This is a genomic window from Variovorax nitratireducens (genome assembly GCF_051216545.1).
In the GTDB taxonomy this organism is placed as follows: Bacteria; Pseudomonadota; Gammaproteobacteria; order Burkholderiales; family Burkholderiaceae_C; genus Variovorax.
The window spans coordinates 666,150-850,166 of record NZ_JBPJZO010000002.1 but is presented as its reverse complement, the minus strand read 5'-3'; the positions used below and the strand labels follow the sequence as shown (position 1 = coordinate 850,166).

The following is a 184,017-nucleotide window of genomic DNA, read 5'->3' as shown; positions in this document are numbered from 1 at the left end:
GGCCGACAGAACGGTTGCGATGGCAGCCGTCAGCGTGGTCTTGCCATGGTCAACGTGACCGATCGTGCCCACGTTCACGTGCGGCTTGGTGCGGGTGAATTTACCTTTTGCCATTTTCTCGACTCCGAAAAATAACTAGATCAACAGACTGACATGGGGCCGCGTCGTCGAAATGACAAGCCGCCAACCCGGTGCAAACTCTCAGCCGCACCCTGAAATGGTGCCCTTTGCGGGAATCGGACCCGCGACCTCCCCCTTACCAAGGGGGTGCTCTACCACTGAGCCAAAAGGGCTTTTACTAACCAAAACGCATTCCTGCGGCGAAGCGGATCGCTGGAGCGGGAGACGGGAATCGAACCCGCGTCATCAGCTTGGAAGGCTGGGGTTCTACCATTGAACTACTCCCGCACTCGGGGGCAATCCAGGCACCCGAAGCGCACTTTCAAAAATTTCCAAAAGCTCTCTGAAATCCATTTCGTCGCTGGTGGAGAGGGCTGGATTCGAACCAGCGTACTCGTAAGAGGGCAGATTTACAGTCTGCTGCCATTAACCACTCGGCCACCTCTCCGGCGAACCTCGGAATATAGCACGGTTGCCGCAGCCCGTCGACCGGCTCAGCAAGGATTTTGCACCGCGCCGGTGCCCTGCGCCTCCCGCCAGGCGCGCGCCTGCCCAAAATGGCCGCAACCAATGAATGGCGCCGGTGGCCGCAGGGCGGACAGGGGCGAAGGGTGATTGGCGGTCAGCACCTTGTGGCGCTGCATGTCGATCAGCGCGCGTTTGCTCTGGGCATGCGAGCCCCAGAGCATGAAAACCACGGGCCGCTCGCCCTGCGCGACGTGGCGAATCACCGCGTCGGTCAGCACCTCCCAGCCGCGACCGGCATGGCTGGCGGGCTGGGCTTCCTCGACCGTGAGGCAGGTATTGAGCAGCAGCACGCCGTTTTTCGCCCACTTGACGAGGCTACCGCCCGGATTCGGGAACGGCGGCGGCGGCGTTGCGAGATCGCGCGCGAGTTCCTTGAAGATGTTGCGCAGCGACGGCGGCAGCGCCACGCCGGGTGCGACCGAGAAGGCCAGCCCCTCGGCTTGGCCGCGGCCGTGGTACGGATCCTGGCCCAGGATGACCACACGCACCTGCTCAGGCGGCGTGAGTTCGAGGGCTCGCAGCGGCTGTGGCGGAAAAATCACAGCGCCGGCATCGAGCCGCTCGCCCAGAAAGCCCAGCAGCTTCTGTCCGACCGGGCTGCCGAAGAAATCGGCCACCAGCGGCTGCCAGCCGGGCGCGACGGGCCAGTCCGAAGGGTTGTTGCTCGCCAGTTGATCGCCACGAACTTCAGGCATGGCCGGCCTTTCAGCGAAACAAGGCGGCGAGCGCGTCGCCCGGCTCGTCGGCGCGCATGAAGGCCTCGCCGACGAGGAATGCGTGGATCCCGGCCGCGCGCAGCGCAGCGACGTCCTCGCGCGTGGCAATGCCCGATTCGGTGACGAGCAACCGGTCGGCCGGCAATTTGGGCAACAGGTCGATCGTGGTCTGGATCGACACCTCGAAGTTGCGCAGGTTGCGGTTGTTCACGCCGACCAGCGGCGTCTTGAGCTGCAGCGCGCGATCGAGTTCGGCCGCGTCGTGCACCTCGACCAGCACCGCCATGCCCAGTCCGAGCGCGATGGCTTCGAAGTCCTTCATCTGTGCGTCGTCGAGTACGGCGGCGATCAGCAGGATCGCGTCGGCGCCGATCGCGCGCGATTCGTAGATCTGCCACGCATCGACCATGAAGTCCTTGCGCAGCACCGGCAGCTCGCACGAAGCGCGCGCCTGCTTGAGAAAGTCGATGCTGCCCTGGAAGAACTGCTTGTCGGTCAGCACCGAAAGGCAGGCCGCGCTGACCGTGCCGTCGCCCTCGGCGTAGCTCTGCGCGATGTCGGCGGGGATGAAGTCGGCGCGGATCACGCCCTTGCTCGGGCTCGCCTTCTTGACCTCCGCGATCACCGCGGCCTGGCCCGCTGCGATCCTGCCGCGCAGGGCGCCGACGAAGTCGCGCGTGAGCACGCGGCTCTCGGCGTCGAAGCGGATGGCATCGAGCGGCGTGCGCTGCTTCAGCGCCGCCACTTCCTGGTGCTTGACGGCAACGATCTTGTCGAGGATGTCGGACATGTCAGTTCGCTCCTGCTGCCGTCGTGGCCTTGACCAGCGCCGCCAGCTTGGCCTTCGCCGCACCGGATTCGATCGCTGCGCGGGCCTTGTCGACGCCGGCCGCCACCGAGTCGACCACGTTTGCCGCGTACAGCGCCGCGCCGGCATTGAGCACCACGATGTCGCGCGCCGCCCCGGGCTGGTTGTCGAGCACGCCCAGCAGCATGGCCTTCGATTGCTCGGGCGTTTCCACGCGCAACGCACGGTTGCTGGACATCGCGAAGCCGAAGTCTTCCGGGTGCAGTTCGTACTCGCGGATTTCGCCGTCCTTGAGCTCACCGACCAGCGTGGCTGCGCCCAGCGAAATCTCGTCCATGCCATCGCGCCCGTAGACCACCAGTGCATGCTCGGTACCGAGCCGTTGCAGTGCGCGCACCTGGATGCCGACCAGGTCGGCATGGAACACGCCCATCAGCATGTTCGGTGCGCCGGCCGGGTTGGTCAGCGGGCCGAGGATGTTGAAGATGGTCTTGATGCCAAGTTCCTTGCGCACCGGCGCCACGTTCTTCATCGCCGGGTGGTGGTTCGGCGCGAACATGAAGCCGATGCCGACCTCTTCGATGCACTTCGCGATCTGGTCAGGCTTGAGGTTGATGTTGACGCCGAGCGATTCCAGCACATCGGCGCTGCCCGACTTGCTCGAGACGCTGCGCCCGCCGTGCTTGCTGACCTTGGCGCCCGCCGCAGCCGCGACGAACATCGAACAGGTCGAGATGTTGAAAGTGTGCGAACCGTCGCCACCCGTACCGACGATGTCGACGAGGTTGGTGGTGTCGGTCACCAGCACCTTGGTCGACACCTCGCGCATCACCTGCGCGGCGGCGGTGATCTCTCCGATGGTTTCCTTCTTGACGCGCAGGCCGGTGATCAGCGCGGCCATCATCACGGGCGAGCATTCGCCGCTCATGATGAGCCGCACGATGTGCAGCATCTCGTCGTGGAAGACTTCGCGGTGCTCGATAGTGCGCTGCAGCGCTTCCTGCGGGGTGATGGGCATGGTGTGTCTCCTTGAGTGAGTAGCGTCAGTGCGCAGCGGGCGCGTCGGACAGGGCCAGCTTGATGCCGAACCCGATGAACAGCGCGCCGGCCACGCGATCGAGCCAGTGCAGGCCCTTTTGCACCGTGCTGCGGCGCGCCATCCAGGCGCCGGCCAGCGCCCAGCCCGAGTTCACGGGAATGGCATTGAGATTGAACAGCACGCCGAGCAGCACGAAGGCCAGCGCCTTGTTGCCGGCGTCGGGCGCAATGAACTGCGGCACGAAGGCGAGAAAGAACAGCGCGACCTTCGGGTTCAGCACGTTGGTCCAGAAGCCGCCCATGAAGACGGCCCGCAGGCTGCGTGCTTCTCCGGCGGCGGCCATCGCCGCCAGATCGGCCGCCGGGGGCGTCTTCGACAGCACCATGCGGATGCCCATGTACAGCAGGTAGGCCGCGCCGATGTACTTGAGCACGGTGAATGCATGAACCGAGGTCGCGAGCAGCGTGCCGACGCCCAGCGCAGCTGCGCCGATGTGCACGAAGCAGCCTGCGGTGATGCCGAGCCCCGCCACGATGCCGGCGCGTGCGCCCGAGCGCAGCGCATTCGTCACGATATAGAACACGTCCGGGCCGGGCGTCAGGTTCAGCAGCCAGCCGGCCGCGATGAAGACCAGCAGATGCGAAAGATCGGGCATGGCGTCGTTCAACCCTGGAAGAAGTCGCGGATAACACGCACGGCGCGGTCGACGCCGGCGGCATCGACGTCCAGGTGCGTGACGAAGCGCAGCTTGTACAAGCCAGTGGCGAGGATGCGTTGCTCGCCGAGGCGGGCCATCAGCGCGGCGGAGCGCGCCTTGGCCGCGCCTTCGAGGTTGACGAAGACGATGTTGGTTTGGGGCGGCTCGACGACGAAGCCGTCGATGCCGGCCAGGCCGCTTGCGAGGCGCTGTGCCAGCGCGTGATCGTCGGCCAGGCGCTCGATGTGATGGTCGAGCGCATGCGATGCCGCTGCCGCCAGCAATCCGGCCTGGCGCATGCCGCCACCCGCCATCTTGCGGATGCGGTGCGCGCGCGCGATGAACTCGCGCGAACCGCACAGCGCCGAGCCGATCGGCGCACCCAGGCCCTTGCTGAAGCAGACCGAGACGCTGTCGAAGCATTGCGCGATTCGGCGGGCCTCGGCCCGGACATCGCCGCCCGTGCTTGCGGCTTGCGCGACGGCCGCGTTGAAGAGGCGCGCACCGTCGAGGTGGCATTGGAGGCCCCTGGACTTTGCCAACGCGGTTGCGGCTTGCACGTAGCCGAACGGCAACAGCTTGCCACCCAGCGTGTTCTCCAGCGCGAGCAGTTTCGTGCGCGCAAAGTGCGCATCGTCAGGCTTGATCGCGGCCTCGATCTGCGCGAGCGGCAGCGTGCCGTCGGCCGCGTGATCGAGCGGCTGGGGCTGCACGCTGCCGAACACCGCGGCACCGCCCCCTTCCCAGCGGTAGCAGTGCGCCATCTGCCCCACGATGTACTCGTCGCCGCGACCGCAGTGCGACAGGATCCCGCACAGGTTGCTCTGCGTGCCGGTCGGCACGAACAGCGCCGCCTCGAAGCCGAGCATGGCGGCGATCTTGTCCTGCAGCGCGTTGACGCTCGGGTCGGTGCCGAACACGTCGTCGCCGAGCGGTGCCGCGGCCATGGCGGCGCCCATCGCGGGGGTCGGTTGCGTGACGGTGTCGCTGCGCAGGTCGACCGTGGTTTCGTGGGTCATCTTGGCCTCCAGCGTCCGGCCGTCAGGCTAGAAAGTTCCTGAGCATCGCGTGGCCATGCTCGGTGAGGATGGACTCCGGATGGAACTGCACGCCTTCGATGCGCACGTCGTGCGCAAAGCCGGTGTGGCGCACGCCCATGATCTCGCCGTCGTACGTCCAGGCGGTGATGGCCAGCGCCTCGGGGCAGCTCTCGCGCTCGATCGCGAGCGAGTGGTAGCGGTTCACCGTGAACTTCTCCGGCAGCCCCGCGAATACGCCTTCGCGGGTCGTCGTGATCTCGCTGGTCTTGCCGTGCATGAGTTGCTGCGCGCGGATGATCTTGCCGCCGAACGCCGCCCCGATGGCCTGGTGGCCGAGGCAGACGCCCAGGATCGGCAGCTTGCCGGCAAAGGCCGCGATAGCTGGCACCGACACGCCCGCCTCGGCCGGCGAACAGGGCCCGGGCGACACCACGAGCCGCGTCACACCGGCTGCGATGCGCTCGCCGATCTGCGCCACGCTGATCTCGTCGTTGCGCCGCACTTCGACCTCGGCCCCCAACTCGCCCAGGTACTGGACGATGTTGTAGGTGAACGAGTCGTAGTTGTCGATCATCAAGACTTTCATGGCTTGCTCACGATCCGGTGGACGCCTTTGACGACGGGGAACACATTGAAGTTGATCAGGAGGCCGAGCTTCAGGCCCGAGAGCCGCAGTGCGGCCATGACCTGCGCGCGGTGCAGGTCGGTCAGCACGTCGACAGCGCGCAGCTCGACGATTACCGACTGCTCGACCACGAAATCGGCGCGGTACACCTCGCCGAGATCGCGCTGCTTGTAGTGCGCCGAGAGCGGCACGTCACGCTGGAAGCCGATCTCGCGCTCGGCGAGTTCGACTTCTAGCGCCGCGGCGTAGGCCGATTCGACGAGCCCCGTGCCGAGCACGCGCTGCACTTCGACCGCCGCGCCAATGATCTCGTGCGAGAAGTCGTTGACGCTTTCGTGGACGCTCATTCCAGGCCCTCCTCGACCAGCTCGGCCGCACGCAGTAGCGCACGCGCCTTGGCCTCGGTCTCTTTCCACTCGAGTTCAGGCACCGAATCGGCCACCACGCCGGCAGCGGCCTGGACGTGCAGCACCTGGTTCTTGATGATGCCGGTGCGGATGGTGATCGCCACGTCCATATCACCCGCGTAGCTGATGTAGCCGCAGGCGCCGCCGTAGAGGCCACGCTTGGTCGGTTCCAGTTCGTCGATGAGCTCCATCGCGTGCACCTTGGGCGCACCGGTCAGCGTGCCGGCCGGAAAGGTTGCCTTGAGCACGTCGATCGCGGTCATGCCGTCTTTCAGCGTGCCCTCGACGTTGCTCACGATGTGCATCACGTGGCTGTAGCGCTCGACCGCGAAGGCTTCGGTGACTTTCACCGTGCCGATCTTCGCGATGCGGCCGATGTCGTTGCGCGCCAGGTCGATCAGCATCACGTGCTCGGCGCGCTCTTTCGGGTCGTTGAGGAGCTCGACCTCGGCCGCTTTGTCGAGCTCGATCGAGGCGCCGCGCGGGCGCGTACCGGCGAGCGGGCGAATGGTCACCTTCTGCTCGCCGCCGGCAATGTTCTCCTGGCGCACCAGGATCTCCGGCGAGGCCGCGACCACATGGAAATCGCCCAGGTGGTAATAGAACATGTAGGGCGACGGGTTCATCGAGCGCAGCGCGCGGTACAGCGACAGCGGCGACTCGGTGTAGCGCTTGCTGATGCGCTGGCCGATCTGCACCTGCATGAAATCGCCGCCGGCGATCAGCTCCTTGGCGCGCTCGACCGCGGCGAGGTAGTCGGCCTTGGCGAAAGAGCGCTCCACCGGATGCGGCTGGCTCGCCTTGACCTGGGGCGCCGCGACCGAATACTTGAGCTGGTCGCGCAATTCGCGCAGGCGCCGTTTGGCGTTGGTATAGGCCTCGGGCCGCGTCGGGTCGGCGTAGACGATCAGGTAGAGCTTGCCCGAGAGGTTGTCGATGACGGCCAGCTCCTCGCATTGCAGCAGCATGATGTCCGGGCAGCCGAGCGTGTCGGGCGGGCAGGTTTTTTCGAGCTTCTTCTCGATGTAGCGCACCGCGTCGTAGCCGAAGTAGCCGGCCAGCCCGCCGCAAAAGCGCGGCAGGCCGGGCCGCAGCGCCACCTTGAAGCGCTTTTGATACGCCTCGATGAAATCGAGCGGGTTGCCCTCGGCGGTTTCGACCACTTGGCCGTCGGTCACGACCTCGGTGCGCGCTTCGGCGCCGAAACCGCTGGCGCGGATCAGCGTGCGGGCCGGCAGGCCGATGAAGCTGTAGCGGCCGAAGCGCTCGCCGCCGACGACGGATTCGAGCAGGAAGCTGTACTTGCCGCCGTCCTTGGTGTGCGCGAGCTTGAGATACAGCGAGAGCGGGGTTTCGAGGTCGGCAAAGGCCTCGACCATCAGCGGAATGCGGTTGTAGCCCTGCGCGCTGAGGCTTTTGAATTCGAGTTCGGTGATCACGGGGTCTCTCTCCGTCTGCCGCCCGGCGCTGGATGGCCGGTGGCGGGGTCATTCACGTTTGGCCCTGAGTCGATGCTGCGATCAGGCGCCGCGGGCGCACGGCGTGCGCCGTGCAATCAAAAAGACAGCGACGACGGGCGACGCCAGGGCCAGGCTCCCCGGCTGCCTTGACCTGTCTGGATGACGTGATGAATGAACATGGAGCGCGGAGTTTAGCTGAGCGACAATACGCGTACAAATTGATACATTCAGGGATGGGTGGCTCGTTTCCATAACCAAGGACAAACCCATGCTCCAGTCTGCCTTCCAGCGCTCGATCCCCGTGGTTCTGCTTGCGGTGGCTTCTCTCTGCACCCTGGCCGCCTCGGCCGCCCCGGTCGACGTCGCAGGCGTCAAACTCGAAGACGGCATCGAACTGCGCGGCAGCAAGCTGCATCTCAATGGCGCCGGCGTTCGCTACAAAGCCGTCTTCAAGGTCTACACGGCTGGCCTGTACCTGGGCCAGAAAGCCGGCACGCCCGAAGAGGTGCTGGCCGCCACCGGGCCGAAGCGCATGACCATCACGATGCTGCGCGACATCGAGGCGAATGAACTCGGCAAGCTGTTCACGCGCGGCGTCGAGGACAACTCGCCCCGCAGCGAGTTCGCACAACTGGTGCCCGGCCTGCTGCGCATGGGCCAGATGTTCGCCGATCAGAAGGTGCTCAAGACCGGCGACACCTTCACCATCGACTGGCTGCCGGGCACCGGCACGGTGATCACGGTGCGCGGCGTTGCGCAGGGCGAGCCGATCAAGGAGGCCGCTTTCTTCAATGCGCTGATGCGCATCTGGCTCGGCCCGGCGCCAGCCGACTGGAAGCTCAAGGACGCGCTGCTCGGAAAGAGCTGAGCTCTTCGAGCGAGTCGACAAAACCGTCGGCGTCGACGCCGCGCACCGGCTCGCCGTGGTTGTAGCCGTAGCTCACCAGCACCACCGGGCAGCCCGCCGCGCGCGCGGCGCGCGCATCGTTGCTCGAATCCCCGAGCATCAGCGTGCGCGCCGGCTTGCTGCCGAGCGCCTCGCAGGTCTTTCGCAAGGGCAAGGGGTCGGGCTTCTTGCGCTCGAACGCATCGCCGCCGAACACGGTAGCGAAAAAGCCGTCGAGGCCCTTGGCCGCCAGCAGCACCTTGGCAAAGGCGGTGGGCTTGTTGGTCAGGCAGGCGAGCCGAAGTCCGCGCGCACGCAGCGCCCGCAGCCCCTCGACCACGCCCGGGTACACGGCCGAATGCAGGCCGTTGACGTGGCTGTAGTGATGCTGGTAGCGCGCCCATGCCGCATCGAAGCGCTGCTGAAGCGCTGACGCATCTGCGGGCGCCAGGACGTGTTCGAGCACCGAAAGAATCAGGTGTTCCGAGCCCTTGCCGACCAGCGGCCTGACGGTTTCGGGCGCAACCTTCGGCAACCCGAGGTCAACCAGCATGAGGTTCAGCGCCACGACGAAATCGCCGAGCGTGTCGACCATGGTGCCGTCGAGATCGACGATCGCGGCGTCGAAGCGGGAGAGATCCGGAGTCATGCGGGCGAGCATAGCGCCCGCTGCCGCCGGCCTACATCTGGGCTTCGGTCAGCGTCTGCGCAGCCACCACCGCCTCGGTGCGATTGCGGACATTGAGCGCGCGGAAGATCGCCGCCAGATGAATCTTGACCGTGCCTTCACTGATGCCGAGCGCGCGGCCGATCAGCTTGTTGGGCTTGCCCTGCGACAGGAGTTGCAGCACTTCGACCTGGCGCTCGGTCAGCACATTGCGCAGATGTTCGAGCGTTTGCGCGCCGGCTGCGCGCGGCATCGGCGCGTCGGTCGTGGTCTTGGCCGGCACGCCGGCCACGATGCCCGGCGGCAAGGCCGACAACATCATCGGCGGTACATAGACACCGCCGGCCAGCACCAGTCGAACCGCCGAAATCATGACTTCGGGCGAGTAGGCCTTCGGAATGAACCCGAGCACGCCACGCTCGAGCGCGCTGCGCATGACCGCCGGATCTTCGTAGCCCGACAGCACGATCACCGGCACGGCCGGATGGCGGCGGCGGATTTCCTCGATGTGCGCCTGGCCATCTGCGCCGGGCATGTTGAGGTCGATCACGGCCAGGTCGAGTTCATCGGAGGCACCCGCGAGCAACTCGTCGACGCTCATGGCAAGCACGAACTCGATGCCGGGCTCGATCTCCGCCAGCTTGGCCTTGACCGCTTCGATGACAAGCCGGTGATCATCGGCGATCAGGATTTTCATGGGCACCCCCGGCATCAATTGTTAACTCGACCGAAGATAGCGGTGAACGCCGCGCGCAGCAAGCCAATTACTGCGCCCGAACGACATAGTCCCCAAGCGATATGGTGCGCCCCCGGTGCCATTGAAAGAATTGGTCGCACTTCTACATGGACAGGGATCACGGCATGTGCCATCGACACCGGCGCACACACGACGCTCACGCCATCGAAGGGTAGCCGCGAGCCTCCATGCCTCGCCTGCTCGATTTTTTCCGCCCACTGTTCTTGCTCGGTCTCGAACTGGACGCGGCGATCCAGGCACGACGCCCTCATGCATCGGTCGGCGCCACGCAGAAACAGGCGCTGGGCCTGCTCGAGCAGGCGCGCGAGCGCGCCACCGTGGCGGGGCATCGCCCCGGCGACCTCGAATCGGCCTCATTTGCGCTGGTCGCGTGGCTCGACGAAATCCTCGCGCGCGACCCGGACTGGAACGCCCGCACCACGCCGCTGCAGGTGCAGCTTTTCAACTCCAACAACGCGCACAGCGAGTTCTTCCACCACCTCTCTGCGCTGCAAGCCGAGGACGGCGAACTGCGCGAGATCTATTGGTACGCCCTGGCGAACGGCTTCGCCGGCCAGTATTACTTCGAGAGCAATGACAGCGGCGAACTCGGCAAGCTCAAGGCGCTGCACGGCCGGCAACTGCCGGTGCCGCCGCTCACCCTTGCTACTCTCGCGCAGGATCACATCACGCCGCAACCCTATTCGGCACCCGCGCCGCCCACGCTGCGGCAGCCCGAGCAGCGCGAACGTTCGATCCTTCGGGCCGGCGCGGCGCTGGCACTGCTGACGCCGTTGGTCGCCCTGCTCTGGCTGTTGCTGGCCGGGCCCCGCGACGTGTCGTCGATGCTGGCGCAGCGCGTGGATCAGCGGCTCCAGGCCTACGCCTGCGCGGATCTCTCCGCCACCGTTTCCGATGGCGGGGTCGCCGAGGTGCGCGGCTTCGTCTCGCTGCCTGCAGACCTGGAGCGTGTGCGCGGCGAGATCGGGGCGCTGCCCGGTGTGAAGTCGGTGAACGTCGCGCTGGCATTGCGCGTGTGGCCGCATTGCGAGGTGGTAGCCATGCTGAAGCCCTACCAGGCAAGCAACCGCGACAAACAACGTGGCCTGGCCATCAATGTCAGGAGCGCGCGCGATGCCCGGCTGCGCGAGGGCGACCTGGTGCTCCTGCAAGTGACGCAGCCCAATTTCGATGGCCACCTGTGGGTGGACTACTACACGGCCGATGGCTCGGTGCTGCATTTCAACGCGGGGCGCAGTTCGCGGCGGCTTGCCGCCGGCGAGCAGGTCGAGCTGGGCCAGGACATTCCTTCGAGCTGGCTGGTCAGCCCGCCGTTCGGCACCGTCCTGGTGACGGCGCTCGCCTCGCCATTGGCCTTCAGCGAAAACGCCGACCGGCCGCCCTTCGAGCTGGCCTCCGACTACCTGCTGCGCCTGCGCGGATCGTTGACGGCCAACAAGGATCCGGAACGGCTGGTCGCCGAGTTCCTGTTCCTGGAAACCGCCGAGCGCTGAGAACATGGCCCCCACGCTCGATCAAGTCCTGCAGTCGCTGCCCGCACAATTCTGGCTGCTGCCCCTGGGCTGCGCGATCGGCTTCGCATTGCTCTGGTGGTGGACGCTCGGGCATCGGCGCTGGCAGCGCCGCCAGCTGTTGCACAGGCGCCTCGCCGAACTCGGCCGCGGTGCGGCCGATTCACCGCCAGCGGCGCAACCGCCCGCAAGCATCGGGCCGGGCACATCCGACGTGCTGCATCCCCGGTTCCTCTTTGTCGGCGATACAGCCGCCAACGTGGCGGGACTGCTTCAGGCCGGCGGCGCCCCGCCACCGAAAAAAACCGCATCCACGCCCTGGCAGGCCTGGACGCAGCCCGCCATGACCGCCATTGCGATCGGCCCCGACATCGCCGAAGACGCCGCAGACGCCGCAGACAGCCGCGTACGCAGCCGCTGGCTCCAGGGCCTGCTGACGCTGGCCGAACAACGCCCGGCCCTGCCGCTGAACGGCGTGGTCGTGTGCGTCGCTGCGCAGGCACTGCCGCAGGCGCCGCGCGGACTCGCGGCACTGGCGCAAGAGGCAGCGCATTTGCTGCAGCTGCAACTGCCGGTCTATGTGGTGGTCACCGGGCTCGAGCGCTTCCAGGGTTATGCCGAGGTGTGCGCGGGACTGCCGCCGGAGGTACTCGCGCAAGCGCTGGGTCACCGCTTCATCGAACCGGATGCCGGCAGCGGCGGCAGCGCACGGCGCCTCGACGCGTTGTTCGAGCCGCTGGCGGCGCGGCTGCAGGCGCTGGGCATGGCGCTGGTGCGTGACCAGCCCGATCCGGCGGCGCGTTTGGCTATTCTTCACTGGGTCGATCAGGTGGTGGCGCTGCAAGCGGGTCTGGGCGCACTGGTCGACCAGCTCTTCGCGCCGGGAGCGGGTGCGGTATGGCGCGGCCTCTACCTGACGGCCGCCGCGTCGCAGGCGAGCCCAGGCGCGTTTGCCACCGACCTGTTCCAGCGCTTTCTGCCGGAAGACCAGTCGCTGGCACGCCCGGCGCGGCACCTCCGATGAGGCACGCCTTCCTGTTACTTCGCGGCGTCGATCCTGATCTGGCGGGCGCCGAGCGTCACGGTCAGCACCAGCGGCTTGCCGGGCTCGACCACCCGCACCTCACGCCAGCGTGCGCGATCCAGATCGCGGTAGGCCGCCATCACGCCGATCGCCTTGGCGTCGGCCGGCAAGGTCATCTCGATCTTCTTGCTTTCGCCGGGGCGCAGCAGCATCTCTTCGCGCTGCACCAGTTCGGCGCCGAGCGTGGCCGTGTCTTTTTCGAACAGCGAGAAGAAGTCGGCTGCTTCGAACGGGCCGGCCGACTTGAGCGCGTAGACGCGAACCGTGAGCGGCGAAGCGCGGCCGCGCGCATCGGGGTTGGCGTCGGCACCGGCCGCCACCGTCATGGCCACTGGCGTCACGATCACGACGGGCGGCTTGGCGCAGCCTGCAAGCATCCACGCCACCAGCAAGGCAGCGGCGAGAGAACGGCCATAGGGCAAACGGCGTGTACCAAGGACTCTCATGCTATTCCCTTCGTTGCATTGACCGGTGTCTACGCATCTTTGATTATCACCAGTCAATTTGAACTGGCAACATGCTGACACCCGAACTCGTCGAGGCCTTGCAGGCACCCATCAGCGAGGCATCGCCGACCGGCGAAGATCTTGAGTACGACCCAGCCTTCCAGGCGCTCGATTCGGCGGCCCAGGGCAAGCCCGAACAACAGTTCGGCGATACCGTCATCCCCGCCGTGGAGCCCGAGTGGCGCACGGTGTCGGATCAGGCGCAGGCGCTGCTGCGCCGTGCCAAGGACGTTCGCGCCGCGGTGCTGCTGCTGCGCGCGTCGACCCGCCTGCAGGGCGTGACCGGCTTCACTTTCGGCATGCAGTTGCTCACGGGCCTGCTCGACACCTTCTGGGACGGCATACATCCAAAGCTCGATGCCGACGACGACAACGACCCGACGATGCGGCTCAACGCGCTGGCACCGCTGACCGACGAAAGCATGGTGCTGCGCGATTTCTACGAGGCCGGCGTGGGCGTGGCGCGGGGCGTCGGGCCGATCAGGATCCGTGACATCGCGATCGCGCAGAACGTGCTGGCGGCGGTCGGCACCGAAGCCACCTACTCGGCGGCGCAAGTGCACGGCGCACTGGTCGAGATCCAGGCCGAACATCCCGAGGTCGTGCAGACGCTGCTCGGCGTGCCAGCCCTGGTCACCCGGCTGCAAAGCCTGCTGAGCGAGCGCACCGGCCGCTCCGACGCGGTCGAGCTCGTGCAGCTGCGGCGCATCGGCATGGCCTTGCGCCAGGCCTGCAGCGCAGTCGTTGGCAACAGTGGCGAAGCCGAAGAGGCCCCGGCCGCGTCAGATTCGCCCGAGGCACCAGCAGCCGGCAGGCCAGCTGCCGCGCGCGGCGACATCGCGACGCGCCAGGACGCGATCCAGATGCTCGACCGCGTGATCCGCTATCTGGAACAGGCCGAGCCGGGCAACCCGGCGCCGCTCCTGATCGAACGCGCCAAGAAGCTCATCGGCGTGAGCTTCTTCGAAATCATGGCCAACCTGGCGCCCAACGCGCTCGACACCATCGAAACCGTGACGGGCAAGCGCCCGTCGGAATGAAGTTTTATTCAGCGACCCGTCGCACCCAACCGCAAGGAGCATTTCCATGGCCAAGAGCAGTCAGAAATTCATCGCCCGCAACCGGGCGCCACGGGTTCAGATCGAATACGACGTGGAGCTCTACGGTGCCGAGAAGAAGGTGCAGCTGCCCTTCGTGATGGGCGTGCTGGCCGACCTGTCCGGCAAGCCCGCCGATCCGCTGGCACCGGTGGGCGACCGCAAGTTCCTCGAGATCGACACCGACAACTTCGACTCGCGCATGAAGGCCATGAAGCCGCGCGCCGCGTTCTCGGTGCCGAACACACTCACCGGCGAAGGCGACCTGAAGGTGGACATCACTTTCGAGAACATGGACGACTTCTCGCCCGCCGCGGTGGCGACCAAGGTCGATGCGCTCAAGAAGCTGCTCGAGGCGCGCACGCAGTTGTCGAACCTCGTGACCTACATGGACGGCAAGGGCGGCGCCGAAGACCTGCTGGCCAAGGTGCTGGAAGACCCGGCGCTGCTAGCCACCCTGGCTGCGAGCAAGAAGCCTGAAGAAGGCGCCGCCGCACCGGCCGCCTGACCACACCCTATTCCGATCACGAGGAGAAAGCATCATGGCCGAAGCACTCGAACAGCAGAGCGCACTGAAAGACGTCGAGTTTGCGGGGAGCGACTTTTCGTCGCTCCTGCAAAAGGAATTCAAACCGCGCAGCGACGAAGCCAAGAGTGCCGTCGAAGCGGCCGTGCTCACGCTGGCGCAGCAGGCGCTGAGCAACAGCACGGTGATCGGCAAGGACGTGACCAAGTCGATCCAGGCCATGATCGCCGCGATCGACGCCAAGCTCACCGAGCAGATCAACCAGATCCTGCATAACGAGGAGTTCCAGAAGCTCGAAAGCGCATGGCGTGGCCTGCACTACATGGTGAACAACACCGAGAGCGACGAAAACCTCAAGATCCGGGTGATGGACGTCTCGAAGAAGGAGCTGCACAAGACCCTGAAGAAGTTCAAGGGCGCGGCCTGGGATCAAAGCCCGCTCTTCAAGAAGATCTACGAGCAGGAGTACGGCCAGTTCGGCGGCGAGCCCTTCGGCGCGATCGTCGGCGACTACCACTTCGACCAGAGCCCGCCCGATGTCGAACTGCTCGGTGAAATGGCCAAGATCGCGGCCTCCGCGCATGCGCCCTTCATCACCGGCGCAAGCCCCAACCTGATGCAGATGGAGTCGTGGCAGGAGCTCGCCAACCCGCGCGACCTGACCAAGATCTTCAGCACGCCCGAATACGCCGGCTGGCGCAGCCTGCGTGAGTCGGACGACTCCAAGTACATCGGCCTGTGCATGCCGCGCTTCCTGGCCCGCACGCCCTACGGCGCCAAGACCAATCCGGTCGAGGAGTTCGACTTCGAGGAAGACGTTGCCGGCGCCGACCACACCCGCTACGCCTGGGCCAACGCGGCCTATGCGATGGCCACCAACATCAACCGCTCATACAAGCTCTACGGCTGGGGTTCGCGCATCCGCGGCATCGAATCGGGTGGTGCGGTGGAAAACCTGCCGCTGCATACATTCCCGAGCGACGACGGCGGCGTCGACCAGAAATGCCCGACCGAGATCGCCATCAGCGACCGGCGCGAAGCCGAACTGTCGAAGGCCGGCCTGCTTTCGCTGATCCACCGCAAGAACTCCGACTTCGCGGCCTTCATCGGCGCACAGTCGCTCAACAAGCCGGCCGAATACGACGACCCGGACGCCACCGCCAACGCCAACCTCGCGGCACGCCTGCCCTACCTCTTTGCCTGCAACCGCTTCGCGCACTACCTCAAGTGCATCGTGCGCGACAAGGTCGGCAGCTTCAAGGAGAAGGAAGACATGCAGCGCTGGCTCAACAAATGGATCATGAACTACGTCGACGGCGATCCGGCCAACTCGTCGGAAGAAACCAAATCGCGTAAGCCGCTGGCAGCCGCGGAGATCGTGGTCGAGGAGATCGAGGGCAACCCCGGTTACTACAGCTCGAAGTTCTTCCTGCGCCCGCACTACCAGCTCGAAGGCCTCACGGTGTCTCTGCGACTGGTGTCGAAGCTGCCGTCCGCAAAGGGCGGCAAGTAGGCCCCAACCGGCCGGGATTTTTTGAGCCGCGTCTTGCAAATCCCGTCGGCCCGTTCGTTCTAGAAGCAGCTCCCCCTGAAAGGCAACTCGCCGGACAGCGCAGAGCCCGCAGTTTCAGTCGCAGATCAACCCCGCCCGCTACAGACGGGCTTCCTGAAGGAGCATTGAAATGAGTTCAGACTTTTTTGCCAAGTTGACCAACAACATCGAAGGCGAGTCCAAGAAAGAAGGTCACGAAAAGGAAATCGACATCCTCAGCTGGGCCTGGGGCGTTTCCAACGCTTCCGGCGCCGGCACCGGCGGCGGCGGCGGCCATGGCAAGGCGACTCCGAGCGATCTCAGCTTCACGCACATCTTCGACAAGGCTTCGCCGAACCTGGCCAAGTCCTGCATCAAAGGCACCCACATCGACGAGCTCAAGCTGACGGCGCGCAAGTCGGGCGACGGCCAGCAGGACTACGTGACCATCACGCTCACCACCGCGTTCATCACCAATGTCTCGGTCGGTGGCTCGGGCGGCGGCGATCTGGTCGAAACCGTGAGCTGCGCCTGCAAGAAGATCAAGGTCGAGTACAAGTTCCAGGACGAAAAGGGCGCGCTCAAGCCCGGTGCGGAGTACACCTGGGACATCGAAGTGGACAAGGTGACCTGAAGCGGCTCGCGCCTGGCGAAGGAACAACGATGGCGTTCTCGATCAAGAACCCTGACGCGCTAGGCCGCTACTCGATCGACTACACGGTCGGGCACGGCGGCGTGAACATGCGCGACGACGTGATGCTGGCGCAGGTCTGCCTCAACATCACCTACTTCGAGCGCAAGGACGGCTATGCCGACCGCTACATGACCTCGCGCGAGGTGTACCGGCTCGAGCCCCTGGTGGAAGACGGCTATTGCGGGCCGCTGACGATCGCACGGATCTACCAGTTCCAGAACGACCTGGCCAAGCGCGGCGGCGCCATGGGGCCGATCCCGGTAAAGATCGATGGCAAGTTCGACGTCAGCCCCGAACCCGGCGTCGTGCACATGGGCGCGCTCAAGCGGGTCTACAGCTTCGACAACATGAACTACGTGCTGGCGGAGCATGCCGAAGACGAAGCGGAAGCCCACTACGACAACCTGCCGCAGACGGCGCTGGCGCCGTTGCGTGGCGCCCTGGCCGATTCGCGGAAGTACGCCAAGCGCTTCAGGTAGCGCGGCGGCCTCGCCCGCCTGAAATCAGGGGGCTGCAGGAATCGTGTCGGGCAGCAACTGCGTGACGTCGTCGTCGGCATGGAACCACACAGCGAGTGCCGTGTAGTTGTCGTGATTCGGCCGGGCACGCGCCCTGACTTCGGTGTCGAGCTGGTCGACCCACTGGCTCGGATTGCGCGAGGCCTGCAGCGTCTCGCGCAGGCAGTCGTCGCCGAGCGGTTCCCAGACCCCATCGCTGCACAGCAGCAGCACGTCGCCGGGCGCCAGCGGCATCGGCGCCGACACCGCAATCTCGGGCAATTCGTCGATCGAGCCCAGCGCCGACAACAGCATGTTGCGCTGCGGGTGCACGCGTGCGCCCTCCTCGTCGATCATGCCGCCGGCCACCATCTGCTGCACCAGGCTGTGGTCGACGGTGCGCGCCACCAGGGCGCCCGCGCGGAACAGATAGGCCCGGCTGTCGCCGCTGTGGGCCCAGGCGAACTGGTTGTCGTGCAAATCGATCGCCGCCAGCACCACCGTGGAGCGCATGGCCGCCAGCTTGCCGCCCTCGGCCTGGCGCGCCACCACGTCGCGGTTGGCCTGTTCGAGCAGCCGGCGCAGCGCAGTGCCGTCCAGCCCCGGCGCGGCCGCAAAGCCGCCGAGCACGCTGCTGCGCGCAGTGGCCGCCGCCACATCGCCGCCGCCGTGGCCACCGGCGCCATCGGCCACCAGGCAGGCGACATAGCGGTCATCGTGCCAATGGCCATGCACGTCTTCGTTGTAGCTGCGTCCGCCTTGCCTGGACAGTGTGACGATTTCGATTTCCACCCCGGGTGCCTCTCTTCTTCTCATTGGCCTGACTTGAGGCGTTCCATCTGCGCTTCGTAGGCCTCGAGAAAGGCCTTGCCGAACAGGCTGTGGAAGTCGTCCTCGGCCTCGCTGGCAATGCCGCCGTAGAGCGCCACGAACTGATCCCACAGCCTGGCCTTGCGATTGGCGGCGAACAGGCTGTCGAGCGCCGATTTCGCGGCAATCTTCTTTTCGAGCTCATCTGGCGCGAAGCGCTCGATCACATGGGCCAGCGCCGCGCGCATGCCGACCATCACGCCGAACTGATGCGCGCGCAGGTCGTTGTAGGCGTCGCGCATCGCGGCCTCGGGCGGCATGAAGCCGCGCACGCCGGGGCCCAGCAGGTGCGCCAGCGCGACCTCGACCGTGGGCGAGAACTTGAGCGGGTTGTTGGCCTGCGACGCGATCATCGTGACCTCGGCGCGCACTTCGCGCTTGAACTCCTGGCGCGTCAGAAGCAGTTGCAGCGTGCCCTCGGTCGAGCTGCGCAATATGACGCCGATGCGTTCCATCAGGCCCGGCGTCAGCGCTTCGGGCGGCTGGTGCTGGCTGCCGAGGCCGCGCAGGAAGGCGGCCAGCAACTCGGCGTCGGAGGAAGACGTTGCAGGCGCGACGGGGCGCTGCGCGGGCGGCGGCATGACCGCCGGCGCCGGTGCAGGCACGGGCGCTGGCCTGGGCGGTGAAGCTTTTGCTATCGGCAATCCGGTCTCGTCGTCGAACGCGACTGCAGCCGGGACGGACGGTGTCACGGCCAGCGGCGGCACGTAGCCGAACTGCCCCACCGGCAAATGGTCGCTGCGCGGCGCGGCGCTCGGGCGCGGCGTGCCCTGCAGCGCGGCCAGCGGGTCGGCATGGGCCGCGGTGTTCGGCTGCAGCAGCGGGTCGGCCAGCGGCGAAAGCGCCAGCGGGTCGCCGCCCATGCCCCCCATGCCGGCGCTGCCGCCGAACAAATCGTCGATCGAAGTGGCCTTGCCGGCGGAGGGAATGCCGAGGTCGGAGAAATCGTCGAGCGCGCCCGGCCCGCGCGGCGCCGCGGCAGGCCCGGGGCCGAGCAGATCGGCAAACGGATCGTCCACGGCGGCCTGCGCACTGCGGCCAGCACCGGACTCGAGCGGATTCGGGAACAGCATCATCGGGTCGGCGGCCCGGCGTGCCGCGGCCGGCGCGGGCGCCGGTGCGGCAGGTGCGGGGCCCAGGCCGGCCAGCAGGTCGGCGAAGGGGTCGTCGTCCGATGCCGGCGCGGCAGCGGGGCCGAAGCCCAGGCCGAGCTCATCGTCGAAGTCGGGCCGGCCGGCTGGCGCGGCGGGCGCCTCCGGCTCGGCCTCCACGTGAAGCTCGAAGCCGCCAAGCACGAGCCGATCGCCGCTGTTCAGCGCGACCTCGTTGCCGGCGCCGAGCGGACGGCCGTTGCACAGCATCGGGTTGCTGCCGCGGTCGACCACGAAGTAGCGGCCCTCGCGGCATACGACCTGCGCATGCACGCGCGACACCGTGCGCTCGGAGTCGTCCAGCACCAGCGCGTTGGTGGGCGCGCGGCCGATGGTTCCGCCTCCGGGCCCGAACTGCGCCGCCAGCGACCGGGCCACCGGCACGCCCTGATGAGTGACCACAACAATTCGAATCACGGCAGCGCTCCAGGCAAGAGATGAATCATGGCGACAGCAGCAGCACCAGGGCCTGGCTGGGCACGGCGCGAACGCCCGGACAGTTGGTGCTGTTCTGCAGCGACACGCTGGTCAGCCGCGTCGCCGGCATGCCCTGGAAGAGTACCGTGAAAGCGGCTGTCAGGTGGCGGCTCGGCCCCATCACAGTGCCCGATGCCACGCCCATCACAACGCCGGAGTTGTCGCCGTTGGTCATGGGGATGGTGGTGCCGAGGTTGTGCGCCGGCATGCCCATGATGAGGATGGTCGGGCAGTTCGGAATGGCCATTGGCCCCATCGCGATGTTGGGGTACGGAATGGGGATCGGCGAGGGCGCGGCCGGTGTCATGCAGACATCGGGGAAGCCCATGTCGGTGCCCATCAGCTGGCAGTTGGCAAACACGATGTGCTCCTTTGCGAGGTCAGCCGAAGTGGATCTGGCTGCCGCGCGCCTTGACCAGATCCTGCCCGTTCAGCAGCAGGTGCTGGCCCGAGATGCGGGCAAGCTGGTCGGCCTCGCATTCCACGTGCGTGGCATGCACGCGGTCGATGCCTTCGGTGGTGCGCAGGTGGTTGCGGCTGAAGTGGCTGACGCGCTCGAACACGGTCGACAGCACCGAGCCCACCACTTTGACCGCCGTACCGATCACATGCAGGTTCTTGCCGATGAACTGCGCGTCGTCGGTGGTCACGCGGGCCTGGGCGGCGCGCAGCGAGAAGGCGCCGGTTTCGAGCGCCAGCTCCGGCGCGGCCAGCGTCAGCGGCCCTTCGCAGCGCAGCACGTTGGCCACGCCCTCTTCGCGCTGGAGCACCGCGAGCACCCAGACTTCATCGGGTGCCACCAGCAGGCAGGCGACCGTGTCGCCCACCGCGGGTTCCAGCAGGCAACTGGCGGCGCGGCGTCCGCTCGCCCGCAGACCGCCGCTGGTCACACTGAAACGGTCGGCCGCACAGGCCGTGACCAGGCCAACGCAGCTTTGCGCCGGCGTGGCCTGCACAGGCCCGGCGGCGGCGTGCCGGCGGGTTCGGGAAGGGGTGGTCGCAGTGGTCATGGGTCTTCTCCGGAAAGATCAGGCAATGGCAGTCCAGCGCTCGGCGCGGGCCAGGTCGGGGTCGGTTTCGAGCGCACGGGCGCGGTCGGTCATCTGCGCCTCCTCGGTACGGGTGCCGTGCAGCACGGTGCGGAACAAGGTGGCCTGCCGCAGGTCGGCGCGGCAGAGGTCGCCGTGGCGGAAGTCGGCGTAAGTCAGCTCCGCGCCCGCAAAACTGGCGCCGGCGAGTTGGGCCTCGGCGAAATGGCACTGGTACAGGTCGGCACCGTCGAAGCGTGCGGCCGGAAACTGCCCACCCGTGAAAAGGGCCTGCCGCAGCCGGGCCTGCGAAAAATCGACCTGCTCGCCCACGGCGCCGCAGAACAGCGCGTTCGGCCCCACGGCCTGGCGAAAGCTCGCGCGGTTCAGCGTGGCGCCCTGGAAGTTGCACTGCCGCATGGACACCCCGGAGAAGTCGGCTTCGGTGAGATCGGCAAAGGAGAACTGGCAGCCATCGAGCACCAGCCCGGCAAAGGATTTTTGCTGCAACGCCGTCCGGGTGAACATCGCCCGCGTCATGCGTGCACCGGCCCAGGTCAGCCGCGCTAGGTCGCACTGCAGCATGCAGGTGTGCTTCCACTCGCTGTCGTCGGCGTTCACGTCGACCAGGGACGACTCCGAGAACACCGCCGACTCCATCTGCGCGCCGGCCAGGCTCGCATGGTCGAGCTGGCAGCGCGAAAAGGTTGCCATGCCGAGCCAGGCCTGCGCGAACTGGGCATGCGTGAGCTTGCATTCGCTGAAGGTCGCGCTATGCAGGTGGGCATGGCGGAAGTCGGCATGCGCCAGCTCGCACTGGTTGAAGGTGGCACGGCGCAGGTTGGCACCGTTGAAAAGCGTGCCTTGCATCGCGCATCGGTCGAACACGCTCTCGCGTGCGTCGGCCTCGCGCAGGTCGGCCTCTTCGAGGCGGGCCTGCGTGAACACGCCACCGCCGAGGAAGATCTTCGCGAACTGACCGCGGCGCAGGTCGAGGCCGTCGATGGTCTCGCCCATGCCGATCGCGAGCGACAGCGTCTCGGCCTTCATAGCGGGTGCGCGGCGGCATGCCGTGCCTGCTGTTCCGGCGTGAGCCGTGGCCAGGTGCGCACGCGCTCCAGCAGCGCACCGTCGAAGCGCACGTCGCCGTCGAGTTTGGCGCGCGACAGGTCGGCACCGAACAGATTGGCATTGCGCAGGTCGGCACTGCGCAGGTCGGCGTGCTGCAGCATGGCGTCCTTGAAATTCGTGCCCGCGAGCCGGGCCTGCGTGAAGACCGCCTTGCGCAGCAGTGCACCCTCGGCGTTGGCCAGCCGCGCGTCGCAGCCGGCCAGCCACGCGGCGCTGAAGTTGGCGCCTGCCAGTTGCGCCTTGACCAGCGTGGCGCCACGCAGATCGACCTCGCCGAAGTTGGCCGCGCGCAGGCTCGCGTGCGACAGGTCGATGCTGGACAGCAGACAGTCCTTGGTGAAGACCGCGCCATCGAGCTGCGCGCCGGCGAGCTGCGCCTTTGGGAGCCGGCAGTCGACGAAGCAGGCCGACGCCAGCCGCGCCCCGCGCAGGTCGATGCCACCGAGGTCGCAGCCGACGAAGTTGGCGCCGGCGAAGTTGGCCTCGCTCGCCTGCAGCCCCTTCAGGTCGAGCTTGTAGAAGAGCAGGCCCGGGCCTTCGACGCCGTTCCAGTCGGCCGGGCCCCAGCAGGTCTCGAGCAGGTTGGCGCCCGCGATGTCGGCGCGTCGCAACTGGGTCTGCGCCAGGTCGCAATGCATCAGCACCGTGCCTTTCAGCGCTGCCTGGTCGAACACGGCGCCGGCGAGCCGGGCCCGGCCGAGATTGGCATGCGTGAAGTTGCTGCCGACGGCCAGCATTCCCTGCAGGGCGCCGTGTGCGAGCACGGCCCGCGTGAAGTTCGCGCCGGAGACGTTCGCACCCTGCAGGTTCGCGCTCTCCAGCCAGGCGTCGGTGAAGTCGACGTGGCGCAGGTCGAGCGACGACAGGTCGGCGCCGGTCAGGTCGATGCCCGGGAAGCTGCGCAGCCCGCGCGCCAGCATCCACTGCATGAGCGCGCGGCCGCGCCGCGCCACTTCGCCCTCGAGCGGGTAGGCCGGTGGTTGCAGGTGCGCCGCCTGCAGGTAGCCCAGGCGCTCCGCGCCTTCGCGCAGGGCCAGCTTCTGCGCGACCACGCGCCGGTCGAAGGCGAGGCCGGTGGCACGCTGCGCATCGAGTTCGGCCAGGTGCGCCTCGGCGTTGTAGCCCGGGGGCCCGCGGTGCACCAGCTTCGCCATGTCGATCGCGCCGGCCTCTTCCAGATCCAGCACGCGCTGGAGCTGGCCGGCCATCTCGCCGATCGCCGCCCACTGCTGCGCTTCGGCCTCTTCCCGCCGCGCCTTCAGGTAGGCGGGCAGTTCGGCCATGCTGCGCTGGGGTTCCGGCGGCGGCAGGCGCAGGTCGAACGCCGCCGGATCCTTGCCCTGCGCGACCAGCGCTTCGCGCGCCAGCACCATGTCCATCTCGGCCCGGCGGCGCTGCGCCTCGCCTTGCAGGCCGTCCATCGCGAAGGCCTGGCCGGCATCCGCCGCTTCGGGGTCGCGCGAGTCGAGCCCGTCCGGCAGCAGGTCGGCGTCGTTGAGCGCCTCGAGCCCGCCGTGCTTCGGGTCGCTGCGGCGCGCGAGCACGTCGAGGTAGTGCGCGTCGGGCTTCGGTGCGCCGAGGCGCTCGACCGCGCCGAGCAGCTCGACGATGTCGGCCCCGTCGTCCTCGGCGCATTCGGCCATGCCGTGGAAGACCAGCACCATGCGATCAGCATGCGGAAAGAACCAGACCGTGGTGAGGCGCATCGGCACCTCGCGCAGCTTGCGCCCGCCAGCGTCCAGCGCGTAGTTGACGAAGGCGCGCACACGCAATCCGGGCAGCCGGCCTTCGATGCGGCGCTGCACCGGGTGCAGGTTGTCGAGCGCGTAGGGCTCGTCGCCGCGCAACGGCGCGTCGAACCACTGATCGCTCGGCGCCATGTTGAAGTGCTTCCAGTCGAGATCCGGCGCAAAGCCCGGCGCATGCGCCTGCAGGTAGTCGGCGTCGTAGGTGCCGCGCAGGGCGAGCCGCTGCGGATGCATGGTGTCGAGTACGCCGAAGCCGGCCGGCACCACCTCCGACTGCGGCGTGAGCACGCGCGAGCCCGGCAGTTCGAGGTTGGGCAGCGCGCGCACGCCACCGGCCACCGTGCGGCCCTTGCCACGCGGGTTCAGCGCATAGTCGGCGCCGCCATACGCATGGTCCCAGTCGAGCCCGATGCGCTCGGGTGCCGCGGCCGCCGCACGCGGCCGGTCGCCATCCCACCAGCGGTCGCCGAATGCCAGCAGCGTCTTCTCGACACCGCCCAGGCGCACGCGCACCGCGCAGCCAGCAGGTTGCGCCGGATCGGGATAGGCATGCCCGTGAACCAGGAACTCGGGCGTCAGCTTGGCCACGCCCTCGTCGAGCAGCGGCACCGCCATCTCGCGCGCCGCGAAATTCCAGAGCGACTGCTCGCCCCACAGCCGGCCCGCCGAACCCTGGTCGAACGGGACGTTCAGGTAGTTCGTCACACACAGGCCGTAGCGTTTGCGGTATTCGATCGCGCGGCTCGAGAAGCCGAGCGACATCGGCTTGTAGATCTGCATCAGCCGCCGGCCGGGTTGCCGCCGCCGTTTTTGCCGCCCGTCGGCCCACCCGCCTTGCCGGGTGTCGCGGGCGGCGAAGGCATGACCGAATCCCAGGCCTTGTCGGCCGCCGCGCCGGCGCCCTTGGTGCCCTCGTCGATGGCCCCGGCGGCGCCGCTGGCGACCCCCGGCAGGTGGCTGCCGCCCAGTTGCGATCCCACGGCCGCGCCGGCCGCGGCGCCCGCCGGGCCGGCGATCACGCCGCCGACGACGGCGCCCACGCCCGCGCCCACGGCGGTGCCGAGCTGGCGCTGGCGCCGGTCGGCGCTGTCGGCCAGGCTGTTGAGCTTGCTCTGCAGCTCGGGCAGCGCACCGAGCTCGGCCGCGGTTTCACGCAGGGCCTTGGAGGCGTCGGCGTACTGCTTCATGGTGGCGGCCGAATCGGCCAGGCCGAGCACGCCCGCGGCCAGGCCGGCCAGCGCGCCGACCACCGCTGCGCCGCCCGCGCCGCCGGCGCCCGCACCGGGCTGGATGATCTTGACGGCGGTGCACTCGATGTCGGCCGGCGTGTTGGTGAGATCGAGTGCGGCCACGTTGTGCATCTGCAGCGCGGCGCAGTTCTCCATCTGGATCGCGAGCGCGTTGGCGATGCTCACGCCGAGGAAGTTGTCCATCTGCAGCCCCATGAAGGTGCTGCGCGCCATGCCCATGTTGGCCTCGCTCGACGAGCCGATGTACCCGCTGGAGTTGGACCCCATCACCGTGGTGTTGGAGCCCATCGAGGTCGCATTGATGCTCGCATAGGACATCAGGTCGATGTCGCCCGCCGCCACCACCTTGATGCCGGCATTCGACGCGATCATGTGCGCGCCGGTCGAGATGTCCTTGCGGCCGCCCTGCGCGGTGATCGAGATGTCGCCCTTCGCGCCCACCGCCACCGACGCCGCCGTGATGCCGATCGCGCCCGAGGTGATGGCCAGCGACGCCGACACCTGCGTCATCGCGCCGGTGACCTTGGTGGTCAGCGTCTGGCCGATGTTCATGTCGACCTTGCCCGAGATCTGGTTGAGCTGGCCCTTGATGCCGACCACGTTTTCCTGGTACTGGCCGATGTGGTTGTACTGGTTCAGCGTGACGTTGGTGTGCTGGCTCTTGTGGACGATGTTGCGCTGATCCTTGTCGACCTCGCGCTTCTCGAAGCCGATGGTGTGCACGGTGCGGTCGTTCTCGACCGTAATGCTCTGGTCGTGGCCGACGCTGGTCGAGTCGTCGACCTCGACCGAGCGCGACATGTTGCGCTCGGCATGGACGTTGATGAGCTCCTCGCCGATCTTGTCCTCGAACATGAGTTCGTTGAAATTGTTGCTGTTGCCGCCGGGCGTGGAGCGCGTCTTGAAGCCGCTCTGGGTGGGCGAGTCGTAGGGCACCGGCTGCTTGTCGTTGTACACGCGGCCCACGATGATGGGACGGTCCGGGTCGCCGTTCAGGAAGTCGACGATCACCTCCTGCCCGATGCGCGGCATGAAGTAGCCGCCCCAGGTGTTGCCCGCCATCGGCTGCGACACGCGCACCCAGCAGGTCGACTTTTCGTTGCTTTCGCCGTAGCGATCCCAGTGGAACTGCACCTTGACGCGGCCATGCTTGTCCACATGCAACTCGTCGCCCTTGGGGCCCACCACGATCGCCGACTGCGGCCCCGGCATGGTGACGCGCGGCGTCGTGCGCGGCGGGCGGTAGGGCATGTCGGCCGGCAATGCCGTGATGAGGAAGATGCTCTGGCCGCGGCGCGGCAGCGCCAGATCCGGCGTGGCGGTGGCCAGGTCGCGCACGATCGCGGACGTGTCTTCGTTGATCGCGTCGTCGGTCATCAGCTCGCGCAACACGCGCCCGAGCCGCTGCACGTTGCCGGCGTTCTCGGCCAGGCCTTCGTAGCCGGGGTGCGTGATCACGAAGTAGCAGCTCGCGATCAGGTAGTCGCCGTTGCTCGTGCCGTCCGCCGCGCGCTCGAACTTGAAAGTCTTGCCGGCCGCCACGTCGGGCCAGCGCGTGATGGCCCAGTGCCGGTCCCGCCGCGCGATCAGTTCCTCGCCGCGCACCTTGGCCGTGTTGTCGGCGTCGTCGGTGCTGAAGTAGCCGCCCGGGAACTCGAAGGCCTCGAAGTCGGCCAGCTCGTGGTCGTCGGACGTGTCGCGCTTGGAGCCGAGCTTCTTGCCGATGGCCTTGAAGTCGCTGTCGCGCGTGTCGTACTTGCCGGTGTCGAACTGGCGGGCGCTGACCCAGCGGCTGATCTCGTTGAAGCGTGCGTCGCTGGCACCGTACTCCATGTAGCGCAGGGTGTCGGTCACGGGCAGCTTGTCGTGCGCCACGTCGGCCGCATCGGCCAGGTACATCGTGCCCGGCGCGTCGTGCGCATCGAACCAGTAGTAGATGCCCTCTTCCTCGAGCAGCCGCGAGATGAACTGGTAGTCGCTCTCCATGTGCTGGACGCAGTAGCGGCGCGGGTTGTGCGTGCCGATCACGCCATCGGACTTGAGCTTCTTGAAGCGCTTGATCGGGCTGTCCTCGAACACCGCGTCCAGCACCTCGAGCACTTTTTTCTCCTGCAGGATGCGCGAGTTGACGCGCTTGGTCAGCAGCCAGAGCCAGGAACGCAGCGTGATGCGGTACTCGTGGAAGCGGCCGACCTGGCCCGAGCGCATGAAGCGCACCGCGTGGCCCTGGCAGTGGCGCTCATGCTTGGCGCCGTCGGCATCGGGGAACTCGACCACCACGTCGAATGCCCGGCCCAGGATGTCCTTGCCGTCGATGCCGCCGTTCTTCGAAAGCACCGTCAGCTCGTACACCGCCGGCCGCGACAGCCCCTCGTGGCCCACCACCGTCCAGAACATCAGGTCGTCGACGACGGGCGAGTCGCTCTTGATGCGGAATTGGAGATCGGCCATAGACTAGTTCTCCGTTCGGGGAACGCCGCGGAACCGGCTCTGCCGGGCCGCTGGCGTTGCCCCCGGCGAGGGGGTTGGCGGAGCGACACGAAGTGCGCGAAGACTGGGGGAGTGTGTCATTGCTAGTCGAAGGCGTAGGTGAAGTCGGCGTCCTTCACGTCGAGCGCGACGCGCTTGATCTCGCCGCCGGCGGCGAGCCGCTGCAGGTACTCCACCGAGATCGTCGGCAGCACCGTGTTGGTCAGGATCGCGTCGATCGCGCGGCCGCCCGACTCCACGTCGTTGCAGCGCGCCACCACCTGCTTGACGACCGCCTCGGTGTATTCGAACGGCACGCCATGGTTCTGCGCCACGCGCTTCTGGATGCGGCCGAGCTGCAGGCGCACGATCATCGCCATCATCTCGGGCGACAGCGGGTAGTACGGAATGGTGACGATGCGGCCCAGCAGCGCAGGCGGAAACACCTTCATGAGCGGCGCCTTCAGCGCTTCGCTCAACGCGGCCGGATCGGGCAGCAACTCGGGGTCGCGGCACATGCTCATGACGAGCTCGCTGCCGGCGTTGGTGGTGAGCAGGATGATCGTGTTCTTGAAGTCGATCATGCGGCCCTCGCCGTCTTCCATCCAGCCCTTGTCGAACACCTGGAAGAAGATTTCGTGCACGTCTGGGTGCGCCTTCTCGACCTCGTCGAGCAGCACCACCGAGTAGGGCCGGCGCCGCACCGCTTCGGTCAGGATGCCGCCCTCGCCGTAACCCACGTAGCCGGGCGGCGCGCCCTTGAGCGTGGAGACGGTGTGCGCCTCCTGGAACTCGCTCATGTTGATGGTGATGATGTTCTGCTCGCCACCGTACAGCGCCTCGGCCAGCGCCAGCGCGGTCTCGGTCTTGCCGACGCCGGAGGTGCCGCAGAGCATGAACACGCCGATCGGCTTGCCCGGGTTGTCGAGCCGCGCACGCGAGGTTTGAATGCGGCGCGCGATCATCTCGAGGCCGTGCTTCTGGCCGATCACGCGCTGGTTGAGCGTGTCGGCGAGCTTGAGCACCGCTTCGACCTCGTTTTTCACCATGCGGCCGACCGGAATACCGGTCCAGTCCGCGACGACCGAGGCGACAGCCTGCTCATCGACCGAGGGCAGGATCAGCGGCGACTCGCCCTGCACTGCATGGATCTTTGCTTGCAGTTCGTGCAGCTCCGTCAGCAGCGTCGCACGGTCTTCACTCCCTCCCCCGCCGGGGGAGGGTTGGGGTGGGGGCACGACGGCGCTGGCATCGCTGTCGGCCTTCGATGCGCCGCTGCCCCCACCCCCGCCCTCCCCCGGAGGGGGAGGGAGTGAAGCGTCCACCGGCTTGTTGCCCGCGCGCAATTTGCTGCGCAATTCGAGCAGCCGGTCCACCAGGCCTTTTTCTTCCTGCCAGCGCGCGTTGAGCTTTTCCAGTGCGGCACCGGATTCGGTCAGCAGCCCCGCCACCTGTGCGGCGCGCTTGGTGACATCGATGCCGATCGCTTCCTCGCGGCCGATGATCTCCTGCTCGACCTTGAGCCCTTCGATGCGGCGCATGCAGTCTTCCACCTCGGGCGGCGTCGCGTGCTGCGACACGGCGACGCGTGCGCAGGCGGTATCGAGCAGGCTCACCGCCTTGTCGGGCAACTGGCGCGCAGGGATGTAGCGGTGCGACAGCTTGACGGCCGCTTCGATCGCCTCGTCGAGCAGTTGCACGCGGTGGTGTTTCTCGAGCACGCTGGCCACGCCGCGCAGCATCAGGATGGCCTTCACTTCATCGGGCTCGGGCACCTGAACGACCTGGAAGCGCCGCGTCAGCGCCGGGTCTTTCTCGATGTACTTCTTGTACTCGGCCCAGGTCGTGGCGCCGATGGTGCGCAGGTTGCCGCGTGCCAGCGCGGGCTTCAGCAGGTTGGCCGCATCGCCGGTGCCGGCCGCGCCACCGGCGCCGACCAGCGTGTGGATCTCGTCGATGAACAGGATGATCGGCGTCGGCGAGCTCTGCACCTCGTCGATCACCTGGCGCAGCCGCTGCTCGAACTCGCCCTTCATGCTGGCGCCGGCCTGCAGCAGGCCGATGTCGAGCGTGAGCAGCTTCACGTCTTTGAGTTGCGGCGGCACATCGCCGCGCGCCAGGCGCTGCGCGAAGCCTTCCACCACCGCGGTCTTGCCGACGCCTGCCTCACCCGTCAACAGCGGGTTGTTCTGGCGGCGCCGCATCAGGATGTCGACGATCTGGCGGATTTCCTCGTCCCGCCCGGTCACCGGATCCATCTCCCCCTTCTTCGCCTTCTCCGTGAGGTCGACAGCAAATTTCTTGAGCGCATCGCCCTTGCCCATGGCGGCCGGCGCCATCGCGCCGCTGTCTTCGCCGGGCGCGCCCGAGCCCATGCCGGTGCCGTCCTGCGCGCGCATCTGCGCTTCGGGCGAGACATCGCAGATCTTCGTGAAGTTGTCGGCCAGGTCTTCGACCTTGACCTTCTCGAACTGCTTCGACAGGCCGAACAGCGGGTTGCGCAGGCTCTGCGTCTTGAGCATGCCGACCAGCAAGTAGCCGGTGCGCACCTGGGCCTCGCCGAACTGCAGCGTGGCGTAGGTCCAGGCCCGCTCGATCGCGTTCTCGATGTGCGGCGAGAAGTCGCTGATGGCGGTGGCGCCGCGCGGCAGCTTGTCGAGCGCGGCCGTCATGTCCTTGGCGATGGCCGAGATGTCGAGGCCGTAGTGCTGGATCACGCGGTGCAGGTCGGAGTCCTGCGCCTGCAGCAGCTGGGCGAACCAGTGTTCGAGTTCCACGTACGGATTGCCGCGCATCTTGCAGAACACCGTGGCGCCCTCGATCGCCTTGTAGGCCAGCGAATTGAGCTTGCCGAACAGGGCGGTGCGACTGATTTCACTCATGAGGATCTCCGTATGGTCTTAGAACGATTCAAGGCGCTCTGGATTGAAATCAATGAACCGCTTTCGTCGCATGCGCCGTATGCGCCGTGTGTGCCCCATGCGGCTGACTGCCGACGCGCACGTCGGCCGCATCGCGCCGGCGCGAGCGCTCGCCGAGCCATGACACCCAGCCGAGCCGCGGCGCGTTGCCCTTGTGCTGGCCGAGCCGCGTCGGCGGCACCTGCTGCGTTTCGAGGATCAGTTCCGCGTCCCATTCGAGTTCGTCGCCGAGCAGTTGCTGCATCCAGCGCTGCAGCACCGGCCGCGCCGACCCGATCGGCAGGAACAGGTGATAGCGTTCGAGCGACAGCGGCCCGAGATGCAGCCGCACGCGGTGCTGCCGATCCCACACCTTCCGGCCCAGCATCGCGCCCAGGCCCAGCGTGCGCGAACGGGTGCCGCGCCCGAGCCGCGTGAGCTCGCCGACAGGCACCTGCATCCAGTGCCCGACCCAGGGCTCCAGCCGCACCGGCACGCCGAAGTAGCCGCACAGTACCGACTCGACGCTCTCGGCGTTGTGCACGCGGCGCGCAAGGTGGCCCGAGAAATGAAGGCGCGCATCGTCGTGGATCTCGTCGCGCCCGTTGCGCGCCGCGGTGCCGATGCCGACCAGCGCGCCGATCTGCAGACGGAACGCGTCTTCGCCCGGCCGGTCCAACGCTACGGCCGGGCGCGAGACGGCCCAGGCCCGGTAGAAGTGCAGCGAAAAGCGGTGCAGGAAGGTATCGAGGAACGCGAGCCAGGTCGGGTCGCCGTGGTTCAGGCTGCGCTCGCGGATGAAGTCGCTCAGGTGCACCGGCAACGGGCCGTTGGGCCCGATGTAGCTGAAGAAATGCTGGCGCAGCCGCGGCGGCGAAACCGCGGTGGCGGGCTCGAAGCGGCTGAAGCTCGCGGGTGCGAACGAGAGCGACGGCTCCTGTCCCACCCGCACTGGCTCGGCGCTGGGCAGCAGTGCGCGGCCCCAGCGCGGCGTCGATCCCGCGATCGATTCGAGGCGGCGCATCACCGCGAAGTAGTCGTAGGCCCAGGCCCGCGGCGCCCACTCTTCGAGGCTGCCGCCGACACGCGCGGCTACAGAATCGGGCGTGTCCCGCACAGCGGCCTCCAGCGCATCGACTCGCCCTTGCCGGCCACCGTCAGCACGGTCTCGACGAAGTGGTTGACCTCCACGTGACGCGCCAGGTAGCGCGCCATCACGGCGCCGAACAGGAAGGCGCTGTGGCCGTGAAAGGCATTGCGATCCACTTCGAGCGTGACTTCGAGGCCGCGGCCGAAAGCGATCGGGCCGGCCAGCGGCAGCCGCCGCACCACGGGCTTGGCGCTGACCGACAGAAGGCCGCGCACCTGGCTCTGGCGCACCTCGTCGGCATGCACCGCATAGAGCATCAGCATCTCGCGCAGCGCGGCGGCGCCCTCGCGCGCATTGCTGTCGGCCAACGAGAGGTAGTTGAGCGCCAGGTGGTCGATCGCGCGCCAGCCCAGGCCGTTGCTGACCACCGGCGACACCGGCCGCGATGGCCCGCGCACCATGCGCACGCGCTGAACCGGAAAGGAATCGACGCAGTCGAAGTCGTTCTCGCGGCCCAGCGGCATCAACAGCGGCAGGTCGCGGTTGGTGCAGAGCGCCGTCACGGCGAGCTGGCGCAGGCTGGCCGAATAGGGGGCCTGCTGCGGATCGACGATCTGCATGTAGACCTCGGATCCGATGTGGCTGCTGCGATGGCCTTCGGTGCGCTGCTTGACCGACAGCGTGCGCGGCTCGCGCGTGGTCGTGAAGTAGGCCGGGTGGCTGTGGCGGCTGCCGTGGAACGCCGCGTAGAAGGGATGGAACGGCTGCTCCTGCACCGCCTCGCCGGCGGCGGGCGCGCCGTGGCCGACCACCTCGGTCACGGTATGGATCTCGAAGTCCTGCGGCCGGGTCCGATCGGGCACCAGGTGGAACTGGCTCACGCCCTCGCTCACCGGCACCCGGTCGATCCGCTTGCTGAACAGGTTGATGGCTGGCACGCAGTTGAGCTGCACGCTGTCGGCATTCACCAGCTTCTCGAGCGCCGCATCGCCGCGCGAGAACAGCACGACGATCTCGACCTCGGCGACCGCCATGCCGGCCAGTGCCCCGCGCAGGCCTTCGATGCGCGCGAACTGGAAGCGCTGCGGAAACGCAAAGTATTCCTGCACCAGCCGATGGCCCGAGAAGCCGGTGGCGGTGGCCGGCAGCAGCGCCTCGTCTTCCTCGAATCCGACCGGCTGGATCGCGCTCGCCGGCAGGGTCTTGACCGACCCCGCCAGCACGCCGGTGGGCGACAGCGGCTGCACCATGACGCCGATGGGCTGGCCCAGCATGCATTCGCAAAGCTGCCAGGCCACGTCATCTGCACCGCCGAAATGCAGCAGCAGTTCGTCCATCGGAATCTGGTCGAAGGTGAGCCCCGCGGTGGCGCGCAGCGCGATGCGCAACCCGCCGCGGATCTCGCGCGACTGCGGGTGCTGGTTCAACGGCAGGTCGGGCGCATAGCTGAAGTACTGCGCCCGCAGCACCTCGATCGGCCAGACCCGGAGCGCGCGCGCGGTGCGGAACTCGCAATGGGTGTTCTGTCCGACCGCCTGGCGCGCCCGCAGGCCACTGCCACGCGGCAACGTGGGGCCGAGCGCGAGGTTGGCATCGCCGGTATCGGGCACGCACTGCACCACCAGCATGGCCGGTGTCGGCGCCATGAAGTTCGGGTAGACGATGTCGAGCAGGTGCCCGGTGAAGCGCGGGAACTCGGCGTCGAGCTTGAGGCCGACACGGGCCGACAGGAACGCGGTGGCCTCGATCAGCCGTTCGACATACGGGTCGGCGACCTCCTGGCCCTCGATGCCGAGCCGGTGCGCGATCTTCGGAAAGGCGCGCGCAAACTCCGACGTGCTCTCGCGGAAATAGCGCAGCTCCTGTTCGTACAGGTTCAGCAGGCGGGGATCCATGGCAATGCGCGGAGCCGGCGCTTATCGCGGGCTCGGATGTGCCATGTCCTCGATCTCGATGCGGCCCTCTTCCAGATCGATCCGGCTTCGCATCAGGAACTCCAGTGGGACGGGCTGCGCCCAGAGCATGCCTCGAATCTGCAGGCCGATGCAGTTGTGGGAATCAAGAGCCGAGCCTTCCATGACGAGTTCAACTTCGAGTGTGCGGGGCAGGATGCGCGGCTCGAACTGCAGAATCGCGTTCTTCAAAGCCTGTTCCATGCTGACACGCTGCACGCTGGACGTGAACTGGCCGGACAGCATAGGCAATCCGTAGTTGAGTACCGAGCGCGCGGCATTCGGGTGGCGCTTGTCGTCCATCGCCAGCCCGTAGCCGGTGGCATTGAACAACCAGCTCAGGTCGCGCAGCACGGCCTGGCGTAGTGCCTGCTTCGTGAGCGTTCGCTTGTCGTCGCTTTCGCGCTGCTCGCCGGGCGCATGGTCGACCAGCCGGTCGAGCAGCGAGGGCTGCAGGCGCTCCTGCGCGGTGAGCTCAGCCATCGCTGCGCTCGCCTGCGGTGAAGACGATCTCGCGCACGTCCATCAGCGCGTACTCGCCCGCGTCGCTGCCCAGCACGCGCTGCCCAAGGCCCGCCCAGACCTCGGGCCGCAGCTCGCGCCACACGGTCTTGCGTGCCAGCAGCAGCTCGCCATCGGTGCTTTGCTCGGTGCCCTGGTAGCGGGTCGGAATCAGCGCCAGCGATTCGCCGCCGTTCTCGAACTGCAGGTGCGCCGGCAGCCACACGCAGTCGCGCAGGTCTTCCGGCGGATCGACCTTCACGTGGGCCAGCCGGGCATAGGGAATCCAGTAGTACTTGCCGTTGACGAAAGCTTCGAGCACCGGCCCGAGCCGCATGTCGGCATCGGCCAGCCATTCGAACGGCGTGCCGTCGATCGTGCCGGCCGTGGCCGGTGCGGCGTCGAAGGCGCGCTGCCGCAGGTCTTCGGCCATGGCCGCCTCGCCGCGGCCCTGGCGCAACAGCGACTCGATCAGCAGCGCGAGCCATTCGTCGGGCTGGCCGAACACCATCGGCGTGCGCGTGCCGGCGAACACTTCGGCACGCAGCCCCTCGCAGCGAACCGCGTCGCCATAGACCTGCTTCATCGGCACCGCGAGCGCGTCGAGTTCGGCGGCCACCGTCAGCTGGTTGAGCGCGCGCGGCCACTGGCCCAGCACGCACAGCAGCTGCGCCAGAAAGACGCGGTGCTTGCTGTCGGCAGGCTTGGCGCGCACTTCGTCGCTGAGGGCCTTGAGGGCGCCGGCGACGTCGCCGGCCTTGAGGAGTTCGGAACTGGTCATCGCGCGGCCTCTTTCGCTTCAGCTCGGTGTCGGCGTCATCGTGCACTCGCGCACGGCTCCGCGTGCACCCGTGGATGTCTGCGGCGAAGAGCGCAGCGTGATCTCGCGGTAGTTGACGGCGAGGATCTCGCTCATCGTCGACAGCGGGCCGCCGGTGGTCAGGAACTGGCCGGTGATCTGCGCGTCTTGCAGCTGAACCTCGAACATCGGCTGGGTGTCGGTCGCGGTCTCGTCGCCGCCCGCGCGAAACGCGCTGATGCAGACCGTCAGCCCGCCCGTCCTGGCATGCACCAGGCTCGCGAGCGAAGCGGTCGCCGAATCGATGCGGCGCACCACGTACAGAGGCTGGAAGGTGCGCGCGCCCGTGCTGCCGGCCGCGCCGCGCATGGCAAGGCCCCACGAGTAGCCGCAGATGTTCAGGCGCGACTTGCCGTCCGCAAACTGGCGCGTGCTTTCGCCGACCACCGTGGTGCCGCTGCGGTCGACCAGCATGACCAGGTCATTGGCCGCGAAGCCGCTTTGCGCGAGATCCAGCATGCGCAGTTGCTCGTCGGGATCCCAGAAACCGTCGCTGTTGAATGACATGTGAACTCCAAACAGTCAAAACCCGGACCGGCATTGCGCCCGGCTTACCGCGCCGTGGCGGCGTCACCGCCGCCCCAGCGCACCATGGCGGCAAATACCTGCCGCTGCTCCTCGGCCCGCAACTGCCCGCGAACCCGGAAATCGGAAATGGCGTCCTGCTGCGGCCCGGCGCCGAACAGGCGCGGCCCGCTGTAGGCGGCGGCCGGCGCCGCCAGCACCAGCAGGCGGCTGCCGGGCGCATCGAACCACGGCAGTTCGAAGCGCTTGGCGGCGGGCTGCTCGCGCGTGCCCTGCTCGAAGCGGTTGGTCTCGCCGAGGTCGCCCGGATAGACCGGGCGCACGGTGCCGCCCGCGTCGATGCCAACGATGACCAGGTTCAGCGATTGCCCGCTGCCATTGCGCACGCTGAGCACGGCGCGTTCGCCGGCGCGCAGCGGCATGGCGCCGGTGTCGGCGCGCTGCGCCGCCTCGCCGCGCACCAGCCGGTCGCCTTGCCAGACCTCGAAGCGCGCTTCGAAGCCGTCGAACTGCGCGCCGCTGGCCAGCGCCTGCAGCCGCCCGAACCACTTGAGCCGGGCCAGCGTTTCGAGCCGGCGCCGCGCCGCGGCAGCATCGGCGATCACGGCCGGTGCGTTGGCGCCGCCCAGGTCGGGCGACAGCACTTCGAGCCGCTGGCCGGCAGCGCCGAGATCGACCCAGCGCACATCGGCCTGGGCCCGTGCGTCGGTCGCGATGATCGAGGCCGGGTACTCCAGGCTGAGGCCGGCCGGCAGCGGTGCTTCGGCCAGCACGCGCAGCGCCAGCGACGACGGCTCGGCGAGCGGCGAGATGCGCCACAAAGTGCTGGCGGGGAGCGCACGCAGGCTGTCGGGCAGGCCGACCTGCGCATGCGCCAGGCCGAGCTGTGACAGTTGGGCCGGCGCGGCGCGCACGGTTCCGTCTTCCAGCGTGGCGAGCACGCGCACCGGCTGCTGCGGCACCAGCCCGTCGAGTTGGCCGATCGCGAGCGTCAGCACGCCGCCTGCGCGCTGGGCCCGCCACACCGGCCGGGTCGACAGCGCGCCCGCGCTGTTCTCGAACAGCGGTGCGTCGAGGTTGCCCTCGGCTACCGGCGAAGGCAGCTCGCGCGTGGGAAAGCGTTGCGCAAGCTCGTCGATCACCGGTGGATAGACGGCCAGCACGCCATCGAACAGCTCGCGCCATGTCGCCGGCCCGCGCTGCAGCGCTTCGGCCACGGCCCAGGTCAACAGGCCTTGCGGCCGGGCGTTGCGGCTCTGGCGCGGCAGTCGCAGTTCAGGCGTGACCTGGTGGCTCTCGGAGGCGAAGAACGCCACGTAGCGCGCGCGTGCCGTGGCGCGTGCCGCAGGCGCCGCAAGGGTCGAAGCCGGCGGCTCGCCAGCCACGCTGCGAAGCTGCGCAGCCCGCACGCCGCGCCAGCGCACTTCGTCCTGCTGCGGCCCTTCCGCCGTTGCAGGCGCGGCCGCCGCACCCCGCGTCATGGAGGTGGCGGAACAGGTGTCGAACACCGACCAGACGAACACGTTGCGCGCCAGGAAGGCTTGCACCCAGCCGTCGAAGTCGACATCGCGCACGCCACCGGCCAGCGCCACGTCGGTGCCGACAGTGCCGCGCACGTCGCGCGCGAGAAAGTTCTCGGCCAGGCCATCGGGCTCCTGGTAGCGCTTGCCTGCATCGCGCAGCCGCGTGCCGTGGCCCGAAAAATAGAGCAGCACGAAATCGCCGCTCTTCGACTGTTCCAGCAGCCGGCCGAGCGCCTCGTGAATGCGTTGGGCATCGGGCAGCGCGGCGCCGCTCACGCCATCGGCCAGCACCGTGATCTCGGCCGCGCCGAAGCCCTGCTTCAGCAGCACCTCGCGCATCAGCGTCACGTCGTTGCGCGGGGCCTGCAGCCAGAGCGCCTGCGGCTGGTTGACCAGCTCCGACACGCCGACCAGCAGCGCGCGTTGCGTCGACCACGCCGGCAGCGCCGCTGCGAGCAGCAGCACGGCACCGAACCAGCGTGGCAGGCGCAACATCATCGCGCTCCGGTCGGTTCGGCCGGCCGCACCGACGCGACCAGCGGCGAGGCTTCGAGCATGGCGCGGGCGGCCGGCGCGTCGGCTGCGCGCAACCGCCATGCGCCCTGCGCATCGGGACTGCCCACCGGCTCCGCGGACGCCAGGCGCAACAGACGGCCGGCATCCTCGAGGCCGACGCCGGGCTTCCAGAGCACGACCAGTTCGGCCGGTGTCACAGCGGGCACGACCGGCACCGAGCGGAAGCGCACCTCCTCGTCGTCGGCGCCGCGGTTCAGCAAGCCGATGTTCTGCACCACCACCACGAGCGCCAGCACCGCGAAGGCCGGGCGCACCAGCCGGTCGGCGGCCAGCCAGCGGCGCAGTTGCGCGCCCCATCCGTTTCCGGCGTTGGCCTGCGTCGCCGCGGCCGGGCCGGGTGCAGCCGGCGCCGCCTGCAGCGACGCGCCGAGGTGCGCTGCGGCATCGCGGTAAAGCGCCTGGTAGTCGGCACGCGGGTCGCCGGGGCCGAGCGGCGTGCCCGACAGCACCGTGAACACGCCGCCCGCGGTGCGCAGTGCGATCTGCCCCGGCGCTGGATCGATCGCGAGCGTTTGCTGCGCCATCCATTCGTCGTGCACCGCGCGGATCGCAGCGAGCCGCGTGGCCGAGAGTTCGCCGAGCACGCGCGCGCAGAGTTGTGGCGCCGGCGTGAGCGTCAGCGGGTTCCATGCCTGCACCATGCCGAACAGCGGCTCGAAGGGCTCGTCGCCTGGTTCGAGCAGCACGTCGAAGGCGCCGGCCCAGTCGGCTTCGCCGGCTGCCATCCAGCCCTGCCAGCGGTCGCCGCCGATGCATTTGTCGAGCAGCACGCCGAGCAGGCGGCCCTCGTGCACCAGGCTCACCAGGCGGCCTGGTGCCCAGCGCGCCGGGAACGCCCGCTGGGCCACGGCTTCGCGGCGCCGGGCCAGTTCGGTCAGCGGCAGCAGCAGGTCTTGCGCTGCGCGGTGCGGGGCCGCGTCGCTGTCGGTGCCGCGGGGTGGCGCGACAAGTTGCTGTTCGGGCGCAGCGGCCGGGCCGGGCTCGAACGCGGCGCGGATGAGGCTGAGGGGAGGCCAGAGTTCGGTGTGCATGGCGGGTATGTCCTGAATGGCTATGTCTTCAGGCATAAGACGCTTCAGCACCGAGGATTTTGAAAACCTGCAGGATCGCGCCCATGTTGTCGGCCTCGATCGCGATGCCCAGCGTCCCGGTGATCCACTGGCCCAGCGTGGTGCGCGCGTAGTCCGCGGGCAGCCCTTCGCGCTTGTGCACGAGGCCGAGCCGCCCAGCGCGGTAGTGGTACGACGCAATCGAATGGCGCGATGCCACGCCCGACAGCCCGCCGGCCGCTTCGCGCCCGAAGCCCTCGCACAGCAGGATGCGTTCGGGCTCGGGCAAGGCGGCAATGAAGGCGCGCGCCGCGAACTGCACCGAGGCGCCGCTCAGCCCGTGTTCTGCCAGTGCATCGAGCGCGTCCTCGTCGGCGCCGAGCCGGTCTTCGAGTTGTGCCTCGGTGATCTGGTCGCCGATCGAGAGTTTGCGGCGGAAGCTGCTGGCCCGGGTGCAATCGATGAGGTAGCGCCGGAAGTACGCGCACAGCGCAAAGCTGCTGGACGGTGCGCTGTGGTTGCTGCGCTCCCGGTCCGGCGCCTCGTCGGCCTCGTCGGGGTCGGCGTCGAGCCGCAGCACCTTGACGTAGATGAACTGGGCCACCAGTTCCTGGCGCCCCTCGCCCAGCACGTGGAGTTCGGGTGGGTTGCAGGCCTTGAGCGCGCTGCCGACGATGCCGTACATGCGCCCCATCTCGTCCGGTGCGAGGGTCTGCCGGCGACGCCAGAGGCCCACCAGTTCGACGCTTTGTTCGGAGGAGAGGGTTTCCTGCATGGCTCAAACCCTGCGTTGCGCGTGGCTTGCATTGCTGCATGCGGGGGGCGTCGGTTCGGGGCGAAGGCGCTGGGAGCGAAGGCGCTCTGGACGAAGGCGTTCGGGGGGCGTGCACAGGGCACCGGGTACTCCCCTCCGCGAATGTCCCCCGGCTTCGCCTCCTCCTTTATTTCGCTGCGGGGAGCACCCGATGCCCTGTGCACGAGAGACGCAGCTGTCGTGCCGGCCGATGAACGACCGCTCTGATGGATCACGCCGATGGCGTGCTCTGCGCAGCGAAATAAAGGAGGAGGCCGCAGGCCGGGGGACATTCGCGGAGCAGAGTACGCCGTCGGCGTGATCCCACCCCCGGTGACCCCAGCGCCCCGAACGCCCGAAACCACGCAGGCCAAAAAAGCGCGTCTTCATCCTAGTCATCGACGCACTGGCCTTCGACGGGAACCAGGCACTGCGGCAGATCGGCGCCCACCGCACCACCGCGGGTACGGATCGACGAGGTCGCAGCCGCCGCCACGGCAAGGCCGCGCGGCAGCAGGATCCAGAGCTGGCCGCGCTCCTTCATGCGCCGCGCCTGGGTTGCTGCCTGGATGCCGTTGCCGAAGAAATAGTCGGCCCGCACCGCGCCGCGGATGGCGCCGCCCGTGTCCTGCGCAATCGTGAGGCGCTGCATCGGGGCACCGGTGCCGGGCGCACGCGTCGAGACGAACACGGGGTAGCCGAGCGGCGTGCTGCGCGGATCGACCGCGATCGAGCGCCCCGCCGAGAGCGGCACGCCGAAGGCGCCGACCGGCCCGCCCGTGCCGGCGACGGACTCCTTGAAAAACACATAGCTCGGATCCGTGATGCCCGACCCGATGACCGGCCCCGCAATGCGCCGGCCCGGCACCATCACCGCCCCGCTGGCGATCGGCCGCGCCAGCGTGAAGCCGCGCACCCGGATCCCCGCCACGCTGTCGTCGACCTCGTCATCGTCCACTTCGAGCTCGATCGCACCGCCCCGGGTACGCACCTGGCTGGCCGGCTTGCCGGACTTGTTCTGCGCCAGCGTCGGACGGAAGGGCTGGCCGTTCTGTTCCGCATAGGCGACGCGGATGACCTCGCCGCTCGGCAGGCGAATGCGGCCCGAACCCTGGATCTGCATTTCGTAGAGCGCCGTGGCGCTGTCGACGAAGGCAAGCACCTTGGCATTGGGCGCGCCCTTGGTCTCGATCTCTTCCCGCGTGTAGTAGGGCAGCAGTTGCCGGCCTTCGGCGCGCAGGCGCACCCTGCGGTCCAGCGTGTCACGCGTGATGCTCGACATGTTGAGCGCGTAGAGGCCCGGTGCGCCCATGTCGCGGGTGCTGAGGCCTGCCTGAACGACCACCTCGCGGCCCTGCACGCGCGCCGCCACGGTGCCGCTGCCGGCCGGCAGCTTGCGTGCGTCGACGAACAGCATGTCCTCCGGCTGGCCATACACCGGGTAGATGTACGGGGCCTGGTAGGTTCGGCTGCCGTTGATCTCGGGCTCGAAGTAGCCGGTGACGACGCCATCGGGCTTGCGATCGTCGTCCCGGATCTGGTAGGCCGAGAACTCGCTTTCGAAGAAGTTGCGGATGGCTGTGCTGTTTTTGGCATCGATCCTGCTGGCCCGGTCGCACACCGACTTCCACTCGGCGCCACGGGTGATCAGCACCTTGCAGCTTCCGAGAAACGCAGGCCAGCCCTCGGTGAAATCGTCGCGGCTCCAGCCGGGTACCGTGCTGAAGCCGACCGCCGTGTAGGTGGCCAGCTGGGTCGAGAAGGTGCGCGCCTGGCCGGCCACGCTGGCAGCGCCGGGGCCCGATGCAGGTGGCCGCTGTGCCTCGGTGCTCGCCGGCGCCGGAGCCGCCGCTGCAGTCGCCGCCGGAGGGGGTGCCGCCGGTGGTGCCACGGCGCATCCGGCCAGCCAGGTCGCTGCCACCGCCACGGCGGCCCAGCGGGCGGGGGGCGGAAAGCGGTGCGACAGTGTGTTCATGGGGTGCTCCTGATCCTGAGAGAAAAAGGGCCCAGGCATCGATGCAGGGGGCCGATGCTCCAAAGACGATTACTTCTCGGTGATTTTGAAAAACCCGACGCCATAGACGTCGTTGCACGGCGCGCCCGCGGCACACACCGGTTTGCCGAGCAGCGGCGGCGGGCCGTTGCCTCGGGCGACTTCGAGCGCCGCCAGCACCGGCAGGGGAAACTGCGGGAACACGCCGTCGTTCTGGATGCCGGAGCCGCTGAAATCGCGCTCGTGCTCGCTCACCAGCACAGCGAACTGGTTGGTGCCGGCCGGCCCGCCCGCATCCATCGGCCAGGAGGCGCGCGGCAATGCGATCGGGCTGTTGGCCGTGACCTTGTTGTACTTGTCGAGCAGGTTCGGAAACAACAGGAACAACTCGCCACCGCTCGACAGAAGGTAGACATAGGCAAAGCCGTCGCGCTTGCTGCGCACCTCGAAGGCGAGCTTGTCCTTGCCGATGCTGACCTCGGCCTTGCGCGGCGTGCCTGTCACGTCGAAACCGGGGGCGGCACCGGTCGCCAGCGACTGCATCGACTCGGATGGCGTCCTGGCGACCGGCGCAGGAGGAGGCGGCGGCGGCGCCTGCACCACCGGCGTTTCGGTCGGGGGCTGCGGCGCCACGGCCACGGATGGCTTGTCTGCCGGCGTGCCGCCCTGCTGCGACCACCACCAGCCACCGCCACCCAGCACGACCAGCCCGAGCACGCTGGCCAATGCGATGGCCTTGCCCTTGCCGGGCGCAGGCGCGGGTGAAGACGGGGGCGGCGCCGCAGATGGCGCGCTGCGTGCGGCGGCCTGGCCGGCGAGCGGAGAGGCGGCGTGCACGGTGCGGGCCGGGATCACGGTCTGCGCACCGTCGAGCCCGAGCATGGCGCGCAGCTCGGCCATCGACTGGGGGCGCGATTCGGGCCGCACGCCGAGGCCGGCGTCGATGGCAGAGAGCAGTTGCAGGCTGTAGCGCTGGCGCAGCACTTCGTTGTGGGCGAGCGGCGCATAGCTGTCGGACAGCAGGCGCGCAACCGAGGGCGGCGGCGCCCGCCCGCTGACCGCCACGTGCATCACCGCCGCCAGCGCGTACACGTCGGTCCAGGCACCTTGCGACATGTCCGGCATTTCGGCGTACTGCTCGATGGGTGCGTAGCCGGGCTTCAGGATGACGGTGATGGCCTGGGTCTTGTCGGTGATCACGCGCCGCGCGGCACCGAAGTCGAGCACCACCGGACGGCCCGAGCCTTCGAGCAGGATGATGTTGTCGGGCGCGATGTCGCGGTGATAGCAGTTCGCGCCATGCATCACGGCCAGCGCCTGCGTCACGCCGTCCATGATGCGCAGCAGCCAGCCTTCGTCGACGCCGCCCGGAATAGCGGCGAGCGCCTGGCGCAGCGTGTCGCCGCGGTAGAACGGCATCACCATGTAGGTGGTGCCGCGCTCCTGCCAGAAGCGATACACCTTGAGCAGCGAGGGATGGTCGAACTGCGCCAGCAGCCGGGCCTCGTTGATGAAGCTGCGCATGCCGAGGTCGAAGGTTTCGCGCTGGCGCTCCGACAGCGGCACCACGGTGCCGTCGAACTGCCGCGTCGAGAGCGACACCGGCAGGTACTCCTTGATCGCGACCACCCGTTCGAGCGTATGGTCCCACGCCTCGTACACCGCGCCGAAGCCGCCCTGCCCGACCAGGCTGGTGACTTCGAATTCCGCGAGCCGGCTGCCCGGCGGCAGCACGCCGGCTTCAGACGAGCCGCTGGCGACCGCGGCAGGACGGCGCGTCACGACCTGGGTGCGGTCTTCCGGCTCCGGCGTTGGGGTGGCATCGGGTGCGTCGGTCACGCGCCCTCCTGGTTCGATACGACGGCAAAGCCGAACAGCGCGTCGAACTGATGATCCCGCGGCAGGCCCGACGCCGTCATCCGCAGCCCGATGGAGGTAGCGGGCTCGGTGTACCAGTGCGACTGGCCGGCGAGCGGCAGGTGCACCGGTTCGGCACTGTCCGGCGCAGCCGCCCCGTTATGGAAGATGCGGGCGAGCAAGGCCTCGAACCCCACCGCGTCGAGGTCTTGCTCCAGCCCCTCCAGCGCGGCCCGCGCGGCCCGTGCCCACCAGTGTTGCAGCAGCACGTTCGCGTCATCGGGCGGCGTACCGGTCGGGAACTCGAGCTCGACGGCCAGCGTGAAAGGAAAGTAGCGGCCCACGCCGTCGACCGAAGGCATCAGCACGCCGAGCCAGGCGCGCGGGCCTGCCACCTGCTCGCCGAGCACGAAGAACCACAGCGGCCCTTCGAGGTAGCGCTCGACCCAGTCCTCGTGGCGCTCGCGCAGCTTCGTGAGGCCGCTCTGCAGCCACGCGTCCCATTGCGTGCGAAAGGCTTCAGGCAGGCGCCGATGCGCGAAATCACCAATCCCCGGCAGCTTGCCGAACCACCCAGGCGTCATGGGCACACCCCCAGTCTTCGCGCACTTCGTGTCGCTTCGCCAACCCCCTTGCAGGGGGCAACACCAGCGGCCCGGCAAAGCCGGTTCCGCGGTGTTTCTGGCAAAGAGGTCCTCTTCATCACAGCCCCTCCGGGCATGTGAAATCGCGCAGTTCTTTGAGGCGGATCGGGTGCTGCACGCTGTTGGTCGTGACCTCGAAGCGGGTGCGGCGCGCGCCGACCTGGAAGGTGATGAAGAACTTCTCGGGTGCGTCGCCGGCTTCGAGCTGGCCGTCGTCGAGCGTGCGGAACAGTGCCCACGGCCCGTCGACCGCCGAACCCGACGGCCCCGAAGTGGATGGCGGGCTGACGGTGACGCGCACCTGGTTGCTGCCCTTGGGGCCCGGCCACTGCACCGCCATCGGCACCACCGGACCGTGCGCGTACTTCACCAGCTGGCCGTCGACGTCGAGGATGAACTGGGTGATGCTGGCGTCCATCTCGACCGGCTTGAAGTCGAGCCGCATCGCCGGCCCGCGGCCGCCGCCGCGGAAGAAGATGTCCTTGATGCGCGCGGCGCGCTCGAACTGCGCCAGCGCCGCCACGTTGACGGCGGCGCGCTCGGCCACCGGCTTGTAGCGCCAAGGCCGCGTGCTGGTGTCGACCAGCGCCGCGAGCCGCTTCTGGAAGAACTCATCCATCATGCCGCCGGGGCCGAAGAACTGGCCGAAGTCCTCGGGCAGCACATCGCGCTTGCTGCCCAGCACGAACGGATAGCGGCCCGCGATAGCGCGGGTGCAGAACTCGGTCACCGGCCGGAGGTCCTGGCTCAGGTTGCCGCGCTCGGCCACCTGCGCCTGCGCCGCGCCCGACTGGCTCAGGTTCTCGACCATCGAGCGCACCGGCTCGGGCAGCCGTCCGGCGTCGGACTTGAGCTTGCCGGCCACGTCGCCGGGCGGCGGCGAGGTGCGGCCCTTGACCGCGGTGTCGACCGCCGTGAGGTAGACATACACCTCGTTGAAGAGCTTGAGCGCGTCGTCGATCGGTGCCGGCCCGTTGGGCGTGGGCGCGGTCACGAGCTGGCGCAATGCCGCGAAACGGTCGTCGACGATGCTCTCGATGCGCTTGCCCGTCGCCACCGGTTTGTTGGGATCGCCGCCGAACAGGTCTTCGAGCCCCTTGCGGGTGTTGCGCACGGTTTCGCTGGCCTTGCTCACCACGTCCTTGGTGGCCTCGGCCGGGATCAGCGTGGTCTCCTTGACGGCCGCGCGCAGGAAGCTCGAGAGCGGCGAACCACTGCCGGAAAGGATGCGCGCGGTTTCGATGTTCTTTTCGAGCCCGCCACCGCGCACCAGCCGCACATCGGCCAGCAGTGTTTCCCAGACCTTCACGTACTCCTCGAGGTAGAGCCTGCGCACCCGATCGGTCAATGCGCCGAGCGCGGCCACATCGCGCAGCCGATCGGCGGCGTTGCGATCCTGGCCCAGCACCCACGGGTCTTCCTGCGCGAGCAGCGGCGTGAGCACCGCCACCTCGGTCTGGAAGCGCTTGTGATAACCGTCGTAGGTGAACATGCCCGGCACGCCTTCGGCCAGCGGCTTGCCGCTGATGCGTTCGAACACCAGCGGGCCCGCGGGGCCGGCCGCTGTGGCCACGCTGAACGCCGGGATGTCCTTGCCGAGGCGCTGGCGCTTGAGCCGGCTGAACACGCGCTGCTCCAGCGGATAGCTTGCGAGCACGGCGCGCACGCTGCGCACCAGGTTCTCGTCCATCTTCAACGGCGAGCGCGGCGGGCCTTGCGCGATCAGCACGTCGAGCTGGTCTTCGAGCAGCTTGCGCTGGTCTTCCGGCACGCCGCGGTCCAGGCTGCGGGCCCAGTCGAGCGTGATCCAGGCCTTCAGCGCCTCGGGGTCGAAGCGCTCGGGCTGGTGCAGCATCAGGTAGGTCTTGAGCGCCTCGTAGCTGAACTCGAGGTTGTCTTTCTGGGCCGTGCGCAACTGGTCTTCGATGCGCTTGGCGAGCTGCGGCAGGAAGGCATCGTTGAGCGCGCGCTGGTGCGCCAGCATGGCCGCCGCATCGAGCTTGTCGCCCTGGTAGAGGCCCAGCGTCATCGACAGCGGCGCATCGCCATTGTCGTTCTCGGGCGCCTTCCAGATGTTGCGCAGGCTCTGCAGCACCGGCGCCACTTCGACCAGGTTCTGCACCCGCGCCGGCAAGGCCGCGAGATTCTGGCGCGCCGGCTCGACCCTGGCTTCGACCGCCTTGAGGTATTCCAGGTTGCGCCAGCTGCCGTAGCCCCAGCCGGCCAGCACCGCGACCGTGAGCAGGGTCATGGCCGCGACGCCGGCGAAGCGCAGCGTGTTGCGGCGCCGCTCCAGCTTGACGTCGGCACCGGCCAGGCGCTGCTCGGGAAACACCACGTCCTTCAGCAGCTGGGTGAGGAAGTAGCTGCGGCCGCTGCCCTTTTGCGGCGGGAGCATCGCGCGCTCGAGCCCGAAGCTGCGCGCGAGGCTGCCCATGACGCGGTCGATCGGGCTGCCCTCCTGCGTGCCGCTGGTGAAGTACACGCCCCGCACCCAGGGCGGCTGCGCGAAGCGCGAGCCGGTGAACACCTGGTCGAGCAGGTCGGACAGCAGCGGGCCGACCGAGGCGAACTGCGCCGGAAAGCCGAAGATCGCGGCGCGGCGCGTGCCGTCGCTCTCGTGCTGCATGCGGTCGATCAGGCCGCTGTTGACGCGCTCGTGCAGCAGGCCGAACTCGCGCTGGAACGCAGCGCCGACGCCTTTCTCGTCGACCTGCACGCCTTCTTCGGGCGGCAGCGTGAAGCCGAACACCTGCGCGCGCTGCTCCTTGCCGAGATCGTCGAAGTATTCGGTGAAGCCGTACAGCAGGTCGCTCTTGGTCACCAGCACATAGACCGGCAGCCGCGTGGTGAGCTTGGCATCGAGTTCGAGCAGGCGCGCGCGGATCGAGGCCGCGAGCGTGGTGCGCGCCTCCGGGCCCTGGCTCAAGAGATCCGCGACGCTGACCGTGAGAAACACGCCATTGAGCGGCCGGCGCGGACGCGACTTTTTCAGCAGCCCGAGGAAGCCTTCCCAGGCGCTCTTGTCTTCGGACTGGTGGCTGTCCTGTGTGGTGTAGCGGCCGGCGGTGTCGATCAGCACGGCTTCGTCGGTGAACCACCAGTCGCAGTTGCGCGTGCCGCCGACGCCGCGGATCGCACCGGGGCCGAACTTGTCGGCCAGCGGGAACGTGAGGCCCGAGTTGACCAGCGCGGTGGTCTTCCCTGCGCCCGGTGCGCCGATGAACACATACCAGGGCAGGTCGTAGAGGTAGCTGCCGCCCGAGAGCGAAAGCCAGTCGCGCCAGCCCGGCTTGCGGCCGGCCGCATGCAGCCGCATCTTCTTGAGCGTGGCCACCGCTTCGCTGAAACGGGTGTTGAGCACCTTCTGCTCGCCGTTGTCCGGGGCATCGGTCTTCACCGTCGGGGCGCGCATCAGTCCATCAGTGAGGTGCTGGCTGGCGCGGCGCGCGCGCCAACGGCGCAGCACCGCGCGCAACACCACCAGCAGCACGATCGCGCCGATCAGCACGGCGCGCCAGAGTTCGCTTTCGAGCGGTGCCAGTGTGCCGATGCGGATCAGCGGGCCGACCCACCAGACCAGCAGGCCGACGACGATGAGGGCCAGCAGCGTGAGGAGCAGCGGATGGAACAACCATCCGAAGATCTTCTTCATCGCTTCACCTCCCCGAGTTCGGCCGCGACACGGTCGGGCGGACTCAGCAGCACGATGTCGACGCGCCGGTTGCGCGCGCGGTTGGCCGGCGTGTCGTTGGCGGCGACGGGCTCGGCATCGGCCTTGCCGTCGGCGCGCATGCGGGCCGGATCGACCTGGCTCGTGAGCGCTGTCTTCACCGCGTCGGCACGCGCCGCCGACAGATGCCAGTTCGATGGAAAGCGCAGCGAGCGGATCGGCTGGTTGTCGGAGTGGCCGGTGATCAGCACCTCGCCCTTGACCTCGGCCAGCGCCTGGCCGATGCGCTTGAGCACCGGCAGCGACTGCGGCATCGGCTCGGCGCTGCCGGAGCCGAAGAAGGAATCGCCGCGCAGCCGCACCACGCTGCGGTCGGCTTCGTCGGTGACCGTCACCAGGCCCTGCCTGACTTCAGGCTCCAGAAACTTCGCGAGCCGAGGCGCCCTGGCCAGTTGGGCCGGGGGCGCGATCTGGAGGTTGGGCACGCGCAGCGACGACACGGCGGCATAGGTGGTGTCGGAGCGGTTGTTGAGCGAGATGCGCAGCCCGAACCACACCAGCGCGAGCAGCAACGCAAACGCCGCCGCAAAGACCCACAGCGGCAAGGCATGCCGCAGTCGGGTGGTGCCCGCGCCCTGCCCGCGCCAGTGCGGCGACAGGTCGGCCTCGCGCGGCGGGCGATCCTTGCGGATCAGGTCGGCCAGGCGCTGGCGCACCGTGTCGAGCTGGGCCCGGCCGTTGTCGACAACGCGGTAGCGGCCTTCGAAGCCGAGCCCGAGCACGCAGTAGATAAGTTCGAGCAGCTGGCGGTGCGTGGGTACGTCCTGCGCAAGCTTGGCCAGCAGCTGGAACACCTTTTCGCCGCCCCAGGTCTCGTTGTGGAACTGCACCAGCAGGCTCTGCTTGTTCCAGCCGGCCTGTACGCCCCAGGGCGTGTTGGCAACGGCTTCGTCGACCGCGGTGCAGAGCACGTAGCGCGCGGCCAGCACGGTTTCGTTCGACGCGCCGGCGCGGCGCGCTGCGGCATCGAACTGGTTGACCGCCTCAGCCGTCGATGCGCGCAGCGCCGGCACGTTGGGCGACTGCACCAGCGTGCGCAGCCGAGCCGTCAGCGCCAGCAACTTGCCCGCCGCCGACACCAGCGGATTGAGCAACCCGAGTTCGCCGATGTCGACCTGCGGCAGATCGCCGCCGCCCGAAGGCAGCGGCGCCGGCGCGCCCGGCGTCTGCCCCGGCGCACGCGGCTTGGGCTTGATGACGGTCCGCTCGGACTCGAAGGCGGCAAACGGATCAGGAGTGGTCATGAACCTCCCCCAGTCTTCGCGCACTTCGTGTCGCTTCGCCAACCCCCTCGCCGGGGGCGACACCAGCGGCCCGGCAAAGCCGGTTCCGCGGTGCCGCTTGAACAAAGGCTGAGCGGCGTTGTGGGGGTCATGCTCGTATTGCCCAGAACGCGAGGTCGAGGCCGGGGAAATCGCCTGCGATGTGCATCGCGACGCCGCCCGACTGCTCGAGCTGGCGCCACAGGTCGCTGTTGCGGGTTTCGAGCTCGAAGTAGTTGGCGCCCGCATGGAACGGGATCTGGCGCGGCGCCACCGGCAGCGGTGTCAGCGTGACACCCGGCAGAGCCAGGTTGACGAGATCGCGGATGCGCTCGACCGGGCCGATCTTGACCTGCGTGGGAAAGCGCGCGCGCAAGGCTTCGCTCGGCATCTGCGACTGCACCGCCAGCACGAAGGTGGCGTTCCGCTGCAGTTCCACGTCGGGAATCACCGCTACGCGCACACCATGCTTGCGGTCGTGCAGCTCGATGCGGATGGCCGACTGCTCCAGCACCATCGACAGGCTGCGCCGCAGGTCGTCCATCAGCGGGCGAAAGGTCGCGGCCAGGTCGTCGTGGATGTAGGGGCCGAACCGGGCGACCCGGCGCGTGTCGCGAAAGGTGGCGAGGTCGCCGGCCAGCGCGAGCGCCTGCTCGAAGAAGTGCTGCGGGTGCAGCATCGTGCTCCTCGCGAGGTGCGCGAACACCGGCTCGTTGCGGTTGACTGTTTGCAGCAGCAGAAAGTCGGCGATCTCGGCGACGCCGCCGGTGCCGCCCTGGCTCATGCGCCCGGCCAGCGCTTCGCCGCGCTGGCGCAGCAGGCCGAGCAGCTCGTCGAGCCACGAGCGGATCACCGCGTGGCCGGCCACATCGAGCAGCGGCGGCAGCAGCGCGCGGTCGAGCTGAACCTGGTTGTCGACCCGGCGTTCGACCACGCGCGCGACGTTGATGGTGGTCCACGCATCGGTGGTCTCGCCGGCGCGCAACAGCCGCGTGTGCAGCGCGCCGAGCTGCACCGTGGCACCGCGCTCGCCGGCCGTATTGGAGTCGGGCACCTCGACCTCGAGCACACGGTGGCGCACCAGGTCTTCGTAGCCTTCAACGTCGGCCTCGCGTGCGCCGGCGCGGCGCAGCGGCAGTGCCAGCACCACCGCTTCTTCGCGCATGGTGGAAGGAATGTCGATCGGCTCGGGCAACGGGTCGATGGCCGGCATGTCGAACACCGTGCCGTCGCCGAACACGCCGACAGCGCGCACCAGCGCGAGCTTGCCGAGCGTGAGCGCAGCCGCGTCGATCTCGAGTTCGGCAAAGCCCCATGCATAGGGTGTGGTGGTGCGCAGAAGCAGATGCCGGGAATGATCCGCGTGGCGCTCGCTTTGCTGCAGATGCTGAGGCTGGAGCAGCATCCCCTCGCTCCAAACCACTTTTGTTCGCCAACTCATCCGCGCTCCGTCAACGGCAGGGGCTGCCAGAAACATCTAGTTTCCGGCGCTTGCGGGCAGCGGCAAATCCACCTAACGGCCTAGCCGCAGGCGTTGGGTCTAATGCGAAGGGTCTAGTGATCGCATTAGGTCGTTGTCGATATTGAGGAAGAAGCCGGCCGAGCCGCAGTTCAGCCCGGCATTGAGCGAGTCGATCGACGACCAACTCGCGCCCGCCCAAAACCGGGAGGAAGTAATGGGGTGCGGCCCCAAGCAGGCGCGAGGTGGCACACAGTCTCTTGAGCCGTTACTCCGCCGAGCCAGGTGGAATCTTCCCCTCTGCCTCTAATCTTTTGAGGTGTCGCTCGCCCGCCCGATTGAAGTCTTTCAACAGGCCCATCTTGCGAGTTTTGCAGGGCGCGCCATCGTAAAAGCTCTCCGGATCAGCAGTCGACTCAAGGTTTGCACTCGACTCGGACACATGGATTCGCCCTTTCGGCTCAATGTCGATAACGATGATCTTGCTCGCCTTGAATGTGATGGATGCGCCCCGAGCAACCCGATTTTCGGTTTTCTCAGTGAAATTATTTGCACGCACCAACGCCAAGGACGCACAACCGAGTGCCGATCTGGAGCGTGAGTTCAAGGCGCTATCTTCCCGGCTGCCGCTTGGCCCGAACTTTGAACGTCACATGCCGGAGGCAGTGGAACCCCGTTGCACCGGTCCGCAAGGGCGACAAGGGCGACAAGGGCGACAAGGTGCGCATGCTGACACTACAATGACTTGGGGCTCATTTTCGCCTCACATTAACTTCAGGGAGTGTATTTATGCCATCAATAATAAGCAGCAAAATACGAGCAAATTTTCTCGCATTTTTATTTACCACGTTGAGCTGTATAGCAGCCATCGCAAGCGAACCATCCGATCAACTTTTTTACAACCCCACAGAATCAGCATTGGATCCGAAGGCCAATATTCAATCTGGTGTGATCTGGAAGCAGGAGAGCATAAAGGTTTGCTGGATAAACCCCACAACCAATGACGCCACCGAGCGCAGCTGGATTAAAGGTGCGGTAGAGAGAACCTGGCAAGCCAATAGTCGGATAAAATTTACCGGCTGGCAAGCCTGCGATACCTCCACAAACTACCCGAACAAGTCTATTCGAATTTACTTCGACGAATCCAACCCTAGAAGTTACGTTGGAGACGTTACGCATTCCATCAATGGCCCGACAATGTGGCTAAACAATCGATTTACCACATGGAGCGTAACCTGCAGGTCCTCAGAATCGAGCAGGAAGTCCTGCATTGAATCGATCGCTGTTCATGAGTTCGGTCATGCCATCTCATTTCGGCATGAACAAGAACGGACCGATACGCCATCGAGCTGTCGATCCACCGGCACGTCCGGGAATTGGTACATCGGCCCATGGGACATCAATTCAGTGATGAACTATTGCAACCCCATCTACAACAACAACGGGAATCTGAGTGCGCTGGACACCAACGCAGTGCGGGTTGTCTATGGAGCACCAGATCTGAGGGATGAAAATTTCACTTTTGATGCCGATTTTTACCTCTCAGTCAACCCAGATTTGCGCCAAGCCTTTGGCCACAACCATCAGGCCGCATTAGATCACTGGAATACCAACGGAAAGAATGAGGGCCGCCGCTCATCTCCTATTTTTGATGTTCGGTACTATGTAGCCAACTATCCGGATCTAAAAACCGCATTTGGAGCAAACTACATTGCAGCCACAAATCATTGGATTAACATTGGAATCAATGAGGGCCGAATCGGATCAAGAGAATTCAACTCTCAATACTATCTTAGCAACAACCCAGACCTGAAGGCGGCATTTGGCAATAACTACCGATCTGCAATGCAACACTGGATGGGCATTGGAATCTATAGTGAGCAGCGTCAAGGCTCATCATTTTTTTCGATAAAAAATTATTTTGATCGTTATTCGGATTTGCGAACCGCGTTTCCTTTCAAGCAGGACAACGGCTACACTTACAACGCCCGTCTTGGCTTCTCTCATTGGGTAGGAGATGGCTTCAATGGAGGCAGAATAGGGAATTGATATTCAATCAAAGGAGGCGTTAGCCTCCTTTTTTTAACCTTAAAAATTACCCCGATCGAAAATAAACCACCTCGCCTTCAGCGGTCCCACATGATTCGTGCACTGATGGACCGCGGCCGTTTGGAAAATGGTGCCGTCCGTGTCAATAAGGAAGTGAGCTCCATTCGCCTGCGGGCGCTTGTAGCACAAAGCCTGAGCGTTGCTCATTCCACACGATAGACGGGCGGAACACCTCTGCCCCGTCGCGCCGTGCCTTGCAGCGATCCTCGGCCCCTGGCAGACGTCTCAGCGCGGGCGCTCGCGCAGCGCGGCCACCTGCTCCGCGTAGGCGGCTTCGATGCGCTGCAGCCGGGCTTGCCGCGCTTCGTCGTTGACCCACTGGCCGGCGATGGCGCGCTGCTTCTCGAGCTGGTAGCCGAGGGTCGCGGCCGACTCCAGCGCGCTGTTGTCGGCCGCTACGAAGCCCAGTTGCGCGTGCAGGGTCTTCAGCACGGCGCGCTGGGCGGCCTGGTGCGGACCCGGCGTGTGCCCATAGCCGACTAGCACTGAGCGCACCTTGGCCTGCAGCTCGGGCGAATGGTCGCGCCGTACCAGGATCTGGCCTTGCGGCGTCGGCTCGGACGTCCAGACCACATGGAGCCGCGCCGCCTCGACCGGGAACTGGAGCTTGAAACGTTCGAAGTCGGTGGTGTTGTTGGTGGCAACGTCCGCGTCGCCATTGGCAACGGCCAGTGCCGTGGCCTGGTGCGTGCCCACGAACTCGCTGCGGAAGCGCGTCTCCATGGCAATCCGGCTCGGCAGGAACAGCTGGACCTGCGGCAGGATGAAGCCCGTCACCGAACGGGTTTCGCCGCGCGCGAGGCGCCAGCGCTCGGGTTGCGCGAGCACGCCTTCGAGCGTCGTCACCGGCCCCTCCCTGCGCGTCAGCAACACCGCCCGATGGGCAGAAGCGCCGGATTGCCGCGCCACCTGCGCCACGACGTTCATGCGCCGCTGCGTCACGGCATCGAGCGCCATCTGGGCCGACAGGAAGGCGATGTCGACCTCGTTGCGCCGGATGGCCTGATCGAGCAGTTCGTACGACGTCGCGGACAACGGCACGACCGGCCGGCCCAGCGCAGTGCCCAGGTTCGCGAGCAGCGGCGTCCACGGCTCGCGCGATTCGAGCGCGCCGCCCAGCGGCAGGATGCCGAAACGCAGGGGCCGCGGCGCATTTCCGCTGGCGGGCTGGGCCAGCGCGGCACCCTGCCAGGCCAGCAACAGCAGGAGAACCGCATTCCGGAACAGGCTGGCCATGCTGTTGCTGTCGCGCTCAGGATCCGCCGGCACTGCCCAGCGCCGCCGTCTGCTCCGCATACGTGCTCTCGATGCGCTGGAGCCGCGCCTGTTTCGCTGCCTCGTTGACCCACTGCGCGCTCAGCGCGTTCTGCCTGGCGAGCTGGTAGGCCAGCCTGGCGGCCGGCAGCAATGAACTGTTGTCGGCGGCGAGAAAACCGGCAAGGTCGTGCAGGGACTTGAGCGTGGCCCGCTCGGCGTCGCCGCGCGGGCCCTTGCCCTTCGCGTAGCCGGTGAGGAACGACTGCACCTTGAGCTGGAACTCGCGCGGATACTCACGCCGCACCACAATCTGCGCATGCGGTATGAGATCCGACTGCCACACCACCTGCAGGCGCTGCGCCTCCGCCGGAAACTGCTGCATGAAGCGCTCGAAGTCAGCCGTGTTGTTGGTTGCCAAGTCGGCATCGCCGTTCGCCACCGCGAGCGCAGTCGCCTGGTGCGTGCCGACGACTTCGCTGCGAAAACGCGTTTCCATGGCAATGTGGTGCGGCAGGAAAAGCTGCAGTTGCGGCACGATGTAGCCCGACACCGATCGGCTCTCGCCACGCGCCAGGCGCCAGCGTTCGGGCTCGTCGAGCACTTCCTTCAACGTGCCGGGCGGGCTGGCCTTGCGCGTCAGCAGCAGCGCACGGTAGCCCGGCAGACCGTCGTGGCGCGTGACCTGGGCCACCACCTGCATGCGCCGCTGCGCCACGGCATCGAGCGCCATCTTGCCGGAGAGGAAGGCCATGTCGACCTCGTTGCGCTCGATCGCCCGCTCGAGCGCCTCGTAGGAGCTGACCGAAAGCACGCTCACCGGTCGGCCCAGCGCACGGCTCATGTCGGCCAGCAGCGGATCCCAGTCGTTGCGCGACTCGAAGGCACCGCCCAGCGGCAGGATGCCGAAGCGCACCGGCACCAGTCCATTACCGGGCTGCGCCAGCGCAGAACCCGGGTTGCCCAGCCCGAGCAGAACCACCGACAGGATCCCCGCGAAGGCGCGCAGCCGATAGGCCATCCGGGAGGCGACAGCAGAGGCGGCGGGGTGAACAATAGAAGAAGCCTGCATCATTCCAATCGGGGCGGCGCACAATTAGATACCAACTTGACCCGCATTTTGTGACGCATTTCACTTCCCTTCCTCACCTCGGAAGGCTATGACGCCCGACGTTGCGACTGCTACCGTTGCGCCATCGAGGGTGGCTCGCGTGCTGTATCCGCTGACGCGGCTGTCGCTGGCCCAGCAATTGGTACTGCTTGCAATGCTGCCGGCCATCGTGGCCACGCTCGGCGCCATCGCGGTGCTGACGCGGCAGCACCTGGCCAGCGTGAACGACCTGATGCGCGCCAACGGACAGACGGTCGCCCTGCAGGTGGCGGCGCTGGCACAGGCGCCGCTCGCGCACATGGACCGCCGCGCCTTGCTGCGCACCGCGCAGTCGGGCAGCGGCCAGCCGCACGTGCAGCGCGTGCAGATCTGGTCCGACGACGGCGAAATCGTGGCGGACGCCCGCAGCGCCGAAGCCGGCCACGCCGAGGGTCTGCAGGTGGTGGCGCCGGTCGTCAGCGACGACGGCCGGCCGAACGGCAAGGTGATGGTCGAGATCAGCCTCGAGGCGGTGCAGCAGGCCAAGAACACAGTCTGGTTCAACGTGTTCGTGGTGCTGGGCGCCTGCCTGGCCGGGGTTGGCCTTGCCGGCTGGTGGGCCGCGCGGCGCATCAGTGCGCCGATTCGCGAGCTCGGCGAGGCGGTGGACCGGCTCGGCGCCGGCAAGGACGCCAGCGTGAAGGTTGCGGGCACCACCGAAGTGCGGCGCCTACAGCATGGCTTCAACCAGGCGGCGCGCGCGCTGGTGGAAAGCCAGCGCCTGCTCCAAAGCCGCATCGGCCAGGCCACCGCCGAACTCGCCAGCAAGAACGCGCAGCTCGAAGTGGCGAGCCAGGCCAAGACGCGGCTGCTGGCCGCCGCCAGCCACGACCTGCGCCAGCCCCTGCATGCGCTCACGCTGTTTTCGGACGGCCTGGCAAACGGCGAGACCGACCCGGTCAAGCTGCAGCGCATTGGACACATCCGTGAATGCGTGGACTCGCTCGACCGGCTGTTCTCCGAGCTGCTGAACCTGTCGCAGCTCGATGCAGGCGTGCTGCAGCCGCAGTGGATCGATTTTCCGCTGGACCGACTCTTCGACGAGATCAGCCGCAACTTCCGCGCCGTGGCCGAACAGCAGAACCTGCGGCTGGTGGTGCGCAAGACCGACCTGTGGGTGCGCAGCGACTACGTGATGCTCTCGCGCATCCTGAACAACCTGGTGTCGAACTCGCTGCGCCACACGCACGAGGGCGGGCTGTTGATCGGTGCACGCCGGCGCGGCAAGGCGGTGCGCATCGACGTGTGGGACACCGGCGTCGGCATCGCGCACCAGCACCAGGAACGCGTGTTCGAGGAGTTCTACCAGATTGATCCGCAACGCAGCCGCGGCGCCCGCGGCATGGGGCTCGGCCTGGCCACCGTGCAGCGGCTGGCCAGCCTGCTCAACACCCGGGTCGAACTCAGTTCGGTGCCGCGCAAGGGCACCGTGGTGCGCGTGATGGTGCGCGGGGCCGCGGCGGCGGCCGAAACCACGTCGGCGCTGGCATTCGGTGCCGGCGCCGAGGTGGAAGAGGCCAGCCTGGTCGGCGTGCGCGTGCTGGTAATCGACGACGAGCGAACGATTCTCGAGGGCCTGCAGGTGGTTCTGACGAACTGGGGCGCCGAGGTGTTCGCCGCCCAGAGCCGCGAAGAAGCACTGGCGCTCGCAGACCACTGGGATCGGCCACCGGATGTGGTGGTGAGCGACCTGCTGCTGCGCGAGGGCGACAACGGGCTCGACGTGCTGGCGGCGCTGGAGCGGCATCCGCGCGGCATCGGCACCGGCACCGCGCGCCTGCTGGTGACCGGCGAAACCAAACCCGACCGCCTGCGCGAAGTGGCGAGTGCCGGCGTCGCGGTGCTTTACAAGCCGGTGTCGCCGCGCGTGCTGCGCCAGGCGATTGCGGCGCAACTTGCGACGCTCGCCGACCGCCAGCCGGTCGCTGGTCTTTAGGCATAGGTCAGGTGGCCGTGGCGCGATGGGGCCGGTGCGGACGCATCCCCAAGCCTGGGGTCGACATAAGCCCTCTGCCTTATCGCGCAACTGTGGTGCGCTCCGTACATTGGACCAAGTTCCACTGTTGCGCCGTTCATGTCCCACAACCCCTTCAAGCCGTCCGTTCGCGGGCTGTGGCCCACCTTTTGCCTCGCACTGGCCGGGCTCTGCACATCGGCAGGGCTGGCGCAGGCGATGAGCGTGACGGTGCTGCAGGCCGACGACCTGCCGGCCCATGCCGAGTTCGTGCGCCAGTTGCGGGACACGCAGGAGCCCGGCAGCCGCTTCGCCCTGCTGCGGGTGACGGCCGGGTCGGCCAGCGCCATCGCCGCGGCGGGTGAAGCAGGCGCGGGCACCGAGGAAGACCGCGCCAACGCCAGCGTGCGCACGCGCAGCATCCGGCCAAGCAGCGCCGTCGATGCGATCACCGTTGCCGTTGGTGCCGGCGCGGCGCGCGTGGCGATCGACCGTCCGGGCAACGATCCGCTGGTGCTCGCTATGCTGAGCCGGCTCGACTACGAAAGCCTCAAGGCCAACCCCGCGCTGCGCCGCGCCGAACGGCGTGTCGGCGTGCTGCTGCGCGATCCCGCCATGGCCGACCAGCTGGCGCTCGTCGATGCGGTGCTCCCGCGCAAGCGCCGGCTCGGCGTGGTCGCCACCAACGAATCGGAGCCCTTGCTGCGCGAGCTGCAGCGTGCCGCACAGGGCTGGGAGCTGCAGGTGGAATATGCGCCGGACGCACGCTCGCTGGCCGCCGCGCTCAAGACCGTGCTGGCGAAAAGCGATGCGCTGATGGTGCTGCCCGACCTGATCGGCGACGACCAGGCGGCCACGCTGGCCGTGTTGCGCGCGGCGGCCACGGCCGGCGTGCCGGTGTTCGGCGCAAGTGATGGCCTGGTGCGCTCCGGCGGGCTGGCGGCGGCGGTATCGACCCCGGCCTTGCTGGCGAAGCAGGCGCGCACACTGGGGCAGAAAGTTGCGGCCGGCGCCCCCGGCGCCGCCCCGCTGGTCGAGGCCGCCACGCCGGCCACGGTGCGCGTGAACGTCACCGTGGCGCGCGCACTCGGCCTGCGCGTGGCCGACGAGCGGGAACTGACTGAGCGGGTGACCGTCGCGCGATGATCACGCGCAGCATCCGCCTGGCAGAACCGGTGCCGGCGACCAGCCAGGAACCAGTGAAGGGATCGGCGCGCGGGCCGCTGCAGGTTCGCGGCAACCTCCAGCACGACCTCCTGCGGCTCGGCGTGTTGCCCTGTGCAGTGGCCGCGCTGGCGCTGACGGCGTGGTTCACCCACAGCAGGCTCAACGCACTCGAGTCCGCCTTCAACGCCGAAGGCCATTCGGTGGCGGTGCAGGTGGCCGGGCTGTCCGACCTGAGTCTTTACGCAGGCGATCTGCCGGCATTGCAGAACGTTGCCAATGCGGCGCTGCGCAGCGGCCAGGTCACGCGCATCGAGATCAGCAACAGCGCGGGCGTCTATGTCACGGCCGGCCCCAACACGGCGCCGGTCGACCAGTTGCGCGTCTACACCGCGCCGGTCACGCTGCGCGAAGCTTCGCGCGCCAGCGCCTTCTCGCCGGAAGGTGCCAGCACCGCCGGCCAGGCGCCGATCGGGTTGGTGCAGGCGTTTCGCGACACCACGGCCTACCGCGGCGAACGCACCCGCTCGTTGATCGCCGGCATCGGCATCGCGCTGGTCGCACTGCTGGTGGCCTGGGCCGCGGTGCGCCACATGGCGCGCACGGTGACACGGCCGCTGCGCCGCATCTCGCGCACCGTGGCCGCGCTCGAGGCCAGCCAGTTCGACGCGCGCTGCGAAGTGGTGGGGGGCAGCGAACCCCCGGAGCGTGCGCACGAACTCGCGCGGCTTGCGCATGACGTGAACCGGCTGGCCGAACGCCTGCAACGCAACCAGCAGATCAGCGAAGACCGCGTGCGCGAGGCCACCTCGGTTGCGCTCGAACGCATGGCCGAAGCCGAGCAGGCGGCGCTGTCGCGTGCCCGCTTCCTGGCCGCGGCCAGCCACGACCTGAGGCAGCCTCTGCACGCAATGGGCCTGTTCATCGACGGCCTGCTGCCGACCGCCAGCGCGGCGCAGCGCCCAGCCGTGCAGCGCCTGCAGGAAAGCACCGAGTTCATGGGCGTGCTGCTGGACGATCTGCTCGAGATCTCGCGCCTCGACGCACAAGTGCTGATGCCCACCATCACCGACGTGCCGCTGGCTGCGTTGTTCGACCAGCTGGCGCCACTGCACGCGGCGCAGGCCGGCGAAGCGGGCGTGCGGCTCGCCTGGAAAGCGCGCGGCCTGGCGGTGCGCAGCGACCCGGCCCTGCTGCAGCGCGTGGTCGGCAACCTGGTCGCCAACGCGATCCGCCACACGCCGGGCGGCACCGTGCTGGTGGTGGCACGCGGTCGCGGCGAGCGTGTCCGCATCGAGGTGCGCGACGATGGCGTGGGCATTGCGCCGATCCACCAGGCGCGCATCTTCGAAGAGTTCTACCAGGTGGCCAACACCGAGCGCGACCGGCGCCAGGGCTTCGGGCTCGGGCTGGCCATCTGTGCACGCATTGCCAAGCTGCTCGGCACCCGCATCGCGCTGCGTTCGGCGCTGCAGAGCGGCAGCAACTTCTCGCTGACGCTGCCGCGCGCCGACCCTTCGGCGGCGCCGGTGCGTGCCGCCGAACCACCGGCACCGGGGCCGCTGGCCGGCCTGCATTGCCTGGTGGTCGACGACGACCCCGTCATCCTCGACGGCAGCCGGGTGCTGCTCGGACAGTGGGGCTGCCAGGTCGACTGCGTCGCCACCGTGGCCGAGGCGCGGGCGCTGCTGGCCGAGCCGGGCAACCGCTTCGACGTGGTGCTGTGCGACCTGCAACTGGCCGGCGCCGATGACGGCATGACCGTCATCGGCGACGCGCGGCAATTGCAACCGGACGCGCTCGCGGTGCTGGTGTCGGGAGCGACCGGCCCGGAAGTGCTGCAGCGGCTGCGGCAGGACGGCGTGCCGCTGCTGACCAAGCCGGTGGCGCCGGCCAAGCTGCGCGCGCTGCTGGCGACGCGGCGCCCGACAATGCCCTGATGCTCGACCCATCCGCACTGCAAGGCATCCGCCCCTTCATTGCCACGCCCAACTACGGCGGCCTGCTCACGTCGACCTATGTGCGCAGCCTGCTCGGCCTGGCCAACCTGGCCTGGACGCACGGCTTTGGGCTGCAGACCCGCTTCCTCGATGGCGACAGCCTGATCACGCGCGCCCGCAACCGGCTGGTCGCCGAGTTCATGGCCGATGCGCGCTGGACGCACCTGTTCTGGATCGACGCCGACATCGGCTTCGAACCCGAGGCCGCATTGCGCCTGCTGCTGTCGGGGCACGAGGTGGTGGCGGGCATCTACCCGCTCAAGACCGACGGCTGGCCGGCCGAAGGCCTGCGCGCGCCGCTGCCGGCCGGCAGCACCCGGGCCGACTTCGAGGCACGCCACGCGCACTTTCCGTTCAACGCCATGGCGCAGATCCGGCAGACCGACGCCGACGGCTTTGTCGAAGTACTGGATGCGCCGACCGGCTTCATGCTGATCGAGCGCTCGGTGTTCACGCGGCTGGCCGCTGCCATGCCCGAACTGCGCTACACGCCCGACGCAGCGCTCGGCGCGCACGCCGCCGCGTGGCCGCACTACCGGTTCTTCGACGTGATGGCCGAGCCGGACAACGGCCGCTACCTCACCGAAGACTATGCGTTCTGCCGCCGCTGGCAGGCGATCGGCGGCAAGGTGTTCGCGGACACGCACTCCCGGCTGGAGCACCAGGGCCTGCGCACCTACACCGGCGACCTGCGGCGCGCCCTCGAAGGGCGCTAGCCCTAGAAGTCGGCGCAGCCGTTCTTGCGCTCGGTGTCGACGCAGTTCAGCAGGTTCGGCCTCGAACGCACGCGCGACCATTCGCGCGCCAGCACGTCGCCGCCCTGCTGCGAACGGTCGCCGTCGAGCGGCCCGGTGGCCAGGCAGATCGGCGCCTGGCCGATGTTGCGGTCGTACAGGTAGGTGGTCGGCAGGTCGCGCAGCACGTCGACCTTGGGCAGGTCGAGCGCCGCGCTCACGCGCAGCGTGCCCGGCACCACGTTGACCGCGTAGCCGGCCGCCGAACTGAAACTGCCGCTGATGGGGTAGAAGCCCGGCAGGCTGTAGAGGCCGGCCGTTGTCGACAGCACGCCGTTGAAGCTCGCGCCGGTGTCGCCCAGGATCAGGCCGCTGATGCTGTAGGTGAAGAACGGATTGGGAAAGCCGAACGGCCGTGTCGCATTGTTGGCAAACACCGTCGCCACCGGTTGCTGCGCATAGATGAAGTGGTTGTCGCCGGGCGAGACCGTGACCGTGCACAGCCCCAGGTAGGCGCAGTGGTACAGGTTGGGCAGCAGGCCGGAGCCCGCCACGCCGCCGCGGCTTTCGCCTACCCAGGTGTCGGCCCAGATGCGCCAGGGCGCGCCACTCATGGTGTTGGGGCCGAGGTTCTGGAAGCGGGCCGCCGCCACCAGGTCGGCGCCGCTGCTGCTGCTGACGCTGCCGTTGAGCGAGAGATCCTGGCTGAGCGTGCGCACGAACACCGTATCGGCCGACATCGAGGTGGCCGACAGCAGCTGCGGCAGGTTGCCTGCCGCGTCGTAGCCGATCACCGAGGCCGAGCCGAGCGTCAGCGCGTTGGCGTCCACGTATTCGAAGCGTCCCGCTGCACCGCCGGCGACCACGCCGACGTCGTTGCCTGCATTGCCCAGCAGCACACTGCCCCCGCTGGAACGCGCCAGCAGCGTGCCGGCCGCGATGTTGGCACCGGCGGCCTGCGTGATGTTGCCCGCGCTCACCAGGCCGAGCTGGGTGGCCGACACCGGCGCGCCGAGCGTGATGTTGCCGCCCCCGCCGTTCTGCAGCGTGAGCGCCGAACCCAGCGCCAGCGGTCCCACCACGTCGATGTTGCCGGCATGCGCGTTGCTGCCGGCCACGAGGGTGGGCGCGCTCAGGCGCGCCAGTTCGGCGGCCGAGACCGCAAAGCCGAGGTTGGCTGCGCCACCCAGCGTGATCGGGTTGGCCGTGCGGTCGACCGCGCTGGCGGTATAGGCGTCCGGCGTGCCGGCCACGTTCAGGCCGCCGGGCCGCAGGTTGAGCACCGAGGCCGCGCTGACGGTGGGGCCCACGGTGCGCGCACCGATCACCAGCGCGTCGGTGCTGCCGTCGTTCGACGCGCGCAGCACCACGTTGTTGCTGCCAGCGATCTGGCCGCTGGCGATGGTGCCGAAGGTGCCGGTGAGTTCGGGCTGGATCAGCACGCCGGCGCCATTGCCCTGCGACTCGCCGGTGACGGTGATGTTGCCGCCGCCCGTGGTAGCGACGAGCGAGCGGCCTGCAAGCAGCACGCCGTTGCCGGAAACCGGCCCGCCGGCCAGCCGCACCCCGCCGAGGTCGATGTTGCCGCTGGTGGTCTGCAGCGTCGGTGCGCCGGTCGTGGCGAAGGTCGTTCCGCCGACCACCACGCCGTGCCCCGGCCCGGTGGTGCTGTTGGGCGTGTAGCTGCCGATGCCCGTGATCGCGATGTTGCCGCTGGTGGTGAAGATGCCGCCGCCCGAACCCGGGCCGACCGATTCGATCACCACGCCGCTGGCAATGGTGCTGCTGCCGAAGATGCCGACGTTGCCGGTGGAAGTGCTGATGCGCGTGCCGTCGATGTCCACGCCGGCCAGGACCTGCGCTGCGGTGCCGGGCCCGATGGTGCGGCCGGTCAGCTGCACGTTGCCGCCGGCGGCCAGGTTGCTGCCGCCGGTGAAAACGCCCGAGTTCAGCACCAGCTCGGTGTTGCCGGCACGGGTGTCGATCAGCGGGCCGTCGAGGCAGATGCTGCAGCCCGCACTGGCGGGGTTGGCCCATGCGCCGTTCATCACCACGTTGCCGCCGTTGGTGTAGATCAGGCCGCTGAAGCTGACCTGGCCGCCCCCGGTGGCCAGCCCGCCGCCGTTGGCATCGGCATTGAAGACCACGTTGAGCGCGCCTGCAGCCGGCTGTCCGAGCGGGGTGTAGGCGGAGATGGTGGTGCCGCCGTTGGCGCGGATGCTGCGCTGCGCATCGAGCCGGAAGGTGCGCGTGGCCGCGCCGGTGTACAGGATGCTGGCGTCGTCGAACGTGATGTCGCCCTGCAGCGGATCGCCGCCCACGCCGGTGGTGATGGTGACGTCGCCATTGACCAGCGCCGCGTTGATGTCGCCGTCCTGGATCACCGAATCGGCCAGCGGCGCGAACGGATTGCCGGTCAGGCTGCCGCTCGCGGCGCCCGACACGATGTCGACGTTGTAGGGGTCGATCAGCCAGTTGCCGGCCTTGCCGCCAGGCGCGGAGGTGTTGACCCGCACGCCGGTCAGGTCGAACGCGCCGCCCGAGGTTTCGACGAAGCCGCCGTTGCCGCCGGCCGAACCGCCCTTTGCCTCGAAGCTGCCGTAGGCGCGCAGCGTGTTGTCGCCCAGCACGCGGATGCTGCCGCCGTTGCCGGTGGGCGAGAGCGCGTTGGCCGTCATGGCCACGTTGAAGTCGATGCCCAGCACGCCGCTGTTGGCGACGCCGTCGGCGGCGACGGCGCGGATGTCGATGGTGCCTGCCTGCCTGGCGCCGCTGACATCGAGCCGGGCGTACGCAACACCTTCACTGTTGTAGCCCTGCACCCGCACGTTACGGCCGCTGATGTCTATGGTGCCGCCTGGGCCGGTGGTGCTGGCGGTGCTGAGCAGCAGCCCCGGGTTCTCCGGCGTGGAGCTTGAACAGCAGGCATCGAGGTCGACCGTGCCGGTGCCGCCCTGGATCGAGATACGGCCGCTCTCGGCCACGATGCGGGCGCCCGAAACGCTGACCGCGCTGGCCGGCGGGAAATCGAGATCCAGCACCGGCGCTCCGCCTGCATCCTTGCTCACGAAAAAGGCCTGGCTGCCGGCCGAGCCGGTGATGGTGATCGACTTGCCCTTGCCGGCCGTGATGTCGAGGCCGTCGATGTCGACGCCGGTGCCTTCCGAGTGGAAGCTGCCGGTCGGCACCTTCGCCGCAAGCGCGAGGAACTGCGCGTCCGTCGTCACGCCGCTGATGTCGCCGCCGCTGCCGCTGATCGAGACGTTGCCGCCAGTGACGATCGAGGTCGAGCCCATCGCCACGCCGACGCCGGCATCCATCGACGCACCGACGGGATCGCCGGCGCTCCATTTGCTGCCGCTGCCGACGATCGACACATTGCCGCTGGCCGAGGCAATGCGCGAGTCGGTGAAGGTCTCGCCGTCGTAGAAGCTGCCGGTCTCCACGCCGGCCGAGAAGATGCCGAAGCCGCCGCGGCCCTGCAGCGTTATCGCGCCCGAGCCGCTCCGAAGGTTGCTGCCCTGGATCGAAACGCCGGATCTGCCGTCGACGTCGAGCACGTCTTCGCCGCCGATCTGCTGCGTGAACTGCCACGAGGCCCCTTCGCCCCGCAGGCTGATGCTGCCGCCGCCGGTGCAACTTGCCTCGGCCACGCCGCAGGTGGAAAGCGTGCTGCGGTTGACCTCGATGCCCGCGGTCTGGCGCACGACCGGATCGAGATCGACCGGAAACTCCTGCACCTGGCCGCTGACCGCGCGGCCGCTCGCCGCGTCGCTCTGCCCATAGAAGCGGATGTTGCCGCCATTGGTTTCGATGGTGGCGTCCTGCAGCACGATCGCGCCGCGCGTCGGCACTGCGCCCACCGCCACCGCATCCGATGCAAGGGAGCCGGCCGCGTCCGCATTAAAGTCGACTGCCAGCGCGCCGGCCTTGGACTGGATCGCCGAGCCCGCGCGCATCTCGATGTTGCGGTCCGAGTTGACGGCCAGGCGGGCGTTGCCGCCCTCGTTCTTCACGACCTGCGCGTTCTTGTCGAAGGTCACGCCCCATCCGCCGACATCGCCCACCTTGGCGGCGCGGCTGGTAAGCGTAACGTCGGCACCCCGGCTGAGCGACTGGCCGATCACCTGGGCCGCGATCGTGCTGGTGCCGTCGACCTCCGGATTGCTGCCGGCGACCTGCACCAGCAGGTCGGCATTCGAGACGAGCTGCACCTGTCCATTGGCGGCACCGGCGGCGCCGCCGGCGCGCAGGCTTGCATCCTGAATGCGCAGCACGTCGCCCTCGACCTTGATGGTGCCGCCGCCGGTGCCGGCGCCGCTGCCCGACACGTCGAGCGTGCCGCCGACCGCGACCACGTTGTAGGCCGTGCCGCTGCCGAGCCCTGCCAGCACGATCTCGCCGTTGCGGTTTTGCAGCGAGCGTGCTTGCAGCGTGCCCTGCTGGTTGACCACGGTGGCGCCCGGATTGGCAGAGCCCGCCATCAGGGCGATCAGCCCACCGTCGGCCATGATGCGGCCGCTGACTGCGCCTTCGGGCGCCAGAGGATCGACGACGTTGTCGACCCGCGCGTTGTCCGCCGAGTTGGTGGCGGGAATGCGGAAGGTGGTCAGGCCGTCGCCCACCGGATCGATCACCACGACCTGGTTGCCGGCCAGCAGGCCGGCGCTGCCGCGCGCAACGTTGATCTCGCCGCGGTTGACCACCGTTGCGCCCATCAGCGCGATCACGCCGTTGCGCCCTTCGACGCCGGTGGCGGTAAGGCGGGCGCCGGCTTCCACCGTCACTTCGCCGACGGCGCCGGCCGGCCCGGCGAAGCTGAGTTCACGCGCGCCGGTGAGCGGGTTGAGCACGCCCCCGGCCATGAACGTGGCATTGCGCGCGTTCTGGTCGGGGCCCGCGATGTCGAGCGTAGACGCGATCAGCCCGCCCACGTTGACCTGCGCGGTCGGCCCGAACAGAACGCCCGCGGGGTTGATGACGTACACGCGGCCCGGCGCCGTCAGCAACCCGGCGATCTCGGAGCGCGGTCCGCTGTTCACCACCCGGTTGAGCAGCACGCTGGCGGCGCCCAGCTGCTGGTTGATGTTGACCTGGTCCTTGGCGCCGATCGAGAAGCTCTGCCAGTTGATGATGGCGCGCAGCGAACTCTGATTGATGCCCAGTTGCTGGCCGCCGCCCGGCAGATTGGCGGGTGTGCCCACGGTGACGGTGCCGCCGTTCAGCGGCACCGCGTAGTTGTTCCAGCTCGGCAGCACCTGCGCGCCGGCGGGCACCAGGCCGATGCAGGCCAGCGACAGGGCCAGCGGGCGCAACCGGAGCCGGTGCGGCGCGGTGGCGGAGGGACAGTTCTTCATGCGGGCACTCCCTTCGTCCGTTCCGGATCGATGGCTGCTGTGTGGGAGGCGGCGGATGGCGTTGCGCGCATGGCTAGAAACTCTTCTGCGCTTGCACGTAGAGCCGCGGGTTGCGACCGCCGCCGTCGGTCTGCGCCGGCCGGGTTCCATCGCGCCAGGCCAGCGTGGTGTTGATCGAGAAGTTGCCCGGGCGCGACCACGAAAGCCCGACGCCGTAGCCGCGCAGGCTGATGCTGTTCTCGGTGTCGAAGAGGGTCGGACTGCGTGCGTGCTTGCCGCGGGCCGCGTCGTAGAACACGAAAGGCGTGAACTCGTTGTTCACCGACCAGCGCCACTCGACGGTACCGATCAAGCCCTCGTCCACCAGCGCCTCGCTTGACGAATAGGCACGCACCGCGCGCGCACCACCGAGCGACAGCTTCTCGGAAGGATCGAGGTTCTTGCTCGCCCACTGGCCGCCCAGCGACACGTACAGCGAGTGGTTCGGCACGACCGCCTGCAGCCGCGACAGCTGAAAGGTCAGCTTGTTGAAACCGCCCTCGGTGCGACGCCCGCCTACGCTCTGGTCGAGCTGAAGGCTTTGCGTATCGCGGATCGACAGCGAGCCATGGTAGAGCGTGCCCGAGCTGGCCCAGTAGCCGCCGCCCAGCACGTCGTCGCGGCGCTCCCATGTCCAGCCGAGCCCCAGCCCGCGCACGCGCTTCTTCGCGCTGAACTGGAACGCGTCCATGTCGTCGGTGAGATCCTTCAGATCGGCGCTGAGGCGCAGAAACAGGTTCTGCTGGCGCTGCCGGATCACCGGATAGTTGAGCGACACGTCGAACACGTTGGCCCTGCCCTGCGCGCCGAGCTCCTCGAACTCGCCGCCGAGCTCGTAGCTGACGCGCGCAGCGCCGACACCGACGCGCAGGCCGCTGCCGCCGAGCGGCGCCTCGTAGGAAAGCCGGCCGAACTGGAGCGCATTGTTGTTCGACACCATCACGCGCGCATCGAGGTTGTCGCCGATGCCGAACGGGCTGAGCCAGCGCGCGGTGCCGCCGACGCGGTAGCGGCCCGACTCCTTGGTGCCATGGTTGTCGGCCTCCGCCGTGAACGCGTAGCGCGGCGCCGCGGCGACCTCGACCGACAGGTCGGTGGTGCCGGTCTGCATGCCTTCCTGGAGACCCGACGACACCCGCACGCCGGGCTGGTCCGACAACAGCAGCATCGCGCGTTCGTAGCGCTGTGCATTGACCGCTTCGCCGGGCTGCAGCGGCGCGAGGAAAGCGCGCACACGCTGCTCGCTGAGCGCGGCATCGGGCGCCACCAGCACGTCGACCTTGCCGAGCCGGCCTTCGATCACGCTGATCTCGACAATGCCGTCGCGCACGGTCTGCACCGGCACCACGGCGGTCGCCAGAAAGTAGCCGCGCTCCCGGTATTTGGCGGTGATGGCCTGGGCCAGCGCCTCCAGATCGCCGAGCGCAACGTCGCGGCCGATATAGGGCTGGGTGATTGCCTTGAGGTCTTCGGCCGGCAGCGCCTGCGCACCGTTCAGGCGCAGGTCGTTGAGGCGGAACCGGGTGGCCTGGGGCGGCGCCGCCGGCAGGTTCTGCGGCGTCACAACCGCGGCCTGGGCCAGCGGCCGGCTGCAGCCGTCGCAGGGGTTCTGGGTCGGCAGCAGGGAGGTCGTCGCTGCGGGTTCGGCGGCCTGCGCGCGCTGCGCTGCGATCAGCAGCAGCACGGTGCCAACCAGCACGCCGGCTGCGATGGCGATCTGACGGGGTTGTGCGCGCAGTACGCCGGCAGCAGCGGTCCGGTGGTTAACTTGAGCTCGCATGTTCAGCTTCCTACCGTGAGGCGCCAGTTGCCGATCAGATTGAACGGAGCCCAGAAGAAGGGGTGGGACATGCTGGGGTTCTTCAACACCGCGAGCTGTCCGGCCTGCATCGCGCGCTGGATGTCGCGGCCTTTGGAAAGCTCGGTGTAGAGCGTGCCCATCAGCACCGCGGTGGCGTCGTCGGACACCGGCCAGAGCGAAGCGATCAGGCTCGATGCGCCGGCCGACAGGAAGGAGCGCGTGAAACCGAGCACTTCGTCGCCCTGCGCGATCTTGCCCAGGCCGGACTCGCAGGCCGACAGCGTGACCAGCGCCCCGCCCTGCATCGACATGCCGATGATTTCGTGCGCCTCGAGAAAGTTCTGCTTGCCGCCTTCGTTGGCCAGCAGGATGCGCGAGTACAGCGGGTCGACCTGGTCGGCCTCGGCATGCGCCGCCACGTGCATCAGCGGCGAGCGCGAGGCCACGTCGCGAAACTGCGTCTTGGTGGCGGCCGCGCCCATGTAGACGTTCTTGCGCGGGAACAGCAGCGCGATTTCGCGCACCTCGGTTTCGGCGCCGGGCAGGTCGTACTTGTCCTCGATGCGCGGATTGCCGAACGCGGTAAGCGACGCATCGATGCGCGGCGAGCGCTGCGCGAGCTGCACCGCGATGCTCATCGATGGCGCCACCGACACCGGGTAGGTTTCGATCACATAGCGGCCATCGAGCCGCAGCGCCTGGAACGGCAGGTAGTGCAAGGGCCCGTGCGGCACGATCACCAGGCGTTGGCCGGGCTGCAGCTTGAGCGGCCCCAGCAGCGCCGCGCCGAGCTTGTCGCCGTTGGCAATGGCGGTGCGGCGGCCACGCACCACCGAGTTGCGAAAGCCTTCCACCAGCTCGGTGAGTTCGTCGCGCTTCACCGGAATGCTCTGGGCCTGGATGTCGGTGGGGCCGACCACCCAGACCTGCAGGCGATCCGGCAGCGAATGGAACTGCACGACGCGCTCGTCGGCCCGGAGCGTGCGCTGCAGCGTCGCCAGATCCACCGTTGCCGCGGCCTCGTCGCTCAACTGCGCCCGGCCGCGCACCGCGTCGAGCAGCGCGCGCGAACGGCTGCGCTCGCTGACTTCGAAGGCCTGGCGCGTGTCCCCCACATCGCTGTAGAGACCGATGGCGCGCTCGAACACCGACTGCAGGTCGGAGAACAGCCCCATCTTGAATTCTTCGCTGCGGAACTTCGCGCGCACCGCGTCCACGCCGCTGAGCGCACGGCCGACGGCCTCGGCCGCGGCCTGCTTCTGGCCGAGTGCGAGTTCGCTGCGGCTGACGCCATCCCAGGCCCAGAGCTGGTAGTAGCCGGAGTCGGTGCCGACCTGGCGCGTGGTGAGCTGGCGATACAGGTCACGCGCCTCTGCCGGCTTCTTCTCGGCCAGCAGCAGCCTGGCGCGGGTGCGGTCGAGCTGGGCGGCGAGCGGTGCGTCTTTCGGCGCCGGCAGCGTGCCGAGCAATTGTCGGGCGCGCGTGGCATCGCCGGATTCGATCAGCGCATTGATGAGCGACGACGTGACCAGCGGCGCATAGCGCTCGGAACTGTTGGCCAGCGCGGTGTCGTAGCTGAGCACGGCAGCGGCGTAGTCGCCACGGCGCGTCTGCACGTCACCGATGACCTTGTTGACCGGCCCGACCACCAGCTTGGGCTCGCGCGCCGGATGGCGCAGTGCCTCGCGCGCAAATTCTTCCGCCTTGTCGAGCTGGCCCGAATAGCTGTAGACGATGGCCAGATCCCGGTTGGCCATGGCCAGCAGATTGGGGTCGCGGGTGGCGTTGGCCAGGTGCAACGCCTTGCTGGCCGCACGCACGCTTTGGCGGAACTCGCCGGCCTCCGCCAGCGCCACGGCCTGGCTGCAGTACTGGTAGCCCGAGAGCTTGACCGCGTCCTGCGAATAAAGAATGGCGCCGTCGTTGGTGAGCGCAAGCAGGGTGTCGGTGTCCGCCAGCCTCGCCTTTTCCTGTTTGCTCGCGGCGGCTTCCGCATCGGGTGCCGGCTGCGCAACAACAGCCCAGGGCGCGGCGAACAGCGCCGTTGCAATCACAAACCTCGACAACCAATCCATTCGACCCCCGCAGCGCGCGGCCTGCCGGCACGCGGTGCGTGCCTCCCAGACCTTGGCCGGAAAGTCTAGGAGGGGGGTCTGGTGCCGCCTACTCGCAAGACGGTCTAGCGCGAACGGCCTAAGAGGATCGAGGGGCGCCTCAAGCTCAAGCCGACACCGCGTTCAAGCCGGCACCGCGTCGATGTTGGCGCGATCCCAATGCCGGTGCTTGGCGATCGCGGCCACGAAGGCATGCGCGACCTGTTGTGCCGCGGTGTTGTCGCCGAGGTTGGTAACCGGCGTCGCGGCCACCACCACGCCCGCAGGCGCGCCCTTGGCATCAGCGCCGATACCGAGCGTGGACAGCAGACCCGCGCCCTCGCCGACCGTGCAGATGGCCTTGCAGTGCTTGTAGGCCTCCAGCACGAAGTGCACGGCTTCACCATTGCGAACCAGCGCCGCCACGGCCTCCTTGCCGCCCGGCACCAGCACTGCATCGAACATCACGGATGGCGTGTTCGCGAACGTGGCGTCGACATCGATCTGGCGTTTGGACGCGCTGGTCACGCTGCCCAGGCGCGGGCCGACCACCTTGCACTGTGCGCCGGCCTGCTCGATGGCCTCGCGGATCGGCTTCAGCGAGGCGGAGTCGACGCCGTCGGCCACGAGGATCGCGACCTTGCGCGTGCGCACCGAGCCATCGCCGGTGTCGGCCATGCTGAGCGCCGGCGATTCCTCGACGGCCATGCTGATCTGGTGGTCGCGAAAGCCCGCCCGGCCGGCTGCGGCCTTCGCGTCGGGTGCGCCAATGCCCAGCGACTCGGCCACTCGGCGCGCGAGCTTCTCGTCGACATGGGCGAGGTTGTCGACCATGCGCTGGCGGATCGCCGGCACTTCGAGCTTCGAGAGTTCGAAGCGGAACGCCGCAATGATGTGCTCCTTCTCGGCTGCGCTCTGGCTGTTGAAGAACAGGCGCGCCTGGGTGAAATGGTCGTCGAACGACGGGCTGCGACGTCGCACCTTCGGCGGCTCGAGTTCTTCCGGGAACGACTGGAAGCCGCCGCTCGAACCATCGACGCGGAACTCGCTGCCGTTGCCCAGCGAGTTGGGCTCATACGCTACCTGGCCGCGTGCGATGGTCTGACGATGCATGCCATCGCGCTGGAAGTTGTGGAACGGGCACACGCTCTTGTTGATCGGCAGCTCGTGGAAGTTGGCCCCCCCGAGCCGCGAGATCTGCGTGTCGGTGTAGGAGAACAGGCGCCCCTGCAGCAGCGGGTCGTTCGAGAAATCGATGCCCGGCACCACATGGCCCGGATGGAACGCGACCTGCTCGGTTTCGGCGAAGAAGTTGTCGGGGTTGCGGTTCAGCACCATCTTGCCGATCTTCTGCACCGGCACCATTTCTTCGGGGATCAGCTTGGTGGGGTCGAGCAGGTCGAAGCCGAGCGAATGCTCCTTGTCCTGCGGAATGAGTTGCACGCCGAGTTCCCATTCGGGGAAGTCGCCGTTCTCGATCGCTTCCCACAGGTCGCGGCGATGGAAGTCGGCGTCCTTGCCGGCGATCTTCTGCGCCTCGTCCCAGACCAGGCCATGGATGCCGAGCTTCGGCTTCCAGTGGAACTTGACGAAGTGGCTTTCGCCGCGTGCGTTGACGAAGCGGAAGGTGTGGACACCGAAGCCTTCCATCATGCGCAGGCTGCGCGGAATCGCGCGGTCGCTCATGGCCCACATCAGCATGTGGGTGGTCTCGGGCATCAACGAGGCAAAGTCCCAGAAGGTGTCGTGCGCGCTCGCCGCCTGCGGCATCTCGTGGTGCGGCTCGGGTTTCACGGCGTGGATCAGGTCCGGGAACTTGATCGCGTCCTGCACGAAGAACACCGGGATGTTGTTGCCCACCAGGTCGTAGTTGCCCTGCTGCGTGTAGAACTTGACAGCGAAACCGCGCACATCGCGCACGGTATCGGCCGAGCCGCGCGAACCCGCCACGGTCGAGAAGCGAACGAACACCGGCGTCTTGACCGCGGGGTCTTGCAGGAAGTCGGCACAGGTGAACTGCGACATCGACTTGTAGACCTGGAAGTAGCCGTGCGCCGCCGAACCACGAGCATGCACCGCGCGCTCCGGGATACGCTCGTGGTCGAAGTGCGTGATCTTCTCGCGCAGGATGAAGTCTTCGAGCAGCGTGGGCCCGCGCACCCCCGCCTTGAGCGAGTTGTGGTTGTCGGGAATCTGAACGCCTTGATTGGTCGTGAGGCGGGCCACGGGTTCGGCGGTGTAGCCACCGAGTTGTTCCTGCTTGGCATTGGCTGCGTCACCGGTTTTGGGGCGGCGCCCGGCCGCTGCCTTGTTTTGTGGCGTCATTGAAAACTTTCGATGGGAAGAGGTACGCCTTGCAGCGACCAACCATCTTCGGCGCCCGGTCGACAAAAACCCGTAGTGAGCGGGCACCGCGCGCTGTCAGGGGCGTGAGCCGCAATGAGTAGGAGCAGGCCGACGCGCGAGTGCCGGCGACCTACGCCAGATCGGGCTGGCACTCCTGCCCGAACAGCGCCGCGCCCCGCTACGATGGGACGCATCTCACCGGGTCGGCATTAAACCTGCTTCCACCGGTCAACATATCCTTCAGGGAAGCGGTTCATGCACATCAAAATCGGTTTCGACATTGAACTCGGCGTCACCGCACCCACGGCTCTGATCTACATGCTGCAGGTGCACCCGTCGCGCGCGGCGGACATCGTCGGTGCCGAGAGCATCACGATCAGCCCGCCGCTGGTGACGGACCACTACCGCGACATGTTCGACAACCACTGCGCACGGGTGCGGGTGCCGTTCGGCGTGAGCAGCGTGCGCCTGCGCAATGAGGCAGTGGTGTACGACACGGGCTTGGCCGACCCGGTCGACTACGGCGCCCAACAGCTCGCAGCCGCCGATCTTCCGGTGGCAACGCTGCCGTTCGTGTTGCCAAGCCGCTATTGCGAAGTCGACAGCGAACTGCTGCAGTTCGCCTGGAACACCTTCGGCAACGTGACGCCCGGCTGGCACCGAGTGCAGGCCATCTGCGACTGGGTACACAACCATCTGCGCTTCGACTACCAGCGCGCCCGCGCCACCCGCACCGCGCTCGAGGGCTATCGCGAAGGGGTCGGTGTCTGCCGCGACTTCACGCACCTGGCCATCACGCTGTGCCGTTGCATGAACATCCCGGCGCGCTATGTCACCGGCTACCTTGGCGACATCGGCATTCCACCGGTGCCGTACCCGATGGATTTCAGCGCCTGGTTCGAGGTCTGGCTCGGCGACCGCTGGTACACCTTCGACGCCCGCCACAACACGCCGCGCATCGGCCGGATCGTGGTGGCGAGGGGCCGCGACGCGGCCGACGTGCCGATCACCATGGTTTTCGGCGTCAATACGCTGCAGCGGTTCGAAGTCACGACCGACGAGGTTTCTCCTTAGGCGTGTGGCCGAGCCGGCGCATCGCGCTGGCGAGGCCGACTCGTTGTTGTGCGAGCTGCGCCCAGGGCTGGTTGCCCTGCGCCAGGCGGCCGCCGATGTTGGCCAACGTCCAGTGCGCGCCGCTGCCCAGGTCTGGCAATTCCTCCCAGCGCACCGGCACCGAAATGCCCAGCCCCGGCCGGGCGCGCACCGACCAGGCGCTCGCCGTGGTGGCCCCGAAACCGTTGCGCAGGTAATCGACGAAGATCTTGCCGACGCGGTTCTTCGGCCCGCTCTTGGCAACGAACCGTGCAGGAATGGTGGCGGCGAGATGCGCCACCACGGCCTGCGAGAAGCCCTTGACGGCGTCCCAGCCATAGGCCCGCCGCAGCGGCACCACCACGTGCAGCCCCTTGCCGCCACTGGTCTTTAGAAAGGCCGGCAACCCGAGTTCCTTCAGCAGCACCTGCACCAGCAAGGCCGCTTCCTGCACCTGCGACCAGGGCACGCCCTCGCCGGGGTCGAGGTCGAAGGTCATGCGGTCGGGCTTGCCGATCGCGTCGGAGGTGGCGTTCCAGGTGTGCAGCTCGATGGTGTTCATCTGCGCCGCCGACAACAGCCCCGTGACCGTGTCGATCTGCAGCAGCGGCTCGTGGCCGGGGTCGAGCGCCGGATCGAGCAGCTTCACCTCCGCCATCTCGCCGCTCTGCGCATGCTTCTGGAAGAACAGTTCACCGCCGACACCGGCTGGCGCACGCACCAGCGACACCGGCCGCTTGCGCAGATGCGGCAGCATCAGCGCGGCCGCGGCCTGGTAGTAGGCGTACAGGTCGCCCTTGGTGGCGCCGCTTTGCGGGTCGATCACGCGCTCGGCATGGCTCACGTTGCGCAGTTTGGGGGATGCCTTCATCGTTTGCGCCTCTTCATGCACGATTTCGTGCGCCGGCTTGTCGCTGCGCAGCCCCTGAAACACCGAATGGCGGATCCGGCCCTCGCGCGTCCATTCGCCGAATGACACCTCGGCCACCAGTTGCGGGCGCACCCACTGCGCCTTGACGGAGGCGGGCACCGCCGCCGCGAATGGCGAGGCCTTGGTGTGCACCTTGACGAGCTTCGCTTCGATGTCGGCCAGGCGCTTGGCATCGAACCCGGTGCCGACATTGCCGCAGTACTGCAGCTTGCCTGCCGCGTCGTACACGCCGAGCAGCAGCGCACCGAAGCCCGCGCGCGACCCTTTGGGCGCCGTGTAGCCGCCGATCACGAACTCCTGGCGCCGGTGCTGCTTGAGCTTGATCCAGTCGGGCGAGCGCTTCGACTGGTAGGTCGACCCCTTGCGCTTGCCGACGATGCCCTCGAACCCGAGCTTCGCGGCCGAGGCCAGCAGGTCGCGAGGCGCCGCATCGAAGGCTTCACTGAGGCGCAACTGCGCGGCCGGATTGGCGCCGAGCAGTTCGGCCAGCAGGCTACGGCGTTGCTCCAGCGGCAGGCCGCGCAGATCGCGCCCGTCGAGGAACAGCAGGTCGAACAGCCAGTAGGCAACGCGGCCCGTGGCCCTGCTGTCGAACGCGTTCTGCAGCGCCTGGAAGTCGGGTGCGCCCTTCTCGCTGTCAACCACGATCTCGCCATCGAGCCAGGCCGACCGCGCGCCGAGTTTCTTCAAAGCGGCGACGAGTTCGGGCAGCTTGGCCGACCAGTCGTGCCCGTTGCGCGTGAAGCACTGCACCGACTTGCCCTCGATCCGCGTCAGCAGTCGGTAGCCGTCGAACTTGAGTTCGTAGAGCCATTCTTCAGGTTCGGCGGGCGGCCCGTCGGCCAGGGTCGCGAGTTGCGGCGCGAGCTTTGCGGGCAAGGCGCGGCGCGGGACGTCTGCTACCTTGTTCTCGCGCGTCTGCTTCGGCAGGGCGGCCGGTGCGGGCTTGTTCAGCACGCTGTCGGGCAAGGCTTCGAGCACGTCGAACCCGGCAAGCGGGCGCGCAGCGTCGTCCTGTTCCTTGATCAGCAGCCAGGCCGGCTGCCGCTCGCTGGCCTTGCCGTGCATGCGCACCAGCGTCCAGTGGCCGCAGAGCTTGTGGCCGCGCAATTCGAACTTGAGCTTGCCCGCGACGAGCCCCTGGCGCGCGTTGCCGTCTGGCAGCCAGGCGCCGCGATCCCACACGATCACGGTGCCGGCGCCATATTGCTTGGGCGGAATAGTGCCTTCGAAGTTCGCATACGAAAGGGGATGGTCTTCGACCTCTACCGCCATGCGCTTGACGGTGGGATCGAGACACGGCCCCTTCGGCACAGCCCAACTCTTCAGCGTGCCGTCGAGTTCGAGCCGGAAGTCGTAGTGCAGGTGGCTTGCATGGTGCTTCTGAACCACGAACTGGAGGGTGCCTGCCTCCTTGTGGCCGACGGTCTTGGGCTCGGGCGTGCGCGTGAAATCGCGCTTGCCGTGATAGCGGGCCAAGGCCTCGCGTGCGCCCATCGCTGTTGCCCCTTTCAGGCCGCGTGCCGCTTGCGCAGGCTGCGCTGCAACAGCTCGGTCAGCACGCCGTACTGGCCGTCTTCGTATTCGATGCCCTTGACGATCTGCTCGCGCGGGGTGGGGTGTTTGGCTGCAGGCATGGGATGTCTCCAGCTTTGCAAATTACCGCCTCACGCCCGCTGCGGCTGTAGGAACTCAACGTTCCAGTTCGTGGGGTGCCTCCGACCGGTAATCCGCCTTGCGCCACCCGCACATTTATCAGCCGCGCGCCTTCAAATGAGGCATGGTGTAGTGCTCGTAATGGCCAACCCCATTTTTGACAATGGGATCTTCCGATGTAAATGATGAGATGTCTTGGTCGTCGGAGATTTGGTAGAGCGAGACACCGTAGCCGCCATCTCCGTCAATAACAGGCCCGTGGGCGACGATCAGCCCTTTAGCCAAGAGTTCGTTCAAGTAGACGCCATGCTGCCGCATCCAGGTCTGCTCATCCGCAGACATGGTCGCGAGAAAGTCTGCGCGCGGCGGAATGAATTTGCACAGGTAATTTTTCATGGCTTGATCTTTGTTGGATTTATTTGGCTGTTTGCACGCTCTTCAGGATGGAACCTTCGAACATTTTCGGCACATAACTCTGGAGGAAGAGAATCATCCCAGTCATTTTTCCAACCGGATTGCTGAACCTGGGCTCCCTCGTCTCAATCAGCTTGGTTATGGTGTTGACGACCGCGTCGGGCGCCTCTGCCTCATCGATGCCCTTTTGAGTCGCGGTATTGGCTTGCTTTCGGTAAGCGTTGTAGTCCGCGATGCGGCCATTGGTTGGGGAAACGGCGTTGTGGCCAAGGTTCGTTTTGAACCAGACCGGCTCAACCATGCTGACCTTGATGTTGAACTGATTCAGCTCGAATCGCAGCGATTTGAAGTACCCCTGAATGGCATGCTTGGACGCCGCGTAATACGACAGGTTCGGTGGGCCGATCAAGCCAACGATGGAACTCACTGTAATGATCTGCCCATGCTTTTGTGCCCTGAAATGTGGCAGCAAGGCATTGGTCACCTTTACTGTTCCCCAAAAATTCGTTTCAAACTGCTGCCGACCCAAGTCCATCGGGGTTTCCTCGGCGAGGCCGGTGACCATATAGCCTGCGTTGTTGACCAACACATCCAGCTGCTTGGTGTACCCGAACAACTCGTCAGCGAATGACTTGACCGAACTGTCGTCATCGATGTCCAAGCGCAGCAGTTTGAACTGCACCTTGCCGGCATATTTTTCCGGATCGCGACTGGTGCCAATGACATTGAAGCCTTGCTGATGAAGGTTGTTGGCAAGCATCAGGCCAAAACCGGAAGATGCACCTGTGATCAAGACTGTCTTTTTCATGTTGATGATTTCAAGAAGGTATGGATGGTTGAGATGGACTGGCCACGGTCGCCATGTTAGTATCTAATCAGTAGTGAGTCAATACTGAAATGATATGAACTCCAAGAATTCTTCTGAAAATCTCTGTCCCATCGCGCGCAGCCTCCTCTTCCTGGGTGATGCCTGGACAATGCTGATCCTTCGGGACGCGAATGCCGGCCTGACGCGCTTCGATCAGTTCAGGAAGAGCTTGGGGATTGCGCCGACCATGCTGACCAAGCGACTGGCGACGCTGACTGACGAGAAGCTGCTCGAAAGGCGGCAGTACTCGGAACGTCCGCCGCGTGAGGAGTACGTCTTGACCGAGGCTGGACGCGACTACTTGCCGGTGCTCTTCATGATTGGTGCCTGGGGTCGAAAGCACCGAGGCGACGGCAAGTTGACGAGGTTCCTGGACGCCGAGACAGGGATCGACATCAAGCCCGTTGCGATTGACGCAGTGACGGGTGCGGAGATCGGCACTCGTGCAATCCGCCTGGTGGCGCCGGAATGACGGCCGCTGGCTAGAGTTTGCGGTCGCTGGAAACAGCGAAGTAGAACCACTCCGTGCCCGGCAGCGCTTCGGAATTCGGAAAAATGATGAAGCCGTCGCGTTCGGCCTTCAGCAGCGTGCCGTCGGCGCGCAGCCCGATCGGCTCGCCCGCGAGCACCGGGTCGAAGGTGGCCCATTCGCGCACGAACTGGTCTTCTTCGTCGAGCCGATCGGCCACGCTCACCAACCGCAGCAGTTCCGGCTGCAGCGGCGTCTGCGCGGGCTCGGCCACCATGCCCAGCAGCCGCAATGCCGCGTGGATGGCCGCATGCGCCACAGCGGGCGCGGCCGGGTCGTCGTGCTGGCCGCATTCGAGCGTGACGCCGTAGCCGCCGCGGCTGCGCATGTATTCGTTGGTGCCCCGGCCGAAGGCCAGCGCCGCCTCGTCCACCGGCTGGCCGGGGCTGCGCTGCGCGAGGCCGGCCGCGTAGATGTCGAGCCAGCCCTCGACCACGCGCGGCGTGCCCAGATGCAGGGCCAGCCGGCCTTCTTCCACGGACCGCGCAAACGGCTCGAGGGTGCCGGTGTTGTCGCGTGGCCCGATCATGGCGAAGGCTTCGCCGGCGCTCTGGAACGAATGCAGGTCGAGCAGCACGTCGTGCCGGTCCAGCAAGGGGCACAGCAGGTCGGTCAGGCGGGCTTCGTAGTCGGCCGGCGTCTGGCCCGGAGGGGTCGGCTGAAACAGGCGGTTCAGGTTGCGCTCGCCTTCGCGCTGCAGGCGCCGGCGCGCCAGCGGATTGGCCACCGGCACCATCGTCAGCTCACCACGCAGCAACCGCAGCGCGCCATCGTCGAGCTCGGTGCGAACGCGTTCGATGCCCGCCGTACCGCAGGTCTCGTTGCCATGCACGCCACCGATCACGATCAGCCGCGGCCCCGGTTGCAGTGCTGCAAAGCCGTGGCTGCGCAGCATGTCCGCAGGAAGGACAGGGAGGGTTTCGGCAGGGGGGTTCGACGACATCGCCGGCCATCCTACAGCCCCGTGCCGGCCACTCCTACCCATGGCGCATCGCGTTGCTGCGAAAAGAGAAAACTACACAGGAGCACGCCATGACGACAGACACCCGCAAGCGCAAGACCGTAGCGAAGGACGCAGAACGCGGCGACACCCAGGTGGCACAGGACGGCGAACCCGTGCCGCGCCTGCCGCACGAACGCGACCAATCGTCGAGCAGCCAGCAGAACCAGGATGGCAGCGCGCCCGAAGTTGGCCGCCAGGCGCTGGAAGACATCGAGCGCGGCGTGGTCGACACCGGCACCGGCCCGGTGACCGATCGCACCTACAACGACAAGGTCAAGCGCTAGCGAGTTGCGTCCGCATCGACGAGATCACGTCGCCGTATTCCTTGGCACCAAAGATCGCGCTGCCCGCCACGAAGGTGTCGGCGCCGGCGCTGGCCACGCTGGCGATGTTGTCGACCTTGATGCCGCCATCCACTTCCAGGCGGATGTCGCGGCCGCTCTGCTCGATCCGTTTGCGCGCCTGTTCGATCTTGCGCAGCGCGGAGTCGATGAAGCCCTGGCCGCCAAAGCCCGGGTTCACGCTCATGATCAGGATCAGGTCGATGTCGTCGATCGCCCAGTCGAGCGCCTCGAGCCCGAGGCCGGGGTTGAACACCAGCCCGGCCTTGCAGCCCGCCCCCTTGATCGCCTGAATGCTGCGGTTCATGTGCGGCGAGGCGTCGGGGTGGAAGCTGATGTAGTCAGCGCCGGCTTCGGCGAACGCCGCCGCCAGCGCGTCGACCGGTTGCACCATCAGGTGCGCGTCGATCGGCACCGCGACGCCCGCGGCCGTCTTGGCATGGGGCTTGAGGGCCTTGCAGATCATCGGGCCGAAGGTCAGGTTCGGCACGTAATGGTTGTCCATCACGTCGAAGTGGATCCAGTCGGCACCGGCGGCAATGACGTCGCGGACTTCGTCACCCAGACGGGCGAAATCGGCCGACAGGATTGAGGGGGCAATGCGAAAAGTGGGGCTCATGGCTGCAATTGTCGCAAAGCGGGTACACCATCTGGCGCGAACCGGGGGCAATACCGCTCCGGTACCATGCGCCCCATGTCAACCAGCCCGATCAGCGTCCAGGTCGAACCGCGCTTCCTTGCCGAGCAGTCTTCGCCCGAAGACGGCGTGTATACCTTCGCCTATACGGTGACGGTGACCAACACGGGCGATGTGCCGACCCAGCTTATCGCGCGCCACTGGCGGATCAACGACGCCTCCGGCCATGCGCAGGAGGTCAAGGGTCTCGGCGTGATCGGCCAGCAGCCGCTGCTGGCACCCGGCGAATCGTTCCGCTACACCAGTGGATGCCGCCTGCAGGCGCCGAGCGGCACCATGCACGGCAGCTATTTCATGGTGACCGAGAACGGCGAGCGTTTCGACGTACCGATCCCGATGTTCGTGCTCGAGGCCGACCTGGGCAGCGGGCCGGTCTCGCGCGTCCTGCATTAGCTTTGGCCGGCCGCCGCGGCGGCCGTCTTTGTTTCCTGTTCCTTCGCCTCGGGCGAAAACCCTTGCTGGATTTATGTCTTCCTTCATCAACGAACTGACGGGCTTCTGGGCCGAGTGGGTGCGCCCCTCGGCCGGGCTGCCGATCGTGCTGTGGTCGTTGCTCATCGCGGTGGCTGCGGCCACCGGCCACCTGGTGCAGCGCTACATCGGCATGCCCAAGGTGGTCGGCTATTCCATGGTCGGCACCGTGGTCGGCCTGGCCGGCTTCGAGGGCGCGGTCTGGCCGCTGCAGGGCGTCAGCCTCTTCCTGCTCGAGCTGGGCGTGGCGATCGTGCTGTTCGAGGCCGGCGGCCGGCTGCCGCTGCGCTGGTTCCGGCACAACCCGATGGTGCTGGTGCAAAGCGTGGTCGAGTCGACGCTCACCTATTTCGGCGTGTTCTGGGTGCTGCACTGGCTCGGCGTGCCCGACCCGGTGGCCAACGCGCTGGCGTTGATGACGATCGTCGCGTCGCCCGCGGTGCTGACGCGGGTGGTGATGGACACGCGCGCCTCGGGCCCGGTGACCGATCGCGCGCTGACGCTGGCCACGCTCAACACCTTCTATGCGCTGGCGCTCGGCTATGCGCAGGCCGGCCTGATCGAGCGCGCTCCCACCGACCTGTTCCAGCGCCTGCAGCCGGTGCTGGTGGTGCTGGGCCTGTCGTTCGTGGTCGGCGCCGCGCTGGCGCTGGCGTTGCGCTCGGCCTTGCGCGTAATGAGCCCGACCAGCGAGAACACCTCGATCCTGCTGCTGGCGCTGATCGCGGCCGGCGCCGCGATGGCGGCGCATCTGGGCGGCTCGGCGCCGTTGGCAGCGCTGATCGGCGGCATCATGCTGAAGCAACTCAACCCCCGGCCCTGGTCGTGGCCGCGGCAGCTCGGCACGGCCGCTTCGCTGCTCACCATGCTGATGTTCGTGCTGGTGTCGATCGTCGCAGCGCAGGCCGACTGGAGCCTGCATATCGCCACACTGGTGCTGGCGCTGATCGGCGTGCGCTTCGTCGCCAAGATCGCGGGTGTCGCCATCGCCAATCCGGGCAGCGGTGCCAGCTGGCGGCAGGCATTCTGGGTCGGCTGCGCGATGTCGCCGCTGTCGTCGATCGCGCTGCTGATCGCGTCGAACTTCGTCACGGCCTCGCCGCTGCTGGGCGCGCTGATCACGCAGACCGCACTGCCCGCGATCCTGCTCATGGAAGTGGCCGGCGCGGTACTCGCCACCATTGCGATCCACGCCGCCGGCGAGAGCTCCATCCCGTGGACGCCCGAGGCGTTCAGCACCACCGAGGACACCCAGCGATGAGCGGCCGGCAGCAGCAAACCATCGAAGGCACGCCGACCAGCCGGACGGTGAAGCTCGGGCGCTTCAACAAGTCGGAGGCGCTGTCGCTTGGCGTCGAGCTCGAGCTGCAGCTCGTCAACACGCACGACTACGACCTCGCGCCCTATGCCGAGGACATGCTGCGCGAGATGGCGAAGACGCCGCTGCCCGGCAGCGTGGTGCCCGAGATGACCTCGAGCATGATCGAGATCTCGACCGACGTCTGCCATTCCGCCAAGGACGTGATCGCGCAGCTCACTCCGATCCGCGACGCGCTGGTCAAGAACGCCGACAAGCTCAACATCGCGGTGGTCGGCGGCGGCACGCACGCGTTCCAGCAGTGGCACGAGCGCCGCATCTACGACAAGCCGCGCTTTCGCGAGCTGTCGGAGCTGTACGGCTACCTGTCGAAGCAATTCACCATCTTCGGCCAGCATGTGCACATCGGCTGCCCCGATGCCGATGCGGCCCTGCTGATGCTGCACCGCATGTCGCGCTACATCCCGCATTTCATCGCGCTGTCGGCCTCGTCGCCCTATGTGCAGGGGCAGGACACGCAGTTCGATTCGGCCCGGCTCAACTCGGTGTTCGCGTTTCCGCTGTCGGGCCGTGCGCCCTTCGCGCTCACGTGGAGCGAGTTCGAGGCCTACTTCGAGCGAATGACGCGCACCGGCGTGGTTCGCAGCATGAAGGACTTCTACTGGGACATCCGGCCCAAGCCCGAGTTCGGCACCATCGAGATCCGCGTGTTCGACACGCCACTCACCGTGGAGCGAGCCGCCGCGCTGGCGGGCTACGTGCAATCGCTGGCCGCCTGGTTCCTGCAGGAGCAGCCCTTCACGCCGACCGAAGACGATTACCTGGTCTACACCTACAACCGCTTCCAGGCCTGCCGCTTCGGGCTCGACGCGGTGTATGTGGATCCGGCCAGCGGCGAGCACATGCCGCTGCGCGAGCACATCCTGATGACCATGACCCAGCTCGAATGGCACAGCGAGGCGCTCAACGCGACCGAAGCGCTGGCCGGCCTGCGCACCGATGTGGAGGCCAGCCACAACGACGCGCGCTGGCTGCGCGAACGGCAGGGCAAGGAGCGGCTGCTGGCCGAGGTGGTGCGGCAGGCGTCGCTGCGCTTCAGGGGTGCGGTCTAGCGATGGGCGAGTTCGACCTGATCGACCGCTACTTCAAGCGCCCCGTGCGGCGCGCGGTGCTCGGCGTGGGCGACGACTGCGCACTGCTCGCGCCGGCACCCGGCATGCAGCTCGCCGTGTCGTCGGACATGCTGGTCGAAGGCCGGCACTTTCTGTCCACCGTCGACCCGGCGCGGCTCGGCCACAAGGCACTGGCGGTGAACCTGAGCGACCTGGCGGCCTGCGGCGCGAAGCCGTTGGCCTTTACGCTGGCGCTCGCGATGCCGCAGGTCGACAAGCGCTGGCTTGCTGGGTTTGCGAAGGGGCTGCTCGCGCTGGCCGACCAGCATGGCTGCGAACTCGTCGGTGGCGACACCACGCGCGGCCCGCTCAACATCTGCATCACCGTGTTCGGCGAGGTGCCGACCGGCGCGGCGCTGCTGCGCTCGGGTGCGCGCGTCGGCGACGACATCTGGGTCAGCGGCACGCTGGGCGATGCGCGGCTCGCGCTCGAGGTGTTTCGCGGCACGCTGCGGCTGCCGGCCGAGGTCTTCGAGATCGTGCGGGCACGCATGGAGCAACCGACCCCGCGTGTCGCGCTCGGCCTGGCGCTGCGCGGCATCGCGACGGCGGCGGTCGACGTGAGCGATGGGCTGGTGGGCGACCTGGGCCACGTCCTCGCCGCCAGTGGCGTGGGCGCCGCGCTGAACGCCGATGCCGTCACGCAACTGATCGCGGTGGGTGCGCCGGCATCGGGCGCCGCGCTCAGCCTCGAAGTGCGGCGCACCTGTGCGCTCGCGGGCGGCGACGACTACGAGCTGGTCTTTACCGCGCCGGCATCGGCACGCAAGGCTGTCGAGCAGGCCGGCCTTGCCAGCGCCACGCCCGTGGCTCGCATCGGCTGCATCGAGGCCGCGCCTGGGCTGCGCATCGTCGACGCCGGTGGCGCGCCGCTCACGCAACGCTTCACGGCGTTCGACCACTTCGGTTAGGGCCCCCTAAAGGCTGCCCAAATTCGACTCCAGCGCGACGAACGTGGAATCGATCGCGCCGCCGTTGAGCACCGCCATCAGTCCGTGGTGCAGCTGGCGTGGCGAGACGGGTTTGTGCAGCAGCAGCACACCGCTGGCGCGCGCTTCGCGCAGCCGCTCGGGCGCGGTGTCGCCGGTGATCAGCAGCGCCGGCAGCGCAGTGCCGAACTCGGCGCGCAACGCGCCGATTGCCTCGGCACCGGTGCGCCGCTCGCGCAGCCGGTAGTCGCTGATGACCAGCCCAGGCGGATGGGCCCGCGCCAGGGCCTGTGCCTCTTCGATCGAATCGGCCACGTCGCAGGCACAGCCCCAACCGTTCAGCAATTGGCGCATGCCGCCGCGCACCGCCTCGTCGTCGTCGATCACCAGCACGCGCACATCGGGCATGGTCATGGCCAACGCACGGCCGGAACCGGGCGCCCGTGCTGGCCAGTCGCTCGCCGCCGCGATGCGGGCGCGCGCCAGACGCAGCCTGAACACGCTGCCACGCCCCGGCGTCGATGCCAGCGACAAGGGGTGCCCGAGGGCCTGCGCCAGCCCCTGGGCAATGGCCAGGCCCAGGCCCAAGCCCTTGCGCCTATCGCGTTCCGCATTGCCGAGCTGGTGGAACTCGCGAAAAATCTCCTGGTGCTGCGTCGGGTCGATGCCAACGCCGGTATCCCACACTTCGAGCAGTACATCGTCGCCGCGCGTGCGGCAGGCCACCAGCACGCCGCCCCGCCGGGTGTAGCGGATGGCGTTCGACACCAGGTTGCGCAGAATCAACTCGAGCAACGCGGGATCCGACTGCGCCAGCACCCGGGTTTCGCGCGAGCGGTAGACCAGGCCCTTGGCATCGGCCTGCGGTGCGAGTTCGTTTTCGATCTTGTGAAGCAGCGACTGCAGGCGAAAGGGCCTGGGCTGCGGTTCGACCACGCCGGCCTCGATGCGCGAAAAATCGAGCAGCGTGTCGAGCATCTGGGCCGAGGCGTGCCAGGTGGCACGGGCATTGGTGAGCGCGTCGCGTTGCACGGCCGAAAGCTCGGTGCGCGACAACACTTCCAGAAACAGGCCCTGCGCATGAATGGGCTGGCGCAAATCGTGGCTCGCGGCGGCCAGGAATTTGGACTTGGCCAGATTGGCCTGCTCGGCTTTCAGGTGCTCGGCCTGCGCATGCTCGGTTTCCACGCCCAAGCGCTCGACAAGTTCGATGTTCTCGAAACGCAGATCGATCGCCGCGCGCGCCGCACGGGCGTTGTTGCGCGACTGGCCCATCAGCGTGACCACGTAGAGCACGCCGGCCGCACCCAGCGCGTTGTAGGCCGGATCCCCCAATAGCCACAGCTTGGAGGCCACCGCGGCCAACTCGAAAACGACAAAGACCACGAACACCGGAAACACCGGTGAGAGCGAACTCATCGAACCGCCGGCGATGCCCGCCAGCACGGCCACCACCAGGATGCTGCCGCTCACCGTGGTCGTGTCCAGCGTGACCCAGGCCAGGGCACCCCAGGCCACGCCATCGATCGCATTCAAGACGATCAGCCGCCAGACCAGGTGCGGCGCACGATCCGGCAGGATGCCGGCTGCCAGGATACGGTGCGCGTCCCGGGCGCAGAACAGCTTCCACAGGATCACGACCGCGCACCACACCTTGAGGGCAAGGGCATTGCTTTCGTTAGACAGGGTCCACACCAGCAGCGGCGCGAGCAGAACCGTGGGAACCACCGAGCTGTGGCCGTTGCCGAGCAGCAGCCGCAACTGCTCGACCAGGGCGCGCCCTGGCGCCAGGCGCAACGGATTGTTCAATCCACCAGACCGCTGCGGCGGGCCACGAAACCGGCCTCCGAGCGGCTCGACACCTGCAAGGCCGCCAGCAGCGCTTGCACATGCCCGCGCACGGTGTTCTCCGACAGGTCGAGCCGGCGCCCGATCAGCTTGTTCGACAGGCCCTGGGACACCAGATTGAGCACCTCGCACTGGCGCGGCGTCAGGCGCGGCGGCGCGCCGCCATCGCTCCCGGCACCCATGCCGGCGTACGCGAGCGTTGCGACCGGCAGACCGAGCAGCAGTTTGTCCACCATCGAAAGAATGTGCTCTGGCGAATCGGCCTTGGAGACAAAGGCCGTCGCGCCGCGCGCCAGGGCCTGCCGCACGGTCTGAGGCTCGGCCTGGGACGAGAGAACCACCACGGCCACGCCCGGCCACTTGCGTTGCACCAGCGCAATGCCTTCCAGGCCATTGAGGCCCTGCAGCTGAACGTCGAGCAGCACCAGGGCCAGCGGCTCCGCGGGCAGGCGCATGGCCTCTTCGAGCGAAGCCGCCTCCAGAACCTGCACATCGGGAATGCCGGTGGCCAGCACCATCCGCAGCCCGGCGCGGAACAGCGCGTGATCGTCGATCAGAAGAATTCGGGTCGGCAACATGGCGCCGGAGTGCATTGTGGAGGCGCGATCGTTAGGAGTCTGAATATTCTCCGCCAGGCCAATCCGGTCCAAACAGACTATTTACGGGCGTTCCGGCATTTGTAACCATTCGTTCTAGTTTATTCGAGGGCTGGGGCTATGCGAGCCAGCGCAGCCCGGCCCTTTCTTCTTTCTTTTTCTTCGATCACGCCATGAGCCACAGTTACCGCCTGACCTGGGACGAGTCCACCCGGTGCTGCTTGCCAGCGACCGAAACCGCGATGGGCCGGGGCGAGTCCTCAGAGCGCGAAGCCATGGGTCTCAATGCGCAGTTGGAGGGGTTGTGCGCGACCATCGACGAGGCATTCACGTCGCTGGCGATGCTGCTCACCGGCGCATCGTAGGATCACTGGAGGCGTTGAAACCCGGGCCGGGTCGTTAGCATTGGCCCCATGCGCAGCCTCCCTCTCGACGACTTGCAACCTCGCTCCCTGCGCCCCACGCTGCGCTTCATGCTGTCGCACCCCGCGCACTGCATCGCGCTCGGTTTCGGCTCCGGCCTGTCGCGCTGGGCGCCCGGCACCGCCGGCACGCTGTGGGCCTGGGCCGCTTTCGTGATCCTGCAGCGCTGGCTGTCGCCCGCAGCCTTCGGCTGGCTGATCCTGGCATCGCTGGTGGTGGGCTGGTGGGCCTGCACCGCCACGGCCCGCCGCATGAACATCGCCGACCCCGGCAGCATCGTGTGGGACGAGGTGGTGGCGTTCTGGATCGTGCTGTGGCTGGTGATGCCGATCGGCCTGCTCGGCCAGCTCGTGGCCTTTGCGCTGTTCCGCTACTTCGATGCGGCCAAGCCCGGCCCTGTGGGCTGGGCCGACGCGCTGTTCAAGCCAGCCGACCGAACCCAGGTGAACTGGTGGCGCGCCGGCTTCGGCATCATCTTCGACGACCTGGTGGCGGCGTTCTGCACGCTGCTGGTAATTGCGGCGGTGCGCGCATGGTGAATGACGCCGACGACCTGGTTCGGAAGCTGGCCGATCTGCTGCTGGCCCGCAAGCTCATGCTGGCCACCGCCGAAAGCTGCACCGGCGGCCTGATCGCCGGCGCCTGCACCGACCTGGCCGGCTCCAGCGGCTGGCTCGAACGCGGCTTTGTCACCTACTCCAACGAGGCCAAGAGCGAGATGCTCGGCGTCGACGCGGCGCTGATCGCGGCGCACGGCGCCGTCAGCGAAGCGGTGGCACGCGCGATGGCCGAGGGTGCCGTGGCGCATTCGCGCGCCCAGGTGTCGGTGGCCGTCACCGGCGTGGCCGGCCCCACCGGTGGCAGTGCCGACAAGCCGGTCGGCACCGTGTGGTTCGGCTGGTCGGTCGGCGGCGAGGTGCGCACCGAGCGGCGCCGCTTCGAGGGCGACCGCGCTGCGGTGCGCGGGGCGACCGTGCACTACGCGCTGCAAAATCTGGTCGGCCTGCTGCAACGCTGAGGAAGTACAAAGAAAGAATGAAAAAACCATGACCAGCAACGAACAAACCATCCGCCGCTTCTACGACGCCTTCGCGAAGCTCGACGCCGACACCATGGCCGCCTGCTACGCGCCCGACGCGACGTTCGACGACGAGGCCTTTTCGCTGCGCGGCGCACGCGAGGTCGGCGGCATGTGGAAGATGCTTTGCACCGCGACCAAGGCCAAGGGCGCCGACGTGTGGAAGCTGAGCTATCGCGACGTGAAGGCCGACGCCACGAGCGGCCAGGCGCACTGGGACGCGCACTACCGCTTCAGCGCCACCGGGCGCCTCGTGGACAACAGCATCGATGCGCGCTTCACGTTCACGCCCGAAGGCCTGATCGCCACGCAGCGCGACAGCTTCCCGTTCTGGACATGGGCGCGCCAGGCGCTCGGCACGCCGGGCCTGCTGCTCGGCTGGACGCCGATGCTGCGCAACAAGGTGCGCACCACCGCAGCCACCAACCTCGCCGCCTACCTGGCGCGTCAACCATGAGCAACGACACCCAAAGCAACATCGCCTTCAGCAACAACGAGGCGCAGCACCGCTATGAAGCGACGATCGACGGCAAGCTCGCCGCGTACTCCGAATACAACCTTTTGACCGGCGCCATCATGTTCACGCACACCGAGGTGCTGCCCGAACACGAAGGCAAGGGCGTGGGCTCGGCGATTGCGCGGCACGTGCTCGACGAAGCCCGGGCGAAGGCGTGGCACGTCATCCCCGTGTGCCAGTTCATCGCGGGCTACATCCGCAAGCACCGCGAGTATGCGGATCTGGTGCGGGCCGACATCCAGCGGGCGTTCAAGATCTGAGGTGGCCCCCAGCGCCCGCGACAAGCGACAGTCCAGCGGACCGCCCAACTCGGAGGAGACTCGCATGGGACTTCTAACCTTCAGCCTCAACGTCACCCTGGACGGCTGCGTCGACCACCAGGAGGGAATCGCCGACGACGAGACGCACGCCTTCTTCACCCGCCTCATGGACGAGGGTGGGGCGATGCTGTGGGGCCGCGCCACCTACGAGATGATGGAGAGCTACTGGCCGGCGGTCGCCCGCGGCGATGTGGAGGCACCGCCGACGGTTCGCGAATGGGCGGTCAAGCTGGAGATCAAGCCGAAGTACGTCGTGTCGTCGAAGCGAACGGACTTCCCGTGGATCAACAGCCACCACATCGCCGGCGACTTGCGCTCGGGCGTGCAAAAGCTCAAGGACGCGACCCCGGCCGGCGTCCTCCTCGGTAGCGGCAAGCTCGCGACCGAACTGGACCGGCTCGACCTGATCGACGAGTACAAGTTCCTCGTTCACCCCAGGATCGCCGGCCACGGCCCGACCCTGTACCAGAGCGGGCTACCCAAGACGCGACGGCTTGAGCTGGTCTCGGCGAAGCCGCTCAGCAACGGCGCGGTCGCAATGCATTACCGGCGCGCGCGCGGCTAACAACCGGTTGAGCGGACGGTCCGCTGCGCGGCCCGCCGCTGAACAGGAGCGTTGAACGACTGCTTCCGGGGAGCGCCCAGCGCCCGCTATGGGCCCCTCGCGACGGCAGCGCGACCGGCTACAGTCGGCCAAATGCCGGCCGCTCGGCCGCGCCGCAGAATTCGCCGGATACCGGACGGTCGCGGCGCGCGGCTCCACTGCAGATTGGGAATTGTCGACTCAATGACTGAACGGCGAGAAAAATCGATCAATCTCCGGCTTCAGCAGCGTCGCTAGAACTCACGCCTTTGGACGGAAAGCGATGACCATCTCCGGAGGTACCTTGCCGTTCTGATCGGCTGGCAATCTGGGCACGCGTTGAATGGCGCGAAGCACGGCAGCATCCCATGCCTTGTTTCCACTCGATTTCGTGAGCTTGTGATCCTGAATTCGACCATCCTGCATGAGCTTGAGCGTCACTTCTGCGGCGGGATTGCCGCTCACCGGATCCCCGAAGATGATGTAGGGAAGCACGGTGTCTCGAACCGCCTCGCCGTAGCTTCGCGGCGCGCGCGCAGTGATGCCCTGGCCGTCCGTCAGTTTGAAGTTGATGGGGATCTTGTAGGTGCTGGCGATGGGCTTGCCCGCGGCATCCCTTGCCGCCAAAAACGTTGCGTTCAGTACCGCAGTCGTTGCTGCCTCGTCCAAAACTGCGTGTCCCGAACTTGTCTGCACCTGGGCGCGGCGAACCTTGCCATCCGGATCGACGATTGCCATCACAACGACTTGGCCTTCTTGTCCCATGCGCTTGGCAATGTTTGGGTAAGTCGCTCTTGGCGGGACAAGGTATGCCGCAGCGACGGCTGGGCGCGCCGTTGCGGGCAAACCGCTATTCAGAGGAAGCGGCTTGGGATCGGCGCGCGGAATGGGCGTGGGCGAGCCAGGAGATGACGCACCCTTGAGCAGCTCGTCCACGCTGGAGTCGGCGGAGCCGAATCGTTGGGTTGGCTGCGATAGCGGTCTTGCGCTTCCCACCGGGCTATAGCTCGCCGGTGTCTGCGCGGGCGGTAGCGAGGTTGACGAACCGAAAAGGCGTCCCAGCCCGCTCAGGACGAGCAGTGCAACGAACACCCATCCGAATCGCGGCCCGCTCTTCTCCGCGCGCGGTTGCGCGGCTTTTCTGCGAGGCGGACGAGACATCCAGCCGCGCCACTTCGGAATTTGCGCTGCCCATTCACGCCATCGCTCGATGTTGTGAGTGTCGGTGATGAGATGCAGCCAATGGGGATAGAGCTGCGAGATGTGGTCTAGCAAGGGCATCTGCCCGAGCAGGAAAGACGTGCCGGGGCGCTTGTTCTCACGCAGTCTGCGGATGAGATCGCGCTGCGCTGCGCGAGCGTTGTCGGGCAGGCTGTCGAAGAACTCGAGTTCGGCAATCGCCGCGGCCACAATGCCGCCGGCGCGATTGAATGCAGTGAGCCGACCACGATCTTCTCGCCAGCCGAAGCAGTCGATGGCCGGTCCGAACAAGTTCTCCTTCCCGGGACCCCACCCATCGGCGAGCGTGCCAGCTACGCCCCATTCGAAGAGGAATCGTGCGTCCATGTCGACCAGTCGATCGCCTTCGAGGGTCGCGTCCAGCCACGCACGCGCAGCAACCCGATCCTTGGGCCATCCCGTTGAGAGCTTGTCACGCAGCTCTTGCAGAACACCACGCGCGGCTTGTTCCGAATCATTCGCGGCCGACGCTCGAGTCGCTCGCGCCTCAGTCTCCACTGGTCTTGAGGCTGACCCGCTAGCCGGCGAACCGGGCTGGGCCGAGTCTGAAACGGAAGGCGGCTTGTTCTCCGTGGCTCCGGAAGTCGACGAGGTCGCCGCGGTGCCGGAGTCCGCGGTATCCGGGGAAGGAGGTTCGACGTTTGTCGCCCCTTCTGCCTGCTGACGTTGTTGGGCTAGCCAGAGCAGTGCGACCTCATAGGCTTGGCGCAGCGATTGGAAGCCGTCCGAATCCGTTTCCTGATCGGTCTGCTTGAGGAGACGAGCGTAAGCCCGGCGTATCGCGCGTTCGTCTGCAGCCTGGTCCAGCCCCAGCCTGGCAAAAAACGGGGGAAGGGAGTCTTCCACGAGCTGGCTTTCAGCCTTCATCCTCGTTGAGCACCGCCGCGCTGCGCTCAAGCTGGTTCAGTTGCTCCTCCAGGCGCGCTCGCGCCTGACCAACGACGCGAGCGTTCTGGGTCGCAAGGCTCGCCTCGAACTGCAAGATCTGCTCGCTCAGCCACTCGCGCGCAGTGCCGCGCAACTGGGCGTAGATGCGCTCCGCCCGCGCAAGGACAGTGCGATTCTCCAGTGTGTCTCGCGGGTGGATCTTCAACTCGCTCATGGCAGCGAGGCGTTCGGTGATCTCGTTCTCCGTGAGCAAGCCCGGATTGCCCTCGATCACCACGTTGAAGGTCTTGCGCGTCTTCAACACAGTGGCCTCGACTTGCAGCAGGCCGTTGACGTCATAGGTGAATCGGACGTCCACTGCAGATTCTTCCGGGCTTGCGCCCGGCAACTCCACACGCAAGTCTCCGAGGTGGATGTTGTCGCTGACCATGCGAGACTCACCTTGGAAGATTCGGAGGTCGATGAAGACTTGGCTGGCCGAAGTGGGAATGTAGTTCTTCATCCGACTGACCGGCACCGTTGTATTGCGCTCGATGATCGGATCGAAATGCCCGTGGGTAGAACTGCCGTCGGGCATCCGTTTGCTGATCGCGACGCCGAGCGAGTAGGGGGAGACGTCCGTCATGACGACTTCCTTCAGTGCGGCGTCCTTAGCCTTCAGACCCGCCTGGACCGCGGCGCCCAAGGCCACGACTTCGTCGGGATTAAAGTCGATCGCGGGAAAGCGACCGAACATCGTGGTCACAAGGCGCCGGACCAAGGGCATGCGGGTAGCGCCACCTGCAAGCACGATGTTGTCGAGCATGGCGCTTCGGAGGTTGGCGTCTCGCAGAGCTCTTTCCACGGGTGCGCGCAGCCGCTTGAGCAGCGTCGCGGAGGCATGCTCGAGCATCGGCTCGTCGATCGCCAGCGTGAGCGTCTTGTCCTCCCGTTCCACAGATAACGTGGTTTTGGGCTGTTCGCTCAGGTCGCGCTTGGCTCGTTCCGCTGCGCTCACCAGTCTTTGCATGAAGCGACCGTCCCTTCGTACGAAAGAGGGCAATTCCTTTCGTTCGATGAATAGGTCCACCAGAGCCTGCAGAAAGTCCTCGCCGCCAAGGAAGTTGTCACCTGCGGACGCGCGCACCTCCATTACGCCCTCAAACATTTCCAGGATGGATACGTCGAACGTACCGCCTCCTAGGTCGAAGACCATGAAGCGTGTTTCGGCATCTTGCTGGTGCAAGCCGTACGCCAACGCCGCCGCGGTGGGTTCGTTTAGCATGCGCTCGACCCGCAGGCCGGCGAGCCGGCCGGCCGCGCGAGTCGCCTTGCGCTGGGCATCCGAAAAATACGCTGGCACGGTGATAACCGCCTCCTCGACGGGCTGGCCGAGAAAGGCCTCCGCATCCGCCTTTAAGGCCCGCAAGACCAGCGAGGAAAGTTCTTCCGGACGGAAATCGCGATCACCTAAGGTCAACGTCTTGTCGCTGCCCATGTACCGCTTGAAGTTCGCAGCGGTGCGTTCCGGATGTGTTTGGAGGCGCTCCCGAGCAGCGCGTCCCACCAACACGGTGCCATCTTCATCCAGGCTGACGCACGAAGGGGTCAGCATGTCACCCATGGCATTGGGCATGAGGGTTGCTTTTCCGTCTCTCCATACTGCGACCAGGCTGTTGGTCGTTCCCAAATCGATCCCGACGATCATCAATGTCTTCTCCACTTCCCTCGAAGTCGCTTATCTTATGTAGTATTTTGTTGCGGTACCGGGTGCGCGTTCGACATCGGACGGAGGCTGATGTCGAACGCGCCACATCGGTGACTTTCTTCACGCCATCAGCATCGCCAAATCCCCGGAGCCAGCTTGTCGTCGCTCATCACATTCATCGCTGTTCTCGCAGTTCTTGCCGCAGTTCATATCGCTGTCATGGCGGCAGTTGCCGATGCGTTCGGAGTGACCGTGCGAGAGGTCGTGCTGGGCTGGGGGCCGGTGATCTGGTCATCCGGCAAATGGACGCTCAAGGCGCTGCCGTTCGGCGGTTCAGTTCAACTTCGCGACACGCGCTTGGAGGCCGCCGGCTTGAGCGACGCGGACAACCCATCTGATGCCCTCAATCTGAAGCCACGGTGTGTGCAGGCCATCATTCCGTTGTCAGGGCCGCTTGCGCTCTTGATTCTGGCGGTATGTGTCCGCGGCGGCGACGCGTTGGGAAGCACGAGTGCCGGGTTTCGGCAGTTCCTCGAGGGAGCCGTCGACCACGACGTCGCGCATCAGCTACTGCGCAGGTTGGGAGAACTGATTCAGTACGGGTTCTGGCCTCTGCTTGGCGTCGCGGCTGCGAAGATCGCGGCTTTCAATTTGCTTCCATTGCCCACGCTGAACGGCGGCCAAGCAATTATTTCGTTGGTGCTTGGTCCTCTTCGCACCACGCCTCAATGGCTCGACAAACTTCAGATCTCGGCTGCGTGGGCGTATGTCCTGTTTGGCTTGCTCTGGCTGGCCGCAATCGTCTCGTACCTGTGATCTGGTGGGCGGGAGCGTGAGCGTCTGGGTTAAGTTCTAGCCACGCCGTTGCCGACCCTGCGCGACATTCACGTGACCGGGGAACCAAGGCAGCGTATGGAAAACGGGTGTTTTAAAACGGTCGCGCGCAGAGCCTTTTGACGAGCGTGCGCGGAACTGAGAGCTTTCGTGAGCACGGTGGTGCTCAGTCGCAGACCGGCTCTTGTCGGCCAGCAGCAGACGTTCGAAGTGGCGCACAGATGGTGCGATCAAGGCTCTTAGAGACTTCAAATTGAGTTCGCGCAGGCTTCACACGGGGCCAATAGACTCCTTGACGCGGCCAAGGAACCAGCCCCCTCAAGTCGCCACGAACACACTCTCAAAACTCAAATGAAGCCGAAACGCAGCGCTTTTTACGCAATCTTGACGGCTGCCACATTTCACTGTTCTTCCACATGGGCGGCCGGCCATTCAGCGCCATTGGATTGTCCGCAATGCGGTACATGGACGCTCACCTACTCTCAGCCTCCGGGCGGCATTGGTGAACTGCTGGTGATGCAACCCGAGCGGGTATCGATTCCCATGTGCGGCGAATTCCGGTCTACGGTGGTTGGGTCTTCAATGAAGGATGAGGTCGGTAGAGGTCGCACCTACCACGTATCGCTCCTACTCAGTGGCAGCGGAAATGGTCCATGTGCGGGCAAGAGCAGCGATGAGAATCCGCTTCGCGCCGAGGTCGACATCGCGGTGGCTTGGCGAGCAGACGGCGGCTCGGGTTCATTTGAGCTAATCGACGGCATTACGGGAGAAACCGTCTACGTGGCTTCCGGGTGGAACTATGGGCGTGATAACCCATGCAACACTGGAAGTGGTAAAGGCTCGGCTGCGTGCATAACCGTCGCAAATGCGGAACTGCAGCGTCAGCTTTTCCGGTCAGCCCTTGCGGCAAGCGCAGACTATCGCGTCGGCCGGGTAGTGCGTGCTGCTGAGCGCGCCTGCAAGAGTCAGGGGCAAAGCGCTGGAGGTTCCTGGCCCGCGTACTGGCAGGAAGCCTGTCAATGGGAAGTGGTCGAGAAGAAGCTTCAGGCATTCAGCATCTTCCATGAGTGCCGTAAGAGGAAAGGTCAGGCGTGCCGTCTGCCCGACGAGAAGGTCGGTCGACCAGCCGAGAACCTTCAATAGTGCCTGCAGGCCATGCACAGTCTCGGGGTTTAATCGATCAGCCCTATCGCCTCAGGTGTCAAGGCTCATGGTGTCCATCTTCGATGTCGGCATGCGAGCGAGGAAAGTTCGGCAAATGCTGAATCTACTTGTTCGGTGAGCGTCTGGTTTGGAGCAGCTGAGCGTCTCTTGTGGGCCCTAAGCTGCTACTCAGGGCAAAACAATGCGGACTTTCGCCATAACCGGTTTGTCAGCAGGACGGTGAACCCCGCCATGCTGCATCAAAGACCCTGGGCAGTCATCGGGCGCGTTCCGCGGTGGGGCAGAACAAATCCGTTCTTGCCGGCATCAATGCGCAGCACCGTAGGCTTTCCGTCAAGAGCCTGAACGCGCGCATTTGATGCAGATCAAGGCAGTCTTAGACGCGCTCTCTATGCTGGCGCATTGACTTGCGCCCCATCAATCACTTCCGCCGCATCCACTGCCGGCCTCCAGCGCATCCATTTCCGCCACACGCCCACCCCGATCAGCAGGATACTAGCTTGGCCTGCATCCACGGGGCATCAGTGCAAAGGCTGCAATGACACCAGATCTGCGAATACTTGCCGACGCCGCGGATGGACTGCATGAATAGGCCGCCCCCGGCCGGCCTGCTCGCGGGCAGCCACGCACCTTCACTGACCGTCGTGGCCGCGCTCGATGCTCCAGGGTTGCTTGCCTTACGGCTACTTTGCGTCGGCATCGCCTACTACCTCACGGCGCGCCTGGGGCTGCTCATACCCTACGTCGGCACACATATTTCGCTCATGTGGCTGCCCACCGGTATTGCCGTAGCCGCCTACATGCGATGGGGCGGACTGATGTCGGCAAGCATCTTTGCCGCCGCCTTCGCCGCCAATGTCGCGATCGGCGGCCCGCTGTGGATGGGGTTGGGTATCGCAATCGGGAATGCGCTGGGTCCGTGGCTTTCCGCTCTGGTGCTGCGGCGCCTGGGTTTCGATTGCGCGTTGACGCGCCGCGTTGACCTGGGTCTGTACCTGGTCGCGGTCTTGGCCGGCATGGTGGTTACCGCGAGCAATGGCACGACCTGGCTGCGCCTGGCCGGCCTATTGCCGATGTCGCAATGGGGACCGGCCTGGACGTCCTGGTGGGTCGGTGATGCGGTGGGTGCGCTGCTTGGCGGCGTGCCCCTGCTGGCCATAACGCGCGCGACCGCGCGAGAGACCTTCGGCGGCCGGCGCGGCGCCTTCAACGTCGCGTTGTTGACCGTAGTGCTGGTGTGCAGCCTCCTGACCTTCTCGACCTGGATCGCGCCGGCACTGCTGTTCCCGCTGCTGTCGCTCCCGCTATTCGTCACGGCTGTGCTCGCGCTCCGCGCGGGGGTGCTGGCGGCATCGCTGTCTGTGTTGCTCCTGTCGGCTGCGGCGGCCTGGGGTACCGCGCAAGGCGTCGGTCCGTTCGCGGGCCACGACGGACACACGGGGCTACTTGCCCTGTGGAGCTACATCACCGCACAGGCCTGCACCAGCGTGCTGATCTGCGGTCTGACCGCAGAGCTACTATCGAGCCGACGCCAGCAGGCCGCGTTGTTCCAACACGCGAACGAGGGCATCCTGCTGGTGGGCCCCGACGGCCGCATCGGTGCGCTCAATCCGGCAGCCGGTGCCATGCTCAAGGTGAAGCCATCCGAGGTCCTCGGTCGCCATCTGGTTGAACTGCCGCAGGGCAACGGCGCAGCGCTGGTGCAAGTGATCGCCGACGCTGCCCTGCCCGGGGCGACGCAGCAGGACCTGCGCCTGACTCGCAACGACGGCGCCCAACTGCATGTCGAGGCACAGACTGCGCGCCATTGCGACGCACGCGGCCATTGGCAGACGCAGGTCATGCTGCGCGATGTCACCGAGCGCAAGGCCGCGGAGGCCGGCCTTGCCGCGAACGAGCAACGCCTTCGCCTGATCGCGAACAACATGCCCGCGCTCATTACGTACATCGATCACGCGCACCGCCTGGTGTTCGCCAACGAGACCTATGCGGACTGGTTCGGCATTCGGCCCGAAAGCATGATCGGCAAGCACTTCAGCGAATGCTTCGGCGAAGCCTCCTACATGGCGCGTAAGCCCTTCTTGGACGAGGCGCTGCGCACCGGACAGCGCCTCAGCCATGAGCGCGAGTCGGAGCGGGGCGGGCGCCAGCGCCACCTGCGAAGCACCTATGTGCCAGACTTGGCGAGTGACGGATCGGTGGTCGGCCTGTACGAGCTGACCATGGACATCTCCGAGTCAAAGGCAGTCGAGACTCAACTGTTGCAGCTCGCCCGCGTCGATCATCTGACCGGCCTGCCCAATCGCCTGCAGTTCGAGGACAAACTGCGGGAGGCGCTGGCGCGCTCCGAGCGCACGAAGCTGGCGCTGGCGCTGCTGTACATCGACATCGACCACTTCAAGACGATCAACGACACCCAGGGCCATGCCACCGGCGACACGGTTCTCAAAGAGTTCGCGGATCGACTGAAGGGCGCGGTGCGAATCAGCGACACGGTCGCGCGCCTGGGCGGCGACGAGTTCGTCATGGTGCTCGAACAGTTGCACAACAACGACGAGGCCGAGCTGATTGCAAGCAAGATCGTTGCGGCCATGCAGGCACCGATTGTCTTGGCGAGCGGCACCGTGACCGCCACGGCCAGCATCGGTGTGGGCCTGTTGCGCGACGACGACGAAGCCTCGTCCCCGGGCGAGCTCATGGCCGCCGCCGATGCAGCGTTGTACGACGCCAAGTACGCAGGTCGAAACACGTTTCGCGTCCGTGCCTGCACATAGCTCTTGCGCTTGTGAGCATCAGCAACCACTTGAAGACCTGGGCAAAACGGATCAAACGCGACGGCGTGACTTTGTGGTTTGCCAGAAAGAATCTCGGAACGCCTTGGTACGCCAAGGCGCTCGTTCTGTTCGTGGTGGCCTATGCGTTGAGTCCCATCGACCTGATTCCAGACTTTATCCCGGTGCTCGGCTACGTCGACGATATGCTGCTGCTTCCCGGCCTTATCTGGCTAGCCATCAAACTATTGCCGCCTGAAGTCCTGGCGGAATGTCGCGGCCAGGCCGACGAATGGATGCAGACGAATGGGTCCAAGCCCAGCAGCCGGGCCGGCGCGGTCTTCGTCGTGGTTCTGTGGCTCGCCATCGGCGCCGCGATCTGGTTCTGGGTTGAGTCGCGTCGATAAGGCCGCATCGGATTTAAGCCGGCGCTCAGAAGACTGGCCCACCCCAGCCGATGCCGAGTCCGCCGGCTCGCCGTGCCGCATCAGCATCATTCAGGCTCTTCGCCGCGCGGCGCGCCGAATAGTCGGCGAACAGGGCATCGATGGTTTGCGTTCGCTGCTCGGAGGCACTGGCGCGGCTGTCGGCCTGCAAGTTGCCCTTCACGAGCAACTGACCATCGGCTTGCTGAAGCTGGGCGTCCCCGCCAGGCGCCGAAAAGCCAGGGATGGCAATGCCCGCCCGGCGAAGGATGGTCTCTTTCTGATCGGTGGTCAGCATGACTGCCTCCTTATGCAAATGCCGTACCCGCGGCATGAACTGGTTATGCACCAGCGACGGGCCACCGCTGTCAGTAACGGCGCATTTGTGTTGTCGGCCAGACCTGGCCATCAGGCTCCTGCATTGCCTTGAGGCTCGGCTCCTACAACGCGATGTCGGCGAGTGAGTGAATGAGCGTCCCCTGCAATGCCTCTGCTCCAGCGCCGGGCTGTTGGCTCTGCGTGACTGTGTCGGCGTCGCGAACTGCCTGTCCAAAGTCCAGACCCGTCCGCTTCTCTATGGTCTTGATGGCCACCCGCCAATGATTGACGTTGACGAAGGATGGGGAGCGGGGCAGTCCCAAGTTGACGCGAGCCTCGTCGAGAAGGGCACTCTGGTCGACGACCAGACCCACCGCCTTCAACCTCTCCTTGCCGCGCCAAACAACGACTTTGAAGAAGGACGAGGGTATTTGCACATCGTCGGCCGTCCGGTCGATGGAGTCGTCGAAGATCGGCCCCTGAAAGACGCACATCCGGCGTTTGGAGTCCTGGGCGAGGATCCCGGTCTCGAGAACGTATCGCTCAACGCCTTGCCAGAACTTGGTTGTCTGGTTGAAGCGAAAGTGTTGAGGCGAACAGTTCGTGAAGTGGAACGTGTCGGCGTTGGCGCGAACAGCTTCCTCATCGGATCCCCAGGTCGGGTCTGTGCGTCGAGTGAGATGTCCGCGGTCAAAGTAGCTCGACCAAGCTGAGTAGAAGTCTTGATTCAGAAAGAAGCTCTCACTGATTCGAGGATCGCGGAACCAGGTTTCTCCTTCCGCTCTGCTCACTTCGCCGGTCTTCCTGTCCACCGCGAGGTAGGTCTCCCCATCGATGTTCGTGGCGGTGAAGATCGCCATCTGCTTGAAGCGATTCATCTTTACGCTGAAGTGCTCGTACTTCAGTTCGCCCTCGGCGGCGTCGGCTTCGCCAGCGCGGAGCGGGGCGAGCGAGTTCGCCGTCTCCCCCTTGAGGTCGGGCAACGGAATCGCGGTACCCGGAATGAAGGTGGGGTCGTATCCCGATCGGTTCGCGTAGTCGGTATCAACTCGAACTGCTTCGGCACGCCGCCCGAGTGAAGGCGCTGCGGGATTCGCTGCCGGCGGAGTGACGCCCATTCCGACCTGTCCGCCGGTCGTGCCGTCCAGACTCACGCTGATGCGTAGAGGAATGACGATCTCGACGGCAGTGCCGGTTTTCAGTCCATTCATGACAGCCCCCTTTTCAGTGGTGGGTTGAACGAGCGACTCGGGCCGTGGCTCAAGCGGCTTCGGCTTTGGTTTGGGCTGGCCAAGCTTCGGTGCAGCCGAGGAAGCGGAAGCCTGAACGCCGAGTTCAAGCGCTTGATCGAGCAGGGGCTGCCATGCCGCGGGTATATCGACGCGACGCTTGGCGAGGTCGTTCACAAGGGCACTGATCCGGATACCCTCGTTGACCGTCAGCGGAATCGGCTTGCCCTGATCATCTACTCGCTCGAGAAACGGCTCGCCGTAGTGATGCAGGGCGACGACTTCCCAGTCGTCGTTGAAAACCGGCGATCCGGACGAACCGACCTCCGTGTCGGTCTCGTACAGAAGTGTTCTCGGCGTGCGGGCAACCAGGGTGTTCTTCCGGATCGTGATGAGCTTTCGTTGCCCCTCCGGGTGCTGGATGATGTTCGTGCTCATTCCAACAACATGCTTGTCCGGTGCATTCGACAGCGGGCAGAAGCCGAAGTCCGAGATGTCACCCTCTCCCGACAGCCGTGGGCCCAATGCGACCAGCGCGTAGTCGAGATCGGGTTCGTCCGAAAACAGCGCGAAGCTCGCGGCATCCAAGGTGAACGACGTCGTGGGTCTCGGCCGACCGAGCTCATCGAGCTCTCGGTCGAAGGTGATTGTTGCGCCCATGGCGGCCTGGGCGTTCAGGATCACATGCTGGTTGGTGAGAAACAGCCGCGGGCTCACCAAGAACCCGGTTCCGATCGTGCTGCGCGCGCCGAACGTCACTTCAACATAGGCCACGGCGCGCCGAATGGTCGCTCCCTCAGAAAGAAAGCTTGCAGGTTGGTAGTCGAGCGTATCGCCTTGTTGCGCTTCAGCGCCGCTGCGGCCGCGGTTCTGAAAACGCTTCGCCGCGAATTCACGAAATCGGTTGGAATCGCGTTCGGCCTGCTGCCAAAGCCCCGAAGCCACGAGACGGCGGACATGCGCTCGTTCGACCTTGGTCGACTCGACGAGCTTTCGGAATGCATCCGGTTGTATCGCCTCCATCTCTCTTCCCTCTCGCTGTGATTCACTGCGGTCGAAGACAGATTTGCCCGCAGTTCGAAGCATGGTGCGGGGGCCGGCGAAAGCCATCCCCACAACTGAGGATGGATGTCGATTGAGTCATGCGCGTGACAGCTTGTTCAGCTGATCGCTTCTTCCGATCAGGGAAGCGATCGTTCGCTCATTCGTCGTCCCAGTCGTAGCTTCCTGCGCGAAGGTCGCGATCGCGCAGGACGCCGCGGCCCTGGCCCTGATCATGGTCGTTTTGGCCATGGTGACCGTGGTTTCCGTCGTCGTTCTTCAGCGAGAACGGCAGACGGATCTTCAGGAACTCGGTGTTGTCGGACGCCAGCTCGCGTCCGCCGCCATACGGAAAGTTGTTGTCGTTGACGACAAGTATCGTGCGGGGGTCAAGCACCAGCACGTCCTCGATCGTCGTGTACGGGAACGTGAAGACCGTCTGGCCGTCGGCGTTCAGGTCGAACGGATCGGCGAGGTTCATCAGATCGACGAGCTCGGTCTTGCGCACCGTGCCGCCGTCAGGCACACCCTCCAGGTCGATCAGGAACACCTTCTTGAATGGGGTCGAATTCGGCGAGGTGGCCGTGCTGCCGTTGCGCTCGAGCACGATGAAGCGGCCATCGTCGACCGCGACCATGTCGCCGATGTTGGTGCCGTTCACCTCGAGCGGATAGACGTAGCTGCGACCGGTGTAGCGTTCATTCGCGAGATCGAATTCGTTGATGCGGCGCGACTTGTTGGAGTCGCCAGCCACCAGGCCTTCGAGCAGCGTGTAGAGCTTGGTCTCGCTCTTGTTGATCGCCATGCCTTCGAAGCCGCCCGAGCTCGGCAGGTTTGCCGTCACCTTGCCTGCGATCACGTCCTTGTGCTGGGGCGCGTAGACGCCCGGCAGCGAGATCTCGCTGCGCAGCACGGTGCCGTTCGCGTCGGTCTTGATCAGGTAAGGGCCGAACTCGTCGCCGAACCAGTAGTTGCCCTGGCGGTCGCGGCGGAACGACTCGACATCGAAGTCGGCGCCGGTGAGGAGGCGGCCGGCACGGATAGCGCGGTCGACCGGCGCATTGACTGGATTGTTGTAGTAGTTCGCGTAGTCGGCCTGGATCGGGATCGTCAGCTTGCGCTCCGCATCGTTCAACTGCAGTCGCGTGCGCGCGTCGAACCGTGGGCGGATCTTGCCGCTGTCCAGGTCGGCCGGCTCGATCGTGCCGCGGCCGCCCTTGGGCGTGCGCCAGAGGATGTGCAGCGCATAGCTGCGCAGCAGCGCGTCGGCCGAGTTCCCCTGCGAGCCGAAGCCGTTGTCGACCAGGAACTGGAACACGTCCTTGCGCGGCCCCTCCAGCACGCCCGAAAAGCCCTGCACGGGCTGCTTGTCGACGTACGGCGGCACGTTCGTGCCGTAGGGGTTGGGCGCGGTGAACTGTCCGGATGTCGGGCCGTCGGCGAAGGTGGCGGCCGGCATCTGGGCCCAGCCGATCAGCAACTGCGCATGAGCGGCACCGGCGGTCAGCAGCAAGGACGCGGTGAGCGGCGTGAGGGCGTGCCGCACGAAGGACAGAATCGAATGCATGTCATTGCTCGGTCGAGTGATGGAATGCGCGCAATGCTGGCCATGTGTCGTGTCAAGCCGTTGACATGCTTGTGACCCTTGGAGGGCCAGGAGAAGGAACTTCTTCAGATGCCGGCACTCGACAGCCACCAGCCTTCACCGACGCACCACGCCGAGGCATCCGGCTGGCCTGTGCGTCGAAGTGACCTGATGGTGCGTGGCGACTTGGTCGCCATGGCTTCGGAGAGCGCTTTCGACGCGACGTCGCTGCGGGCGCCAATGCACGGGATGAATGCAACGAAGCTGAGGAACGAAGCGGCATAACTCGCGGCGCTGTGCCTGGAAACGGCAAGCATGAGCCCGTGGCCGGAGTTGGTGGTCATCGGAAAGACCAGGCGCCCACCGATCTTCAATGCATCGAGCCACTCCGGCAAAGGGTGCGTCGCACCCGCGCTCACATAGATGACGTCTGACGCCGGCAATTCCCCTTGCGCCGCAGAGGCGCAGACGATGCGTACGTTCGGTGCCGGCGCCAGGGCTGCGCGGGCGCGCTCGGCCAGATCGGCGGCGATTTCATAGCCGATGACCGTTCCGCTGGCAGCGACCATCTGCGCAAGGATGGCTGTGTAGTAGCCGGTGCCCGCGCCAATGTGCAGCACCTGATCGCCCGGCATTGGCGCAACCGCTGCGAGACAACGCGCGTGCAGGCTCGGCTGGCCGTTGTTGATGCCTCGCTCCGGCGCGATGCCGACCAGGACGTCCTGGTAGAGGAGGCGCGGGTCGTCGGACACGGTCGTGACATACGCGCCGCCGCCAAACACCGACCAAGGGCCTTTCCCCAGGTAATGCTCCCGCTCGACTGTTGCGAAGGCCGCCAGCAAACGCTTGTTCGAACTGCCCGCCGCCCCCACGACAAGGCGTGCATAGGACTCCCGACAGGCTTGAATCGATTCCATCTCAGGCCGGTTGTCGCCACGCGACAACCCCTGCTGTTCGGGCCCGCACTTCGGGCGAAGCCAGGCAGGTGGCGACAGCCTCATAGCCCGGTGCGCCGGGATAGGGCGCGACCTGCGTGGGTGGGCTGTGGTTCGCGGGGCAGAGGATGATGGCTTCGTCCGGGCCGACCGCAGACAAGTCGAGAATCGCGCAAGAGCGGGTGAGCATGAAGATCGGTCGCGCTTCGGCCCCACGGCGGCGCAGCCGGGCCATCAGCGCCTCCTGGGTGGCTTGATCCAGCCCTTGTTCGATCATGTCGACGACCAGGGCCGCCGGCCCGTCTGCTTCCAGCCCGGCGAGCAATGCAACCAGGGCATCCGACTGCGTCGCGCCATCCTCTACCAGCCAGGCCAGCGCCTGTTCGAGCCGGGACTTAAAGGCGGGGTCGCCATCCAGCCGAAATCTTGCGGCTGCACCGCCATCTGCAAGCCGCTCAAGGCCCAGCCAGGCGGCATTGGGCAGCGCTTGGGCGAGGCATTGGGCCAGCCGGGTCTTGCCGCTGCCGAGCGGGCCGATGATGTAGTTCAGAGGCTGGATTTCGCGAAGTTCGAATCGCTCCCCACCCCACGGCCACGGCAGATCGAATGCGACGCGGATCTCGGAGACGGGCGCCAAGAGGCCCGCCAGTTCACCAATGGTCGGTGTCTGGCCCTGCGCGATGCCGCTTCGCAAGCCGCGAACCTTCTCGACAGTGTGTGCAAGTTGCCGAAGTCGCGCTTCCAGCGCTTCCTGGTGCGCCGCCAAGGTGGGCTCCAGGCCTTGGGAATTGCCCTGCAGCACGCGCCCCACCTGGGCAAGGCTGAAGCCGAGGGCGCGAAGCGCGACGATTTCGGCAGCACGCTTCATCTCCGCCTGGCCATAGGCGCGCCATCCCGCCGTGGTTCGGTCGGGATCCACCAGGCCGCGCTGCTCATAGAGCCGCAGCGCCTTGGCCGAAACGCCGAGCCGCCTCGCGGCTTCGGACGGACTCAGAGACGGGGCGGGAGATCGCATGCAACGTTCCTTTCAATTGATCTTCCCTTTTAAGGGCTGCCCCTGGGGCCGAGTCAACCGTCGCGCGGCACCGAACGCGTCTACAAGCTCGAAATCAAGAAATAGCGCGCTGCGGCGCCCTCGCCTCTAGCCCGCGCCGTGGCACTTCTTGTATTTCTTGCCGCTGCCGCAAGGGCACGGGTCGTTGCGCCCCGGGGTGGCTTCCTTGCGGATGGTTTCGACGCGCGGGCCCATGCTTTTCCACAACTGCCGCAGGTCGTAGACGGCCCAGACGGCGCTGCCGAAGTCATCGAGCCGCTGCTGGCTCAGGCTGGGCGGGCCGTCCTCGCTGAACATCGACACGGTGGGCTTGCCCTTGTCGTCCTCGGTGAGCGTGACGATGGCGTCGAGCGCGTCGTCGAGCATGCCGGCGGCTTCCTTGTCGCGCGGCGCGGCCCAGTCGTCGGGCCAGTTCTCGACCGCGTACATGAAGCCGAGCGCCCACACCTGCGCAAACGACGGAATCGCCTCGTCTGCGGTTTCGGCCTGTTCTTCGGGCGGCAGCGAGGCGATGGCGCCGCGCACATCAAGCACCTCGGGCTGGTAGCAGCGCTCGTCGTCGAGCGCTTCGACCGGCGCGTCGAGCCCCTGCTCGATTTCGGCCCAACGGCGCTTCCAGTGCCAGACGAATTCCATGTATTTGGCCGGCTTGAACGCGTCCCCGAGCAGCACCGGCCAGTATTCGTCGGGCAGCACCGGGCGGCGCGAGCAGATCAGCGCGGCCATGAATCCTTCGCAGAACTCCCACTGGGGGATTTCGTCGTCGGTCTCGCGCATGAGGTCGAGTTCGCGGTCGAGCACGTCGAAGTCGTCGGGGCCGAGCGGCGTGGTGCCGGGAGCGGCCGGAGCGGCGGGAGCGGAGGATTCAGGGCTTGTCGTCATGGCGGGGCAAAAATGGGGCCTCTATGATGCAGCACGCCCAGGGAGACAGATCATTTCCAACCCCATACCCCCCTTGTTTCCGACCCGCTACACCGCCTTTGCACTCTGCGTCCTCGGCCTCCTGGCCAGCCTGGCGACGGTGCTGCTGTGGCCCTGGCTGTGGCGCGGCTGGATCGGGCTGGCGACTTTCGCCGTGCTCACCGGCACCGGCGTCCACGATGTGCGGCAGGCACGCCACGCGATCCTGCGCAACTACCCGGTCATCGGCCACCTCCGCTTTCTTCTGGAGTACGTGCGGCCCGAGATCCGCCAGTACTTCATCGAAAGCGATGCCGAGGCGGCGCCGTTCTCGCGCGCGCAACGCTCGCTGGTGTACCAGCGCAGCAAGGGCGAGCCCGACAACCGGCCGTTCGGCACGCAGCTCAACGTCAGCCTGCACGGCTACGAGTGGATCAACCATTCGATGCAGCCGACGAAACTGGCGAGCCACGATTTCCGCATCGTCATCGGCGTGGATTGCGCGCAGCCCTACAGCGCCAGCGTGTTCAACATCTCGGCCATGAGCTTCGGCGCGCTCTCGGCCAACGCCATCCTGGCGCTGAACCAGGGCGCGAAGATGGGCAGCTTCGCGCACGACACCGGCGAAGGCTCGATCTCGCGTCACCACCGCGTGCACGGTGGCGACCTGATCTGGGAAATCGGCTCGGGCTACTTCGGCTGCCGCAACGAAGACGGCAGCTTCAGCGAAGAGCGCTTTGCCAAGGCGGCCAACGAGCCGCAGGTGAAGATGATCGAGCTCAAGCTGAGCCAGGGCGCCAAACCGGGCCATGGCGGCGTGCTGCCGGGCCCCAAGGTCACGGCCGAGATCGCGGCCGCGCGCGGCGTGCCGATGGGGGTCGACTGCATCTCGCCGGCCTCGCACAGCGCGTTTTCGACGCCGCTTGAAATGATGGCTTTCATCGCACGGCTGCGCCAGCTGTCGGGCGGCAAGCCGGTCGGCTTCAAGTTCTGTCTCGGCCATCCGTGGGAATGGTTCGCCATCGTCAAGGCCATGCTCGAGAGCGGCGTGACGCCCGATTTCATCGTGGTCGACGGGGCCGAAGGCGGCACCGGCGCGGCGCCGGTGGAGTTCTCCGACCATGTCGGCTCGCCGCTGCAGGAAGGGCTTTCGCTGGTGCACAACACGCTGATCGGCGTGGGCCTGCGCGAGCGCATCAAGCTCGGCGCGGCCGGCAAGGTGATTTCGGCCTTCGACCTGGCGCGGCTGATGGCGCTGGGCGCCGATTGGTGCAACGCGGCGCGCGGCTTCATGATGGCGCTGGGCTGCATCCAGGCCCAGGCGTGCCACACCGGCCATTGCCCGACCGGCGTGACCACGCAGGATCCGAAGCGTCAGCAGGCGCTGGTGGTCGTCACCAAGGCGGAGCGCGTGCGCAACTTCCATCGCAGCACGCTGCATGCACTGCAGGAGCTGGTGCAGGCGGCGGGCCTGGCCCACCCACAGCAGATCACCGCGCAGCACATCGTGCGCCGCATTTCCGACACCGACGTGCGCCTGCTCTCGCGCGTGATCATGCGCATTCCGCCGCGCGCGCTGCTGGGGCCGCTGGAAGCGCTGCCCAGCGTGTTCCGGCTGCACTGGCCGATTGCCACGGCGCGCAGCTTCCAGCCGGTGGCTTTTGACGATTGAGCCTGACCCGATGAACCCCCTGCGCAACCGCGCGACCCGCATTCAGTCCCGCAAAGGCAGCGCCTCGGCGCCAGCGCCGCTCGATGCGCTGGCGGCCCTGCCGCAACCCGATGGCTACGCGGCCTTCCTGCAGGCCACGCTGCCGCAGCAGCAACGGGCCGTGGCGCGCCATGCCTTCGGCGGCCGGCGCGTCTGGCTCAAGAAGGCCGGCCCGCGCCACGGCAAGCTGCGCTACCACCTGCTGGCCGCGATTGCGGGCACGCTGCGCCTGGACGTGCTCACGCCAGTGCCCAACCCGGGCGGCGAAGCGGCCGTCGCGATCGAAGCGCGCCGGCTGCGCACGCTCGGCGCGCTGGGCCTGCGCGTGCCGACCGTGCTGGCGCAGCAGGCCGACGGACTGCTGATTTCCGATCTCGGTGAAGGCGGGCAGGCGCCGGTGGTGCTGAACGAGCGGCTCGACCACGCGGCCGCGGTCGGCCCCAAGGCACTGCTGACGGTGTGGCGCGAAGGGCTCGACGCGATCGCGCTGGTGCATGCGCACGGCACCTACCTGAGCCAGGCCTTTGCGCGCAACCTGATGCACTGCCCCGACGGCACCATCGGCTACATCGACTTCGAGGACGACCCCGGCGACACGCTGGCACTGCCCGAGTGCCAGGTGCGCGACTGGCTCAGCTACCTGCACTCGACGGCCGCACTGGTGCACGCCGCCTCGCCGCATGCAGCCGGCGCCCACTGGCACGCCGTGCTGGCGGACGCCAGCGACGCCGTGCGCGAGCGTATCGGGCATGCCGCGCGCCGCATGCGCTGGCTGCGCCACCTCCCGGCCAGCCGGCGCTGGGGCCGCGACACGCAACGCGTGCGTGCCGCGGCGCTGCTGCTGGCACGCTGGTATGCGACAGGCTATGACCCGGCCACGCGGCCCGCGCCCCTCACCAGGAAATAGCAGCGCCGCTAGGACACGTCGACGCCGAGCGCCGCCAGCCGCTTGCGCAACACCAGCACCGCGCGATCCTTGCTGCGCAGCGGTGCCCGGTGCGCCACCGCCAGGTCGATGAAGATCTGGTCGTCGGGGTCTTTGCAAACCACGCTGGCGCGCGGCGCCGGCTCGACCCGCTGCGCCTGCCGGTCGAAGTCGGCCAGCACGGCTTCGGGGGTTCGCCCGTAGTGGGCGAGCCGCGGCACGATCTGCGGATAACCGAGCACACGTGCCAGCTCCTCACGCATCGCCGCGGTGGCCAGCCAGCGCAGTTCGCCGGCATCGAGCGCAGCCTGCAGCGGCGCGCAGGCCGGATCGCCGAACACCAGGAGGTCGAGCGCGATGTTGGTGTCGATGACGATGGTCATGACGGTCTTGCAGTATCAATCGAGGTGCGCAGCATCGGCCCTGTCGGGACTGGCAGGGACCGCTGCTGCCAGGCGACGACCTCGTCGCCATGCGCGGCCAGAAACGCCTGCAACCTGCCGAAGCGCTTTCGGGTCTGGCGCTCGAAGCTCCAGCGCACCACGGGCCCGATGAAACTGCGCAGCCAGGCCGGGCCGACTTCAAAACTGTAGGTGTAGATCAACACCGATTGCCGCTCGCCGGCCGATTTGTGTCGCATCGACGCGGCCCATCGGCTGAACGGAAACGAAGTGCCCACCATAGCTGCCGCGGCAAGGTGCGGCCGGTCGAACGACACGAACTTCGTGCGCATCGACAAGCCGCGCAGCAGGCCTGCGCCGGTGTTGTGCGTCTCGGCACCAACAGAGGGGCACGGCGCACCGCCTTCCACCTGCGTGCGGCTGACCAGCGAATCCCAGCGGGTGCGCCAGTGATGGTAGTGAAAAGCGTCGAACACGACGGCCGCAGCGGCCGGCATCGCGAACTCGAACCGGTGATGCGTCACGCCGCCGGGGTTTTGGCGCGGGCCGAGCCGGCCACCATGTCGAAGCGGAACAGCCGGCATTCGATCGGCCCGTTCCACATCGGCACGCGGCGCGACTCTTTCAGGCGCATGCGCTGCGGCAGCTTGAGGTCGGGGGTGAGCACCCAGGCCGTCCAGCCGGCGTAGTTCTTCTTCCAGTGGGTGGCGAGCTGCGAGAAGAACTCGCCGCCGTCTTCCGTGGCAGCCTGCTCGCGGGCGCCGATGCGGGCCACGCCGCCAACTTCGATGCGCTCGCCGTACGGCGGGTTCAGCACGATCACGCCGCCCCCATCGGTGCCCTCCGGCGGCATGCGCTGAAGCGCGTCGCCGCCGCGGAATTCGATTGCTTCGGCGACGCCGGCGCGTTCGGCGTTGCGCTCGGCAAAGTCGACCATGCGGTGCGAGACATCACTGCCGAAAACGGCCACGGCGCCCGTGCTGCCTGCGGCGGTCGCCTGGTTCTTGATGGCAGACCAGACATGCGGCTGGAACGGCAGCAGCTTCTCGAAGCCGAAGTGGCGCAGCGCACCGGCCGGAATGCCGCGCGCAATTTGCGCGGCTTCGATCGCGATGGTGCCGCTGCCGCAGCAGGGGTCGTAAAGCGGCTGCGCCGACACTTCGCCGGTCTCGGGGTTCCACCAGCCGCTGGCGGCCAGCATTGCGGCGGCCAGCGTTTCCTTCAGCGGCGCGTCGCCGGTGTCCTGGCGCCAGCCGCGCTTGAAAAGTGGCTCGCCCGAGGTGTCGATGTAGAGCGTGCAATGGTCGGTGGTGAGGTGGGCGAACACGCGCACGTCGGGCCACTGGGTTTCGATGCTCGGGCGCACGCCGCCGGCCTTGGCGCGAAAGCGGTCGGCAATCGCGTCCTTCACGCGCAGCGTGGCGAAGTTCAGGCTTTGCAGCGGGCTGTGCTGGGCGGTGGTCTCGATCTTGAAGGTCTGCTTCGGCGTGAACCAGATCTCCCAGGCCACGCCGCTCGCGATGGCGTAGAGGTCGTTCTCGTTGCGGTAGGGCGCATGGGCCAGCTCGATCAGCACGCGCTGCGCGAGCCGGCTGTGCAGGTTGAGCTGCAGTGCCTCGCGCCAGTCGGCCTGCACGCGCACGCCGCCGCGCATGGCGACCAGATCCTGGCCGACGCGGCCGGTGAGTGCGTGCACTTCCTGCGCCAGAAAGTCCTCGACGCCGGCGGCGCAAGGCAGAAATAGAGAGAGATCGTTCACCGGGCGATTGTCGCCGCCCTGCGCCGGTCGCCGGGCTCCTCTATAGTCGCTTCGCTCATGAGCTCCAAGCCCGCGGCCGATACCGCCACTGCCCCTTCCGCCGCGCGCTTCGCTGTTCAGTGCGAGGTGTTGCGCCTGAGCGCGCAGCCCAGCGGACCGGTGCTGCTGGTGCAGTTTCTGCTGGACTGCGGTGTGGCCGCACTGTTCGCCTGGCAGTATTCGGTGCCGCACGCGCTCGCATGGATCGCGCTGATCGCCGCTTCGACCGCCTGGCGCGGCTTCTTTCCGCAGCAGTTGCCGGATCCGCTGACCGCAGGCAACCTGCCCGCCGCGCTGCGGCTGCACACGCTGCGCATCGCGGTGCACGAGGGCGCGCACGGCCTGGCGGGCGTGCTGCTGTTCAACCCGGCCGAGCCGGTGGCGCAACTGCTGCTCGCGGCCGTGGTCATGGCGATGACGTTGTCGTCGGCTTTCTCGGTGTCGTACCACACGCCCGCGATGCAGCTGGCCATTGCACTGCTGCTGCTGCCGCTCATCGTGATGGGCCTGCTGTTCGGCGCACCTGTGATGATGATGGCGGCGCTGCTCGGCATCGGCCTGCTCGCGATGGTCTGGAAGCTGGTGTCCGAACGCTCGCGCCAGCTCGAAGAGAACATCGGCCTGCGCCACAACGAGAGCGCGCTGCGCGAGCAGGCGCTGGCCGGCCTGCACGCATCGCAACAGGCGCAGGCCGAGCGGCTGCGCTTTTTTTCCGCCGCCAACCACGACCTGCGCCAGCCGGTGATGGCGATCGGGCTGCAGGCCGAGGTGCTGCGCCAGCAACTCGACGGCGGTGCGCCCACGGCGCTGGTGCAGCAGACCGTGGCCGCGCTCTCGCAGGCGCAACAGGCGCTGGAGGGGCTGACCAACCAGCTGCTCGAAATCGGCCGCATCGAAGCCGCCGCCGATCCGCTGCACCCCACGCCGGTGGCGCTGGCGCCTCTGCTGCAGAGCTTCGCGCGCCAGTCGAGCCGCGTGCGGGTCCGCTGCCCGGCTGATGCGCTGGCCTGGACGGACGCCGTGGCGCTGCGCCGCATCCTCGGCAACCTGGTCGACAACGCGCTCAAGTTCGCGCCCCAGGGCCGCGTGCTGCTGGCGGTGCGACGGCGCCGTGCCGGGGCGGCCTGGCGCGTGGAAGTGCGCGACGCCGGCATCGGCATCGCGCCCGAGGCGCAGCAACGCGTGTTCGGCGACTTCGAGCAGGTGGGCAATGTGGAGCGCAACCTGCGGCGCGGACATGGGCTGGGGCTGGCTATCGTGCGCCGGCTGGCCGAGCGCCTGGGCTTCGTCATCACGCTGCGCTCGGTGCCGGGCCGCGGCGCCGTGTTCGGCTTCGAGCTCGAAGCCGCGCCGGCCGACCTGGTGCTGCCCGAGGCGGTTGACGACGCCGTGCCCGTGCCGGCCGACCCGCAACCGCTGCGCCCCGGCATCGCGGTGCTGGTGGTGGAAGACAACACGGTGGTGGCCGACAGCATCGCCGCGCTGCTGCGCCACTGGCAGGCCGAGCCGCGCATCTACACGAGCGCGGCCGAGGCGCTGGCACTGGCCGACCTGCCCGCGATCGACGTGGCGCTCTGCGACATCCGCCTGCCCGGCGAACTCGACGGCGTGGCGCTGGCCGAACTGCTGCATGAACAGCGCCCCGACCTGACGATCGCGCTGGTATCGGCCGACATCGAGCCGGTCACCCAGCGGCTCGCGCAGCAGCGCGGCTGGCATGCGCTGCGCAAGCCCGTGCGGGCGGCGGATTTGCGCGCCGTGCTGGTAGCGGCAGCAGGCCAAGGTTTGCTGCGCCCCTGACTTTGTCGGGCGTCCTTCGTGGGGTGCCTTCGTGGGGGCGCCCTTCGTGGGGTGCCGCGGAACCGGCTCCGCCGGGCCGCTGGCGCCGCCCCCGGCAGGGGGTTGGCGAAGCGACACGAAGTGCGCGCAGCCTGGGGGCGAGCTACAGCGCTTTGCGCAGGTTGGCCGGCGCGATGCGCAGCGCCTCGCGGTACTTGGCGACCGTGCGGCGGGCGCATTCGATCCCCTGCTCCTTGAGCATGTCGGAGATCTGGCTGTCGGACAGCGGCTTCTTGATGTTCTCGGAGGTCACGAACTGCTTGATCAGCGCGCGCACCGCGGTGCTCGAGGCATTGCCGCCGGTCTCGGTGCCGAGCGCGGAGCCGAAGAAATACTTGAGTTCGACCGTGCCGTAGGGCGTGGCCATGTACTTGGCCGTGGTCACGCGGCTGATGGTGGACTCGTGCAGGCCCAGCTCGTCGGCGATCTCGCGCAGCACCAGCGGCCGCATGGCGAGTTCGCCATGCACGAAGAAGTTCTTCTGCCGCTCGACGATGGCGTTGCTCACGCGCAGGATGGTGTCGAAGCGCTGCTGGATGTTCTTGATGAACCAGCGCGCCTCCTGCAGCCGCTGCGACAGCGCCTGGCTGCCCTCGCCCTTGTGCGCCTTGAGCGCACCGGCGTAGATGTCGTGCACACGCAGGCGCGGCATCACGTCGGGGTTGAGCATGACGCGGAATTTGAGGCTGGCGCCGCGGCCGGTGCGCGTGACGATCACGTCGGGCACCACCACGTTGCGCTCGACGTCGACGAAGCGGCGGCCCGGCTTGGGCTCGAGCCGCGCGATCAGCTGCATCGCGCCGCGCACCAACTCTTCGCTGCTGCGCGTGAGCGTGGCCAGACGCTTGAAGTCCCGCCGCGCGAGCAATTCCATCGGCAGCTTGCAGATCGCGATCGCGATCTTGCGCACCTGCAGTTCGTTCTCGCTCTCGTCGGGGCGCGCCAGCGCCTTCACCTGGATCGCGAGGCATTCGCCGAGATCGCGTGCGCCGACGCCGACCGGCTCCAGGCTCTGCAGCAGGCCCAGCGCCATCTGGAAGTGATGCACGAGGTCGTCGAACTGGTCGTTGTCGGCGCCGGCCAGGCCAGAGGCGAGCGCGGGCAGCGAATCTTCGAGGTAGCCGTCGTCGTTGAGCGATTCGATCAGGAAGCGCAGCGCCGCGCGATCGGTGTCGTTCAGCCGCAGGCTGAGGGCCTGGCGGTGCAGGAACGACTGCAGCGATTCCTGGCTGCGCGCCAGTTCGGTCGCATCGGCGCGCTCGTCGTTGCCGAGGTTGTTGGCGCGGGCCGGCGCGTCGCCGCCCCACTCGCTGTCGTCCGGCACCATGTCGACCGTGCCGTCGCCGCCCCAGTCGGGCTCGCTGTCGGCAAGGCTTTCCGTGGGCGCATCGGCGGCTGCGGCTTCAGAGTCGCTGGCGGTCGAAGTGCCCGCTCCGTCGGTGTTTCCGGCGATGGAACCGGTGGCGAATTCATCGTCGCGCGGCGCCGGGGCATCGGCTGTATCGAGCCCGAATTCCTCGCGGGCGGCCTCTTCCGCCGTGCGTTCCAGAAACGGGTTGTCGTCGAGCATCTGCTCGACCTCCTGGCTCAGTTCGAGCGTGGAGAGCTGCAGCAGGCGGATCGACTGCTGGAGTTGGGGCGTCAGCGCCAGATGCTGCGAGACGCGCAGCGACAGGCCTTGCTTCATTGCCGCAGGCCCTACATCCGGAAGTGTTCGCCCAGGTACACGCGCCGTACCTCGGCGTTGTCGACAATCTCCGAGGGCGTGCCTTGTGCCAGCACCTGCCCGTCGCTGATGATGAAAGCGTGGTCGCAGATGCCCAGCGTTTCGCGCACGTTGTGGTCGGTGATCAGCACGCCGATGCCGCGCTCTTTCAGGAAGTTGATGATTCGCTGGATCTCGATCACCGCGATCGGGTCGATCCCCGCGAAGGGTTCGTCCAGCAGGATGAAGCGTGGCTGCGTGGCCAGCGCCCGTGCGATTTCGACGCGGCGGCGCTCGCCGCCCGAAAGCGAGAGTGCGGGCGAATCGCGCAGATGGTCGACGCGCAGGTCGGTCAGCAGCTCGGTCAACCGCTCTTCGGTGCGGGCCTTGGTGAGGGGCGCCGGCTTGCCGCTGGCGTCGGGCTCGAACTGCAGCTCGAGCACGGCGCGCACGTTCTGCTCCACGGTGAGCTTGCGGAAGATCGACGCCTCCTGCGGCAGGTAGCTCAGGCCCATGCGGGCGCGGCGGTGGATCGGCATGTGCGCGATCGGCTCGCCGTCGATGGTGATCTCGCCGGCGTCGGCGCGCACCAGGCCCACGATCATGTAGAACGAAGTGGTCTTGCCGGCGCCGTTGGGGCCCAGCAAGCCGACCACTTCGCCCTTCTGCACGTCGAGCGACACGTTCTTGACCACCATGCGGCTGCCGTACGTCTTCTGCAACCCGCGCGCTTCGAGCCGGCTGCCGGTCGTGGCCAGTGGCACGGCCGTGGCGCGGCTGCTGCCGCCTTCGAACGAGGGCTCGCCGCTGCGGTCGATCGTCGCCGTAAGGTCGCTCACTTGCGCGGTTCCCCGTCGAGCGTGGTGGACGGACGCAGACCGGTGCCCGGCGCCGGGGTCGGCGCGGGCGCCGCCGCCTTGCCGCCCGGGGTGCCAGGGGCGGCGGTGCGCGGCGTCAGCACGGCGCGCACACGGTTGCCCTGCTGGCCGGTTGCCACGGCGGTCTCCGGCGGCAGGGTCGAGCCGTTCACGGTGAAGGTGTCGTTGCTCTGGTCGTACACGATCAGCGGGCCGCTGCTCTCGTCGTTGACCTTGGCGCCGATCAGCCGGCGCATCACGGCATGGCCAATGAACTTGACGTTGTCGGCGCGGCTGTCGTATTCGATGCGGTCGGATTCGCCCTCGATCCACTCGTCGCCACCCGGCACGTCGCGTCGCTGCTTGTAATAGGCGAGCTTGCCCGGCGCGGCCGTGACCACGCCGTACTGGTAGCCCTCGGGATCCTGACGCACGTCGATGCGCGCGCCGCGGATGATGATGGTGCCCTTGGTCACCACTACCGCGCCGGTGAACACGCTGGTTTGCTTCAGGTCGTCGTAGCGCATCGCGTCCGACTCGATGTTCATCGGTTTGGTGCGGTCAGCCTTTTCGGCGTGAACGGCCTGAACGGCCGACAGCGCCAACAGGCACAGGGCCGCCAGACGGAAGGGACGAAGAGGGGAGTGGGGTGTAGGGCGCGAGGTCATAAAGGCACGAAACTTGCTGCGCCATTGTATGCGGCCGGCTGACGCGGCCTTGACGAAAAAGCCCGCCGAAGCGGGCTTAGGTTCACTTTAGGTTGACTCTTCGGTCAGCCTTTTCGTGCTTCCGAAATCAGATAGTCGGTGATCTGCAGGGCGCGGTCGAGGTTGCCGGCTAGTTCGCCGTCCACGTACCAACGGCCGGCCACGCCCAGCGCGGGGACGCCGCCGACCTGGTAGTCGTTTTGCAGTTGCGTCGCGCGCTTGACCTTGCCCGACACCGAGAACGACTTGAACAGTTCGGCAAACTTCTTGGCGTCCAGCCCCGGCTGCTTTTCGGACCAGGCCAGGATGGCGGCATCGCCGAACAGCGGCTGGCGCTGCGAATGGATGGCCTGGAACAGCTTGAGCTGGAATTCGTCGACCTTGCCCATTGCCTCGAGCGTGTAGTACAGGCGCTGCTTGGTCTCGACGTCGTTGCCGACGAAGCCCACCGGAATGCGCTTGAAGACGACCTGTGGCGGCAGCGTCTTGATCCACGCTTCGAGACGCGGCTCGAAGGCGGCGCAGTGCGGGCAGTTGTACGAGAAGAACTCGACCACCTCGATCTTGCCGGCCGGCGAATCGACCGGCGCGGGCTTGCCGAGCTGGACGAAGTCCTTGCCGGCCGTGAACATGCGCGCCTGGGCGTGCGAGGGGCTGGCGAGGGGCAGCAGCCCGAGCGAACTGGCTGCCAGCGAAAAATCACGACGTTTCATTTAAAAGTTCTCCTGTGCGGGACAGAGCCCGCCGCGCGGCACGAAGTTCCGCGCCCGCTCGGCTTGGGGGTGTTGGATTTCAGCGTTGAACGCGCACGAGCGCGGTTTCGAGACCGCCGCCGTCGAGCCGGTCTTTCAGCCGGTCGGCATCGTCTTTCCGGTTGTACGGGCCGGCCCGCACGCGGTAGACCGTGCGGCCGGCCTGCTCGCGCTCGGTAACCTTGGCCTCGACGCCCATCAGCGAGAGCTTGGCGCGCTGCGCCTCCGCGTCTTCGGTGGTGCGAAACGCGCCGGCCTGCACGAAGTACATGAACGGATCGGGCGCACTGGGCGCATTCGGGGCGGCGGCAGCGGTCGTCGTCGGTGGCGGGTTGCTGCCGGCCCGGGCGCGGGCCAGGTCGCCCAGCGGGTCGCTCGAGGGCGGGACGGCATTGGCTTCGGCCGGCACGGGCGCCGTGCGCGGGCGCGGCGCCACGGCACCGGGCTTCGTGGTCGGCGCCACCACCACCGGCACCGGGCCGGTCGGGGGCGTGGGCGGGCTGACGGTGACAGGCGCGGGGGCCGGGGCCGGGGCCGGGGCCGGGACCGGCGCCGGCGCCGGCTTGGGGGCCGCGGCCTTGCCCGCCAGCGGCGCGTTCGGATCCCAGTCGCGGTTCTTGCGGGCTTCCGCTTCGTCCTGCTCGGCGCCGCCGCGCTGCGTCTTGGTCATGAACGGGATCGGCACCTTGGTCACGTAGACCGCAATGCCGAGCGCGACCCCGAGCCCGAGCACGAGGCCGACGATCAAGCCGATAACGATGTTGCCGCGTTGTCTTGTCTTCATAGGATCACATTTTCTGCGGCGCGCTGACGCCGAGTACCGCCAGGCCATTGTGCAGCACCTGCGCACAGGCGGCGACCAGCGCCAGACGCGCTTTTTTGAGGATTTCGTCGTCGACCAGCACCCGCTCGGCGTCGTAGTAGCTGTGCAGGTTGGCGGCCAGTTCGCGCAGGTAGAAGGTCACGTCGTGCGGCGCGAAGTCGCGCGCTGCGGCGGTCAGCGCCTCGGGGTATTTGGCAAGCTGCAGCATCAGCGTTTGCGCCTGCGGCACCTGCAGTGGCGAAAGGTCGGCACCCTGCAACGAGGCGACATCGCCGCCCCAGTCGCGCAGCATCTTCTGGATGCGCGCGTGGGCGTACTGCACGTAGTAGACCGGGTTGTCGTTGTTCTGCGAGAGCGCGAGGTCGATGTCGAAGGTGTATTCGGTGTCGGGCTTGCGCGAGAGTAGGAAGAAGCGCACCGCGTCGGTGCTGGTCCACTCGATCAGGTCGCGCAGGGTGACATAGCTGCCGGCGCGCTTGGAGATCTTGACCTCTTCGCCGCCGCGCATCACGCGCACCATGGTGTGCAGCACGTAGGCGGGATAGTCGGCGGGAATGCCCTCGCCGGCCGCCTGCAGCCCGGCGCGCACCCGCGCGATGGTGCCGTGGTGATCGGTGCCCTGGATGTTGACCACCTTGTGGAAGCCGCGCTCCCACTTGGCGATGTGGTACGCCACGTCGGGCACGAAGTAGGTGTAGGTGCCGTCGCCCTTCTTCATGACGCGATCCTTGTCGTCGCCATAGTCGGTCGATTTGAGCCACAGCGCGCCGTCCTGCTCGTAGGTCTTGCCGGCCGCAACCAGCTTGCCGACCGCGGCCTCGACCTTGCCGCTGGTGTAGAGGCTGGACTCGAGGTAGTAGTGGTCGAAGCGGACGCGGAAGGCCTTCAGGTCCAGATCCTGCTCGCGCCGCAGGTAGGCCACGGCGAACTCGCGGATCGAGTCGATGTCGTCGATGTCGCCGCTGGCGGTGTACTCGCGGTCGTCCGACTTGACCGTTTTCCTGGCCAGGAAATCGGCCGCGATGTCGGCGATGTACTCGCCGTTGTAGAAAGCCTTGCTGGCCGGGTTGTCCGGGTCGGTCGGCCAGCAGGCGTCGCCGGGCTTGAAGCCCTTGGCGCGCAACTGGGTGCTGTTGGCCAGCGTCTGGATCTGCACGCCGGCATCGTTGTAATAGAACTCGCGCCAGACCTGGTCGCCCTGGGTGGCCAGCAGGTTGCAGATGGCGTCGCCGAGCGCGGCCTGACGGCCATGGCCCACGTGCAGCGGGCCGGTCGGGTTGGCCGAGACGAACTCGACCAGCACGCGCTCATCGTTCGCCGGCTGCTGGCCGAAGGCCGCGCCGCCGGCCAGCACCTCGCGCACCACCTGCTGCTTGGCCGCCGTCTTGAGCCGAATGTTCAGGAAGCCGGGCCCGGCGATCTCGACTGCCTCGACCCACTGGCCGAACGCCGGCGAAGCGAGCAGCGCGGCGCTCAGTTGCTCGGCCAGTTCGCGCGGCTTGCGCTGCAGCGGCTTGGCGAACTGCATCGCCGCGGTGCTGGCGAAGTCGCCGTGCGCCGCCACCTTGGGCGACTCGAAGGCGGCTTTGACGCCAGCGCCGGGCAGGAGGGATTCGAGCGTGCTCGCGAGGGCCGCGAGCAGCTCTTGTTTGACCAATAGCATTTGTGAATTTTACCGGGGCCCGCAGCGACCGGCCGCAGGCAGTCATCCAGGCGCGCGTCTCGACCGTTAGCATCAGTGGCCCTTCGGGGCACGACTGTCACCATCCCGTCCAAACCAGAGGAAATACACCATGAAAAAGCTTCTGTCCCTGATCGCGCTCGGCGCCGCACTGTCCTTCAACGCCAGTGCACAAACCACCGCACCGGCCGCCGCTGCGCCCGCCGCCGCACCCGCCCCTGCCGTCGCCAAGCCCGCCGCCGCCGCACCGGCCGAGAAAGCGCCGACCAAGCAGCAATCCAAGATGGGCACCTGCAACAAGGACGCTGGCGAGAAGAAGGGCGACGACCGCAAGGCCTTCATGAAGGAGTGCCTGTCCGCCCCCAAGGTGACGCAGCAGGACAAGATGAAGACCTGCAACGCCGATGCCAAGACCAAGGCGCTGAAGGGTGATCCGCGCAAGGCCTTCATGAAGGAATGCCTCAGCAACAAGCCGGCTTGAATAGGCTCGCCCCCAGGCTGCGCGCACTGCGTGTCGCTTCGCCCTCCCCCTGACCGGGGGCAACACCGGCGGCCCGGCAAAGCCGGTTCCGCGGTGTTTCCGGAACAAGAGAAGGCCCCGCACGCGGGGCCTTCTCTATTTCATTTCAGCACGCCGAACAGGTTGTTGAAGTCGTCGGTCCAGGGTTGCAGCCCCTCGATCGGCGTCACCGCGACGCTGGCGCGCCGGATCGATTCGCGCGCCAGGCTTTGCGGATTGCGCGCCACCAGTACCCAGTCGGTGCGGCGCAGCGCGTCGTTGTGCTCGGCTTCGTCGTGCACCAACACCGCATGCAGGCCCTGCGCCTGGGCGATCTTCTCGACCACCGGGGCCAGCGCCAGAAAGCGGTTGGTCACATGGAACCCGATCACGCCGTCGGGCTTCATATGGCGCAGGTAGGCGGCCATCGCCTCGGCCGTGATCAGGTGGATCGGCACCGAGTCGCCCGAAAACGCGTCGACCGCGAGCACGTCGAAGGCCTGGGGCTCCTCGCGCTCCAGCGCCAGGCGGGCGTCGCCCAGCACGCGCTCGATCTTCGCGGCGCTGTCATCCAGGAAGCTGAACTCGCTGTCGGCCAGCGCGAAAACCTGCGGGTTGATCTCGTAGACGCGGTACAGGTCGCCGGCCCGGCCGTAGACCGCCAGCGTGCCGGCGCCGAGGCCGATCAGGCCGACGCGGCGCGGCCCTTGCGGCGCCTCGGCCAGCGCGAGGCCGATGCCCGAACTCGCGCCGTAGTAGCTGGTCGGCTCGCGCCGCCGCGCCGGCGCCAGGAACTGCTCGCCGTGCTTGACCGAGCCGTGGTACATCTCGCGCACGTTCTGCGCCGGATCGTCGTGCCGCGTATCGAGCGTGATCAGCGTGCCGTAGAAGTTGCGCGTCATTTCGCGCGCGTCGGTGGTGTCGCTGCGCACCTGCAGCGCCAGGAACACCGCGCAGCAGGCGGCCAGCGCCATGCCGCCGGCCAAGCCGAAGCGCCGCCCGCGCAACACCGCTGCACCGGCCAGCGCGCTCAGCACCAGGCCGATGCCGAGTTCGTAGTACGCCGGCAGCACGTGCGGTGCGACCAGCCCGACCGTGACGCCCCCGATCGCGCCGCCGAGCGACAGCATCAGATAGAAGCGCGTGAGATACCGGGGCGCCGGCCGCATGCGCGACATTTCGCCGTGAAAGAACATGCACAGCACGAACAGGCCGACCACATAGATCGGCAGTGCGGTCTTGACGTCGGAGCCGATGCTGTCCTGCAGCCCGAAGGCGCAAAGCACCAGCATGGCCGCGGTGGCCGGCAGGAAGAACGCGCGCCGGTACCAGCGGTCGCTTTCGAAGCAGAGTACAAAGGTCAGCAGGTAGACCGACAGCGGCAGCACCCAGAGGAACGGGATCGCCGCCACGTTCTGCGTGATGTGGTTGGTGATGGCCAGCAGCAGCCAGGAGCCCAGCGCGGGCAGGCTTAGCCACAGCAGGTAGTCGGACGAGCCGGGCGGTTTCACGGTGGCCGCCGCGTCAGGCTGCAGGGCCGCCACCATCGGCGCCGCCGCCCCCTGGCGCGCCGCATACAGCGTGGTGCCGATGCACAGCAGCACGAAAGCCGCGTAGGCCCACGACCAGCCCTGCGCCTGGCGCAGCAGCGGGCTGTGCGGCTCGATCAGCACCGGATAGCTCAGCAACGAGGCGAGCGACGCAAGGTTCGACAGCGAGAAGTAGCGGTACACCTGCGCGCCGATCGGCGTGCGCGCAAGCCAGGACTGCACCAGCGGCCCGGTGGTCGACAGCAGGAAGTACGGCAGGCCGATGGTGCCGAGCAGCAGACCAAGGATCCACAGCGTCGGGTCTTCGGAGCCGACCGGTTTCCAGCGCGCGTGCGTCACGATGGGCAGGAAGGCCAGGCTCACGAGCAGCAGCGACACGTGCAGTCGCGCCTGCATCTTGACGCTCAGCCGCCGCGTAACCGCGTCGGAGTAGGCATAGCCGGCCAGCAGCACGACCTGGAAGAACACCATGCAGATCGACCAGACGGCGGCCGAGCCGCCGAACCAGGGCAGGATCTGCTTGGCGATCAGCGGCTGAACCAGGAACAGCAGGAACGCACTGGTGAAGATGGTGCCGGCAAACAGGAGCTTGACGTAGCCGGCTTTCATGCCGGTGCTACTTGCCGAAGCCGCGTGCGAGAAACACCGCCACCAGCGGGATCACCACGATCAGGTGTGCCTGCACCATCACCAGCTTGCGTGTCTTGCGGATGTCGGCCTCCGCCGGCAAGGCGCCCTCGGCGCGCAGCGCCTTGCGCCAGCGGAAGTAGGTGAGCGTCGGAAAAATCGAGATCACCCCGATGACGATGAAGAGCGTGAGCTTGACGTGCAGCAGCGGATTCGTCCAATACCACGCCGTGCCCTTGACGCCCCACCAGGTGCGTGCCACGCCGGTGGCGAGCACCGTGACGGCGGCGATGCCATAGATCATGTCGATGCGGGCAAGCCGCTCCACCACCGCGGCATTGAGCCACTCCACGCGGCACAGCGCGGCTTCGCTCGAGATGAACACCACCATCGTCAGGATGGCGAGCAGATGCAGGTAGGCAAGGATGGCTTCGAGCGTCATGGCGCGATTGTGCCGCCCCAGAACTCCGGCAGCGCATATTGCTGCTTCAGAAAGTCGAGCCAGAGGCGCACACGCAACGGCAGGTGCTTGCGTTGGGGGAACACCGCGTACACACCGTTCGGCGGTGCCGCGAACGCATCGAGCAGCGGCACCAGCAGGCCCGCGTCGATCTCGGCCTCGACCTCCCAGGTGCTGCGCCAGGCGATGCCGTGGCCGGCCAGGCACCAGTCGTGCAGCACCTGGCCGTCGGTGCAGTCGAGCGGGCCGGTGGGCTTGAGGTGGATGACCTGGCCGCCGCCCTCGGCACCGTCTTCGGCCGGAACGCGGAACGCCCAGCCACGCGTTTGCGAGGCGTCGCTCGACAGCGTGAGGCAGGTGAAGCGCGCCAGGTCGCCCGGGTTGCGCGGCTCGCCGTGGCGGCGCACGAAATCCGGCGTGGCGACGCAGCGGCGCCGGTTGTCGGCCAGGCGCAGGCTCACCAGCGATGAGTCGGGCAAATCGCCGACGCGCACGGCGCAGTCGTAACCCTCGCCGGCCACATCGATCACGCGGTCGCTCAGGTTCAGCGAGACGCGCACCTCCGGGTGCAGTGCGTGGAAACGCGGCACCAGCGGCGCCACGTGGCGGCGGCCGAAGCCGGCCGGCGCCGTCACGCGCAGGTGCCCGCTGGCCTTGACGCCGCCGGCACTGACGCTGGCCTCGGCATTGGCGAACTCGACCAGCAGGCGCTGGCAGTCTTCTAGAAACGCGCTGCCCTCGTGCGTGAGCGTGATGCGGCGCGTGGTGCGCACCAGCAGCTTGACGCCAAGCCGCTCCTCCAGCGCGTCGATGCGCCGCCCCATGATGGCCGGCGCCACGCCTTCGGCCTTGGCCGCGGCCGTCAGGCTGCCGCGGGTTGCGACCGAGACGAAGGATTCGAGTTGGGTGAGGCGGTCCATCGACCCGGATTATGCGAAGCCTGCAACTCAGCGGCCCACGGTGATGCGGTTCTGCTTCAGCGCAGCGATTTCCTGCTCTCCATAGCCCACTTCCTTCAGCAGCGCATCGCTGTGCTCGCCCAGCAGCGGCGGCTGCAACCGGACGCCGGGGCGTTCGCCGCCGAGTGTGAAAGGCATCAGCGGCACCTTCGAGGTGCTGCCGTCGTTCATCCGGATCGGCGCGAGGCCGCCGCTCGCGTTCAGGTGCGGGTCGTCGAACAAGTCCTGCGGTCGGGTGATGGGCGCGAAGGGAAGCTCGTTCTTTTCGAACACGGCGCTGAGTTCGGCCGCGCTGCGGTCGGCCAGGTGCGAGCGCAGGATCGGCATCATCCATTCGCGCGCCAGCACGCGGTCGTTGTTGGTCTTCAGACGCGGGTCGGTCAGCATCTCCTCGAGACCGAGGGCGTTGCAGAAGATGAGCCACTGCTTGTCGCTGACGGCGGCCAGAAAGATCTGCTCACCGTCTTTCACGGTGAACACGTCGTAGATGCCCCAGGCGGAGATGCGGCTCGGCATCGGGTCGGCCGCGTGGCCCGTGGCGGCGAACTGCATCATGTGCTGCGCCACCAGGAAGATGTTGTTCTCGAACAGCGCCGATTGAACTTCGCAACCCGCGCCGGTCTGCTCGCGCTGGCGCAGCGCGGCCATCGCGCCGATGGCGCCGAACATGCCGCCCATGATGTCGTTGACGCTGGTGCCCGCGCGCAGCGGGTCGCCGGCGCGGCCGGTCATGTAGGCCAGGCCACCCATCATCTGCACCACCTCGTCGAGTGCGGTGCGGTGGTCATAGGGGCCCGGCAGAAAGCCCTTGTGGCTCACGTAGACGAGGCGTGGGTTGAGCTTTTTGAGGCTGTCGTAGTCGAGGCCCAGCTTCTTCATGGTGCCCGGCTTGAAGTTCTCGCTCACGATGTCGGCGGTGGCGATCAGGCGCAATGCCGCCTCGACGCCTTCGGGCTGCTTGAGGTCGAGCGCGATACTTTTCTTGTTGCGGTTGAAGGTCGGAAAGAACCCTGCACCCGAGCCGAGCAGGCGCCGCGTGCTGTCGCCCTCGATCGGCTCGACCTTGATGACCTCGGCGCCGAGATCGCCCAGCAGCATTCCGCATGTCGGGCCCATCACCATGTGGGTGAATTCGACGACGCGGATTCCCGCGTAGGGCAACGGCGCGGACGACTCAGACATGGGCAACTCCCTGTTGAACAAAGCCTTTGGGCAAGCCCGCCTCGGGCGTCATGCCGTAGACCGGCTCGCCGGGCAGGCCGGCCATGAGCGGCGCACGGGCCGCGATGAGCCGGGCCAGATCGATGCCGGTGCGCACGCCCATGGCCTCGAACATGAAGACCAGGTCTTCGGTGACCACGTTGCCCGACGCGCCGGGCGCATAGGGACAGCCGCCGAGGCCGCCGAGCGACGCGTCGAAAGTGCGAACGCCTTCTTCGTACGCGGCAAGGCAGTTGGCAAGGCCCAGCCCGCGCGTGTTGTGCATGTGGGCGGCGCCCGCATGGGTGCCCAGCTCGGCACGCAACCGTTTGAAGAGGCGGCGCACCTGGGCCGGATTGGCATAGCCGACCGTGTCCGACAGGCCGGACTCGTCGGCGCCCGCTTCGATGCACTGCGCGGCGAGGCGGATGACTTCGTCTTCCGGCACATCGCCTTGCAAGGTGCAGCCGAAGGCGGTGGAGATACCGGCTTCGAGCTTGACTTGCGGGGCGATCTGCCGACGCAGATCGGAGATGGCACGGACCTCTTCGATCATTTCCTCGCGCGTCTTGCGCACGTTGGCGAGCGAATGCGCCGCGCTGGCCGACACCGGCATCGTGAGCTTGTGGACGCCCGCGGCGAGGGCTGCCTCGGCGCCGCGCCGGTTGGGCACCAGCGCCATCACGGTGAGGCCCGGCAGCGTGATCGCATGGCGCACCACCTCGGCCGCGTCGGCCATCTGCGGCAGCAACCGCGCCGGCACAAACGAAGCGACTTCGATCTCGCGCAGGCCGGCGGCATACAGTGCGTCGATCCAGCGCAGTTTGTCGGCGGTCGGCATGGTGGCCTTGACCGACTGCAGGCCGTCGCGCGGGCCGACCTCGCTGATGAGCACATCGGGGGATGGCATGAATTTGTCTCCTGCAGGATCGGCTTGACAGTTATCTTGGCAGCCATTCTCTTGCAGCTCGGTGGCCGCGCCTGAGGGCTTATTCCATTCATTTATGTCACGAATAACGGCATTTTTCAGGGATTAATCTTTGTCCCGGTATCCAATAAAGTAGGGGCATGGGCTTTGCAGCCCCCATCTTTCTTCTATCCCCAGAGGTTTCCAATGACCGACCGCACCACTGTCCACGGCCTCCAGGTCGCGACCGAACTCCACCAATTCATCGAACAACAGGTGCTGCCCGCCACCGGCGTGGACAGCGCGACCTTCTGGAAAGGCTTCGACGCGATCGTGGCCGAGCTCGCACCGAAGAACACCGCGCTGCTGGCCGAGCGCGATCGCCTGCAAGCCGAGATGGACGCCTGGCACAAGGCCAACCCCGGCCCGATCGCCGACATGCCGGCCTACCGCGCGTTCCTCGAAAAAATCGGCTACCTGCTGCCGCAACCCAAGGGCACCCAGGCCACGACCACCAACGTCGACGCCGAGTTGGCGCAGCAGGCCGGCCCGCAGCTGGTGGTGCCGATCCTGAACGCGCGCTATGCGCTCAACGCGGCCAACGCACGCTGGGGCTCGCTGTACGACGCGCTCTATGGCACGGATGCCATTGCCGATTCCGGCGGCGCCGACAAGGGCAAGGGCTACAACCCGGTGCGCGGCGCCAAGGTGATCGCGTACGCACGCGAAGCGCTGGACCAGGCTGCACCGCTGGCCAACGGCTCGCACAAGATGGCAACCGGCTACAGCGTGAAAGACGGCCAGTTGCACATCGCGCTGCAGAGCAGCAGCACGACGCTGGCCAACCCCTCGCAGTTCGCGGGCCACCAGGGCGATGCGGCAGCGCCGTCGTCGGTGCTGCTCAAGCACAACGGCATCCACCTCGACATCCAGATCGATCGCAGCACCGCCATCGGCAAGACCGACGCGGCCGGCGTGAGCGACGTGGTGATGGAAGCCGCGCTGTCGACCATCCTCGACCTCGAAGACTCGGTGGCCGTGGTCGACGCGGCAGACAAGGTGGTGGCGTACAGCAACTGGCTCGGCATCATCGAGGGCACGCTGACCGAAGAAGTCGCCAAGGGCGGCAAGACCTTCACGCGCGGCCTGAACGCCGACCGCGAATACACCGGTGCCGATGGCAAGCCGCTCAAGCTGCACGGCCGCTCGCTGATGTTCCTGCGCAATGTGGGGCACCTGATGACCAACCCGGCCATCCTCTATGGCGCGGGCAAAGAGATCCCGGAAGGCATCCTCGACGCCGTGGTCACGACCACCATCGCCACCATTGACCTGAAGCGCAAGGGCAACTCGCGCACCGGCAGCATCTACATCGTCAAGCCCAAGATGCACGGGCCGGCCGAAGTCGCGTTCGCCTCGGAGCTGTTCGGCCGCGTCGAGCAACTGCTCGGCCTGCCGGCCAACACCGTGAAGCTCGGCATCATGGACGAAGAGCGCCGCACCAGCGTCAACCTCAAGGCCTGCATCGCCGAAGCGGCCGCACGGGTGGCTTTCATCAACACCGGCTTCCTGGATCGCACCGGCGACGAGATGCACACCGCCATGCAGGGCGGTCCGATGATCCGCAAGGGCGACATGAAAACCAGCGCCTGGATCGCCGCCTACGAGAAGAACAACGTGCTCGTCGGCCTCGGCTGCGGCCTGCGCGGCAAGGCGCAGATCGGCAAGGGCATGTGGGCCATGCCCGACCTGATGGCCGACATGCTGAAGATCAAGATCGGGCACCCCAAGGCCGGCGCCAACACCGCGTGGGTGCCCTCGCCCACCGCTGCCACGCTGCACGCATTGCACTACCACCAGGTCAGCGTGGCGGACGTGCAGAAAGAACTGGAAAAGACCGACGCCGACGGCGAACGCGACAACATCCTCAACGCGCTGCTGCAGGTGCCGGTGTCGCCGACCACCGACTGGACGGACGCCGAGAAGCAGCAGGAGCTGGACAACAATGTGCAGGGCATCCTGGGCTACGTGGTGCGCTGGATCGACCAGGGCGTGGGCTGCTCCAAGGTGCCCGACATCCACAACGTCGGCCTGATGGAAGACCGCGCGACACTGCGCATTTCCAGCCAGCACATCGCCAACTGGCTGCTACATGGCGTGGTGACCAAGGCGCAGGTCGACGCGACCTTCGAGCGCATGGCCGCCGTGGTCGACGGCCAGAACGCCGGCGACCCGCTGTACCAGCCGATGGCTGGCCACTTCAAGACCTCGGCCGCCTACATGGCCGCGCAGGATCTGGTGTTCAAGGGCGTCGAGCAGCCCAGCGGCTATACCGAGCCGCTGCTGCACGCGTGGCGGTTGAAGGTGAAGGGCGGAGCCTGAGCCACCGACTGTCGTCAACCGGGCGGCGCCGAATGCCTGCCTGCGAAGGCTCAGCTATGCCGGCATTCCGTTCGGAAAGCGCCGCCGAATCTCTGCGCGGCCCAACGAACGCTTGCTGGCTGCGTAGACGTTGGCACGCCCAAACAGCGCCACGCCTGTAAGCGTGCCCTGTGGTGGCGTGCTGCCACGCGTGAGCCAGCATTCGCGCAGTGCATCCCATCGTTGTGGCGACCGGTCGCCGGCGGGCGGCAACAAGTCCAGCCCGAGTTCGAACCAGCCCCCATCGATCTGGTGCCACTGCGTCCAGTCGTCGATCGCAATGCGGCGGGGCGCCGGCGCCGGGTTGCGCCGCCCGCGCCATCCCTTCCGCGCCTCGGCTTGCCGCCGGTTGGGCAACAGGATGCCGGTGAGCGGGTGCACGAATAGCTCCACGTACGAAGCCTCGTGCAGTGGCACACGCCGGGTGCCGCGCCACCATTCGCGCACCATGACCTGGCCATCCACCCACGTTGCTGCGCGGTCGACGAAGTCGTCGAGGTGCTGGTAGATGTGCGCCTGCACCGTGTTGCGGCGGTCGATGCCGGCACAGAGTTCGGCGTACACCTTGTCCCATGGCCGATGCACCTGCTGGTGCAGCCAGCGCCTGAGCGGCGCGAGGTTTTCATTGAGACCCTTCCCGAAGCGATAGCCCTGCGTCATGCCGAGGTGCGAACCGCGATCCCGGCTGTTGCGCCACTGGCGCCCGTCGCCCTGCACCCCGCCGCCGCGGCGCGGCCGCTCGACGATCACCTTGTACATGTCTTCACGCATCCCGGGCCTCCTGCACGAGCCGTTGCAGCGCGACCTTTTGCGCGCGGCGTTCGGCCCGGTGGCTGCGCAGGTGCCGGCCCGCGCCCTGGCTGGAGGCGCGATGCGCCATGGCCGCGACGACCGGGTTGCGCGGTTTGGCCGCCGGCAGCGAAAAATAGAAACGGGCGAGACGTTTGTCGTCGTCACGCGCCTTGCGTTGAGCACTCATGTGCGCACTCCAAAAACAAAAACCCCGGCGAACGTGAATGCGCCGGGGCTTTGCCGGCCGCGGCTGGATGCAATGCACATCCAGCCGGGGCGGTGGTGTGCGGATCAGAGAACGAACAAGCGATTCATGAAAGGAAAGTAGACCTTGATGCGGCCGGGAGGTTGCTGGTCACCGGCTGCGGGTTGCAGTTCTGAAAACGAGCGCGGATTGTGCAAATCTTGCGCGCTGCGCGCAAGCGGCGCGCAGCGACGTGTCGCAGCAAGGCGACAGTGCAACGACGTTCAGCGCGGTGCGTTGTCGGCAGACGCAGGCGGCACCAGCGCCACTGCAACGGCATCCGGTAGCGCCGATGCATCGGCGGCAAGGCGCGCGGTGAGCCGGAACGCCATGACCATTGCGAGCGTGCCGAAGATCGCTGTGCCCACGGCCGCGCCGGCCAGCACGCCCACCGGCCCGTAGTGCGAGCCCCACCAGGCGAAAGGAATCGTGCCCAGCGTGGCGCGAGCCCAGTTGAAACCGGTCGACAGCAACGGTCGGCCCAGGTTGTTGAACGCGGCGTTGGCCACGAACAGCGCACCGGTGAAAAAGAATCCCGCGGCCACCCAGGAGCAGAACGCGTGGATCAGCTCGGCCGCCAGCCCATCGGCCGAGAAGGCGCGCACGATCAGGCCCTGCCCGAGCGCCAGCAGCAGCCAGGCCGCACCGACCGCGATCACCATGAAGCGCAGGCTCTCGCGCAGCCCTCCGCGCACGCGGTCGTAGTGGCGCGCGCCGAGGTTCTGCGCCAGGATCGGCCCGACCGCGCCGCTCAGCGCGTAGATCAGGCCGAAGGCGACCGGCGTCAGGCGGTCGATGGTCGCCTGGCCCGCCACGGCCGATGCGCCGAACTGCGCGACCGAATGCGTGACGAAGGCTGCGCCGACGGGCGTGGCCAGGTTGCTCAGCACGGCCGGTGCGGCCACGCTCGCGAGCCGGCGCGCATCGGCGCTGAGCGCCGCGCGCTCGAAGCGCCCCAGCAGCTGGTGCCTGGCCATCACGGCGTGCAGGCCGACTGCGGCGAGGGTGCAGCGCGACAGCACCGCGGCGATGGCCGCGCCGTCGAGCCCCATGCCGAAGCCGAAGATCAAAATCGGGTCGAGCACCGCCGTGACCACGGCGGCGCCCAGCGTCACGCTCATCGAACGGCCCGCATCGCCGACCGAGCGCAGCAGCGCCGAGCAGGCCATGCCGATGCCCAGCAGCGGCAATGCATGCACAGTGACCGCGAGATAGCGCGCCGCCAGCCGCTCAGTCTCGCCGGTGGCGCCGAGCGCGCGCAGCATGGGATGCAGGAAAAGCGCACTTCCACTGCCGATCAGCGCGGTGATCGCCACCATCAGCACCAGGCTCGACGTGGCAAGCCGCTGCGCGTCGGCGCGGCGCCCGGCACCGATGGCGCGCGACACCACGGCCGTGATGCCGATGGTCAGCCCGATCGAGATCGAGGTGTGGAAGAAGCCGACCACGCCGGCAAAACCGATCGCCGCGGCAATTTCCTTCTCGCCGAGCCGCGAGATGTAGAACAGGTTGATCAGATCGACCGCAAACACCGCAACCAACCCGATCGCGGCGGTGCTCGCCATCACGAACACGTGGCGCAACAGCGAGCCCGTGACGAAACGCGGCGCAGGAACCTCGGGGGCGGGGCGGGACGAATGGCTCATGCGGCTGCGCGCAGCGCCGTATCGGCCTCGGCGCGCAGCCAGCGCACGAAGTCCTGCGCATCGGCGTTCTGCGTGGCCCGGCGCGCGGTCTCGATGTAGTAGCCGCGGCGCGTGCTCGCACTCTGGCCGAAGGGCGCGACCAGGCGGCCCTGCTGCAGGAACTCCTGCAGCAGCGGCAGCCGCCCGATCACCACGCCCTGGCCGGCCAGCGCAGCGTTCACGGCGTCGGTGTAGAGCGAGTAGCGCACCGCGTTCTTCATGCGCAGCTCCGGCATGCCCATGATGGTGAGCCAGGGCTCCCAATCCAGGTCGGGCGACTGGCCCTGCGGCAGGTCGATGGTCAGCAGCGTGTGGTGCACCAGGTCGGCCGGCTCGCGCAGCGGGTGCGCACCGCCCTGGACCAGTTGCGGCGCGCACAGGGGCACCACCGACTCCTCGAACAGCGCGGCGCCGATGCCGCGGTTGGTGGGCACGAAGCGCACTGCCAGGTCGAGCCGGTTGCGCTCGAGATCCAGCACGTCGAGCGTGGCGGACACGCGCACGTCGACTTCCGGATGCGCCGCGGTGAAGTGCGCCAGCCGCGGGATCAGCCAGAACGAGGCGAAGCCCGGCGTGCTGGTGATCGCGACCTGGCGCAGCGCGGGCGCGGCGCGCACGTGGGCGGTGGCGTCGCGCAGACGCTCGAGGCTGTCGACCACTGCGCGTTGCAGCACCGCGCCGGCTTCGGTGAGCGCCAGCGCCCGATGCCGGCGCTCGAACAGCGGCACGCCGATGGCCGCTTCGAGCTGCTGGATCTGGCGGCTGACGGCCGACTGCGTCAGGAACAACTCGCCCGCAGCCTGCGTGAAGCTGAGCGTGCGGGCGGCCGCTTCAAAGCTGCGCAACAGCTCCAGCGGCGGCAACGCTGCCAAGGATTTCGCATTCTCTGGATGCATGCAATGAGTTCCGAATCAACGTGTGCAAAAGGAAGAGTCCATCACTATATTCATTCTCATCACGAATGTGAAAGGTTCATCATCATGACTTCCCCCTCCTTCCTCAGCGCCACCGTCTCCTCGGCCTTCGAAATGGGCCTGCCGGCCCGCAGCATCTACCGCGTGGCCGACGCTGCCGAAGTACGCATCACGGTCAGGCGCGGCTCGGTGTGGATCACGCTCGACAACGATCCGGTCGACGTGGTGCTGGGCGCGGGCGAGCAGTTCAGCACATCGCAGCACCGGCGAGCATTGGTGTCGGCCCTTGAGCCATCATGCATTTCGGTGGCACCGACCGTCGAGTACACGGTGCGCAAGGCCGCGCCGCAGCGCTCGCCGAACTTGCGGTTGAGCCACTTTCAGCCAGCCTGATTGCAACCTGTCACCCGTGCGACGCGGGTTGATACCGGGTTGACCCTGCCCCGGCCGCGTCCAACCATCCCCTCCTTCATACACACAGGAGATACGGATGGCAGAAGCCTACATCGTCGCCACGGCCCGCACGGCCGGCGGACGGCGCGGCGGCAAGCTCGCGGGCTGGCACCCGGCCGATCTCGCGGCGCAAGTGATCGACGCGCTGGTGGCGCGCAGCGGCATCGACCCGGCGGGGGTGGAGGACGTGATCCTCGGCTGCGTGAGCCAGGTCGGCGAACAGGCCACCAACATCGCGCGCAATGCGGTGCTGGCTTCGGGTCTGCCCGAATCGGTGCCCGGCACCTCGATCGACCGGCAATGCGGCTCGTCGCAGCAGGCCCTGCACTTTGCGGCCCAGGCCGTCATGAGCGGCGCCATGGACGCGGTGATCGCGGCCGGCGTCGAAAGCATGACGCGGGTGCCGATGTTCACGCCCAACGCGCTGCCGGCCAAGGCCGGGCTCGGCACCTACATGAGCCCGGCGATGCAGCGGCGCTACCCCGGCGTGGAGTTCAGCCAGTTCACCGGCGCCGAGATGATCGCGAAGAACTACGGCCTCGAAAAAGACGCGCTCGACCGCTACGCGTTCGAGAGCCATCGCCGCGCGATTGCGGCCAGCCGTGCCGGCCTGTTCGACGACGAGATCGTGCCGATCGAGATCCGCCTGGCCGACGGCGCCGCCAGCGGTGAGATGCATTCCGTCGACGAAGGCATCCGCTTCGAGGCCACGCTCGAAGGCATCGCGGGCGTCAAGCTCATCGCCGAAGGCGGGCGCTGCACCGCCGCCACGGCCAGCCAGATCTGCGACGGCGCCAGCGGCGTGCTGGTGGTCAACGAGCGCGGCCTGAAGGCGCTGGGCGTGAAGCCGCTGGCGCGCATCCATCACATGAGCGTGATGGGCCATGACCCCGTGATCATGCTGGAGGCGCCGCTGCCGGCCACGCAACGGGCGTTGAAGAAGGCGGGCATGTTGATCGACGACATCGACCTCTACGAAGTTAATGAAGCTTTTGCACCGGTGCCGCTGGCCTGGCTGCAGGCACTCGGCGCCGACCCGGCGAAGCTCAACGTGAACGGCGGCGCGATTGCACTGGGCCACCCGCTCGGTGCCTCGGGCACCAAGCTCATGACCACGCTCGTCAACGCGCTCGGCCAACGCGGCAAGCGCTACGGCCTGCAAACGATGTGCGAAGGCGGTGGCATGGCCAACGTGACCATTGTGGAGCGCCTCTGATGTCGGCCGTCCTCTACGAAGTCGAAGACGGCATCGCGACCCTCACGCTGAACCTGCCGACCAAGCTCAACCCGATCACCAAAGACCTGCAGCTCGCACTGCGCGATGCGTTGACCCGCGTGGCCGGCGACCACAGCGTGCGGGCCGTAGTGCTCACCGGCGCCGGCAAGGCTTTTTGCGCGGGCGCCGATTTGAGTGCGATGCAAACGCCCGGAACCGGCAAGACGCTCGGCGACGAAACGGCCGACTGGATGCAAAGCCTGAGCAACCCGCTCATCAGCGCCATGCGCAGCCTGCCGGTGCCGGTGGTGTGCGCGATCAACGGGCCGGCCGCTGGCGCCGGCGTCGGCATCGCGCTGGCGGGCGACGTTGTGCTGGCGGCGCGCAGCGCCTATTTCTATCTCTCGTTCCTGCCCAGGCTCGGGCTGGTGCCGGATCTGGGCTGCACCTGGTTCATTCCGCGCCTGGTCGGCCCGGCGCGCGCGCTGGGCATGGCGCTGCTCGACGAACGCGTGAGCGCCGACAAGGCCGCTCAATGGGGCCTGATCTGGAACTGCGTGGAGGACGACCTGCTGCTGCTCGAAGCGCAGAAGACGGCGCAACGGCTTGCGCGCCTTCCCGCTCACGCCGTGCTGGAAGCGCGCCAGGCGCTCGCCGCGAGCGAGCGCCACACCCTCGTCGAGCAACTGCACTACGAAAGCGAGCGGCAGCGCGAGATGATCATGAAGCCGAGCTTCGGCGAAGGCGTTGCAGCCTTCCTGCAGAAGCGGCCGCCGGCTTTCGCCGGCCGATAGGGCGGCCATGATCGAACGCACCCTCTTCAGCGCCGACCACGAGGCCTTCCGCGACTCGTTCCGCCGCTTCATGGACAAGGAGATCGCCCCTTTCCACGATGCGTGGGAGGAGCAGGGCTACATCGACCGCGCCGTGTGGAACAAGGCCGGCGAGAACGGCTTTCTCTGCATGGCCATGCCCGAGCAGTACGGCGGCGCCGGCGCCGACCTGCTGTACTCGGTGATCCAGTTCGAGGAACTGTGGGCGCGCGGCTTCACCGGCGTCGGTTTCGGGCTGCACAGCGAGATCGTGGCGCCCTACATCGAGCGCTACGGCACCGATGCGCAGAAGGCGCACTACCTGCCCAGGCTCGCGACCGGCGAGATGATCGGCGCGATCGCGATGAGCGAGCCGGCCGCGGGCAGCGACCTGCAGGGCATCAAGACCACGGCCATCCGGCAGGCCGATGGCAGCTACCTGCTGAACGGCAGCAAGACCTTCATCACCAACGGCTGGCATGCCGACCTGGTGATCGTGGTCGCCAAGACCGACCCGAGTGCGGGCGCCAAGGGCACCAGCCTCCTGCTGGTCGAGCGCGGCATGCCGGGCTTCGAGAAAGGCAAGCGCCTGAAGAAGCTGGGCCTGAAGGCGCAGGACACCTCGGAGCTGTTCTTCAACGACGTGCACGTGCCGGCCGACAACATCCTCGGCGGCGACGCGTGGAAGAACCGCGGCTTCATCTGCCTGATGGAGCAGTTGCCATGGGAGCGCCTGCAGATCGCGATCAGCGCGGTGGCCGCTTCGCAGGCGGCGATCGACACCACGGTGGCTTACGTGAAAGACCGGAAAGTCTTCGGCCAGCCCGTGGGCAACTACCAGAACACGCGCTACAAGCTGGCTGAGCTGCAGACCGAGGTGCAGGTGGCGCAGGTGTTCGTCGACAAGTGCACCGAGCTGCTGATGCAGGACAAGCTCGACACCGCCACCGCCAGCATGGCCAAGTACTGGACGAGCGACCTGCAGTGCAAGGTGATGGACGAGTGCGTGCAACTGCACGGCGGCTACGGCTACATGTGGGAGTACCCGATCACGCGCGCCTATGCGGACGCCCGCGTGCAGCGCATCTACGGCGGCACCAACGAGATCATGAAGGAAGTGATCACGCGGCAGATGGGGTTGCCCGGCCGATAAAGCTCGCCCCCAGGCTGCGCGCACTTCGTGTCGCTTCGCCAACCCCCTGCCGGGGGCGCTGCCGACCGACCGGCGAAGCCGGATCGGTGGCAGCCCTCGCCGATGCGATCGGAACGCATCAGAATGCGGCATGCTGACCACACTGCCATCGCCCGACCCCAGCCGCTGCCCGCTCTGCGGTGCGGCCAACGTCTGTGCGATGGAGATCGAGCGTGAGACCGGCGTGGCGCAGCCGCCGTGCTGGTGCATGTCGGCCAATTTCACCGATGCCCTGCGCGCGCGCGTGCCGGCCGACGCGCGCGGGCTCGCCTGCATTTGCGCGAACTGCGTTGCCGCCGCAGCGGCAGAGCTCACGGAAACCACCCCACCATGACGACCACCCCATCCAACGCCTTCTATGCCCAATCTGGCGGCGTCACGGCCGTGATCAATGCCTCGGCCTGCGGCGTGATCGAAACCGCGCGGCGCCATGCCGACCGCATCGGCACCGTCTACGCCGGGCGCAACGGCATCCTCGGCGCGCTGGCCGAAGAGTTGATCGACACCGCACAGGAATCGGCCGAAGCCATTGCGGCGCTGCGCTCGACGCCCTCGGGCGCGTTCGGCTCCTGCCGCTACAAGCTCAAGTCGCTCGAGAAGAACCGGCGCGAGTACGAGCGGCTCATCGAGGTGTTCAGGGCGCATGGCATCGGCTACTTCTTCTACAACGGCGGGGGCGACTCGGCCGACACGTGCTTCAAGGTGAGCCAGCTGTCGCAGTCGCTGGGCTATCCGCTGCAGGCGATCCATGTGCCCAAGACCATCGACAACGATCTGCCGTTGACCGACTGCTGCCCCGGCTTCGGTTCGGTCGCGAAGTACGTGGCGTTGTCCACGCTCGAAGCCTCGCTCGACGTGCGCGCGATGGCGGCCACCTCGACCAAGGTGTTCGTGCTCGAGGTCATGGGCCGGCACGCCGGCTGGATCGCGGCGGCGGGCGGGCTGGCTGAAGCCCACGGCATTCCGGTCGTGATCCTGTTCCCCGAAATCGAGTTCGACCGCACGAAGTTCCTGGCACGCGTCGACGCGCTGGTCAAACAGCACGGCTATTGCAGTGTGGTGGTGTCCGAAGGCTGCCATCACCCGGACGGCACCTTCCTGGCCGAGCAGGGCACGCGCGATGCATTCGGCCATGCGCAGCTCGGCGGCGCAGCGCCGGTGGTGGCGAACATGGTCAAGGAGGCGCTCGGCCACAAGTTCCACTGGGCCGTGGCTGACTACCTGCAACGCGCAGCGCGCCATATCGCGTCGGCTACCGATGTGAAACAGGCGTACGAGCTCGGTGCGCGCGCCGTCGAACTGGCGCTGGAAGGCGCGAATGCCGTGATGCCCACCATCGAGCGGATTGCCGATGTGCCCTACCAGTACCGCATCGGCAGCGCGCCGCTGGCGCAGGTGGCCAATGCCGAAAAGATGATGCCGCGCGACTTCATTTCGCAAGACGGCTTCGGCATCACCGACGCCTGCCGGCGCTACCTGGCGCCGCTGATCGAGGGCGAGGACTACCCGGCTTACCGCAACGGGCTGCCGGTGTATGTGACGCTGCAGAACCGCGCGGTCGCGAAGAAACTGCCGGCGTTCCAAATCGCCTGACGGCTACCAGGCGACGTTGAAGCGCTGCTCCTGGAACTGTTGTCCCATGGGCTCGAAGCCCTGCTGCTGGCCCTGGCTTTGCGACTGCGCGGGCTCCGTGCGGGGCGATGCTTCCATGGTTCCGGCGGGCCGGGCAAGCGCCTGTTGCTGCCGCTCACGCTGCTGCGTGATCACCTGGTGCACGAACTGCAGCTTGCCGACCGCGGCGCGTGGCAGCACGAACGGGTAGTAGTCGGGCTGGCCCATGCTGCGCGAGAGCTCGTTCAGGACGTTGGTCAGCCGCACCCAGCCATTCAGGAAGTCCAGAAACTTCATTGCATCGGGATGCTCGGGTTGCCACAGGTCGGCCGGCTCGAACAGGTCGCTCGCCAACTCGGCACGGCTGGCGTCGACGCCGAAGCTCATGGCCGTGTCGGCCGTGTCGGCCATGTGCAGGTAGTGCGCCCAGGTCTCGGCCCAGTCTTCCCATGGATGCGAGCTCGCATAGCTGGTGACATAGCGCACCCGCCAGTCCGGTGGCGGGCCCTGCTCGTAGTGCTGGCGCAACGCGCCCGCGTAGTCGAAGCGCTCGTCGCCGAACAGCGCACGAAAGTCGTCGAGCCACGCTGTGGGGCGCACCAGCAAGTCCCAGTAGTAGTGGCCGATCTCGTGGCGGAAATGGCCGACCAGCGTGCGGTAGGGCTCGCGCATTTCGGCGCGGATGCGTTCGCGCACCGCGTCCTCGGCCTCCTCGGCGTTGAGCGTGATCACGCCCTCTTCGTGGCCCGTGAGCACATGCGGGCCGCCCGGCGTCTTGCTCAGAAAATCGAAGGCCAGCCCGTGCACCGGGTCGGCGTGGCGCGTGACCACGGGCAGGCCGAGCGCCAGCAACTGCGACATCAGGCGCCGCTTCGATTGCTCCAGCCTGCGCCAGAGCTCGCCATTGCCCTGCAGCGAGAGATCGGGAATGGTGCGCGTGGCACTGCACGACAGGCAGTAGCGCGGCGCCAGCCCGGCGGTGGTGAAGGCGGCATCGTCGCCGTCGCGCGGCGCCGGCACCATCCAGTTGCAACCAGCCGCGGTGACGAAGTTGGCGCAGCGGTGGTACTGCCTGCCGTTGCCGTCGCCGAACACGGTGTAGCTGGCGAGCGTCACATCTGAGTCAATGATGTCTGCATCGCCCGGTTGCGGCGCGGCGGCATCGGACGACGCCAATGGCGCCAGCGGCACCACGCCCAGGCTTTCGATCACGAAGCCCAGCGGCGTATGGCAGGCCAGGCACTCGCTGTTGCCGAGGAAGACCGGCCGGCCGCACTGGCACTGGTAGGCACGCGTCACGGTGGGCGCGGTGAGATCCGCCGCCAGCGAGGTGGCGGCGCCGACGTCTGCAGTGCAGGATGCGTTGCGGGTATCCATGTTGTCTTGTTTTCTTGAAATGGAAAGGTCGGCATGCGGACAGCGCTTTGATTGTGACGGCTGCCCGCCGGCGAGCCTGGCCAAACAAACACCGATATCCTTGTAGGACGGCCCACCGCAGTTGGCTGCCCTCTCCCCATGACCGACCCCGCTGCCACTCCTCCCGCCTCGCCCCGTGCCGGTTCGGCGCAACTCCATGTGCTGCGCGAGCGCTACGGCGAGCGCTACCGCTGGCTGCTGCTGTTGTCGGTGATGGTTGGCACGATGGCCTCGATCATGTCGTCGACCATCGTCAACGTGGCGATTCCCGACATGAGCCAGCATTTCGCGCTCGGCCAGGAGCGCGCGCAATGGGTCAGCTCAGGCTTCATGGTGGCGATGACGGTCTCGATGCTCACCACGCCGTGGCTGCTCGGACGGTACGGCTACCGGCGCACCTATGCCGGCACGATGCTGCTCCTGCTGGCCGGTGGCGTGGCCGGCGGCCTGTCCAACAACTTCTCGCTGGTGCTGCTCGCGCGCGTGGCCGAGGGGCTGGCGGCGGGCGTGGTGCAGCCGATTCCGGCCATCATCATCCTGCGCGCCTTCGAGCCGCACGAGCAGGGCCGCGCCAGCGGCATCTTCGGCATGGGCGTGGTGCTGGCGCCGGCCATCGGCCCCAGCATCGGCGGCGTGCTCGTCGACCTGTTCGGCTGGCGCTCGATCTTCTTCATGGTGGTGCCGTTCTGCCTGGCCTCGCTCTGGCTGGCGTACAAGTTCGTGCCGACCACGGCACCGGGCGGCGTCGCCGCGGCGCGCGAGGGCGGGCTCGACTGGCGCGGCCTGCTGCTCGGCACCGTCGGCACGCTTTGCCTGCTGAACGGGCTGGTCGAATTGCGCGGCGACGTGCCGTTGCAGGCCGGGCTGCTGCTCGCCGGCGCGCTGGCTTCGCTGGCCGTGTTCGTGTGGTGGCAAAAGCGGCTGGAGACTGGCGGCGGCACACCGTTGATGAACATGGCGCTGTTCGGCTACCGCCAGTTTGCGATGGGCAGCATCGTGGCCTTCATCTACGGCACCGCGCTGTTCGGCTCCACCTACCTGCTGCCGGTCTACATGCAGGTGGCGCTGCACCTGTCGGCCTCCCACGTGGGCACCATCATGCTGCCCGCCGGCATCGTGCTGGCCTTCACCATCGCGGGCGTCGGGCGGCTCGCCGACCGGCAGCCGACCTGGATGCTGGTCAGCACCGGGCTGGCGCTGCTTGCGCTTTCGTTCGCGCTGATGCTGGTGCTGCACCTGAAGAGCCCGATCTGGCTGCTGGTCGCATTCGCCGTCATTGGCCGCATCGGGCTGGGTTTCATCCTGCCCTCGCTCAACCTCGGCGCGATGCGGCCACTGGCCAGGCCGCTGATTCCGCAAGGCGCCAGTGCCATCAGTTTCGTGCGCATGCTCGGCGGCGCGGCGGGCGTGAGCCTGTGCGCCATCGTGCTGGAATGGCGCCTGGCGGCCCACGGCGACTCGCTCGCCAACCCGCTGACGAGCGCCGCACGGCTGGCAGCCTTCAACGAGGTTTTTCTGATGCTGGCCGCGCTGTGCGCCATTGCCATCTGCGCGGCCTGGCAATTGCGCCAACCCGGAAGGACTTCACAGTGAATAGGGTAATCCCTTAGTGGAATGCCTGGGCCATTCGTTTCCAATTGTTAATACCTGTTAACAAATTCGACGGATTGGGCTCTTTCATGCAACGCAGAAGTTTTTTCGCCTCCACTGCGGTCTTCGCCACAGGCCTTGCGCGGCTGTCGTCCGTGCACGCCGCCGAAGCGGGGGTGAGCGACAGCGAAATCCTGCTCGGCAGCTCGGCCGTCCTGAGCGGGCCGCTCGGCTCGCAGATCAAGGTTCTCCACAACGGCGCCTCGCTGGCCTTCGATGCTGCCAACGAACAAGGCGGCGTGGGTGGGCGCAAGATCAAGCTGGTGGCGCTGGACGACGAGTTGAAGCCCGAGAAAGCGGTGGAAAACTACGGCAAGCTGCTGAACGACCATCGCGTGTTCGCATTCTTCGGCTGCGTCGGCTCGGGCACCACGGCTGCTGCAGCGAAGCTGCTGCAGCAAAGCGGCGCCCCCAGCGTCGGCGGCTACGGCGTGGGCGACGGCGCGCGCGAACGCGTTGCGGGTTCGGCCTACTTCGTGCGCGCCAGTAACGCACGCGAGGCGCAGGCCCTGGTCGAGCACCTGACGACCGTGAGCGTGAACAAGATCGCGATCGCCCACCTGGACAATCCCGGCGGCCTCGAGGCGGTGAAGCTGATCGAGGCGGCCATGGCCACCCACAAGCTGACGCCCACCGCGGTGGTAGCGGTGAAGTCAGACGGCTCAACCTCCGCCGCCGCCGGCAAGACGCTCGCCGACAGCCAGCCCCAAGCCGTTCTGATGTACCTGGCCGGCACGGTGACCGGCGAGGTGATCAAGGCCATGTACGCCGCCGGCAGCAAACCGATGTTCTATGGCATGTCGGTCGTCTCGGGCGAGGTCACGGCCAAGGTCGTGCCGCTGCAGGCGGGCGGGCTGGCCATCTCGCAGGTCACGCCCTACCCCTGGGGCGAAGTGGAAGCCGTGACGCGCGACTACCGCCGCCTGGCGGAACGCGCACAGGTGCCGGTGGGCTACGGCAGCTTCGAGGGCTACCTGAACGGGCTGGTGATGATCGAGGCGATCAAGCGCACCGGCCGCGACCTGACGCGCGCGCGCCTGCATGCGACGCTGCGCGCGCTCAGGTTGCGCCTGGCCGGCATGGACATCGATTTCTCGACCGGAAACACCACCGGTTCGCGCTTCATCGAAATGGTGCGCGTCACGCCCGAAGGCCGCTTCGTACGCTGAGCGGGCCGGGGGTGGGTTCGCCGCGGCAGTCGGCGCTCGCGCTTTAATAGCGCCATGTGCCAACTGCTCGGAATGAACTGCAACACGCCCACGGACGTGACCTTCAGCTTTGCCGGCTTCGCCCAGCGCGGCGGCCGCACCGACCATCACGCCGATGGCTGGGGCATCGCCTTCTTCGAAGACCGCGGGCTGCGCCATTTCGTCGACCACCAGCCGGCCTGCGAGTCGCCGGTGGCCGAGCTGATCCGGCGCTACCCGATCAAGAGCCGCAACGTTGTCGCCCACATCCGCAAGGCCACGCAAGGCCAGGTCAACCTGCAGAACTGCCACCCGTTCGTGCGCGAGCTGTGGGGCCGCTACTGGGTGTTTGCGCACAACGGCGACCTGAAAGACTTTCGGCCGCGGCTGCATGGCAACTTCCATCCGGTCGGCAACACCGACAGCGAGCATGCCTTCTGCTGGCTCATGCAGGAGCTGGCCAAGTCGCATGCGGGCGTGCCGAGCATCGAGGAGCTGACGCTCACGCTGCGCGAACTGGCACCGCAGATCGCGAAGCACGGCACCTTCAACTTCATGCTTTCGAACGGCCAGGCGCTCTGGGCCCATGCATCGACCCACCTTTGCTACATCGAACGGCAGCATCCCTTCGTGCTGGCGCACCTGGCCGACGAAGACCTTGCCATCGACTTCGCGAAACACACCACGCCGAACGACCGCGTCGCGATGGTGGTGACCACGCCGCTGACCACTAACGAGACCTGGACGCCATTTGGCGCGGGCGAACTGAAGGTGTTCGTCAATGGCCGCGCGGTCGGGGCCTGACATGGTGAAGCGGCGGTATTTCCTGCTCGGCGGCGCGGCTGCCGCAGGTGCGCTGGCGGTCGGCTGGTCGGTGCTGCCGCCGGATTCGCGCCTGATGCCGGCCACGCCCGCACCGCTGGCGCCGGGGCAGGTCGCGCTCAACGGGTGGGTGCGGATCGGCGCAGACAACACGGTTGCGGTGACGATGACGCAGGCCGAGATGGGCCAGGGCACGCACACGGGCCTGGCCATGCTGCTGGCCGAGGAGATCGATGCCGACTGGTCGCAGATCCGGCTGGCGCCCGCCTCGATCGACAAGATCTACAACAACGCGACCGCACTGGTCGACGGGCTGCCCTTCCACCCCGACGACGAGGGGAACGTCAAGCGGGCGGTGGGCTGGCTCGCCAGCAAGGCGGCACGCAAGATCCCGGGGCTGATCGTCACGGGCGGCTCCACCAGCATCAAGGATCAGTGGCTGCCGATGCGCGAGGCCGGCGCGTCGGCGCGCGCCATGCTCATCGCAGCGGCGGCCGACAGCTGGAAAGTGCCTGCCGCCGAATGTCGCGCCGAGGCCGGGCGCGTGCTGCACGGCTCGGGCAGGAGCGCGAGCTTCGGCGAGCTGGCGGTGCGCGCCGCGCAGATGCCGTTGCCCGAACAACCGAAGCTCAAGGATCCGGCGCAGTTCAAGCTGGTGGGCCAGCCGGTGCGCCGCTTCGAGAATGCCGGCAAGCTGGACGGCAGCGCCCAGTTCGGCATGGACGTACGCCTGCCCGGCATGCTCTATGCGACCGTCGCGATGTGCCCGGTGATCGGCGGCACGCTGGCAAGCTTCGATGCGCAGGCGGCCATGGCATTGCCCGGCGTGCGCAAGGTGGTGCCGGTCGCGGGCGGCATGGGCGGCGCCCCGGCGGTGGCGGTGATTGCCGACACGCCCTGGCATGCGATGCAGGCGCTGCGCCAGGTCAAGATCGTGTGGGACGGGGGCGCCGCCACCGGCTTGTCGAGCCGCGTGGACATCGACCGGCTCGCGCAGACGCTCAATTCCGCGCAGGGCGGCACCTACCAGTCGGCCGGCGATGCGGTCGCAGCGCTCCAGGGCGCAGCCAAACGCATCGGCGCCGAATACCGCGCGCCCTTTCTCGCGCACGCCACCATGGAGCCGATGAACTGCACCGTGCAATTCAAGGACGGGGCGGCGACGGTCTGGGTGCCGACGCAGGCGCCCGGCATCGCGCGCATCGGTGCGGCCAGGGCGCTGGGCATCGACAGCGACCGCGTGCAGGTGAACGTGACCTGCCTGGGCGGCGGCTTCGGCCGGCGCGCGGAGGCCGATTTCGTCGCGCAGGCTGCAGCCATCGCGGGCGCAGCCGATGGCGTGCCGGTGCAAACCTTCTGGTCGCGTGAAGAAGACATGCGCCACGACTTCTACCGGCCCGCCTGCGTGGCGCGCTTCGAGGCCGGCTTCGACGCGCAGGGCCAGCTAGTGGCCTGGCATGCGCGCTCGGCCGGCCAGGCGATCACGCACCAACTGGTCGGACGCGTGCTGGGCAGCGCTGGCCTGGGGCCGGACAAGACAACGGCAGAAGGCAGCTTCGACACCGCCTATGCGTTCCCCAACGTGCGCGTGGCGCACGAGGTGGTCGAGAGCCCGGTGCCGGTGGGGTTCTGGCGCTCGGTCGGACATTCGCACCAGGCCTTTTTCACCGAGAGCTTCATCGACGAGGCCGCCGCCGCGGCGGGCAAGGATCCGCTGGCCTTTCGGCTCGCCCTGCTCGCGCACAAGCCAGATCACCAGCGCGTGCTGCAGCGCGTGGCCGCGCTGTCGGGCTGGGCCCAGCCGCTGGCACCAGCGCCCGATGGCGCGAAGAAGGCACGCGGACTGGCGCTGCACCGCAGCTTCGGCAGCACGGTGGCACAGGTGGCCGAGGTGTCGGTGGGGCCGGACAAGGCGATCCGCGTGCACCGCGTGGTGTGCGTGATCGACTGCGGCTTTGCGGTCAACCCGAACCTGGTGCGGCAGCAGATGGAAAGCGGCATCGTGTTCGGCCTGTCGGCCGCGCTGCACGGCGAGATCACGATCGAGCAGGGCCGCGTGGTGCAGGGCAACTTCCACGACTACGCGCCGCTGCGCATGCAAGATTGCCCTGCGATCGAAACCGACATCATCCCGAGCACCGCGCACCCCGAAGGGGTGGGCGAGCCCGGCACGCCGCCGATCGCGCCGGCGGTGGCCAATGCGCTGTTCACCCTCACCGGCCAGCGCCTGCGCACGCTTCCACTCAAACTCGCCTGACTGGATCCCGATTCATGACCACGCTCAAGATCAACGGCCAGGCCGTCGAGGTGAAGGCCGAGCCCGACACCCCGCTGCTGTGGGTGCTGCGCGGCGAGCTCGGCCTGAACGGCACGAAGTTCGGCTGCGGCATGGCGCTGTGCGGCGCCTGCACCGTGCACCTCGACGGCGAACAGGCGCGCAGCTGCGTCACGCCGGTTTCGGCCGCGGCCGGCAAGGACATCACCACGATCGAAGGACTGGCCGGCCGCGAAGCCGACGCGTTGCGCGCCGCCTGGACGGAGGTCGACGTGGTGCAGTGCGGCTATTGCCAAAGCGGGCAGCTCATGAGCGCCTGTGCGCTGCTGCGGAAAATTCCGAAGCCCAGCGACGCCGAGATCGACCAGGCCATGAGCGGCAACATCTGCCGCTGCGGCACCTACCCGCGCATCCGCGTGGCGATCCACAAGGCAGCAGGCGTCTGACGCGCCAGCGTCCGGCGTGGATCTGACGCAACAACGCATCACCGCCAGGCGTTGATCGTTTAATAATAACGGTTCTCATTTGCATTCGTATCTGTAACCGTCATGCCCGCTCCCTCCTTTCGCCTTCGGCCGCACGTGATCGCCACGCTGCTGGCCCTTTCTTCCCTCGCGGCCCAGGCGCAAGACGCTGTCGCGGTGCCGCCGGCCGGCACGCTGGCCACGATCAACGTGGAGGCCAGCGCCGACGCCTCGGCCGAGGGCCTGACCAAGCCGTTCGCGGGCGGTCAGGTGGCGCGCGGCGGGCGGGTCGGCATCCTGGGCAACCAGGACATCATGAGCACGCCGTTCTCCAGCACCAGCTACACCAACGAACTGATCCAGGATCAGCAGGCGAAGAGCGTGGCCGACGTGCTGCTGAACGATCCGTCGGTGCGGCAGGCGCGCGGCTTCGGCAACTTTCAGGAGCTGTACGTGGTGCGCGGCTTCCCCGTGTACTCGGACGACGTGGCCTACAACGGCCTCTACGGCATGCTGCCGCGCCAGTACATCGCGTCGGAATTCTTCGAGCGCGTCGAGGTGTTCCGCGGTGCCAACACGTTCCTGAACGGCGCGGCGCCCTTCGGCAGCGGCATCGGCGGCTCGATCAACCTGTTGCCCAAGCGCGCACCCAACGAGCCGTTGACGCGCCTCGGCTTCGGTGCGCAAACCGGCGGCCAGGGCTATGTGAACGCCGACATCGCGCGCCGCTTCGGGCCCGACGACAGCACCGGCATCCGCGTCAACGCAGTGCGACGCGACGGCGGCACCGGCGTCAGCGGCGAGAAGCAGGAACTGGGCGCGCTCGGCGTCGGCTTCGACTGGCGCAACCGCAACGTGCGGGTGTCGGCCGACGTCGGCTACCAGGACTACGAACTGCGCGAAGGCCGCCCGAGCGTGACGCCTTCCGCCACGCTGCCGATTCCTTCGGCGCCCGACGCCAAGGCGAATTTCGCGCAGCCCTGGACGTATTCCAAGGAGCGCGACAAGTTCGCGACACTGCGCGGCGAGGTCGACATCACCGACAACATCACCGCCTGGGCGGCCGGCGGCCTGCGCCGCAGCACCGAGGACAACGTGCTGTCGAACCCGACCCTCACCAACGCCTTCGGCGCCACCAGCAACACGCGCTTCAGCAACACGCGCGAAGACAAGGTCGACACCGGCGAGATCGGCATCCGCGGCAAGTTCCAGACCGGTCCGGTCGGCCACACGGTGGTGGCGTCGGCCACCACCTTCAGCAACGACCGCTTCAACGCCTATGCGATCTCGTCGGGCAGCGTGCGCAACAACATCTACCTGCCGTATGCATCGCTCTATCCGATCGCAAACGGCACCGGCGGGTTCGTCGGCAACGCGCTGAGCGACCCCGGGCTCACCGACAGGATCAAGACCTCCAGCGTCGCCGTGGCAGACACCATGTCGTTCCTGCAAGACCGCGTGCTGCTCACCGTCGGCGCGCGGCGCCAGACCATCGAGCAGACCAGCTTCGCCTACAACACGGGCAGGGAAACCAGCAGCTACGACAAGAGCCGCACCACGCCGGTGGCGGGCCTGGTGTTCAAGATCACGCCAGCCGTCTCGGTCTACGGCAGCTACATCGAAGGGCTGGTGAAGGGCAGCGTCGCGGGCACCACAGTGAACAACCGGCCGGTCACCAACGCCAGCGAAGTGTTCGCGCCCTACCAGGCCAGGCAGAAGGAAGTCGGCGTCAAGTACGACGGCGGCTCGATCGGCGCCAGCGCCGCGTTCTTCAGGACCAGCCAGCCGCAGTACTTCTACCAGGGCCAGACCTACGGCCTGAACGGCGAGCAACGCAACCGCGGTCTCGAGTTCTCGGTCTACGGCGAGGCGGTCAAGGGCCTGCGTCTTCTGGGCGGCCTGACCCTGCTCGACGCCGAACAGCGCCGCACGCAAGGCGGCGCGACCGACGGCAACGATGTGATCGGCGTGCCGAAGCAGCAGTTCAACCTCGGTGCCGAATGGGATGTGCCGGGCGTGCGCGGCCTTGCGCTCAACGCGCGCGTGGTGCAAACCGGCAAGCAGTACGCCAACGCGACCAACACGCAGCAGGTGCCGGCCTGGACGCGATTCGATCTGGGCGCGCGCTACCTGGTCGACATCGGCAACGGCCGCGCACTGACGATCCGCGCGCGCATCGACAACCTGTTCAACAAGTCGTACTGGGCATCGGTCGGCGGCACCCAGGGCTCCAACTACCTGATGATGGGCGCGCCGCGCACATTTGCCTTGAGCGGCACCATCGATTTCTGATGCGAGGTTTCTGGACGGTCGTGCACCGCTGGCTCGGCTTGGCGGTCGCGTTGTTCCTGATCGTCTCGGGGCTCACGGGCGCCGTGATTTCGTGGGATCACGAGATCGACGGCTGGCTCAACAGCGAGTTGTACGACACGCCGTCGCGCGGCCCGTTCCGCGATCCGCTCGAGTTGGCGGCGGCCGTGGAGGCGCACGATCCGCGCGCGCGGGTCGCCTACCTGCCGCTCGGCTTCGAAGAAGGGCACGCCGCCGGCTACTTCGTGCAGCCGCGCACCGATCCGGCCACCGGCAAGCCCTACAAGCTCGGCTACAACCAGGTGTTCGTCGACCCGGTCAGCGCCGAAGTGCGCGGCCGGCGCGACTCGACTGCGATCTCGCTCAAGCCCGAGACGCTGATGCCGTTCCTGCGCAAGCTGCACTACACGCTGCACGTGCCGGCGATGTGGGGCAACGACCGCGTCGGCTGGTGGATCATGGGCAGCGTGGCGCTGGTCTGGCTGATCGACAGTTTCGTGGCGATCTACCTCACGATGCCGCGTCGGCAGCGTCGGGCCGCGCACCCCGAACACCGCACGCCACCCGTCTGGTGGGAACGCTGGAAGCCGTCGTGGGCCGTGCGCTGGCGCGCCGGCGGCTACAAGCTCAACTTCGACCTGCACCGCGCGGGCGGGCTGTGGATCTGGCCGCTGATCATCGTAATCGCCTTCACCTCGTTCTCGCTGAACCTCAACAAGGAAGTGTTCTACCCGGTGCTGTCGCTGGTGTCGAAGACCACGCCGGGGCCGTCGGCGCTGGTGCCGCTGGCACCGCTCGGCACGCGTATCGAGCCCACGCTGGGTTTCCGCGAAACCATCGCGCTGGCCGACGCGGAGGCGCGGCGTCGCGGCTGGACGACACCCTTCGGCGGCATCTTCTACAACGCGCGCGGCGGCTTCTACAACGTGTCGTTCTTCGACCATGCCACGCACGACGACAGCGACGGCATGGGCCTGTCGAACCTCTACATCGACGGCCGCGACGGCCACCTGATCAGCAGCAACCAGCCGTGGCACGGCACCGCGGCCGACGTCTTCGCGCAGTTGCAGTTGCCGCTGCACGGCGGCCGCATCCTGGGTTTGCCGGGCCGCATCCTGATGTCGCTGATGGGCCTGATGGTGGCGATGCTGTCGGTCACCGGCATCGTGATCTGGGCGCGCAAGCTGCGCGCGCGGCGCGGGGTCAGGCCACCAGATCCGCCTCCAGCGCATCGATGAAGCGCTTCGGCACATCGAAACCGGTCTGGTCGGTGATTTCCTGGAAGCAGGTCGGGCTGGTGACGTTGATCTCGGTGACGTAGTCGCCGATCACGTCGAGGCCGATCAACAGCAGCCCGCGCGGCGCGAGCGTGCGGCCCACGGCTTCCGCGATCTCGCGGTTTCGGGCCGTGAGCGGCTGCGCCACGCCCTTGCCGCCGGCCGCGAGGTTGCCGCGCACTTCGGTGCCTTGCGGAATGCGCGCCAGCACGAACGGCACCGGCTCGCCCGCGATGATCAGGATGCGCTTGTCGCCGGCCGCGATCTCGGGCACGAAGCGCTGCACCATGATGGTCTCGGCGCCGTCCTTGTTGAGCGTCTCGGTGATCGAGCCGAGGTTCAGCGCGTCTTCGCGCACGCGGAAGATGCCCATGCCGCCCATGCCGTCGAGCGGCTTCAGGATGATGTCCTTGTGCTCGGCGTGGAAGGCGCGCACCGCGGCCGGGTCGCGCGTCACCAGCGTCGGGCTGGTGAACTGCTGGAACTCCATCACCGCGAGCTTTTCCGGATGCTCGCGCAACGACGCCGGCTTGTTGAACACCCTGGCGCCCTCGCGCTCGGCCTGGCCGAGCAGGTGCGTCGCGTAGATGTATTCGGCGTCGAATGGCGGATCCTTGCGCATCAGGATCGCGTCGAAGCCGTGCAGCGGCGCGCTGCGGCGCGGCGTCTCGGTGAACCAGTCGTCCTTGTGCCCGGTGAGTGTGATGTCGCGCACCGTGGCCGTCACCGGCTGGCCGGTCTGCCAGCCCATGTCGCGCGGCTCGCAGGCCGAGATGCTGTGGCCACGGCGCTGCGCCTCGCGCATCATCGAGAAGGTGGTGTCCTTGTAGACCTTGAATTGCTCGAGCGGGTCGGCAACGAAGAGGATGTTCACGGGGTTGTCTTTCCGGTAGCCGCTTGGGCTTCTTGTCTGATCTTGCCCGCAGGCGCGATGTCCTTGCCGGGCGCGGCCTTTCGTCCGAGTTGCTGTACGGCCAGCGCCACGGCCCCGGCCACCACGCCCCAGAAGGCCGAGCCGATGCCGGCCAGCGTCACGCCCGAGAGCGTAACCAGGAAGGTGATGAGCGCGGCTTCGCGGTGCGACTCGTCGCGCACCGCCGCGGCGAGCCCGCCGCCGATGGTGCCAAGCAACGCGAGTCCGGCGATGGCCGCGACCAGCTCTTTGGGAAACGCCGTCAGCAAGCCCGTGACGGCCGCGCCGAACAAGCCGATGACGACATAGATCGCACCGCAGCTCACGGCCGCGGTGTAGCGCCGCGCCGGATCGTCGTGCGCCTCGCGCCCCATGCAGATCGCGGCCGTGATGGCGCTGAGGTTGAGGGCAAACGCGCCGAACGGCGCGAGCACCAGCGTGGCCAGCCCGCTGATCGTGATGAGCTTGCTGACCGGCAGGTCGTACCCGGCCGCGCGGATCGCCGCCACGCCGGGCAGGTTCTGCGAGGCCATGGTCACCACGAACAAGGGCAGCGCCAGGCTCACGGCGGCCTGCCAGGTGAAGACCGGCATCGTGAACACCGGCATCGCCAGATGAAAGTGCACGCCGCCCCAGGCCAGCTCGCCGCGCACCGCGACAAACGCGATCGCGGCCAGCAAGGTGAGCGGCACCGCATAGCGCGGCATGAAGCGCCTGGCCAGCAGGTAGGTGGCCAGCATCAGCAGCACCAGCGGCAGCGCGGTCTGCGCCGCAATGAAAGCCTGCAGGCCGAAGCGCGCGAGCACGCCGGCCAGCAGTGCGGAGGCGATCGCCATCGGAATCCGGTTCATGACGCGCTCGAACCAGCCGGTGGCGCCGGCGATGGTGATCAGCACCGCGCAGACGATGAAGGCCCCGACCGCTTCGCCCATGCTGTAGCCGGCGCCCGCGACCGCAAGCACCGCGGCACCCGGCGTGCTCCACGCGATCATCACCGGCTTGCGCCACCACAGCGATGGCAGTGCCGAGGCGAGCCCCATGCCGAGGCCCAATGCCCACATCCATGAACTGATGAGTTCCGGCGTGGCACCGAACGACAGTGCAGCCTGGAACACGATGGCGACCGAACTGGTGAAGCCCACCAGCACCGCGACAAAGCCCGCGGTGAAAGCCGACAGGCTCAGATCCTTGAAAAAACGCATCGCGCGATTGTGCCCGCGCGATCCGAACCACGTTGGCGGCAAGGCACATGTCTTGCACACTCCGCGGCATGACCGAACGCTGGCCTCACCTGCTGCCTCACCACGGACGCTTCGACTACGCCCCGATCACGCAAAGACCCGACTACGTCTGGCCGAACGGCGCACGGCTGGCGCTGTACCTCGGCTTCAACCTCGAGCACTTCGCGTTCGGCGACGGGCTCGGTGCGCGCATCGGGCCGCCTTCGGCCGAACCCGATGTGCTCAACCATGGCTGGCGCGAGTACGGCAACCGGGTCGGTGCCTGGCGTTGCCTTGAGCTGTTCGACCAACTCGGGTTATCGACCGGTGCCCTGATCAACACCGCGCTCTACGACCATTGCCCCGAGCTGGTCGCGGCCTGCGCGGCGCGCGGCGACGAGTTGATCGGCCATGGCCACAGCAATGCCGAGCGGCAGTCCGAGTTCGATGAAGCCGGTGAACGCGCGCTGCTGCTTCGCTGCGCCGAACGCATCGAGGCCGCGAGCGGCGCCGCGCCCACCGGCTGGCTGTCGCCCTGGATCTCGGAAAGCCATGCGACGCCCGATCTGCTGGCCGAGACCGGCTACCGCTACACGCTCAACTGGTGCCATGACGACCAGCCGACCCGCATGCGCACGCGCAGCGGGCAACCGTTGTGGGCCGTGCCTTACCCGCAGGAGTTGAACGACATTCCGATGATCGTGGCGCGGCAGATGGACGCGAAGGATTTCTGCGTCATGGTGCGCGACAACTTCGACGAAATGCGGCAGCAGGCCGCGCGCCAGCCGCTCGTTATGGGCCTGGCGCTGCACCCGTACATCGTCGGGCAACCGTACCGCTTGCGGCATCTTCGGCCCGTGCTCGAAGCCTTTGCCGCCGCACGCGACCGCGGCGAGATCTGGTTCACCACGCCTGGCGAAATCTGCCGCCACATGGAACGTCTGGCGACCGAACGGCCCGACGCGTTCTAGATCTCGATCTTTGAGCCCAGCTCCACCACCGCATTGTTCGGCAGCCCCAGAAAGTCTGCCGCACCACTCGCGTTGTGGTGCATCTGCGCGAACAGCTTCTCGCGCCACGGTGCCATGCCGCTGCCGAGCGTCGGGATCACGACGTCGCGCGACAGGAAGTAGCTGGTCGTCATCGGCTCCAGCTGGCAGCCCCGCATGCGGGCGTTCTCGAGCGCCCGCGGCAGATCGATGTCGTTCTTGAAGCCATAGTGCACCACCACCTGCCAGCAATGGTGGCCGAGCGGCTCGATCTCGATGCGCTTGTCCATCGGGATCCAGGGCACCTCGTGGTTGCGCACGGTGACGAACATGTTCTGCTCGTGCAGTACCTTGTTGTGCTTGAGGTTGTGCAGCAATGCATTGGGCACGGTGCCGGGCTCGGCGGTCAGGAACACGGCAGTGCCGTCGACGCGCGCGGGCGGGCTCACGAACACCGCGTCGAGAAAGCTGCGCAAGTCGATCGCGTCGGCGCGCTGCACTTCGCCCATCAGGCGGCGGCCTTCCTTCCAGGTGATCATCAGGGTGAAAACCGCGCCGCCGATCAGCAGCGGGAACCAGCCGCCTTCAAACAGCTTGAGCAGGTTCGACGCGAAGAACAAGAAGTCGACCACGAAGAACACCGCGGTCGCGCCGATGCACAGCGCCAGCGGCAGCTTCCACGCGAAACGGATCACGAAGAACGTGAGCACGGTGGTGATCAGCATGTCGGTGGTCACGGCGATGCCGTAGGCCGCGGCCAGGCTGCTGGAGGAGCGGAACGTCACCACCGCCAGCACGATCGCGACGAACAAGCCCCAGTTGACGAACGGAATGTAGATCTGCCCTGCAGTGCGCACGCTGGTGTGCTCGATGTTGAGCCGCGGCAGGTAGCCCAGCTGGATCACCTGGCGCGTGACGCTGAACGCACCTGTGATCAGCGCCTGCGACGCGATCACCGTGGCGCCCGTGGCCAGAATGACCAGCGGGATCAGCGCCCATTCGGGCGCCATCATGAAGAACGGGTTCTTCACCGCTTCGGGGTTCTCCAGCAGCAGCGCGCCCTGGCCGAAATAATTGAGCGTGAGGGCCGGCATCACGACCGAGAACCATGCGATGCGGATCGGCCCCTTGCCGAAGTGGCCGAGGTCGGCGTACAGCGCTTCGGCACCGGTCACGCACAGCACGGTGGCGCCGAGCACGATGAAGCTCGTGACCGGGTTGCCCCACATGAACATGAGCGCGTAGTGCGGACTCAACGCCTTAAGGATTTCGGGGTGAGTGAGGATCTGGTGCACGCCGAGCACCGCGATCACCGCGAACCAGACCAGCGTGACCGGGCCGAAGAAGCGGCCAATGCCGGCAGTGCCGCGTTTCTGCACGACGAACAGGCAGAACAGGACCACCAGCGTGATCGGGATCACGTAATGCTTGAACTGCGGCGACACCACTTCCAGACCCTCGACCGCCGAGAGCACCGAGATGGCCGGCGTGATGACGCCGTCGCCGTAGAACAGCGAGGTGCCAAAGATGCCGACGATCAACAACACCCTGCGCAGCCGCGGCTTGTCGTGCACGGCGCGGGAGGCCAGCGCGAGCATGGCCACCAGCCCACCCTCGCCTTCGTTGTCGGCGCGCAGCACGAGCACCACGTACTTGAGCGAGACGATGACCGTGAGCGTCCAGAAGAACATCGACAGGATGCCGTAGACGTTCTCGACGGTGAACGGCACATGGCCGTGGCCGAACACCTCCTTCACCGCATAGAGCACGCTGGTGCCGATATCGCCGTAGACGACGCCGATGGCCGCGAGGATCAACGCGGCAGAGGAGTTTTTGGGGGCTGACACGAGGTCGCTGGAAGGGGCGGAGCGACGTGTCGCACGGGCACGGCGGGGCCGCCTGCGGCCGCCGCGCTCAACCCTCCGCCCTTTTTTTCCGTTTTGGTGTGGGGCCGCTATTTTGACGCCGCCGGAGGCCGCCGCAAGGGGCGCTGTGGCCCCACGGCGTCACTCGTAGACTTCGGCGTCCGGATCGGTCGCTTCGAGCTCGTAGCTGGCCGCAGCCATCGCAAGCCGGCCGACCACGCCGTACATGTAGAACCGGTTCGGCGCACTCGCGCCTGGCTTGGCGCCCGGCTGCGGTAAGTGCGCACTCTCCGAGAAGGCCAAGGGCACGAAGCTCGCACCGGGCGACACCAGGCTCTCGTCGGGACTGCGCCCGGCATGCACGCGGTAGAAGCCGCCGACCACGTAGCGATCCATCATGTAGACCACGGGTTCGGCCACGCCGTCGTGCACGCGCTCGTTGGTGAGCACGCCTTCCTGCACGATCACCGGCTGCAGATCCGCATTGGGGCTCATCATGGCGCGGGTTTTTGCGTCGAGCGCGTCGAGATCCTTCACGTCGCGGATCGTCAGCACGCCCATGCCGGCGGCGCCGTTGTCGGGCTTGACGATGACGAACGGCTTTTCGTTGATGCCGTATTCCTTGTACTTGCGCCGCACCTTGGTCAGCACCGTGTCGACATGGCTGGTCAGCACGTCCATGCCCTGGCCGGCGGCAAAGTTGACGTTGTCGGCCTTGGCATACATCGGGTTGATCAGCCAGGGGTCGATGCCCAGCAGCTTACCGAAGCGCTTGGACAGCTCCTCGTAACTGTGGAAATGGTTGCTCATGCGCCGCATCGGCCAGCCGGCATGCAGCGGCGGCAGCAGGTACTGCTCGTGCAGGTCTTCCAGGATGCCCGGAATGCCGGCCGAGAGATCGTTGTTGAGCAGGATGGTGCAGGGGTCGAAATTCTTCAGGCCCAGGCGCCGCTTGCTGCGTACCACGGGCTCCAGGCACACGGTGGCGCCGTTCGGCAGCTCGATCTTTTTCGGCGACTTGATCGCCGGATCGATCGAACCGACCCGGACGTTGAGCCCTGCCATCTGGAAGATGTGCACCAGTTGCGCGACGTTCGCGAGATAAAAAGTGTTTTTGGAGTGGTTTTCCGGAATTACGAGCAAATTGCGCGCCTCCGGGCAAATCTTCTCGATGGCCGCCTGGGCCGCCTGCACGGCCAGCGGCAGCATTTCCTGGGTCAGATTGTTCCAGCCGCGCGGGAAGAGGTTGGTGTCGACCGGGGCCAATTTGAAGCCGGCATTTCGCACGTCGACCGAGGTGTAGAACGGCGGGGTGTGCTCCATCCATTCGAGCCGGAACCAGCGCTCGATGGCCGGCATGGAGTCGAGCACGCGTTGCTCGAGCTCGTTGATCGGGCCGGTCAGGGCGGTGACGAGATGCGGAACCATGCGGCGGCCTTGTTGGACTTGTACTGGAAGCTGGAGCGGGATTGTAGGATTTGGGGCCGCTCGCCTGGATTAAAAGCTCGGCACATGAAAGCTCGCCCCCAGGTCGTCGCGCACTGCGTGTCGCGCCTCCCACCCCCTGCCGGGGGCAACACCAGCGGCCCGGCAAAGCCGGTTCCGCGGTGTTTCTGGAAAAGCCTCGCTCGGCCGTGGACTCAGGTCCTGATTTCGCCGGCGCCCAGCACGACGTATTTGAGGGAGGTGAGCCCCTCGATGCCGACCGGGCCGCGCGCATGGAACTTGTCGGTGCTGATGCCGATTTCGGCGCCCAGGCCGAATTCGAAGCCATCGGCGAAGCGCGTGCTCGCATTCACCATGACGCTGGCCGAATCAACCTCGCGCAGGAAGCGCTGGGCGTTGACATGGTCGCGCGTGACGATCGCGTCGGTGTGGTGGCTCGAATAGTGGTTGATGTGCGCGATCGCCTCGTCCACCCCCGCCACCACCTTGATGCTGATCACGGCGGCCAGGTATTCCTCCGACCAGTCCGACTCGACCGCGTCGACCGCCGGCAGCCCGGCGCCGCGCAGGATCGCGCCGGCTGCGGCGTCGCAGCGCATTTCCACGCCCTTGGCCGCGAACACCGCGCCGATCTGCGGCAGAAAAGCCGCAGCCACGCTTTGGGCCACCAACAGGCCTTCGGCCGCATTGCAGGGGCTGTACTTCTGGGTCTTGGCGTTGTCGACGATCTTGCGCGCCATGCCGAGCTCGGCGGTGTCGTCGACGTACACGTGGCAGTTGCCATCGAGGTGCTTGATCACTGGCACCTTCGCCTCGCGGCTGATGCGCTCGATCAGGCCCTTGCCGCCGCGCGGAATGATCACGTCGACGTACTCCGGCATGGCAATCAACCGCCCCACGGCTTCGCGGTCGGTGGTCTGCACCAGTTGCACCGCTTCCACCGGCAGGCCGGCTTCGGCCAGCGCGTCGGCCACCAGCAGCGCGAGTGCCTTGTTCGATTCGATCGCCTCCGAGCCGCCGCGCAGGATCGCCGCGTTGCCGCTCTTGATCGCGAGGCTGGCCGCCTCGATCGTCACGTTGGGCCGGCTTTCGAAGATCATGCCGAACACACCGATCGGCACGCGCATCTGGCCCACGCGGATGCCGCTGGGCTGTTGCTTCATGCCGATGATTTCGCCGATCACGTCGGGCATGGCGGCAAGCTGCTCGCAACCCTCGGCCACGGTGGCCAGCACTTTTGGCGTGAGCTTCAGGCGATCCACCATCGGCGCCGGCAGACCGGCTGCAGTGGCGCGCTCGATGTCGCGCGCGTTGGCTTCGCCCAGTTCCGGGCCGGCCTCGCGCAGGCGCCGTGCGAGCGCCTTCAGCGCCCTGACCTTGATGGCAGCATCCGCCCGCGCCATCTGCGCTGCGGCCGCTTTGGCCTGCAAGCCGAGGGCCTGCATGTGCTCGTTGACATTGAACGCGTTCATGCGCGCATTTTCCCACTCTCCGGTGCGGCCATGCAGGCGCGACACAGCATCAGCGCCAGCCGCTGCAGCGCCTGCCAGCCATTGGCCGGCCAGTCAGGCTGCTTCAGGCCCTTGACGATGCCATCGACCACATGCGCGGAACGCAGCAGACGCGCGAGCATGCGGTCGTCCAGGCGTGGCAGCACGCGCTCGAAGGCACGCTCCTTGTTGCCCCAGATGCGGTTCTCCCTTAGAGCCATGGGCAATGGCCGGCCGGCCGCCATCGCGTCCTTCACGCGCTTGAGGGCGCGAATGTCTTCGGCCAGCGTGTAGTGCACCAGCACCTCGGCCTCGCCCTCGGCCTGCAGACCTTCGAGCATGCGCGCCACGCGCTGCGGGTTGCCGGCCAGCACCGCCTCGCCGAGCTTGAACACGTCGTAGCGCGCGACGTTCTGCACCGCGCTTTCGACCTGCTCCCACGTCAGCTCGCCGGCCGGATGCAGCAGCGCGAGCTTCTGGATTTCCTGGTGCGCGGCGAGCAGGTTGCCCTCGACACGATCCGCAAAGAACTGCAAGGTGCGTTGGCCTTCTTCCCCGGCTCTCACGCGCTGCCCCTGCAGGCCGAGGCGCTGGGCGATCCACTGCGGCAACGCCGCGCGTTCGACCGGATCCACCTGCAGCGTGACGCCGTGCGATTCGAGCGCGGTGAACCAGGCGCCGGTGCGTGTCATCTTGTCGAGCCGGGGCAGCAGCACCAGCACGAGCGTGCTGTCGTTGCCGTCGGCCGCCTGCGCGAGCTGCTGCAGCGCGACGCTGCCGTCCTTGCCGGGCTTGCCCGAGGGAATGCGGATCTCGACGATCTGCTTGTCGGCGAACAGGCTCAGCGAGCCGCCGGCAGCGAGCACCGCGCTCCAGTCGAAATGGGCGCCGGCCACGGTGTACGAACTGCGCTCGGTGTAGCCCTGCGTGCGCGCGACGGTGCGGATGGCATCGACCGCTTCCTGCGCCAGCAGCGGCTCGTCGCCATGCACCGCGTAGAGCGGACGCAGGCCCTTTTGCAGGTGGGCGGCGAGTTGCGCTGCGGCGAGCTGCATGCGGTGGACCGCCCTAAAGCGACTTGACCGCCGCGAGCTGCCGCATGATCTGCTGGACGATGTCGCCCTGCATGTCGCGGTACAGCAGTTGCTGCTCGCCCTCTTTGGCGAGGGCGTTGGTCTCGTTGTAGGTGATGTCGCGCCGCTGCTGGATCTCGCCGGCACTGATGAGCTCCTTGCCGGCTTGCGTCCTCAGGCGGTAGCGCACGGTCAGCTGCAGTTCGAGCTCGCGCACCTGGCCAGCCGAATTGGTCGAAACCACGCGCTGGCCCCGATCCTCGCCCAGCACGTCGAACACCACCTCCGCCGTCTGCGCTTCTTCCGCCGGCACCACGACCACAGCGCTCGACGAACGCAGATTGCGCCGCAGCAGGTTGACGACGGCCGTGGTGCCGTTGACCGCGATGCTCTTGAAGGCAAAAACCGGCGCCTTGCGCAGCTCGAAGCCGCAACCGGCCAACGCCAGCGCGCCCGCAATCAACAAAGTACGGCGGTGCGTTTCGGGAAGTGCGCGAAGAGGGGGGGTATGTTTCATGCGATCACCACGTTGACAAGCCGGCCCGGCACCACGATCACGCGCTTGGGTACCGCGCCGGGCGCGAACTTGACGAAATCTTCGCTGGCCAGTGCCATCTTTTCGATCTCCTGCTTCGAGGCGCCCGAGGGCACGCGCACGGCGCCGCGCAGCTTGCCGTTGACCTGCAGCATGAGTTCGATCTCGTCCTGCTCGAGGGCCGCGGCGTCGACCTGTGGCCACGCCGCGTCGAGCAATGGACCATGGTCGGCGTCGTAGCCGAGCTGCTGCCAGAGCTGGTGCGCGATATGCGGCGTGGCGGGATAGAGGCAACGCAACAGGATGCCGAAGCCCTCACGCACGGCCGCCGCGTCGCCCACGTTGCCGGCCTGGGCCTTGAAGCCCTCGACCGCGTTGAGCAGCTTCATCGCGCCCGACACCACCGTGTTGTATTGCATGCGCTGGTAGTCGTAGTCGATCTGGCGCAGCACGGTGTGCACCTCGTGCCGCAGTGCCTTGGCGCTGGCGCCGAAAACCCGCGCGCCGCCGGCCGGCACCACCATGCTCTTCATGGCAACGCCGAAATTCCACACGCGGCGCAGGAACCGGTAGCTGCCTTCGACCGCCGCATCGTTCCATTCGAGCGTGGCCTCGGGCGGTGCGGTGAACATGGTGTAGAGCCGCGCGGTGTCGGCGCCGTACTTCTCGATCAGATCCTGAGGATCGACGCCGTTGCGCTCGGTCTTGCCCATCTTGCCGACGCCGCCGTATTCGACCGCGCTGCCGTCGGCCAGCGTGCCGCCGGCGATGCGGCCCTGCGCGTCGAGCACCGGGGTCACGTCGGCCGGCGGGAAATACTCCTTGCCGCCCTTGTCGCCGCGTCGGTAGTAGATGTGGTTGAGCACCATGCCCTGCGTCAGCAGCTTGCTGAAGGGCTCGTCGACGGTGACCAGGCCGAGGTCGCGCATCACCTTGGTCCAGAAGCGGGCGTACAGCAAATGCAGGATTGCATGCTCGATGCCGCCGATGTACTGGTCCATCGCCATCCAGTACTTCGCGCCGCCGTCGACCATCGCGTTGCTGCTCTGCGGATCGCAGTAGCGCATGAAGTACCACGACGAATCCACGAAGGTGTCCATCGTGTCGGTTTCGCGCCGCGCGGGCTTGCCGCACACCGGACAGACCACGCCGGCGTGAAAACCTTCGTGCTTGTTGAGCGGGTTGCCCGAACCGTCGGGCACGCAGTCGGTCGGCAGCACGACCGGCAAGTCCTTCTCGGGCACCGGCACGGCGCCATGTTCGTCGCAATGGATGATCGGGATCGGCGTGCCCCAGTAGCGCTGGCGGCTCACCCCCCAGTCGCGCAGGCGCCAGGTGACCTGCTTGTCGCCCAGGCCTTTGAGCTGCAGCGCATGGGCCACCGCGTTCACGGCTTCCTGGTGGCGCATGCCGCTGAACACGTCGGAATTGATGGTCACGCTGCGCCCGGACTCGTCTTTCAGGCCGTACCACTCCTGCCACTTGTGATAGTTGAAGCGCGGCGCATCGTCGACCAGCACCACCTGGATGATCTCGATGCCGTACTTGTTGGCGAACGCGAAGTCGCGCTCGTCGTGCGCTGGCACGCCCATCACCGCGCCGTCGCCGTAGGCGATCAGCACGTAGTTGCCGACCCAGACCGGGATCGGCTCGTCGGTGATCGGGTGCTGCACGAAGAGGCCCGTGGGCACGCCCTTTTTTTCCTGCGTGGCGAGCTCGGCCTCGGTGGTGCCGCCGCTCTTGCATTCTTCGATGAAGGCTGCGACCTTGGGGTTGTTCCGGGCAGCGTGCAGGGCCAGCGGATGCTCGGGCGCAACGGCGCAGAAGGTCACGCCCATGATCGTGTCGGCGCGCGTGGTGAACACGTACATGCGGCCGCCCTGGATCAGGGCGCCGCTGGCGTCCTTGATGTCGTGCGGAAACGCGAAGCGCACGCCGCTCGATTTGCCGATCCAGTTCTCCTGCATCAGCTTCACGCGCTCGGGCCAGCCCGGCAGCTTGTGCTGGGTGTGGTCGAGCAATTCTTCGGCGTAGTCGCTGATCTTGAGGTAGTAGCCGGGAATCTCGCGCCGCTCGACCGTGGCGCCGGTGCGCCAGCCCTTGCCGTCGATCACCTGCTCATTGGCCAGCACGGTCTGGTCGACCGGATCCCAGTTGACGACCTGGGTCTTGCGGTAGGCAATACCCTTCTCGAGCATCTTCAGGAACAGCCACTGGTTCCACTTGTAGTAGGCGGGGTCGCAGGTGGCGATCTCGCGGCTCCAGTCGATCGCCAGGCCCATTGCCTGCAGCTGGCCCTTCATGGTGGCGATGTTCTCGTACGTCCACTTCGCCGGCGGCACGCCGTTCTTGAGCGCCGCGTTTTCGGCCGGCAGGCCGAAGGCGTCCCAGCCCATCGGCATCAGCACGTTGTAGCCGCTCATGCGCAGGTAGCGCGTGAGCATGTCGTTGATGGTGTAGTTGCGCACATGGCCCATGTGCAGCCGGCCGCTGGGGTAGGGCAGCATCGAGCAGGCGTAGTACTTCTTCCTGCCCGCGTCTTCGGTCACGCGATAGGCGTCTGCGGCACGCCAGTCGGCCTGGGCGGCCGACTCGACGTCGCTGGGGGTGTAGCTGGGGTTCATGGCGTTCGCAAAGGCCCGCGCCGGGTGGGCGGGGAGGGAGATTATCGCGGCTGGACGCGCTCCATCGGGTCAGGTCTGGTTTTCGCGTGCCATCATGGGAGCTTCCCTCCCCCTGATTGCGGACGTTTCTGCCGAGCCTGCCCATGTCAACGCTGCCCGACTCCGAAATCCAGGCGCTGATGCGCGCCGAACATGGTGACCCCTTTGCCGTGCTGGGGCCGCACAAGACCGCGGACGGCCTCGAGGTGCGGGCGTTGCTGCCGGGCGCACAGGCCGTGGCGGTAATGCATGGGGGCTCGGGCTGGCCGCTGGCCATCCTGGAGCGCGTGCCGGGCACCGACCTGTTCGCCGGCCTGGTGCCCGAGAAGCCGGCGCGCCTGGGCTACCGGCTGCGCGTCGACTGGGAGCATCACAGTTCCGAGATCGACGACCCCTACCGCTTCCCGCCCGTGCTCGGCGAGATGGACGTCTGGCTGCTGGCCGAGGGCACCCACCTGCGGCCCTTCGAGCAGCTCGGCGCGCACCTGCGCGAGATCGACCACGTGCGGGGCGTGGCCTTCGCGGTCTGGGCGCCGAACGCGCGGCGCGTGTCGGTGGTCGGCAACTTCAACAACTGGGACGGCCGGCGCCACATGATGCGGCTGCGGCGCGAGTGCGGCGTGTGGGAGATCTTTGCCCCGCACCTGGCGCCGGGCGACCTCTACCAGTTCGAGATCCTCTCGGCCGACGGCGAGGTGCTGCGCAAGTCCGACCCGTTCGGCTTCTCGGCGCAGCTGCGGCCCGACACGGCGAGCGTGGTGCAGCCGCTACCGGCCATGGCATCCGTGCCGCCGGACAGGGCGGCGGCCAACAGCCGCCACGCCCCGCTCAGCATCTACGAGGTGCATCTGGGCTCCTGGCGCCGCAAGAACCACGGGCACGACTGGCTCGACTACCGCGAGCTGGCGGACACGCTGGTGCCGTATGCGCGCGACATGGGCTTCACCCACATCGAGCTGCTGCCGGTGAGCGAGCACCCGTTCGACGGCTCCTGGGGCTACCAGCCGGTGGGCATGTATGCGCCGACCTCGCGCTTCGGCACGCCAGGGGACTTTCGCCACTTCGTGGAAACCGCGCATGCGGCCGGGCTCGGCGTGATCCTCGACTGGGTGCCAGCCCACTTTCCGACCGACGCGCACGGGCTCGGCCGATTCGACGGCACCGCGCTGTACGAGTACGCCGACCCGCGCGAGGGCTTCCACAACGACTGGCAGACGCTGATCTTCAACTACGCCCGGGTCGAGGTGCGCAACTACCTGGTGGGGAATGCGCTCTACTGGCTGGAGCGCTATGGCATCGACGGCCTGCGCGTGGACGCCGTCGCCTCGATGCTCTATCGCGACTACAGCCGCGAACCCGGTGAATGGGTGCCCAACGCGCAAGGCGGGCGCGAGAACCTTGAAGCGATCGACTTCCTGCGCAGCATGAACCGCGTGGTCGGTGTCGAGCGGCCCGGCGCGATGACGATCGCCGAAGAGTCGACCAGCTTCCCCGGCGTGACGAGGCCTCCCGAGGACGGCGGCCTCGGGTTCCATTACAAATGGAACATGGGCTGGATGAACGACACGCTGGCCTACGCCGGCATCGACCCCCTGCACCGCAAGCACCATCACCAGAAGATCACCTTTGGCCTGATGTACGCGCACAGCGAGAACTTCGTGCTTCCGTTCTCGCACGACGAGGTGGTACACGGCAAGGGCTCGATGATCGGCCGCATGCCCGGCGACGAGTGGCAGAAGTTCGCCGGCCTGCGCAACCTGTATGGCTACATGTGGGCCTACCCCGGCAAGAAGCTGCTGTTCATGGGCGGCGAGTTCGCCCAGGTCGCCGAATGGAATGCCGACCGCAGCCTCGACTGGCACCTGCTGGCTCACGCGCCGCACCAGGGCATGCGCCGCCTGGTGCGCGACCTCAACAATGTGTACCGCCATTTTCCGGCGCTGCACGAGCTCGACTGCGAAGGCGCGGGCTTCGAGTGGATCGTGCACGACGACGTGAACCAGTCGGTGTTCGCCTTCATCCGCCGGGCCCGCGACGGGTCGTTCGTGGTCGCGGCGTGCAACTTCACGCCGATGGTGCGGCACGGCTACCGGCTCGGCGTACCGGTCGCAGGGGCCTATCGGGAGATCATCAACACCGACAACGACGTCTATGGCGGCAGCGGTGTCGGCAACGGCGTGGTCGCGACCGAAGGCATCGCCCACCACGGGCAGCCGCAATCGGTGGTCATCAACGTGCCGCCGCTGGGCACCGTGATGTGGGTGCTGGCCTGAAGGAACCCATGTCCCTCAGACCCGGCTGGCCCAGCCCCCTGGGCGCCACCCCCGGCCCCGACGGCACCAATTTCGCGCTGGCTGCACCGAACGCCACCGCGGTCGAGCTGTGCCTGTTCGACAGCACCGGCCAAAACGAGCAACAGCGCCTGAAACTGCCCGCCTGCACCGACGGCGTCTGGCACGGCCAGTTGCCGAACGGGCGGCCCGGCCTGGTGTACGGCTTTCGCGTGCACGGCCCCTGGGCGCCGCACGACGGCCATCGGTACAACCCGGCCAAGCTGGTGCTCGACCCCTATGCGCGCGAGATCGTCGGGCGCTACGACGGCAGCGACATCTTCCAGGGTCAGGACCCGAAGCAGCCCGACCGACCCGACCGGCGCGACAACGGCGCGGTGGCGCTCAAGGCCCGCGTCGCCGCACCGCTGCCGCCCATGGCGCCTTCGCGCACACGCATCGCCCCTCGCGATCGCGTGCTCTACGAGCTGCATGTGCGCGGCCAGACCCGGCTGCATCCCGCGGTGCCGCCCGAACTGCGAGGCAGCTTCGCCGGCCTCGCCGAACCGGCCGTGCTCGACCACCTGCAGAGCCTCGGCGTCACCACGCTGAGCCTGCTGCCGGTGCAGCACCGCGCCGACGAAGAGCGGCTGCTGAAGATGGGCCTGTCCAACTACTGGGGCTACACCACCATCGGCTGGTTCGCGCCCGAGGCGCGCTACTGGAGTGGCCGAGCCGGTACCACGCCCGCCGGCGAATTCCGCGCGATGGCCGATGCGATCCACGCACGCGGCATGGAACTCGTGATCGACGTGGTCTACAACCACAGCGCCGAAACCGACGAACTCGGCCCCACGCTCTCGATGCGCGGCATCGACAACACGCTGTACTACCACCTGCGCCCCGACGACCGCGCCCTGTATGAGAACTGGACCGGCTGCGGCAACTGCCTCGACTTCAGCCAGCCGCGCGTGGTGCAGCTTGCGATGGACAGCCTGCGCCACTGGGTCACCGCGCTCGGCGTCGACGGCTTCCGCTTCGACCTGGCGACCGTGCTGGCGCGCCGGCAGGGTGGCGCGTTCGACCCGCGCGCGCCGTTTTTCGCGGCGGCAGCGCAAGACCCGGTGCTGGCCAACGCGCTCTGGATCGCCGAGCCCTGGGACATCGGCATGGGCGGCTACCGGGTCGGCGAATTTCCGCCGGGCTGGCTCGAATGGAACGACCGTTACCGCGACACGCTGCGCGCGTTCTGGCTGCAGCATGACGGCGTCAACCGCGGCGAGTTCGCGCGGCGCTTCACCGCCTCGAGCGACCGCTTTCAGCACGATGGCCGGGCGCCGACCGCGAGCGTCAATTTCATCACCGCCCACGACGGCTTCACCCTGCGCGACCTGGTTTCGTACAACGACAAGCACAACGAGGCCAACGGCGAGCACAACCGGGACGGCACCAGCCGGAATTTCAGCCGCAACTGCGGCGCGGAGGGCGAGACCGGCGACGCCGGCGTGCTGGCCGAGCGCGGCCGGCTGCAACGTGCGCTGCTGGCCACGCTGCTGCTCTCGCAGGGCACGCCCATGCTGCTGGCGGGCAACGAGATCGGCCAGACCCAGCAGGGTAACAACAACGCCTACTGCCAGGACGGCCCGCTGACCTGGCTCGACTGGCCGCAGGCCGATGGCAGCCTCACCGAGTTCGTGCGGCGCGTGCTGGCGCTGCGGCGCGAGGCCGAACCCCTGCGCAGCGGGCACTGGTGGCCGGCGACGCCGGCCATGGGCGATCCGGTGCTGCGCTGGCGCACGCCCGAAGGCCGCGACCTGGGCCCCGACGACTGGCAGCGCGGCGACAGCCGGGCGCTCGCGATCCTGTTCGAAGCCCCCGCGCCGGCGCCGGGCTGGCTGGTGCTGGTCAACGCCCAGCCCGAGCCGGTGCGCTTCGCGCTGCCGCCGGGCGGATGGACGCGCCGGCTCGCGAGCGACAGCGCCGATGCGTCGCCCTTCCCTCTGGGCGACGAGGCGACCGTGCCGCCGTCGAGCCTGTGGGTCGCAAGAACGTAGCAGCCAACGGGCACGGCCAGTGCTACGCTGATCAACCATTTCAAAAAAACCACTGACCGGGAGACAACCCCATGAACCCACCGACCCCGCAACCCGCGCTGCAGGCGCATCAACTGGTTCGCCGCACCATCGCGCTGGTGCTGGCCGGCGGCCGCGGCTCGCGCCTGAAGCAGCTGACCGACCGCCGCGCCAAGCCGGCCGTGTACTTCGGCGGCAAGTTCCGCATCATCGACTTCGCGCTTTCGAACTGCCTCAACTCGGGCATCCGGCGCATGGCGGTGGTCACGCAGTACAAGTCGCACTCCCTGATGCGGCATCTGCAGCGCGGCTGGAGCTTTCTGCGCGCCGAACTCAACGAGATGGTCGACGTGCTGCCCGCGCAACAGCGCGTCGGCGACGAGCACTGGTACCGCGGCACCGCCGATGCGGTTTACCAGAACCTCGACATCATCCAGACCCGCTCGACCCCGCACGACTACGTGGTGGTGCTGGCCGGCGACCACATCTACAAGATGGACTACTCGATCATGGTCAAGGACCATGCCGAGCGCGGCCTCGGCTGCACGGTGGGCTGCATCGAGGTTCCGCGCATGGAAGCCACGGCCTTCGGCGTGATGGATGTCGATGCCGACCGCCGTGTCACCGCATTTCTCGAAAAACCGGCCGATCCGCCTTCGATGCCGGGCAAGCCCGACGTGGCGCTGGCCAGCATGGGCATCTACGTGTTCGATTCCGAATACCTCTACCAACTGCTCGAGGAAGACAGCCAGAACCCCGACTCCGACCACGACTTCGGCAAGGACATCATTCCCCGGGCCGTGGCCGCGGGCCGTGCGCTGGCGCATCCGTTCGGCATGTCCTGCGTCACGCGAGCCTCGCGCGGCGGCGACAGCCCGATCTACTGGCGCGACGTGGGCACGATTGATGCGTTCTGGGCGGCCAACCTCGACCTGGCCTCCATCACCCCCGAGCTCGACATCTATGACACCGACTGGCCCATTTGGACCTACCAACGGCAACTGCCGCCGGCCAAGTTCGTGTTCGGCCGCGACGGCAAGCCCGGCATCACCTACAACACCATCGTCTCGGGCGGCTGCATCGTGTCCGGTTCCAGCGTGAGCGATTCGGTGCTGTTCTCGGGCGTGCGCGTGCACTCGTTCTGCCAGATCACGCAGGCCGTGCTGCTGCCCGACGTCGAAGTCGGCCGCGGTTGCCGGCTGCACAAGGTGGTGGTCGACCGTGGCTGCGTGCTGCCCGACGAAACCGTGATCGGCGAAGACGCCGCCGCCGATGCGGCCCGCTTCGAGCGTACCGAGGGCGGCGTGGTGCTGGTGACGCGCGACATGCTGAAACGGCTCGCCGCCTGAGTTGCTGTACCTGATGCGAATTCTCCAGGTCAGCGCCGAAATCTTTCCCCTCCTCAAAACCGGCGGCCTCGCCGACATCGCCGGCGCGCTGCCGCAGGCGCTGGCCGCCGGCGGGCAGGACGTGCGCGTGCTGCTGCCCGGCTTTCCGCAGATCGTCGCGGGCGTGGCGGGCCTGGCGCCCGTGGCCGAACTGCGCGCGCCCTGGGGCGAAAGCGCCCGCCTTCTGAAGGGCGGTATCACAGCAGCCGGCGCGGCCGATGTGCCGGCCTACGTGATCGACGCACCGGCGCTGTATGACCGCCCCGGCAACCCCTACGAAGACGCCAACCGCCAGCCCTACGGCGACAACCACAAGCGCTTTGCCCTGCTGGGCTGGGCCGCTGCCCGGCTGGCGCAGGGGCTCGACCCCGACTGGCAGCCCGAACTCGTGCACGCGCACGACTGGCATGCGGGGCTCGCGCCGGCCTACCTGGCCTTTGCCGACTGGCGCGGCCGGCCACGCGTTCGCAGCGTGTTCACCATCCACAACCTGGCCTACCAGGGCCTGTTCGCGCCCTGGAACTTCACCGAACTCGGGCTGCCGGGCGAAGCCTTCCAGCTCAATGGGCTCGAATTCCACGGCCAGGTCTCGTTCATGAAGGCCGGCCTCTATTTCTCCGACCGGCTCAGCACCGTGAGCCCGACCTATGCCCGCGAAATCCAGACGCCGGAACAGGGCTTCGGCCTCGACGGCCTGCTGCGGGGGCGCAGCGGCGTGCTGACCGGCATCCTCAACGCGGTCGACGACACGGTCTGGAACCCGGCCAGCGACCCGCTGCTCGCGGCCGGCTACGACGTCCGACGCCCCGGCGGCAAGGCCAGTTGCAAGGCCGCGTTGCAGCAGGCGCTGGGGCTGGCCGTGGCGCCCGACGCGCCGGTGTTCACCATCGTGAGCCGGCTCACCGAACAGAAAGGCCTGCCGCTGGTGCTGGACGGACTCGACACGCTGGTGGCCCAGGGCGGCCAGCTCGCGCTGCTCGGCAGCGGCGACGGCTGGATGGAAGACGCGTTCCGCCGGCGCTCTGCCGCCGCACCGGACTCGGTCAGCGTCACCATCGGCTACAACGAGCCGCTCGCGCACCAGCTTTTTGCGGGCAGCGACGTGACGCTGGTGCCCTCGCTGTTCGAGCCTTGTGGGCTGACCCAGATGTACGGGCTGCGCTACGGCAGCCTGCCGCTGGTGCATCGCGTCGGCGGCCTGGCCGACACGGTGGTCGACTGCACGCTCGAGGACATGGCCGACGGCGTTGCCACCGGTTTCACTTTTGACGAATTCAGCGACGCCGGTTACCGCCGGGCGCTGCGCCGCGCCTTTGCGCTCCATGGCCGGCCGGCCGACTGGCGCCGCGTGCGCGCCACCGCCATGCGCCGTCCGGCCGATTGGGGCACGGCGGCGGCGGCCTACATCGAGATGTACCAGCAGGCCTTGCGCTGAAACGCGCCGGCCCCGCTCTTGCTTTCTTGTTTAATCGAAATTGATCCGACTTGGAACTCATCGCATGACGATCGAAGAATTTGCCTATGACCACCCCGACCGCGACGTTGCGGCCTTCAAACGCGCGGTTGCCAACAAGCTGATCTACACGGTCGGCAAGGATCCGGTCGCCGCCAGCCAGGACGACTGGCTGCACGCCACCGCGGCGGCCGTGCGCGACCAACTGGTGGAGCGCTGGATGACCACCACGCGCGCCAACTACAAGCAGGATCTGAAGCGCGTCTACTACCTCTCGATGGAGTTCCTGATCGGGCGCACCTTCACCAATGCCCTGCTCGCTCTCGAGCTGCAGGACACGGTGAAGCAGGCGCTGGCCGACTTCGGCGTCGACATCCAGGCCCTGACCGAGCGCGAGCCCGACGCGGCGCTCGGCAACGGCGGCCTGGGCCGGCTGGCGGCCTGCTTTCTCGATTCGATGGCCACGCTCGGCCTGCCGGGCATGGGCTACGGCATCCGCTACGAATACGGCATGTTCCGCCAGCGCATCGTCGACGGCCAGCAGGTCGAGACGCCCGACTACTGGCTCACGCGCGGCAACCCGTGGGAGTTCCAGCGGCCCGAGGTGAACTTCCGGGTGCGCTTCGGCGGCCATGTGCAGAAACGCGAAGGGAAGGGCGAGCCCTATGGCGCCGCCCACTGGGTCGACACGCACGATGTGCTGGCAGTCGCCTACGACACCATCATTCCGGGCTACGGCACCGAGGCCACCAACACGCTGCGCCTCTGGTCGGCGCGCGCCACCGAAGAGATCGACCTGTCGGCCTTCAACCGTGGCAACTACATGGCGGCGGTCGAGAGCAAGAACCACTCCGAAAACGTCTCGCGCGTGCTCTATCCCGATGACTCCACGCCCTCGGGGCGCGAGTTGCGGCTGCACCAGGAGTACTTCTTCTGCAGCGCCAGCATGCAGGATCTGCTGCGCCGCTACCTGCGCACCCACACCAACTTCGACAACCTGCCCGACAAGGTCAGCATCCACCTGAACGACACGCACCCGGTGCTGGCGGTGCCCGAGCTGATGCGCCTGCTGCTCGACGAGCACAACGTGCCGTGGGATACGGCCTGGGCCCACACGCAGAAGGTGTTCAGCTACACCAACCACACGCTGATGCACGAAGCGCTGGAGACCTGGCCGGTCGAGATGATGGGCCGCATCCTGCCGCGCCATCTGCAGATCATCTACGACCTGAACTCGCGCTTTCTTGGCACCGTGGCGCAAAAGCTGGGCTCCGACCCCGAACTGATGCGCCGGCTCTCGCTGGTCGACGAATCCGGCGAGCGGCGCGTGCGCATGGCGTATGTGGCCGTGCTCGCGAGCCACTCGATCAACGGTGTGTCGGGCCTGCACTCCGAGCTGATGAAGCAGTCGATCTTTGCCGACTTCAACAGGATCTTCCCCGAGCGCTTCAACAACAAGACCAACGGCGTGACGCCGCGGCGCTGGCTGGCGCAAGCCAATCCACCGCTCGCCAGCTTGCTCGACGCGCGCATCGGCCGCGGCTGGCGGCGCGATCTGAACCAGTTGCAGGCACTCAAGCCGATGGCCGAGCAGCCTCCGTTCGCCCGCGCGTTCCGCCACGCCAAGCGCGAGAACAAGCTGCGCCTGGCCAACTGGGTCGAGCAGCACATGGGCGTCGTGCTCGACACCGACGCCATGTTCGACGTGCAGGTCAAGCGCATCCACGAGTACAAGCGCCAGTTGCTCAACGTGTTGCACGTCGTCACGCGCTACCACCGCATCCTCGACGAACCCAATGCGCCGCACGTGCCCCGCGTGGTGGTGTTCGCCGGCAAGGCGGCCTCGGCCTACGTGATGGCCAAGCTGGTGATCCGCCTGATCAACGACGTGGCCGCGGTCATCAACAACGACGAGCGCATCGGCAAGCTGCTGAAGGTGGTGTTCCTGCCGAACTACAGCGTGAGCCTGGCCGAGATCATCATGCCGGCCGCGGATCTGAGCGAGCAGATCTCCACCGCCGGCACCGAGGCATCCGGCACCGGCAACATGAAGTTCGCCCTCAACGGCGCGCTCACCATCGGTACGCTGGACGGCGCCAATGTCGAGATGCTGCAGAACGTCGGCGACGAGAACATCTTCATCTTCGGCAACACCACGCCCGAAGTGGCGGAGCTGCGCGCCAACGGCTATCAGCCGCGCGACTACTACGACAAAGACCTGGAACTGCGGCGCGTGCTCGACGCGATTCGCGACGGCGAGTTCTCCCACGGCGAGGCGGCCCGCTACCAGCCGATCTTCGACACGCTGGTGAACTGGGGCGATCACTATCTGCTGCTGGCCGACTACGCGAGCTACATCGAGACGCAGGAAAAGGTCGATGCGCTGTACCGCGACGCGGACGCGTGGACGCGCAAGGCGATCCTCAATGTGGCGGGGATGGGCGCGTTTTCGTCGGATCGGACCATTGCCGAATATGCCCATGAGATCTGGCATACGAAACCGGTGAAGCTGGGCTGAGGTTCGGGCTCGGGCTCGGGCTCGGGCTCGGGCTCGGGCTCGGGCTCGGGCTTGGGCTTGGGCTTGGGCTCGGGCTCGGGCTTGGGCTCGGGCTTGGGCTCGGGCTCGGGCTTGGGCTCGGGCTCGGGCTTGGGCTCAGACAGGGGCGGCAGGGCGGGCCGACGGCGGCGGGTGGCCCCTTCCGCGAATGTCCCCCGGCCTGCGGCCTCCTCCTTTATTTCGCTGCAGGGGCCACCCACCACCATCGGCCTGGGCACGCTCGTGGTGTTCAGCGCGAAACAGTCACGCCGCGTCCAGGATCAGGGCGGTGGGGCATGCTGCGCAGCGAAATAAAGGAGGAGGCCGCAGGCCGGGGGACATTCGCGGAGCAGCGTGCCCCGCCGCCCTGATCCACGCGCAGCGGTCAACCCGACGGACTGCGAAAGAACCGATGACCGGCTCACAAACCGACAACTGCTAACGCGCCGGCGGCTCGGTCACGAAACCGATGCGGCTCAGCCCCGCCTTGTTGGCAATGCCCATGAGTTCCACGACACGGCCGTAAGGCACGGTCTGATCGGCGCGCAACTGCACTTCGGTCTCGCGGCTGTCGGTGGCGGCCTGCTTCAGCCGCTCGGCCAGTTGCGCGTTGTCGACCGGCTGGTCGTTGAGGTAGACGATGCCCTTGGCATCCACCGCCAGGCTCACGAAGCGCGGCACCTCGTTCGGCTGGCCCGCATCGGTCTGCGGCAGGTCGAGCCGGATCGAGCTGGCCAGCAACGGTGCAGTGATGATGAAGATCACCAGCAACACCAGCATCACGTCCACCAGCGGCGTCACGTTGATGTCCGACAGCGGGCGCTGGCCGCCCGCGCCGGTGGCCCGGCCTCCGCTGGAGCCGCTGCTGCCGAGGGCGCTGCGACCGAAGGCCATGTCAGGTTTGCACGGGCATCGGCCGGGCTGGCGGCAACGGCGCCGCCGCTGCAGGCTCGCCGAACACGCCCAGCAGGTCGTGCGCGAAGCCTTCGAGTTCGGCCTCGATGCGGCCGATCACTCGGCCGAACCAGTTGTAGGCCAGCACCGCGGGAATCGCAACCGCGAGGCCGGCGGCGGTCATCACCAGCGCCTCGCCGACCGGGCCGGCCACCTTGTCGATGGTGAAGGCGCCGGCCTGGGCGATGCCGGTGAGTGCGCGATAGATGCCCCAGACGGTGCCGAGCAAGCCGACAAAAGGCGCCGTGGCACCGACTGTCGCCAGCAGGATCTGGCCGGCCGAGACGCGGCGCAATGCACCATGCAACGCCTCGCGCAACGCGCGTGTCAGGCGCTGGCTGCGATCGCCCGCGCCGCCGAGGGTGGCATTGCCACGGTCCGGCGCCACGTTCTTGAGCGCACCCACCGCCGGCAGGACGAGCGCGGCACGGTCAAACGCCTTGAGCCTTTGTTCGGCCTCGGCCAGCGTCGGCGACTGCCAGAACGCCGCGATGCTGCGCAACACGTTGCGCGTGCCGCCGCGCAGGAGCCAGGCTTTCCAGAGAATGACGACCCAGCTGCCGATCGACATCGCGAGCAGCAGCGCCGCGACGCTTCGGCTGACCGAGTCGCCTTGCGTCAGCAGTTCGAGGACGCTCATCGCAAGCCGGGGTCAGCGCAGTCCGAGCACGTCGAACATGTCGAACAGGCCCGACTTCTGGCCGGCCAGGAAGCGCGCGGCCCGCAGGCTGCCCTGCGCATAGGTCACGCGGCTCGACGACTTGTGGGTGATCTCGATACGCTCGCCGATGCCGGCGAACAACACCGTGTGGTCGCCCACGATGTCGCCGCCGCGGATGGCGGCAAAGCCGATAGTGGAGGGATCGCGCTCGCCCGTGATGCCTTCGCGGGCGTAGACGGCGCAGTCCTTCAGGTCGCGGCCCAGCGCGTCGGCGATCACCTCGCCCATCTTGAGCGCAGTGCCCGAAGGGGCGTCGACCTTATGCCGATGGTGCGCCTCGATGATCTCGATGTCGTAGCCGGTCGAGAGCGCCTTGGCCGCCATCTCGAGCAGCTTGAAGGTCACATTGACGCCCACGCTCATGTTGGGCGCCATCATGATCGCGATGTCTTTGGCGATGCCGGCGATCTCGGCTTTCTGCGCGTCGCTGAAGCCGGTGGTGCCGATCACGGCCTGCACGCCGAGTTCGCGGCACACCGCAAGATGCGCCAGCGTGCCTTCGGGCCGCGTGAAGTCGATCAGCACCTGGGCGTTCTTCAGGCCTTCGCGCAGATCGGCGGTGATCGGCACGCCTGTGCTGGATCCGAGAAAGGCGCCGGCGTCGGTGCCGAGGGCCGGACTGCCGGCCACATCAAGCGCGCCCGCCAATTCGCCGTCGTCGGCGGCACGCACGGCTTCGATCAGCATGCGGCCCATGCGGCCGGACGCGCCAGCGATCGCGATGCGACGCATGTCAGCGTGCCGTCGATTCGAGTGGCGGGTAGCTCGGCGGCAGCGGCGCGAGCTGGGCGGCCGAACTGTCGGCCTTGGCAGGCTCGACGGGTTTGATCTTTTTCAGTTGCTCTTCGGAAACCTGCAACTCCGGCACCTTGCCGCTCTTCCTGCGCGTATCGAGTTGCGCGACGAATTCTTCTTCGCTCGGCATCGGGTCGCCCTCGAAGCGCTCCAGCAGCTCGCCGTTGAAGTACAGCGTCAGGTGGCGCTGCTGCGGCTCGACGCCCTGGCGCCGGATCGTGAACACGTAGTCCCAGCGATTCGAATGAAACACGTCGGTCAGCAGCGAGGTACCGAGGATCTCGCGCACCTGCTGGCGCGACATGCCGGGCTTGAGTGCGTCGACCTGCTGCTTGGACACGAAATTACCCTGCACCACTTCCACCTTGTAGGGCGTGACGGAGGCGAGCGCACCGCGGGTGCTGTCGGTGAAGCTGCTGCAGGCGCCCAGGCACAGGCACACCGCCAGCGCGGCAGCCAGCGAGCCGGATCGGCGTTGGGGAATCACAGGCATGGGGAGAAAGAGGGTAGCGATATGATCGACCCATTGTAGCGGCTGGCCCTCGGTGAACCTGACCCGCGCGGCCGGCGGAGGAACCACCATGGCCAACATCGAAGAACTCAAGAACACCGGCCTGAAGGCCACCTTGCCGCGCCTGAAGATCCTGGAGATCTTCCAGACCGGCGGCCTGCGGCACATGACGGCCGAAGACGTGTTCCGCGTGCTGCTGAACGAGCATTCGGACATCGGGCTGGCCACGGTCTACCGGGTGCTGACGCAGTTCGAGCAGGCCGGCATTCTGGAGCGCAGCCACTTCGAAAGCGGCAAGGCGGTCTACGAGCTCAACGAAGGAAAGCACCACGACCACCTGATCTGCACCTCGTGCGGCAAGGTCGAGGAGTTCTACGACGCCGAGATCGAGCGGCGCCAGCAGATGATCGCCAAGGACAAGGGCTGGATCCTGCAGGATCACGCGATGTCGCTCTACGGGCTCTGCGGCGACTGCTCAAGCCGCCGCTGATCAGTCAGTCTTCGCGGTTGCTTTCCATGGCCTTGTGGTGGCGGGCCACGAAGTCGGCATAGGTGTCGATGCCGCGCAACTGCAGGATCGAGTTGCGCACCGCCGCCTCCACCAGCACCGCGATGTTGCGGCCGGCCACCACCTGGATGATGACCTTGCGCACCGGGATGCCGAGCACGTCCTGCGTCAGCGGCTCGGACGGCATGCGCTCGTAGTCGCGCTCGAAGCTGTCGCGCCGCACCAGGTGCACGATGAGCTTGAGGCGCATCTTCCGGCGCACCGCCGTCTCGCCGAAGATCGCGCGTATGTCGAGCAGGCCGATGCCGCGCACTTCCAGCAGGTTCTGCAGCAGATCGGGGCAGCGGCCCTCGATGGTGTTCTGGTTGATGCGGAACAGGTCGACCGCATCGTCCGCCACCAGGCCATTGCCGCGCGAGATGAGTTCGAGGCCCAGTTCGCTCTTGCCGAGCCCCGACTCGCCCGTGATCATCACGCCCATGCCCAGGATGTCCATGAATACCCCGTGCATCGAGGTGCGCTCGGCAAAGTGCTTGGACAGGTAGGCGCGCAGCAGGTCGATCACATGGGCCGACGACTCGCGCGTGGCAAACAGCGGCAGCTGGGCGCGCTCGCAGATGACGAGCAGTTCGTCAGGTGCCGCCTGGCCATCGGCCAGCACCAGCATCGGCGGCTCGAGCGTGACGATGCGGGCGATGCGCCGTGCGCAGTCTTCGGGCGTGCCGCGCGTCAGGTAGGCGACTTCTCGCGCGCCGAGGATCTGAACGCGGTAGGGGTGGATGTAGTTGAGATACCCGACCAGGTCGGCGGCCGACTGGGCCCGGCTGATCACGTCAGGCTCGAACTGGCGCTCCGAAGCGCCGAGGCCGGCCAGCCACTCCCATCGCAGCGACCCGCGAAACTCCTCGAACATCGCGTCCGCACTGATGACCGTCGGCTTCATCTCTTGCCCTTGGAAACAAAACCTGCGTTATGCCAGAAACATCGCGGAACCGGCTCCGCCGGGCCGCTGGTGTTGCCCCCGGCAGGGGGTTGGCGCAGCGACACGAAGTGCGCGCAGCCTGGGGGCGAGCAACAAGTTCAGGCGACCTGGGCCGACTGCCAGCCGGCAATTAGGGCGTGCAGGGCGCTGGCGTCGTTGCTCGACTTGATCTGCTCGCGCAGGCCGGCGTCGCTCAGCAGTTCGGCAATCTCGGAAAGGATTTCGAGGTGTTTCTGGGTGGCCGCTTCGGGCACCAGCAGAAAAATCAGCAACACCACCGGCTGCTCGTCGGGCGCATCGAAGCCGATCGGGTCGGCCAGCTGGAACACGGCCGCCATCGGCGCCTTGAGGCCCTTGATGCGCCCGTGCGGTATCGCGACACCGTGGCCCAACCCGGTCGAGCCGAGCCGCTCGCGCGCAAACAGGCTGTCGGTGATCAAGGCGCGGCCGAGGCCGTGAAGGTTTTCGAACAGCAAGCCGGCTTCCTCGAAAGCACGCTTCTTGCTAGTAGCGTCGACGCTCACGAGGACTTGAGCGGGCGGCAGGATGGACGCGAGGCGATTCATGTTGGGTGCTGGGCGGGGCGATTATGCACCCGCCGGGCAAAAAGCAAAGAGCCGCCCGAAGGCGGCCCGCAAGAGTATTTGCCCTGAGCCTGCTTTACATCACACGCTTGGGCGCTTCGTGATGGTGGTCTTGCAGGCGATCCTTGTGGCGCACCACCTGGCGATCCAGCTTGTCGACCAGTTCGTCGACCGCGGCATACAGATCAGCATGGCTTGACTCGGCGAACATGTCATTGCCCTTGACATGAATGTTGCACTCGGCCCGTTGCCGCCGCTCCTTCTCCTTCTGCTTCTCGACCGTGAGAATCACCTTCACATCGACCACCTGGTCGAAATGCCGCGTGATCCGGTCGAGCTTGCTTGTGACGTAGCTGCGCAGTGCGGGAGTGACGTCGAGATGATGACCGCTGATCGTCAAATTCATGAATGACCTCCTGGAATTGACGGTTGGTGAAATGACCCGGCTTCGGAATGAAGCCGGGTCGGCGAAAACTGCTGGAGAGAGGGGAAAGAGCGTGTGACGGAGCGCAAGATGGGGGTTCGATTCACTATGCCCCCGGTGTCATCGAATTGCAATCCCCGGGTTGCCTCCGAGATGTAACGCCCCGCGCCAGAGGCACAGCCTGGGGGCAAGCAACTATCGCCAGGCGGCCCGAAGGCGATTGCGAAGATCAATCGCAGCGGCCGGCGGCGGCACGAAAGCCGGCCGCTCGGGCGGCGGCGGCCAGGTGACATGTTCGAAGCGCGCCGCATCGGCCGCGTCGATGAAACGGGTCCGGCCGGCGTACACATGCCGATCGCCGCGCGCTGCCTGCTGGGTCACGTAGAAGCGCTGCGGCACGATCAGGTGCAGGTGGTCGCGGGCGCGCGTCATCGCCACGTAGAGCAGGCGCCGCTCTTCTTCGAGCTCGGCGGCACCCTGCGCCACGTCAGCCGGCAGGCAGCCGTCGACCACATTCAGCACATGCACCGAGCGCCATTCCTGGCCCTTGGCCGAATGGATGGTCGAGAGGATCAGGTAGTCCTCGTCGAGCAACGGCGGCCCTGCGCGGTCGCTGGTGGCCGAGGGCGGATCGAGCGTGAGTTCGGTCAGGAAGGTCTCTCGCGAGGCGTAGCCCGCTGCCAGCCGGGCCAGTTGCTCAAGATCGCCGCGGCGCAGGCCGGCATCGTCGTGCAGCCGCTCCAGATGCGGCAAATACCATTTCAGCGCCAGCTCGATGTCGGCCGGCCAGGGCAGCACAGGCGTGCGCAGTTCGCTGTAGATGCCGGCAAAACGCTGCCATTCGACCATTGCCGCGCCCGGCGGCACGAAATCACGCACCACCGCTGCCGGGTCGGCGGCCGCGTCCATCGCGTCGAGCAAGCGTGACGAGGTGGCCGGACCGATGCCGGGAATCAGTTGCGTGACGCGAAAGCCCGCCATGCGGCCGCGCGGGTTCTGGACGAAGCGCAGCACCGCGAGCAGATCCTTCACATGGGCCGCTTCGAGGAACTTGAGCCCGCCGTACTTGACGAACGGGATGTTGCGCCGCGCCAGCTCGAGTTCGAGCGCGGCGCTGTGGCTCGAAGTGCGAAACAGCACCGCCTGCGACTTGAGCGCGAGACCGCCCTCGCGGTGCGCCAGGATGCGGTCGCACACCCATTGCGCCTGCTGCGCCTCGTCGGGCACCAGCACCAGCTGCGGTCGTCCGGCCGAGGGCTTGTCGGTCCAGAGCGTCTTGGCATGGCGCTCGGCGGACTGGGCGATCACCGCGTTCGAAACATCGAGGATCGGCTGGGTCGAACGGTAGTTGCGCTCGAGGGTGACGACGCGCGCCGCCTGCGCGAACTGCGTCGGAAAATCGAGGATGTTGCGCACCGTGGCGCCGCGGAAGGAGTAGATCGACTGCGCGTCGTCGCCTACCACGGTGACGCCGCGGCCATCGGGCTTGAGCGCGATCAGGATCGCGGCCTGCAGCCTGTTGGTGTCCTGGTACTCGTCGACCAGCACGTGGTCGAAGCGCGCGCCGACCTGCGCCGCCAGCGCGGGCTCGGCCATCATCTCGGCCCAGCACAGCAGCAGGTCGTCGTAGTCGAGCAGGTTCTGCTGCTGCTTGGCCTCGACGTAGGCGCCGAACAGGCGCTTGAGCTCGGTGGCCCATTCGGCGCACCACGGAAAGGTGTGCTTGAGCACTGCTTCGAGCGGTTCACGCGTGTTCACGCAGCGCGAGTAGATCGCCAGGCAGGTGCCCTTCTGCGGAAAGCGCCGCGTGCTCGACGACAGGCCGATCTCGTGCCGCACCAGGCCCATGAGGTCTTCGGCATCGCCGCGGTCGTGGATCGTGAAGTTCTGGTCGAGCCCGATCTGCAGTGCGTACTCGCGCAGAAGCCGTGCGCCGACACCATGGAAGGTGCCGGCCCAGGGCAATGCGGGCGGGGCCTCGGAGCGCAGCCCCAGCACCCGCGCCACCACCTGCCCGGCGCGCCGCTCCATTTCCTGCGCAGCACGGCGCGAAAAGGTCAGCAGCAGGATCCGCTGCGGATCGGCGCCCTGTGCAACCAGGTGCGCCACGCGGTGCGCCAGCATGCTGGTCTTGCCCGAGCCGGCGCCGGCGATCACCAGCAGGGGTTCGGCCGCCGCGTGCGTCACTGCCGCGCGCTGTTCGTCGTTCAGCGCCGCCAGCACCGTGGCCAGACGCCGGGCCGGCGTTTCGGCAAGGGTGGCGGGGGCTTCGGCAAGGTGCGGCATGGAAGGAAGAACTGTACATCCATACGGGGTATCCATTTAGCTCCAGTCCGACTAGGATTACTGGATGGACATCCATATATTAGCCCCCAAGGCGGGAGAAGACTACCCGGTCAACTGGAACCAGTTCCTGGACTGGTTTGCCACCGAGGAGGCCTGTCTTGGCTACTTGGAGCGGCTGCGCTGGCCGCAGGGTTTCGTGTGTCCGCGCTGTGGGGTGGGCGCTGAGCCCTATCGCTCCAGCCGCGCACGGCTGATGTGCCGAAGCTGCTCGACCCAGAGCACAGTGACCGCGGGCACCATCTTCGAGAAGACCCGCACGCCGCTGCGGGTGTGGCTGGCCGCCGCCTGGTACGTCACCAACCAGAAGCACGGCGTCAGCGCGCTCGGACTGCAGCGTGTGCTCGGCCTGGGCAGCTACCAGACGGCCTGGGCGATGCTGCACCGCCTGCGCCGGGCGATGGTGCGGCCCGAGCGTGAACGGCTCAGCGGCATCGTGGAGGTCGACGAGACGTATCTGGCCCTCAGCGATCGCGAGCAGCCTGTCGCCCGCGGGCGGGGCAAGGGTCGAAAAAGCCAGACCCACCAGACACCTGTGGTGATCGCCGTGGAGCTGCACGAGCCCAAGGGCTTCGGCCGGCTGCGGCTCGAGCGCATCCTGAACGACTCGACCGAGCAGGTCACCCCCTTCGTGCTGGCCAACATCGAGCCTGGCTCACAGGTGCGCACCGACGGCTCGGCCGTCTATCGCGATCTCGCGGATCTGGGCTACGTGCACCAGCGCACTGTCCATCTGGGCTCCGACGTTCCCGCGCACGTCTCCATGGTCGGCGTTCACCGCGTGGCCGCACTGATCAAGCGCTGGGTGCTGGGCACGCACCAGGGTGCCGTGCAGCCGGCGCACCTGGACGCCTATCTCGACGAATTCGTCTTTCGCTTCAATCGCCGGGCCTCGCGCTCGCGAGGGCTGCTGTTTTACCGGCTCCTCGAGCAGGCCGTCGTCACAGATCCGCTGACCTATCGCGGTGTCGTGGACAACTTCCCCAAATCGGCAGAAGTGGCGTAGATTACTGGATGTACATCCATATATCCCTGGGCACTGGAGCTAAATGGATACCCCGTACATCCATCCAGCGACATGCAGTGCGCGCAGATTGGCGGGCGGGCAATCGCTCGGATAATTCCGGATGCTCAATATTTTCACGCTCGCCAACGGCCGCCTCGTCCAGGAAGAGATCGAGTCGCTCGAAGAGCTCTCCAGGTTCCAGCCGATCTGGGTCGATCTCGAGTCGCCCTCGCTGGAAGAGAAGCGCTGGATCAAGCAGTACTACGGCCTGTCCATTCCCGAAGACGCGATGGACGAGGACATCGAGGAGTCGGCCCGCTTCTACGAAGAAGACAACGGCGAACTGCACATCCGCAGCGACTTCTTGATCGATGACGACGAAGACCCGCGTTCGGTGCGCGTAGCCTTCATCCTGAACCAGCACAACACCGACCTGCGCAGCCGTGGCGTGCTGTTCTCGATCCACGACGAGGACGTGCCGGTGTTCCGCCTGCTGCGCATGCGCGCACGCCGTGCCCCGGGCTTGATCGAGGACGCGAAGGAAGTGCTGCTCAAGCTGTTCGACGCCGACGCCGAATACTCGGCCGACACGCTGGAGAACATCTACGACGAGCTCGAAAAGGCGGGCAAGAAGGTGCTGTCGGGCAACGTGAGCGACGAGTTGGCCGGCGAGGTGCTGGGCGCCATCGCGCGCGAGGAAGACTTGAACGGCCGCATCCGCCGCAACGTGATGGACACGCGCCGCGCGGTGAGCTTCATGATGCGCAGCAAGATGCTCAATGCCGAGCAGTTCGAGGAGGCGCGCCAGATCCTGCGCGACATCGAGTCGCTCGACAACCACACCGCGTTCCTGTTCGACAAGATCAACTTCCTGATGGATGCGACCGTCGGTTTCATCAACATCAACCAGAACAAGACCATCAAGATCTTCTCGGTGGCCAGCGTGGCGCTGCTGCCGCCCACGCTGATCGCGAGTGTCTACGGCATGAACTTCGACCTCATGCCGGAACTCAAGTGGACGCTGGGCTATCCGTACGCCATCGCGCTGATGGTGGCGAGCGCCGTCGGCCCCATGCTTTACTTCCGCCGCAAGGGGTGGCTGTCCTGAGCCCGCCCCCTGCCACGATCAACCTGTCATGAGCGACCACAGCCGCGTGGGACTCAGCGGCATCTGCAGCAACGGCGCCTTGGCGGCGAAGCCGTTGCGCGCCAGCGCATCGGCCACCGCGTTGATCACTGCGGGCGTGGCGCCGATGGTGCCGAGTTCGCCGACGCCCTTCACACCCAGCGGGTTGTTCAGGCACGGCGTCGACTGGTCCATTTCGGTCTTGAAGTCGGGCGAGCTGTCGGCCACCGGCATCGCATAGTCCATGAAACTGCCGGTCACGGGCTGGCCGGTCTCGGGGTCGTAGACGATCTGTTCGAGCAGCGCCTGGCCGATGCCCTGCACCGCGCCGCCGTCGAGCTGGCCGCGCACGATCATCGGATTGACCACGCGGCCGACATCGTTGACCGACGCGTACGCCACCACCTCGACGTCGCCGGTCTGCGCATCGACCTCGACTTCGCTGATGTGGCAGCCGTTCGGCCAGCTCGGGCCAGCCACCGCGCTGGTCGAGTCGATGAAGATGCGGTGCTCGGGCTGGCGACCGGCGAGTTCGAACAGGTCGATCTTCAGGTCGGTGCCGGCCACGGTGAATGCGCCCTCGGCGTAGGTCACGTCGGCCGGTGCGGCTTCGAACTCGGTGGCGGCCAGGCCGCGCGCGTGCTCGATAGTGCGCTCGGCACCGATGCGCATGGCCGAGCCGCCGGTAAACAGCGAGCGCGACCCGGCGCTGCCGAAGCCGTCGCCGCGGTCGGTGTCGCCCAGCACCACGCGCACTTTTTCGAGCGGCACGCCGAAGGCATCGACCACCAGTTGCGCGAGCGAGGTCGCGATGCCCTGCCCCATTGCGTTGACGGCCGAGAACACTTCGATCACGCCATCGGCCAGCACCGAGACTGTGACGCGTTCCTCGAACACGTTGCCGCCGGTCCATTCGAGAAAGGTCGCGATGCCGAGGCCGCGCAGCTTGCCGCGCTGCGCGGACCCGGCGGCGCGTGCGGCGAAGCCGTCGAAGTCGGCCAATGCGAGCCCCTGGTTCATCACCGACTCGAACTGGCCGCTGTCGTACACCTGCCCCATCGGGTTCTTGTACGGCATCTGGTCGGGCCGGATGAAGTTGCGGCGGCGCAGCGCGATGCGGTCGATGCCGGTCTGGCGCGCGGCCTCGTCCATGAGCCGCTCCATCGTGTAGATCGCTTCGGGCCGGCCGGCGCCGCGGTAGGCACCGGTGGGCGCGGTGTTGGTCATCACTGCCTTGAAATGGAAGTCGATGGTCTGGATGTCGTAGACGCTGGTCTGCACCCAGGGCCCGATCAGCAGCTGGATCGCGACGCCGGTGCCGGTGCCGTAGGCGCCCACGTTGGCCTGCGAACGCAGCCGCAGCGCCAGGATCTTGCCGTCGGCGGCGAGCGCCATCTCGGCCTGCACATGCACGTCGCGGCCGTGCGTGGTCGAGACGAACTCCTCGCTGCGGTCGGCAATCCACTTCACAGGGCGCTTGAGCGTGCGCGCCGCGAACGCCACCACCGCGTCTTCGGGGTACAGGCCGGTCTTCATGCCGAAGCCGCCGCCCACGTCGGCGACGCGCACCCGGATCTGGTCCCGCGGAATGTTGAGCACCGCATCGCACAGCGTGTCGCGCACGCCCGAAGGCATCTGCGTGCTCATGTGCAGCGTGGTGCGGCCGCTGGCACGGTCGTAGTCGGCCAGCACCGAGCGCGGCTCCAGCGTGACGGCGGCCAGGCGCTGGTTGACGATGTCGAGCTTGACGGTGTGCGCCGCCGTGGCGAACGCGGCCTCGGTTGCCTCGGCGCTGCCATGCCTTGCTTCGCACGAAATGTTGTCGGGCGCCGCATCGCACAGGGCGGGCGCACCGGGCGCCATCGCCTGCGCGGGGTCGATCACGGCGGGCAGCGCCTCGTAGTCGACGAACACGGCCTCGGCCGCGTCGCGCGCCTGCTGGAGCGTGTCGGCCAGCACCGCGACCACCGGCTCGCCGACGAAGCGCACGCGCTCGTGCGCGAGCGCGCGGCGATCGGCCGTGGCAGCCGGCGAGCCATCGGCCCGCTTGAAGCCCGCGGTGCCCGGCAGCGGCCGAACGCCGGCCGCGACCAGATCGGCACCGGTGACAACCTGCAGCACACCCGGCATGGCGAGCGCGGCGGCGGTGTCGACCGAGAGGATGCGGGCATGCGGGTAGGGCGAGCGCACGAAGAAGAGCTGGGCCTGGCCCTCGAAGCGCAGGTCGTCGGTGTAGCGGCCCTGGCCGGCCAACAGCGCGTCGTCTTCGATGCGGCGCACAGCCTGGCCGCTGCCGAAGCGGCCGGCCGGCGCGACCGGGGTGGGAGAAACAACAGTGTTCACGGAGTCACCTCGTCAAGCGATGGCCCGAACGGCCAGCCGCTGCACTTTGCCAGAAACGCCACCGTCATGCCCGCGCAGGCCGTTCACGATCGCGGCAGCATCGGCAGCAGCGCCGTGATCAGCGCACGCGCCTGCAGCCCGGCCACCTGCGCGAGGTAGGCCGGAAAGTCCACATGCGCCTGGTCGTCCGCGCGGTCCGAGACGTTGCGCACGGCGGCGAACGGCACGCCGTGGTCGTGGCACACCTGCGCAACGGCGGCTGCTTCCATTTCGACGGCGAGCGCATCCGGCAAGGCCGCGCGCAACACATGCGCCTCGTCGGCGCGCGACACGAAGCGGTCGCCGCTGATCAGCAAGCCTTGATGGATGCGGGGCGCCTGGAGCCCGAAGCGGGCTCGGGTTTCAGCGTCGAAAAGGCCTGCAGTGCCCGTTGGATGGGCACGCGCAGCCATCGAGAGCATCGCGACGAGCTCCGCATCCGCCGCAAAGCGGGTGCGCCCATAGAGCGGCACCTCGTGGCGCGGGAACAGCGGCGAGGCATCCATGTCGTGCTGCAGAAACTCGGTGCCGATCACCGTATCGCCCACGCGCACGTCCGGATGCAGCCCGCCGGCCACGCCGGTGAACACGATGCGCCGCGCGCCGAAGCGCCCGATCAGCGCCGCCGCCGTGGTGGCCGCGGCGACCTTGCCGATGCGCGACAGCGCGAACACCACCGGCCGGCCATGCCAGCGCCCGACATGGAAGTCGCGCCCCGCATAACGCTCGACGCGCAGGCCGTCGAGCTGCGCGGCCAACCCTTCCTGCTCTTCAGGAAGCGCGCTGAGAATTGCAGTAGTCATCTGATCCCGGCTTTCACCAGGAACACCGCGGAACCGGCTTTGCCGGGCCGCTGGTGTTGCCCCCGGCAGGGGGGTGGGCGAAGCGACACGAAGTGCGCGCAGCCTGGGGGGTTACTTGATATCCACGCCGTAGAACGTATGGCGGCCGAAGGGGCTCAACTTGAAGTCGATGACCTCCTTGCGCACCGGCTTCAGCTGCACGGCGTGCGCGATGGTGAACCACGGTGCCTGCTCCTTGAAGATCACCTGGGCCTTCCTGTAGAGCGCATCGCGATCGGCCTGCTTCGGCACGTTCTTGGCCTTCAGCACCAGTTCCTCATAAGGCTGGTAGCAGAATTTGGCCACATTCGAGCCGCTGGCCGACTGGGCCGACGCGCAGCCGAGCAGCGTGTACATGAAGTTGTCCGGATCGCCGTTGTCGCCGGTCCAGCCCAGCATGCCCATCTGGTGCTCGCCGGCCTGCATGCGCTTGCGGTATTCGCCCCATTCGAAGGTCTTGATCTCGGCCTTGACGCCGATCTTGGCGAGGTCGGCCTGCATCAGCTCCGCGATGCGCTTGGCGTTCGGGTTGTAGGGGCGCTGCACCGGCATGGCCCACAGGTCGGTGGTGAAGCCGTTGCCCAGGCCCGCGGCGGCCAGCAGCTTCTTAGCGCCTTCGGGGTCGTACGGATCGTCCTGGATCGCGTCGTTGTACGACCACATCGTCGGCGGAATCGGGTTCTTGGCCGCGATGCCGGCGGTCAGGTAGACGCCGTCGATGATGGCTTTCTTGTTGATCGCCATGTTGATGGCCTTGCGCACGCGCACGTCGTCGAACGGCTTCTTCTGCGTGTTGTAGGCGAGGTAGCCGACGTTGAGGCCGGGCTGCTCCAGCACCTGCACGTTCGGATCCTTGCGGATCGCGTCGAGGTCGGCCGGGTTCGGGTACGGCATCACGTGGCATTCGCCCTTTTGCAGCTTGGCCCAGCGCACCGAGGCATCGGGCGTGATCGAGAAGATCAGGTCATCGATCTTGGCCTTGCCGCCCCAGTACTGCGGGAAGGCCTTGAAGCGGATGACCGCGTCCTTCTGGTACTGCACCAGGTAGAACGGGCCGGTGCCGATCGGATCCTGGTCGACCTTCTCGGGCGTGCCGGCCTTGAGCATGGCGATCGCGTATTCCTTCGACTGGATGCCGGCGTACTGCATGGCGAGGTTCGACAGGAACGGCGCCTCGGCCTTGTTGAGCACGATCTTCACGGTGTGGTCGTCGACGCGGTCGACGGTCTTCAGCAGCTTGGGCATGCCCATGTCGTTGAAGTACGAATGGTTCGGGCTCGTGACCTTGAAGAAGGGGTCGTTCTCCTTCCACTGCCGCTCGAGCATGAAGATGAAGTCGTCGGCATTAAAGTCGCGCGTCGGCTTGAAGCTCTTGCTCGTGGTGTGCCACTTCACGCCCTTGCGCAGCTTGAAGGTGTACTCGGTGCCGTCGGGCGAGATCGTCCAGCTTTCGGCCAGGCCCGGCACGACCTTGGTGCCGCCGCGCTCGAACTCGACGATGGTGTTGTAGACCTGCGTGGTCACGTCGAACGACGTGCCGGTGGTGTTGACCGCCGGGTAGAAGTTCTCGGGGCTGCCTTCGGAGCAGTACACCAGGGTCTTGGACGCGGCAGCGCCGCAGGCCAGGGCCATGGCGGTGGGAATCAACGCGGCGGCAAGGCGAAATGTGCGCATGGAAATACTCCTTCTGTGAAAGTGGTTCAACCCGACAAGAATTTCTCTGCATGGTGGCAGGCCACCTTGCGCGCGTCCAGCATACGCAGCACCGGCCGCTCGCTGCGGCAAAGCTCGGTGGCATGCGCACAGCGCGTGTTGAACACGCAGCCCGTGGGCGGGTTCAGCGGCGAGGGCAGCTCGCCCTGCAGCACGATGCGCTCGGTCGCGAGGCCCG

General features: G+C 67.3%; 153 protein-coding genes, 3 tRNA genes and 1 pseudogene (1 of these 157 cut by a window edge). 58 read left to right on the top strand and 99 right to left on the bottom strand.

Features of this window, described 5'->3' with window-relative positions:
* The 12 genes from ACSFA8_RS09270 to trpE all read right to left on the bottom strand — a co-directional run.
* Positions 1-114 (bottom strand): GTP-binding protein (locus ACSFA8_RS09270; RefSeq protein WP_296316415.1); only part of this gene is annotated, 114 nt, incomplete at its 3' end.
* A gap of 104 nt (positions 115-218) precedes the next feature.
* Positions 219-293: transfer RNA gene (locus ACSFA8_RS09265), tRNA-Thr, on the bottom strand.
* 41 nt (positions 294-334) lie between these two features.
* Positions 335-408, bottom strand: a tRNA-Gly gene (locus ACSFA8_RS09260).
* A 74-nt stretch (positions 409-482) separates the two neighbouring features.
* A tRNA-Tyr gene (locus ACSFA8_RS09255) sits at positions 483-568 on the bottom strand.
* A gap of 46 nt (positions 569-614) precedes the next feature.
* A complete protein-coding gene (locus tag ACSFA8_RS09250) occupies positions 615-1,343 on the bottom strand; it encodes a uracil-DNA glycosylase (protein ID WP_435479185.1) in 729 nt (242 codons plus the stop codon).
* A 10-nt stretch (positions 1,344-1,353) separates the two neighbouring features.
* Positions 1,354-2,154: an indole-3-glycerol phosphate synthase TrpC gene (gene trpC, locus ACSFA8_RS09245; RefSeq protein ID WP_435479184.1), complete on the bottom strand. Its 801-nt coding sequence runs from the start codon at positions 2,152-2,154 to the stop codon at positions 1,354-1,356.
* 1 nt (position 2,155) lies between these two features.
* Positions 2,156-3,190 carry an anthranilate phosphoribosyltransferase gene (gene trpD / locus ACSFA8_RS09240; protein ID WP_435479183.1) on the bottom strand — a complete coding sequence of 345 codons (1,035 nt, stop codon included), beginning with the start codon at positions 3,188-3,190 and terminating at the stop codon, positions 2,156-2,158.
* A gap of 25 nt (positions 3,191-3,215) precedes the next feature.
* Positions 3,216-3,866, bottom strand: a complete 651-nt coding sequence (locus ACSFA8_RS09235) for a LysE family translocator (protein WP_435479182.1) — start codon at positions 3,864-3,866, stop codon at positions 3,216-3,218.
* Positions 3,867-3,874: 8 nt separating this feature from the next.
* On the bottom strand, positions 3,875-4,927 hold the full coding sequence (gene ltaE / locus ACSFA8_RS09230) for a low-specificity L-threonine aldolase (RefSeq protein ID WP_435479181.1): 1,053 nt from the start codon (positions 4,925-4,927) through the stop codon (positions 3,875-3,877).
* 22 nt (positions 4,928-4,949) lie between these two features.
* Positions 4,950-5,534: an anthranilate synthase component II gene (locus ACSFA8_RS09225; protein ID WP_435479180.1), complete on the bottom strand. Its 585-nt coding sequence runs from the start codon at positions 5,532-5,534 to the stop codon at positions 4,950-4,952.
* Positions 5,531-5,920: a GxxExxY protein gene (locus ACSFA8_RS09220; RefSeq protein ID WP_435479179.1), complete on the bottom strand. Its 390-nt coding sequence runs from the start codon at positions 5,918-5,920 to the stop codon at positions 5,531-5,533. The genes ACSFA8_RS09225 and ACSFA8_RS09220 overlap by 4 nt, the downstream gene beginning before the upstream one ends.
* Complete coding sequence (gene trpE / locus ACSFA8_RS09215) at positions 5,917-7,419, bottom strand: anthranilate synthase component I (protein WP_435479178.1); 1,503 nt, start codon at positions 7,417-7,419, stop codon at positions 5,917-5,919. Before trpE ends, ACSFA8_RS09220 begins: the two co-directional genes overlap by 4 nt.
* Positions 7,420-7,708: 289 nt before the next feature.
* On the opposite strand from trpE, the gene ACSFA8_RS09210 reads away from it, so the two are divergent.
* A complete protein-coding gene (locus tag ACSFA8_RS09210; protein ID WP_435479177.1) occupies positions 7,709-8,308 on the top strand; it encodes a chalcone isomerase family protein in 600 nt (199 codons plus the stop codon).
* Here ACSFA8_RS09210 and gph read toward each other — a convergent pair.
* Positions 8,280-8,975 carry a phosphoglycolate phosphatase gene (gph, locus tag ACSFA8_RS09205; protein WP_435479176.1) on the bottom strand — a complete coding sequence of 232 codons (696 nt, stop codon included), beginning with the start codon at positions 8,973-8,975 and terminating at the stop codon, positions 8,280-8,282. The genes ACSFA8_RS09210 and gph overlap by 29 nt on opposite strands.
* 31 nt (positions 8,976-9,006) lie before the next feature.
* Entirely contained in the window at positions 9,007-9,690 is a 684-nt protein-coding gene (locus ACSFA8_RS09200; RefSeq protein WP_435479175.1) for a response regulator, read from the bottom strand.
* Positions 9,691-9,917: 227 nt separating this feature from the next.
* Between ACSFA8_RS09200 and ACSFA8_RS09195 the strand changes: the two genes are divergently transcribed.
* Together ACSFA8_RS09195 and ACSFA8_RS09190 are read left to right on the top strand one after the other, a co-directional pair.
* Positions 9,918-11,243 carry a DotU family type IV/VI secretion system protein gene (locus tag ACSFA8_RS09195; protein ID WP_435479174.1) on the top strand — a complete coding sequence of 442 codons (1,326 nt, stop codon included), beginning with the start codon at positions 9,918-9,920 and terminating at the stop codon, positions 11,241-11,243.
* 4 nt (positions 11,244-11,247) lie between these two features.
* A complete protein-coding gene (locus tag ACSFA8_RS09190) occupies positions 11,248-12,285 on the top strand; it encodes a type VI secretion system protein (RefSeq protein WP_435479173.1) in 1,038 nt (345 codons plus the stop codon).
* 14 nt (positions 12,286-12,299) lie between these two features.
* On the opposite strand, the gene tssJ is transcribed toward ACSFA8_RS09190, so the two are convergent.
* Positions 12,300-12,791, bottom strand: a complete 492-nt coding sequence (gene tssJ, locus ACSFA8_RS09185) for a type VI secretion system lipoprotein TssJ (protein WP_435479172.1) — start codon at positions 12,789-12,791, stop codon at positions 12,300-12,302.
* Between the two features lie 71 nt (positions 12,792-12,862).
* Here tssJ and tssA point away from each other — a divergent pair, with 71 nt between their 5' ends.
* The 5 genes from tssA (at position 12,863) to ACSFA8_RS09160 (ending at position 17,178) form a co-directional block, all read left to right on the top strand.
* Complete coding sequence (gene tssA / locus ACSFA8_RS09180; RefSeq protein WP_435479171.1) at positions 12,863-13,891, top strand: type VI secretion system protein TssA; 1,029 nt, start codon at positions 12,863-12,865, stop codon at positions 13,889-13,891.
* Between the two features lie 46 nt (positions 13,892-13,937).
* A complete protein-coding gene (gene tssB / locus ACSFA8_RS09175) occupies positions 13,938-14,456 on the top strand; it encodes a type VI secretion system contractile sheath small subunit (protein WP_435479170.1) in 519 nt (172 codons plus the stop codon).
* A gap of 34 nt (positions 14,457-14,490) precedes the next feature.
* A complete protein-coding gene (gene tssC / locus ACSFA8_RS09170) occupies positions 14,491-15,987 on the top strand; it encodes a type VI secretion system contractile sheath large subunit (protein WP_286624589.1) in 1,497 nt (498 codons plus the stop codon).
* Positions 15,988-16,156: 169 nt separating this feature from the next.
* A complete protein-coding gene (locus ACSFA8_RS09165) occupies positions 16,157-16,639 on the top strand; it encodes an Hcp family type VI secretion system effector (RefSeq protein ID WP_435479169.1) in 483 nt (160 codons plus the stop codon).
* A gap of 29 nt (positions 16,640-16,668) precedes the next feature.
* Entirely contained in the window at positions 16,669-17,178 is a 510-nt protein-coding gene (locus ACSFA8_RS09160) for a hypothetical protein (protein WP_435479168.1), read from the top strand.
* Between the two features lie 24 nt (positions 17,179-17,202).
* On the opposite strand, the gene ACSFA8_RS09155 is transcribed toward ACSFA8_RS09160, so the two are convergent.
* The 22 genes from ACSFA8_RS09155 to tssK form a co-directional block, all read right to left on the bottom strand.
* On the bottom strand, positions 17,203-17,988 hold the full coding sequence (locus ACSFA8_RS09155) for a PP2C family protein-serine/threonine phosphatase (protein WP_435479167.1): 786 nt from the start codon (positions 17,986-17,988) through the stop codon (positions 17,203-17,205).
* A gap of 20 nt (positions 17,989-18,008) precedes the next feature.
* Positions 18,009-19,634, bottom strand: coding sequence for a type VI secretion system-associated FHA domain protein TagH (tagH, locus tag ACSFA8_RS09150; protein WP_435479166.1), 1,626 nt, complete (start codon positions 19,632-19,634; stop codon positions 18,009-18,011).
* Positions 19,635-19,659: 25 nt separating this feature from the next.
* The gene (locus ACSFA8_RS09145; RefSeq protein WP_286539840.1) at positions 19,660-20,055 is read right to left on the bottom strand and encodes a DUF4150 domain-containing protein; all 396 of its coding nucleotides are present in this window, start codon (positions 20,053-20,055) and stop codon (positions 19,660-19,662) included.
* Positions 20,056-20,074: 19 nt separating this feature from the next.
* On the bottom strand, positions 20,075-20,704 hold the full coding sequence (locus ACSFA8_RS09140) for a DUF3540 domain-containing protein (protein ID WP_435479165.1): 630 nt from the start codon (positions 20,702-20,704) through the stop codon (positions 20,075-20,077).
* 18 nt (positions 20,705-20,722) lie between these two features.
* Complete coding sequence (locus ACSFA8_RS09135) at positions 20,723-21,772, bottom strand: pentapeptide repeat-containing protein (RefSeq protein WP_435479164.1); 1,050 nt, start codon at positions 21,770-21,772, stop codon at positions 20,723-20,725.
* Positions 21,769-24,381, bottom strand: coding sequence for a DUF2169 family type VI secretion system accessory protein (locus ACSFA8_RS09130; RefSeq protein WP_435479163.1), 2,613 nt, complete (start codon positions 24,379-24,381; stop codon positions 21,769-21,771). The genes ACSFA8_RS09135 and ACSFA8_RS09130 overlap by 4 nt, the downstream gene beginning before the upstream one ends.
* Positions 24,381-27,302, bottom strand: a complete 2,922-nt coding sequence (locus tag ACSFA8_RS09125) for a type VI secretion system Vgr family protein (RefSeq protein ID WP_435479162.1) — start codon at positions 27,300-27,302, stop codon at positions 24,381-24,383. Before ACSFA8_RS09125 ends, ACSFA8_RS09130 begins: the two co-directional genes overlap by 1 nt.
* A gap of 122 nt (positions 27,303-27,424) precedes the next feature.
* Positions 27,425-30,202 (bottom strand): type VI secretion system ATPase TssH, encoded by a 2,778-nt coding sequence (gene tssH, locus ACSFA8_RS09120; RefSeq protein ID WP_435479161.1) that lies wholly within the window; start codon positions 30,200-30,202, stop codon positions 27,425-27,427.
* 49 nt (positions 30,203-30,251) lie between these two features.
* On the bottom strand, positions 30,252-31,337 hold the full coding sequence (gene tssG / locus ACSFA8_RS09115; RefSeq protein WP_435479160.1) for a type VI secretion system baseplate subunit TssG: 1,086 nt from the start codon (positions 31,335-31,337) through the stop codon (positions 30,252-30,254).
* Positions 31,313-33,205 carry a type VI secretion system baseplate subunit TssF gene (gene tssF, locus ACSFA8_RS09110; protein WP_435479159.1) on the bottom strand — a complete coding sequence of 631 codons (1,893 nt, stop codon included), beginning with the start codon at positions 33,203-33,205 and terminating at the stop codon, positions 31,313-31,315. The genes tssG and tssF overlap by 25 nt, the downstream gene beginning before the upstream one ends.
* Positions 33,206-33,226: 21 nt before the next feature.
* A complete protein-coding gene (tssE, locus tag ACSFA8_RS09105; protein WP_435479158.1) occupies positions 33,227-33,745 on the bottom strand; it encodes a type VI secretion system baseplate subunit TssE in 519 nt (172 codons plus the stop codon).
* Positions 33,738-34,544 carry a type VI secretion system accessory protein TagJ gene (locus ACSFA8_RS09100; protein WP_435479157.1) on the bottom strand — a complete coding sequence of 269 codons (807 nt, stop codon included), beginning with the start codon at positions 34,542-34,544 and terminating at the stop codon, positions 33,738-33,740. The genes tssE and ACSFA8_RS09100 overlap by 8 nt, the downstream gene beginning before the upstream one ends.
* 18 nt (positions 34,545-34,562) lie before the next feature.
* Positions 34,563-35,129, bottom strand: a complete 567-nt coding sequence (locus ACSFA8_RS09095) for a type VI secretion system tube protein Hcp (RefSeq protein ID WP_435479156.1) — start codon at positions 35,127-35,129, stop codon at positions 34,563-34,565.
* 44 nt (positions 35,130-35,173) lie between these two features.
* Positions 35,174-37,168: a caspase family protein gene (locus ACSFA8_RS09090; RefSeq protein ID WP_435479155.1), complete on the bottom strand. Its 1,995-nt coding sequence runs from the start codon at positions 37,166-37,168 to the stop codon at positions 35,174-35,176.
* A complete protein-coding gene (locus ACSFA8_RS09085; RefSeq protein ID WP_435479154.1) occupies positions 37,165-38,277 on the bottom strand; it encodes a hypothetical protein in 1,113 nt (370 codons plus the stop codon). The genes ACSFA8_RS09090 and ACSFA8_RS09085 overlap by 4 nt, the downstream gene beginning before the upstream one ends.
* Positions 38,278-38,305: 28 nt before the next feature.
* Positions 38,306-39,070 carry a hypothetical protein gene (locus ACSFA8_RS09080; protein WP_435479153.1) on the bottom strand — a complete coding sequence of 255 codons (765 nt, stop codon included), beginning with the start codon at positions 39,068-39,070 and terminating at the stop codon, positions 38,306-38,308.
* A 409-nt stretch (positions 39,071-39,479) separates the two neighbouring features.
* Positions 39,480-41,063, bottom strand: a complete 1,584-nt coding sequence (gene mltA / locus ACSFA8_RS09075; protein ID WP_435479152.1) for a murein transglycosylase A — start codon at positions 41,061-41,063, stop codon at positions 39,480-39,482.
* A gap of 69 nt (positions 41,064-41,132) precedes the next feature.
* A complete protein-coding gene (locus ACSFA8_RS09070; RefSeq protein ID WP_435479151.1) occupies positions 41,133-42,920 on the bottom strand; it encodes a serine/threonine protein kinase in 1,788 nt (595 codons plus the stop codon).
* Positions 42,917-43,522: a type VI secretion system-associated protein TagF gene (tagF, locus tag ACSFA8_RS09065; RefSeq protein WP_435479150.1), complete on the bottom strand. Its 606-nt coding sequence runs from the start codon at positions 43,520-43,522 to the stop codon at positions 42,917-42,919. Before tagF ends, ACSFA8_RS09070 begins: the two co-directional genes overlap by 4 nt.
* Before the next feature lie 118 nt (positions 43,523-43,640).
* Positions 43,641-47,237, bottom strand: a complete 3,597-nt coding sequence (gene tssM, locus ACSFA8_RS09060; protein ID WP_435479149.1) for a type VI secretion system membrane subunit TssM — start codon at positions 47,235-47,237, stop codon at positions 43,641-43,643.
* A complete protein-coding gene (locus ACSFA8_RS09055; RefSeq protein ID WP_435479148.1) occupies positions 47,234-48,559 on the bottom strand; it encodes a DotU family type VI secretion system protein in 1,326 nt (441 codons plus the stop codon). The genes tssM and ACSFA8_RS09055 overlap by 4 nt, the downstream gene beginning before the upstream one ends.
* 127 nt (positions 48,560-48,686) lie before the next feature.
* A complete protein-coding gene (gene tssK / locus ACSFA8_RS09050) occupies positions 48,687-50,018 on the bottom strand; it encodes a type VI secretion system baseplate subunit TssK (RefSeq protein WP_435479147.1) in 1,332 nt (443 codons plus the stop codon).
* Between the two features lie 494 nt (positions 50,019-50,512).
* Between tssK and ACSFA8_RS09045 the strand changes: the two genes are divergently transcribed.
* Both ACSFA8_RS09045 and ACSFA8_RS09040 read left to right on the top strand, forming a co-directional pair.
* Complete coding sequence (locus tag ACSFA8_RS09045; protein ID WP_435479146.1) at positions 50,513-51,040, top strand: hypothetical protein; 528 nt, start codon at positions 50,513-50,515, stop codon at positions 51,038-51,040.
* On the top strand, positions 50,955-52,085 hold the full coding sequence (locus tag ACSFA8_RS09040; RefSeq protein ID WP_435479145.1) for a zinc metalloprotease: 1,131 nt from the start codon (positions 50,955-50,957) through the stop codon (positions 52,083-52,085). The genes ACSFA8_RS09045 and ACSFA8_RS09040 overlap by 86 nt, the downstream gene beginning before the upstream one ends.
* Positions 52,086-52,154: 69 nt before the next feature.
* On the opposite strand, the pseudogene ACSFA8_RS09035 reads toward ACSFA8_RS09040, so the two are convergent.
* The 3 genes and pseudogenes from ACSFA8_RS09035 to phnD form a co-directional block, all read right to left on the bottom strand.
* Positions 52,155-52,268, bottom strand: a pseudogene (locus ACSFA8_RS09035) (peptidoglycan recognition protein family protein); the annotation flags it as partial.
* A 102-nt stretch (positions 52,269-52,370) separates the two neighbouring features.
* Positions 52,371-53,381 (bottom strand): phosphate/phosphite/phosphonate ABC transporter substrate-binding protein, encoded by a 1,011-nt coding sequence (locus tag ACSFA8_RS09030; RefSeq protein ID WP_435479221.1) that lies wholly within the window; start codon positions 53,379-53,381, stop codon positions 52,371-52,373.
* Between the two features lie 16 nt (positions 53,382-53,397).
* Positions 53,398-54,420, bottom strand: coding sequence for a phosphate/phosphite/phosphonate ABC transporter substrate-binding protein (gene phnD / locus ACSFA8_RS09025; RefSeq protein WP_435479144.1), 1,023 nt, complete (start codon positions 54,418-54,420; stop codon positions 53,398-53,400).
* Between the two features lie 190 nt (positions 54,421-54,610).
* Here phnD and ACSFA8_RS09020 point away from each other — a divergent pair, with 190 nt between their 5' ends.
* The 4 genes from ACSFA8_RS09020 to ACSFA8_RS09005 all read left to right on the top strand — a co-directional run bounded on the left by ACSFA8_RS09020 (position 54,611) and on the right by ACSFA8_RS09005 (position 60,383).
* The gene (locus tag ACSFA8_RS09020; protein WP_435479143.1) at positions 54,611-56,485 is read left to right on the top strand and encodes an ATP-binding response regulator; all 1,875 of its coding nucleotides are present in this window, start codon (positions 54,611-54,613) and stop codon (positions 56,483-56,485) included.
* A gap of 138 nt (positions 56,486-56,623) precedes the next feature.
* On the top strand, positions 56,624-57,649 hold the full coding sequence (locus ACSFA8_RS09015) for an ABC transporter substrate binding protein (RefSeq protein ID WP_435479142.1): 1,026 nt from the start codon (positions 56,624-56,626) through the stop codon (positions 57,647-57,649).
* The gene (locus ACSFA8_RS09010; RefSeq protein ID WP_435479141.1) at positions 57,646-59,607 is read left to right on the top strand and encodes an ATP-binding response regulator; all 1,962 of its coding nucleotides are present in this window, start codon (positions 57,646-57,648) and stop codon (positions 59,605-59,607) included. The genes ACSFA8_RS09015 and ACSFA8_RS09010 overlap by 4 nt, the downstream gene beginning before the upstream one ends.
* Complete coding sequence (locus ACSFA8_RS09005) at positions 59,607-60,383, top strand: hypothetical protein (RefSeq protein ID WP_435479140.1); 777 nt, start codon at positions 59,607-59,609, stop codon at positions 60,381-60,383. Before ACSFA8_RS09010 ends, ACSFA8_RS09005 begins: the two co-directional genes overlap by 1 nt.
* 2 nt (positions 60,384-60,385) lie before the next feature.
* Here ACSFA8_RS09005 and ACSFA8_RS09000 read toward each other — a convergent pair whose 3' ends face one another.
* The 4 genes from ACSFA8_RS09000 to katE form a co-directional block, all read right to left on the bottom strand.
* Complete coding sequence (locus tag ACSFA8_RS09000; RefSeq protein ID WP_435479139.1) at positions 60,386-65,758, bottom strand: two-partner secretion domain-containing protein; 5,373 nt, start codon at positions 65,756-65,758, stop codon at positions 60,386-60,388.
* Between the two features lie 73 nt (positions 65,759-65,831).
* Positions 65,832-67,577 (bottom strand): ShlB/FhaC/HecB family hemolysin secretion/activation protein, encoded by a 1,746-nt coding sequence (locus ACSFA8_RS08995; protein WP_435479138.1) that lies wholly within the window; start codon positions 67,575-67,577, stop codon positions 65,832-65,834.
* A 2-nt stretch (positions 67,578-67,579) separates the two neighbouring features.
* Positions 67,580-69,664, bottom strand: a complete 2,085-nt coding sequence (locus ACSFA8_RS08990) for a CHAT domain-containing protein (RefSeq protein ID WP_435479137.1) — start codon at positions 69,662-69,664, stop codon at positions 67,580-67,582.
* A gap of 171 nt (positions 69,665-69,835) precedes the next feature.
* Positions 69,836-72,016 (bottom strand): catalase HPII, encoded by a 2,181-nt coding sequence (gene katE, locus ACSFA8_RS08985; RefSeq protein WP_435479136.1) that lies wholly within the window; start codon positions 72,014-72,016, stop codon positions 69,836-69,838.
* A 276-nt stretch (positions 72,017-72,292) separates the two neighbouring features.
* On the opposite strand from katE, the gene ACSFA8_RS08980 reads away from it, so the two are divergent.
* On the top strand, positions 72,293-73,111 hold the full coding sequence (locus ACSFA8_RS08980; protein ID WP_435479135.1) for a transglutaminase-like domain-containing protein: 819 nt from the start codon (positions 72,293-72,295) through the stop codon (positions 73,109-73,111).
* Here ACSFA8_RS08980 and ligD read toward each other — a convergent pair.
* The 4 genes from ligD to ACSFA8_RS08960 form a co-directional block, all read right to left on the bottom strand.
* Entirely contained in the window at positions 73,086-75,557 is a 2,472-nt protein-coding gene (gene ligD / locus ACSFA8_RS08975) for a DNA ligase D (protein WP_435479134.1), read from the bottom strand. The two genes, ACSFA8_RS08980 and ligD, sit on opposite strands and share 26 nt — an antisense overlap.
* Positions 75,558-75,571: 14 nt before the next feature.
* Entirely contained in the window at positions 75,572-75,697 is a 126-nt protein-coding gene (locus ACSFA8_RS08970) for a hypothetical protein (protein WP_435479133.1), read from the bottom strand.
* Positions 75,698-75,815: 118 nt separating this feature from the next.
* On the bottom strand, positions 75,816-76,112 hold the full coding sequence (locus ACSFA8_RS08965; protein WP_435479132.1) for a YciI family protein: 297 nt from the start codon (positions 76,110-76,112) through the stop codon (positions 75,816-75,818).
* A 19-nt stretch (positions 76,113-76,131) separates the two neighbouring features.
* Positions 76,132-76,938, bottom strand: coding sequence for an SDR family NAD(P)-dependent oxidoreductase (locus ACSFA8_RS08960; RefSeq protein ID WP_435479131.1), 807 nt, complete (start codon positions 76,936-76,938; stop codon positions 76,132-76,134).
* A gap of 94 nt (positions 76,939-77,032) precedes the next feature.
* Between ACSFA8_RS08960 and ACSFA8_RS08955 the strand changes: the two genes are divergently transcribed.
* Complete coding sequence (locus tag ACSFA8_RS08955; RefSeq protein ID WP_435479130.1) at positions 77,033-77,470, top strand: winged helix-turn-helix transcriptional regulator; 438 nt, start codon at positions 77,033-77,035, stop codon at positions 77,468-77,470.
* A gap of 10 nt (positions 77,471-77,480) precedes the next feature.
* Here the strand turns inward: ACSFA8_RS08955 and ACSFA8_RS08950 are convergent, their stop codons facing one another.
* Positions 77,481-78,470 (bottom strand): M14 family metallopeptidase, encoded by a 990-nt coding sequence (locus tag ACSFA8_RS08950; RefSeq protein ID WP_435479129.1) that lies wholly within the window; start codon positions 78,468-78,470, stop codon positions 77,481-77,483.
* A gap of 89 nt (positions 78,471-78,559) precedes the next feature.
* On the opposite strand from ACSFA8_RS08950, the gene ACSFA8_RS08945 reads away from it, so the two are divergent.
* On the top strand, positions 78,560-78,814 hold the full coding sequence (locus tag ACSFA8_RS08945; protein ID WP_435479128.1) for a hypothetical protein: 255 nt from the start codon (positions 78,560-78,562) through the stop codon (positions 78,812-78,814).
* Here ACSFA8_RS08945 and rpe read toward each other — a convergent pair.
* Positions 78,804-79,490, bottom strand: coding sequence for a ribulose-phosphate 3-epimerase (gene rpe / locus ACSFA8_RS08940; RefSeq protein WP_435479127.1), 687 nt, complete (start codon positions 79,488-79,490; stop codon positions 78,804-78,806). The two genes, ACSFA8_RS08945 and rpe, sit on opposite strands and share 11 nt — an antisense overlap.
* 75 nt (positions 79,491-79,565) lie before the next feature.
* On the opposite strand from rpe, the gene apaG reads away from it, so the two are divergent.
* The 4 genes from apaG to thiL all read left to right on the top strand — a co-directional run bounded on the left by apaG (position 79,566) and on the right by thiL (position 83,440).
* Entirely contained in the window at positions 79,566-79,961 is a 396-nt protein-coding gene (apaG, locus tag ACSFA8_RS08935) for a Co2+/Mg2+ efflux protein ApaG (protein WP_286539897.1), read from the top strand.
* 85 nt (positions 79,962-80,046) lie between these two features.
* Positions 80,047-81,300 carry a cation:proton antiporter gene (locus tag ACSFA8_RS08930; protein WP_435479220.1) on the top strand — a complete coding sequence of 418 codons (1,254 nt, stop codon included), beginning with the start codon at positions 80,047-80,049 and terminating at the stop codon, positions 81,298-81,300.
* Positions 81,301-81,347: 47 nt separating this feature from the next.
* Positions 81,348-82,469 (top strand): YbdK family carboxylate-amine ligase, encoded by a 1,122-nt coding sequence (locus tag ACSFA8_RS08925; protein ID WP_435479219.1) that lies wholly within the window; start codon positions 81,348-81,350, stop codon positions 82,467-82,469.
* A gap of 2 nt (positions 82,470-82,471) precedes the next feature.
* The gene (thiL, locus tag ACSFA8_RS08920; RefSeq protein WP_435479126.1) at positions 82,472-83,440 is read left to right on the top strand and encodes a thiamine-phosphate kinase; all 969 of its coding nucleotides are present in this window, start codon (positions 82,472-82,474) and stop codon (positions 83,438-83,440) included.
* A 6-nt stretch (positions 83,441-83,446) separates the two neighbouring features.
* Here the strand turns inward: thiL and ACSFA8_RS08915 are convergent, their stop codons facing one another.
* Positions 83,447-85,267: an ATP-binding response regulator gene (locus tag ACSFA8_RS08915; RefSeq protein WP_435479125.1), complete on the bottom strand. Its 1,821-nt coding sequence runs from the start codon at positions 85,265-85,267 to the stop codon at positions 83,447-83,449.
* Positions 85,264-85,884 (bottom strand): response regulator, encoded by a 621-nt coding sequence (locus ACSFA8_RS08910; protein WP_435479124.1) that lies wholly within the window; start codon positions 85,882-85,884, stop codon positions 85,264-85,266. The genes ACSFA8_RS08915 and ACSFA8_RS08910 overlap by 4 nt, the downstream gene beginning before the upstream one ends.
* A 191-nt stretch (positions 85,885-86,075) precedes the next feature.
* Here ACSFA8_RS08910 and ACSFA8_RS08905 point away from each other — a divergent pair, with 191 nt between their 5' ends.
* The 6 genes from ACSFA8_RS08905 to ACSFA8_RS08880 all read left to right on the top strand — a co-directional run bounded on the left by ACSFA8_RS08905 (position 86,076) and on the right by ACSFA8_RS08880 (position 88,805).
* Entirely contained in the window at positions 86,076-86,267 is a 192-nt protein-coding gene (locus ACSFA8_RS08905; protein ID WP_435479123.1) for a hypothetical protein, read from the top strand.
* A gap of 48 nt (positions 86,268-86,315) precedes the next feature.
* On the top strand, positions 86,316-86,864 hold the full coding sequence (locus tag ACSFA8_RS08900) for a phosphatidylglycerophosphatase A family protein (protein ID WP_435479122.1): 549 nt from the start codon (positions 86,316-86,318) through the stop codon (positions 86,862-86,864).
* Positions 86,858-87,343: a CinA family protein gene (locus ACSFA8_RS08895; protein WP_435479121.1), complete on the top strand. Its 486-nt coding sequence runs from the start codon at positions 86,858-86,860 to the stop codon at positions 87,341-87,343. The genes ACSFA8_RS08900 and ACSFA8_RS08895 overlap by 7 nt, the downstream gene beginning before the upstream one ends.
* Before the next feature lie 28 nt (positions 87,344-87,371).
* Positions 87,372-87,860 (top strand): nuclear transport factor 2 family protein, encoded by a 489-nt coding sequence (locus ACSFA8_RS08890; protein WP_435479120.1) that lies wholly within the window; start codon positions 87,372-87,374, stop codon positions 87,858-87,860.
* Complete coding sequence (locus ACSFA8_RS08885) at positions 87,857-88,180, top strand: GNAT family N-acetyltransferase (protein WP_435479119.1); 324 nt, start codon at positions 87,857-87,859, stop codon at positions 88,178-88,180. The genes ACSFA8_RS08890 and ACSFA8_RS08885 overlap by 4 nt, the downstream gene beginning before the upstream one ends.
* Positions 88,181-88,244: 64 nt before the next feature.
* Positions 88,245-88,805 (top strand): dihydrofolate reductase family protein, encoded by a 561-nt coding sequence (locus tag ACSFA8_RS08880; protein ID WP_435479118.1) that lies wholly within the window; start codon positions 88,245-88,247, stop codon positions 88,803-88,805.
* Positions 88,806-89,084: 279 nt separating this feature from the next.
* On the opposite strand, the gene ACSFA8_RS08875 is transcribed toward ACSFA8_RS08880, so the two are convergent.
* Both ACSFA8_RS08875 and ACSFA8_RS08870 read right to left on the bottom strand, forming a co-directional pair.
* Positions 89,085-90,929: a TonB family protein gene (locus tag ACSFA8_RS08875; protein ID WP_435479117.1), complete on the bottom strand. Its 1,845-nt coding sequence runs from the start codon at positions 90,927-90,929 to the stop codon at positions 89,085-89,087.
* Positions 90,919-92,637 (bottom strand): Hsp70 family protein, encoded by a 1,719-nt coding sequence (locus ACSFA8_RS08870; protein ID WP_435479116.1) that lies wholly within the window; start codon positions 92,635-92,637, stop codon positions 90,919-90,921. Before ACSFA8_RS08870 ends, ACSFA8_RS08875 begins: the two co-directional genes overlap by 11 nt.
* A gap of 156 nt (positions 92,638-92,793) precedes the next feature.
* On the opposite strand from ACSFA8_RS08870, the gene ACSFA8_RS08865 reads away from it, so the two are divergent.
* The 4 genes from ACSFA8_RS08865 (at position 92,794) to ACSFA8_RS08850 (ending at position 97,813) form a co-directional block, all read left to right on the top strand.
* Positions 92,794-93,453: a site-2 protease family protein gene (locus ACSFA8_RS08865; protein ID WP_435479115.1), complete on the top strand. Its 660-nt coding sequence runs from the start codon at positions 92,794-92,796 to the stop codon at positions 93,451-93,453.
* Positions 93,454-93,822: 369 nt separating this feature from the next.
* A complete protein-coding gene (locus ACSFA8_RS08860; protein ID WP_435479114.1) occupies positions 93,823-94,614 on the top strand; it encodes a hypothetical protein in 792 nt (263 codons plus the stop codon).
* Positions 94,615-95,279: 665 nt separating this feature from the next.
* Positions 95,280-97,409, top strand: coding sequence for a diguanylate cyclase domain-containing protein (locus ACSFA8_RS08855; protein ID WP_435479113.1), 2,130 nt, complete (start codon positions 95,280-95,282; stop codon positions 97,407-97,409).
* An 11-nt stretch (positions 97,410-97,420) separates the two neighbouring features.
* On the top strand, positions 97,421-97,813 hold the full coding sequence (locus ACSFA8_RS08850; RefSeq protein ID WP_435479112.1) for a YkvA family protein: 393 nt from the start codon (positions 97,421-97,423) through the stop codon (positions 97,811-97,813).
* A 25-nt stretch (positions 97,814-97,838) separates the two neighbouring features.
* On the opposite strand, the gene ACSFA8_RS08845 is transcribed toward ACSFA8_RS08850, so the two are convergent.
* The 6 genes from ACSFA8_RS08845 to ACSFA8_RS08820 form a co-directional block, all read right to left on the bottom strand.
* A complete protein-coding gene (locus ACSFA8_RS08845) occupies positions 97,839-98,129 on the bottom strand; it encodes a hypothetical protein (RefSeq protein WP_435479111.1) in 291 nt (96 codons plus the stop codon).
* A 142-nt stretch (positions 98,130-98,271) separates the two neighbouring features.
* Positions 98,272-100,401, bottom strand: coding sequence for a DNA/RNA non-specific endonuclease (locus ACSFA8_RS08840; protein ID WP_435479110.1), 2,130 nt, complete (start codon positions 100,399-100,401; stop codon positions 98,272-98,274).
* 178 nt (positions 100,402-100,579) lie between these two features.
* Positions 100,580-101,986: an esterase-like activity of phytase family protein gene (locus ACSFA8_RS08835; RefSeq protein WP_435479109.1), complete on the bottom strand. Its 1,407-nt coding sequence runs from the start codon at positions 101,984-101,986 to the stop codon at positions 100,580-100,582.
* A gap of 104 nt (positions 101,987-102,090) precedes the next feature.
* On the bottom strand, positions 102,091-102,846 hold the full coding sequence (locus tag ACSFA8_RS08830; RefSeq protein WP_435479108.1) for a protein-L-isoaspartate O-methyltransferase family protein: 756 nt from the start codon (positions 102,844-102,846) through the stop codon (positions 102,091-102,093).
* Positions 102,847-102,922: 76 nt separating this feature from the next.
* Positions 102,923-103,954: a MerR family transcriptional regulator gene (locus tag ACSFA8_RS08825; RefSeq protein WP_435479107.1), complete on the bottom strand. Its 1,032-nt coding sequence runs from the start codon at positions 103,952-103,954 to the stop codon at positions 102,923-102,925.
* A 126-nt stretch (positions 103,955-104,080) separates the two neighbouring features.
* Positions 104,081-104,875 carry a UPF0149 family protein gene (locus ACSFA8_RS08820; protein ID WP_435479106.1) on the bottom strand — a complete coding sequence of 265 codons (795 nt, stop codon included), beginning with the start codon at positions 104,873-104,875 and terminating at the stop codon, positions 104,081-104,083.
* Between ACSFA8_RS08820 and ACSFA8_RS08815 the strand changes: the two genes are divergently transcribed.
* Together ACSFA8_RS08815 and ACSFA8_RS08810 are read left to right on the top strand one after the other, a co-directional pair.
* Positions 104,874-106,565, top strand: coding sequence for an FMN-binding glutamate synthase family protein (locus ACSFA8_RS08815; protein ID WP_435479105.1), 1,692 nt, complete (start codon positions 104,874-104,876; stop codon positions 106,563-106,565). The genes ACSFA8_RS08820 and ACSFA8_RS08815 overlap by 2 nt on opposite strands.
* 10 nt (positions 106,566-106,575) lie before the next feature.
* Positions 106,576-107,511, top strand: coding sequence for a BUD32 family EKC/KEOPS complex subunit (locus tag ACSFA8_RS08810; RefSeq protein WP_435479104.1), 936 nt, complete (start codon positions 106,576-106,578; stop codon positions 107,509-107,511).
* An 8-nt stretch (positions 107,512-107,519) separates the two neighbouring features.
* On the opposite strand, the gene ACSFA8_RS08805 is transcribed toward ACSFA8_RS08810, so the two are convergent.
* From ACSFA8_RS08805 to ACSFA8_RS08795, 3 genes are read right to left on the bottom strand one after another with little or no spacing between them, the layout of a single operon-like run.
* The gene (locus tag ACSFA8_RS08805; protein WP_435479103.1) at positions 107,520-107,912 is read right to left on the bottom strand and encodes a PIN domain-containing protein; all 393 of its coding nucleotides are present in this window, start codon (positions 107,910-107,912) and stop codon (positions 107,520-107,522) included.
* Positions 107,909-108,454, bottom strand: a complete 546-nt coding sequence (locus ACSFA8_RS08800) for an SRPBCC family protein (RefSeq protein WP_435479102.1) — start codon at positions 108,452-108,454, stop codon at positions 107,909-107,911. The genes ACSFA8_RS08805 and ACSFA8_RS08800 overlap by 4 nt, the downstream gene beginning before the upstream one ends.
* Positions 108,451-109,689 carry a THUMP domain-containing class I SAM-dependent RNA methyltransferase gene (locus tag ACSFA8_RS08795; RefSeq protein ID WP_435479101.1) on the bottom strand — a complete coding sequence of 413 codons (1,239 nt, stop codon included), beginning with the start codon at positions 109,687-109,689 and terminating at the stop codon, positions 108,451-108,453. The genes ACSFA8_RS08800 and ACSFA8_RS08795 overlap by 4 nt, the downstream gene beginning before the upstream one ends.
* A gap of 57 nt (positions 109,690-109,746) precedes the next feature.
* Between ACSFA8_RS08795 and ACSFA8_RS08790 the strand changes: the two genes are divergently transcribed.
* Positions 109,747-111,528: a hybrid sensor histidine kinase/response regulator gene (locus ACSFA8_RS08790; RefSeq protein WP_435479100.1), complete on the top strand. Its 1,782-nt coding sequence runs from the start codon at positions 109,747-109,749 to the stop codon at positions 111,526-111,528.
* A 142-nt stretch (positions 111,529-111,670) separates the two neighbouring features.
* Here the strand turns inward: ACSFA8_RS08790 and rpoN are convergent, their stop codons facing one another.
* The 6 genes from rpoN to argS all read right to left on the bottom strand — a co-directional run bounded on the left by rpoN (position 111,671) and on the right by argS (position 118,074).
* The gene (rpoN, locus tag ACSFA8_RS08785; protein WP_435479099.1) at positions 111,671-113,254 is read right to left on the bottom strand and encodes an RNA polymerase factor sigma-54; all 1,584 of its coding nucleotides are present in this window, start codon (positions 113,252-113,254) and stop codon (positions 111,671-111,673) included.
* A gap of 11 nt (positions 113,255-113,265) precedes the next feature.
* Complete coding sequence (gene lptB, locus ACSFA8_RS08780) at positions 113,266-114,036, bottom strand: LPS export ABC transporter ATP-binding protein (RefSeq protein WP_435479218.1); 771 nt, start codon at positions 114,034-114,036, stop codon at positions 113,266-113,268.
* Positions 114,037-114,107: 71 nt separating this feature from the next.
* Complete coding sequence (lptA, locus tag ACSFA8_RS08775; RefSeq protein ID WP_435479098.1) at positions 114,108-114,797, bottom strand: lipopolysaccharide transport periplasmic protein LptA; 690 nt, start codon at positions 114,795-114,797, stop codon at positions 114,108-114,110.
* A gap of 104 nt (positions 114,798-114,901) precedes the next feature.
* Complete coding sequence (locus ACSFA8_RS08770) at positions 114,902-115,549, bottom strand: thiol:disulfide interchange protein DsbA/DsbL (protein ID WP_435479097.1); 648 nt, start codon at positions 115,547-115,549, stop codon at positions 114,902-114,904.
* Positions 115,550-115,628: 79 nt separating this feature from the next.
* A complete protein-coding gene (locus tag ACSFA8_RS08765) occupies positions 115,629-116,372 on the bottom strand; it encodes an SPOR domain-containing protein (RefSeq protein ID WP_435479096.1) in 744 nt (247 codons plus the stop codon).
* Between the two features lie 4 nt (positions 116,373-116,376).
* Positions 116,377-118,074, bottom strand: a complete 1,698-nt coding sequence (gene argS / locus ACSFA8_RS08760; protein ID WP_435479095.1) for an arginine--tRNA ligase — start codon at positions 118,072-118,074, stop codon at positions 116,377-116,379.
* A gap of 130 nt (positions 118,075-118,204) precedes the next feature.
* Here argS and ACSFA8_RS08755 point away from each other — a divergent pair, with 130 nt between their 5' ends.
* On the top strand, positions 118,205-118,573 hold the full coding sequence (locus ACSFA8_RS08755; protein ID WP_435479094.1) for a PsiF family protein: 369 nt from the start codon (positions 118,205-118,207) through the stop codon (positions 118,571-118,573).
* A 140-nt stretch (positions 118,574-118,713) separates the two neighbouring features.
* Here ACSFA8_RS08755 and ACSFA8_RS08750 read toward each other — a convergent pair whose 3' ends face one another.
* The 5 genes from ACSFA8_RS08750 to ACSFA8_RS08730 are packed head-to-tail and all read right to left on the bottom strand — an operon-like array spanning position 118,714 to position 124,297.
* The gene (locus ACSFA8_RS08750) at positions 118,714-120,750 is read right to left on the bottom strand and encodes a spermidine synthase (protein ID WP_435479093.1); all 2,037 of its coding nucleotides are present in this window, start codon (positions 120,748-120,750) and stop codon (positions 118,714-118,716) included.
* A gap of 7 nt (positions 120,751-120,757) precedes the next feature.
* Positions 120,758-121,210, bottom strand: a complete 453-nt coding sequence (locus tag ACSFA8_RS08745; protein WP_435479092.1) for a DUF2214 family protein — start codon at positions 121,208-121,210, stop codon at positions 120,758-120,760.
* Complete coding sequence (locus ACSFA8_RS08740; RefSeq protein WP_435479091.1) at positions 121,207-122,148, bottom strand: LysR family transcriptional regulator; 942 nt, start codon at positions 122,146-122,148, stop codon at positions 121,207-121,209. The genes ACSFA8_RS08745 and ACSFA8_RS08740 overlap by 4 nt, the downstream gene beginning before the upstream one ends.
* A gap of 27 nt (positions 122,149-122,175) precedes the next feature.
* Positions 122,176-123,369 carry a CaiB/BaiF CoA transferase family protein gene (locus ACSFA8_RS08735; RefSeq protein WP_435479090.1) on the bottom strand — a complete coding sequence of 398 codons (1,194 nt, stop codon included), beginning with the start codon at positions 123,367-123,369 and terminating at the stop codon, positions 122,176-122,178.
* Positions 123,362-124,297: a hydroxymethylglutaryl-CoA lyase gene (locus tag ACSFA8_RS08730; RefSeq protein WP_435479089.1), complete on the bottom strand. Its 936-nt coding sequence runs from the start codon at positions 124,295-124,297 to the stop codon at positions 123,362-123,364. Before ACSFA8_RS08730 ends, ACSFA8_RS08735 begins: the two co-directional genes overlap by 8 nt.
* A 204-nt stretch (positions 124,298-124,501) precedes the next feature.
* Between ACSFA8_RS08730 and ACSFA8_RS08725 the strand changes: the two genes are divergently transcribed.
* On the top strand, positions 124,502-126,676 hold the full coding sequence (locus ACSFA8_RS08725; protein WP_435479088.1) for a malate synthase G: 2,175 nt from the start codon (positions 124,502-124,504) through the stop codon (positions 126,674-126,676).
* A 54-nt stretch (positions 126,677-126,730) separates the two neighbouring features.
* Here ACSFA8_RS08725 and ACSFA8_RS08720 read toward each other — a convergent pair whose 3' ends face one another.
* The 4 genes from ACSFA8_RS08720 to ACSFA8_RS08705 form a co-directional block, all read right to left on the bottom strand.
* Positions 126,731-127,486: a hypothetical protein gene (locus ACSFA8_RS08720; RefSeq protein ID WP_435479087.1), complete on the bottom strand. Its 756-nt coding sequence runs from the start codon at positions 127,484-127,486 to the stop codon at positions 126,731-126,733.
* Positions 127,479-127,694 (bottom strand): hypothetical protein, encoded by a 216-nt coding sequence (locus tag ACSFA8_RS08715; RefSeq protein ID WP_435479086.1) that lies wholly within the window; start codon positions 127,692-127,694, stop codon positions 127,479-127,481. The genes ACSFA8_RS08720 and ACSFA8_RS08715 overlap by 8 nt, the downstream gene beginning before the upstream one ends.
* A gap of 281 nt (positions 127,695-127,975) precedes the next feature.
* Positions 127,976-129,397, bottom strand: a complete 1,422-nt coding sequence (locus tag ACSFA8_RS08710; protein WP_435479085.1) for an MATE family efflux transporter — start codon at positions 129,395-129,397, stop codon at positions 127,976-127,978.
* Entirely contained in the window at positions 129,394-130,308 is a 915-nt protein-coding gene (locus ACSFA8_RS08705) for a LysR substrate-binding domain-containing protein (protein ID WP_435479084.1), read from the bottom strand. The genes ACSFA8_RS08710 and ACSFA8_RS08705 overlap by 4 nt, the downstream gene beginning before the upstream one ends.
* A gap of 108 nt (positions 130,309-130,416) precedes the next feature.
* Here ACSFA8_RS08705 and ACSFA8_RS08700 point away from each other — a divergent pair, with 108 nt between their 5' ends.
* From ACSFA8_RS08700 to ACSFA8_RS08675, 6 genes are all read left to right on the top strand, one after another.
* The gene (locus tag ACSFA8_RS08700) at positions 130,417-130,743 is read left to right on the top strand and encodes a DUF2917 domain-containing protein (RefSeq protein ID WP_435479083.1); all 327 of its coding nucleotides are present in this window, start codon (positions 130,417-130,419) and stop codon (positions 130,741-130,743) included.
* A 97-nt stretch (positions 130,744-130,840) separates the two neighbouring features.
* A complete protein-coding gene (locus ACSFA8_RS08695; protein WP_435479082.1) occupies positions 130,841-132,019 on the top strand; it encodes an acetyl-CoA C-acetyltransferase in 1,179 nt (392 codons plus the stop codon).
* Positions 132,019-132,813, top strand: a complete 795-nt coding sequence (locus ACSFA8_RS08690; RefSeq protein ID WP_435479081.1) for an enoyl-CoA hydratase-related protein — start codon at positions 132,019-132,021, stop codon at positions 132,811-132,813. The genes ACSFA8_RS08695 and ACSFA8_RS08690 overlap by 1 nt, the downstream gene beginning before the upstream one ends.
* Before the next feature lie 7 nt (positions 132,814-132,820).
* Positions 132,821-133,984, top strand: coding sequence for an acyl-CoA dehydrogenase family protein (locus ACSFA8_RS08685; RefSeq protein WP_435479080.1), 1,164 nt, complete (start codon positions 132,821-132,823; stop codon positions 133,982-133,984).
* Positions 133,985-134,114: 130 nt separating this feature from the next.
* The gene (locus ACSFA8_RS08680) at positions 134,115-134,357 is read left to right on the top strand and encodes a cysteine-rich CWC family protein (protein ID WP_435479079.1); all 243 of its coding nucleotides are present in this window, start codon (positions 134,115-134,117) and stop codon (positions 134,355-134,357) included.
* Positions 134,354-135,616 carry a 6-phosphofructokinase gene (locus tag ACSFA8_RS08675; protein ID WP_435479078.1) on the top strand — a complete coding sequence of 421 codons (1,263 nt, stop codon included), beginning with the start codon at positions 134,354-134,356 and terminating at the stop codon, positions 135,614-135,616. The genes ACSFA8_RS08680 and ACSFA8_RS08675 overlap by 4 nt, the downstream gene beginning before the upstream one ends.
* A 3-nt stretch (positions 135,617-135,619) precedes the next feature.
* Here ACSFA8_RS08675 and ACSFA8_RS08670 read toward each other — a convergent pair whose 3' ends face one another.
* On the bottom strand, positions 135,620-137,011 hold the full coding sequence (locus ACSFA8_RS08670) for a zinc-binding metallopeptidase family protein (RefSeq protein WP_435479077.1): 1,392 nt from the start codon (positions 137,009-137,011) through the stop codon (positions 135,620-135,622).
* Positions 137,012-137,149: 138 nt separating this feature from the next.
* Here ACSFA8_RS08670 and ACSFA8_RS08665 point away from each other — a divergent pair, with 138 nt between their 5' ends.
* The 7 genes from ACSFA8_RS08665 (at position 137,150) to ACSFA8_RS08635 (ending at position 146,996) form a co-directional block, all read left to right on the top strand.
* On the top strand, positions 137,150-138,643 hold the full coding sequence (locus ACSFA8_RS08665; RefSeq protein WP_435479076.1) for an MFS transporter: 1,494 nt from the start codon (positions 137,150-137,152) through the stop codon (positions 138,641-138,643).
* 86 nt (positions 138,644-138,729) lie between these two features.
* Positions 138,730-139,869, top strand: coding sequence for an ABC transporter substrate-binding protein (locus tag ACSFA8_RS08660; protein ID WP_435479075.1), 1,140 nt, complete (start codon positions 138,730-138,732; stop codon positions 139,867-139,869).
* A 54-nt stretch (positions 139,870-139,923) separates the two neighbouring features.
* A complete protein-coding gene (locus ACSFA8_RS08655; protein WP_435479074.1) occupies positions 139,924-140,691 on the top strand; it encodes a class II glutamine amidotransferase in 768 nt (255 codons plus the stop codon).
* Position 140,692: 1 nt separating this feature from the next.
* Positions 140,693-142,966: a xanthine dehydrogenase family protein molybdopterin-binding subunit gene (locus tag ACSFA8_RS08650; RefSeq protein WP_435479217.1), complete on the top strand. Its 2,274-nt coding sequence runs from the start codon at positions 140,693-140,695 to the stop codon at positions 142,964-142,966.
* Between the two features lie 14 nt (positions 142,967-142,980).
* Entirely contained in the window at positions 142,981-143,430 is a 450-nt protein-coding gene (locus ACSFA8_RS08645; RefSeq protein WP_435479073.1) for a (2Fe-2S)-binding protein, read from the top strand.
* Positions 143,431-143,532: 102 nt separating this feature from the next.
* Positions 143,533-145,740 (top strand): TonB-dependent receptor, encoded by a 2,208-nt coding sequence (locus ACSFA8_RS08640; RefSeq protein ID WP_435479072.1) that lies wholly within the window; start codon positions 143,533-143,535, stop codon positions 145,738-145,740.
* A complete protein-coding gene (locus ACSFA8_RS08635) occupies positions 145,740-146,996 on the top strand; it encodes a PepSY-associated TM helix domain-containing protein (RefSeq protein ID WP_435479071.1) in 1,257 nt (418 codons plus the stop codon). The genes ACSFA8_RS08640 and ACSFA8_RS08635 overlap by 1 nt, the downstream gene beginning before the upstream one ends.
* Here the strand turns inward: ACSFA8_RS08635 and gshB are convergent.
* Both gshB and ACSFA8_RS08625 read right to left on the bottom strand, forming a co-directional pair.
* Entirely contained in the window at positions 146,962-147,909 is a 948-nt protein-coding gene (gene gshB / locus ACSFA8_RS08630; protein ID WP_435479070.1) for a glutathione synthase, read from the bottom strand. The two genes, ACSFA8_RS08635 and gshB, sit on opposite strands and share 35 nt — an antisense overlap.
* Positions 147,906-149,150: a benzoate/H(+) symporter BenE family transporter gene (locus ACSFA8_RS08625; protein WP_435479069.1), complete on the bottom strand. Its 1,245-nt coding sequence runs from the start codon at positions 149,148-149,150 to the stop codon at positions 147,906-147,908. The genes gshB and ACSFA8_RS08625 overlap by 4 nt, the downstream gene beginning before the upstream one ends.
* A gap of 68 nt (positions 149,151-149,218) precedes the next feature.
* Between ACSFA8_RS08625 and ACSFA8_RS08620 the strand changes: the two genes are divergently transcribed.
* Positions 149,219-150,139 (top strand): polysaccharide deacetylase family protein, encoded by a 921-nt coding sequence (locus ACSFA8_RS08620; RefSeq protein WP_435479068.1) that lies wholly within the window; start codon positions 149,219-149,221, stop codon positions 150,137-150,139.
* Here the strand turns inward: ACSFA8_RS08620 and ACSFA8_RS08615 are convergent.
* From ACSFA8_RS08615 to leuS, 6 genes are all read right to left on the bottom strand, one after another.
* A complete protein-coding gene (locus tag ACSFA8_RS08615) occupies positions 150,136-152,004 on the bottom strand; it encodes a potassium transporter Kup (protein WP_435479067.1) in 1,869 nt (622 codons plus the stop codon). The two genes, ACSFA8_RS08620 and ACSFA8_RS08615, sit on opposite strands and share 4 nt — an antisense overlap.
* Before the next feature lie 159 nt (positions 152,005-152,163).
* Positions 152,164-153,450 (bottom strand): glutamate--cysteine ligase, encoded by a 1,287-nt coding sequence (gene gshA / locus ACSFA8_RS08610; protein ID WP_435479066.1) that lies wholly within the window; start codon positions 153,448-153,450, stop codon positions 152,164-152,166.
* A 212-nt stretch (positions 153,451-153,662) separates the two neighbouring features.
* Positions 153,663-154,940 (bottom strand): glutamate-5-semialdehyde dehydrogenase, encoded by a 1,278-nt coding sequence (locus ACSFA8_RS08605; RefSeq protein WP_435479065.1) that lies wholly within the window; start codon positions 154,938-154,940, stop codon positions 153,663-153,665.
* A complete protein-coding gene (gene holA, locus ACSFA8_RS08600) occupies positions 154,937-156,013 on the bottom strand; it encodes a DNA polymerase III subunit delta (protein WP_435479064.1) in 1,077 nt (358 codons plus the stop codon). The genes ACSFA8_RS08605 and holA overlap by 4 nt, the downstream gene beginning before the upstream one ends.
* 13 nt (positions 156,014-156,026) lie before the next feature.
* Positions 156,027-156,548 (bottom strand): LPS-assembly lipoprotein LptE, encoded by a 522-nt coding sequence (locus ACSFA8_RS08595; protein ID WP_435479063.1) that lies wholly within the window; start codon positions 156,546-156,548, stop codon positions 156,027-156,029.
* Positions 156,545-159,190, bottom strand: a complete 2,646-nt coding sequence (leuS, locus tag ACSFA8_RS08590) for a leucine--tRNA ligase (protein ID WP_435479062.1) — start codon at positions 159,188-159,190, stop codon at positions 156,545-156,547. Before leuS ends, ACSFA8_RS08595 begins: the two co-directional genes overlap by 4 nt.
* 143 nt (positions 159,191-159,333) lie before the next feature.
* Here leuS and glgB point away from each other — a divergent pair, with 143 nt between their 5' ends.
* From glgB to ACSFA8_RS08565, 5 genes are all read left to right on the top strand, one after another.
* A complete protein-coding gene (glgB, locus tag ACSFA8_RS08585) occupies positions 159,334-161,502 on the top strand; it encodes a 1,4-alpha-glucan branching protein GlgB (protein ID WP_435479061.1) in 2,169 nt (722 codons plus the stop codon).
* 8 nt (positions 161,503-161,510) lie between these two features.
* Positions 161,511-163,553 carry a glycogen debranching protein GlgX gene (glgX, locus tag ACSFA8_RS08580; RefSeq protein WP_435479060.1) on the top strand — a complete coding sequence of 681 codons (2,043 nt, stop codon included), beginning with the start codon at positions 161,511-161,513 and terminating at the stop codon, positions 163,551-163,553.
* 71 nt (positions 163,554-163,624) lie between these two features.
* Entirely contained in the window at positions 163,625-164,920 is a 1,296-nt protein-coding gene (gene glgC / locus ACSFA8_RS08575; protein WP_286540036.1) for a glucose-1-phosphate adenylyltransferase, read from the top strand.
* Positions 164,921-164,933: 13 nt separating this feature from the next.
* Positions 164,934-166,394, top strand: coding sequence for a glycogen synthase GlgA (gene glgA, locus ACSFA8_RS08570; RefSeq protein ID WP_435479059.1), 1,461 nt, complete (start codon positions 164,934-164,936; stop codon positions 166,392-166,394).
* A 64-nt stretch (positions 166,395-166,458) separates the two neighbouring features.
* The gene (locus tag ACSFA8_RS08565; RefSeq protein WP_435479058.1) at positions 166,459-168,930 is read left to right on the top strand and encodes a glycogen/starch/alpha-glucan phosphorylase; all 2,472 of its coding nucleotides are present in this window, start codon (positions 166,459-166,461) and stop codon (positions 168,928-168,930) included.
* A 456-nt stretch (positions 168,931-169,386) separates the two neighbouring features.
* On the opposite strand, the gene ACSFA8_RS08560 is transcribed toward ACSFA8_RS08565, so the two are convergent.
* From ACSFA8_RS08560 to ACSFA8_RS08545, 4 genes are read right to left on the bottom strand one after another with little or no spacing between them, the layout of a single operon-like run.
* The gene (locus ACSFA8_RS08560) at positions 169,387-169,842 is read right to left on the bottom strand and encodes an ExbD/TolR family protein (RefSeq protein ID WP_435479057.1); all 456 of its coding nucleotides are present in this window, start codon (positions 169,840-169,842) and stop codon (positions 169,387-169,389) included.
* A 1-nt stretch (position 169,843) separates the two neighbouring features.
* Positions 169,844-170,542, bottom strand: coding sequence for a MotA/TolQ/ExbB proton channel family protein (locus ACSFA8_RS08555; RefSeq protein WP_435479056.1), 699 nt, complete (start codon positions 170,540-170,542; stop codon positions 169,844-169,846).
* Between the two features lie 12 nt (positions 170,543-170,554).
* On the bottom strand, positions 170,555-171,355 hold the full coding sequence (gene dapB, locus ACSFA8_RS08550; RefSeq protein WP_435479055.1) for a 4-hydroxy-tetrahydrodipicolinate reductase: 801 nt from the start codon (positions 171,353-171,355) through the stop codon (positions 170,555-170,557).
* A gap of 1 nt (position 171,356) precedes the next feature.
* On the bottom strand, positions 171,357-171,911 hold the full coding sequence (locus ACSFA8_RS08545) for an outer membrane protein assembly factor BamE (protein ID WP_435479054.1): 555 nt from the start codon (positions 171,909-171,911) through the stop codon (positions 171,357-171,359).
* An 88-nt stretch (positions 171,912-171,999) separates the two neighbouring features.
* Here ACSFA8_RS08545 and fur point away from each other — a divergent pair, with 88 nt between their 5' ends.
* Complete coding sequence (fur, locus tag ACSFA8_RS08540; protein ID WP_435479053.1) at positions 172,000-172,419, top strand: ferric iron uptake transcriptional regulator; 420 nt, start codon at positions 172,000-172,002, stop codon at positions 172,417-172,419.
* Between the two features lie 4 nt (positions 172,420-172,423).
* Here fur and hprK read toward each other — a convergent pair whose 3' ends face one another.
* The 4 genes from hprK to ACSFA8_RS08520 all read right to left on the bottom strand — a co-directional run bounded on the left by hprK (position 172,424) and on the right by ACSFA8_RS08520 (position 176,713).
* Positions 172,424-173,380 carry an HPr(Ser) kinase/phosphatase gene (hprK, locus tag ACSFA8_RS08535; RefSeq protein ID WP_435479052.1) on the bottom strand — a complete coding sequence of 319 codons (957 nt, stop codon included), beginning with the start codon at positions 173,378-173,380 and terminating at the stop codon, positions 172,424-172,426.
* Between the two features lie 137 nt (positions 173,381-173,517).
* Entirely contained in the window at positions 173,518-173,985 is a 468-nt protein-coding gene (locus ACSFA8_RS08530; protein ID WP_435479051.1) for a PTS sugar transporter subunit IIA, read from the bottom strand.
* A 94-nt stretch (positions 173,986-174,079) separates the two neighbouring features.
* Positions 174,080-174,409, bottom strand: coding sequence for a ribosome hibernation-promoting factor, HPF/YfiA family (gene hpf, locus ACSFA8_RS08525; protein WP_093109940.1), 330 nt, complete (start codon positions 174,407-174,409; stop codon positions 174,080-174,082).
* Positions 174,410-174,622: 213 nt separating this feature from the next.
* Complete coding sequence (locus ACSFA8_RS08520; RefSeq protein ID WP_435479050.1) at positions 174,623-176,713, bottom strand: ATP-dependent helicase; 2,091 nt, start codon at positions 176,711-176,713, stop codon at positions 174,623-174,625.
* Between the two features lie 64 nt (positions 176,714-176,777).
* Here ACSFA8_RS08520 and ACSFA8_RS08515 point away from each other — a divergent pair, with 64 nt between their 5' ends.
* Both ACSFA8_RS08515 and corA read left to right on the top strand, forming a co-directional pair.
* The gene (locus ACSFA8_RS08515) at positions 176,778-177,776 is read left to right on the top strand and encodes an IS1595 family transposase (protein WP_435479049.1); all 999 of its coding nucleotides are present in this window, start codon (positions 176,778-176,780) and stop codon (positions 177,774-177,776) included.
* A 121-nt stretch (positions 177,777-177,897) separates the two neighbouring features.
* Positions 177,898-178,884 carry a magnesium/cobalt transporter CorA gene (corA, locus tag ACSFA8_RS08510; RefSeq protein ID WP_286540049.1) on the top strand — a complete coding sequence of 329 codons (987 nt, stop codon included), beginning with the start codon at positions 177,898-177,900 and terminating at the stop codon, positions 178,882-178,884.
* A gap of 18 nt (positions 178,885-178,902) precedes the next feature.
* Here the strand turns inward: corA and ACSFA8_RS08505 are convergent, their stop codons facing one another.
* The 4 genes from ACSFA8_RS08505 to ACSFA8_RS08490 form a co-directional block, all read right to left on the bottom strand.
* Positions 178,903-181,245, bottom strand: a complete 2,343-nt coding sequence (locus ACSFA8_RS08505; RefSeq protein ID WP_435479048.1) for a xanthine dehydrogenase family protein molybdopterin-binding subunit — start codon at positions 181,243-181,245, stop codon at positions 178,903-178,905.
* An 83-nt stretch (positions 181,246-181,328) separates the two neighbouring features.
* A complete protein-coding gene (locus ACSFA8_RS08500; RefSeq protein ID WP_435479047.1) occupies positions 181,329-182,087 on the bottom strand; it encodes a 5'-methylthioadenosine/adenosylhomocysteine nucleosidase in 759 nt (252 codons plus the stop codon).
* A 111-nt stretch (positions 182,088-182,198) separates the two neighbouring features.
* Positions 182,199-183,800: an ABC transporter substrate-binding protein gene (locus ACSFA8_RS08495; RefSeq protein WP_435479046.1), complete on the bottom strand. Its 1,602-nt coding sequence runs from the start codon at positions 183,798-183,800 to the stop codon at positions 182,199-182,201.
* Positions 183,801-183,826: 26 nt separating this feature from the next.
* Positions 183,827-184,017 carry the final stretch of a dipeptide ABC transporter ATP-binding protein gene (locus ACSFA8_RS08490; protein ID WP_435479045.1) on the bottom strand. The gene runs 778 nt beyond the window's last position, so 191 of the gene's 969 nt are visible here — the last part of the coding sequence; the start codon falls outside the window, past its right edge; it ends in the stop codon at positions 183,827-183,829.

Excerpts from the sequence above, each read along its gene's own strand:
- tssK (WP_435479147.1), bottom strand. The coding sequence starts at position 50,018 with ATGAGTTGGCGAACAAAAGTGGTTTGGAGCGAGGGGATGCTGCTCCAG.
- corA (WP_286540049.1), top strand. The coding sequence starts at position 177,898 with ATGCTCAATATTTTCACGCTCGCCAACGGCCGCCTCGTCCAGGAAGAG.
- ACSFA8_RS09090 (WP_435479155.1), bottom strand. The coding sequence starts at position 37,168 with ATGATGTTGCGCCTGCCACGCTGGTTCGGTGCCGTGCTGCTGCTCGCA.
- ACSFA8_RS08995 (WP_435479138.1), bottom strand. The coding sequence starts at position 67,577 with ATGCGAGCTCAAGTTAACCACCGGACCGCTGCTGCCGGCGTACTGCGC.
- ACSFA8_RS08650 (WP_435479217.1), top strand. The coding sequence starts at position 140,693 with ATGGTGAAGCGGCGGTATTTCCTGCTCGGCGGCGCGGCTGCCGCAGGT.
- ACSFA8_RS08825 (WP_435479107.1), bottom strand. The coding sequence starts at position 103,954 with ATGCGATCTCCCGCCCCGTCTCTGAGTCCGTCCGAAGCCGCGAGGCGG.
- ACSFA8_RS08980 (WP_435479135.1), top strand. The coding sequence starts at position 72,293 with ATGCACATCAAAATCGGTTTCGACATTGAACTCGGCGTCACCGCACCC.
- ACSFA8_RS09235 (WP_435479182.1), bottom strand. The coding sequence starts at position 3,866 with ATGCCCGATCTTTCGCATCTGCTGGTCTTCATCGCGGCCGGCTGGCTG.
- dapB (WP_435479055.1), bottom strand. The coding sequence starts at position 171,355 with ATGCGTCGCATCGCGATCGCTGGCGCGTCCGGCCGCATGGGCCGCATG.
- ACSFA8_RS08790 (WP_435479100.1), top strand. The coding sequence starts at position 109,747 with ATGAGCTCCAAGCCCGCGGCCGATACCGCCACTGCCCCTTCCGCCGCG.
- ACSFA8_RS09015 (WP_435479142.1), top strand. The coding sequence starts at position 56,624 with ATGTCCCACAACCCCTTCAAGCCGTCCGTTCGCGGGCTGTGGCCCACC.
- ACSFA8_RS09160 (WP_435479168.1), top strand. The coding sequence starts at position 16,669 with ATGGCGTTCTCGATCAAGAACCCTGACGCGCTAGGCCGCTACTCGATC.
- ACSFA8_RS08840 (WP_435479110.1), bottom strand. The coding sequence starts at position 100,401 with ATGGAGGCGATACAACCGGATGCATTCCGAAAGCTCGTCGAGTCGACC.
- ACSFA8_RS08745 (WP_435479092.1), bottom strand. The coding sequence starts at position 121,210 with ATGACGCTCGAAGCCATCCTTGCCTACCTGCATCTGCTCGCCATCCTG.
- ACSFA8_RS08810 (WP_435479104.1), top strand. The coding sequence starts at position 106,576 with ATGAACCCCCTGCGCAACCGCGCGACCCGCATTCAGTCCCGCAAAGGC.
- ACSFA8_RS09010 (WP_435479141.1), top strand. The coding sequence starts at position 57,646 with ATGATCACGCGCAGCATCCGCCTGGCAGAACCGGTGCCGGCGACCAGC.
- ACSFA8_RS08950 (WP_435479129.1), bottom strand. The coding sequence starts at position 78,470 with ATGTCGTCGAACCCCCCTGCCGAAACCCTCCCTGTCCTTCCTGCGGAC.
- hpf (WP_093109940.1), bottom strand. The coding sequence starts at position 174,409 with ATGAATTTGACGATCAGCGGTCATCATCTCGACGTCACTCCCGCACTG.
- ACSFA8_RS09130 (WP_435479163.1), bottom strand. The coding sequence starts at position 24,381 with ATGCAGATCTACAAGCCGATGTCGCTCGGCTTCTCGAGCCGCGCGATC.
- fur (WP_435479053.1), top strand. The coding sequence starts at position 172,000 with ATGGCCAACATCGAAGAACTCAAGAACACCGGCCTGAAGGCCACCTTG.
- glgA (WP_435479059.1), top strand. The coding sequence starts at position 164,934 with ATGCGAATTCTCCAGGTCAGCGCCGAAATCTTTCCCCTCCTCAAAACC.
- ACSFA8_RS08645 (WP_435479073.1), top strand. The coding sequence starts at position 142,981 with ATGACCACGCTCAAGATCAACGGCCAGGCCGTCGAGGTGAAGGCCGAG.
- ACSFA8_RS08860 (WP_435479114.1), top strand. The coding sequence starts at position 93,823 with ATGAAGCCGAAACGCAGCGCTTTTTACGCAATCTTGACGGCTGCCACA.
- ACSFA8_RS08640 (WP_435479072.1), top strand. The coding sequence starts at position 143,533 with ATGCCCGCTCCCTCCTTTCGCCTTCGGCCGCACGTGATCGCCACGCTG.
- ACSFA8_RS08960 (WP_435479131.1), bottom strand. The coding sequence starts at position 76,938 with ATGAAAAAGACAGTCTTGATCACAGGTGCATCTTCCGGTTTTGGCCTG.
- ACSFA8_RS08765 (WP_435479096.1), bottom strand. The coding sequence starts at position 116,372 with ATGAAGACAAGACAACGCGGCAACATCGTTATCGGCTTGATCGTCGGC.
- ltaE (WP_435479181.1), bottom strand. The coding sequence starts at position 4,927 with ATGACCCACGAAACCACGGTCGACCTGCGCAGCGACACCGTCACGCAA.
- ACSFA8_RS08700 (WP_435479083.1), top strand. The coding sequence starts at position 130,417 with ATGACTTCCCCCTCCTTCCTCAGCGCCACCGTCTCCTCGGCCTTCGAA.
- ACSFA8_RS09030 (WP_435479221.1), bottom strand. The coding sequence starts at position 53,381 with ATGGCCAGCCTGTTCCGGAATGCGGTTCTCCTGCTGTTGCTGGCCTGG.
- rpoN (WP_435479099.1), bottom strand. The coding sequence starts at position 113,254 with ATGAAGCAAGGCCTGTCGCTGCGCGTCTCGCAGCATCTGGCGCTGACG.
- ACSFA8_RS08750 (WP_435479093.1), bottom strand. The coding sequence starts at position 120,750 with ATGAAAGCCGGCTACGTCAAGCTCCTGTTTGCCGGCACCATCTTCACC.
- ACSFA8_RS08625 (WP_435479069.1), bottom strand. The coding sequence starts at position 149,150 with ATGCGTTTTTTCAAGGATCTGAGCCTGTCGGCTTTCACCGCGGGCTTT.
- ACSFA8_RS09220 (WP_435479179.1), bottom strand. The coding sequence starts at position 5,920 with ATGAGCGTCCACGAAAGCGTCAACGACTTCTCGCACGAGATCATTGGC.
- thiL (WP_435479126.1), top strand. The coding sequence starts at position 82,472 with ATGGGCGAGTTCGACCTGATCGACCGCTACTTCAAGCGCCCCGTGCGG.
- ACSFA8_RS09000 (WP_435479139.1), bottom strand. The coding sequence starts at position 65,758 with ATGAAGAACTGTCCCTCCGCCACCGCGCCGCACCGGCTCCGGTTGCGC.
- tssH (WP_435479161.1), bottom strand. The coding sequence starts at position 30,202 with ATGAGTGAAATCAGTCGCACCGCCCTGTTCGGCAAGCTCAATTCGCTG.
- ACSFA8_RS09085 (WP_435479154.1), bottom strand. The coding sequence starts at position 38,277 with ATGCACACCGAACTCTGGCCTCCCCTCAGCCTCATCCGCGCCGCGTTC.
- glgB (WP_435479061.1), top strand. The coding sequence starts at position 159,334 with ATGTCAACGCTGCCCGACTCCGAAATCCAGGCGCTGATGCGCGCCGAA.
- lptA (WP_435479098.1), bottom strand. The coding sequence starts at position 114,797 with ATGACCTCGCGCCCTACACCCCACTCCCCTCTTCGTCCCTTCCGTCTG.
- glgC (WP_286540036.1), top strand. The coding sequence starts at position 163,625 with ATGAACCCACCGACCCCGCAACCCGCGCTGCAGGCGCATCAACTGGTT.
- ACSFA8_RS08675 (WP_435479078.1), top strand. The coding sequence starts at position 134,354 with ATGACGACCACCCCATCCAACGCCTTCTATGCCCAATCTGGCGGCGTC.
- ACSFA8_RS09210 (WP_435479177.1), top strand. The coding sequence starts at position 7,709 with ATGCTCCAGTCTGCCTTCCAGCGCTCGATCCCCGTGGTTCTGCTTGCG.
- ACSFA8_RS08710 (WP_435479085.1), bottom strand. The coding sequence starts at position 129,397 with ATGAGCCATTCGTCCCGCCCCGCCCCCGAGGTTCCTGCGCCGCGTTTC.
- gshA (WP_435479066.1), bottom strand. The coding sequence starts at position 153,450 with ATGGTTCCGCATCTCGTCACCGCCCTGACCGGCCCGATCAACGAGCTC.
- tssJ (WP_435479172.1), bottom strand. The coding sequence starts at position 12,791 with ATGAGAGTCCTTGGTACACGCCGTTTGCCCTATGGCCGTTCTCTCGCC.
- ACSFA8_RS09165 (WP_435479169.1), top strand. The coding sequence starts at position 16,157 with ATGAGTTCAGACTTTTTTGCCAAGTTGACCAACAACATCGAAGGCGAG.
- ACSFA8_RS08740 (WP_435479091.1), bottom strand. The coding sequence starts at position 122,148 with ATGGACCGCCTCACCCAACTCGAATCCTTCGTCTCGGTCGCAACCCGC.
- ACSFA8_RS09045 (WP_435479146.1), top strand. The coding sequence starts at position 50,513 with ATGATCTTGCTCGCCTTGAATGTGATGGATGCGCCCCGAGCAACCCGA.
- tssB (WP_435479170.1), top strand. The coding sequence starts at position 13,938 with ATGGCCAAGAGCAGTCAGAAATTCATCGCCCGCAACCGGGCGCCACGG.
- ACSFA8_RS08665 (WP_435479076.1), top strand. The coding sequence starts at position 137,150 with ATGACCGACCCCGCTGCCACTCCTCCCGCCTCGCCCCGTGCCGGTTCG.
- ACSFA8_RS09200 (WP_435479175.1), bottom strand. The coding sequence starts at position 9,690 with ATGAAAATCCTGATCGCCGATGATCACCGGCTTGTCATCGAAGCGGTC.
- ACSFA8_RS08905 (WP_435479123.1), top strand. The coding sequence starts at position 86,076 with ATGAGCCACAGTTACCGCCTGACCTGGGACGAGTCCACCCGGTGCTGC.
- trpC (WP_435479184.1), bottom strand. The coding sequence starts at position 2,154 with ATGTCCGACATCCTCGACAAGATCGTTGCCGTCAAGCACCAGGAAGTG.
- ACSFA8_RS08875 (WP_435479117.1), bottom strand. The coding sequence starts at position 90,929 with ATGAAGGCTGAAAGCCAGCTCGTGGAAGACTCCCTTCCCCCGTTTTTT.
- tssC (WP_286624589.1), top strand. The coding sequence starts at position 14,491 with ATGGCCGAAGCACTCGAACAGCAGAGCGCACTGAAAGACGTCGAGTTT.
- apaG (WP_286539897.1), top strand. The coding sequence starts at position 79,566 with ATGTCAACCAGCCCGATCAGCGTCCAGGTCGAACCGCGCTTCCTTGCC.
- tagF (WP_435479150.1), bottom strand. The coding sequence starts at position 43,522 with ATGACGCCTGGGTGGTTCGGCAAGCTGCCGGGGATTGGTGATTTCGCG.
- ACSFA8_RS08835 (WP_435479109.1), bottom strand. The coding sequence starts at position 101,986 with ATGCATTCGATTCTGTCCTTCGTGCGGCACGCCCTCACGCCGCTCACC.
- ACSFA8_RS08690 (WP_435479081.1), top strand. The coding sequence starts at position 132,019 with ATGTCGGCCGTCCTCTACGAAGTCGAAGACGGCATCGCGACCCTCACG.
- trpD (WP_435479183.1), bottom strand. The coding sequence starts at position 3,190 with ATGCCCATCACCCCGCAGGAAGCGCTGCAGCGCACTATCGAGCACCGC.
- ACSFA8_RS08820 (WP_435479106.1), bottom strand. The coding sequence starts at position 104,875 with ATGACGACAAGCCCTGAATCCTCCGCTCCCGCCGCTCCGGCCGCTCCC.
- ACSFA8_RS08565 (WP_435479058.1), top strand. The coding sequence starts at position 166,459 with ATGACGATCGAAGAATTTGCCTATGACCACCCCGACCGCGACGTTGCG.
- ACSFA8_RS08845 (WP_435479111.1), bottom strand. The coding sequence starts at position 98,129 with ATGCTGACCACCGATCAGAAAGAGACCATCCTTCGCCGGGCGGGCATT.
- ACSFA8_RS08605 (WP_435479065.1), bottom strand. The coding sequence starts at position 154,940 with ATGAACGCGTTCAATGTCAACGAGCACATGCAGGCCCTCGGCTTGCAG.
- ACSFA8_RS09095 (WP_435479156.1), bottom strand. The coding sequence starts at position 35,129 with ATGTCATTCAACAGCGACGGTTTCTGGGATCCCGACGAGCAACTGCGC.
- ACSFA8_RS08735 (WP_435479090.1), bottom strand. The coding sequence starts at position 123,369 with ATGTCTGAGTCGTCCGCGCCGTTGCCCTACGCGGGAATCCGCGTCGTC.
- ACSFA8_RS08880 (WP_435479118.1), top strand. The coding sequence starts at position 88,245 with ATGGGACTTCTAACCTTCAGCCTCAACGTCACCCTGGACGGCTGCGTC.
- ACSFA8_RS08910 (WP_435479124.1), bottom strand. The coding sequence starts at position 85,884 with ATGTTGCCGACCCGAATTCTTCTGATCGACGATCACGCGCTGTTCCGC.
- ACSFA8_RS08955 (WP_435479130.1), top strand. The coding sequence starts at position 77,033 with ATGAACTCCAAGAATTCTTCTGAAAATCTCTGTCCCATCGCGCGCAGC.
- phnD (WP_435479144.1), bottom strand. The coding sequence starts at position 54,420 with ATGGCCTATCGGCTGCGCGCCTTCGCGGGGATCCTGTCGGTGGTTCTG.
- gph (WP_435479176.1), bottom strand. The coding sequence starts at position 8,975 with ATGACTCCGGATCTCTCCCGCTTCGACGCCGCGATCGTCGATCTCGAC.
- ACSFA8_RS08635 (WP_435479071.1), top strand. The coding sequence starts at position 145,740 with ATGCGAGGTTTCTGGACGGTCGTGCACCGCTGGCTCGGCTTGGCGGTC.
- ACSFA8_RS08655 (WP_435479074.1), top strand. The coding sequence starts at position 139,924 with ATGTGCCAACTGCTCGGAATGAACTGCAACACGCCCACGGACGTGACC.
- tssE (WP_435479158.1), bottom strand. The coding sequence starts at position 33,745 with ATGGCTGAGCTCACCGCGCAGGAGCGCCTGCAGCCCTCGCTGCTCGAC.
- ACSFA8_RS09005 (WP_435479140.1), top strand. The coding sequence starts at position 59,607 with ATGCTCGACCCATCCGCACTGCAAGGCATCCGCCCCTTCATTGCCACG.
- ACSFA8_RS08895 (WP_435479121.1), top strand. The coding sequence starts at position 86,858 with ATGGTGAATGACGCCGACGACCTGGTTCGGAAGCTGGCCGATCTGCTG.
- ACSFA8_RS09055 (WP_435479148.1), bottom strand. The coding sequence starts at position 48,559 with ATGACCACTCCTGATCCGTTTGCCGCCTTCGAGTCCGAGCGGACCGTC.
- ACSFA8_RS08770 (WP_435479097.1), bottom strand. The coding sequence starts at position 115,549 with ATGAAACGTCGTGATTTTTCGCTGGCAGCCAGTTCGCTCGGGCTGCTG.
- ACSFA8_RS09250 (WP_435479185.1), bottom strand. The coding sequence starts at position 1,343 with ATGCCTGAAGTTCGTGGCGATCAACTGGCGAGCAACAACCCTTCGGAC.
- ACSFA8_RS08620 (WP_435479068.1), top strand. The coding sequence starts at position 149,219 with ATGACCGAACGCTGGCCTCACCTGCTGCCTCACCACGGACGCTTCGAC.
- ACSFA8_RS08500 (WP_435479047.1), bottom strand. The coding sequence starts at position 182,087 with ATGACTACTGCAATTCTCAGCGCGCTTCCTGAAGAGCAGGAAGGGTTG.
- holA (WP_435479064.1), bottom strand. The coding sequence starts at position 156,013 with ATGCAGCTCGCCGCAGCGCAACTCGCCGCCCACCTGCAAAAGGGCCTG.
- ACSFA8_RS08495 (WP_435479046.1), bottom strand. The coding sequence starts at position 183,800 with ATGCGCACATTTCGCCTTGCCGCCGCGTTGATTCCCACCGCCATGGCC.
- ACSFA8_RS09190 (WP_435479173.1), top strand. The coding sequence starts at position 11,248 with ATGGCCCCCACGCTCGATCAAGTCCTGCAGTCGCTGCCCGCACAATTC.
- ACSFA8_RS08885 (WP_435479119.1), top strand. The coding sequence starts at position 87,857 with ATGAGCAACGACACCCAAAGCAACATCGCCTTCAGCAACAACGAGGCG.
- argS (WP_435479095.1), bottom strand. The coding sequence starts at position 118,074 with ATGCTATTGGTCAAACAAGAGCTGCTCGCGGCCCTCGCGAGCACGCTC.
- hprK (WP_435479052.1), bottom strand. The coding sequence starts at position 173,380 with ATGAAGCCGACGGTCATCAGTGCGGACGCGATGTTCGAGGAGTTTCGC.
- ACSFA8_RS09135 (WP_435479164.1), bottom strand. The coding sequence starts at position 21,772 with ATGAAGGCCGAGACGCTGTCGCTCGCGATCGGCATGGGCGAGACCATC.
- ACSFA8_RS09080 (WP_435479153.1), bottom strand. The coding sequence starts at position 39,070 with ATGCAGGAAACCCTCTCCTCCGAACAAAGCGTCGAACTGGTGGGCCTC.
- ACSFA8_RS08725 (WP_435479088.1), top strand. The coding sequence starts at position 124,502 with ATGACCGACCGCACCACTGTCCACGGCCTCCAGGTCGCGACCGAACTC.
- ACSFA8_RS08595 (WP_435479063.1), bottom strand. The coding sequence starts at position 156,548 with ATGAAACATACCCCCCCTCTTCGCGCACTTCCCGAAACGCACCGCCGT.
- ACSFA8_RS08515 (WP_435479049.1), top strand. The coding sequence starts at position 176,778 with ATGGACATCCATATATTAGCCCCCAAGGCGGGAGAAGACTACCCGGTC.
- ACSFA8_RS08560 (WP_435479057.1), bottom strand. The coding sequence starts at position 169,842 with ATGGCCTTCGGTCGCAGCGCCCTCGGCAGCAGCGGCTCCAGCGGAGGC.
- mltA (WP_435479152.1), bottom strand. The coding sequence starts at position 41,063 with ATGAACACACTGTCGCACCGCTTTCCGCCCCCCGCCCGCTGGGCCGCC.
- rpe (WP_435479127.1), bottom strand. The coding sequence starts at position 79,490 with ATGAGCCCCACTTTTCGCATTGCCCCCTCAATCCTGTCGGCCGATTTC.
- ACSFA8_RS08520 (WP_435479050.1), bottom strand. The coding sequence starts at position 176,713 with ATGCCGCACCTTGCCGAAGCCCCCGCCACCCTTGCCGAAACGCCGGCC.
- ACSFA8_RS09195 (WP_435479174.1), top strand. The coding sequence starts at position 9,918 with ATGCCTCGCCTGCTCGATTTTTTCCGCCCACTGTTCTTGCTCGGTCTC.
- ACSFA8_RS08660 (WP_435479075.1), top strand. The coding sequence starts at position 138,730 with ATGCAACGCAGAAGTTTTTTCGCCTCCACTGCGGTCTTCGCCACAGGC.
- ACSFA8_RS08715 (WP_435479086.1), bottom strand. The coding sequence starts at position 127,694 with ATGAGTGCTCAACGCAAGGCGCGTGACGACGACAAACGTCTCGCCCGT.
- ligD (WP_435479134.1), bottom strand. The coding sequence starts at position 75,557 with ATGGGCGCACGCGAGGCCTTGGCCCGCTATCACGGCAAGCGCGATTTC.
- ACSFA8_RS08530 (WP_435479051.1), bottom strand. The coding sequence starts at position 173,985 with ATGAATCGCCTCGCGTCCATCCTGCCGCCCGCTCAAGTCCTCGTGAGC.
- ACSFA8_RS08680 (WP_435479079.1), top strand. The coding sequence starts at position 134,115 with ATGCTGACCACACTGCCATCGCCCGACCCCAGCCGCTGCCCGCTCTGC.
- tssF (WP_435479159.1), bottom strand. The coding sequence starts at position 33,205 with ATGGATCCCCGCCTGCTGAACCTGTACGAACAGGAGCTGCGCTATTTC.
- ACSFA8_RS08555 (WP_435479056.1), bottom strand. The coding sequence starts at position 170,542 with ATGAGCGTCCTCGAACTGCTGACGCAAGGCGACTCGGTCAGCCGAAGC.
- ACSFA8_RS08670 (WP_435479077.1), bottom strand. The coding sequence starts at position 137,011 with ATGGATACCCGCAACGCATCCTGCACTGCAGACGTCGGCGCCGCCACC.
- ACSFA8_RS08730 (WP_435479089.1), bottom strand. The coding sequence starts at position 124,297 with ATGCCATCCCCCGATGTGCTCATCAGCGAGGTCGGCCCGCGCGACGGC.
- ACSFA8_RS09225 (WP_435479180.1), bottom strand. The coding sequence starts at position 5,534 with ATGAAAGTCTTGATGATCGACAACTACGACTCGTTCACCTACAACATC.
- ACSFA8_RS08755 (WP_435479094.1), top strand. The coding sequence starts at position 118,205 with ATGAAAAAGCTTCTGTCCCTGATCGCGCTCGGCGCCGCACTGTCCTTC.
- ACSFA8_RS08945 (WP_435479128.1), top strand. The coding sequence starts at position 78,560 with ATGACGACAGACACCCGCAAGCGCAAGACCGTAGCGAAGGACGCAGAA.
- tssA (WP_435479171.1), top strand. The coding sequence starts at position 12,863 with ATGCTGACACCCGAACTCGTCGAGGCCTTGCAGGCACCCATCAGCGAG.
- ACSFA8_RS09100 (WP_435479157.1), bottom strand. The coding sequence starts at position 34,544 with ATGACCAGTTCCGAACTCCTCAAGGCCGGCGACGTCGCCGGCGCCCTC.
- katE (WP_435479136.1), bottom strand. The coding sequence starts at position 72,016 with ATGACGCCACAAAACAAGGCAGCGGCCGGGCGCCGCCCCAAAACCGGT.
- ACSFA8_RS08890 (WP_435479120.1), top strand. The coding sequence starts at position 87,372 with ATGACCAGCAACGAACAAACCATCCGCCGCTTCTACGACGCCTTCGCG.
- leuS (WP_435479062.1), bottom strand. The coding sequence starts at position 159,190 with ATGAACCCCAGCTACACCCCCAGCGACGTCGAGTCGGCCGCCCAGGCC.
- ACSFA8_RS08685 (WP_435479080.1), top strand. The coding sequence starts at position 132,821 with ATGATCGAACGCACCCTCTTCAGCGCCGACCACGAGGCCTTCCGCGAC.
- ACSFA8_RS08720 (WP_435479087.1), bottom strand. The coding sequence starts at position 127,486 with ATGCGTGAAGACATGTACAAGGTGATCGTCGAGCGGCCGCGCCGCGGC.
- ACSFA8_RS08545 (WP_435479054.1), bottom strand. The coding sequence starts at position 171,911 with ATGCCTGTGATTCCCCAACGCCGATCCGGCTCGCTGGCTGCCGCGCTG.
- ACSFA8_RS08900 (WP_435479122.1), top strand. The coding sequence starts at position 86,316 with ATGCGCAGCCTCCCTCTCGACGACTTGCAACCTCGCTCCCTGCGCCCC.
- tssM (WP_435479149.1), bottom strand. The coding sequence starts at position 47,237 with ATGAAGAAGATCTTCGGATGGTTGTTCCATCCGCTGCTCCTCACGCTG.
- ACSFA8_RS08695 (WP_435479082.1), top strand. The coding sequence starts at position 130,841 with ATGGCAGAAGCCTACATCGTCGCCACGGCCCGCACGGCCGGCGGACGG.
- ACSFA8_RS08965 (WP_435479132.1), bottom strand. The coding sequence starts at position 76,112 with ATGAAAAATTACCTGTGCAAATTCATTCCGCCGCGCGCAGACTTTCTC.
- ACSFA8_RS08815 (WP_435479105.1), top strand. The coding sequence starts at position 104,874 with ATGGCGGGGCAAAAATGGGGCCTCTATGATGCAGCACGCCCAGGGAGA.
- ACSFA8_RS08805 (WP_435479103.1), bottom strand. The coding sequence starts at position 107,912 with ATGACCATCGTCATCGACACCAACATCGCGCTCGACCTCCTGGTGTTC.
- ACSFA8_RS09140 (WP_435479165.1), bottom strand. The coding sequence starts at position 20,704 with ATGACCACTGCGACCACCCCTTCCCGAACCCGCCGGCACGCCGCCGCC.
- ACSFA8_RS09125 (WP_435479162.1), bottom strand. The coding sequence starts at position 27,302 with ATGGCCGATCTCCAATTCCGCATCAAGAGCGACTCGCCCGTCGTCGAC.
- glgX (WP_435479060.1), top strand. The coding sequence starts at position 161,511 with ATGTCCCTCAGACCCGGCTGGCCCAGCCCCCTGGGCGCCACCCCCGGC.
- ACSFA8_RS08870 (WP_435479116.1), bottom strand. The coding sequence starts at position 92,637 with ATGATCGTCGGGATCGATTTGGGAACGACCAACAGCCTGGTCGCAGTA.
- ACSFA8_RS08970 (WP_435479133.1), bottom strand. The coding sequence starts at position 75,697 with ATGCCTGCAGCCAAACACCCCACCCCGCGCGAGCAGATCGTCAAGGGC.